149 protein-coding genes, 2 rRNA genes and 1 pseudogene (2 of these 152 running past the window's edge) are annotated in these 185,000 nt (G+C 68.2%); 69 read left to right on the top strand and 83 right to left on the bottom strand.

Annotated features, from left to right (window positions below):
• Together M5E06_RS22275 and rrf are read left to right on the top strand one after the other, a co-directional pair.
• Positions 1-1,049 (top strand): 23S ribosomal RNA (locus M5E06_RS22275) (it extends 1,696 nt beyond the left edge of the window).
• Between the two features lie 131 nt (positions 1,050-1,180).
• A 5S ribosomal RNA gene (gene rrf / locus M5E06_RS22280) occupies positions 1,181-1,296 on the top strand.
• Positions 1,297-1,409: 113 nt separating this feature from the next.
• Here the strand turns inward: rrf and M5E06_RS22285 are convergent.
• Positions 1,410-1,829 carry a hypothetical protein gene (locus M5E06_RS22285; protein WP_252140057.1) on the bottom strand — a complete coding sequence of 140 codons (420 nt, stop codon included), beginning with the start codon at positions 1,827-1,829 and terminating at the stop codon, positions 1,410-1,412.
• Positions 1,830-2,030: 201 nt separating this feature from the next.
• On the opposite strand from M5E06_RS22285, the gene M5E06_RS22290 reads away from it, so the two are divergent.
• From M5E06_RS22290 to M5E06_RS22320, 7 genes are all read left to right on the top strand, one after another.
• Positions 2,031-3,839, top strand: a complete 1,809-nt coding sequence (locus tag M5E06_RS22290) for a sensor histidine kinase (RefSeq protein ID WP_252140058.1) — start codon at positions 2,031-2,033, stop codon at positions 3,837-3,839.
• A complete protein-coding gene (locus tag M5E06_RS22295; protein WP_252140059.1) occupies positions 3,836-4,462 on the top strand; it encodes a response regulator transcription factor in 627 nt (208 codons plus the stop codon). The genes M5E06_RS22290 and M5E06_RS22295 overlap by 4 nt, the downstream gene beginning before the upstream one ends.
• A gap of 204 nt (positions 4,463-4,666) precedes the next feature.
• Positions 4,667-5,401 (top strand): sulfate reduction electron transfer complex DsrMKJOP subunit DsrO, encoded by a 735-nt coding sequence (dsrO, locus tag M5E06_RS22300; protein ID WP_252140060.1) that lies wholly within the window; start codon positions 4,667-4,669, stop codon positions 5,399-5,401.
• Positions 5,398-6,537 (top strand): NrfD/PsrC family molybdoenzyme membrane anchor subunit, encoded by a 1,140-nt coding sequence (gene nrfD / locus M5E06_RS22305; protein WP_252140061.1) that lies wholly within the window; start codon positions 5,398-5,400, stop codon positions 6,535-6,537. Before dsrO ends, nrfD begins: the two co-directional genes overlap by 4 nt.
• A gap of 59 nt (positions 6,538-6,596) precedes the next feature.
• A complete protein-coding gene (locus tag M5E06_RS22310; protein ID WP_252140062.1) occupies positions 6,597-9,704 on the top strand; it encodes a molybdopterin-dependent oxidoreductase in 3,108 nt (1,035 codons plus the stop codon).
• Between the two features lie 129 nt (positions 9,705-9,833).
• On the top strand, positions 9,834-11,660 hold the full coding sequence (locus M5E06_RS22315; protein WP_252140063.1) for a thiamine pyrophosphate-requiring protein: 1,827 nt from the start codon (positions 9,834-9,836) through the stop codon (positions 11,658-11,660).
• A 71-nt stretch (positions 11,661-11,731) separates the two neighbouring features.
• The gene (locus M5E06_RS22320; protein WP_252140064.1) at positions 11,732-12,724 is read left to right on the top strand and encodes an SDR family oxidoreductase; all 993 of its coding nucleotides are present in this window, start codon (positions 11,732-11,734) and stop codon (positions 12,722-12,724) included.
• A 344-nt stretch (positions 12,725-13,068) separates the two neighbouring features.
• Here the strand turns inward: M5E06_RS22320 and M5E06_RS22325 are convergent, their stop codons facing one another.
• From M5E06_RS22325 to M5E06_RS22360, 8 genes are all read right to left on the bottom strand, one after another.
• On the bottom strand, positions 13,069-14,346 hold the full coding sequence (locus M5E06_RS22325) for a TRAP transporter large permease (RefSeq protein ID WP_252140065.1): 1,278 nt from the start codon (positions 14,344-14,346) through the stop codon (positions 13,069-13,071).
• Positions 14,343-14,861 carry a TRAP transporter small permease gene (locus tag M5E06_RS22330; protein ID WP_252140066.1) on the bottom strand — a complete coding sequence of 173 codons (519 nt, stop codon included), beginning with the start codon at positions 14,859-14,861 and terminating at the stop codon, positions 14,343-14,345. The genes M5E06_RS22325 and M5E06_RS22330 overlap by 4 nt, the downstream gene beginning before the upstream one ends.
• A 149-nt stretch (positions 14,862-15,010) precedes the next feature.
• Positions 15,011-15,994 carry a C4-dicarboxylate TRAP transporter substrate-binding protein gene (locus tag M5E06_RS22335; protein ID WP_252140067.1) on the bottom strand — a complete coding sequence of 328 codons (984 nt, stop codon included), beginning with the start codon at positions 15,992-15,994 and terminating at the stop codon, positions 15,011-15,013.
• 304 nt (positions 15,995-16,298) lie between these two features.
• Positions 16,299-17,324, bottom strand: a complete 1,026-nt coding sequence (locus tag M5E06_RS22340; RefSeq protein ID WP_252140068.1) for an SDR family oxidoreductase — start codon at positions 17,322-17,324, stop codon at positions 16,299-16,301.
• A gap of 26 nt (positions 17,325-17,350) precedes the next feature.
• The gene (locus M5E06_RS22345; RefSeq protein ID WP_252140069.1) at positions 17,351-17,932 is read right to left on the bottom strand and encodes an isoprenylcysteine carboxyl methyltransferase family protein; all 582 of its coding nucleotides are present in this window, start codon (positions 17,930-17,932) and stop codon (positions 17,351-17,353) included.
• 2 nt (positions 17,933-17,934) lie between these two features.
• The gene (locus M5E06_RS22350; RefSeq protein WP_252140070.1) at positions 17,935-18,993 is read right to left on the bottom strand and encodes a type III polyketide synthase; all 1,059 of its coding nucleotides are present in this window, start codon (positions 18,991-18,993) and stop codon (positions 17,935-17,937) included.
• A 219-nt stretch (positions 18,994-19,212) separates the two neighbouring features.
• Complete coding sequence (locus M5E06_RS22355) at positions 19,213-20,700, bottom strand: SulP family inorganic anion transporter (protein ID WP_252140071.1); 1,488 nt, start codon at positions 20,698-20,700, stop codon at positions 19,213-19,215.
• A gap of 325 nt (positions 20,701-21,025) precedes the next feature.
• Positions 21,026-21,259 carry a hypothetical protein gene (locus tag M5E06_RS22360; RefSeq protein ID WP_109151998.1) on the bottom strand — a complete coding sequence of 78 codons (234 nt, stop codon included), beginning with the start codon at positions 21,257-21,259 and terminating at the stop codon, positions 21,026-21,028.
• 150 nt (positions 21,260-21,409) lie between these two features.
• Here M5E06_RS22360 and hypF point away from each other — a divergent pair, with 150 nt between their 5' ends.
• Positions 21,410-23,650 carry a carbamoyltransferase HypF gene (gene hypF / locus M5E06_RS22365; RefSeq protein WP_252140072.1) on the top strand — a complete coding sequence of 747 codons (2,241 nt, stop codon included), beginning with the start codon at positions 21,410-21,412 and terminating at the stop codon, positions 23,648-23,650.
• Here the strand turns inward: hypF and M5E06_RS22370 are convergent.
• From M5E06_RS22370 to M5E06_RS22460, 19 genes are all read right to left on the bottom strand, one after another.
• Complete coding sequence (locus M5E06_RS22370) at positions 23,620-23,982, bottom strand: hypothetical protein (RefSeq protein WP_109151996.1); 363 nt, start codon at positions 23,980-23,982, stop codon at positions 23,620-23,622. The two genes, hypF and M5E06_RS22370, sit on opposite strands and share 31 nt — an antisense overlap.
• 135 nt (positions 23,983-24,117) lie before the next feature.
• The gene (gene cybH / locus M5E06_RS22375; protein ID WP_252140073.1) at positions 24,118-24,912 is read right to left on the bottom strand and encodes a Ni/Fe-hydrogenase, b-type cytochrome subunit; all 795 of its coding nucleotides are present in this window, start codon (positions 24,910-24,912) and stop codon (positions 24,118-24,120) included.
• A 24-nt stretch (positions 24,913-24,936) separates the two neighbouring features.
• A complete protein-coding gene (locus M5E06_RS22380; protein WP_252140074.1) occupies positions 24,937-26,751 on the bottom strand; it encodes a nickel-dependent hydrogenase large subunit in 1,815 nt (604 codons plus the stop codon).
• A 2-nt stretch (positions 26,752-26,753) separates the two neighbouring features.
• Entirely contained in the window at positions 26,754-27,827 is a 1,074-nt protein-coding gene (locus M5E06_RS22385) for a hydrogenase small subunit (protein ID WP_174469319.1), read from the bottom strand.
• A 192-nt stretch (positions 27,828-28,019) separates the two neighbouring features.
• Positions 28,020-28,568, bottom strand: coding sequence for a HupE/UreJ family protein (locus tag M5E06_RS22390; protein WP_252140075.1), 549 nt, complete (start codon positions 28,566-28,568; stop codon positions 28,020-28,022).
• 53 nt (positions 28,569-28,621) lie between these two features.
• Positions 28,622-30,109, bottom strand: coding sequence for a sigma-54-dependent transcriptional regulator (locus M5E06_RS22395; RefSeq protein ID WP_252140076.1), 1,488 nt, complete (start codon positions 30,107-30,109; stop codon positions 28,622-28,624).
• A gap of 30 nt (positions 30,110-30,139) precedes the next feature.
• Entirely contained in the window at positions 30,140-30,481 is a 342-nt protein-coding gene (hypA, locus tag M5E06_RS22400) for a hydrogenase maturation nickel metallochaperone HypA (protein ID WP_252140077.1), read from the bottom strand.
• On the bottom strand, positions 30,474-31,307 hold the full coding sequence (locus M5E06_RS22405; RefSeq protein WP_252140078.1) for a [NiFe]-hydrogenase assembly chaperone HybE: 834 nt from the start codon (positions 31,305-31,307) through the stop codon (positions 30,474-30,476). The genes hypA and M5E06_RS22405 overlap by 8 nt, the downstream gene beginning before the upstream one ends.
• Complete coding sequence (locus tag M5E06_RS22410) at positions 31,304-32,173, bottom strand: hydrogenase expression/formation protein (RefSeq protein WP_252140079.1); 870 nt, start codon at positions 32,171-32,173, stop codon at positions 31,304-31,306. Before M5E06_RS22410 ends, M5E06_RS22405 begins: the two co-directional genes overlap by 4 nt.
• A complete protein-coding gene (locus M5E06_RS22415; protein WP_252140080.1) occupies positions 32,170-32,613 on the bottom strand; it encodes a thioredoxin domain-containing protein in 444 nt (147 codons plus the stop codon). The genes M5E06_RS22410 and M5E06_RS22415 overlap by 4 nt, the downstream gene beginning before the upstream one ends.
• A gap of 5 nt (positions 32,614-32,618) precedes the next feature.
• Complete coding sequence (locus M5E06_RS22420) at positions 32,619-32,930, bottom strand: HypC/HybG/HupF family hydrogenase formation chaperone (protein ID WP_252140081.1); 312 nt, start codon at positions 32,928-32,930, stop codon at positions 32,619-32,621.
• A gap of 15 nt (positions 32,931-32,945) precedes the next feature.
• Positions 32,946-33,596 carry a HyaD/HybD family hydrogenase maturation endopeptidase gene (locus M5E06_RS22425; protein WP_252140082.1) on the bottom strand — a complete coding sequence of 217 codons (651 nt, stop codon included), beginning with the start codon at positions 33,594-33,596 and terminating at the stop codon, positions 32,946-32,948.
• A gap of 471 nt (positions 33,597-34,067) precedes the next feature.
• Complete coding sequence (locus tag M5E06_RS22430; RefSeq protein WP_252140083.1) at positions 34,068-35,531, bottom strand: nickel-dependent hydrogenase large subunit; 1,464 nt, start codon at positions 35,529-35,531, stop codon at positions 34,068-34,070.
• Between the two features lie 4 nt (positions 35,532-35,535).
• Entirely contained in the window at positions 35,536-36,546 is a 1,011-nt protein-coding gene (locus M5E06_RS22435) for an NADH-quinone oxidoreductase subunit B family protein (protein WP_252140084.1), read from the bottom strand.
• Positions 36,543-37,898 (bottom strand): sensor histidine kinase, encoded by a 1,356-nt coding sequence (locus M5E06_RS22440; protein WP_252140085.1) that lies wholly within the window; start codon positions 37,896-37,898, stop codon positions 36,543-36,545. Before M5E06_RS22440 ends, M5E06_RS22435 begins: the two co-directional genes overlap by 4 nt.
• 44 nt (positions 37,899-37,942) lie before the next feature.
• Positions 37,943-38,152, bottom strand: coding sequence for a DUF1656 domain-containing protein (locus M5E06_RS22445; RefSeq protein ID WP_109151982.1), 210 nt, complete (start codon positions 38,150-38,152; stop codon positions 37,943-37,945).
• Positions 38,149-40,236 carry an FUSC family protein gene (locus tag M5E06_RS22450; protein WP_252140086.1) on the bottom strand — a complete coding sequence of 696 codons (2,088 nt, stop codon included), beginning with the start codon at positions 40,234-40,236 and terminating at the stop codon, positions 38,149-38,151. The genes M5E06_RS22445 and M5E06_RS22450 overlap by 4 nt, the downstream gene beginning before the upstream one ends.
• Before the next feature lie 10 nt (positions 40,237-40,246).
• Positions 40,247-41,164 (bottom strand): efflux RND transporter periplasmic adaptor subunit, encoded by a 918-nt coding sequence (locus M5E06_RS22455; protein WP_252140087.1) that lies wholly within the window; start codon positions 41,162-41,164, stop codon positions 40,247-40,249.
• 91 nt (positions 41,165-41,255) lie between these two features.
• Positions 41,256-41,708, bottom strand: a complete 453-nt coding sequence (locus M5E06_RS22460) for a MarR family winged helix-turn-helix transcriptional regulator (protein WP_252140088.1) — start codon at positions 41,706-41,708, stop codon at positions 41,256-41,258.
• 69 nt (positions 41,709-41,777) lie between these two features.
• Here M5E06_RS22460 and M5E06_RS22465 point away from each other — a divergent pair, with 69 nt between their 5' ends.
• From M5E06_RS22465 to mazG, 3 genes and pseudogenes are all read left to right on the top strand, one after another.
• Entirely contained in the window at positions 41,778-42,290 is a 513-nt protein-coding gene (locus tag M5E06_RS22465; protein WP_252140089.1) for a hypothetical protein, read from the top strand.
• Positions 42,291-42,540: 250 nt separating this feature from the next.
• A pseudogene (locus tag M5E06_RS22470) lies at positions 42,541-43,711 on the top strand (IS30 family transposase).
• A 171-nt stretch (positions 43,712-43,882) separates the two neighbouring features.
• Positions 43,883-44,692 (top strand): nucleoside triphosphate pyrophosphohydrolase, encoded by an 810-nt coding sequence (gene mazG, locus M5E06_RS22475; protein ID WP_252140090.1) that lies wholly within the window; start codon positions 43,883-43,885, stop codon positions 44,690-44,692.
• A 4-nt stretch (positions 44,693-44,696) separates the two neighbouring features.
• Here mazG and M5E06_RS22480 read toward each other — a convergent pair whose 3' ends face one another.
• From M5E06_RS22480 to crtI, 5 genes are read right to left on the bottom strand one after another with little or no spacing between them, the layout of a single operon-like run.
• Complete coding sequence (locus M5E06_RS22480; RefSeq protein WP_252140091.1) at positions 44,697-45,809, bottom strand: sulfotransferase family protein; 1,113 nt, start codon at positions 45,807-45,809, stop codon at positions 44,697-44,699.
• Positions 45,806-46,957, bottom strand: coding sequence for a glycosyltransferase family 2 protein (locus M5E06_RS22485; protein ID WP_252140092.1), 1,152 nt, complete (start codon positions 46,955-46,957; stop codon positions 45,806-45,808). The genes M5E06_RS22480 and M5E06_RS22485 overlap by 4 nt, the downstream gene beginning before the upstream one ends.
• Positions 46,954-47,769: a lysophospholipid acyltransferase family protein gene (locus M5E06_RS22490; RefSeq protein WP_252140093.1), complete on the bottom strand. Its 816-nt coding sequence runs from the start codon at positions 47,767-47,769 to the stop codon at positions 46,954-46,956. Before M5E06_RS22490 ends, M5E06_RS22485 begins: the two co-directional genes overlap by 4 nt.
• A 31-nt stretch (positions 47,770-47,800) precedes the next feature.
• Positions 47,801-49,327 (bottom strand): phytoene desaturase family protein, encoded by a 1,527-nt coding sequence (locus tag M5E06_RS22495; RefSeq protein ID WP_252140094.1) that lies wholly within the window; start codon positions 49,325-49,327, stop codon positions 47,801-47,803.
• Complete coding sequence (gene crtI, locus M5E06_RS22500; RefSeq protein ID WP_502802003.1) at positions 49,324-50,877, bottom strand: phytoene desaturase family protein; 1,554 nt, start codon at positions 50,875-50,877, stop codon at positions 49,324-49,326. The genes M5E06_RS22495 and crtI overlap by 4 nt, the downstream gene beginning before the upstream one ends.
• Before the next feature lie 108 nt (positions 50,878-50,985).
• On the opposite strand from crtI, the gene M5E06_RS22505 reads away from it, so the two are divergent.
• Entirely contained in the window at positions 50,986-52,413 is a 1,428-nt protein-coding gene (locus tag M5E06_RS22505) for an aldehyde dehydrogenase family protein (RefSeq protein WP_252140096.1), read from the top strand.
• A gap of 14 nt (positions 52,414-52,427) precedes the next feature.
• Positions 52,428-52,889, top strand: a complete 462-nt coding sequence (locus M5E06_RS22510; RefSeq protein WP_252140097.1) for a DUF4126 family protein — start codon at positions 52,428-52,430, stop codon at positions 52,887-52,889.
• A gap of 7 nt (positions 52,890-52,896) precedes the next feature.
• Here the strand turns inward: M5E06_RS22510 and M5E06_RS22515 are convergent, their stop codons facing one another.
• Positions 52,897-54,657, bottom strand: coding sequence for an acyl-CoA dehydrogenase family protein (locus M5E06_RS22515; RefSeq protein WP_252140098.1), 1,761 nt, complete (start codon positions 54,655-54,657; stop codon positions 52,897-52,899).
• The gene (locus M5E06_RS22520; protein WP_252140099.1) at positions 54,654-56,222 is read right to left on the bottom strand and encodes a fatty acyl-CoA synthetase; all 1,569 of its coding nucleotides are present in this window, start codon (positions 56,220-56,222) and stop codon (positions 54,654-54,656) included. Before M5E06_RS22520 ends, M5E06_RS22515 begins: the two co-directional genes overlap by 4 nt.
• Before the next feature lie 224 nt (positions 56,223-56,446).
• Here M5E06_RS22520 and M5E06_RS22525 point away from each other — a divergent pair, with 224 nt between their 5' ends.
• From M5E06_RS22525 to M5E06_RS22565, 9 genes are all read left to right on the top strand, one after another.
• Positions 56,447-57,064, top strand: a complete 618-nt coding sequence (locus tag M5E06_RS22525) for a TetR/AcrR family transcriptional regulator (RefSeq protein ID WP_109152014.1) — start codon at positions 56,447-56,449, stop codon at positions 57,062-57,064.
• A 185-nt stretch (positions 57,065-57,249) separates the two neighbouring features.
• A complete protein-coding gene (locus M5E06_RS22530) occupies positions 57,250-58,611 on the top strand; it encodes a globin-coupled sensor protein (RefSeq protein WP_252140100.1) in 1,362 nt (453 codons plus the stop codon).
• 109 nt (positions 58,612-58,720) lie between these two features.
• Positions 58,721-59,803 (top strand): AbrB family transcriptional regulator, encoded by a 1,083-nt coding sequence (locus tag M5E06_RS22535; protein ID WP_252140101.1) that lies wholly within the window; start codon positions 58,721-58,723, stop codon positions 59,801-59,803.
• Positions 59,804-59,910: 107 nt separating this feature from the next.
• Complete coding sequence (locus tag M5E06_RS22540) at positions 59,911-61,068, top strand: trans-sulfuration enzyme family protein (RefSeq protein WP_252140102.1); 1,158 nt, start codon at positions 59,911-59,913, stop codon at positions 61,066-61,068.
• 158 nt (positions 61,069-61,226) lie between these two features.
• Complete coding sequence (locus M5E06_RS22545; RefSeq protein ID WP_252140103.1) at positions 61,227-62,501, top strand: imelysin family protein; 1,275 nt, start codon at positions 61,227-61,229, stop codon at positions 62,499-62,501.
• 140 nt (positions 62,502-62,641) lie between these two features.
• Positions 62,642-64,126 (top strand): multicopper oxidase family protein, encoded by a 1,485-nt coding sequence (locus M5E06_RS22550; protein WP_252140104.1) that lies wholly within the window; start codon positions 62,642-62,644, stop codon positions 64,124-64,126.
• 199 nt (positions 64,127-64,325) lie between these two features.
• Positions 64,326-65,588, top strand: coding sequence for a di-heme oxidoredictase family protein (locus tag M5E06_RS22555; RefSeq protein ID WP_252140105.1), 1,263 nt, complete (start codon positions 64,326-64,328; stop codon positions 65,586-65,588).
• A 51-nt stretch (positions 65,589-65,639) separates the two neighbouring features.
• The gene (locus tag M5E06_RS22560) at positions 65,640-66,755 is read left to right on the top strand and encodes an imelysin family protein (RefSeq protein WP_252140106.1); all 1,116 of its coding nucleotides are present in this window, start codon (positions 65,640-65,642) and stop codon (positions 66,753-66,755) included.
• Positions 66,756-66,757: 2 nt separating this feature from the next.
• Positions 66,758-67,903, top strand: a complete 1,146-nt coding sequence (locus M5E06_RS22565; protein WP_252140107.1) for a DUF1513 domain-containing protein — start codon at positions 66,758-66,760, stop codon at positions 67,901-67,903.
• A 155-nt stretch (positions 67,904-68,058) separates the two neighbouring features.
• Here M5E06_RS22565 and fghA read toward each other — a convergent pair whose 3' ends face one another.
• Both fghA and M5E06_RS22575 read right to left on the bottom strand, forming a co-directional pair.
• Positions 68,059-68,910 carry an S-formylglutathione hydrolase gene (gene fghA, locus M5E06_RS22570; protein ID WP_252140108.1) on the bottom strand — a complete coding sequence of 284 codons (852 nt, stop codon included), beginning with the start codon at positions 68,908-68,910 and terminating at the stop codon, positions 68,059-68,061.
• A 71-nt stretch (positions 68,911-68,981) separates the two neighbouring features.
• Positions 68,982-70,100, bottom strand: coding sequence for an S-(hydroxymethyl)glutathione dehydrogenase/class III alcohol dehydrogenase (locus M5E06_RS22575; protein WP_085086643.1), 1,119 nt, complete (start codon positions 70,098-70,100; stop codon positions 68,982-68,984).
• A 135-nt stretch (positions 70,101-70,235) separates the two neighbouring features.
• Here M5E06_RS22575 and M5E06_RS22580 point away from each other — a divergent pair, with 135 nt between their 5' ends.
• Complete coding sequence (locus M5E06_RS22580; RefSeq protein ID WP_252140109.1) at positions 70,236-71,135, top strand: LysR substrate-binding domain-containing protein; 900 nt, start codon at positions 70,236-70,238, stop codon at positions 71,133-71,135.
• A gap of 15 nt (positions 71,136-71,150) precedes the next feature.
• Here the strand turns inward: M5E06_RS22580 and M5E06_RS35900 are convergent, their stop codons facing one another.
• The 4 genes from M5E06_RS35900 to M5E06_RS22600 all read right to left on the bottom strand — a co-directional run bounded on the left by M5E06_RS35900 (position 71,151) and on the right by M5E06_RS22600 (position 76,568).
• A complete protein-coding gene (locus M5E06_RS35900; protein WP_252140110.1) occupies positions 71,151-73,100 on the bottom strand; it encodes an ATP-binding cassette domain-containing protein in 1,950 nt (649 codons plus the stop codon).
• The gene (locus M5E06_RS22590) at positions 73,097-75,175 is read right to left on the bottom strand and encodes a cysteine peptidase family C39 domain-containing protein (protein WP_252140111.1); all 2,079 of its coding nucleotides are present in this window, start codon (positions 75,173-75,175) and stop codon (positions 73,097-73,099) included. Before M5E06_RS22590 ends, M5E06_RS35900 begins: the two co-directional genes overlap by 4 nt.
• 67 nt (positions 75,176-75,242) lie before the next feature.
• Positions 75,243-75,554, bottom strand: coding sequence for a hypothetical protein (locus tag M5E06_RS22595; RefSeq protein ID WP_252140112.1), 312 nt, complete (start codon positions 75,552-75,554; stop codon positions 75,243-75,245).
• 60 nt (positions 75,555-75,614) lie between these two features.
• Positions 75,615-76,568, bottom strand: coding sequence for a hypothetical protein (locus tag M5E06_RS22600; RefSeq protein ID WP_252140113.1), 954 nt, complete (start codon positions 76,566-76,568; stop codon positions 75,615-75,617).
• Between the two features lie 234 nt (positions 76,569-76,802).
• Here M5E06_RS22600 and M5E06_RS22605 point away from each other — a divergent pair, with 234 nt between their 5' ends.
• A complete protein-coding gene (locus M5E06_RS22605) occupies positions 76,803-76,994 on the top strand; it encodes a hypothetical protein (protein WP_252140114.1) in 192 nt (63 codons plus the stop codon).
• A gap of 129 nt (positions 76,995-77,123) precedes the next feature.
• On the opposite strand, the gene M5E06_RS22610 is transcribed toward M5E06_RS22605, so the two are convergent.
• The 3 genes from M5E06_RS22610 to ptsP all read right to left on the bottom strand — a co-directional run bounded on the left by M5E06_RS22610 (position 77,124) and on the right by ptsP (position 82,466).
• Positions 77,124-78,905: a PTS fructose transporter subunit IIC gene (locus M5E06_RS22610; RefSeq protein ID WP_252140115.1), complete on the bottom strand. Its 1,782-nt coding sequence runs from the start codon at positions 78,903-78,905 to the stop codon at positions 77,124-77,126.
• Positions 78,906-78,975: 70 nt separating this feature from the next.
• Positions 78,976-79,938 (bottom strand): 1-phosphofructokinase, encoded by a 963-nt coding sequence (gene pfkB / locus M5E06_RS22615; protein ID WP_252140116.1) that lies wholly within the window; start codon positions 79,936-79,938, stop codon positions 78,976-78,978.
• The gene (ptsP, locus tag M5E06_RS22620; protein WP_252140117.1) at positions 79,935-82,466 is read right to left on the bottom strand and encodes a phosphoenolpyruvate--protein phosphotransferase; all 2,532 of its coding nucleotides are present in this window, start codon (positions 82,464-82,466) and stop codon (positions 79,935-79,937) included. The genes pfkB and ptsP overlap by 4 nt, the downstream gene beginning before the upstream one ends.
• A 273-nt stretch (positions 82,467-82,739) precedes the next feature.
• Here ptsP and M5E06_RS22625 point away from each other — a divergent pair, with 273 nt between their 5' ends.
• The 11 genes from M5E06_RS22625 (at position 82,740) to M5E06_RS22675 (ending at position 100,030) form a co-directional block, all read left to right on the top strand.
• A complete protein-coding gene (locus tag M5E06_RS22625) occupies positions 82,740-83,753 on the top strand; it encodes a LacI family DNA-binding transcriptional regulator (RefSeq protein ID WP_252140118.1) in 1,014 nt (337 codons plus the stop codon).
• Positions 83,754-84,361: 608 nt separating this feature from the next.
• The gene (locus tag M5E06_RS22630; protein ID WP_252140119.1) at positions 84,362-85,729 is read left to right on the top strand and encodes an oligosaccharide flippase family protein; all 1,368 of its coding nucleotides are present in this window, start codon (positions 84,362-84,364) and stop codon (positions 85,727-85,729) included.
• A gap of 29 nt (positions 85,730-85,758) precedes the next feature.
• Positions 85,759-87,609, top strand: coding sequence for a glycosyltransferase (locus tag M5E06_RS22635; protein WP_252140120.1), 1,851 nt, complete (start codon positions 85,759-85,761; stop codon positions 87,607-87,609).
• Entirely contained in the window at positions 87,606-89,750 is a 2,145-nt protein-coding gene (locus M5E06_RS22640; protein ID WP_252140121.1) for a hypothetical protein, read from the top strand. The genes M5E06_RS22635 and M5E06_RS22640 overlap by 4 nt, the downstream gene beginning before the upstream one ends.
• A gap of 75 nt (positions 89,751-89,825) precedes the next feature.
• Entirely contained in the window at positions 89,826-92,150 is a 2,325-nt protein-coding gene (locus tag M5E06_RS22645; RefSeq protein ID WP_252140122.1) for a GumC family protein, read from the top strand.
• Positions 92,151-92,218: 68 nt separating this feature from the next.
• The gene (locus tag M5E06_RS22650) at positions 92,219-93,376 is read left to right on the top strand and encodes a glycosyltransferase (protein ID WP_109153806.1); all 1,158 of its coding nucleotides are present in this window, start codon (positions 92,219-92,221) and stop codon (positions 93,374-93,376) included.
• Complete coding sequence (locus M5E06_RS22655; RefSeq protein WP_252140123.1) at positions 93,373-94,365, top strand: glycosyltransferase family 2 protein; 993 nt, start codon at positions 93,373-93,375, stop codon at positions 94,363-94,365. The genes M5E06_RS22650 and M5E06_RS22655 overlap by 4 nt, the downstream gene beginning before the upstream one ends.
• Entirely contained in the window at positions 94,362-95,909 is a 1,548-nt protein-coding gene (locus tag M5E06_RS22660) for an O-antigen ligase family protein (RefSeq protein WP_252140124.1), read from the top strand. Before M5E06_RS22655 ends, M5E06_RS22660 begins: the two co-directional genes overlap by 4 nt.
• Positions 95,894-97,081: a glycosyltransferase family 4 protein gene (locus tag M5E06_RS22665; RefSeq protein WP_252140125.1), complete on the top strand. Its 1,188-nt coding sequence runs from the start codon at positions 95,894-95,896 to the stop codon at positions 97,079-97,081. The genes M5E06_RS22660 and M5E06_RS22665 overlap by 16 nt, the downstream gene beginning before the upstream one ends.
• Positions 97,082-97,091: 10 nt before the next feature.
• Positions 97,092-98,357 carry a glycosyltransferase family 4 protein gene (locus M5E06_RS22670; RefSeq protein ID WP_252140126.1) on the top strand — a complete coding sequence of 422 codons (1,266 nt, stop codon included), beginning with the start codon at positions 97,092-97,094 and terminating at the stop codon, positions 98,355-98,357.
• The gene (locus M5E06_RS22675) at positions 98,354-100,030 is read left to right on the top strand and encodes a DUF2190 family protein (RefSeq protein ID WP_252140127.1); all 1,677 of its coding nucleotides are present in this window, start codon (positions 98,354-98,356) and stop codon (positions 100,028-100,030) included. The genes M5E06_RS22670 and M5E06_RS22675 overlap by 4 nt, the downstream gene beginning before the upstream one ends.
• Positions 100,031-100,040: 10 nt before the next feature.
• On the opposite strand, the gene M5E06_RS22680 is transcribed toward M5E06_RS22675, so the two are convergent.
• Positions 100,041-101,243, bottom strand: coding sequence for a glycosyltransferase family 4 protein (locus tag M5E06_RS22680; RefSeq protein ID WP_252140128.1), 1,203 nt, complete (start codon positions 101,241-101,243; stop codon positions 100,041-100,043).
• A gap of 342 nt (positions 101,244-101,585) precedes the next feature.
• Here M5E06_RS22680 and M5E06_RS22685 point away from each other — a divergent pair, with 342 nt between their 5' ends.
• Together M5E06_RS22685 and M5E06_RS22690 are read left to right on the top strand one after the other, a co-directional pair.
• Positions 101,586-104,393 carry a carbohydrate-binding domain-containing protein gene (locus M5E06_RS22685; protein WP_252140129.1) on the top strand — a complete coding sequence of 936 codons (2,808 nt, stop codon included), beginning with the start codon at positions 101,586-101,588 and terminating at the stop codon, positions 104,391-104,393.
• A gap of 721 nt (positions 104,394-105,114) precedes the next feature.
• On the top strand, positions 105,115-105,912 hold the full coding sequence (locus M5E06_RS22690) for a LuxR C-terminal-related transcriptional regulator (RefSeq protein WP_252140130.1): 798 nt from the start codon (positions 105,115-105,117) through the stop codon (positions 105,910-105,912).
• 54 nt (positions 105,913-105,966) lie between these two features.
• Here M5E06_RS22690 and M5E06_RS22695 read toward each other — a convergent pair whose 3' ends face one another.
• On the bottom strand, positions 105,967-108,024 hold the full coding sequence (locus tag M5E06_RS22695; protein ID WP_252140131.1) for a sensor domain-containing protein: 2,058 nt from the start codon (positions 108,022-108,024) through the stop codon (positions 105,967-105,969).
• 660 nt (positions 108,025-108,684) lie between these two features.
• On the opposite strand from M5E06_RS22695, the gene M5E06_RS22700 reads away from it, so the two are divergent.
• Together M5E06_RS22700 and M5E06_RS22705 are read left to right on the top strand one after the other, a co-directional pair.
• Entirely contained in the window at positions 108,685-109,521 is an 837-nt protein-coding gene (locus M5E06_RS22700; RefSeq protein WP_109074179.1) for a formate/nitrite transporter family protein, read from the top strand.
• A 73-nt stretch (positions 109,522-109,594) separates the two neighbouring features.
• Complete coding sequence (locus M5E06_RS22705) at positions 109,595-111,349, top strand: bifunctional protein-serine/threonine kinase/phosphatase (RefSeq protein WP_252140132.1); 1,755 nt, start codon at positions 109,595-109,597, stop codon at positions 111,347-111,349.
• A gap of 28 nt (positions 111,350-111,377) precedes the next feature.
• On the opposite strand, the gene M5E06_RS22710 is transcribed toward M5E06_RS22705, so the two are convergent.
• Positions 111,378-111,566 (bottom strand): zinc-finger domain-containing protein, encoded by a 189-nt coding sequence (locus tag M5E06_RS22710; protein ID WP_085086595.1) that lies wholly within the window; start codon positions 111,564-111,566, stop codon positions 111,378-111,380.
• A gap of 179 nt (positions 111,567-111,745) precedes the next feature.
• Here M5E06_RS22710 and M5E06_RS22715 point away from each other — a divergent pair, with 179 nt between their 5' ends.
• The 4 genes from M5E06_RS22715 (at position 111,746) to M5E06_RS22730 (ending at position 114,396) form a co-directional block, all read left to right on the top strand.
• Positions 111,746-112,744 carry an ABC transporter ATP-binding protein gene (locus tag M5E06_RS22715; RefSeq protein WP_252140133.1) on the top strand — a complete coding sequence of 333 codons (999 nt, stop codon included), beginning with the start codon at positions 111,746-111,748 and terminating at the stop codon, positions 112,742-112,744.
• A gap of 79 nt (positions 112,745-112,823) precedes the next feature.
• Positions 112,824-113,741, top strand: a complete 918-nt coding sequence (locus M5E06_RS22720; protein WP_252140134.1) for an alpha/beta hydrolase — start codon at positions 112,824-112,826, stop codon at positions 113,739-113,741.
• A 97-nt stretch (positions 113,742-113,838) separates the two neighbouring features.
• Entirely contained in the window at positions 113,839-114,018 is a 180-nt protein-coding gene (locus tag M5E06_RS22725) for a hypothetical protein (protein WP_109074176.1), read from the top strand.
• 138 nt (positions 114,019-114,156) lie between these two features.
• Positions 114,157-114,396 carry a hypothetical protein gene (locus tag M5E06_RS22730; RefSeq protein WP_252140135.1) on the top strand — a complete coding sequence of 80 codons (240 nt, stop codon included), beginning with the start codon at positions 114,157-114,159 and terminating at the stop codon, positions 114,394-114,396.
• A gap of 289 nt (positions 114,397-114,685) precedes the next feature.
• Here the strand turns inward: M5E06_RS22730 and M5E06_RS22735 are convergent, their stop codons facing one another.
• Positions 114,686-118,006 carry a maltotransferase domain-containing protein gene (locus M5E06_RS22735; protein ID WP_252140136.1) on the bottom strand — a complete coding sequence of 1,107 codons (3,321 nt, stop codon included), beginning with the start codon at positions 118,004-118,006 and terminating at the stop codon, positions 114,686-114,688.
• Positions 118,007-118,222: 216 nt separating this feature from the next.
• On the opposite strand from M5E06_RS22735, the gene M5E06_RS22740 reads away from it, so the two are divergent.
• On the top strand, positions 118,223-119,083 hold the full coding sequence (locus M5E06_RS22740) for a polyphosphate kinase 2 family protein (RefSeq protein ID WP_247870695.1): 861 nt from the start codon (positions 118,223-118,225) through the stop codon (positions 119,081-119,083).
• 11 nt (positions 119,084-119,094) lie between these two features.
• On the opposite strand, the gene leuD is transcribed toward M5E06_RS22740, so the two are convergent.
• The 20 genes from leuD to M5E06_RS22840 form a co-directional block, all read right to left on the bottom strand.
• Positions 119,095-119,706, bottom strand: a complete 612-nt coding sequence (gene leuD, locus M5E06_RS22745) for a 3-isopropylmalate dehydratase small subunit (RefSeq protein WP_252140137.1) — start codon at positions 119,704-119,706, stop codon at positions 119,095-119,097.
• Positions 119,707-121,113, bottom strand: a complete 1,407-nt coding sequence (gene leuC, locus M5E06_RS22750; RefSeq protein ID WP_252140138.1) for a 3-isopropylmalate dehydratase large subunit — start codon at positions 121,111-121,113, stop codon at positions 119,707-119,709. It lies immediately after the preceding gene.
• Entirely contained in the window at positions 121,110-122,516 is a 1,407-nt protein-coding gene (locus tag M5E06_RS22755) for an FAD-dependent oxidoreductase (RefSeq protein WP_252140139.1), read from the bottom strand. The genes leuC and M5E06_RS22755 overlap by 4 nt, the downstream gene beginning before the upstream one ends.
• Complete coding sequence (locus M5E06_RS22760) at positions 122,513-123,127, bottom strand: cysteine hydrolase family protein (protein WP_252140140.1); 615 nt, start codon at positions 123,125-123,127, stop codon at positions 122,513-122,515. The genes M5E06_RS22755 and M5E06_RS22760 overlap by 4 nt, the downstream gene beginning before the upstream one ends.
• Positions 123,124-125,196, bottom strand: a complete 2,073-nt coding sequence (locus tag M5E06_RS22765; protein ID WP_252140141.1) for a hydantoinase/oxoprolinase family protein — start codon at positions 125,194-125,196, stop codon at positions 123,124-123,126. Before M5E06_RS22765 ends, M5E06_RS22760 begins: the two co-directional genes overlap by 4 nt.
• Positions 125,197-125,215: 19 nt before the next feature.
• Entirely contained in the window at positions 125,216-126,970 is a 1,755-nt protein-coding gene (locus M5E06_RS22770) for a hydantoinase B/oxoprolinase family protein (protein WP_252140142.1), read from the bottom strand.
• Positions 126,967-127,869 (bottom strand): isocitrate lyase/PEP mutase family protein, encoded by a 903-nt coding sequence (locus tag M5E06_RS22775; RefSeq protein ID WP_252140143.1) that lies wholly within the window; start codon positions 127,867-127,869, stop codon positions 126,967-126,969. The genes M5E06_RS22770 and M5E06_RS22775 overlap by 4 nt, the downstream gene beginning before the upstream one ends.
• 94 nt (positions 127,870-127,963) lie before the next feature.
• Complete coding sequence (locus M5E06_RS22780; RefSeq protein WP_252140144.1) at positions 127,964-128,677, bottom strand: ABC transporter ATP-binding protein; 714 nt, start codon at positions 128,675-128,677, stop codon at positions 127,964-127,966.
• A complete protein-coding gene (locus tag M5E06_RS22785; RefSeq protein WP_252140145.1) occupies positions 128,670-129,416 on the bottom strand; it encodes an ABC transporter ATP-binding protein in 747 nt (248 codons plus the stop codon). The genes M5E06_RS22780 and M5E06_RS22785 overlap by 8 nt, the downstream gene beginning before the upstream one ends.
• The gene (locus tag M5E06_RS22790; RefSeq protein ID WP_109151619.1) at positions 129,403-130,401 is read right to left on the bottom strand and encodes a branched-chain amino acid ABC transporter permease; all 999 of its coding nucleotides are present in this window, start codon (positions 130,399-130,401) and stop codon (positions 129,403-129,405) included. The genes M5E06_RS22785 and M5E06_RS22790 overlap by 14 nt, the downstream gene beginning before the upstream one ends.
• Positions 130,398-131,270, bottom strand: a complete 873-nt coding sequence (locus M5E06_RS22795) for a branched-chain amino acid ABC transporter permease (RefSeq protein ID WP_252140146.1) — start codon at positions 131,268-131,270, stop codon at positions 130,398-130,400. Before M5E06_RS22795 ends, M5E06_RS22790 begins: the two co-directional genes overlap by 4 nt.
• A gap of 107 nt (positions 131,271-131,377) precedes the next feature.
• The gene (locus tag M5E06_RS22800; protein WP_252140147.1) at positions 131,378-132,622 is read right to left on the bottom strand and encodes an ABC transporter substrate-binding protein; all 1,245 of its coding nucleotides are present in this window, start codon (positions 132,620-132,622) and stop codon (positions 131,378-131,380) included.
• Positions 132,623-132,627: 5 nt separating this feature from the next.
• Positions 132,628-133,521 (bottom strand): GntR family transcriptional regulator, encoded by an 894-nt coding sequence (locus M5E06_RS22805; RefSeq protein ID WP_252140148.1) that lies wholly within the window; start codon positions 133,519-133,521, stop codon positions 132,628-132,630.
• Between the two features lie 220 nt (positions 133,522-133,741).
• Entirely contained in the window at positions 133,742-134,119 is a 378-nt protein-coding gene (locus M5E06_RS22810; RefSeq protein ID WP_252140149.1) for a ribbon-helix-helix domain-containing protein, read from the bottom strand.
• Positions 134,120-134,166: 47 nt separating this feature from the next.
• A complete protein-coding gene (locus M5E06_RS22815) occupies positions 134,167-136,236 on the bottom strand; it encodes a sigma-54-dependent Fis family transcriptional regulator (RefSeq protein WP_252140150.1) in 2,070 nt (689 codons plus the stop codon).
• A gap of 222 nt (positions 136,237-136,458) precedes the next feature.
• Positions 136,459-138,096 (bottom strand): molecular chaperone GroEL, encoded by a 1,638-nt coding sequence (locus M5E06_RS22820; protein WP_252140151.1) that lies wholly within the window; start codon positions 138,094-138,096, stop codon positions 136,459-136,461.
• Between the two features lie 163 nt (positions 138,097-138,259).
• Positions 138,260-138,616 carry an MmoB/DmpM family protein gene (locus M5E06_RS22825; protein ID WP_085086548.1) on the bottom strand — a complete coding sequence of 119 codons (357 nt, stop codon included), beginning with the start codon at positions 138,614-138,616 and terminating at the stop codon, positions 138,260-138,262.
• Between the two features lie 36 nt (positions 138,617-138,652).
• Positions 138,653-139,774, bottom strand: coding sequence for an aromatic/alkene monooxygenase hydroxylase subunit beta (locus tag M5E06_RS22830; protein ID WP_252140152.1), 1,122 nt, complete (start codon positions 139,772-139,774; stop codon positions 138,653-138,655).
• Positions 139,775-139,806: 32 nt separating this feature from the next.
• Positions 139,807-140,865 (bottom strand): NADH:ubiquinone reductase (Na(+)-transporting) subunit F, encoded by a 1,059-nt coding sequence (locus tag M5E06_RS22835; RefSeq protein WP_252140153.1) that lies wholly within the window; start codon positions 140,863-140,865, stop codon positions 139,807-139,809.
• Between the two features lie 117 nt (positions 140,866-140,982).
• A complete protein-coding gene (locus tag M5E06_RS22840; RefSeq protein WP_109151611.1) occupies positions 140,983-142,647 on the bottom strand; it encodes an aromatic/alkene/methane monooxygenase hydroxylase/oxygenase subunit alpha in 1,665 nt (554 codons plus the stop codon).
• Positions 142,648-143,157: 510 nt separating this feature from the next.
• On the opposite strand from M5E06_RS22840, the gene M5E06_RS22845 reads away from it, so the two are divergent.
• The 4 genes from M5E06_RS22845 to M5E06_RS22860 all read left to right on the top strand — a co-directional run bounded on the left by M5E06_RS22845 (position 143,158) and on the right by M5E06_RS22860 (position 146,204).
• Entirely contained in the window at positions 143,158-143,541 is a 384-nt protein-coding gene (locus tag M5E06_RS22845) for a c-type cytochrome (RefSeq protein WP_252140154.1), read from the top strand.
• A 32-nt stretch (positions 143,542-143,573) separates the two neighbouring features.
• A complete protein-coding gene (locus M5E06_RS22850) occupies positions 143,574-143,969 on the top strand; it encodes a VOC family protein (protein WP_252140155.1) in 396 nt (131 codons plus the stop codon).
• Positions 143,970-144,013: 44 nt separating this feature from the next.
• Positions 144,014-144,568, top strand: coding sequence for a twin-arginine translocation signal domain-containing protein (locus M5E06_RS22855; RefSeq protein WP_252140156.1), 555 nt, complete (start codon positions 144,014-144,016; stop codon positions 144,566-144,568).
• 64 nt (positions 144,569-144,632) lie between these two features.
• A complete protein-coding gene (locus M5E06_RS22860) occupies positions 144,633-146,204 on the top strand; it encodes a GMC family oxidoreductase (RefSeq protein WP_252140157.1) in 1,572 nt (523 codons plus the stop codon).
• Between the two features lie 6 nt (positions 146,205-146,210).
• Here M5E06_RS22860 and tkt read toward each other — a convergent pair whose 3' ends face one another.
• The 9 genes from tkt to M5E06_RS22905 form a co-directional block, all read right to left on the bottom strand.
• Entirely contained in the window at positions 146,211-148,190 is a 1,980-nt protein-coding gene (tkt, locus tag M5E06_RS22865) for a transketolase (protein ID WP_252140158.1), read from the bottom strand.
• Positions 148,191-148,231: 41 nt separating this feature from the next.
• Positions 148,232-149,191, bottom strand: a complete 960-nt coding sequence (locus tag M5E06_RS22870; protein WP_252140159.1) for a D-2-hydroxyacid dehydrogenase — start codon at positions 149,189-149,191, stop codon at positions 148,232-148,234.
• Entirely contained in the window at positions 149,188-150,090 is a 903-nt protein-coding gene (locus M5E06_RS22875) for an NAD(P)-dependent oxidoreductase (protein ID WP_252140160.1), read from the bottom strand. Before M5E06_RS22875 ends, M5E06_RS22870 begins: the two co-directional genes overlap by 4 nt.
• 34 nt (positions 150,091-150,124) lie before the next feature.
• Entirely contained in the window at positions 150,125-151,384 is a 1,260-nt protein-coding gene (locus M5E06_RS22880; RefSeq protein ID WP_252140161.1) for a TRAP transporter large permease, read from the bottom strand.
• Complete coding sequence (locus M5E06_RS22885; protein ID WP_252140162.1) at positions 151,381-151,941, bottom strand: TRAP transporter small permease; 561 nt, start codon at positions 151,939-151,941, stop codon at positions 151,381-151,383. Before M5E06_RS22885 ends, M5E06_RS22880 begins: the two co-directional genes overlap by 4 nt.
• Positions 151,941-152,924 carry a TRAP transporter substrate-binding protein gene (locus M5E06_RS22890; protein WP_252140163.1) on the bottom strand — a complete coding sequence of 328 codons (984 nt, stop codon included), beginning with the start codon at positions 152,922-152,924 and terminating at the stop codon, positions 151,941-151,943. Before M5E06_RS22890 ends, M5E06_RS22885 begins: the two co-directional genes overlap by 1 nt.
• A gap of 64 nt (positions 152,925-152,988) precedes the next feature.
• Positions 152,989-153,993: a transketolase family protein gene (locus tag M5E06_RS22895; RefSeq protein WP_252140164.1), complete on the bottom strand. Its 1,005-nt coding sequence runs from the start codon at positions 153,991-153,993 to the stop codon at positions 152,989-152,991.
• Entirely contained in the window at positions 153,990-154,847 is an 858-nt protein-coding gene (locus M5E06_RS22900; RefSeq protein ID WP_252140165.1) for a transketolase, read from the bottom strand. The genes M5E06_RS22895 and M5E06_RS22900 overlap by 4 nt, the downstream gene beginning before the upstream one ends.
• Before the next feature lie 25 nt (positions 154,848-154,872).
• The gene (locus M5E06_RS22905) at positions 154,873-155,622 is read right to left on the bottom strand and encodes an SDR family NAD(P)-dependent oxidoreductase (RefSeq protein WP_085091592.1); all 750 of its coding nucleotides are present in this window, start codon (positions 155,620-155,622) and stop codon (positions 154,873-154,875) included.
• Positions 155,623-155,829: 207 nt separating this feature from the next.
• On the opposite strand from M5E06_RS22905, the gene gcvA reads away from it, so the two are divergent.
• Positions 155,830-156,783, top strand: coding sequence for a transcriptional regulator GcvA (gene gcvA, locus M5E06_RS22910; RefSeq protein ID WP_252140166.1), 954 nt, complete (start codon positions 155,830-155,832; stop codon positions 156,781-156,783).
• Between the two features lie 2 nt (positions 156,784-156,785).
• On the opposite strand, the gene M5E06_RS22915 is transcribed toward gcvA, so the two are convergent.
• The gene (locus M5E06_RS22915) at positions 156,786-157,283 is read right to left on the bottom strand and encodes a BLUF domain-containing protein (RefSeq protein ID WP_252140167.1); all 498 of its coding nucleotides are present in this window, start codon (positions 157,281-157,283) and stop codon (positions 156,786-156,788) included.
• A gap of 215 nt (positions 157,284-157,498) precedes the next feature.
• The gene (locus M5E06_RS22920) at positions 157,499-159,802 is read right to left on the bottom strand and encodes a mechanosensitive ion channel domain-containing protein (protein ID WP_252140168.1); all 2,304 of its coding nucleotides are present in this window, start codon (positions 159,800-159,802) and stop codon (positions 157,499-157,501) included.
• A gap of 274 nt (positions 159,803-160,076) precedes the next feature.
• Between M5E06_RS22920 and M5E06_RS22925 the strand changes: the two genes are divergently transcribed.
• Positions 160,077-160,385: a putative quinol monooxygenase gene (locus M5E06_RS22925; protein WP_252140169.1), complete on the top strand. Its 309-nt coding sequence runs from the start codon at positions 160,077-160,079 to the stop codon at positions 160,383-160,385.
• Between the two features lie 13 nt (positions 160,386-160,398).
• Here the strand turns inward: M5E06_RS22925 and M5E06_RS22930 are convergent, their stop codons facing one another.
• Positions 160,399-160,986, bottom strand: coding sequence for a TetR/AcrR family transcriptional regulator (locus M5E06_RS22930; protein ID WP_252140170.1), 588 nt, complete (start codon positions 160,984-160,986; stop codon positions 160,399-160,401).
• Between the two features lie 156 nt (positions 160,987-161,142).
• Here M5E06_RS22930 and M5E06_RS22935 point away from each other — a divergent pair, with 156 nt between their 5' ends.
• From M5E06_RS22935 to M5E06_RS22960, 6 genes are all read left to right on the top strand, one after another.
• Complete coding sequence (locus M5E06_RS22935; RefSeq protein WP_252140171.1) at positions 161,143-162,366, top strand: acetyl-CoA C-acyltransferase; 1,224 nt, start codon at positions 161,143-161,145, stop codon at positions 162,364-162,366.
• Between the two features lie 174 nt (positions 162,367-162,540).
• Positions 162,541-163,824 (top strand): c-type cytochrome, encoded by a 1,284-nt coding sequence (locus M5E06_RS22940; RefSeq protein ID WP_252140172.1) that lies wholly within the window; start codon positions 162,541-162,543, stop codon positions 163,822-163,824.
• Entirely contained in the window at positions 163,821-164,312 is a 492-nt protein-coding gene (locus tag M5E06_RS22945) for a (2Fe-2S)-binding protein (RefSeq protein ID WP_252140173.1), read from the top strand. Before M5E06_RS22940 ends, M5E06_RS22945 begins: the two co-directional genes overlap by 4 nt.
• Complete coding sequence (locus M5E06_RS22950) at positions 164,309-166,576, top strand: xanthine dehydrogenase family protein molybdopterin-binding subunit (RefSeq protein ID WP_252140174.1); 2,268 nt, start codon at positions 164,309-164,311, stop codon at positions 166,574-166,576. The genes M5E06_RS22945 and M5E06_RS22950 overlap by 4 nt, the downstream gene beginning before the upstream one ends.
• A 14-nt stretch (positions 166,577-166,590) precedes the next feature.
• Positions 166,591-167,706, top strand: a complete 1,116-nt coding sequence (locus tag M5E06_RS22955) for an FAD binding domain-containing protein (RefSeq protein ID WP_252140175.1) — start codon at positions 166,591-166,593, stop codon at positions 167,704-167,706.
• 128 nt (positions 167,707-167,834) lie between these two features.
• Positions 167,835-168,341 carry a helix-turn-helix domain-containing protein gene (locus M5E06_RS22960; protein ID WP_252140176.1) on the top strand — a complete coding sequence of 169 codons (507 nt, stop codon included), beginning with the start codon at positions 167,835-167,837 and terminating at the stop codon, positions 168,339-168,341.
• Between the two features lie 31 nt (positions 168,342-168,372).
• Here the strand turns inward: M5E06_RS22960 and M5E06_RS22965 are convergent, their stop codons facing one another.
• Entirely contained in the window at positions 168,373-169,029 is a 657-nt protein-coding gene (locus M5E06_RS22965) for a response regulator transcription factor (RefSeq protein WP_109151591.1), read from the bottom strand.
• Between the two features lie 183 nt (positions 169,030-169,212).
• Here M5E06_RS22965 and M5E06_RS22970 point away from each other — a divergent pair, with 183 nt between their 5' ends.
• Positions 169,213-169,746 carry a response regulator transcription factor gene (locus M5E06_RS22970; protein ID WP_252140177.1) on the top strand — a complete coding sequence of 178 codons (534 nt, stop codon included), beginning with the start codon at positions 169,213-169,215 and terminating at the stop codon, positions 169,744-169,746.
• 114 nt (positions 169,747-169,860) lie between these two features.
• Positions 169,861-174,972 (top strand): trifunctional serine/threonine-protein kinase/ATP-binding protein/sensor histidine kinase, encoded by a 5,112-nt coding sequence (locus M5E06_RS22975; RefSeq protein ID WP_252140178.1) that lies wholly within the window; start codon positions 169,861-169,863, stop codon positions 174,970-174,972.
• Between the two features lie 57 nt (positions 174,973-175,029).
• On the opposite strand, the gene M5E06_RS22980 is transcribed toward M5E06_RS22975, so the two are convergent.
• The gene (locus tag M5E06_RS22980) at positions 175,030-176,118 is read right to left on the bottom strand and encodes a 4-oxalomesaconate tautomerase (protein WP_252140179.1); all 1,089 of its coding nucleotides are present in this window, start codon (positions 176,116-176,118) and stop codon (positions 175,030-175,032) included.
• A gap of 21 nt (positions 176,119-176,139) precedes the next feature.
• Positions 176,140-176,799, bottom strand: a complete 660-nt coding sequence (locus tag M5E06_RS22985) for a TetR/AcrR family transcriptional regulator (protein ID WP_252140180.1) — start codon at positions 176,797-176,799, stop codon at positions 176,140-176,142.
• 213 nt (positions 176,800-177,012) lie between these two features.
• Between M5E06_RS22985 and M5E06_RS22990 the strand changes: the two genes are divergently transcribed.
• The 9 genes from M5E06_RS22990 to M5E06_RS23030 form a co-directional block, all read left to right on the top strand.
• Positions 177,013-177,762 (top strand): PIG-L deacetylase family protein, encoded by a 750-nt coding sequence (locus tag M5E06_RS22990; protein ID WP_109151587.1) that lies wholly within the window; start codon positions 177,013-177,015, stop codon positions 177,760-177,762.
• Positions 177,759-178,469, top strand: coding sequence for a 4-carboxy-4-hydroxy-2-oxoadipate aldolase/oxaloacetate decarboxylase (locus tag M5E06_RS22995; protein ID WP_252140181.1), 711 nt, complete (start codon positions 177,759-177,761; stop codon positions 178,467-178,469). The genes M5E06_RS22990 and M5E06_RS22995 overlap by 4 nt, the downstream gene beginning before the upstream one ends.
• Positions 178,470-178,530: 61 nt before the next feature.
• Complete coding sequence (locus M5E06_RS23000) at positions 178,531-179,718, top strand: ABC transporter substrate-binding protein (protein ID WP_252140182.1); 1,188 nt, start codon at positions 178,531-178,533, stop codon at positions 179,716-179,718.
• Positions 179,719-179,776: 58 nt separating this feature from the next.
• A complete protein-coding gene (locus M5E06_RS23005) occupies positions 179,777-180,643 on the top strand; it encodes a branched-chain amino acid ABC transporter permease (RefSeq protein ID WP_252140183.1) in 867 nt (288 codons plus the stop codon).
• 47 nt (positions 180,644-180,690) lie between these two features.
• Positions 180,691-181,716, top strand: a complete 1,026-nt coding sequence (locus tag M5E06_RS23010; protein WP_252140184.1) for a branched-chain amino acid ABC transporter permease — start codon at positions 180,691-180,693, stop codon at positions 181,714-181,716.
• Complete coding sequence (locus M5E06_RS23015; RefSeq protein WP_252140185.1) at positions 181,716-182,471, top strand: ABC transporter ATP-binding protein; 756 nt, start codon at positions 181,716-181,718, stop codon at positions 182,469-182,471. Before M5E06_RS23010 ends, M5E06_RS23015 begins: the two co-directional genes overlap by 1 nt.
• Positions 182,464-183,177: an ABC transporter ATP-binding protein gene (locus tag M5E06_RS23020; protein WP_252140186.1), complete on the top strand. Its 714-nt coding sequence runs from the start codon at positions 182,464-182,466 to the stop codon at positions 183,175-183,177. Before M5E06_RS23015 ends, M5E06_RS23020 begins: the two co-directional genes overlap by 8 nt.
• Positions 183,178-183,194: 17 nt before the next feature.
• Positions 183,195-184,121: a DUF1932 domain-containing protein gene (locus tag M5E06_RS23025; RefSeq protein WP_252140187.1), complete on the top strand. Its 927-nt coding sequence runs from the start codon at positions 183,195-183,197 to the stop codon at positions 184,119-184,121.
• Positions 184,122-184,337: 216 nt separating this feature from the next.
• On the top strand, positions 184,338-185,000 hold the 5' portion of the coding sequence (locus M5E06_RS23030; protein WP_252140188.1) for a gallate dioxygenase. It continues 630 nt past the right edge of the window; 663 of the gene's 1,293 nt are visible here — the first part of the coding sequence; it begins with the start codon at positions 184,338-184,340; its stop codon lies off the right edge, out of view.

Genomic DNA, 185,000 nt, shown 5'->3' on the forward strand with positions numbered 1-185,000 from the left:
CGCCTGCCCGGTGCCGGAAGGTTAAGAGGAGAGGTGCAAGCCTTGAATTGAAGCCCCGGTAAACGGCGGCCGTAACTATAACGGTCCTAAGGTAGCGAAATTCCTTGTCGGGTAAGTTCCGACCTGCACGAATGGCGTAACGACTTCCCCGCTGTCTCCAACACCAACTCAGCGAAATTGAACTCTCCGTGAAGATGCGGAGTTCCCGCGGTCAGACGGAAAGACCCCGTGCACCTTTACTACAGCTTTGCAGTGGTGCTAGGGACTTCATGTGTAGGATAGGTGGGAGGCTTGGAAGCATGGGCGCCAGCTCGTGTGGAGCCATCCTTGAAATACCACCCTTGAAGTCTCTGGCATCTAACCGTGGCCCGTTACCCGGGTCCGGGACCCTGCATGGCGGGTAGTTTGACTGGGGCGGTCGCCTCCCAAAGTGTAACGGAGGCGCGCGATGGTGGGCTCAGAGCGGTCGGAAATCGCTCGTCGAGTGCAATGGCATAAGCCCGCCTGACTGCAAGACTGACAAGTCGAGCAGAGACGAAAGTCGGCCATAGTGATCCGGTGGCTCCACGTGGACGGGCCATCGCTCAACGGATAAAAGGTACGCCGGGGATAACAGGCTGATGACTCCCAAGAGTCCATATCGACGGAGTCGTTTGGCACCTCGATGTCGGCTCATCACATCCTGGGGCTGGAGCAGGTCCCAAGGGTTCGGCTGTTCGCCGATTAAAGTGGTACGTGAGCTGGGTTTAGAACGTCGTGAGACAGTTCGGTCCCTATCTGCCGTGGGTGTCGGAGTTTTGCGAGGATCTGTCCCTAGTACGAGAGGACCGGGATGGACATACCTCTGGTGCACCGGTTGTCACGCCAGTGGCATGGCCGGGTAGCTAAGTATGGACGGGATAACCGCTGAAAGCATCTAAGCGGGAAACCCACCTCTAAACCAGAGCTCCCTTGAGAGCCGTGACAGACCATCACGTCGATAGGAGGCATGTGGACGGGCAGCAATGCTCGAAGCTAAGCCTTACTAATCGCTCGATCGGCTTGATCTCACCCCCACACAACCGCGCCATGCGCAGCAGCAAGCCTGCTTGACGCAACACCGCCAGTTCGATACTCCTCACCTCACTTGCACTGAACAAGCACATGCTTCGGAGAAAGCGTCGGTCTTGAGCCTTGGTGACCTGGTGGTCATGGCGAGGTGTCAAACACCCGATCCCATCCCGAACTCGGCCGTGAAAAGCCTCCGCGCCAATGGTACTGCGTCTTAAGACGTGGGAGAGTAGGTCGCCGCCAGGTCACCAAGCCTCAAGAGACGCAAATCCAAAGCATAAGCTTGCATCTTCATCACTTCAGAAACGCCCCGGTTCACACGAGCCGGGGCGTTTCGACTTTTGGAACTCCGCAGATGTTCATCCGCCGTGGAAGCCTTTCAGCCGCTCTTCGCCTCGGCCGATGTCGGGCTTGAACTGCGCGTTCCTTGCCGTGTCCAGAAGCTGGTCGATGAAGGTCCTATAGTCGTCGGCGGCATCGCTCCGTGCTGGGGCAACCGGCTCGACCGAACTCGCGTAGGTGCTGGCGGTGTCGGCGGCAGTGTCGTGAAGCCGAAAGGAAGCGATGAAGACGGGATCGCCTTCCGGGTTTCCCTCCCCCACATGCTGAGAGGTACGGGACAGTTCGACCCGCCCTTCTGCATCCGGGGCGGAGAGGATGGTCACGCCGTGAACGACCGTTGTGTCGCTGCGTGCATTCATTGCCGCATCCTGTTCGAAGGAATGCCGGTCGTAGGCCCGTTCGAAGCTTGCCCGGTCATTGATGTTGGCCTCGGCCATGTCTGTCTCCCTGTTGCTGCATTCAATAACGCGCCATCGGCGCAAACGGTCCGTTAGATCGGAGCGCGATACCGCCGGTACAGTGCAGAGCGGTCTGGTCGCGATTCCCTTTCCGCGGTGCATATGTCCAGGACGCGCGCCGTCTTGTGCCTGGGCGGCGGACGCGCTAAAGGGCTGGACCCCCTCGCAAGATCAGCCGCCATGGTCGCCCGCCTGCTGTTCGTTTTCCTGCTGCTGCTGTCGTCGCACGGATGGGCTGCCGAGCCGCCGGTCCGCGTCGGCGTGCTCGCCTATCGGGGGGAGGAGCATGCGGCGGCGATGTGGGAACCGACGATCCGCTATCTCGGCGACCATTTCCCCGGCCGCGGCGCGGAGATGGTCGCGCTCGATCTCGCCGGGATGGACGCCGCCGTGCAGAACCGCACGGTGGATCTGATTCTGACCAACACCGGCAACTATGTCGATCTGGAGGCGCGGTACGGCGTTACCCGCATCGCCACCCTGCAGTCCGGGCGGTCCTCCGGCAATGCCATCGGCTCGGCCATCATCGTGCGCGCCGACCGCCACGATCTGACGGCGCTGCGTGACCTCCGCGGGCGGACGCTGATGGCCATCGACCCCGACGCTTTCGGTGGTTTCCAGATCGCCTGGGGGGAACTGCTGGATGCCGGTGTCGATCCCTTCCGCGATCTGAAGGACCTGCGCTTTTCCGGTTTTCCGGTGGACCGCGTCGCCTTCGCCGTGCGTGACGGGACGGTGGATGCCGGCGTGCTGCGCGCCTGCGTGCTGGAGGAGTTGGCGGCGGAGGGGCGGATCGACCCGGCGGCCTTCCGCGTCCTCGCTCCCCGGACCGCGCCGGATTTCGCCTGCGCCCATTCCACCGACCTCTATCCCGATTGGCCGCTGGCCCGCCTCGCCGGCACGCCAGAGGAACTGGCGAAGCAGGCGGTGGTCGCCCTGTTCCAGATGCCGCAGGACCACCCCGCGGCAAAGGCCGGCGGTTACCAGGGCTGGGCGGTGCCGCGCGATTACCAGCCGGTCCATGCCCTGTTCCGCTCCCTGCGCATCGGTCCCTACCGGTCGCTGCGCGATGTTTCGCTGGTCGACCTGGCGCGCGAGAACTGGCACTGGCTGGCGCTTGTGGCGTTGGCCCTGGTGTGGTGGGCGGCCCATTCGCTGCGGGTGGAGCATCTGATCAAGGTCCGTACCGCCGAACTGAGAGCGGTCAATCGTGATCTCCTCCGCGAAATGGCGGAGCGCCGCCGCGCCGAGGAGAATGCCCGCGAACGCCAGCGCGAGATCGACCATGTCGCCCGCCTGTCGATCCTGGGCGAAATGGCCAGCAACCTCGCGCATGAGCTGAACCAGCCGCTGGGTGCCATCGCCAACTATGCGCGCGGCTGCACCCGCCGGCTGGAGGCCGGAACCGGCCGGCCCGCCGAACTGGCGGACGCCACCCGCGCCATCGCCGATCAGGCCGACCGTGCCGCCCACATCATCGCCCGCATCCGCAACTTCGTGCGCAAGCGCGCGTCCCAGATCGAGCCGGTCGACATCAACGACGCCGTTCGCGCCGCCGCCGCCCTGTGCGCCGATCGGGCGCGCAGCGCCGGTATCGCGGTGACGCTCGATCTGGCTGAGGGACTTCCTCGGGTGGCGGCCGACGCGGTGCAGATCGAGCAGGTCGTCCTCAACCTGATGAAGAACGGGCTGGATGCGATGGAGGGCTGCCCGCCGGCCAACGGGATCACTGTGCGGACCGGCCCCGACGGTGAGGGGCGGGTAAGGGTAACGGTCGCCGACCGCGGCCACGGCCTGAGCGCGGAGGCGCGGGAACGGCTGTTCGACCCCTTCTTCACCACCAAGCCGGAGGGGATGGGCCTCGGCCTGTCGATCTGCCGGACCATCCTGGAATCCCATGGCGGCCATCTATGGGCCGCGGACAATCCCGGCGGGGGCGTGGAGATGCGCTTCGTCCTGCCGGCGGCACAGGAGCAAGAGACCCCATGAGTCATGATGCGGAGAGTTCGGCCCCGCCACGCACCGTCTATGTGGTGGACGACGATCCGGCGATGCGTCATTCGCTGGGCTGGCTGATCGGCTCGCTGGGGTTGGAGGTGCAGAGCTTCGCCTCGGCGGAGGAATTCCTGCGTGCGTTCAAGCCCGACCGGCCGGGTTGCCTCGTCACCGATGTCCGAATGCCGGGGATGAGCGGGCTGGAACTGCAGGACACGCTTGCGCGGGCGGGATCGCTGCTTTCAGTGGTGGTGGTCACCGGCCATGCCGACGTACCGATGGCGGTGCGGGCGCTACGGGCGGGGGCGGTCGATTTCATCGAGAAGCCCTTCAACGACCAACTCCTGCTCGACCGCGTACACGAGGCGCTGGAGAAGTCCCGCCGCGCCTGGGATGCGGCGGAGCGCAAGCGCGCCGTCCGTGCGCTGATCGGTCGGCTGACCCCGCGCGAACGGCAGGTGGCGGCGCTGGTGGTCGCCGGAAAGCCCAACAAGGTCATCGCCGCCGAGATCAACCTGTCGATGAAGACGGTCGAGGTCCACCGCCACAACGTGATGGACAAGCTGGAGGTCGCATCGGTCGCCGACCTGACGCGGCTTTTGCTCGAAGCGGAATAGATCGGATCGCGTAGAACCGGACCCGGTTCGAAGCGTGAATCCGATCGGCAGACAGATAGCAGCCTGCGGCTTGGCGTCGCGGGGGAAAACCCTAAGAAGTGTGGGGATGACCGCAATGGGGCGCTGCCGTGCCCCCGGCTATCCTTGGCCCTGAGATCGGCCCGCAGTTTTGCGGGCTGGGAATGGGTGCCGGGAGAGCCTGCCATGGACCGATCACGACGCAACTTCTGCCTGGGCGCCGGGGCCGCGACCGTCGGCGCCGCCACGCTGGCCGCCGTACCCGCTGACGCCGGCGCCGTCTCGGCGTCCGGCGATGCGGCGCACCGCTGGGCCATGGTGGTCGATGTACGCAAATGCGTCGGCTGCCAGGCCTGCACCGTCGCCTGCATCATGGAGAACGACGTTCCGGAAAACAGTTTCCGCACCATCGTCTCCACCTACGAGGTGACGGAGCAGGGCAAGGCCGGCTCCTACATGCTGCCGCGCCTGTGCAACCATTGCGAGGATCCGCCCTGCATCCCGGTCTGCCCGACCGGCGCCACCTATCAGCGGCGGGACGGTATCGTGGTGGTCGACAATTCGGTGTGCGTCGGCTGCGCCTATTGCGTCCAGGCATGTCCCTACGACGCCCGCTTCATCAATCACGAAACCCAGACCGCCGACAAATGCACCTTCTGCGTCCATCGCGTGGAAGCCGGGCTGCTGCCCGCCTGCGTCGAGACCTGCGTCGGCGGCGCCCGCATCTTCGGTGACCTGAAGGACCCCGACAGCACGGTATCGAAGCTGGTGCGCGAGCAGAACCCCAAGGTGCTGAAGCCCGAGATGGGGACCCAGCCGCGGGTCTTCTACATCGGCCTCGATCCGAAGATGCAGGGCAAGGTGGACGGCACGCCGACGCTGTGGCGGCCGGCGCCGCATGCCGAGAAGGAGCATGCATGATGGACACGCACATCGTCGAAGTCATCAACGTGACCCGCGAGGTCGCGTGGCTTCCCTGGGCCGTGCAGTATTTCTTCCTGATCGGCCTGTCGGTCGGCGGCCTGCTGCTCAGCCTGCCCGGCTACGCCTTCGCCCGTGAGAGCGGGCGCCCGCTGGGGCGGCTCGCCCTGATCGTCGCGCTGACCTGCGGGCTGGCGGCGCCGGTGGCGCTTCTGTCCGACCTGCACCAGCCCGGCCGCTTCTGGCACTTCTACGTGGTGTTCCGGCCGACCTCCTGGATGTGGTGGGGATCGCTGTTCATCCCGTTCTACATCGGCGGTCTGCTGGTCTATGGCTGGGCCTGCCTGCGCGAGGAGTTGCAGGCGCATGGCCGGGTCGACAGCCGGCTGGCCGGGCTGTACCGGCTGGCGGCGCTGGGCGGTGGCCGCGACGACCGGCTGATCCGTGCCGCCGGGCTGTTCGTGCTGGCCGGAGCGGCGCTTGTGGCGCTCTACACCGGCGTCGAGGTGGCGGTGGTGAAGGCCCGGCCGCTGTGGCACACGCCTTTCCTGCCGGTGCAGTTCCTGACCACGGCGCTGGCCGGCGCCCTCGGGCTGGTGCTGATCCTCAACCGCGTCGTCGGCACCGCCGACCGTGCGGTGGAGGTGCAGGGCAACCGGCTGCTCGCCGCCGTGCTGGCCGCGGTGATGCTGTGCGGCGGGCTGTGGCTGGCGCTTGGCCTGTCGGGGCTGGATGCCGGGCATGCGGCGGCGCTGAACAGCGTGGCCGGGTCGGAGGCGTGGCGGGTGACCGCCGTGTGGGCGGTGGCGGCGACGGTGGTGCCCTTCGTCATCGCCGTCGCCCGACCGGTCGGGACCGGGCTGCTGACCGGCCTGATCGCCGTGCACAGCGCCTGGATGTTCCGCTGGACCGTGTTCATCGGCGGCCAGTCGGTGCCGAAGACCGGCGCGGGCTTCTACGAATACGCGCTGCCGGCCGGCCCGGACGGGCTGATGGGCATCGTCGGCACCGCGGGGCTGTGGCTGTTCCTGCTGATCCTGATGACGGCGCTCCTGCCGGTGTCGTCTACCCCTGCCGCCGGCCGTCCGGCCAACGCATCCGGCCATCCCGGCGGGCACCTGACCGCCGCCGAATAACTGGCCTGAGTAACCCAATCCGCGCTTGAGCCCCGCTCGCGAAGACCGGAGTGTCCACCATGTCCATCACCCGTCGCCACATCCTGACCACCACCGCTGCGGGCGGCGCGCTGGCCGCCTTCGCCGGCGGCTTCTCGGAGACCGGCCGCAAGCTGGTCAAGGGCGCCTGGGCCGGCGAGCGGCCCGACGACACCATCAGCGGCAATGCGCCGAAGCCGGAATTCCGCATCGACCCGGCGACCGGCGCCGTGGAGCCGACGCCGGGCCAGATCGTCGCCAACGTCGCCTGCCTGGGCTGCACCACGCTGTGCGGCGTCCGGGTGCGGGTGGATGTTGAGCGGAACCGCGTGCTGCGGGTGGCCGGCAATCCCTACAGCCCGCTCTCCACCGACCCGTTCCTGCCCTATGCGACGCCGATCGAGGAGAGCTTCCGCTCGCTGTCGCGGCTGGACGAGAAGGGGCTGCAGGGCCGCTCCACCGCCTGCGGGCGCGGCAATGCGGCGCTGGAGATGCTGACCTCCCCCTTCCGCATCTCCACGCCGATGAAGCGGGTCGGCCCGCGCGGCTCCGGCCGTTGGGAACCGATCGCCTTCGACAAGCTGGTGGAGGAGATCGCCGAGGGCGGCGACCTGTTCGGCGAGGGGCCGGTGGAGGGGCTGCGTGCGTTGCGCGACCTGAAGACGCCGATCGATCCCGCCTCGCCCGAGTTGGGGCCGAAGGTCAATCAGGTGGCGCTGCTTGCCTCCGTCAATGACGGGCGGGAGCCCTTCGTGCGGCGCTTCTTCAACAAGGCTCTGGGCACCATCAACTACGCCGGCCATGGCGCTTATTGCGGCGGCGCCTATCGCTCCGGTTCCGGCGCGGTGTTCGGCGATCTGAAGGCGATGCCGCACGCCAAGCCCGACCTGCAGAATGCCGAATTCGTCCTGTTCATCGGCACCGCCCCCTCGAACGCCGGCAACCCGTTCAAGCGGCAGGCCATGCTGGTCGCCAAGGCTCGCACCGACGGCGTGCTGAATTACGTGGTGGTCGATCCGGTGCTGACCAACGCCGACAACCGGGCGGCGGGGGAGCGGTCGAACTGGATCCCGATCCGTCCTGGCACCGACGGCGCGCTGGTGATGGGCATCATGCGTTGGATGTTCGAGAATGACCGCATCGACAGCCGCTATCTGTCCCAGCCGAACGCCAAGGCCGCCACGGCGGCGGGCGAGGCCGGCTGGTGCAACGCCACCCATCTGGTGATCCGGCAGAAGGGCCACCCGCGCGACGGGCGGATGCTGCGCGCCTCCGACATGGGCTGGATTGAGCTGGACGAGAAGGAGCGCTATGGCGAGAAGGACGCCTTCGTCGTGCTCGACCCGACGGGCAAGCCGGTGGCGCACGATGCCCTGGACGGACCGGCGGTGCTGTTTCATGACGGCGCGGTGACGACGCCGGCCGGCGACATCTCGGTCAAGACCAGCCTGACCCTGCTGCGCGAGGAGGCGATGCGGCTGGACCTGCGCGGCTATGCCGACGCCTGCGGCATCCCCGCCGACATCATTGCCGGACTGGCGCGCGAATTCACCAGCCATGGGAAAAAGGCGGTCGCCAATGCCCATGGCGGCATGATGGCCGGCAACGGCTTCTACAACGCCTTCGGCGTCGTCACCCTGAACACGCTGATCGGCAACCTGAACTGGAAGGGCGGCAGCATCTTCGGCGGTGGCCGTTTCCCGGACGAGCAGGACGGCCCGCGCTACAAGCTGGCCAGCTTCCCCGGCGCGGTGAAGCCGTCCGGCACCGCGATCAGCCGCCCGGTCCCGTACGAGAAATCCAGCGAGTTCGCCCGCAACAAGGAAGCCGGCAAGCCCTATCCGGCCAAGGCGCCCTGGTATCCGGCCGCGCCGCAGCTGACCACCGAGTACCTGACCAGCGGGCTTGCCGACGGCTATCCCTATCGCCTGAAGGCCCTGTTCCTGTGGAACAGCAATCCTGTCTACGGCATCCCCGGCCTGCGCGCCGCGGCGGAGGCGGCGCTGAAGGACCCCAAGACGCTGCCGCTGATCGTCTCCATCGACCCGTTCATCAACGAGACCTCCGCCTTCGCCGACTACATCGTCCCCGACACCGTGCTGTACGAAACCTGGGGCTGGGCATCGCCCTGGGGCGGCGTGCCGACCAAGACCAGCACCGCGCGCTGGCCGGTGGTGGAGCCGCGCACGCAGGCGCTGCCCGACGGGCTGCATGTGCAGATGGAAACCTTCCTGATCGCGCTGGCCAAGCGGATGGGTCTGCCCGGCTTCGGCGCCGACGCCATCGCCGACATGGACGGCAAGCTCCATCCGCTCGACCGGCCGGAGGACTGGTATCTGCGCGGCGGCGCCAACATCGCGTGGCTCGGCAAGCAGCCGGTCGCCGACGCCGATGACCGCGACATCGCCCTGTCCGGCGTCGAACGGGTGATGCCGGCGCTGCAGGCCACGCTGAAGCCGGAGGAATGGCGCAAGGTCGCCTATGTCCTGGCGCGCGGCGGCCGTTACCAGAATCAGGCGGAAGGCTTCGAGGGCGACAAGGCGACCCACAAGTTCGTCAAGCCGCTGCAGGTCTACAACGAGGCGGTGGGAACGGCGAAGAGCAGCATCACCGGCCGGCGCTGGACCGGCACCGCCACCTGGATGGAGCCGGTCTTCGCCGACGGCACCCCGATCCGCAAGCACCATACGGCGGAGGAGTGGCCGTTCCATCTGGTCAGCTCCAAATCGGTGCTGGTCAGCGCCTATACCATCGCCGCCGGCCGGCTGCGCCATCTGCATCCGGAAAACCCGGTCGGCATCAACGCCGAGGATGCCCGTCGTCTCGGCATCGAGACCGGCGACCGCATCCGCATCGCCACGCCCGGCGGGGTGCGGGAGGCCACCGCCATCGTCCGCCATGGCGTGATGCGCGGCGTGCTGGCGGTGGAGCATGGCTTCGGCCATCGCGAGTATGGCGCCCGCCCGCACCTGATCGGCGGTCACAGCCAGCCTTCGGTTCCGGAGATCGGGGCGGGCATCAACCTGAACGACCTCGGCATCGCCGATCCGTCCCGCGCCGGGGCGTCGGTTTGGGTCGATCCGGTCGCCGGGACGGCTGTGCGCCAGGGCATCCCGGCGAAGCTGGAGCGGATCGCCGCCGCCGCCTGATCCCCATGGATCGCGGTCCAGGCGGAGGAGGGGTGCAAAAAAATCCAGCGCTTCGGGCGAACCGAAGCGCTGGATCGCAGTTGAAACAGGCAAGGCGGTGACTCACGACCAGACACAAGAGAGGCGACAATGGCTGCGAACGTCAGCGACTTCTTCTGGCAACGGCTCTCCGAATGGGGTGTGAAGCGGGTCTTCGGCTATCCCGGCGACGGCATCAACGGGCTGGTCGGCGCGCTTGCCCGCACCGGCGACCAGTTCGATTTCGTCCAGGCCCGCCACGAAGAGTTGGCCGCCTTCATGGCGACCGCGCATGCCAAATACACCGGGGAGCTGGGCGTCTGCCTCGCCACCTCCGGCCCCGGCGCCATCCATCTGCTGAACGGGCTTTATGATGCGAAGCTCGACCACCAGCCCGTGCTCGCCATCGTCGGCCAGCAGGCGCTGACCGCGCTGGGCGGTCACTATCAGCAGGAGGTCGACCTCGTCTCCCTGTTCAAGGATGTGGCCGGCGAGTATGTCCACATGGCCTCCACGCCCGCCCAGGTGCGGCATCTGGTGGACCGCGCGGTGCGCATCGCCAAGGCCGAGCGGACGGTGACCTGCATCATCCTGCCCAACGACCTGCAGGAAATGGACGCGGTGGAGACGCCGCCGCGTGCCCACGGCACCATCCATTCCGGCGTCGGCTATTCCGCCCCCGTCGTCCGCCCGGCCGAGGCCGACCTGCGCCGCGCCGCCGATGTGCTGAATGCCGGTTCCAAGGTGGCGATCCTGGTCGGCGCCGGGGCGTTGAACGCCACCGACGAGGTGATCGAGGTGGCCGACATCCTGGGCGCAGGCGTCGCCAAGGCCCTGCTGGGCAAGGCGGCGCTGCCCGACGATCTGCCCTTCGTCACCGGCTCCATCGGCCTGCTCGGCACCCGGCCCAGCTACGAGATGATGGTGAATTGCGACACGCTGCTGATGATCGGCTCCGGCTTCCCCTATTCGGAGTTCCTGCCCAAGGAGGGACAGGCGCGCGGCGTCCAGATCGACATCGACCCCAAGATGCTCAGCATCCGCTATCCAATGGAGGTCAATCTGGTCGGTGACAGCGCCGGCACCCTGCGCGAGCTGATCCCGCTGCTCCAGCGGAAGCAGGACCGGTCCTGGCGCGAGGGGATCGAGGCCGGCGTCGCCGACTGGTGGAAGGTGCTGGAAGCCCGCGCCATGAACGACGCGACGCCGCTGAACCCGCAGCGCGTCTTCTGGGAACTGTCGCCGCGGCTGCCCGACGACGTGGTGATCGCCTGCGACACCGGGTCGGGCACCAACTGGTATGCCCGCGACATCAAGATCCGCCGGGGCATGAAGGCCAGCCTGTGCGGCGGCCTCGCCACCATGGGACCGGGCATGCCCTATGCGCTGGCCGCCAAGTTCGCCCATCCCGACCGCCCGGTGCTGGCCATCGTCGGCGACGGCGCCATGCAGATGAACGGCATGAACGGCCTCATCACCCTGGCGAAATATTGGAAGCAGTGGAGCGACCCGCGCTTCATCGTGCTGGTTCTGAACAACCGTGACCTCAATCAGGTGACGTGGGAGATGCGCGCCCAGGCCGGCAATCCGAAGTTCGAGGCATCGCAGGAGCTTCCCGACGTTCCCTATGCCCGCTATGCCGAATTGCTGGGCTTCAAGGGCCTGTTCGTCGACAAGCCGGAAGACCTCGGCAAGGTGTGGGACGAGGCGTTGGCGACCCGTGGCCCGGTGGTGGTCGAGGCCTATACCGATCCCAACGTGCCGCCGCTGCCCCCGCACATCTCGCTGAAGAACGCCGCCGCGATGATGGCGACGCTGGCCAAGGGCGATCCGGAGGTGTGGGACATGCTGAAGGGCACCGCCAAAGACTTCGTCGAAAGCTACCTGCCGCACGGTGGCGATAAGGGCGGCGATAAGGGCGGCGGAAAGAAGCGCTGACCGGCCCGCCCGCAACACCCTCCACCCCCCTCCTGTTGATGAGCGAACAGCGTCAGCCGGAGGGACGAGGGATGCGGGATCTGAACGGGGCCGTCGTGGTGGTGGCGGGAGCGTCGAGCGGGATCGGGCGGGCCACCGCCCTGGCCTTCGCACGGGAGGGTGCCCGGCTGGCGCTGGCCGCCCGCCGTGAGGAACTGCTGGAGGAGGTGGCGGAGGAGTGCCGCGGCCTCGGCGCCAGCGCAATCGTCCTCCCCACTGACGTCACCGACGCCGACGCGGTGAAGCGGCTGGCCGACCGCACGGTGGAGGAATACGGCTCCATCGACATCTGGATCGCCAATGCCGGCGTCGGCGCGGTCGGCCGATTTGAAGACACGCCGGTCGAGGCGCACCGCCGGGTGATCGAGACCAACCTGCTGGGACCGCTCTATGGCGCCCATGCGGCGATCCCGCTGTTCCGCCGCCAGGGACATGGCACCTTCATCGCCACAGTCTCGGTCGGCGCCTTCGCCCCCGCGCCCTACGCCGCCGCCTATTCGGCCAGCAAGTTCGGGCTGGACGGTATGCTGGACAGCCTGCGGGCGGAGCTGGTGGACAGCCCGGATCTGCATGTCTGCGGCGTCTACCCGTCCTTCACCGACACGCCGGGCATGATGCACGGCGCCAACTACACCGGGCACGAGCTGTCGCCGGAAGGTCCGATCTACGACGATCCCAACGACGTGGCGGAAACGATGGTGGCGGTTGCCCGCCGTCCGCGCGCCCGCGCCATGGTCGGGGCGCTGGCTCCGCTGTCGCGCCTGGGCTATGCGGTGGCGCCGCGTCTGGTGGAGAAGGTGGCCGGCTATGGCATGCACCGCCATTTCGACCGCCAGCCTCCGGCTCCGCACAGCGACGGCAACCTGTTCCGTCCGGTTGAGCGGGGGAGTGGCGTGGTCGGCGGCTTCTACACCCCACCGCCGGCCTGGGTTTCGCCCGTGCTGATGGCGGGCATGGCGGTTGCTGCTGTCGCGGCGTATCGCAGTCTGGGGCTGGGAGCGGACAGGCGGGTGCGGAGGCACTGAGGCAGACCTCTCGCGCAGCGCGCTGATGCCGACCTGCCCGTCGAAGTAGGGCGGGTGGATGAGTGCGTCGGATATGCCCGAAAACAAAGAAGGGCCGCCGTTTCCGGCAGCCCTTCCATTGTCAATCCGTGTGTCGTCGACACCACGGCGCAGTCCTTAGCGGACCGAAATCTCTTCCACGAAGAAAGAGACCTCGGCCTTGGCGCTCGACGACGAGTGAGACGGACAATGAGACACGAGATCACCTCCTTTCAGTTGTTGACGTACGACACCCTATATAGGCCACTTCGCGGAGGCTGCAAGTCGGATTCCTGACTGCTCCGCTGTGACATTCAACGGGGTGTTCACATCAGGGCATTCGGCACGAACAGCACCAGACCGGGCCACAGCAGCATCACCGCGACCAGCGCCACCACGGCCAGGACGAAGGGGATGGATTCGACGATGTATTCCTCGACCGGGCAATCCAGCAGGCTGCACACGGTATACATCGCCACCCCCACCGGCGGGGTCATCGAGCCCAGCGTGACGATGGTCATCATCAGGATACCGAAATGCACCGGATCGACGCCCAGCGGCTGGACGATCGGCAGGAAGATCGGCGTCAGCAGCAGAACCAGCACCGTGCTTTCGATGAACAGGCCGGCGATGAACAGGAAGATCAGGATCAGGGTAACGACCAACGCCGGTTCCCGCGTCAGGCCGGTCATGGCGGCGGCGATGCTCTGTGGCGCCTGTTCGAAGACGATGGCATAGCCGACCATGCCGGAGAACAGGATGATCAGCAGGATCAGCCCGGTGTCCGTCACCGCCTCAACCAGCGCGTCCACCATGGCGCGCAGCGTCAGTTCCTTGTGCACGAAGAAGCCGATGACGGCGGCATAGATGACGGCGAAGGCGCCGACCTCCGACGGGGTGAACAGGCCACCGCGGATGGCGACCAGCAATGCCACCGGGAACAGCAGCGCCCATTTGGCGTGGACCACCGCCTCCCACATCGCCTTGCCGGTCGGCCGCTGCGTCGTGGCGGCGCCATAGCCGCGGCGCCGCGCGATCCACCAGACGGTGACCATCAGCACGGCCATCATCAGGAAACCGGGAACGATGCCGGCCAGGAACAGCCGTCCGATGGAGACGTTGCCGACGAAGCCGTACAGGATCAAGCCCAGGCTGGGCGGGATGGTCGCGGTGATGAGCGATCCCACCGCGATGACGGCCGAGGTAAAGCCCTTGGAATAGCCGCTGCGGATCAGGTCCGGACCGAGGATGCGCGCCTCCATCGCCGCGTCGGCGACGGCGGAGCCGGACACGCCGCCCATCAGGGTGGACAGCACGATGCAGACCTGCGCCAGCCCGCCGGACATCCACGACACCAGCACGTTGGAACAGCCGATCAGCCGGTGGGTGATGCCGGTCCGGTTCATCATGTGACCGGCCAGCACGAAGAAGGGAACGGCCAGCAGCGGGAAGCTCTGCGAGGCGGTGGCGACCTGCTGCACCCCGATCGACACCGGAATGATGCCGTTGGTCAGGAAGAAGGTGAAGCCGGCCATGCCGATGGCGAAGGCGATGGGAACGCCCAGCGCCATCAGGACGAAGAAGGTGAGGGCGAGCAGGATCACGGCATCACCTCCTCCGCCATCGGGATGTCCGACGGCGTGTTGAAGATCGGGCGCGGGGTGCGGCGAAGCCGGCCGATGGCGGCCATCGTCTGCCCCAGCAGGGTGAAGGACAGCAACAGGCAGCCGACCGGCACCGCCGAGGTGACGAAGGCATAGCTGATGCCGCTGTCGCCGAACTGGCGTTCCAGGTTCAGCATGGTCAGCTGATAGCCCTTGACCGCCATGGTCAGCAGGAAGGCCAGCACCAGCAGCGCCAGCAGGATGTCCAGGATGGCGCGCGCACGCGGCGGCAAGCGCTTGACGACATAGTCGATGCCGATGTGGGCATGCTTGCGCAACGCGAGGTCGGCGCCGAGGAAGCTGGCCCAGGCGAACAGCAGCTGAGCGACGTCCACCGACCAGACCAGGGGATAGCCGAACCAGCGGCTGATGCCGGCCACGAAGACCAGCAGGACGATGACGGCGAGCAGCGTTGTCGCCAGCACCGTCTCCGCCTTGACGTACAGGGATTTCATCGGAAGGGGGTGCTCCGGTCCGGCCCGCGGGCGTACGCCGGTGGTGCGGATGGCAATGGGCGTTGGGTGCGGGCGTCGGTTGCGGGAGGGGAGCGGGGCGGCCCGGCAAAGGCGGCCCCACCCCGGTCACTACAGAAAAGGCCGGGCGGTCACTGCTTCAGCAGCGCGTCGACCTGCTTGTGCAACTCGCCATAGCCGAGCTTCTCATAGACGGGCGCGGTGGCCTCGCGGAAGGGCGCGACGTCGATGTCGACGACCTGCATGCCCTTCTCCGTCATCTGCTTTTCGAAATCGGCCAGCGAGGCTTCGGTCGCCTTGGACGCATCGTCGCCGGCCTTCAGCGACTCCTCGCGGAGGATCGTCTGCATGTCCTTCGGCAGGCTGTCGAACCAGGCGGCGCTGGTGACGATGCCGGTGATCAGGTTGATGTGGCCGGTCTTGGTCAGGTACTTCGCCACCTCATAGAGGCGAGCGCCGTAGATGGCGGGATCCTGCGCCTCGGCGCCGTCGATAACCTGCTGCTGCATGGCGGTGTAGACCTCCGACCAGGGCAGCGGCGTCGCGGTGGCGCCCATGGCGCGGATGGTCTCCATCCACACCGGCGCGCCCGGCGTGCGGACGCGGACGCCGTTCAGGTCGGCCGGCACCTTCACCGGCTTGTTGGTCAGCATGTGGCGTTCGCCCTGCCACCAGTTGAAGGACAGCACCTGATGGCCGGACGCCTTGCGCAGCTTCTGCACCCACTCCTCGAACATCGGCGAGGTCACGACCTTGCGGATGCCGCCATAGCCCTGGGCGACGTAGGGCGCGCCCAGCACGCCGAACTCCTTGACGAACACGGCGAGCCGGCCGCCGTCCACCACCACCGCGACGGGGGCGCCGGCGCGGGCCTGTTCCAGCAGATCCTCGTCCTTGCCCAGCTGCGAGGCGGGGAACAGGCGGACGGCCATCTTGCCGGCCGACCGCTTCTCCACATTGGCCTTGAACTCTTCCAGGCCCTTGTAGAGCGGGTCCTGCTGCGACAGGGCCGTGTTGACGCTGAGCGTGTAGTCGGCCGCCGCAGCACCGAACGAGACCAGGGACACAACCGCGCCGAACAGCGCCGTACGCACGGCGTTCGCCATGACAGACATGATTTTCCTCCCAGCAATATGGACCGCCGGCGACCGACGGCCGGCATTCGACTGGTGCGTGTTCGGCCCGCCGCCGGAACACCGGCGAACGCCCCGGTTCAAGGGGCGGTCCAGCAGGGAAGGGGATGGCCGATGACCAGTTTGTTCAGTCACTGGTATGGTAGTATGCTTGATTGCGGTTGGCAATAGCGTTTCGGGCGGAATGTTCGTATTCCACCAATGTCGCTGCTAAACTGTCTTCACACGAAACGGGCCGACACTCGCATCGCGAAGGCCGGCCCGTTTCGCGTCGATGGTCCGTCGCCTAGCGCAGGCGCGGGGTCATCCGGCTCATGGCGAAGCCCAGCCCGCCGGCCAGCAGAAAGCCGGCCGCCACCGCGACGCCGCGGGCGGCGGCGCTTGGTGCCTCCAACCGCAATGTGTTGTGCGGCAGGCCGAAACGCCCACGGGTGCGGTGCAGCCCGTCGACGGGGTGGAACAAATTGTCGGGCCGGCCGGGCGTCTCGCGCTCCTCCGTCATCTGTCCGTCCACCGCGTTGTTGGCGAGGTAGCGGTCGGCGAAGCCCGGCGCCAGGAAGTTGCCCAGGATCGCCTGCATCGCCGACCAACCCAGCCAATATTCGCGGCGGGGATTCTCGGCGGCATGCAGGATGGCGCGGGCGATGTCCTCCGGCTGAAAGATGGTGCCCATCGGCCGCGCGCGGCGGGGCATGTGGCTGCGTGCCCAGTCGAATTGCGGCGTGTTGACCGCCGGCAGATGCACGGTGGTCAGCCTGACGCCGCTGTCCTCGTGGATCAGTTCGGAATGCAGGCTGTCGATGAAGCCGGTGATCGCATGCTTGGCCGCGCAATAGGCCGACTGCAGCGGAATCGACCGGTAGGCCAGCGCCGAGCCCACCTGCAGGATCGTGCCGGCATTGCGCGGCCGCATCCGGCGCAACGCCGTCTGGATGCCGTAGGCGGAGCCGAGATAGGTCACCTCGGTCACCCGCTTCAACTCATTCGGTGTCACGGCATGGACCGGGCCGAAGACCGTCACCATCGCCACATTGATCCAGGCGTCGATGGGCCCGAAGGCCTCCTCCACCCGGTCGGCGGCGGCATCCAGCGCATCGGGATCGGCGACGTCCAGCGGCAGGACCAGCGCCCGCCCGCCCAGCCGTTCGACCTCCGCCTTCACCTCCTCCAGCGCGTCGGACGAACGGGCGATCAAGCCGATGGAGGCTTGGCGGTAGGCGGCGAAGGCAAGCGCGGTGGCGCGACCGACCCCGGCGGATGCGCCGGTGATGCAGACGACGGGAGAGTGGGGGAGGCCATTGGTCGGTTGCATGGCGGGGTTCCTGTTCTTATTGCGCCTCAGGAGCGGTCAGGGGTTGGCCGGGGGGTTGGACGTCTGCCGCTCCATCCTGTCCAACTCCTTGCACCGCCCCCGGTTCCGTCCCGTCCGCTCAGCGCCCCCTCTTCCACTCGGATGCGGTGCAGGGTCAGCGGGATGTTCAGCAGCGTGGCGGCAACGGCGATCCAGACCTCGCCGAAAACCAGCGGCAGCACCGCAAGCTCCCCCGCCACCACGAGGTAGTTGGGGTGGCGGACCCAACGGAAGGGGCCGCGCCGGACCAGAGGGGCGCCGTCCAGCGTGATGATCCGCGTCGTCCAGAAGCGGCCGAGCGTCGCGATCACCCACACCCGTCCGGCCTGGAGCAGCAGGAACAGCGCCAGCAGCCAGCCATTCACCGGCGCGTCGGCCGGCACCATGACGAACAACGCCAGCAGCCACCCGGCATGCAGCGCGACGAACAGCGGGTAATGCGCCGCCCCAACCTCCCGCGCGCCCTCGGCCAGCAGGCGTGCGGTGTTGCGGCGGGCGATCACCAACTCCAGCAGCCGTTGCGCCGCCACCGCCACCAGGATGATCTGCGGCCAGCCGATTGCGTCCATGCTCACAGATCCAGCAGGGTGAGGCCGGCGGTGAAGCCGGGGCCGAGCGCCAGCATCAGATGCGGTCCGGCCGCCCCGCTGCGCATCCGCCGGTCCAGAACGAACATCACGCTGGCGGCCGACATGTTGCCGCAGTCGCCCAGCACCGCCCAGGAGTCCTCCATGCCGGCGATGGCGGGATCCAGCACCTCGGTCAGCGCCTGCAGGACCTTGGCGCCGCCGGTGTGGCAGATCACCCCGGCCAGATCGGCGCGGGACATGCCGCGACCGGTCAGGAAGCGGTCGATCACCGGGGGAAGCCTTTCGCGGATCAGGCGGGGGATGTCCTGGCTGAAGACGACGCCGAAGCCCTCGTCCTCGATACGCCAGCCCATGATCCGCCGCGTGCCGGGCCAAGTGTGCTCGGCGCTGTCGACGAAGCGCGGACCTGAGGTGTCGTCATCGGTCGCCGAGGTCCGCAGCAGGGCGGCGGCGGCACCGTCGGCGAACAGCGCGCTGGCGACGACATTGGTGGCGGTGGCCTCTTCCGGCCGGTGCGACAGGGTGCACAGCTCGACCACCAGGAACAGCACGGTGCGGCCGGGCATGGCGCGCGCCATCATGCCGGCGCGTGCCAGCCCCAGCGCCCCGCCGGCGCAGCCCAGCCCGAAGACCGGAAGCCGCACCGTGTCGGGCCGGAAGCTCATGCGGTCGAGCAGCAGCGCCTCCAGGCTGGGGGTGGCGATGCCGGTGGTGGTGGCGCAGACGATGGCGTCCACGTCGGTGGGGTCCAGGCCGGCGGCGGACAGCGCCTTGCCCGCCGCCTGTTCCAGCAGGTCCAGCGCCACCCGTTCGAATACGGCGGCGCGCTCGGCCCAACCGTGCGGCTCCAGATACCAGGACAGTGGGCAGGCGGCGTGGCGGGTGCGGATGCCGGTGTTGGCGAAGACGGGGGCCAGCCGGTCGAAATCGCGCAGGCGATGGGCGAACACCGAGCGGGCGACGGTCAGCGTCTCCGCCTGTTCGAACCGGTGGGGCGGCAACGCCGTGGCGACCGACAACAGCCGCGGATCGGGTGACATCCTGCCTCCTGCATGCTGCCGTCGGGTAAATCGCCGTCGGAAAAAGCCGCGGGCGGGGCGGCAACCCCGCCATATCAGTCAACAGGAATATTGTGCGGCCGTTGCGCCGGCGCCCGCCTGCTCAAAAGTCTATCGACTTTCGGGCGCGCGGCCGCACCTGGGCAAGAATGATGTCAACCGATGGGCAACCCCTGGTAAAAGGCCGCCGGCAAAAGTTCGTCAGTGTGCCATCACCCGTTCCTCCGCGCCCGGCTTGTCGTGGATCGCCAGCCGGTCGACGATGGTTTCGCTCGCCGCATTCAGGCCGACCAGCCGCACCTCCGCCCCGGCGCGGCGGAACTTCAGCACCACGCCGTCGAGCGCCGCGACGCTGGAGATGTCCCAGATGTGGGCGCGGGACACGTCGATGACGATGGTATCCAGCTTCTCCCGTACATCGAAGGCGGCCGAGAAATCGTCGGCCGACGCGAAGAACAGCTGTCCCTCCACCAGATAGGTCCGGGTAAGCCCATCCTCCGACAGGGCGGAGGTGACACGAAACAGCCGGGCGACCTTGCCGGCGAAGAAGATGCCGGACAGCAGAACACCGATCAGCACGCCGACGGCAAGATTGTGGGTGAAGACCACGCCGATCACGGTCGCCAGCATGACCGCGCTGGAGCTGCGCGGGTGCGTCACCAGCGTTTGCAGCGACCGCCAGTTGAAGGTGCCGACCGACACCATGATCATCACCGCCACCAGGGCGGCCATTGGGATGCGCTTTACCCAGTCGCCCAGCACGACGATCAGGAACAGCAGGAACAGCCCGGCGCAGAAGGTCGACAGCCGGCCCCGGCCACCCGACTTCACGTTGATGACCGACTGGCCGATCATCGCGCAGCCGGCCATGCCGCCGAGAAAGCCGGAGACCATGTTGGCGACGCCCTGGCCGACGCATTCGCGGTTCTTGTCGCTGCCGGTGTCGGTCATGTCGTCGACGATGGCGGCGGTCATCAGCGATTCCAGCAGCCCGACCACGGCGATGCCGGCGGAATAGGGCAGAATGATGCGCAGCGTTTCCAGCGTCAGCGGAATGTCGGGCAGCAGGAAGACCGGCAGGGTGCTGGGCAGTTCGCCCATGTCGCCGACGGTGCGCACGTCGATGCCGAAGCCGATGGTGACCGCCGTCAGCACCAGGATGCTGACCAGGGCCGACGGCACCGCTTTGGTCAGACGCGGCAGCAGGTAGATGATCGCCAGTCCGGCCGCGACCAGCGCATAGGTGACGCTTGGCACGCCCACCAGCTCCGGCAGCTGGGCCAGGAAGATCAGGATGGCGAGCGCGTTGACGAAGCCGGTCATCACCGATTTCGACACGAAGCGCATCAGCGCGCCCAGCCGCAGGAATCCGGCGCCGATCTGCAGCACTCCGGCCAGCACGGTGGCGGCCAGCAGATATTGCAGCCCGTGGTCCTTGACCAGCGTGACCATCAGCACGGCGGTGGCGGCCGTGGCGGCGGAGATCATGCCCGGCCGGCCGCCGACGATGGCGATGGTCATCGCGATGGCGAAGGAGGCGTAAAGTCCGATCTTCGGATCGACGCCGGCGATGATGGAGAAGGCGATGGCCTCCGGGATCAGGGCAAGGGCGACGACAAGCCCGGACAGCAGGTCGCCGCGCGTGTTGCCGAACCACTCCTGACGGAGCCGTTGCAAATCGATGGTCATGGGTCTCGCAAGCTTGAGGCGCACGAAGACGGCCGACGCCGGAGCCGGCACAGGCTGGGCGGCGTGTCGTATCGTGGGAATTGGAATCGGAAGAATGGAATGGCTGCGAAGCGGCGGCCGGCCCGGAAAAGGGCCGTCGGGCTTCAGGTCAATGCGGTGAGCAGGCCGTCAAGGCGGCGTGACGCGGTGCAGCATGCCGCAGACGTAACAGATTGCCGCAGGCGCGGCAACCCTGCCGATCCTGGCTTGACAGGTATCAGACGCGAATCACAAGGGGCGCCGCCCCTGCGAGCGCCGCCCCCGTCGTTTTCGAAAGACCGTTCCGCTAGGCCTGCCGCGGCTTCAGCGGGGCGGTGTCACGGAAAGGCTTGTCGACCCCGCCCTTGTCATTGGTCTGGTTCTCGACGTCGCCCTCGAAGGTGCTTTCTCCCTGGGCCAGATCCATGTCGTCCGGCGTCATCCCGGCGGCGCGGGCGCCTTTGGTCCCGCCGATCTGCGGGTTGTTCTTCAGGTCGGCGTCGGTGGGCTTGTCGGTCTTGTCGTGCTTGCTTGCGCTCATGACGGCGTCTCCGTTCCGGTTCCGCATGTCCCCCTGTCAACCGGCCGCAGGCAGGATCGTTGCGAACAGGCGAATCCAAGTTTCGCCGGGAGACGGCAGGCGGTTAGAGTAAAGGGGTTCGGCTCAGCCGAAGACCATTCGGGAAAGCCGATGACAGGCGTTGAGAACCGGTTGCGCATCCGCGTGCGGGGACGGGTGCAGGGGGTGGGGTTCCGCCCGCATGTCCATGCACTCGCCCGTCGGTTCGGCCTGACCGGCTGGATTCTGAACGACCCGCAGGGCGTGCTGATCGAGGTGCAGGGCACCGCCGCCGCCGATCTGGCCGCGGCCCTGACGGCGGAGGCGCCACCGCTGGCCCGCATCGACGCCGTGCAGTGCGAGACCATCGCTCCGCTCCCCGGCGAGGACTCCTTTTCCATTCACCACAGCGAGTCAGCGGGCGCCGTCGCCACCGGCATCGGGCCGGACGCCACGGTTTGCCCGGCCTGCCTCGCCGAACTGTTCGATCCGGCCGACCGTCGTTATCGCTACGCCTTCCTGAATTGCACCCATTGCGGCCCGCGCTATACCATCACGCGGCGGCTTCCTTATGACCGGCCACAGACGGCGATGGCCGGTTTTACACTTTGTCCCGGCTGCCTGTCGGAGTACCAGGACCCGGCCGACCGCCGCTTCCATGCACAACCGACCGCTTGTCCGGCTTGCGGCCCCCGGCTGTCTCACCCGCCGGAGGATATCCTGGCCGCCCTGCGGGATGGCAAGATCGTTGCCATCAAGGGGCTGGGCGGCTTCCATCTTGCCTGTGACGCCACGCGGACGGATGCGGTGGAGCGGCTGCGGCGGGTCAAGCAGCGCAACGGCAAGCCCTTTGCCCTGATGGTCGCCAATGCGGACTCCGCCGGCCGCCATGTCCGCATGGATGCCGACGAACGCGCAGTGCTGGAAGGCGTGGCGCGCCCCATCGTCCTGCTGCAGCGGCGGGAGGACGCACCGGAACTGGCGCCCGACATCGCCCCCGGTCTGGCTTGGTTGGGCGTCATGCTGCCCTACACGCCGCTGCATTACCTGCTGTTCCACGAGGCCGCCGGTCGCCCCGACGGCGCCGGCTGGCTGGGCGAGCCGCAGGAGCTGACGCTGGTCATGACCTCCGCCAATCCCGGAGGCGAGCCGCTGGCCATCGGCAACGACGAGGCGCGGGAGAGGCTGGACGGCATCGCCGATCTGGTCGTCGATCACGATCGTGACATCATCATCCGCGCCGACGACAGCGTGGTGCGCAAGCTGGCCGGCGCCCCCGCCTTCCTGCGCCGGGGCCGCGGCCATGTGCCGGAGCCGATGCGGCTGGCCCGCCCCGTACCGCCGATCCTGGCGGTCGGCGGCCACCTGAAGGCGACGGTCTGCGTCACCCGCGGCGACGAGGCCTTCCTGTCCCAGCACATCGGCGACCTCGACAATGCCGCGACGCTGGGCTTCCTGGAGGAGACGGTCGCCCATCTGCTGCACATCCTGGGTGTCGAGCCGGTGGCGGTCGCCCATGACAGGCACCCGGATTTCCAGTCCACCCGCTTCGCCGAGCGAACCGGCCTGCCGGCGATCGCAGTCCAGCACCACCACGCCCATGTCGCGGCAGTGATGGCCGAACACCGGGTGGAAGGGCCGGCATTGGGCCTCGCGCTCGACGGGTTCGGGCTGGGCGAGGATGGCGGCTCCTGGGGGGGCGAGATGCTGCTGGTCGACGGGCTGCGGGCCGAGCGGCTCGGCAGCCTCGCTCCGCTGGCCCAACCCGGTGGCGACGTCGCGGCCCGCCAGCCCTGGCGAATGGCGGCATCCGCCCTGGTCCGCATGGGCCGTGCCGACGAGATCGTTCCCCGCTTCGGTGGCCACGGTCCGGCCGAGGGGGTGCGGCGGATGATCGAGCGTGGCATCAACGCGCCGCTGACCAGTTCCTGCGGGCGCTTATTCGATGCCGCCTGCGGGTTGCTCGGCGTCCGCGCCGTGGCGGGCTTCGAGGGCGAGGCGCCGATGGCGCTGGAATCCCTGGTGCGCCGGCCGCGCGTGGCGGAGGGCACGTGGCGGATCGAGAACGGCGAGCTTGACCTCACACCCCTGCTGGAGCGTCTGCTGTCCGTAACCGACGCGGCGGAGGGGGCGGAGCTGTTCCACGGCACGCTGGCCGCGGCGCTGGTGGACTGGACGCTGCCGGCCTTGCGCGCGCATGGACTGTGCCGGGTGGTGCTGTCCGGCGGCTGCCTGATGAATGCGGTGTTGGCGGAGGAACTGGTTGCCGGCTTCCGCGTCGCCGAGGTGGAGGCGCTGCTGCCGAGGCTGGCACCCGCCAACGATGGCGGGCTCAGCCTCGGTCAGGCGTGGATCGCGTCCTTCGCCTTGTAGCGGAACAGCGGCATCTGGACCGGCGCCCGGACCTTCTCGCGGCGGGCAGGGGCATCGGCAGTCCGGGTGGCCTTGTCGAACTCGTACAGGCCACGATACTTGCCGATATAGCCCTTGCGGCAGGCGCGGTGGAAGCGCTGCGACGCGGTTTCCCAATCGTCGCCCGGCCGCAACCAGCTGACATAGGTGGTGCCGGTGCGCGGATCGGTGCGCAGGAACCGGCCGCGTCCCTTCTCCCCCCGCACCCACTGGCCGGGGTTCAGCGTCAGCGCCCCGCGGGCCAGCAGCATCTTCACCTGCGGGGTCAATTCAATGGTCGGAAAGTAAGGCATGACGTCCTCCGGCCGCACCCGGACGGGGCGGCGCTGATCTGGGAGACTCCGTGGTTTCGGAACCTCCCAGATATGGGAACGTATGCGGAACAATTCAAGGTTTTCAAGGGGTGCGGAGTGGTGGCATGCGCAAACTCACCCCGCCCGCGCCACCTTCTTCACCGGTCGCTCATGCTCCTCGTCCGCCGGGGCTTCGGTGTCCTTGAAGGTGCGGACGCCGCTGATCATGGTGGAGATGATCGACTGGCGGGACATGATGTCCTCGCGCACTGCGGCATAGACGTGGACGATCACGAACAGCAGGATCGCCCACATGCCCAGATGGTGCCAGGTGTGGACGTCCATGCTCTGGCCGAACAGCGGGATGACCCAGCCGAACAGCCGGTCCTGCCAGCTGCCCTGTCCCGCCCCCTCGCTGTAGAGCGCGAAACCGGTGACGATCATGAAGACGCTGCCGACGGCGATCGCCCAGAACATGGCGAACTGCGCCAGTGGGTTGTGGCCGACATAGAGCTTCGGCTTGCGCTCCAGGAACAGGTACCAGCGGGCTTCCACGAACAGCTCCCCCCACCAGTGGCGGTCCCAGAAGGGGAAGCGGAACAGCTGCCGGGCATGGTGGTTGCCGGCGAAGGCCCAATAGATCCGGCCGATGAAGCCGACGGCGAAGATGTAGGCCGCCGCGAAATGGACGAAGCGGATGTAGCCCATCAGGAAATTGGCGCTGGCCTCGCCCGGCATGGTCGGCAGCGGGTTGGCGATCAAATAGCCGGTGACCGACAGAACCACGATCGCCAGGGCGTTGACCCAGTGCCAGACCCGCACCGGCACCTCGTAGACATAGATCGCCTTCAGGAAGCGGCCGGCCGCCGGGGCGGCCGTCCCTTCCTCGTCCGGTGTCGCGACCGGCTTCGCATCGTCGAGAGGAGCCATGACGTAATCCTCCTCGGTTGCCGGTCAGCGCACGGTGACGCGGGCCAGTTCGGCGCCGTCCGGCGCCATGACGTGGGTGGAGCAGGCGAGGCACGGGTCGAAGCTGTGCAGGGTGCGCAGGATCTCCACCGGCTCGTCCGGGCGGGCCATCGGCGTGTTCAGCAGCGAGGCCTCGAACGCCCCGATGTTGCCCTTGGGATCGCGCGGGCTGCCGTTCCAGGTCGTCGGCACGACGCACTGGTAATTGTCGATCTTGCCGTCCTTGATCTTGATCCAGTGGCCGAGCCCGCCGCGCGGGGCGGCGACGGTGCCGACACCCTTGGCCTCCTTGGGCCAGGTCTTCGGGTCCCACTTCTCGACGTTCGCGGTGGCGGTGTCGCCGGCCTTGATGTTGGCGATCAGGGCGTTCCAGTCGTCCATCATCATGGTGCAGCAGTATTGGCATTCCAGCGCGCGGGCCAGCGTGCGGCCGATGGTGGTCGGCAGCGCCTGCTGCGGCGTGAAGTTCGTGCCGGCCAGCTTGTTGAAGGCGCCCAGCGATTCGGTGATCTGGTCCTTCACGTAACCCACGCCCTGGGCATAGGCCAGGATGTAGCGGGGCAGTGGGCCGACCTCCACCGCATGGCCGCGCCAGCGCGGGGCCTTGATCCAGGAATACTTGGCGGCCTCGTCCAGCTCCTTGATGTCGGTGCGGGTGCCCTTGGTGTTGGCGCCGAGTTCGAACTTGGCCTCGGTCACGCCATCCCACGGGTGCAGGCCCTTGCTCTCGTCCTCGTAATGGTACCAGCTGTGGGCGACGAACTCCTGCACCTGGGCCGGGTCGCGCGGGTCGATGGGGTGGACCTCGTTCCAGTTGCCATTCAGGATGACGCCACCCGGCAGCTGGCAGGTCGAATGGTCGTACGGCACCTTCTCGTAATCGCCGTAGTCCATGACGTTGGTCGCCGACAGCCCGCCGCCATAGAGCCAGTCCTTGTAGAAGCTGGCGATGGCGAGCACGTCCGGCAGATAGACGTTCTCGACGAAGGCCGTCGCTTCCTGGATGCGGGCGCGGATGAAGTTCAGCCGCTCCATGTTCAGCGGCGCGCCCGACGATCCGGTGCCGTCCATGTTGATGGCGCAGGGAACGCCGCCGACCATGTAGTTCGGGTGCGGGTTCTTGCCGCCCAGAATGGTGTGGATCTTGACGATGTCCTTCTGGAGATCCAGCGCCTCCAGATAATGGGTCACCGCCATCAGGTCGGCTTCCGGCGACAGCTTGTAGGCCGGGTTGTCCCAATAGCCGTTCTTGAAGATGCCGAGCTGCCCGCTCTCCACGAACTTCTTCAGGCGGGTCTGGACGTCGCGGAAATAGCCGGGGCTGGACTTGGCATGGCGCGGCGATACCGCCTGCTGGAGCGCCGAGGTCGCCTGCGGATCGGCCTTCAGCGCGTTGACCGGGTTGACCCAGTCCAGCGCGTGCAAGTGATAGAAATGGACGATGTGGTCATGGACCTGCAGCGTCTTCGCCATGATCTCGCGGATCAGGTGGGCGTTCTTCGGGATGCGGATCTGCAGCGCATCCTCCACCGCGCGGACCGAGGTCAGCGCGTGACAGCCGGTGCAGACGCCGCAGATGCGCTCCACGAAGGCCCAGGCGTCGCGCGGGTCACGGCCCTTCAGGATCACCTCGAGGCCGCGCCACATCGTGCCGGTCGACACCGCGTTGCGGATGATGTTGTCGCTGTCGACGTTCACCTCGCAACGCATGTGCCCTTCAATGCGGGTGACCGGATCGACGACGATGCGCTTGCCGCCATTGTCGAGCGAGAACCCGTTCGGGGTCTGGACGATGCCCATGGTCAGACGTCTCCCTTGTGCTGTGCGCGCTTCAGGGCGCTGACCGCCGCGTGGGCGGCGATGATGCTGCCGACGCCGATGGCGGCGGTGGTGCCGATCTGGTCGGCGTTGGCCTCGATCCCGAACTGGAGGATGTCGGACTGGCGGGCGTACCAGGACCCCTTGTCCCAGAAGCCGTCCTCCGAGCAGCCGATGCAGCCGTGGCCGGACTGGATGGGGAAGCTGGTGCCCTCGTTCCAACGGACGGTGGAGCAGGCGTTGTAGGTGGTCGGGCCCTTGCAGCCGACCTTGTAGAGGCAATAGCCCTTGCGCGCGCCCTCGTCGTCGAAGGATTCGACGAACTGGCCGGCGTCGAAATGCGGCCGGCGATAGCATTTGTCGTGGATGCGCTGGCTGTAGAACATCTTGGGCCGACCCTGACGGTCCAGCTCCGGAATGCGGTCGAAGGTCAGCATGTAGGTGATGACGCCGGTCATCACCTCGGCGATCGGCGGGCAGCCGGGCACCTTGATGATCGGCTTGTCGGTGATGACCTCATGCACCGGGGTGGCGCGGGTCGGATTCGGGCGCGCCGCCTGGACGCAGCCGAAGGACGCGCAGGAGCCCCAGGAGATGATCGCCTTGGCGTCCTTGGCGACCTTGCGCAGTTGGTCGGTGAAGGGCTTGCCGCCGATGATGCAGGACATGCCGTCCTGGTTCAGCGGCGGATTGCCTTCCACCGCCAGGATGTAGTTGCCCTTGTACTTCTCCATCACCTCATCGAGGATCGCCTCGGCATGGTGGCCGGCCGACGCCATCAGCGTGTCGTCGTAATCCAGCGAGATCATCGACAGCACCACGTCCTTCACCAGCGGGTGCGCCGAGCGGATGAAGGATTCGGAGCAGCAGGTGCATTCCAGCCCGTGCAGCCACAGCACCGGGGTGCGCGGCTTGGTCTCCATGGCGTGGACGATCTGCGGCACCAGTTCCGGCCCGAGGCCGAGCGCCGCCGCGGTCAGCGAGCAGTATTTCAGGAACGAACGGCGTGTGATCCCCTGCCGCCGCATCACCTCGTAGAAGGTTTCCAGCGTTGCCATCGGTTTGTTTTCTCCCGTCGGGCAGCACCGGCGTGCGAGGATCCGGTGCGCTTCTCCGCGGGCCATAGGCAACAATCGTGCCGTAGTACGAACATTGGGCAAACCAACGGTCACAAACGGGCAGGGGCCTCTGCCGCTGGCAACTCCCCGGCCGGAACGACGGCCGGGGTGGAAGGAGAGTTGCCGGCGGGGTCAGGCGGTCTGTCCATCCTCTTCCGGGCGGCCGATCAGGCGATGAATCGCTAGGCCGAGCGCCACGCCGATGGCATGCAGCCCGGCGGTGCTGGCGAGGAAGCCGGCGGCATAGCCAAGCGCTGCGGCATCGGCCGGCATCTCCGCGCCATGGGCGAAGCCATGGAACAGTCCGAAGCCGGCGGCGAACAGCGCGCCGATCACGCCGTTGCGCGACATCGGCATGACGCACAGCAGGGCCAGCACGACGGTGGAGGCGTAGATGGTCGGCTCGACCAGCGGCAACTCGCCGCCGGTCAGCGCGAACAGGCCACCGGCCAGCATGGCGGCCAGGAACGCCCCCGGCACCGCCAGCACGGCGCGCCCGCCGATGGTCGCGCCATAGACGCCGACGGTGACCATGGCGATCAGGTGGTCCAGCCCGCCCAGCGGATGCGCGGCGCCGTCGAGGAAGCCGGCCCCGGCGAGGTGGCCGGGATGGGCCAGCGCCGGGGTGGCGGCAAGCGCGATGGCCGCAGAGATGGCGGCAAGACGAGTGATTTTCGACATATCGAACGGCTCCTCGGGGTTCTTGTGGTTTTGGTGATTGGGAGAGCGCGGTATCAATGCCGCTGCGCCGGCCCGCGCTCGATTCCGTAGCGCTCAAGCTTGGCGCGCAGGCCCATGCGCGACAGGCCGAGCTCGTCGGCGGCCTTGCTCTTGTTCCAGCGGCAGCGGACCAGCGTTTCCATCAGGATGCCGGCCTCCACCCGCTCGATCCGTGACTTCAGCGGCCCGCCCTGGCCGATCAGGTCGAGCGGCGGCAGCGGTCCGTCTTCCGGCGACGCCGGGCGGGCGTTCAGTGCCGCACCGCGCAGCACAGGGTCGGACAGCAGGTCGGCGCCCAGCGTCTCGCCCTCGCACAGCACCAGCATGCGCATGATCTCGTTCTGCAACTCGCGCACATTGCCGGGCCAGCCATAGGCCTCCAGGCAGGCCAGCGTGTCGGGGGCGAAGCCGGTCACCGGCTTGCCATGGGCGGCGGACAGCCGGTCCAGGATGTGGCGGGCCAGAACCGGGATGTCGTCCGGCCGGTCGCGCAGCGGCGGCATGGTCAGCGTCATGGTGCTGAGCCGGTAATAGAGATCCTCGCGGAAGCGGCCGGCCTTCACCTCGGCGGTCAGGTCGCGGTGGGTGGCGGCGACCACGCGGACATCGACCCGCCGCGTCTCGTTGGACCCCACCGGCCGGATCTCGCCCTCCTGCAGGAAGCGCAGCAGCCGGACCTGGAAGGCCGGGCTGATGTCGCCGATCTCGTCCAGGAAGATGGTGCCGCCGTCCGCCTGCTCCAGCAAGCCGACACGGTTGGTGTGGGCACCGGTGAAGGCGCCCTTCTTGTGGCCGAACAGCTCGCTTTCCAGCAGTTCGTCCGGGATGGCGCCGCAATTCTCGCAGTAGAAGGGCTGGTCGGAGCGCGGGCTGCCGTAATGGATGGCGCGGGCCAGCAGTTCCTTGCCGGTGCCGGTCTCGCCCAGTACCAGCACGGGCACGTTGAAGCCGGCCACCCGTTCCGCCTGCCGGCAGACCTCGTCCACCGGGCTGTCTTCGGCACGGATCAGGCCGTCGAAGCGGTAGGACTGGCGCACCCGCTCCCGCTTGGTCGCGACGCGGGTCTCGGCCAGCGGCGGCAGCAGCTTCAACTCGCTGGTCAGCCGGTCATGCTCGCGCTGGAGCTGGTACAGCTTCGCCGCGTTGCGGGCGGTCAGCAGCAGATGGTCGGGGTGCCAGGGCTTGGTGATGAACTGGTGGATGCCGGCGGTGTTGATGGCGCCGATGATGTCCTCGGGGTCGATGTAGCCGGTGATGACGATGCGCACCACGTCGGGCCAGCGTTCGCGCACCTGGGTCAGGAACTCCACGCCGCTGACCTCCGGCATCCGCTGGTCGGAGAAGACCACCTGGATCCACTCGGTTTCCAGCAGGCGCAGGGCGTCTTCCGCCGACAGGGCGGTGAAGACCTCGAACTCCTCATCCAGCAGGCGGGCGATGACCTCGACGGAGCGCGGCTCGTCATCCACCACCAGGATGCCGGGGCGGGCGGGGTCGGTCATCGCGCAGAATCCTTCTTCATTCGACCTGCCTCACTCGACTTCGAGATCCTTGATCGTCATCTCGGTGCCGCCGTTCGGATGCAGCCGGCTGCCGCCACAGTGTGGGCAGGGCGACAGCCGGTCGTCCAGATCCACCGTGTCGTTGCAGTCGAAGCACCAGCCGCTGCCCGGCACCTCCAGAACCACCAACTCCGCCCCGTCGGCCAGCGAACCCCGCGTCACCACATCGAAGCCGAAGCGCAGAGCCTCCACCTCCACGCCGGCAAAGCGGCCGATCTCCAGCCGGACCCTGGTCACGCGGGCAAAGCCGTTCGCCCGCCCGGCCTCCTCCATCGCCTGGAGCAGGCTTTCGCAGAGCGCCATCTCATGCATCGGCGGCCTCTGCGGACCCCATGCCGAGCAGCGCCCGGCGGGACGGGCGCACCGGTTCAACTTGGGCCGGCGCCGGATCGGGCGGCGGTGCCAGTTCTTCCTCCCGCCGGCGGCGGATCTCGGCGGTCTGGGCGCCGTCTTCGCGGATGGAGGGGTCGAAGAGGGAGACCAGAGCCGCCGAGGCCGTTTCGGTCGCCTGGAGCATGGAGGCGAACTCGAACATCGGCGAGAACAGCGAGCAGGCCTTGTAGGCGCCAACGCCCTTGCGGTTGGCATGGACGAATTCGTAACGGCCGGACGGGAACTCGATCAGCTCCTTCGCGCCCGGCACCAGTTCCGACCACTCGTCGCCGTCTCCCGCCAGCAGGACGATGTTGAGGAACCAGGGCGTCACCAGCGCGCCGAGCCAGCGCTCGCCATGGCGGCGGAATCCCACGGCCTTCACCGCCAGCGCGTCGTTGACGATGGGCAGGCCGCGCATCTGCGCGGTGTGGATCTCGCGGAAGGCCGCTTCCAGCCGTGCGATGGTCTCGGTCGGCAGGGCAGGGCCGGCGTCCGCCAGCGGGACGGACGCCGCAGCCGCTTCGGCCGTCACCGCCTCGCCATCCAGCGCCATGAACTGGTCGCGGGCGCCGTCGCAGACCGGGCAGCGCCAATGGTCGGGCAGGGCGGCGAAGCCCGTGCCGGGCGGCACCTGCCAATGCTCGCAGCCCACCGCCGGGTCGTAGACGTGCCAGCAGATCTTGCATTCCATCCGGGTGGCCGCGCCGATGCGCGTGGCGTCGCCGAGATAGGAGCCCTCGAAGCGGGAGGCGGCGGCACTCATCGCACCCGCTCCAGATCGGTCGCCAGCGCGTCGAGGATCTCGGCCAGCCGTTCGGCGCTGTCGGCGATGTCCTCCGCCGCTGCGCAGACCACCGCCGGCACGTCGACGATCTCCACCGTGTCGAGGATCAGCGTGTCGACCGAGTTGTAATAGCGCACCCACCAGACATTCGGCGTCGCGGTGGCGGTGACGCGGCAATTGCCGTAGCCGCGCGACAGGATGGTGGTGGCACCCACGCCCAGCCGCTGCTCGATGAAGCTGAGGTCTTCGGGCGTGTGGGGCAGCAGGCTGAAATTCACCGCATGGGGAGCGTCGCCACGGCGCCAGGCGGCGCTGCGGTCCAGCAGTTCGGTCAGGATCGGCTGGCCGTTCATCAGCCCGGCCGGCGCCGGCCCTGCCGCCACCGGTGCAACGGCGGTGAAGGCGCGGTTCAGCGCCACCCGTGGGAAGCTGCCGACCAGCAGGCTTTCGCGCGTCGTTCCGTCACCGAAGCCACGCACACGCCAGACGCCGGCCAGCGACGCCTCCTGAATCTCCAGCCGGTCGCCGGCCCGCTCCACCTTGACCGCGACCTCGCCCTCGCCCAGCGCTTCATCGACCAGGGCCAGCACCGGGGCATCGAGATCATCAACCGGGATGCGGATTTCCTCGGCGGCCGACCAATCGGCGAGCGCCTCGTGGATGTGGGCCAGCACGGCGCGGGCGGCGGCGGCGCGGGCGGGATCGGCGATCTCCGGCACATGCGGTTCGTAGACGCGCATGCCTGACGGCATCGGCAGATATTCCAGCCCCTCTTCGGTCGCGTCAGGCTGGCTGCCGGGGCCGAAGCCGACCGGCGGATGGGTCATGCCGAACAGGGAACTCATGCCGCACCGCCTTCCGAAGTGCCTTCCAGGATCTCACCGATCCGCTGCAGATAATCGTTCCAGTCGCGCACGCGCGGGATGCTGCCCAGCAGCCGGTCGCCGCGCAGGAAGACCAGCGCCGGCAAGCTCATCATGCCGGTCAGGGCCAGGATCGCGCGCTCCGCCGCCTCGCCGGCCACCGCCGGGGACAGGCGCGGGTGCAGGGCGCGGACCAGCTCCGGCAGGATGACGGCGACGTCGGCGGTCTCGGCATTGCCCTTGCCGTGGCCGGGCAGGAAGACCACCCAATCCTTGGCCGGCCAATCCTTGCTCGAATCGTCCAGCCAGGGCCGGTCGTCGGCATGGTCGAGCCGCAGATAGCCATGGACATCGGTCAGCAGATCAACCAGCGGCGGCAGGGGCAGCCGCGGCTTGGCGGGCGGCGGGGCAAGGTCGGTCATGGGCGTCAGGCCTCCGTCAGGCCGGCCGCGCGGGCCGCCTCCAGGTGGGGGGGAAGGGTCGGTTCGCGGTCGGTCAGGTCGGCGAAGGCGCTGTCGAGCCGTTCCCCATCCAGCGCTGCGGCCATCGCCGCCAACGCGTCGAGGATCTGGGCAGCCTCATCGGGCTCCAGCAGGCGGCGCGCCGCGCCGAGGAAACCGAGCACCCAATCGCCGGGACTGGCCTCCGGGACCAGCGACAGGTCGATGACCGCCCCGTCCTCCGTCCGGCCAGCGACGCCGTCGACACCGGTCAGGCGCAGGGGAATGCCGATGCACATCGTCGGGCGCTCCGCTCAGGTCTCAGGGGCGGACAGCGCCGCCAGAATGCGGGGATCGCCGATGCGGCAGGCGTCTTCGGCACTCGGGCGCCCACCCTCATAGGCGTCACGGGCGATCGCCGGGGCGGCGATGTCGGCGGAGGCCGCAACGGGCGTGCCCTCCACGCCGAACTCGTCGCGCAGAAGAGTCAGGATGACGTCGATGGTGGGGGCGACCTGCGCGGCGACGGTGTCGGTCAGGCCGCCGCCGTAATCCTCCAGGCATTCCGGCTGGACACCGACCAGGATCAGCTTTTGCGGGCAGCGGCCGAGGAACATGGCGCTCGCCAGCACCTCCTGAAAGCCGGTCTGGTGCAGGCTCATCTTCTTGGCGCCGAGGAAGGCAGGCACGTCGTCGCCATGAAACACCCGGCGGGTGCCGGGCGGCAGGCCATAGTCGATGGCGTCGACCACGATCAGCGCGTCGGCGGTCTCCAGATGCGGCAGCAGGTACAGCCCCTGGGTCCCGCCATCCATCAGGGTGACGGTGTCGGGAAAGCGCCAATCGGCGGCCAGGCGCTCCACCGTGCGGACGCCGAAGCCCTCGTCGGCCCACAGGATGTTGCCGATGCCCAACACCAGGATCCGCGCCGCCCCGCGACCTCTTTTCTCCCCCCCCAAATCCATTCCCGTGCCCCGGCCTCTGTCCGATGGTGCGGCGCCCTGCCGCCGAACCTTCGTTCGTACAAGTTCCATGCCAGGAGCGGTGGTTCAGTCAGGTCATTGATCGGGCTGCATATTTCCGAACCCATCGCTCGATATAGCAGCGATTGTGGACATCAACATTACAGCATGCATGGCAAGTGGCAAGTTGGTTGCCACTCTGGCTGCACAGTTGCCGCAGAGGGCAACGGGCGATTGTTCGTGCTGGTCGAACGGTGAAATCAGGATCCGTGCGTTTATCCCAGACCTGCGCGGGATTAGATCTCTTCCAACAGGACGGACCATCTCCCGTCCGATGGAGGTTCAAATGGCACGCATGGTTTCACTTCTGATGTTCGTTGGCGTCATGTCCTACGCGGCGTTCATCGCTTCCTGACCACCGCCTTGTGATGGTGCTTCAGAGTCATCGGGCAAGAGACTGTTCAGGTTAGGATTTTAGTGCACCGTGCAGACCATGCAGGGGTCGAAGGACCGGACGATGTGCTGCACCGACAGCGGTGTGCGCTCTCCCTCCTGTACCGGGGCGCCGACCAGGGCCCGCTCCAGCGGACCGGGCACGCCGTCGAGGTCGCGGGGTGAGAAGTTCCAGGTGGTCGGGGCGATGATCTGATAGCCGGCGATGCGCCCGCGCTCCACCCGCAGCCAGTGTCCCAGGGCTCCCCGTGCCGCTTCCGTCAAACCCACCGCCTGGGCGCTGTCCGGCATCTCCGCCGCCACGCACCACGGGGCAGCCGGATCGATGGCGCGCAGCCAGCCTTCCATCGCGTCGGTGGTGCGCGCCAGTTCCAGCAGGCGGGCGATGACGCGGCTGCGTACCGAACCACCATCCTGCGCCACCAGTGCCCGGATCAGCGGATGGCCATCCACCAACTGCCGGGCGATCGCGCCAGTCTCATAGGGCAGGCCGGCCAAGCGTGGCGCCTTGCACCAGCTATACCCCGTTTCGTCCATTCCATCCGGCACGGTCGAGCCGGCGAAGGGCGGGTGCGGGCGGTCTTGCCCGGCCATCTGGCTAAAGCGGTGATGCTCCGCCACCTGATCCGGATCGAAGGGAGCATTCTGCCCGTCGGCGAAGGTACCGCAGCGGTAGAGATGCCCGCCCCCGGCATCGGGATAGGCGCCGTGGCTGAGGAAGCGTCCATAGGCGCGGCCGAGATGCGCGAGATCCAGAACCTCGGCAATCTCCAGGAACAGGCGGAAGTCACCGGACGGGCCGGAGACCCTCCAGCGCTCCAAATCCTCCGGCGTGCCAAGAGCCAGCACGCGCTCCAGTGGTGCGCCGAACAGGCTGTCTTCCAGGAAGCGGCGGAAACTGCGGACGGTGGCGAGCAAACGCACCCGGTCACGCGCATCCACCGCCCGCGTGACGCCGCCGGGCTGGAGCGTCAGCGTGTGCGGCCACTTGCCGCCCAGGATGCCCAGCACATGGAACAGCTCCGCCCGCGCCGAAGTGGCGCGGCGCACGGCACTGCCCTGGGCCGCTTTGAACCGCGCCTCCGCCTGATCGAACCAGGGACGCCCTTCATAGGCGGGCCGGGCGAAGTCGGGCATGAAGAAGAGGTGGAAATGGGTCAGATGGTCGGCGACATTCTCCGTCGCCGTCATCAGGTTGGTGGCGAGCAGGCCGTTCCGCGGCATCTCCAGCCCCATCACGCCGGCCAGGGCCAGCGCCGCCGCATGGCTTTGCGAGACGGAGCAGATGCCGCAGATGCGTGGCGCCACCACCAGCGCGTCCATCGGGTCGCGACCCTCCAGAATGCGCTCGAATCCGCGAAACAGCGGTGAATTCACATAGGCGGCAGAGACACTTGTGCCGGAAATCTCAAGTCGGACTTCAAGATCGCCCTCTACACGGTTGAAAGGACCGACGATCAGGCGGCGTTTGGGCTCTTCGCTCACCGGGTCAGCCTTTCCGGGTGGGGCGGACGGTGGGGGCGACGACGATGCGGTCGGCGGCGGCGTTGCGGCGCACCCGCTCCGGCGTCGCCGCCTTGGCGAGCGAGGCCAGCGCCACGAACCACGCCTTGGGCATGTCGGTGGGCAGGCCGATGGGGATGCCGGCGAATTTCGGTGTCTGCTGGAACGGGTGCCCCGGCTCCTCGAAGCCCGGCGCGGTGCAGTTGATGCAGGCATAGCCACCGCGGGTGCAGGACCCCTCGCCGTTCCACAGGCGGGTGTTGCAGTCGGCATGCGCCTGGGTGCCGAGACAGCCCATATGCTCCATCAAGCAACCGAGGTCGGACGGCTTTTCAGCGCTGGCCTTGTACTCGTAATATTCGTTGCGCGGGCAGCCATGGTGGACCAGATGGTCGGCGTAGAAGCGCGGGCGCTGGTAGACATCCAGGTCGGCGGCGGCAAGCGCATCCTCGGCTAGCAGCATCAACGTTTCGGTCACCCAGTTCGGATGGGTCGGGCAGCCGGCGACATTGACCACCGGCAGGCCGCCGCGCGCCCGGAACTCTGCGCCCAGGGCGCCGCCGCGCTGCGTGCCCTCATACTGCAGGCCGCAGGCGTCGGCGATGTTCTCGCCTCCCGCGGTGATGCCGCCGAAGGCGGCACAGGTGCCGACCGCGACCACAGTGCCGGCGACGGCGGCCAGATCGCGCGCCCAGTCGATGGTCGCCCGCCCGGTGCCCGCCAGCACATGGAAGCGCCCGGTGCCGTTCGGCCCGCGCAGAAGCGATCCCTCCACGCACAGCACGTCCAGCGCCTCGGCCCCCGACAGGATGCGCTCGAACAGGTCCACCGCCTCGGCCCCGCTTTCCTCCGACAGGCTTGGGTGCCAGAGCAGGCGGATGCCGGCGGTCTCCAGCAGCGTCATCAGCTCCGGCGATTCGGCACAGAGCAGCGACATGGTACAGCCGCCGCAGCCGCCCGATTGCAGCCACAGCACCGACAGCGGGCGCTCTCTCATCGCGCGTCTCCTTCCCGGCGCCCAGCCGCCGGCAGGGTGAGGGTGAACAGCGCCCCGCCGTCGGGATGGTTCGCGGCGGCCAGATCGCCGCCATGGTCGCGCACCAACTGGTAGCTGATCGACAGGCCGAGCCCGGTGCCCTTGCCGACCGGTTTGGTGGTGAAGAAGGGATCGAAAACGCGGTCCACGATGGACTCGGGAATGCCGTGGCCGGTGTCGCGGATGGTGACGACGACCGTTCCCGCCTCCTCCCGGCCATGCAGTTCCAGCCGCTTGACCGGCGCGCCGGACATGGCATCGATGGCGTTCTGGACCAGATTCATGGCGACCTGATGCAGGTGGCCGGGATGGCCGGCGATGTCCAGCGTGTCAGGCAGGTCGAAGACGACGGTCAGGTCAGGCATCTGCGCCTTGGCGACCCAGGTGACGGCGGAGCGAAGAAGTCCCGTCAGATCAAAGCGTTCCGAGGCGTGCTTCTGTTCCGATGAGAAGCGGCGAAGCTCCGCCACGATGTCGCGCACCCGCTCCGTCCCCTCCAGCATGCCGTCGAGCGTCGCCGCGGCGTCGGCGCGGGCGCGGTCGATGCGCAGCTCCTTGCGCAGGGAGGCCAGTTCCGTTGGCGCAGCCCCCTCATGCACGCGGTCGAGATAGGCGGTCATTCGGTCGACATAGCGGCGCATGGCATGGGCGTTGCCATAGACGAAGGAGATCGGGTTGTTCAGCTCATGCGCCACTCCGGCGACCAGCCGGCCGAGCGAGGCCATCTTTTCCGAATGGACGAGCTGCTGCTGGGTCTGCTTCAGCCCTTCATGGGCGGCGGCGAGGTCGCGGTAGGCGCGGCGCAACTCACCCACCGGCCGGCCGACCAGAACCAGCCCGATGGCGTGGCCGCGCTGGTCGTAGCGCACGGTGCTGTTGACTGCGATGGGGAAGGGGCCGGCCGGCCCGCGCAGGGAAAGTTCCACATCGCTGACCTCCTCGCGCTGAAGGGCGGCGCTGCACAGGCGGGCGAAGGCGGGATGGAAGGCGGGGTCGAGGAAATCGCACAGCGGCCGCCCGGTCAGCTCGCGCCCGGCACAGCCCAGCGCCCGTTCGGCCGCCGGGTTGGTCTGCTCGATCCGGCCGTCGCGGTCGCAGGCGATCAGAACGTCGGTCATGGAGCCGAGGACGCTGGCGATGAAGGCCTGCGCCTCCTCCAATTCGGCGTTCTTGCGTTCCAGCTCCACCTGTTGCGTCACGAGATTGGCATAGGTCTCGTCCATCTTCCGGATCACGTCGATCCAGGCGCTCTCGGCGTCGGCATCGGGCGTCATGCCGGGGATGGAAAATGGCTGCGACAGCGGGGCGGTCATGGCGCGCAGACTAGCACGCCGCAATCGTCATGGTGTGGACGATTTCAGGCGGACCAGATCGACCACAGCCCGGCAAGGCCGCTCAGCACCAGCACATAGAGCGCGAAGTCGAACAGCGGCGCGTGCCAGACCCAGCCATAGGCGCCGATGGCGCGCAAGCCCCGGCGCAGCAGCGCCGATACCGCCCAGGCCACCACGGCAAGGATCAGCAACGGCGGCAGGAACAGGCCGTAGACGTCGATTTCACCGATCATGCGCGTGCCCTTTCCTGATGCAGCGGCTCATGGGTCCCATCCGGGGCAATCGGCAGCGCCTCCAGGGCTGCGTCCGGGAACAGGCTGCGCCGCAGGGAGGCCAGCGCCACCACGGCGCGGTCGCGCTCGGGACAGGGTGGGGCTGCATCGATGGCCGACAGCAGATCGTCCATGCTGTCCAGCAGCTCGGCCGGCGCCGGGTCGGGCCGCTTGGCGGACAGGGCACGGAAATGGGCGGAGACGCCGCGCAGCAGACGCTCCAGAGCCGCCCCGCCGGCATGGCCCAGAACAGGGCGTGCCCGTTGAAGCTCCACCACGTTCAGTCCGACGCGCAGGTCGCGCACCGCGTCGATGGCGTCCACATCCACCGACCCACCGGCCTGCGCCAGCCGGGCCGACAGCAGCCCGACGCGGTCCAGCATGCGGCTTTCGAACCCGTCATTCGCCGGCACCCCGCCCATTCGCGCCAGATCGGCGATCTCGCGCCAGCCGATGTGCAGCATGCGCCGCGCGCTCCAGGCCGCGCCCACCGACCGGCACATGCGGGTGACCAGCATCGCCGTAACGATGCCGACGATCTGCCCGGTGCTGCTGTTCAGGAAGGAGGCGAAATCGCCGTTGCCGGTGTCGAGCAGGCTGAGCGAGCCGCCGACGCCGAAGATCAGCGCCATCGCCTTGCCCATTGTCGCCGGCCGGGCGACGAAGATGCCCAGGCCCACCAGCGTCGGCGCCAGGCACAGCACCAGCATGGGGAAGCTGTCGAAGGACGGCAGCACCACAAGCAGATAGAAGGCCGACAGCGGGATGGACGCCAGCGTGTAGACCAGGAACAGGCGGATGCCCGGCACGGGATCGTCGAAGGACGCGAAGAAGCAGGTGAAGACCGCCACCATCATCGCCGCCGCCGCCCCGGACGACCAGCCGGTCAGGATCCAGAAGGCGCAGACGGTGGTGATGCCCAGCAGGGCCGCCGCCGCCGACCAAGCCGCCATGCCCTGGTCAAGATGGAAGACGCCGCGGGAGCGCTTGCGGGCCAGCGGGTCGAGATGATCGGGCAGGTCGTGGTCGCCCGTTGCGATGTGCGCCCGCAGGTCCCGGCAGTCGCGGTGGATCTCCACCAGCGACCGCAGGCGCCGGATGAAGCTGAAGCGTGTCGCCGCCTGCCAGCCAGCCGAAGCCCGCCCCGCTTCCTCCGCTTCCAGCCGGTCGAGCCAGCCGATCAGCCGGGCGGCGTCCGCCGGATCCGCAGCCGCACCGGCAGCGATCCAGTCCCGCACGGCAGCCACCACCGGCGCCACATCCGGTGGTATCGCCCCGTCCGGCCGCCGCAACGCACCCAGCCGATCATGCACGGCGGTCAGCACCGGCAGCAGATAGACCATGCGGTCCTGCAAGGCCCGCATCGGCCGGGTCATCCAGCGCAGATCGGACGTGTCGTAGGGCAGGTGGGTGGTCATCACCCGCAGTTCGGTCAGGTCGGTCGCCATCCTGTGGCGGTCTTGCAGTCGCGTGTCGGTGGTGACCTGTTCCAGCGCGTCGAGCGTCCAGCGCTCTGCATCGCGTAGCGCGGCGTCCAGTTTGCCGAGCAGCACCGGTCCCATGCCGCGCGGCAGGATCACGCTGTGGATGACGGTGGCGCAGACGATGCCGAGGATGATCTCCTCCACCCGGGCCAGCCCGGTGTCGAAGATCACCTCCGGATTGGCGACGCCGGGAAAGACGATCAGCCCGGCGGTGTAGCCCGCCAGCATGAAGGCGTAGCTGCGCGGCGTGCGGTCCAGCAGCGAGATGAACAGGCAGCCGCCGACCCAAAGCCCGACCGCCAGCGACAGCAGCTCCGGCGCATTGACCAGTTCCACCGTCAGGACGATGGCGGCAATGCTGCCGACCACCGTACCGGCGACGCGATAGACCGCCTTCGACCGAACGGTGCCCGACAGCGGGCTCGACACCACATAGGCGGTCAGCATCGCCCAGAAGGGACGCGGCAGCCCCATGCCGAACGCTATGTAGAGCGCCAGCATGGAGGCGGCGAAGGACTTCAGCGAAAAGACCAACTCGTCGAGGGTAGGGGCTTTGGGCATCGCCTTGCGCTCACTGCCCGGCCGGCAGTTCGGCGACCTTCGGCGTTCCGTCGGGGCCCCCCACCACAGACACCGTCGCGGTGCGCCCGGCAACCATCTGGAGCGACTCCGGCACCTCGTCCAGGGCGATGCGCACGGGGATGCGCTGGGCCAGCCGCACCCAGTTGAAGGTCGGGTTGACGTTGGCGACCAGCCCGGTGCCCTCTGCCCGGTCGCGGTCGACGATGGCGCGGGTGATGCTGTCGATCCGCCCACGCAGTTCGGTGCTCACGCCCATGATCCGGACCGAGACGGGGGCGCCGATATGGATGCGCGGCAGCTTGGTCTCTTCGAAATAGCCCATGACATAGAAGGAATGGCTGTCGATCAGCGCCACGACCGCCTGCCCGGCGGCGACATAGTTGCCGGCCTTCATCTGCAGGTTGGTGACATAGCCGTCGACGGTCGCCCTCACCTCCGTACGGCCGAGGTTGAAGCGGGCGAGGTCGAGTGCGGCCTCCGCCTGCTTGGTTGCGGCGGCGGCCTTGGCCATCGCCGAGTTTACCTCCTGGCGCTGGGCGGTGGAGACGACGTTGTTGCCCAACTGCTCGTACCGGTGCGCCTCGGCGGTGCGATAGGCCAACTCGGCCTTGGCGCTGTCGAGGTTGGCCTGCGCCTGCTCCTCCGCCAGCCGGTAGCGGCCGGGATCGACGACGAACAGCACCTCGCCCTTGTGGACCAGTTGGTTGTCGGCCACCCGCACGTCGGTCACCAGCCCGGCGACGTCGGAGGAGATCTGGACGATGTCGGCGCGGACGCGGCCGTCACGGGTCCAGGGCTCGTTCATATAGTAATCCCACAGCCACAGTCCGCCGCCGACCGCCGCCACGGTCACCAGCAGGGTCACGGCGATCCGGGCCACGGCCCGGAAGGAAGGAAGAAATGTCACGGTCTTGGTTCCTTGATCACCGCACCGATACGGCCGGAGGCGCAGCGCGGCCGGTCCTGGCCGTGGCGCATCCCCGGAGAACACGCACCGGTCAGTTCTGTTCACGCTTGGCGTTGGCCTCGATGATGGAAAGCACGCGATAGCAGGCTTCCACATCGGCCTCCGTCGCCTCTGCCATCAACCGCTGGCGGACGTCGTTCAACGCGTCATTCACCTGAACCAACAGCTGACGGCCGGCGTCGGTCATGTGCAGGGTCTTCGCCCGGCGGTCCCAGGTATCCTCGCGCCGTTCCAGCAGCCCGGCCGCTTCCAGCCCGTCGAGAAGACGGACGAGCGACGGGCCTTCGACGCCCATCTCGTCTGCCAACTCGCGCTGCCGCAGCCCGTCGCCGAGCTCGGCCAGCAGCATCAGCGGCGCGATGGCGGAGGTGGAAAACCCGCTGTCCGCCAACACCTTGTTCGCCGCCCGCCGCCACAGATGGGAGGCGCGGAACAGGTGCAGACCGAAATTGGGGGGAAGGCGTAGAGGCTTATCTTGTAGCATCCCTATTTAATAGGTTTGCTATCTAAATCCGGCAAGGGGGCAGAGTGCGCCTGCGGTCCCGCTTGCCGCATGGCTGGATTGCTGCGGTGCGGGAGGGAAAAGGGCAGGCTATTTGTCGCGAGGTTGTATGCAGGCGCGGGCTTTCGCCTTCCCGGTGGCTGCGCTAGCCTCACAACCGTAAAACGTGGTGAGGGCTCCGTCGGCGTGAAGGACTTTCTGGAAGGCAATGCGTCGGGCGTGGTCGTGGTTGCCAAGCTGCCGTTGGATATCCAGACGCATCTGAAGGCGAAGACGATGCGCGTGCTTCTCTCATCCGACACGCGCGATTCCCATCAGAAGCATCGATGGACAAGTGAAGACTTCGACAGCCTTCAAGAAATTTTAGACAGCGGAGAAGTTCGGACCGACCGCGATAAACATGTTGTGGTTGCTCATCTCCACGGGGTTTGGCGATGTGCCATTCTCAAGGTGACCGGAAACCTGAATGAGGTCTATCTTTCGTCCTTGCACCGAATGCGCAAGAAGCAGGTGATTGATTTCCCCACAAAGGGAAACTTGGTCAGGGAAGCGAGGAAACTCTGAAGGGACAGGGCGTTGACCTGGGAGCGAAGCACCCCAGCGGACCCGAAGGCTACCCGGTATCGCAACAATTCACGTCAACGCCCTGCGGAATACAGTAGCGTCTTGTGAGACTTGGATCAAGCGGACCCAAATCGATCGAAGAGGTAATTTCCATAACGGAAGTTATGCGTCTACTAAGCGACTGCAGGTAGGTTCTATTCTGAAGTGCAACTTTCTTGTAATCACAGGGCTTTACGGGTCGTGAGCGCTGATGGGTGAACATTATTCGCAGATCGATTTCGCAGAGCGCCGCCGCATCCAGGACATGCGCGACGCCAAGATGCCGGTGACGGTGATCGCCGAGGCTTTGGGCCGTCACCGGTCGACCATCCACCGGGAAATCCGGCGCAACTTCTATCACGACCCGTTCCGGGATCGCTGGGGCCAGGAGTACAAGGGCTACTTCTGCACCAGCGCCCAGAAGTATGCCCGTGATCGACGCTCTCGGCGTCGATTGAAACTGACGCTCAAGCCGGTTCTGCGCGACCACGTGATCGCCAAGCTGCGCGAGGGCTGGTCGCCGCAACAGATTGCTGGCCGCCTCAAACTGGATGCTTCTGATGGCGCAACAGTGTCGCACGAGACGATCTACCGCTTCATCTATGGACCGGAAGGGAAAACCCTCAATCTCTATGCGCTTTTGGCCGTCGCCCGGCGTCGGCGCCGCAAGCGTATGGGTCGCAAACCACGCAGCAGTCCGATTCCCGCCGAGCGCTCGATCGCCAATCGTCCGGCCGAGGTGGAGACCCGGCAGAGTTTCGGGCACTGGGAATGTGACTTGGTGATCTTCAGCCCTCAGTTCGGAAAATCCAACATCACGTCTCTTCAGGAGCGTCAGAGCCGATACCACATCCTCATAGCCAATGAGGATCGTCGCTCAGCCGAGGTGATCAGCCGGATCGCAACAGTGCTTGGCAAATTTCCACATCATGCATGCCGGACCATTACTTTTGACCGGGGAACGGAGTTTCTGTCCTACAAAAGCCTATCGTTGGACAGTTACTTTTGCAATCCGCACAGTCCCTGGCAGAAAGGTGGCGTTGAAAATGCCAACGGACGTTTGCGGCGATATTTGCCTCTGGGCATCCCTGTAGCGGAGCGCAATGGCTCAGCACTTGCCGCCCTCGCGAAGCGGCTCAACAATACGCCACGCCGCTGCCTTGACTACAGGACGCCAGCCGAAGTCTTTGCGGTCAATCTGGCGGCTTCGAAGATCGGGCGGTGAATACCAGCTACGCCTGAGCGCCATGAGAGGCCGTGAAACCAGCAGGCCTCCCCTGCCCCGCCGCTCGCACCGGTGGGTCCACAGGCTTGATCCGCCATCGCGATGGAGGCGCGCGGATCAAGCCTATGGACTACCGGTACGAGCTCTCCTCTCCTGACGCGATCGATAAAAAGCAGGCCGCCCGATCAACAAAAACGTGTTGTCGCACTTCAGCTTGATTCCGCGGCAAGCTTGGAATGTCAGTGCCGGTGCGGCGAAACTTCCCCCGTCGCCGCCTGTCCGCTATCGTCGCGGACTTTCACCTCCCCGCAATCGGAGACGGCACGACATGACCCGCAACATCGACCGGCTGCTCGACGTGATGGCGCGGCTGCGGAATCCCGACGGCGGGTGTCCGTGGGATTTGGAGCAGACCTATCGCTCCATCGCGCCGCACACGATCGAGGAGGCCTATGAGGTCGCCGACGCCATCGAAAAGGACGACAAGGTCGCCCTGCGCGAGGAGTTGGGCGATCTGCTATTCCAGGTCGTCTATTACAGCCAGATGGCGCGCGAGGAAGGACTGTTCGATTTCGACGAGGTCGCCGGTGTCATCACCGACAAGATGATCCGCCGCCATCCCCACGTCTTCGGACCGGAGGAAGTGAAGTCGTCCGACCAGCAGACCTCGCGCTGGGAGGAGCACAAGGCGGCTGAACGGGCGGCCAAGGCTGCCGAGGAAGGCCGGGCGCCGTCGGCGCTGGAGGGCGTGATCGCCGGGCTGCCGGCGCTGACCCGCGCGCTGAAGCTGCAGAACCGCGCGGCGCGCGTCGGCTTCGACTGGACCGACGCCCGCGACATCCTCGACAAGATCGAGGAGGAGGTGCGGGAGTTGCGGGCGGAAATGGACGCCAATTCGGCTCAGGAACGGGTGGCCGATGAGTTGGGCGACCTGCTGTTCGCGCTGGTCAACCTCGCCCGCCGGCTGAAGGTGGAGCCGGAAGCGGCACTGCGCGGCACGAACGCCAAGTTCGAACGCCGCTTCCACCGCATCGAAGCCTTGCTGGCCGACGGTGGGCGCAAGCCGCAGGACGCCACGCTGGACGAGATGGAAGCCCTGTGGCAGCAGGCCAAGCGCGAGGAACGCGGCGAAGCCTGACGGCTCAATAGCCCCAGCGGTCGAAGGCGAAGGCCCAGCGCCGGCGTACGGCGCTGCGCGCCGGGTCCTCCAGATCATGATGGGCGCGGCGGTAGTCGCGCACGTCGGCGAGGTAGCGCTCGACCCGCGGCCGTACTGGTTCGAACGGGCCGAGATCGAGCCCGTCATAGACCTCGGCCAGCGTCGCCAGCGGATCGGCGACGAAACGGTCGTATCGGATTTCCACCAGCCGGCCGGGCGGCAGCAGCGCCCGGTCACGGTCGAACCGCGCCATCATCGCGGGATAGAGGTCCAGCACCAGCCCGTCGACCACCTGCGGATCATAGGATTGCAGCGAGAATTCCCGCAGCAGGGTCAGCAGCATGCGGCGGGTGGAGCTGAACACCTCGTACGGGTCGCGATGGATGTGGACGAAAACGGCGTCCGGTCGCAGGGCCAGCAACTCCGCCAGCTTGGGCGTGTGGGCCGGATTCTTGATCAGCAGGCGCCGGCCGCCGCAATAGATCTGCATCTTGGTCAGGTAGAGGTCCATCCGGCGGCGCCACAGGTCGATGGCTTGCGGCCGGCAATCCTCGAACAGCACGCCTTGGCGGAAGGCGCGGCGCAGATGCTTGGGGAAGAAGATGCCGTGGTAGTAGGACAGCGGCTGCATCAGGGCCAAAGCCAGTTCGTCCTCCTGTGGGGAGGTCGGGTCGACCGGCATGGCGTCGATGATGCGGTCGGGCGGCAGCCATTCCTCCAGCCTTGAGCGCCAGAAGGAACTCAGGCCGAGGAAGCCCCAGGGCAAGCCGACCGCCAGCGGATCGGGGGCGGCGAACCGCGGATCCTGGGCCAGCAGGTTCAGCAGATAGGTGGTGCCGCTACGCCAGTGGCCGAGGATGAACAGCGGCGGCGGCCCGGCGGACCTACCCTGCCCCGCCAGCCGCTTCACCCGCCGCTGCTCCAGCAGGTCGAACGGCGCGCGGATCGCGGCGGCGCCGGCGGCGGTCGTGACGCGGTGCAGGTGCAGCGGCCCCACACCGCCGCCGTCGCGCAGCACGGCTGCCAGCGTGGCGGCGTCGGCACCGGCCAGCGGGTGGAAGATGCGGTGCCCATTGCGGCGCAGCCAGGGGGTCATGACGCGTCCGACCCCGGCCCGGCCGGATAGGCCCTGCCCCGCCATTCCGCCGGCTTGCCATGACGGGCGCGCAGCAGCGCCACCCATTGGATCGCCAGCATGATGAGGATTCCGACCGGGTGCAGCAGGGCGCCGACGACGCTCTGGCGGAAGTGGACGGCCAGCAGCAGGCGGAAGATCACCCCGGCCACCGCCGCCATCCCGGCCAGGACGACCGCCGCAAAGGGCAGCGGGTGCAGAGCCGCCCAGCCCAGCAGAATCCAGGGAAGCACATGGCCGCCGAACAGCAGCAGGGTCCAGACCGGCAGGGCGACCGAGGTCGCCATCCCCTCCGTCGCGTTCTTGGAGAAGCCGGACCACAGCTCGCGCCAGCCGCGATACATCCGGCAGCGGGCAAGGCCGGTGGCGTCGAACAGGTCAGTGCCCTGCCCGGCCCGGCGGAAGGCGCGCGGCAGCGTCACCCCGTCATGCAGCGAAGCGGCGATGGCGGCATGGCCGCCAGCCTGAAGGTAGGAGTCCTTTCTCACCGCAATCAATTGGCCGCAGGCGGCGCCGAAGCGCGGGTCGGTGGACCGCCGCATCCCCGCTATCGGCAGGTAGCCCAGCAGCAGAAAATGGATCAGCGGGATCACCAGGGCCTCGGCCAGAGTCCCGGTCTCCTCGCGCGGGAAGCCGCTGACCAGACCGTTCCCACCCGACAGCAGGGCGCCGCTGGTCAGGCGGGCGGCGGCGGGGGACAGACGCACGTCGGCATCCTGGAACAGCAGCACGGGATAGCGCGCCAGACCGGCAAGCACCTGACAGGCATGCTGTTTACCGGACCAGCCCGGCGGCAGCGGCGGTGCAGGCTCCAGCCTCACGCGCGGATCGCGGGCAGCGATGCTGCGGACGATCTCCGCCGTGCGATCGGTGGAGTGGTCGTCGAGCACCACGACCTCCACCTCGACACCACGGCTGAGCAGCGCCGCATCGACGGCGGCGGCGATGCCGGCCTCCTCGTTCCGGGCGGGGATCAGGATGCTGACGGCGGTGCCCAGCGGCGGGGCAGCGGTCGGACGGCGATAGAGATAGAGGTTGAGGATCCCCTGCCCCAGCGGCAGCAGAGCCAGAACCAGCGACAGCCCGGCAGTCAGGTCGATGACGCTCATGGCCGTTTTACCTCCCGCTGCGGCATCGGCCTCTGCCCATCGTTGTGTGCCGCGGAGAAGGCTTGCCCGCCGGCCCAGGCCCGCGCCCGGCGCCATAGGTCGTAAACCCCGCCGATCCCCACCGTTCCCTCCATCAGCGTCAGGAAACGCGCCGGGTCGCGGCTTTGCGCGTCGAGCGCCAGTTGGTCCATCACCGCCTCCAGCCGCCCTTCCAGATCCGCCGCGATCTCCGGCACCGGCAGATCGGCGAAGCAGGCGGCCTCCATCGGCTCGCCGAAGCGAAGCAGAGCCTCCGGCGTGCGTTCGTCCCAGAACGGGTATTCGATGGCCAGCGGCACGACCAGGGCCGAGGGCATCCGGCGCACCAGATGGGCGATTCCCGGCCGCAGGGTCACCGGGCGGCGGCGCGGATCGGTGAAGGCGCCCTCCGCGGTGATCCACAGCATGGCGCGCGGATCGGCCAGGACATGCTCGGCAGTGCGCAGGAAGGTGACGGCCCCGGCTCGGCCGGGTTCCAGCCCGAACAGGCCGATCTGACGCATGAAGCGGTAGCGGCGCAGCATCTCCGCGTCGATCGGCCCGAAGCCCGGCCGGCCGCGGAAGCGGGTGGTCCCCATCACGATCAGCAGGGCGGGGTCCCACCAGGACGGGTGGTTCAGATAGACGATGACCGGCCGGCCCGGCGGCAGCACCGGCCAGCCCGGCCGCGCCAGCCGCATGGCATGGAAGCCGCGCCGCAGCCGCCGTGCCATGACGCCGCCGAAGTACCAGCAGAGAAACCGTGACCGTAACGCGACCGGATCGTCCGTCATGCCGTTCGTCAATCCCCTGGGCCGCCTTCCGTCAGGCCACGGCACGGGCGGAGCCGCGCATGTCCCGGTCCAGGCTGTCGGCGGCGATCCACCCCGACATCAGCACCATCGGCATGCCCGGCCCCGGATGGGCGGCCCCGCCGGCCAGATACAGCCCCTCGACATCGCGGGAGCGGTTGCCGGGCTTGAAGGCGCCCATGAAGCGGCCGTGGCTCGCCAAGCCGTAGATGGCGCCGTTCAGAACATTGTAACGGTCGTGGATGTCCTGCGGCGTCAGCACATGTTCGACCCGGATGCGATCTTCCAGATCGGCCATGCCGGCGGTGCGCTTCAGCTTGTCGAAGACCACGCGGCGATAGGCCGGCAGCATGCGGCTCCAGTCGTGGCGCGGGCGCAGATAGGGGGTGTGGACCAGCACATACAGCGCCTCACCACCCTTCGGTGCGACGCCGGGTTCGGTGCGGGCGGGGGCGGCGATGTAGCAGGTCGGGTCGGGTGCCGGCTCTCCCTGGCCATAGATCCAGTCGAACTCCTCCTCCGGATCGCGGGAGAAGACGAAGTCGTGGTGCAGAAGGTGATCGTAGGCACGGTCCAGCCCCAGATAGAACACCACGCCGGAACAGGCCGGTTCGTAGCTGCGGCGCTTGGAGAAGCGCTTGGCCGGCTGCCCACCCACCAGTTCCTGATAGGTCCGGACGGAATCCATGTTCGACACCGCTGCCGAAACCGGGATGCGCTCGCCCCCGTCGGTTTCGACCGCGACGACGCGCCCACCCTCCACCTGCAGTCGGCGGACACCGGTGTTGGTGCGGATGTCCACTCCCAGCCGCCCAGCCACCCGCTCCAGCGCCGCCGGCACCGCGCGAGTGCCGCCGATCGGGTACCAGACGCCGTCGTTAGTCTGCATATGGGCGATGGCGCACAGCACCGCCGGCGAGCCGTAGGGGGAGGAACCGACATACTGGGTGAAATGGTCCAGCATCTGCGCCGCCCGCGCATCCGGCACATGGTTGCGGATGGTGCCCGCCACCGTACTGCCCATCCGCAGGGCCAGCACGTCGGACAGGGTGCTGGCGTTGAAGCTGTTGCGGAAGTTCAGCGTGTCGCCCAGATCCTCCACCGACTTCCAGAAGAAGAAGCGTTCGGAGATGCCATGCAGCCGTTCCGACATCGCCTGGAAGCGGCGGTAGCCCTCCCCCGCCCCCTTTCCGGGCGCCAGCCGGTCCAGTTCGGCCGCCATGGTCCCGACATTCTCCGACAGGTCCAGCACCGTGCCGTCGTCGAAGAAGCAGCGCCATTGGGGCTCCAGCCGGACCATATCCAACTCGCGGTCGAGGTCGCAGCCGGCCTCTTCCAGGATCCGACGCAGGACGCGCGGCACCGTCAGGATGGTCGGCCCCATGTCGAACCGGAAGCCGCCATCCTCCAGCACCGCCGCCTTGCCGCCGACCCAGGCGTTCTTTTCCAGCAGGGTCACCTTGTGCCCGCGCGCCGCCAGCACCACCGCCGCCGCCAGCCCACCAAGGCCCCCGCCGATCACCGCGATCCGATCCGTCATGCCATCCCCCCTGCAACGGCCTGCCGCAGCATGCCGGACAAACCCATGGTCTTTGTGCGCCAGGGCGTCGGCAGGCCCAGTTCCTGGGCCAGCAGCCGCGCCGTGATGCGTGCGCCTTCGAAGATGACCGGCAGTCCGCTGCCGGGATGGGTGCCGCCGCCCACCAGATAGACGCCGTCCAGATCCTCGAACCGGTTGCGCGGCCGCCGGTGCAGCATCTGGTCCAGGCTGTGCGCCAGATTGAAGGTAGCGCCGCGATGCACCGCGAACCGGCTTTCCCAGTCGGCCGGCGTTACCACCCGTTCCACCCGGATGCGGCGCTCCAAATCGCCCAGCCCGAAGCCTGCCAGCCGGTCCAGCACGAGCCGGCGGTAGTGCGGCGCCTCCGCCTGCCAGTCGATGTGCCCACGCTGGTGGCCGACCGGAACGAGGATGTAGAGCGTGCTGCCGCCCGGCGGCGCCATCTCCGGATCGGTGACGCAGGCGTTTTGGACGTAAATCGAAGGCCGGCGCGGCAGTTCCCGGCACTCCTCGATCTCTGCGAGGTTGCGGGCGTAATCCTCCGCAAGATAGACGGTGTGGTGGTCCAGCCCGTCCACTTTGCCTTCGATGCCCAGATACATCATGAAGGTGGAGCAGGAGAATTTCTTGGTGGCGAGGCGGGCGTCGCTCCAGCGCCGGCGCAGGTCGTCGGGCACCAGCGTCGTCATCGCCCGCGCGAAGTCGGCGTTGATGACCAGTGCGTCGGCGGGATAGTCGCCGGCCTCCGTCCGCACGCCGACGGCGCGGCGGCCCTGGAACTTGATGTGGCGCACCGTCTCGTTCAGCCGCACGGTGACGCCCAGGCTTTCCGCCACCCTGCGCATCGCCTCCATCACCGCCTCCGTCCCGCCGCGGGGATGGAAGACGCCGTGTTCATGCTCCAGAAAGGACAGGATGGTGAACAGGCTGGGGCAGCGGAAGGGCGACATGCCCAGATACTTGCTCTGGAACGAGAAGGCGAGGCGGATGCGCGGGTCCTGGAAATAGCGGGACAGGTCGGCGTCCACCGACCGGTGCGGCGACAGCCTGCCCAGCGCCTTCAGCATCGGCAGCGAAGCCAGGGCCCAGGGGCTGGAGAAGTCGGATTCCAGAACCGGGCGGAAGCGCTCCATCTTCGCCCGGTTGTCGGCCAGGAAGCGCGGCAGACCTTCGGCGTCGCGCGGGCTGAGCTTGGCGATCTCCGCCATCAGCGCCGTCATCTGGGCCTGGACGCGCAACTCGCCGCCGCCTTCGAACACCAGCCGGTAGAGCGGGTCGAGGCGGATCAGGTCGACCTCGTCCGACAGGCGGCGTCCGCAGGCCTCGAAGATCTCCTCCAGAATGCGGGGATAGAGGAAGAAGGTGGGGCCGCTGTCGAAGCGGTATCCGTCCATCGAGAAGCCGGCCGACCGGCCGCCGACGCGGTCCTGGCGCTCCAGCACAGTCACCTTCGCACCCGTGAGCGCCAGGAGCATCGCGGATGCCAATCCGCCCGGTCCCGCGCCGATGATCACGACTTGTCGTTCCATGCGCTTGCCAAACGCTCCTGCGCTGCCGAACTCTGTCTTCGTGGTTACGCAGCCGGGTCGAAAATGGATCGCAACAACAGCCCCTCTCCTGAAGTCGTAACCCTTTCGATGAGCAATGAAAAATTTCGATCATCAGCTGAGTTTAAGGCATGGCACGCCCAAGACATTTCACTACGACTTTCGATTATTCGCGGACTTCGCCACCGTATTGCGGCCGGTGCCGAGAGGCTCGTGCGATCACTGGAAACTCGACCGGGACGGCATGCTGCGGAGAGCGTCAGTGCCGAAATCCTGCCGCTGGCGGAGGCCTGCCGATTCCTGGAACGCGAGGCGGCCGGCCTGCTGGCGCCGAGGCGGCTGGGCCGGCGCGGGCGCCCGGTCTGGCTGTTCGGGGTGGAGGCGGAGGTGCGGCGGGAACCGGTCGGCACGGTCCTGATCGTCGGGCCGTCCAACTACCCGCTGCTGCTGCCGGGCGTGCAGGCGGTTCAGGCGCTGGCGGCCGGCAACCGGGTGCTGGTCAAGCCGGCGCCGGGAAGCGGCGCACCGATGGTTCTGCTGGGAAAATGGCTGGAAGAGGCCGGCCTGCCGCCGGGACTGTTCCAGGTGCTGGACGAGTCCGCCGGGGCGGTGGGAGAGGCCATCGCCGCCGGCATCGACAAGCTGGTGCTGACCGGCTCGGCGGACACCGGCCGGGCGGTGGCGGAACGTCTCGCCCGCCATCTGGTGCCGTCGACGATGGAGCTGTCGGGCAATGATGCCGTCTTCGTTCTGCCGGGGGCGGACGTGGATCAGGTCGCGCGCGCGCTGGCCTTCGGCCTGCGGCTCAATGGCTCCGCCACCTGCATCGCGCCGCGGCGGGTCTTCGTTCCGCACGGGATGGCCGCAGGTGTGGAGGCCGCCTTGCTCCGCCAGATCGGCACCATTCCCCCGGTGCCGGTGTCCCTGCCGGTGAGACGTCGGCTCGCCGCCCTTGCGCACGATGCGATGGCGGAGGGCGCGCGTGCTCTGGGGAATCTACCGGAGGACGAAGCCCCCGCCATGACGCCGCTGATCCTAGCCGACGCACGGCCCGGCATGGCGTTGCTGCGCGAGGAGATCTTCGCCCCCGTCCTGTCGCTGGTGCCGGTGCGGGACATGGAGGAGGCGTTGGATGCGGCGACGCGCAGCCCCTACGCGTTGGGGGCGTCGGTCTTCGGGCCGGTGGCTCAGGCTCGGGAGTTGGCCGGGCTGATCGATGCCGGGACGGTGACGATCAACGACCTGATCGTGCCGACCGCCGATCCGCGCCTGCCCTTCGGCGGACGGCATGCCAGCGGCTGGGGCGTCACCCGTGGCGCCGAAGGGCTTCTGGAGATGACGCAGGTGAAGACCGTCTCGGTGCGCAAGGGGCGGTTGCGCCCGCATTTCGATGCTCCGCGCGAAGGTGACGACGCGATGATGCTAGCCGCTCTGCGCCTGTTCCATGGCGGCCCCGGCACCCGAATCGATGCGCTTCGGCAAATGGTGCAGGCGGTGCGCCGACGCTCCTCCAATTGATTGTGGATGACTGAATGTTTGCCCTGATCCTCGCCTTCCTGATCGGCGCCGTCTCCGGCTCGCGCACGCTGCTTGCTCCGGCCGCGGTCAGTTGGGCCGCCTATGGCGGCTGGCTCGACGTGTCGGGAAGCTGGTTGTTCTTCCTCGGACACCCGGTGTCGCCCTGGGTCTTCACCGTCTTGGCCGTGGTGGAGCTGATCGTCGACAAGCTGCCGACCACCCCCAGCCGCAAGCTGCCGTTTCCTTTCGCCAGCCGCATCGCCGGCGGGGCCATCGCCGGAGCTGCCATCGGGGCGAATGCCGGAGTCTGGGTCGGCGGGCTGGTCGCCGGCGGTATCGGCGCCGTCGCAGGCACGCTCGTCGGCTATGCGGCGCGCATGCGGATGGCCGCCGCCTTCGGCCGCGACCGCCCCGCCGCCCTGATTGAAGATGCGGTGGCGCTGATCGCGGCCGTTCTGATCGTCGCGGCGGCGTGACGGATCGCTATCCTTCGATGCCCCCCAGCCGGTCGGACAGTCCCGCATCCAACCCGGCATAGCCGCTGCGGATGCGTGCCTCCAGCATGGCGGTTTCGGGTAGCAGCCGGGTCATGAAGAAACGCGCCAACCCGATGCGGGCATCGAGGAATGCCGGATCATAACCTGCCGGTTGCCGGACCGCGGCGGAGGCGGTCAGCCCCCACATCCAGCCATAGGCGACCAGCGCCGTCAGCCGCAGCAGGTCGGTCGCCCCGGCCGCCCCGTCGCGCGGGTCGCGCCCCTCCTGCCGCAGCCAGTCGGCGAGGCCGCGCAACCGGTCGGCAGCACTCCGCAGGGGCTCCGCCAGTTCCCGGGTCACAGGATCGTCGGCCAGCGTCGCCGCGGCATCCGCCACCGCGTCCAGCATCCGCGTCAGCGGTCGGCCGCCATGCAGGCCCAGCTTGCGCTGCACGAGGTCGAGCGCCTGGACGCCGTTGGTGCCCTCGTAGATCTGCGTCGCCCGCACGTCGCGGACCAGCTGCTCGACGCCATTGTCGCGGATATAGCCGTGGCCGCCCATCACCTGCTGGGCCAGCACCGCCGCCTCGAAGCCGAAATCGGTGCCGGCAGCCTTCACCACCGGTGTCAGCAGCGCCGCCCAATCCTCCGCCTTCTCCGCCAGCGACGGATCCTTGGCGGCGCGGTCGAGCCACAGCGCCACCCATCCGGCAAGCGCCCGTCCGGCGTCGGTCAGCACGCGGGCGGTCAGCACCATCCGCCGCACGTCGGGATGATGCAGGATCGGTTTGCCTTCATCGCCACCGGGCGCCCTGCCCTGCACGCGCTCGCGGGCATAGGTCAAAGCCGCCTGCGCCGCGCGTTCGCCCACCCCGATGCCCTGGATGCCGACGAACAGCCGTTCGTGGTTCATCATCGTGAACATGGCGGCGAGGCCGCGATGCGGCTCCCCCACCATCCAGCCGACGGCACCCTCATAGGACACCACGCAGGTGGGCGAGGCGTGCAGCCCCATCTTGCGTTCGACTGACAGCACGGACCAGCCGTTGCGGGCTCCGTCGGGCAGGCGCTTCGGCACGACGAACAGGCTGATGCCGCGGGTGCCCGGCGGCGCGTCGGGCAGGCGGGCCAGCACCAGATGCACGAGGTTCCCGGTCAGGTCATGGTCGGCGGAGGAGATGAACATCTTCTGCCCGGCCAGCCTGTAGGTGCCGTCGCCCACCGGCTCCGCCCGCGTGCGCAGCAAGCTCAGGTCGGTGCCGGCCTGCGGTTCGGTCAGGGCCATGGCGCCGGTCCAGTCGCCGGCCAGCATCGGCGGCAGGCAGCGCTCCTTCACCGCCGCGTTGCCATGGGCAGCGAGCGCCCGGATCGCGCCCTGGGTCAGGCCGGGGGTGATGCTGAAGGCGAGGTTCGCCGCGCACACCATCTCCGTCACCAGCGTGTCGAGCAGCGCCGGCATCCCCTGCCCGCCATAGGCCGGGTTGCCGGCCAGCCCGTTCCAGCCGCCCTCGCGCCAATGGCGCCACGCCTCATGGAAGCCGGCCGGCATGCGCACGCCGTCTCCCTCGACCCGCGCGCCCTCCTCATCGCCGGAACGGTCGAGCGGCAGCAGCACGTCCATCGCCAGCCGCCCGGCCTGGGCCAGCACCGCGTCGAACAGATCGGGCGTCGCGTCCTCCCAACCCGCTGCGGCAAGCGCGGCGGGAGCCTTCAGCACCTCGTTGACGAGGAAGCGGACGGATTGCAGCGGCGGTTCATACGCGCTCATGCGGCGGTCTCGCTATAGGCGCGGCGGAGTTCGCGCTTCAGCAGCTTGCCGGCGGTGTTGCGCGGCAGGCTGTCGACGAAATGCACCTGCTTGGGCAGTTTGAAGGGCGCCAGATGGCCGCGGCAATGGGCGATCAGCCCCTCGGCATCGACGCTCTGTCCGCTGCGCAGCACGACGAAGGCGGTCACCGCCTCGATCCATTTCGGGTCGGGCAGAGCCACCACCGCGACCTCGGCGACGGCGGGGTGGGTGTAGATCGCCTCCTCCACCTCGCGGCTGGCGACCACCACGCCGCCGGTGTTGATGACGTCCTTGATCCGGTCGACGATGTAGAGATAGCCGGCCTCGTCCAGAAAGCCGACGTCGCCGGAATGGAACCAGCCGCCCTGGAACGCCTCCTCCGTCTCACGCTCCTTGTCCCAATAGCCGACCATCAGCTGGGGGGAGCGGTGGACGATCTCGCCATGGGTGCCCGGCGGCACGTCGTTCATTTCCAGATCGACCACCCGCGTCTCGACATTCAGCACCGGACGGCCGGCGGAGGCGGGACGCTCCTCATGCTCCTCCGGCGCCAGAACGGTGGCGAGTGGGCCGATCTCGCTCTGGCCATAGCAGTTGAAGGCGCGGGCGTTGGGCAGGCGCTGGCGAAGCTCCTGCAGCACCGGAACCGGCATGATCGAGGCGCCGTAATAGAGCTTTTCCAGCGACCCCAGATCATGCGCGCCGAAATCGGGATGGCGCAGCAGCCCGACCCACACCGTGGGCGGCGCGAAGAAGGAGGTGATGCGGTGCGCCGCGATCAGTTCCAGGCACTGCTTCAGCGCCGGGGTCTGGATCAGCAACGTGGTGGCGCCGACCATCAGCTGCGGCATCAGGAAGACGTGCATCTGCGCCGAATGGTAGAGCGGCAGCGCCGCCAACGCGCGGTCGCTTTCGGCGAAGCGGCAATTATGGATGGCGCTTTCATACTCCGCCAGCAGGCTGCCATGGGTCATCATCGCGCCCTTCGGCGCCGCGGTGGTTCCGGAGGTGTAGAGAAGCTGAACCACCGTGTCGGCATCCACCACCACCTCGATGTCCGCCGATGCGCCCGCATCCTGCGCGATGGACAGAACGTCCAGCTCACCGCTGCCGGCGGCCAGCGTCCCGATCCATTCCAGCCGCGCGGCCTGACCGGAATCGGCCAGAGGACCAGCCAGATCGGCGTCGTGCAGCACCATCTGCGCGCCGGACTGGGTCAGGATGTAGGACAGTTCCTCCCCCGTCAGGGCGTAATTGACCGGCACATGGATGAAGCCGCCGACCGCGCAGCCGAGCCACGCCACGACATAGGCGTCGGAATTGCGCCCGAAGGCCGCCACCCGGTCTCCCCGCTTCAGGCCCATGTCCGTGAACCGCCGGGCCACCCGCTTCGCGGCAAGGTGCAGGTCGGTGAAGCTCCATTCGCGGCCTTCATAGCGGAGCGCGATACGGCCGCCATGCCGCCGCGCCGCCCGTGCCAGAGCGCCGCCGATGCTGATACCGCGCGCCGCGGCGATCGCGTTGTTCGCAACGTCCATAGGCATGCGTGTCCTCCCGGTTTTCAGGTTTTCGCGACCGGCGCCGCTCACCGATGCACGGGCGCGGCCGGATTTCTTTTTTACTGACTGGAACCTAAGTTACTTGAAAGTAGGAACAGAAACAAGTTTGCTGAACGAACGGACGAACGCTGCCCCTGGACATAGGCACCGGCAAGTGGGAAAGCGATGGGCAGGGACGCAGGACAATGATCGAAGGGAGCCAACGCCGCATGTCGGAGTCGCCATGGAAGACCGCCGCCGACCGCCGCAGCGAGCGCGAGGAAAAGCGGATCGCCGTGCTGCGAACCGCGGCGCAGGCGTTCAACGAGCTTGGCTATCACGCCACCTCGCTGGACGACATCGCCCGCCGGCTGAACGTCACCAAGCCGACGATCTATTACTATGTGAAGAACAAGGAGGAGATCCTGTTCGAGTGCGTGCGGATCGGGCTGGAACTGCTCGATAGCGCATCGAGCGAAGTGATCGGTCATGGCGGCAGCGCCTATGACGAGCTGGTGGCGGTAATGACCACCTATGTCGGCATCGTCACCATGGATTTCGGCATGTGCGTGATCCGCGTCGGCGAGGAGCCGCTGACCGAGGAAAGCCGCCGCACCCTGCGTGGCCTGAAGCGCAGCATCGACCTGAAATTCCGCAGCCTGATCGAGCGCGGCATCGCGGAAGGCAGCATCGCCCCCTGCGATCCGAAGATCGCCGCCTTCACGCTGTCGGGCGCGCTCAGCTGGGTCGCGCGCTGGTACCGCCCGGACGGCGATTTGGACCCGGCGGAGATTTCTCGCCAGTCCATCGCCCTGCTGCTGAACGGCCTGCGCCCGCGACCCGCATGATAGGCCGAAGGTGCGCGGGCTCATGGGCGGTCGCCCGTCTATGATCGGCCGCTGCGCTCTTTCTTAGACATATGGGAGTATGATGAAAATGAGGGCGTCAGACGCCCTTGGCGGGCGATCCAGAAGACGTTTCGTAACGTAGAACGATCCCAAAGAGGCACATGAACCGAGGATCGTCCAAAATCATGACCGTCGAGCTGACAGATTCGCAGGCGAAGCGACTTGCCACCTTCTCCATCACCGATGACGATCTGGCCCGGCTCCGGGGGAACCGCGAATTTGCGGAGCGGCGGCTACCCGCGCTTCTTGAGCAATGGCACCGGCATTTCGATGCGTGGCCGGAGATCCAGACTGCGCTGAAGCTTCCCGACGTGCATGCCGCCCGGCTGGACCATTGGATGCGGGCCGCGTCCGGCCGGATCGATGCGGGCTTCGCCGACTCCGCGAAGCGGCTCGCGACGCTGTTCTATCGGAACGGCGTTCCGGCCTATGCGGTGTCGATCTGCCATTACATCGTCAGCTCCAACATCGCCCGCGAATTGGGCCTAATCGGCGGTGACGATGGTCTGGCCGCCAACCTGTTCGGCGCCTCCGCCCGCCGCACCCGCGCCGCCCAGCTGGAAACGCTCAACAAGATCGCGTGGTTCGACATTGAGTTGCTTCTGGAGACCTATCGCGAGGCGGAGGAGGAGAGCAAGCGCGCCACGCTCGACCGGCTTGCCGGCACGTTCGAGGACAGCGTGAAGGGCATCGTGGAGGGCACTGTCGCCGCCTCCAACCAGATGCAGGCCCATGCCCAGCGCATGTCGGAAATCGCCACCAGCACCAGCCGCCGTTCCTCCGACGTGGCGTCGGAAACCGAAGTCACCTCGTCCAGCATGCAGACGGTGGCCGCGGCGACCGAACAGCTCTCGATCTCCATCTCCGACATCAGCCGCCACGTTACCGAATCGTCCCGCATCTCCTCCTCCGCCGTCGACGAGGCGGAGCGGACGAAGAGCACCGTCAGCGGGCTGGTCGAAGAGGCCAAGCGCATCGGCGACGTGGTCAAGCTGATCAGCAACATCGCCAGCCAGACCAACCTCCTTGCGCTGAACGCCACCATCGAGGCGGCGCGGGCCGGCGAGGCGGGCAAGGGCTTCGCCGTCGTCGCCAACGAGGTGAAGCACCTCGCCAACCAGACCGCGAAGGCGACGGAGGACATCTCCAGCCAGATCGCCGGCATGCAGAGCGCCGCCGGCAATGCCGCCGAGGCGATTCACGCGGTCGGCCGCACCATCACCCACATCAACGAGATCGTCACCACCGTCGCCGCCACGGTGGAACAGCAGACCGCCGCGACCCAGGAAATCACCCGGAACGTGCAGGAGGTCGCGGTCGGCACCCGCCGGGTCACCGACTCCATCGGTCAGGTGACGCAATCCTCGTCGGAGACCGGCGGCATCGCGCAGGAGGTGCTGGCCGCCGCCGGTCTGCTGCACCGGCAGGCGGACGACCTGAATCGCGGCGTCGGCGATTTCCTGACCCGCATCCGCACCGCCCGCTGATCCGCTTATCTGCCGCGCATGGCTGCCGCGCCTGTTCCCCTGCTGGACGGGCAAGGCCGGCGGCAGGCAGCATGCCGGGGACGCAAATCATTCGCACAGGTAAGAGTTCGTGGTCGGGACAAGGGACGGGGCGGAAGGGGGCTGGTCGAAGCTCCGCGCGCGAACGGTGGCGCAATGGGCGGGCCTGCTTGCACTGTCGGCAGCGGTGACGTTGGGACTGGAAGCGGTCGGGCTGCCGGCGGCTTGGCTGATCGGGCCGATGATCGGAGCCATCGCGCTCGGCGTCGGCGGAGCGTCCATCCGGGTTCCGCCCTCGGGCTTCACCATGGCGCAGGCGATCATCGGCTGCCTCGTCGCCCATGCCGTCACCTCGTCGATCCTGCTGTCCATCGCGCGGAACTGGCCGCTGATGCTGGGAACCGTCGGGCTGACGGTGGTGGTCAGCGGCATCGTCGGCTGGCTGTTCGTCCGCTACGGCAGCCTGCCCGGCACCACCGCCGCCTGGGGCGTGTCGCCGGGTGCCGCCGCCGCCATGGTCGCCATGGCCGGGGAATACGGAGCGGACGCGCGGCTGGTGGCGGTGATGCAGTATCTGCGCGTGGTGCTGGTGGTGCTCAGCGCCTCGCTGGTCACGCACGCGCTCACCGCCGCCCCGGACGGCGGCGCCCTGCCGGTCGCGCCGGTGGAGGTGCTGGACCTTCGTGGGCTGGCGGCGACGCTGCTGGTCGCCGGGCTGGGCGGCTGGATCGGGCAGCGCTTCCGCATCCCCTCGGGCGCGCTTCTGGTGCCGATGGTGCTGGGCGCGCTGGTCCAGGCCGGCGCCGGGGTGACCCTGCAGCTGCCGCACCTGCTGCTGACCGTCACCTACACCGTCATCGGCTGGAGCATCGGCCTGCGTTTCACCCGCGAGGTGCTGCGCCACGCGATGCGCGCCGTGCCGCAGATGCTGCTGTCGACGGGGTTGATGATCGCGCTGTGCAGCCTGTCGGCCTGGGTGCTGGTCACGCTGCTGCCGACCGATCCGCTGACCGCCTTCCTCGCCACCAGCCCGGGCGGGCTCGATTCCGTGGTGGTGATCGCGCTGGGAAGCGGGGTGGATTTGCCGCTGGTGCTGGCGCTGCAGACCTTGCGGCTGTTCGTGGTGGTGCTGTCCGGGCCGCCGCTCGCCCGACTGATCGCGCGGTACGCCTGAACCGTTTGGGATGAAAGGCGGAATCCCGGGACGGGGCGTTGCGCCGGCTCCGCTCCGGGGCGTATCCTGATTTCCCCCCTCATGCCAGCTACCGGAGTGTCCCGGCAATGACCGACCGTCCCCACCGTCCCGAAACCATCGCTGCCGGCGCCCTGGGCTTCGAGGACGCGGCCAGCGGCGCGGTCATTCCGCCGATCCACCCGTCCACCACCTATGTCCGCGACCCCGACAACGGCTATGACCGCGGCCGGGTCTATGCCCGCGCCGACAACCCCACCTTCGACATTCCGGCGCGGACGATCACCGAACTGGAAAAGGGCGCGGACACCCTGCTGTTCGCCTCCGGCATGGCGGCGGCGACCGCCGTGTTCCAGGCGTTGGATCCCGGCGACCATGTGCTGGTGCCCGACGTGATGTACTGGGCCTTCCGCAATTGGGTGCATGGACCCGCCTCCCGGTGGGGGCTGAAGGTCGAAGGGGTGGACACCAGCGATACGGACGCGGTGCGCGCCGCGCTCCGTCCCGGCCAGACGCGGCTGGTCTGGGTCGAGACCCCGGCCAACCCGCTGTGGACCGTCACCGACATCGCCGCCGTCGCCGAACTGGCGCACGAAGCCGGGGCGTGGCTGGCGGTGGACAGCACGGTCGCCACGCCGGTGCTGACCCGGCCGATCGAACTGGGCGCCGACATCGTCATGCATTCGGCGACCAAATACCTGAACGGCCATTCGGACGTCGTCGCCGGCACCCTGACCGCCGCCCGCAAGGACGAGTTCTGGACCCGCATCAAGGCGGTGCAGACCCAGCAGGGCGGCATCCTCGGCAGCTTCGAGGCATGGCTTCTGCAACGCGGCCTGCGCACCCTGTTCGCCCGCGTCCGCTGGCAGAGCGCCGCGGCGATGTCGCTGGCGGAGCGGCTGACGGCCCATCCGCGGGTGTCGGAGGTGCTGTATCCCGGCCTGCCCGGCTTCCACGGCCACGGCATCGCCTCCCGCCAGATGACCGGCGGCTATGGCGGCATGCTGTCGATCCGGGTGAAGGGTGGCACCCAGGCCGCCATCGACACCGCCGCCCACGTCGGCATCTGGCGTCGCGCCACCTCGCTCGGCGGGGTGGAGAGCCTGATCGAGCATCGCGCCAGCATCGAAGGCCCGACCTCCCCCGTGCCCGGCGACCTGCTGCGCCTGTCGGTCGGCCTGGAGTCGCCCGAAGACCTTTACGACGACCTGGATCAGGCGCTCGGCCAATCGATCGGCCAGGGCTGAGCGGCGGGGACAGATCGACGCGGCACCGGCGGCATGCGCATTTCCGAGTACCCCCAACGCGGATAGGGCTTGACAGTGAGAATGATTCGCGACGTTATTCGCTGAGAATAAGTCGCACTTGCTGTCATTACCGACCACCGACGTTCGAGGAGACCTCCATGTCGAAGCGCGCTGCCGGCTTCGCCGCCGTAGCCGTCGTTGCCCTGCTGCCGTTCGCCGCCCAGGCGGCCGGACCGGCCTACAAGGACGTGGCGAAGAATTACGCCGACATCGCCCATGCCGCCTATCAGGACGCCACAAACGGCGCCAAGGCGCTGAAGAAGGCGGTGGACGCCCTGGTCGCCAACCCGACCGAGGAAACGCTGGCGAAGGCGCGCGAGGCCTGGAAGGCCGCCCGCGTTCCGTACATGCAGACGGAAGCCTTCCGCTTCGGCAACCCGGTCGTCGACGAGTGGGAGGGCAAGGTGAATGCCTGGCCGCTGGACGAGGGCCTGATCGACTACGTTGACGAGGGCTATGCCGGCGGCGAGAGCAACCCCTACGCCAAGGCGAACGTCATCGCCAACCCGAAGATCACGGCCGGCGGCAAGACCATCGACGCCACCAAGATCACCAAGGACCTGCTGGCCGACAAGCTGCACGAGGCCGGCAAGGTCGAGGCGAACGTCGCCACCGGTTACCATGCCATCGAGTTCCTGCTGTGGGGCCAGGACCTGCACGGCACCGGTCCGGGCGCCGGCGAGCGCAAGGCGACCGACTATGCCAAGGGCAAGGACTGCACCAACGGCCACTGCGACCGCCGCGCCCAGTATCTGAAGGTCGCCACCCAGATGCTGGTGGACGATCTGTCCGAGATGACCGCCGATTGGGCCGCCAAGGGCAAGGCCCGCGTCTCCATCGCCAAGGCGCCGGAGGGCGAGGGCGTCGCCCGCATGCTGACCGGCCTCGGCTCGCTGAGCTACGGCGAACTGGCCGGCGAGCGCATGAAGCTCGGCCTGATGCTGCACGACCCGGAGGAGGAGCATGACTGCTTCTCCGACAACACCCACAACTCGCACTATTACGACGAAGTCGGCATGGTGAACGTCTACAACGGCAGCTACAAGCGCACCGACGGCAAGACCGTGTCGGGCGCCTCGCTGTCGCAGCTGGTCGCCGCCAAGTCCGCCGACGCCGACGCCGCGGTGAAGACCGCCATGGGCAACACCATGAAGGCGATGCAGGCGATCAAGGACACCGCCGACAGCGGTAAGATGGCCTACGACCAGATGATCGCCGCCGACAACGACGAGGGCAACAAGCTGGTCGCCAACGGCATCGACGGTCTGGTCGCCCAGAAGAAGGCGCTCGAAGGCGCCGTCGCCGCGCTCGGTGTTTCGGTCGATGTCAAGGGATCCGACAGCCTCGACGACCCGTCGAAGATCGGCAAGTAAGCACGCCTGCCCGGCTCCGGTCCCGCGCCGTCCCGCGCATGACCGAACCACCCGCGCTTCCCTTCCGGGCCGATCCGGCCAGGGGCGGAAGCGGGACAGGAGCCGGCTCTCTTCCCGCCTGAAGTTTCTGGACCGCCGTCATGCCGCATCGTCTCGCCGTTACTCTGTCCCGCCGCGCCCTCCTGCGTGCCGGAGGTGCCGCCGTCGCGGCGACGGCGCTCGGCGGGACCGGATTGAAGGCTCCCGATGCCGGCGTGCTGAAGCCCGGCCTTGCCGGCCCGGCGCCCGTCACCTCGGCCGGCGATCTGGTCGAGGTCGAACTGGTCGCCAAGCAGCGGATGCAGCGCATCCTGCCCGAACCGGCCGAGCCCTCGCCGCTGATCACCTATGCCGACCATTTCCCCGGCCCGATCATCCGCATGCGCAAGGGCCAGCGGCTGCGCGCCACCCTGGTGAACGAGCTGGACGAGCACACCTCCGTCCACTGGCACGGCATCCGCCTGCCGAATCTGGAAGACGGCGTGCCCTATCTGACCCAGCCGCCGACCAAGCCCGGTGAGCGCCATGTCTACGAGTTCACGCCGCCGGACGCCGGGTCCTTTTTCTTCCATCCCCATTGCAACACGGTGGAACTGCTGGGTCGCGGCCTTGCCGGCATCCTGATCGTCGAGGAGCCGGACGCGCCGAAATTCGACGCGGACCTCGTCTGCCTGGTCAAGGACTGGCAGCTGGACAAGACCGGCAAATTCGGCACCTTCATGACCGACCGCGGCGCCTCGCGCGCCGGCACCTTCGGCAGCGTGTCCACCGTCAACGGCGCCATCGATCCGGTGATCGAGGTTTCCACCAACGGCGACATCCGCGCCCGCCTCTACAACATCGACAACACCCGCGTCGTCGATCTGCGGGTGGAGGGGGCGGAGGCCTGGATCATCGCCGTCGACGGCAACCCGCTGCCGCCCCGCCCGCTGGACGGCTGGCCGATGGGGCCGGCGATGCGCATCGACGTGCTGTTCCGGGCTCCGGCCAAGGCGGGCCAGACCCTGCGGCTGACCAACGTCTATTCGGCCGAGCCCCGGCCGCTCGCCACCTTCCGCGCCGTCGGTCCCGCCCGTCCGAACAAGCGCTTCAAGCCGCGCGCCCTGCCCGCCTCCGCCATTCCCGAGCCGGACCTGAAGGACGCGCCGATCATCCCGATGGCCTTCTCCGCCACCGCGGTGGCGCAGAGCTTCGATCCTGCGGTGGTGCCCGGCCTGCCCTATGCCGACGCGCTGTGCCTGTCGGCGAAGACCTTCTGGGCGATCAACCAGCAGAGCTGGCCAGAGGGCGGACACGAACATCTGCCGCCGCCGCTGGTCACGCTGGAAAAGGGGCGCAGCTATATCTTCGAGCTGGCCAACCTGACGCCGCACCTGCACCCGATCCACATCCACGGCTACACCTTCAAGGTGCTGTCCTCCGACGGCCGCAAGGTGGTGCCCCACAACGCCGACACGGTGCTGCTGGAACCGAAGGAACGGCTGCGCGTGGCGATCAAGGCCGACAATCCCGGCGACTGGATGTTCCACTGCCACATCATCGAACACCAGGACACCGGCATGATGGGATACATCCGCGTTGCTTGATTCACGACTTACGCACCTGAAATCCCCTCTCCCCCCCGGGGAGAGGGTCAGGGTGAGGGGGCAGCATGGGCGCCAGCCCATGCCAGGGGATTGCCAAGGGGCAGAATGCCCCTTGGCGGCGCGCGACAGCGCGCCGGCCCCCTCACCCTTCCCACCGCTTCGCGGCGGGCCCCTTCCCTCTCCCCGGGGGAGAGAGGGTATGTCGTTTCGCGCTGCCCTAACCGCCCTGCTGCTGCTCCTCGCCCCGACCGCCCAAGCCGCCGACAGCCTCGACAACCGCATCGGCGAGGCGCTGTTCCGCCGCATGTGGGTGGCGGCGCCCACCGCGACCCAGGCGGCGGACGGCCTCGGGCCGCTTTACAACGCCCGCTCCTGCGCCACCTGCCATCCGCGCGCCGGCGGCGGCCGGCCGCCCGATCCGGCGGTGGAGGGCGACCAGGGCGTCGGCTATGCGATCAAGCTGAACGCCGACCCGGTCTATGGCCGGCAGATCCAGTCCAACGCCACCCTCGGACAGGTGATCGAAGGCCGCCCCCGCGTCACCTACCGCGAGGAGGAGGTGCGCTTCCCCGACGGCGAGACCGTCCGCCTGCGCCACCCGACGCCGGTCATCGAGGATCTCGGCTATGGCCCGTTGGCCGAGGCGACGGTGATGTCGGCCCGCGTGCCGCCGCGCGTCCATGGCATGGGCCTGCTCGACCGCATTCCGGCCGAAGCCATTGAGGCCGAAGCCGCGCGGCAGGTGGCGTCCGGCGGTCCCGTCGCCGGACGGGTGAACCATGTGACGGTGGACGGCAAGCGTCAGGTCGGCCGCTTCGGCTGGAAGGCGATACACCCCACCCTGGACCATCAGGATGCGGAGGCCTTCAGCCTCGACATCGGCATGTCGACCCCGGCCTATCGCGAGCCGTGGGGCGACTGCACCCCGGCGCAGACCGCCTGCCGCGAGGCCCCGCATGGCGATTCCAAGCAGTTCGAGGGACTGGAGATCCCCAGCACGATCATCGGCCTGATCGACGGCTACCTGCGCGACCTGCCGCCCGACGGCAGTCTGGAGGCGCCGAAGGACACGGCGGGGACCACGCTGTTCGCCGACACCGGCTGCGCCACCTGCCACCGTCCGTCCTGGCACACGGCGGAGGACCCGGCCCATCCGGCCCTCTCCAACCGCGCAATCTTCCCGCACAGCGACATGCTTCTCCACGACCTCGGCCCCGCATTGGGGGACGAGTTGCCGATGGGCGAGGCGCGCGGATCGGACTGGCGAACCACGCCGCTGTGGGGGCTGAACCGGCTGGCGGCCAGCGACGGACAACTGTCGCTCCTGCATGACGGGCGCGCCCGCAGCGTCACCGAGGCGATCCTGTGGCATGGCGGCGAAGCGGAAGGGGCGAAGGACCGCTTCATGTCGCTGCCGGGCGAAGAGCGGAAACGGCTGGTGCGTTACGTGCTGGGTTTGTAAAGGAAGGGCGGGGGCTTCGATCCACGCCAACGGCAGAAGGGATTTGATCGTATGCGACGCCGCATAGTGCTTGGACTGATGTCTGCCGCCGCCGCCGTGGCGGCTCTGCTGCCGCGGACGCCGGCCTTCGCCGCCCGCCAGTCCGACAAGGACGCCGCCTTCCTGGGCGGCATGGTCCGCACCCATGCCCTGCCGCGCTTCGATGCGCTGGTTGCCGCCGCCGATGGTTATGCCGACACGCTCGACCGCTTCGCCGCCGGCCCCACCGCCGCCGGGCTGGAGGAGGCGCGCGCGGCCCACACCAAGGTCACCGATGCCTGGGCGTCCGTGCAGCATCTGCGGCCGGGTCCCCTCACCATGAACCTGCGCGCCGACCGCATGTCCTTCTGGCCGGAGCGGCCGGGCGTGGTCCAGCGCCAGATCGGCCAGATCCTGCGCGACCATGACCCCAAGCTGCTGCAGCCGGGCGCGCTCGCCCGCCAGAGCGCGGCGGTGCAGGGGCTGACCGTGCTGGAACGGCTGCTGTTCGACGAAGGCGTGACTGCGGACAATTTCACCGGCAGCGACGCCAAGCAGTATCGCGGGCAGTTGGCCGTCGCCGCCGCCCGCAACATCGCCGCCATCGCGACCGAAGCGCGCGACGGCTGGAAGGAGCTGGAGGCGCCGCTCGCCGCCGGGCAGCCGACCGTCCTCGGCCCGACCGCCTCGGAAGCGGTCAACACGCTCTACTCCTCCGCCATCACCGCCATGCAGGTGGTGATCGACCAGAAGCTGATGGCTCCGCTCGGCGGCGGAATCGAGGACGCCAAGCCGTTGGTGGTGGAGGCGCTGCGCAGCGGCCGGTCGCTCCGCAACATTGCGCTGAACCTGGAGGGGCTGCGCGCCCTGCTGATGGGCGAGCATGGCGGGCCGGGCTTCGTCTCGCTGCTGCCGGCAAACGACGATGGCGCCACCGCCAAGCAGGCCATCGACGAGAGCTTCGCCGCCGCGATCAGCGCAGTGGAGGCGATCCCCGGTCCGCTGGACACGGCGGTGACCGACCCCGCCGCCCGCAAGAAGACCGAGAGCGCGCTGCGGCTGGTCAAGGCGGCGCGGGTGGAGATGCTGGGCACGCTGGCCCCGCTGCTGGACATCACGCTGGGCTTCAACGAACTGGACGGAGACTGACCATGGCAGTGGACCGCAGGAACATCCTGGGCGTGCTCGCCGGGCCGGTTTTCGGTGGGCGCGCAATGGGTGGGCGCATCGTCGGCGGGCTGCTGGCCGTGCTGATCGGCAAGGCCCATGCGGCGGACGCGGGCACGCTCTATCTCAACGCCTATGCCACTGCCGGGGCGGAGCCGAGCTTCGGCGTCGCGGCGCTGGATCGCGGCGGCAAAGTGCTGTTCACCACCGCGACGCCCGGCCGCGCCCACGCCATCATGCCGCGTCCGGGCGTGGCGGAGGCAGTCGTCTTCGCCCGCCGGCCCGGCCGCTGGTTCCAGACCCTGTCGCTGGCCGACGGCGCCCCCGGCCCGGTGGTGCGGGCGCCCGACGACCGCCGTTTCACCGGCCATGGCGATTATTCCGCCGACGGCCGCATCCTCTATGTCGCCGAGGATGACGTCCCGCGCGAGGAGGGCGCCATCGGCGTCTATGACGCCACCGACGGCTACCGCCGGATCGGCGTCATTCCGACCCATGGGCTCGGTCCGCACGAATTGATCCTGATGCGCGACGGCTCGACCCTGGCCGTCGCCAACGGCGGCGTCATCACCCATCCCGATACCGGCCGGGCCAAGCTGAACCTCGACAGCATGGACAGCTCGCTGACCTATGTCGAGGCGGCGACCGGCAAGCTGCTCGACAAGGTCCGCCTGCCGGAGGAGCACGCCAATCTCGGCATCCGTCACATCGCCCTGCTGGACGACGGCGGGGTTGCCTTCGGCGTGCAGGACGAGCGGCCCATCGGCATGCTGCAGCCCCTGACCGGCGCCCACCGTCCCGGCAGCGGCGCGGTCCGCCTGTTCGACGCGCCGGAGGATGTGCTGTCACGCATGCAGGGCTACATCGGCAGCGTCGCGTCGGATGGCAGGACGGTGGCCGCCAGTTCGCCGATGGGCGGGCTCATCGGGCTGTGGAATGCGGCGGACGGGGCATGGCTGGGCTCCACCGCGCTGGCCGACGGCTGCGGGCTCGCGCCGAACGGCGAGGGCTATCTGGCGACCAGCGGGTTGGGCGTCATCGAGCCGGTGTCGGTCAGCGCCGAAGCGGGACCGGAGCGCAAGGCGCCGGCCTTCCGCTGGGACAACCATCTGACTCGGCGCGTGGCTTGACGCCGAGCGTCAATGGAGGATGCGTTCTGCCCCCTCCCCGACCCTCCCCCGCTTCGCGGGAGAGGTTGCCTTCTGCGAAGCGGCGGCAGTCCCCTCTCCCGCCATAGGCGGGGGAGGGTTAGGGAGGGGGCAATGACACCCCTCCCAATCAGCCCCTACCCCACCAGCGCCGCCCAATGGTGGCGCAGATGGTCCTCGATGAACGTGCTGATGAAGAAATAGCTGTGGTCGTAGCCCGGCTGCATGCGCAGCGTCACCGGGTGTCCGACCTCCTGCGCGGCGGCGACCAGTGTCTCCGGCTTCAGTTGCGCTTCCAGGAAGCTGTCGCGGTCGCCCTGGTCGATCAGGATCGGCAGCCGCTCCGGCGCGGTCTTGATCAGCGCGCAGGCGTCCCACTCCAGCCAGCGGTCGCGGTCCGGCCCCAGATAGCGCCCAAAAGCCTTTTCGCCCCAGGGCACCGCCGCCGGGTTGACGATGGGGGAGAACGCCGACACAGCCCTATAGAAGCCGGGATGTTTCAGCGCGCAGACCAGCGCGCCATGCCCGCCCATCGAATGGCCGGCGATGGAACGGCGGTCGGTGACCGGGAAATTCGCTTCGATCAGCGCCGGCAATTCCCGCGTCACATAGTCATGCATGCGGTAGTTGCGCGCCCAGGGCTCCTCGGTCGCATCGACATAGAATCCGGCGCCCTGGCCGAAGTCCCAGGCGCCGTCGGGATCGCCGGGCACACCCTCCCCGCGCGGGCTGGTGTCGGGGGCGACGATGGCGAGGCCAAGCTCAGCCGCGACGCGGAAGGCGCCGGCCTTCTGGGTGAAGTTCTCGTCGGTGCAGGTCAGGCCCGACAGCCAATAGAAGACCGGAACCGTCGCGCCGTCCTCCACCTGCGGCGGCAGGAAGATCGCGAAGGTCATCTCGCAATTTACCGCCGCGGACTGATGCCGCACCCGTTTCAGCCGGCCGCCGAAGACACGGGTTTCCGACAGGGTGGTCAGGGGGTCGGTCATGGAAACGCCTTTTGAAAATCGATGGCGGGAAGGCTCCCTCCCCCAACACGGAGAAGGGAGCCTTCGTCACCTTACTGGTTGTAGAGGATGACGGAGCGGATGCTCTTGCCCTCATGCATCAGGTCGAAGGCGTGGTTGATGTCCTCCAGACCCATGGTGTGGGTGATGAAGGTGTCCAGCTCGAACTCGCCGCGCAGGTAGCGCTCCACATATTCCGGCAGCTCCGACCGGCCCTTGACGCCGCCGAAGGCGGAACCGCGCCAGACGCGGCCGGTGACCAGCTGGAACGGACGGGTGGAGATCTCCTCGCCAGCGCCGGCGACGCCGATGATGACCGACTCGCCCCAGCCCTTGTGGCAGCATTCCAGCGCGGCGCGCATCACCTTGACGTTGCCGATGCACTCGAAGCTGTAATCGACGCCGCCGTCGGTCAGCTCGACCAGCACTTCCTGGATCGGGCGATCATAGTCCATCGGGTTGATGACGTCGGTGGCGCCCAGCTGCTTGGCGATCTCGAACTTCGACGGGTTGATGTCGACGCCGATGATGCGGCTGGCCTTCGCCATGGTGGCGCCGATGATGGCCGACAGGCCGATGCCGCCCAGGCCGAAGACGGCGACGGTCGAGCCCGGCTCCACCTTCGCGGTGTTCATCACCGCGCCCATGCCGGTGGTGACGCCGCAGCCCAGCAGGCAGACCTTCTCCAGCGGGGCGGCCTTGTTGATCTTGGCGAGCGCGATCTCCGGCAGCACGGTGTATTCGGAGAAGGTCGAGGTGCCCATGTAATGGGCGATCTGCTTGCCCTTAAGGGAGAAGCGGCTGGTGCCGTCCGGCATCAGGCCCTTGCCCTGGGTGGCGCGGATCGCTTGGCACAGGTTGGTCTTGCCGGACAGGCAGAATTTGCACTTGCCGCATTCCGGCGTGTAGAGCGGGATGACGTGGTCGCCGACCGCCACGGACGTGACGCCGGGGCCGACCTCCACCACCACACCGCCGCCCTCATGGCCGAGGATGCAGGGGAACACGCCTTCGGAATCCTTGCCGGACAGCGTGTAGGCGTCGGTGTGGCAAACGCCGGTGGCGACGATGCGGACCATCACCTCGCCGGCCTTGGGCGCCGCGACCTCGACTTCTTCGATCTCCAGCGGACGGTTGGCTTCCCAGGCGACGGCGGCGCGCGACAGAACCATGTGGGTTTCCTTCCCCAATGCGGATGGCTTTTTGATTCCCACAGTGTAAACGCCTCGGGTCATTGCCAGAATGGCGATTTCGGGAATAGATTTTTGCGGTACGGGGATAATGCTGCGGATTCAAGGTGTAATTCCATGAGCGGCTGGGACGGCATCGACGAGTTCGTGGCGGTGGCGGAGAGCGGCAGCTTCTCCCGCGCGGCGGAGCGGCTGCGCGTTTCCTCTTCCCATGTCAGCCGCAGCGTGGCGCGGCTGGAGGACCGGCTGCAGGCCCGCCTGTTCTACCGCACCACCCGCAAGGTCAGCCTGACCGAGAGCGGCCGGGCCTTCCTCGCCCGTTGCCAAAGACTGGCGGAACAGCGCGACGACGCCTTTCTAGCGGTCGGCGCATTGCAGGGCGGCAGCGACAGCGAGGTGAAGGGGCTGCTGCGCATGACCAGCGCCACCGCCTATGGCGAGCAGTTCATCATGCCGCTGATCAACGACCTGATGGAGCGCCACCCGCAACTGAGCATCGAGGTGGAGCTGACCAACCGCCAGCTCGATCTGGTGCAGGAGGGGTACGATCTGGCGATCCGGCTCGGACGCCTCAGCGAATCGAGTCTGGTGGCGACCCGCATCGCCCCGCGCGTCATGCATCTCTGCGCCGCCCCGACCTATCTGGAACGCCACGGCACACCCGACAGCCTGGCGAGCCTCAGCGCCCACCAATGCCTGATCGGCACCACCGACCATTGGCTGTTCGACGACAACGGCCAGGACTGGCTGTTCCGTCCGCGCGGACGCTGGCGCTGCAACAGCGGCTTCTCGGTGCTGGACGCGGCATTGCGGGGGTTCGGGCTGTGCCAGCTGCCGGACTATTACGTGCGCGGGCCGGTGGCGGAGGGACGGCTGGTTTCCCTGCTGGACCGGCATCGGCCGCCCAACACGGCGGTGTGGGCGGTCTATCCGCAGAAACGGCATGTGCCGGCGAAGGTGCATGCGGCCATCCGGCACCTGAAGGACGGGCTGGCACGGCAGCCCGAATACCGCTGAACGGCACCAAGAAGGTCAGCCGTGCAGTGGGCCGGACAGGTCGAGCACTTGGTCGGCGAGTGCGAGGGTGGACGGGCGGTGGCTCGCCACCAGCACGGCGATGCCGCGGGCGCGCAGGTCGGCGAACAGGACGGCCTGCATATCCTCGTCCAGCGCGGCGGTCGCCTCGTCGAGGACCAGGAGGTCCGGATTGCGGGCGAGCGCGCGGGCGATCAGCAGCCGCTGCATCAATCCGGCCGGGAAGGAGTCCTCTCCCACCAGCGTCTGGATGCCCATCGGCAGGGCCGCGATATCGGTGTCTAGCCGGACCAGCCGCGCCGCCTCCCACGCGCGCTCCACCGGCAGCGGCGCCATGCCCAGGATGACCGACCTGATGGTCGCCACCCCGATCTGCTCGTCCTGCAGAACGGCACCGACGCGCCCACGAACGACGGCGGCATCCAGGCTGCGAAGGTCGCGGCCATTGACCCGCACCATGCCCGAATCCGGCCGAAGCAGGCCAAGCGTCAGCGCGATCAGCGTGGATTTCCCGCTGCCGGACGGGCCGGCGACCGCCACCACCTGCCCCCGCGCAAGGCTGAGCGACACGCCGCGCAGGCAGGGCTCCGGTGCCCCCGGATGGGTGAAGGTGACGTCGCAGAGGTCCAGGCGCTCCACCGGTCCGGGATCAGGCGCGCCAACCGGACTGTCGGGTGCCGCCCCCAGCAACGGGCGCAGGGGGGCGATCAGTTCGCCATCGGGAAGCCGGCCGAATGCACCTGCCAACCCCAGCACGGTCCGCACCGCCGGCAACGCCGCCAAGGCAGCGGCGGCTGCGACCGGCAGGCCGCTGCCCTCCCGCATCGCCAGTCCGCCGACCAGAAGCGCCACTCCCAGCATCAGAGCCTGTGCGACCGTATCGGCGTCGGCCCTGCGTGCCGCCGCGAAGCCGACCTGGGCCGACAGGGTGCGCAAGGCCGACATCGCCCGGTCCGTCGCCCAGCGATCGGACCCCAGAAGGCGAAGCTGAGGCAGGCTGGCGGCCGGCAGTTCGATTCTGTGCCAGGAGTCCGCCGCAGTATCCCGCCCCGCCCGCCGTATCCGGGCGGACCGGCGCAACAGCCACGCGTGCAGCAGCCCGCCCACGATAATCATGAACCCGCCTGCCAGCGCCGGCCAAGCTGCGGCCCATCCCATCACCACCAGCGCCGGCCCCAGCCGCACCAAAGCCTCGACCATCGCATGGCGACGTGTGACCGCCTGCTGCATCGCGGTGATGCCGTCGCGCAGCCGATCTTCCTGAACGGCACCGGCAACCGCCCGCAACATGCCGGGCGGGACGGCCAGAAGCCGCTCCCACAGCAGGCCATGCAGTCCGAGGTCTGATGCCGCGCCGGAGCATGCCGAGGCGACCCGCCGCACCCGTTCGCATAGTGCGGCCGCCACCGCCGCGAGCAGGAGAACCACGGCCAGGGCGGCGACTGCCGTCGTGCCGCCCGCCAAGGCGCGCTCGCCCAGCAGCAGCACCGCCACCGCCGGCAGCACCGCCGCGACGCCACCGCAGGACGCCGCGAACAGCGCCAGCATCCGGTCGGCCCGGCCGTCGCTCAGCGCAACTTTCAGCCATCGCGCCGGCGTCAGCGGCTCGACACCTCCGGCGCGGACAGGGGCGCAGGCATCGGGGGAAAGCGTCGCGGCGAGAGTCGCATCCACCGGGCGGGAGCAGCCGTCGGCCTCCTCCAGACGATAGCCGCCACGCCGGTCGGGAAGCAGCAGCACCGGCCCGCCATCGATCTGCCGGAAGGCCAACAGCGGCCCCTGGTCGCGCTGCCACCAGGGCGTCGTTCCCCGGCTGCCCGGCGGCAAGCGCACCCGGCGCAGGCGCAGTCCGAAGGCCGGGGCCGCCGCACGCAGCGCCGCTTCCCGGCCGCCATTGCGGATCAGCTTGCGCAGCCCGTCCACGATGTCGCCTGCCCCACCGGTCACGACGTCCTCTCCGCCCCAGCCGCCGGCTGGTCAAGGTGAAGGCGGTGTTCACAGCCCTCCAGCGTCGCCGGGCGCCGGCTGGTCACCAGGACAATGCGGTCGGGATGCTGCAGCCCGTCGAGGATCCGACGCGCCAAATCGGGCTCCAGCGCATCCAGAGCATCGTCGATCACCAGCAGGACCGGGTTGCGCAGAAGCGCCCGCGCCAAGGCCAACCGGCGTCGCTGTCCGCCGCTGAGTTCCGGGCCGCCTTCGGCCAGTTCCAGGGAAAGGCCGCCGCGCGATTCCAGATCGCTCCACAGCCGGACCTGCTCCAGCGCTGCAATCAACGCCGCGTCGGTTGGGGAGATGTCGCCGACCCGCAGGTTATCGGTGATCGTGCCGGCGATCACCGGACTGGAACGGTCGACAAGGGCCACCGTGCCGGGGCATCGACGGGCAACCGTCGCGACCGGCCGTCCGTCCAGCAGAACGCCTCCGGACGAGGGTTCCAGCAGCCCGCAGGAGAGCTTGGCCAGCACCGATTTGCCGGAACCGGAGGGGCCGCAGACCCCCAGCCGCTCTCCCGGTTCGAGACACAGATCGAGCCCGGACAGGACCGGCGGCGTCTGTGGCGATGGTTGGAACCCGGCGGACCGGACGCAGAGACGGGCGGCCGGGCGCTCTGCCGCAGGGGGATACTCCGCCTCGGCTGCCGCCGCTTCCAGATCGTCCAGGCGATGCAGGGCGGCTTTCAAATCCTGCAGCGCCGGCATGACGAGGTCCAGACGCAGGACCTGCCGATGTGCCGCCAGCGTCAGCACGGCGAGCGCCACCACTCCACCGCTCCCGATCCGGCCGGCGGCGAGGCTCGTCAGCAATACAGCCGCAAGACCAACCCCGGCGAGGCCGGTGAGCACCCCCATGAGCCGCGCATGGCGAGCCACCGATTTCTGCCGCCAGATGGTCTGCACGGCATGGCGGCCTGCAAGCTGGGCCAGAACCTCGCCATCGCGCCCACCGGTCCTGTGGGTGTCGAGCGTCGTGATGGTTCCGCCGTCCGGAACCAGCGGTGCCGGCGCATCCCGGCGTGCCGCCACGGCACCGCGCCGGAGATGAACCGTGGCAAGCGCGGTCAGGGCCGGGATGAGGGTCAGCAGCAGCACCGCCCCGCTCCACCCGTCGAGCCAAAAGGCGGCTGCGATCGGCAGGACCAGCAGCGGCAGTTCCACCAACCGCATGATGTCGCCGATGTGCCGTTGCAGCGCACCGCCCGCCAGCGGCACCTCCAGCACCTGTGCCATATCCCGGCGGGCGAACCAGACGGCGGGCATCCGCCGCAGCCGGCCGAACACGCCCGCGGCGGTGTCGTCGGCCAGCGTCATAGCCAGAAGCGCGGTCAGCCGGTCCCTGCCCCAGCCGGCGGCGACCACGGCAACACATGCTCCGGTCAGCGGGTTCAGGGCGGCGCCTCCGTCGGCCCAACTCCCCGCCGCGAGCGCCGCACCCACACCGGCGGCGCGGCCAAGGGCGGCGGACAGCAGAATGGCGGAGACGATACCCGCTTGCGGCCGAAGCCGCGTCACCAGCGCCAGCGCCGGTGAAGGCGGACGCCATTCCCCCTGCGGACGGTGTGCGCCGGGCTCCGGCGGCTGGATGGTTATGGCGATGCCGGTGAAGGAGTCGTCGACCTCGTCCCAGCCCATGACATGCGGCCCGCCGCCCGGGTCGTTGACCAGAAGCCCGTCGCGGGTCTCGGCCTCCACCACGACGAAATGGATGAAGCGGCTGTGGGCGATCAGGGGAAAGCCGAGAGAGGACAGACGGTCCGGCTCGGAACGGAAGGCGCGGGCAGCCATGCCGTGTTCGCGGGCGATGCGGATCAGGGTGCGGGCATTGACGCCAAGCCGGGTCGACCCCGCTTCGGCCCGCAACTGCTCCAGGGGAACCGGACAACCGTGATGAGCCAGCATGATGCCGAGCGCCGCCAGACCGCACTCCGCGATCTCGCCCTGGCGCAGTTCGGGCGTCGCCGTCCGCCTTCGGCCCTGGTCTTGACCTGGACGGGCCAAATTCGATGGTGGGGAGTTGCTCATTCTTGCTGAGCGTTGCGTCCGCGGGGAATTTCTCCGCAAGACGCAACGCCTGTCGGTTCTGAAGACCTCAGCGGCCGAAGCCGGAACCCTTCTTCGTTTCCTTCTGGCCAAAACCGGTGGGCGGGAAGCCGCCGGCAACCATGTCGAGTTCCTCGTCGCTCAGCTCCGCCTGGCTGTCCTCGGCCGGAACGGCAAGCAGTTCTCCATCGGTCTCGACCAGCCGCATCGGCATCGGCAGGTCGACATCGTAATGGCGCTTCACGGCCGCGTTCAGGTCGGCCTGAGCCTCTGCACGGAAGGCGTCGTCGGTCTTCAACCGCTCCGCCGCTGCGGCGATGGCATCGGCGCCGTACATCTGCTCGAAGTCAATGTTGCTCATTTCGGAAATGCTCCAGTTGGCGATTGGGTGAAGGGCTGAAGGAAGCTCTGCGGCCGGCGATCACGGCGAACCGGTCGCGGGTTCGCGGATCATCTCGAAGGTCTCGTCCACCCGCAGCGAGATCGGGGCGAAGCGGCGGCGGACCAGCGACATCATGCGGGGGAACATGGTGCCGAACATGGCGATGGAGGTCGGGCCGAAGGCGGCCACCTGCCGGGCATAGGCATGCCAATAGGCCCCGACCAGCATTCCCGTATGCCAGAGCGACCGCGCCAGATAGGCGCTGCGGTAATCGATCGCCGGCCGGTCGCGATAGCCGTCGAGCGGCACGCTTTCCGCCCGCTCCGCCAGCACCCAGCCGACCAGCACACCCTGCCGCCGCACCGCGATGGAACAGGCAGGCTCGATCCGCTCGGCACGGACATCGGGATGCATCAGCGGATGATGGTCGGGCTCTGCCGCCAGCGCGGCGATGGCGCCACGGTCGTCGACGTCCGGCGTCCGCCAGGGATCGAAGCTGAACCCGTCGGGATCGCGCAGCCGGCCGGTCAGCGACGGCCAGCGGCCGACCGCCTCGACCATCGGCGCCGCCTCTCCGATCGCCCGGACATGGATCAGGCGCGGCGCAGTCCAGCCGGCCGCCGACAGGGTCGCTGCGAGCGCGGCGCGTTCCGGCAGCTTGTCCGAAAAGGCGGTGACCAGACCGGTGGCGCCCGCGGCGGCGGCGGCCCTCCCCCACCCGGCGGCAAGGGCCCGGCCGATGCCGCGGTTGCGCAGGCTGCGCGCGACCGTCAGCGACAGCAGCCTTGCCCCATCCTCCTGGATCTGCCCAAGCGCCAGCCCGGCCGGCAGCCTGCCGACCGTGGCGCCAACGGCCACCCATGGCGGCTCCAGTTGATCCAGCACCGGAGCCAGCCGGGGAAAACCGAGAGTGGCGAATGCGGTGGCATTGCCGGACAGCGGCGCGACGCGAAGGCCGGCGATGCCGCCGTTCGGCGCCGTGACATCGTTCATCCCAACCCGATCCTTCACGCCAGCGATCCCGATCATGCGCACTCTTGAAGAGATGTAGACCCTGCGAAGTCCGCTGGACAATCCGGATGCTCTCTAACCATTATGCGTGCGAAACAAAGGGGTGCAAGCAATAAGCGGTGTCAGGACTGACATGGAACTGTTTCAGCTCCACAACAAAAATTCTTGTCTTTCAACGCTGGCGCGCATGCCGAAGCCTCCAGGGCAAGGGATTCCATGAGCCGGACTGAAGCAGGACCGCAGGGTGCCGAACGGCTGTTCCGCCGCAAGGCTCTGGAGCGGCTTACGACAACCGAGGATTTCGACCAGCCGCCGACCCTGGTCAGCCCGCGCGGGTTGCGGCTGCAATTGGCGCTCGCCATCCTTTGCATTCTGGCGGCGGTGATGGTCCTGGTCGTCGGCGCCTGAACCAGGTCAAATGAAACCGACGGCCCGGTGAAAGCTGGCGCGGAAGCTTGAGCAAAAAGAAGGCCCCTCCCCGCGGGTGCGGAAAGGGGCCAGGGTCGGGAGGACGCCCGAGAGGAAACGGAGTGACGGTCAGGCGTGCACGCCGGCCCCCTGGACCGCCGGCTTCGGCGCCGCCGCGGCAGCGGCGATCGGCTTTTTCAGGAGGCGCAGCGCCAGGGCGGTCACCACGGTGCCGACCACCAGGGCCGCCACATAGCCCAGCAGATGCGTCACCGCATTCGGGATCGGCAGGACGAAGATGCCGCCATGGGGCACCTTCAGCTCAGCCCCCACCGCCATCGAAATGGCGCCGGTCAGCGCGCCGCCGATCATCAGCGCCGGGATGACGCGCAACGGATCGCGGGCGGCGAAGGGAATGGCGCCTTCGGTGATGAAGGCGATGCCCAGGACGGCGGCGGCATTGCCGGCCTCGCGCTCCTCATGGGTGAAGCGGTCGGCGAACAGCTTGGTGGCGAGCGCCAGACCCAGCGGCGGCACCATGCCGGCGGCCATCGCGGCGGCCATCGGGGTGTAGACCTGCGACGCGATCAAGCCGGTGGAGAAGGCGTAGGCCGCCTTGTTGACCGGACCGCCCATGTCGAAGGCCATCATCGCGCCGATCAGCAGGCCGAGCAGGATGGCGCTGCTGCCCTGCATGCCCTTCAGCCAGGCGCTCATCCAGGCCAGCGCCTCGGCGACGGGCGTGCCGACGACATAGATCATCAGCAGGCCGGTCAGCAGCGATCCCAGAAGCGGCAGGATCAGCACCGGCTTCAGCCCTTCGAGGTTGCGGTGCAGCTTGATGTGACGGTTCAGGAAGGCGGTGCCGTATCCGGCGATGAAGCCGGCGACGATGCCACCGAGGAAGCCGGCGCCGATGCTGCCGGCCAACATGCCGCCCACCATGCCGGGGGCGATGCCAGGGCGGTCGGCGATGGAATAGGCGATGTAGCCGGCCAGCGCCGGCACCATCAGGGCGAAGGCCCCCTTGGCGCCGATCTGGAACAGGGCATAGCCCAGCGTCCCGGCGTTGGACTCCTCATAGACGTAGATGCCGCCCAGCGCGAAGGCGAGCGCGATCAGCAGGCCGCCCGTCACCACGAAGGGCAGCATGAAGGACACGCCGGTCATCAGATGCTTGTAGGGGCCGGTGCGCTGGGCCGACCGCTCCGCCTTGCCGGCGGCGACCGCATCGGCCAGCGGGGTCGCGCCGCCCGAGGCACCGCCGGCTGCGCCATGCATCTTCGCCTCCGCCAGGGCGCGGTTGACCAGGGCCTTGCCGTCGTTGATGGCGGGCTTGGTGCCGCTGAGGAACACGCGCTTGCCGGCGAAGCGGGACAGGTCGATCTGGGTGTCGGCGGCGATCAGGACGACGTCGGCCTCACGGATCTCCTCGTCGGTCAGCGTGTCGCGCGCACCGACGGAGCCCTGCGTCTCCACCCGGACCTTGTGGCCCAGCGCGGTCGCCGCCTGCTGGATGCCCTCGGCCGCCATGAAGGTGTGGGCGATGCCGGTCGGGCAGGAGGTGATGGCGACGATCCGGCGCGGCGCCGATGCCGCCGGAGGAGCAGCGGAACCGAGCACGTTCCCCAGCACGGCGCCGGGATTGCCCAGCACCTCGTCCAGCGAAGCGGAAACGCGCTTGACCGCGCCGAAGCGTCCCTCCTCCAGATCGCCGCCGCCGACGAGCACCACGCCGTCCGCCGCCGCCAACGCCGCCGCGTCGAGCGGCGACTGGATGCCGAGGCTGGTGCGGATTTCCACTTGGATGCGGTGGCCGGCCGACGATGCCGCCTTGCGCAACGCTTCGGCGGCCAGAACCGCCTGGGTGGTGAGGTCTCCCGCCGCGATCACGGCCAACAGGTTCGCCATTGTTTCCTCCTGGCGGGTTCGCGCCCGCGCCTGTCACTGTATTGAAGTCCGTCGGATGCTTTCGGCAGGTTCAGTCGAGCCGGCTCAGCGTTACCTGCGCGGCGAGCGCCCGCACCGTCGCCGGATCGGGCAGGTTGGGGCCGAAGCAGCCGAGCTTGGCGCCGGCGAAGGCCACCGACAGCCGGGCCACATCCTCCAGCCCGCCATCCTGCTGGAAGGCGGCGATCAGCCCCGCCACCATGGCGTCACCCGCCCCGACGGTGCTCAGCGCCTGGACCGGCGGCAACCGGCCATGCAGGGCGCGGGCGCCATCCACGAAGAGAGCGCCGTCCGTCCCCAGCGACACCGCCACCACCGACACGCCGCGCCGCTGCAGTCCACGCGCGGCGTCCAGAAGGTCGGCATCGGTCGGCAGCGGCCGGCCGGCCCAATCCTCCAGCTCGTGCCGGTTGGGCTTGATGCAATGGGGCAGCGCGCCGGTGGAGGCCAAGGCGGCTGCGAGCGGCGCCCCACTGCTGTCCAGCACCACGCGGGCCCCGGCCGCCGCCAGATCGGCGGTCAGGATGGCATAGGTGTCGGTGGGCAGACCGTCCGGCAGGCTGCCGGCCAGCAGGACCGGGATGCCCGGCTCCACAAGCCGGCGAACCGTCTCCTGCACCCGGCCGAGCGCGCCGGGATCGGCGGTGAGGCCCGGCAGGTTGATGTCCGTCGTGTCGTTGGCCGCAAGATCGGCGATCTTGATGTTGACGCGCGTTTCGCCCGGTAGCCGCAGGAAGGCGTCGGCGATGCCCTTCGCCTGGAACAGCGCCTCGAACGGCGCCGCGTTGCCGGTGCCGAGCAGTCCGGTGGCGACCACCGGCGTCCCCCAGTCGGCAAGGCAGCTCGCGACGTTGACGCCCTTGCCGCCGGCATTGTGGCGCACCGCCTTGGCGCGATGGACGCTGCCGGGCTTCAGCGCATCCACCGTGATGGTCTGGTCGATGGCCGGGTTCAGCGTGACGGTGACGACAGGCTTGGTGGCGGCTTTCGTCATGATACGTCCCCCTCCAGCGCCCGCACCTCGTCGGAGGATTCGCAGTCGAGCGCCCGCTGGGCCAGCGCCTGCAGACCCGCGAGGTCGCTGTCGCGCAGCCGGTCCTTGACGCCGGGGATGTCGCGCGGGGTCATCGACAGCTCGCGGACGCCGAGGCCGGCCAGCAGGGCGGCGCCGAACGGATCACCGGCGATGCCTCCGCAGACGCCGACCCAGCGGCCATGCTTCTCGGCCCCCTCGACCGTCATGCGGATCAGGCGCAGCACCGACGGGTGCAGGCTGTCGGCCTCTGCCGCCAGTTCGGGGTGCTGGCGGTCGACGGCCAGCGCGTATTGCGTCAGGTCGTTGGTGCCGATGGAGAAGAAATCGACATGGCGGGCCAGCACGTCGGCCTGGATGGCGGCGGCCGGCACCTCCACCATGATGCCGAGCGGTACAGCCGGGGCGTCCAGTTCCGCCCGGATGCGGTCGCAGACCGCGCGCAGAGCCTCGATCTCGCGCAGCGTGGTGATCATCGGGAACATGATCAGCAGCGCCCCCGGCTTCGCCCCCTTGGCGGCGCGGTAGAGGGCGCGGACCTGCGGTTCCAGCAGTTCCGGATGGCGCAGCAGCAGCCTGGCGCCGCGCACGCCGAGGAAGGGGTTCTCCTCATGCGGCAGCTGCAGGTGCGGCACCTGCTTGTCGCCGCCGATGTCGAGCGCGCGGACGATCAGCGGACGGCCGTCCAGCGCCTCCAGCATGGCGCGGTAGGTCTGGTACTGCTCCTCCTCGCTGGGGGCGTCGCCGCGCTCCAGGAACAGGAACTCGGTGCGCATCAGGCCGACACCTTCGGCTCCCTGCGACAGGGCGACAGGCACCTGATCGGGGCGGTTGACGTTGGCGCCGATCTCCACCGTGTGGCCGTCGCGGGTGCGGGCAGGCAGGCCCCGCCGCTCCTCCTGATGGGCCTTCTTGACGCGCTGCTCCTCGATCCAGCCAAGCGCGGCGGCCAGGGCGGTGTCGGGCGGGTCGAGGTACAGGCGGCCGGACTGGCCGTCGAGGATGGCGGTCGTGCCGTTGGCAAGCTCGGTCAGCGCGCCGCCGCCCGCCACCATCGCCGGCAGCCCCAGCGTGCGCGCCAGGATCGCGGTGTGGGAGGTCGGTCCGCCCTGCGCCGTCGCCAGACCGATGACGCGGCCCATGTCGAGCGCGGCGGTGTCGGACGGCGACAAATCGTCGGCGACCAGGATGCAGGGGGTGTCCGGCAGGTCGCGAATGGAGCCGCCGCGCATGTCCGGATCGATGCGGGTCAGCACCCGGCGGCCGACATCGCGCAGATCGGCGGCGCGGCCGGCCAGCACCGGGTTGGGGTTGGCGGCCAGCTTGGCAGCGCTGCGCTCCACCGCCTCGTTCCACGACCAGCCGGGACCATGCCCCTCCACCATCAGCTGGCAGGCGAGCGTGATCAGGTCGGTGTCGTTCAGCAGCTCCGCTTGCGCGGCGAAGATACCCGCTTCGGCGGGGCCGAGCCGGCGGGCGGTGTCGTCGGCCAGCGCCTTCAACTGCTGGCGGGTCAGGTTCAGCGCCTCGTGCAGGCGGTTGCCGCCCTCCAGCAGCGGGGCGGGCCGGTCGGGAACCGTCAGGTCGGCCTTCGGCATCACATGCACCGGCCCGATGGCAAGACCGGGACTGGCACCGATACCGGCGACCACCGGCATTTCGCGCCCGGCCATGGGCGGCGGGGTCCAGCCCTGCACCACGGCCTTCGCCTTGCGCGCCGCGGCGGCGGCGTCCGCCTTCTCCCGCGCACTGAGGCCGGTGATGGTGGCGCGCAGGCGGTTCAGCACCGCGCGCGCATCGGGACCGTCGGCGGACACCGTGATGCGGTCGCCGGGGCGCAGGCCAAGCTGCAGCAGCGCCACCAGCGTCTTGCCGTCCACGGCCTCGTCGCCATGACGGACGCGCACCCGGCCGGAAGCCGCTCGGGCGGTCTCGACCCAGGTGGCGGCTGGGCGGGCATGCAGGCCGGTCGGGTAATCGACCACCCATTCGAAGCTCTCGGCGAGGTCGCCGGCCTCTGATGCGGGCGTGGCCGGGGCGGCGGTCTCGTCCGACAGGGCGGCGGCGAGATCGGCGGGATCGGTGGTGGTGAACAGGGCATTCAGCCGCGCCTCGTCCTGCATCAGGCGGGTCAGGCGGCGCAGGATGGCGATGTGGGCATCGGACTGGGCGGCGATGGCGACGACCAGCCGGGAGGTCTGCCCATCGTTCCAGACCACGCCGTCCGGCACCTGCAGGATGGCGATGCCGTTGCGGCGGACCAGATTGCGGTCGTCCACCATGCCGTGCGGAATGGCGACGCCATGGCCGAGGAAGGTGTTCGCCACCGATTCCCGGCGGATCATGCTGTCGGCATAGGCGGGGTCGATGCAGCCCGCGGCGATCAGCAGCTGCGCCGCCTCGCGGATCGCCGCCTCCTTCCCGGCCGGGGCGGCGCCCAGGCGGATCAGATCGGGGGGAAGGCTCAAGGGGTGCGTGTCGGTGGCCATGGCAACCGTCTCCTCCGCGTGTTCTTGTCTGTCCTCTTGATCCTCAGTGAAAACGATTACAGGCGGACTGTCAACGGCTGCCGCAATGCAGCATCGGCACTTTTTCAGCAGAGCGTCTTGTCAAGCGGGCTGAAATGGGGAATGCTCCGGTCACCGCATTGGAAACGTTTTCAGAAAAACATCCTCGCCCCAACCCGCTCTGGTCAGGCCGGGCCGCGCACGGCTAAGATCGCCTCCCCTTACGGGGCACCCCCTACCACCACTGGTTTGCAGATGAACGCCTCCGGCAAGACCGCCAGCATCAAGGACGTGGCCCTGGCTGCCGGCGTATCGGTCGCCACCGTGTCGCGCGTACTGAGCAACGGCCCTGTCAGCGAAGCGTTGCGCAAGCGGGTGGAGGACGCGGTGCGCGCCACCGGCTACCGCCCCAACCTGTCGGCAAGGCGGCTGCGCTCTCAGCATTCGCAGACCATCGGGCTGGTGGTATCGGACATCCGCAACCCCTTCTTCACCGCCGTCAGCCGCGCGGTGGAGGATGCGGCCTATCGCGCCGGCATGCGCGTGATCCTGTGCAACAGCGACGAGAATCCGGAGCGGGAGGAGCTGTACCTGCGCCTGATGCAGGAGGAGCGGATCACCGGCCTGATCTTCGCCCCGACCCGCGCGACGCTCGACCGGCTCGACACGCTCGACCTCGACTTTCCCGTCGTGCTGATCGACCGCAACGCGCCGACCGCCCGCCACGACGCCGTGGTCCTGGACAACCCGCGCGCCGCGGCAATGTTGGTTGAGCATCTGCACGCCCAGGGCTATCGCCGGATCGCCGGCCTGTTCGGCAACACCAGCACCACCGGCCAAGAGCGGTACGAGGGCTATCGCACCGCCATGTCGGCCCGCGGACTGGCGCCGGCCGCCCGCTTCCTCGCCCCCCATGCCGACGCGGCGGAGGCCGCGGTGGTGGACTGGATGGCGGAGCCCGACAGGCCGGAAGCCTTCATCGTCAGCAACAGCCTGTTCCTGATGGGCGTGGTGAAGGCCGCCCGCCGGCTGAAGCTGTCGATCCCCGACGGGCTGGCGGTGGCCGGATTCGACAATGAACCCTGGACGGAACTGGTCGGTCCCGGCCTGACCGTCATCGAGCAGCCGGTGCAGGACATCGGCCAATCGGCGATGGCCCTGCTGTTCGAACGGCTGGAAACGCCGGACCGTCCCCGCCGCCGCCTCATCCTGGGCGGCACCTGCATCGTGCGCGGCTCAACCGCCGCGCGGATGGCCGACGCTGACTGAAACGGCGGCACTGAACCGGCGCGTCCTGCGGCGATTGGGCTAGCGGCCCCGACTGCAACCTTTTGTGGATCAGCCTGACCGGCCGGACATTGGGGCCCGCATCGAACGGGCTGCGGCACCGCCACCGCACCCGGCAGCGAAACGCAACCGCGCTTCCCCCTCTCCTCTCGTGTGCCGCCGGTCCGGCAACGGACTACTCCCGATGCCGGAACATGGGCGTCGCTGATAACCAATGCCCGAAAGATACGCTAAGACTCCCAGTTCCCGGCAACGGACGATCAAAGAAAAATACTCCCCCGGTGTGCGGGAAGAACAGTTCCGAAAGCGGCGTTGACCGTCGCCCAACACCCCACTACCGTTCAGTTTGCAATGCACAACAAAAATGCTCGCCTGAGCTAATAACGGCGCCCAAAGATCGCTGTTCCACTCTGCGGCAATTTTTATGGTAACCAAGTAATTGTTGTGACATTCAACTAATTCTTGGTGACGTTCATGACCCATGATGGTCTCCCCTGGTGGGGACCGGCCTGCCGACAAAACAAGAAGCACGAATCCGGGGGAGGACTCAGTGCGCACACTTCAGGGACTTCGACGGGGGTGAAGGCGCGATGCTGAAAGGTCTGACCGGACGCAAGGCGGCGGCGAAGGGGGGCGGTTTCGCCCGGCATGGCGTGACGACTGTACTCGTCACCGCCGCCACGATGGCGCTCGGACTGCTGACGGGAATCCTCGTCGCCCGCACCATCGGTCCGGAGGGGCGGGGGGAGCTGACCGCCGTCCTCACCACCATTCAGATGCTGGGCTGGCTGTTCGCCATGGGCTGCGGCAAGGCGGTCACCTACGCGCTGTCGCGGGACCATTCGGCCGGCGGCCGGCTGCTGAGCACCTGGACGCTGATCCTGCTGCCGCTGGCGGCGCTGGCGATCGGCACCGGCTATCTGCTGCTGCCGCTGCTGCTGGCCGCGCAGCCGATTGAGACGCTGGAACTGGCGCGCCTCTATCTGCCCATGATCGCCATGGCCCTCCTGGCGGAGCTGATGCTGGGGCTGATCCTGGGCGATCAGGATTTCCGCAGCTTCAACGCGCTGAACTTCATCCAGCCGGCCGGCGTCGCCACGCTCTACGCCGTCCTTTGGGCCGCCGGTCACTTCACGGTGGAGGCCGCCGTCATCGTGCAGGCGGCGATGAGCACGCTGGTGCTGGTCGTGGCCACGGTCCTGCTGGTCCGCCGCCACGGGATCGGCCGTCCCAACCCGGCGCTCGGCCGGCAGACGCTCTGGTATGCGCTGCGCACCCATGGCGACGTGGTGGGCGGCGTCATCACCCAGCGGCTGGACCTGCTGATCATCCCGGCCGTCCTGCCGGCAAAACAGGTCGGGCTCTACGCCCTGGCGACCAGCCTGTCCTGGCTGATCGTCAGCCTGTCCAGCGCGCTGGCCACCGTCGTGATGCCCGCCGCCACCCGGCGGGGCCAGTCGGGGCGGGCGCTGGTGCTGAACAGCCTGCAGGTGACCTTCGCCATCGGCGGGCTGCTCGGCGGCGGGCTGTTCGTCTTCGCCGACATTGCCATCAGGCTGGTCTACGGCCCGTCCTTCGCCGACAGCGCGCTTCCGCTGCGGCTTCTGCTGCCGGGCGCCGTTCTCTACGCCGCCGCCTCGATCCTGCTGAACGGGCTCTATGCGGAGAACCGACCCTTCACCGCCACCATGGCCAACCTGCTGGGCATGCTGGTCACGCTGGGCGGCCTGCTGCTGTTCCTGCGCAGCGGCGGGATCCTGGCCGCTGCCATCGTCTCCACGGTGGCCTACACGCTGGTGTTCGCCACCGCGGCGATCCTCTACCGCCGGGAGACCGGACTGCCCTGGCGCGTCTTCCTTCCCGACCCGGCGGTGCTCGCGGCATTGCCGCGGCGCCTGATCGCACTCGCCAAGCCGCCTCCGGTGACCGCCGCTCCGGCCGGACCCGCAGGCAAATGACAGAACCTACAGGATTTGGGGGATCCACAATGCGACTGTCGCTCTTGACGCCCGAATACCCACCCGGCGAGAAGCTCGGCGGTATCGCCACCCACACCCACACGATGGCCCGTGCGCTGGCGCGGCTGGGCCACACCGTCCAGGTGGTGACCCCGTGGAAGGCCGGCGGCCTGCCGGCCGGCACCACCATCGAGGACGGCGTGACGGTGAACCGCGTCGATCCGGGGCCGCACCTGCATGCGGTCGTGGACCGGTTCCGGACCAACCGCCGGCTGGCCGACGCCGTCCGCGCCTTCCGTCCCGACGTGGTTCATGCCGCCGAGTTCGATGCCGACGCCTGGTGGCTGACCCGTTTCAGCACCATTCCCGTGGTGACGCGGCTGGCGACGCCGACCGGGCTGGTGATGGACACCAACACGCAGCCCTGGGTGCCGCACACCCATCTGCTGAACGCGCTCGAACGCGACCAGACCAAGCGCAGCGCGGCGATCTACGCCTCCACCCGCGCCATCGCCCGGCGGGTGGCCGATTACTGGCGCATCCCGCCGGAGCTGGTCCAGGTCATCCCCAACAGCATCGATCTCGCCGCGGTGGCGGCGAACCGGACGGCCGAGCCGCCGATGACGCTGCCGAAGCGCTTCATCGCCTTCTTCGGGCGGCTGGAGGGACGCAAAGGCATCGCCACGCTGGGCCGTGCCATTCCCGGCGTGCTGGCCGCCAACCCCGACCTGCATCTGATGATGATCGGCGGGGAGGACGTCGCGAGCACCGCGATCATCGACCAGTTCCGCCGCGACGTCGCGCCGGTGGCCGACCGGGTCCATTTCACCGGCGCCCTGCCGCGCAACGATGCGCTGGCCGTGGTGGCGCGGGCGGAGATGGCGGTCGTCCCGTCCCTGTGGGAGAGCTTCGGCTTCGTGGTGGTGGAGGCGATGGCGCTGGGCGTGCCGGTGGTCGCCAGCGACTGCGGCGGCTTCCCGGAAATCATCGAGCATGGCCGCACCGGCTGGCTGGTCCCGCCGGGGGAGGCGGAGCCGCTGCGCGATATGCTGATCGCCCGGCTGGCCGACCCCGAGGGGCTGAAGGCCGTCGCCGCGGCGGGGCTGGAGCATGCGAAGAGCTTCGACGTCGACACCGTCGCCGCCCAGGTCGCCGCCCTGCTGGAGAACGCCAAGGCGGAGCGGTCGCAGGCCGCAGGCTCCGGCATCTACAACAACGGCTATCGCCGCCATTTCCGCCCCGACCACCCGACCACCCCCTTCTACCGCATCTATGACGAGAAGCGGCGCGCGGTGGCGGCGGAGCTGGAGCGGCTGCCGCGGATGCGCATCCTCGATGTCGGCGGCGGATACGGCCGCATCACCGGCCCCTTCGCCGGCCGTCACGACGTGACGCTGGTCGACATCTCGCACGAGATGCTGGCCGAGGCGAAGGAGCGCTTCCCGGCCCTGACCGTCCAGCAGGCCGACGCCCGCAAGCTGCCCTTCGCCGACGACAGCTTCGACCTCGTCATCGCCATGGATTTGCTCTGCCACCTGCCGGACCTCGAAGCCGGCGTGCGCGAGCTGCAGCGGGTGGTCAAGCCCGGCGGGCGGATCGTCTGCGACACCACCAACGCCAACCCGCTGTGGGTGATCGCCTATCCCGGCTACTACCGCTGGCGGCCCGACCGGCTGCTGGCGACCATGCGCTGCCACGGCGTCCTGCCGGAATGGAAGGCGCTGGTCCGCCACCATAGGGCGCCGGAAATGCGCAAGGCCATCGCCGCCACCGGCCTGACCCTGCAGAAGACCGAACATTTCGGCCCGCCGGGGGTGGCGAAGTGGCACCTGTGGTGGTGCCGGCGCGGCGGCAAGGGCACGGAGGGGCACGCATCGTGACCAAACCGCCCCTGCTCCTTTTCCTCGCCCACGGCGGCGACCCGCACCGCGTCGCCATGGCGCCGGTTCTGGCCGCCGCGGCGGAACGCGCCGGCTGGGCCTTCGACCTCTATTACGACGGGCGGCGCAGCGGTCGCCATTTCGGCGGCTGGGAGGACGGCAACCGCACCGAAGCGACCGGCACCGGCAGCCTGATGGCCGGCGGCCGGCACTTGGACCATGCGCTGTGGCTGACCACCCGCTACCGCGTCGTGGCGCTGGGCGATCCGGCTTCCCCGCTGTGGCCGGTGGTAGAGGCAGGGGGCGAATCCGCCCTGCGCAGCACCGACCCCGCCGCGCTCTACGAGGCTGCCTTCCGCCTGCTGGAGCAGCCGATCCCGGCAGAGGTCGCGGTGCTGGACATGGCGCCGCAGACCCCGCTCGGCATCGTCGCCGCGCCGTTCCTCTACCCGCAATTGATGGCGAAGCCCTGCCTCGGCATCGATGTCGGCGCCGACGCCGGGCTGCGGCAGCGGCTGGAGACGCTGGGCGCCCGCCATTTCACCGGCCATTGCGTCGACCCGGTGCGCGCCCGCCACTTCCCCGGCGGCCTCGACGCGGTCGAAGGCAGGGTGGCGGGGGAAAGCTATGCCAGCTTCAGCGCCGCGCTGGCCCACCGCCATGCCGGCTGGGGCCGGGGAACGCTGCTGGGCGATCCCGATCTGATCGCGGCGCAGCTGCCGCTGGCGGCGGCAAAGCGTCTGCTGCCGCTCTATGGCCGGCCGCAGACCGACGTGATCGAGCGCGCCGCCGACCTGATCCGCAACGGAGCCGATCCGGTCTATGGCCGGCAGTTCGACGACCACGACTTCTTCGCCCTGGGCCGCCTGGGCCGCGGGCTGCAGATCGTCGATCCCGATCCGCCCTTCGCCAGCACGGCCGACGTGCCGCTGCGCATCGCGGAGCCGCCGCGCCCCTTCACCGATTACGAACCGGACGACGCCACCCTGCGCCGCTGGGCGACTGAGGGGCGGGTGCTGACCACGCTGGTGCTGTGGTCCGGCATGATCCGTGAACTGCACTGCATCCCGCGCATCCTCGATCTGGTGGCGGCGACCGGCCTGCGTTGCGGACTGGTGGTCACCGTCGACAGCCTGACCCAGTCCAGCCCCGCCGACCTCGCGCTGCTGTCGGTGCCGGAGGAACGCGGCGGCGTGCTGGGCCGGGTGGAACTGCTGCTGGGCAGCACCGGCCGTGGGGTCTGCGCCGAAGGCGAGATGCCGAGCGACGAACTGGCCCGCCTGCTGACCGACGCCCGCGCGGAAATGGCGACCATGCTGCCGCCGGGGCTGATGCCGCGCGGCTGGTGGCCGCTGGTCGACTCCCCCCTGGTGCCAGGCCGCACCCCGCGTTTGCATTGGGAGGAGGGCCGGCCCGTCCTGCGCATCTCGCCCCGTCCGCGCCCGTCGGAAACCCCGGCGGCCAGCGTTGAGGCCGCGACGGAGGGCACGCCCCGCAAGGCGCCGACACGGGCCGGGGCTCCGGCCATGGACGCCCGGCGCCTGATCGGCAATGCGCTGCGCCGCTACCGGCTCGACCGTTTCTATGAGGCGTGGCGGCCCTATGACAGCGCCCGCCCCGGTCCCCTGCGGCGGGAGGTCGCCGCCGCCGTCCGTTCCGCCGGCTTCGACTACATGTGGACCAAGGCCGCCTTCGGTTCGGCGGAACCGGCGCTGGTCGACGGGGAGTTCGTGGCCCTGCCCTTCACCGCCGGCGATTGGGATGGCTGGTCGCCCTTCTACACCATCCGCAACACCGCGCAGGTGCGGGCGGCCGAACGCCGCCTGACCCGCAGCGGGCGGCCGGAATGGCTGGCGTCCAACATCGATTCCATCCTGTGGATGCTGCCGGGCGAGGTGCTGGAGAAGGGGCGCGCCCTGTTCCAGGTCGCCCGGCTCGTCGCCGGCGGCGGCGGGACCGGCACGCTGGTCAACGTCACGCCCAACACCGTCGCCCGCTATGCCCGCATCCTGGCCGAGATGAAGGCGGGACGGGGCACCCCCGCAAACCCGGAGCTGCCGGCGGAAATCCGCGGCGACCCGGCGCCGGACGCCCCCTCCGCCCCCCGCCAGCCCACCCGTGACCCGGCAGAGGTCGCCTGAACCATCGGTCGCCGGAACCATCGCGGCCGCATTGCACCTCCGCGCACCGTTTGTCGAGATGAAGGAGTTCAGCCCATGGACGCACCGGAACACCGATTGCCGCCAGGCACGGCCGGTATCCCCTCCGGCTTTGTCGCACCGCCGGTCGGAACGGGCGCCGACAAGGTCAACGTAGGCCGTCTGGTCCAGACGCTGTGGCGCCAGAAATGGCTGATCCTTGGGCTGACCGCGGTGCTGTGGCTGCCCGCGGTGCTGCTGATCAATGCCATGACGCCGCTCTACAGCGCCTCATCCGTCGTGGTGATCGATCCGCATACGAACCGGGTCATCAACATCCCCTCGGTGTCGGAACCGATGGGAATGTTTCTCGACACCGTCAACACCGAGGTCGAGATCCTGCGGTCCCGCGATCTCGCCCGCCGGGTGGTGGAGATGCTGAATCTCGGGAAGGAGCCGGAATATGCCGCAACTCCCGACAAGCCCGGCCTTCTGACCCCCTTGATGGAGGAAGGCCGCGCCCTGCTGACGGATGTGGCGTCCGATCTTCCCGAACCGCTGTCCGCCCTGCTGACGCCGGCCGCGCGCCCGCCCGCTCCGACCGGCAGTGCCGAGGAGAAGGAAACCGCCCGCCTGATCTACGCCTTCCAGAAGAACCTGCGCATCAACCCCGGCGTGCAGTCGCGGGCGATTCGCATCACGGTCGAGGCCAAGGACCCGCAGCTGGCGGCCCGCGCCGCCAACGCCGTCGCCGACGCCTACCTCGCCATCCAGGTGGAGGCGAAGCGCAAGGCCACCCAGAACGCCAGCGAGTGGCTGCAGAGCCGATTGGACGAGCTGCGCCAGGACATGACCACCACCGGCCGCGCCGCCGTCGAGGCGATGCGCGCCGAAACCGGCATGGCCAAGGGCCGCGATGCTCCCCTGGTGAATGAGGAGATGTCGGCGCTCAATGCCCAACTGGCGGAGGCGCGCACCGCGCTGACCAATGCCCAGGGCCGGCTGCGCCAGTTGCAGTCCGTCCAGCCCGGCAATCCCGAATCGCTGACCGGCGCCGATATTGGCACCGACCCGCTGATCACCGGCCTGCGCCAGCGTCAGACGGCGCTGAGCGCCCAGTTGGCGGAGTTGCGCGCCCAATATGGCGACCGTCACCCGGCGCTGGCGCGACCCGCCGCGGAGCTGCGCGAACTCAATGCCGCCCTCGCCACCGAGGTGGATCGCGTGATCCGCAGCCTGCGGGGCGAGGTGGAGCAGCAGATCGCCAAGATCCAGAGCCTGTCCCGCCGGCTGGAGGCCCTGCGAACGGAATCTTTCGACAACCTGCAGGCGGACGTGCGGCTGCGCGAGCTTCAGCGGCAGGCCGACGCATCCGACGACAACTATCGCCGCGCCGTCACCCGCCTGAAGGAGACCCAGGTGCTCCAGGCGCTGGAGATGACGCCCGACGTGCGCATCGTGTCCTCCGCCGACGTCCCGGTGGGGCCGGTCGGGCCGGGCAAGTCCGTGCTGGCGGCGTTGGCCGCGGTGGTCTGCGGCGCCATCGCCACGGGCATCGCGCTGGTGCGGACCGCCAGCCAGCGCGGCGTCTACAGCTCCCATCAGGTGGAGGCGGTTCTGGGGCTTCCGGCGGTCGGCATCGTGCCACTGCTGGGCCGGATCAAGCGGTACACCGGCTCCGACGCCAAACGCGATCCCTATTCCAACACCGGCGGCGGCGAATTCGCCGAGGCGGTCTGGCGGCTCTGCGCACGCCTGCATCTGGTCCGCACCGGCGCCGAGCCGGCCACGGTCAAGGGCGGCGAGGTGGTGATGCTGACCTCGTCGGTCGCGGGCGAGGGAAAGACGACGCTGGCGGTGGCGCTGTCCGCCTTCCTGGCCGACACCGGCCGCCGGGTCGTCATCGTCGACTGCGACACCCGCCGCCCCGCCGTGCACCGGCTTCTCGGCGGCACCCGCCCGCCCATGGGGCTGACCGACCTGCTGGAAGGCGATGCGACGCTGGATCAGGTCGTGCAGATCGACGACCGCCGCCGGGTGTCGGTGATCGCCGCCGGCCGGCCGGTCGAGCGCCCGCAGATCCTGTTCGGCTCCAAGGCCATGCTGTCGCTGCTGGTGGAGCTGTCCGAACGCTACGACGTCGTCGTCCTCGACACGCCGCCGGTGCTGTCGGTGTCCGACGCGCTGATCCTGGCGCCGTTGGCCGACCGTGTCCTCTACGTCGTGCGCTGGGCGCGCACCGCCACCAGCCTTGCCAGCGCCGGCATCAAGCAGGTTCGGCAGGTCGGCGGGCGGATCGGCGGCGCGGTGCTGTCGATGGTCAACGCCCGCGACCACGCGAACCTGGAATACGGCGCCCGTCCGCCCAGCGGCCGTTCGTACCGCCTGCGCCGCATCGCCTGAGCGGAAGCATCCAGAACCCAAAAACCCTCGGCCCAAGTGAAGGCCTGCCCCTTGCCGGAGGACCCACAATGAAAGTCGCGATCGTCCATTACTGGCTCGTCGGGATGCGCGGGGGGGAGAAGGTTATCGAAGCCCTGTGCGAGCTGTATCCGGAGGCCGACGTCTTCACCCACGTCTACCGGCCGGAGCGGATCTCCCCGATCATCCGCAGCCATCAGGTCACCACGACCTTCATCGACCGGCTGCCAATGGCCCACCGGATGTACCAGAAGTACCTGCCCCTGATGCCGCTGGCGCTGGAGCAGCTCGACCTCAGCGACTATGACCTCGTCATCAGCAGCGAATCCGGCCCGGCGAAGGGGGTGCTGACCCGGCCGGACGCGCTGCACGTCTGCTACTGCCACACGCCGATGCGCTATGTGTGGAGCGGCTACCACGATTACCTGCACTCGGCCGGGCCGATCGTCCGGCCGCTGATGCCCTATGCCATCCACCGGCTGCGGCAATGGGATCTGGCGACGGCGGCGCGGGTCGACCGCTTCATCGCCAATTCGGAAACGGTGGCGAAGCGCATCTGGCGGGTCTACCGCCGCGATTCCACCGTCATCAACCCGCCGGTGGAAACCCGGCGCTTCGCCACCGCGGAGCCGCCTGGCGATCATTACCTGTTCGTCAGCCAGCTGGTGTCCTACAAGCGGGCCGACGTGGCGATCGAAGCCTTCAACCGCATGGGCCGCAAGCTGGTCGTGGTCGGCGAGGGCGAGGAATACCGGCGGCTGAAGCAGATGGCCGGGCCGACGGTGGAGTTGCTGGGCCATTGTTCCGCCGAGGAGCTGGACCGGCAATATGCCGCCTGCCGCGCCCTGATCTTCACCGCCAACGAGGATTTCGGCATCGTGCCCGTCGAGGCGATGGCCGCCGGCCGGCCGGTGATCGCCCTGAATCGCGGCGGCGCGACCGAGACGGTGAGGGACGGGCTGTCGGGCCTGTTCTTCGACCAGCAGACGCCGGAAGCGCTGATCGAGGCGGTGCAACGCTTCGAAGCGCAGGAACGCCGCTTCAACCCCACCGTCATCCAGGCCTACGCCGCCCGCTTCGACCGTGCCGTGTTCAAGGCACGGCTGCGTGAGACCATCGACAGCTGGATGAACGGCGAGGAACCGGCCCTGGCCCCGGCGCGGGCCGCCGCAAACGACGCCCGCGGGCGGGAGCTGGCCCCGGCATGAGCGTGACCATGAACCCGTCCTCCGCGGCCCCCGCCGCGCCCGATGCCGCCGAACGTTTGGGCGTCACCGTGATCGTCCCGACCTATCGCCGGCCGGACCAGCTCGCCGGCTGCCTGGACGGTCTGGTCCGGCAGACGCTGGCACCGGTCCAGGTGGTCGTCACCGTGCGCGACACCGATCCGGAGTCCGCCGAGGTTGCCCGGCGCTACGCATCCACCTTGCCGGTCGAGGTCGCCGATATCGACGTGCCGGGGCAGGTGGCGGCGATCAACCGCGGCATGGATCATGCCCGCGGCGACATCGTCGCCATCACCGACGACGACGCCGTTCCCCATTGCGACTGGGTCGAACGGATCGAGGCCTGGTACCGCGCCGATCCCCGCATCGGCGGCGTCGGCGGCCGCGACCATGTCTATCACGACGGCGTGCCGGAAACCGGGGAGGCCCAGGTCGTCGGCCGGCTGCAATGGTTCGGCCGGGTCATCGGCAACCATCATCTGGGTGTCGGCCCGGCTCAGGACGTGGACGTTCTGAAGGGCGCCAACTGGAGCTTCCGCCGCGCGGCGATCGACGGCCAGCGGCTGAACACCCGGCTGCGCGGCAGCGGCGCCCAGGTCCGCAACGAGGTGGATTTCTGCCTGCGGCTGTCCCGCCAGGGATGGCGGCTGGTCTATGACCCGCTGGTGGCGGTCGATCATTTCCCGGCGGTGCGCTTCGACATCGATCAGCGCGGCGCGAACCACTTCCACCCGCTGGCGCAGGAGAACGCGACCTTCAACGACACGCTGGCCCTGATGGCCCATTTCGGCCCGGCCAACCGCGCCGCCTTCGCCGCCTGGGCCATGCTGGTGGGGACCTGCGAGTTTCCCGGACTGGCGCAATGGGCACGGCTGACGCTGCGCGGCGACCGCCATGCCGGGGCGAAGCTGCGCGCCACGGTGCGCGGCCGGCTGGAGGGGATGCGCGACTGGCGGGAGACGGCGGCATGACCTTCGCCACCACCGGCTTCGAGCATGGCCATCACAGCGTGGGCCATCACGGCACGGCCCATCATGACACCGGCCACCACGGCATGGGCGGCCTGCCGTCGCTGAACAGAATGGCGGCACCGGTCTTCTGGTTTCTGGTGGCGGTCCCGGTCCTGATGGGCAAGGCCGGTGTGCTGGAAATCGTTTTTCCCATTGGGGCGGTGGCCGTCGGCGCCCTGCTGGTGACGCGCGACCCCGCCCGGTTCGCCGCCTTCACGTGGTGGCTGTGGTTCCTGACGCCGGAAGTGCGCCGGCTGGTCGATTACCAATCGGGCTGGAGCGTCATCAGCCCGATCATGGTGACGCCCTTCGTCGTCGGCGCCATGAGCTGGCTGGTGATCGCACAGTATCTGCCGATGCTGCGCTACCGTGCCTATTTCGGTTTTGTGCCGGTGATGCTGGGGATCTCCTACGCCTACGTCAACGGCATCACCCAGGCGGGCGTGGCGGCGGCGACCTTCGCCCTGCTGAACTGGCTGATCCCGGTGACGCTGGGGCTCTACGTCGCCCTGCACTGGCCGATCTACCCGCAGATGCGCGACGCGGTGCTGCGCGCCTTCGTCCTCGGGCTGGCGCTGGTCGGCGGCTACGGCCTGATCCAGTATTTCATCATGCCGGCCTGGGATGCGCGGTGGCTCCTCAATGTCGGGATGACCAACCAGGGCTTGCCGCTGCCGATGCAGGTGCGGGTGTTCAGCACGATGAACTCCTCCGGCCCGCTGGCCTTCCTGCTGGTCACCGGGCTGGCCCTGCTTCCCGCCGCCCGCGGCGTCCTGGTGCCGGTCGCCGGCGCCCTGGCGTTGGGCTCGCTGCTGCTCAGCCTCGTGCGCGCGGCCTGGCTCGCCGGACTGTTCTCCTTTGCCTGGCTGATGCTGACCATGCCCGGCCGCCACCGGATGCGGCTGATCGCGGTCGGCGTCGGGCTGGTCCTGTGCTCCCTGCCGCTGCTGAGCGTGCCGAAGGTCAATCAGGCCATCGTCTCCCGCTTTGACACGCTGAATTCGATGGAGAGCGACCGCAGCTTTCAGGACCGGCAGGAATTCTACGTGACGTTCCTGTTCTATGCGATGACCGAGGTGCGCGGCGCCGGGCTCGGCACCATTGACACCGCGACAAAGCTGACCAACGAGGACGGGCACCTGGGAATTCTGGCGAATTTCGACAGCGGCATCCTGCGTGTGCCCTATGAGCTGGGCTGGCCCGGCGCGTTGGGCTATGTCGCCGGCCTGATCGCGCTGACGGCCGGGATGCTGCGCCGTGGCGGCGCCCCGCCCGACCCGTTCGCCCGCTGCGCCGAAACGGCGGCCCTGACGATGCTCGGCTGCATGGTGTTCGAACACACGTTGGTGAAGGTCACCGGCGTCGGCTTCTGGTTCTTCCTGGGCATGGCGATGGCGGCCAAGAATTACGGGCTCGCCAGCCTGCAAGGCGCCGCCCCGGCGCCCGTCCATCAATTCGCCCCCGCCCATCACTTCCAAGAGGACAAGCAATGGACGGAAGCCTGATCCTGCCCGGCGCCCTGTCTGGGAAGATGCGGGAAGCCAGCGTGCTTCAGCTTGGGCTGGGCTGGTTTCCGGAGACGCATGGCGGGGCGGAGAACATGTTCTACCACCTCGCCCGTTACCTGCCGCAGCAGGGCATCGCCTTTTCCGGGCTGGTGCTGGGCACCGTTTCCCAGACGCTGGACAATGGCGCCCGCATCGACAGCTTCGCACCGCCGACCGCCTCGCTGCCGCGCCGGGTGGCGGCGGCCCGGAGCGCCATCGCCGAGACGCTGCGCCGGCAGGCGCCCGACCTCGTCGCCGCCCATTTCGCGCTGAACATGGTGGGCGCCCTGCCCGCCTTGCGCAACCGGCCGCTGGTCGTCCATTTCCACGGCCCCTGGGCGCTGGAAAGCGCCGCCGAGGGCGCCGGTCCCCTGGCGGTGCGGCTGAAATTCATGGTGGAGCGGTTGGTCTATCGCCGCGCCGCCCGTTTCGTCGTCCTGTCGCAGTCCTTCGCCACCATCCTGTCCGAACGCTATGGCGTCCAGCCGGAGCGCATCCACCGGGTGCCCGGCGGCGTCGTTGCCGACCGCTACGACCTTGCCGACAGCCGCCTTCAGGCGCGCGCCCGCCTCGGCTGGCCGCAGGGGCGCCCCATCCTGCTGACGGTGCGCCGGCTGGTGAAGCGCATGGGGCTGACCGCACTGGTCGACGCCATGGTGGAGCTGCGCCGTCGGGTGCCCGACGTTCTGCTGGTCGTCGCCGGGCGCGGACCGGAAGCGGCGGCGCTTCAGGACCGTATCGGCGCGCTGGGGTTGGAGGAGCATGTGCGGCTGCTGGGCTTCGTTCCCGACGCGCATCTGCCGCTCGCCTACCGTGCCGCCGACCTGTGCGTGATGCCCTCGCAGGCGCTGGAGGGCTTCGGCCTGACCGCGCTGGAATCGCTGGCGGCCGGCACGCCGGTGATGGTCACGCCGGTCGGCGGCCTGCCCGAGGTGGTGGAGGGGCTGGACGGCGACCTCGTGCTGGCGGGGACCGACGCACGCTCCATCGGCATCGGCCTTGCGGAGGCGCTGACCGGCGTCCGCCGGCTGCCGGACGCCGACGCCTGCCGGGCGCTGGTGCGCAGCCGGTTCGACTGGCCGGTCATCGCCGCCCGCACCGCCGCCGTCTATCGCGGCGCCCTGCAGTGAGAATCCCGCGATGAGCACGATCGTCATCCTCTGCGACCATGCCCACCCCAACGGCGGGCTGGCGAAGGTCGCCATCGCCGGCGTCGTCGGGCTGGCCCGGCGCGGCCACCGGGTCCATTTCTTCACCGCCGTCCCGCCCATCGACCCCGCCCTGCTGACCGATGGCATCACCGTCCATTGCCTGGAGCAGCCCGATCTGAAGGGCAATGCCGACCGCGTGCAGGCGGCGCTCCGCGGCATCTGGAATCGGGAGGCGGCACGCGCGCTGGAAGGCCTGCTCGGCGGCTGCCCGGCCAACGACACGGTGGTCCATATCCATGGTTGGGCCAAGGTGCTGTCGCCCAGCGTCTTCCCAGTCTGCCGGAAATCCGGCCTGCCGGTGCTGCTGACCCTGCACGACTATTTCCCGCTCTGCCCCAACGGTGCCTTCTTCGTCTTTCCCGAGGGCGTCAACTGCCCGCACCGGGCGCTGTCCACCGGTTGCCTCGCCACCGACTGCGACGCCCGTGCCCGGCATCACAAATGGTGGCGGGCCGCCCGCCATGCGGCGGGGGCACTGGCCGGCGGCTTCACCGGCGGCATGGCGCTGGTGACGCTCAGCGACCTGCAGCGCACAGTGATCGCCCGGCATCTGCCGCCCGGCACCGTCACCCTGCCCGTCCCCAACCCGGTTGAAGTTGAGGATCGCGGACCCGCACCGGTCGCCGGCAACCGCCCCGTGCTGTTCGTCGGCCGCCTGTCGCGCGAGAAGGGCGCCGCTCTGTTGGCCGAGGCGGCGGCACAGGCCGGCTGTCCGGTGCGCTTCGTCGGCGACGGCGACGAGTCGGCCGCGGTCCGCCGACTGAACCCCGATGCGGAGCTTGCCGGCTGGCTGCCGCCCGACGCCGTGCTGGAGGAGGTGCGGCGGGCGCGGGCCTTGGTGGTTCCATCGCTGTGGTACGAGACGTTCGGGCTCGCCGCCTATGAAGCGCTGGCGAACGGCGTTCCCATCATCGTCAGCGACAATTGCGCGGCGGCGGAGGCGGTGCTGCCGGGAGAGAACGGTTTCCTGTTCCGCAGCGGCGATGCCGCCGACCTCGCCCGCTGCCTCCGACTGCTGTCCCACGACGCGGAGGTGGAGCGGATGGGCCGCAACGCGCATGACGGGTACTGGCGCGCGCCCTTCACGCTGGACAGCCATCTCGACCGGTTGGAGCAGGTCTATCGCGCAGCCCTCAGCGATGGCATCGGTTCGCTGGGCCGGCTCGACCGGCGATCCCGGGCCTTTGCGCCATGAGCGGCGGTCCCGGCTGCCGCATCGGCAGGCGCGCGCTGCTGGCCGCCGCCCTCGCTCTGCCCGCCGCCCAGACGCCCGCCGCCGCACAAGCCGCTCAGGACAAGCCTTTGCGCCCGACCCCCGACCCGCCGCCGAGAAACGGCCAAGCCCTGTCGATCCGCGAACGGGGCGCCTTCGGCGACGGGCGCAGCCATCCTTTGTCGGAGCGTTACAAGAGCCTGGAGGCGGCACGGCGCGTCCATCCGCATGTCCGTTCCCTGGAGCAGGAGTGCGATTGGGCGGCTCTGCAGGGTGCCGTGCTGGAACTGGCGCGCAGCGGACAGGGCGGGACGGTGCTGGTGCCGCCCGGCCATTACCGGCTGGATGGCGAGATCGTCCTGCCCAACCTCGACCGCTATGACGACGCCTTCAACGAGGTGGAGATCGTCGGCGCCGGCATGCGTGCCTCGCTGCTGTCCTGGCCGGTGGATCTGGGCCCCGGACGCTTCGCCATCCGGGCCGGCAGCCGGAATGGCGCGCGCGACGACGACAAGGGCTATCAACGCAGCCGCATCGCGCACATCAGCCTGCGCGGGCCGAAGCCCGGCAACCGGCCGGGCGATCCGCCGCCGGGCATGGACGGGCTGGCGCTGACCTCCCGCTTCCTGCTGGAGCGGGTCGGGGTGTTCGGCTTCCGCGCCGGGGTGGATGTCTGGCGCGACCATTCCTCGCTGATCTCCTGCCAGCTGACCAAGAACCACATCGGCGCCTATTGGTCGGCGGGGACAGACAGCTTCGGCGATCACCTGTTCCTCGACACCGACCTCGCCGGCAACACGCTGGCCTCCATCGCCGTGTCGCCGGAGAACGGCATCGACCATTCCAGCTTCATCTCCTGCCATTTCGGCTTCTCGCCCTACGCGATCCTGGCGGAGGACGGGCCGGCTCAGCGGACCTTCCTGTCCAACAACAAATTCCTGGACTGCGCCTTCGAGGCCTGCGGCAACGGCTGGATCCAGGGGCCCATGGCGGAGATGTACGGCAATGTCCTGATCGGGTGCAGCGGATCGCTGCTGCCGGCCTATCGCTTGGCGAAGCGACCCGTCGCCGGTCTGATCGTGGTGCGGGCGCTGGAGCGCAACCAGTTCACCGGCGGCAGCGCCAGCTTCGGCGACGGCACCAACGACCGCGCCGCCGACATCGAGACCGCCGCCATCGTCGCGGCTTCGGCCGTCGGCAACCGGTTCGACGATGCGGAACGGCTGATCCGCCTCGGCCGCGACGGCTTCGCCCCGGCTCTCGCCGTCTCCGGCACCTGCCGCGCCAACCGGTTCGAGGCGTTGGACTGCTCCGGCGAGTTCCGCAAGGTCGGTGCCGGCGGCGTCGATGCCGGCAATCTGGTGCAGCGCGACTACGACCGGGTGCGCCGGCTGGAGCCCGACCGCCCGGCCGACGGCGTCGCCCTGACCTCGGCCTCCGCCGGCGGCGTCGTTCCCGTCGCGACCAGTGGAACCGTCCCGGTCGGCAAGACCCGCGCCGCCATCCGCATGGGCACCGTCCTGCGTCCCGGCAGCGGCACCCCCCAGCGTGTCGATCCCACCCCCGGACCGGCGGCACCGGTCGGCATCGCGGTGGCGGACGCAGCGCCCGGAACCGACAGCGTGGTCATGGAGCTGAGGCTGGAATTGCGGTAAGGACGGCGGGTCAGGACGCCGACCCGGCCAACAGCCGCCGCCCATCGACCGGCTGATCCACCGGCCCAAGTTCCTCCAGCAGATCGGCATACTGTCCGGCCGTCACCGACCAGTCCTGGCTCTCCGCGATGCGGCGGCCTGCCTCGCCCATGCGGCGGCGCAGTGACGGGTCCGCAGCAAGATCGTGCATCGCCCGCACCAGATCCCCATGCGCGTCCGGGTCGTCCAGCAGGATGGCGGCGTCGTCCTCCAGCAGACGGCCGGCGCCGGCCAGCCGGGTGGTGACGACCGGCAGACCGCTGGCCGCCGCCTCCAGCAGGACGAGACCGAAGGGTTCATAGCGGGTTGGGAAAACGAACAGGTCGGCCGCCCGCATCAGCGCCGCCACGTCGCGCCGGTGGCCGAGGAAGCTAACCCGGTCCTCCACCCCGAGCGCCCGCGCCATCGCCGGGAACGGCCCGCCCTGCTCATCGCCGACCACCGCCAACGCCAGATCGGGCACCTCGGCCAGCGCCCGCAGCACCCCATCCAAATTCTTGCGGTCGCTGCGGGCATCGCCGACGAACAGCGCCACCGGACGGCCGGGCGGCAGGCCGAACAGCATCGGATCGGGCGTGCCCGGACGGAACTCCCGGACATCGACGCCATTGTCGATCACCCGCAGCCGGGCAGGCTCGATGCCGTCCCGGCGCAGTTCGTCCGCAACGGTCCGTGAGACGGCCACCAGCCGTCCGGCGCGGCGGAAGCTCCAGCGCTCGAACCCGACATTCAGCAGGGTGTAGAGCGCGCGATAGAGCGACAGCGGCGAAACGCCCTTGCGGATCGGATGGGTGGCGGAGCGCATCCAGGCGGAATGGACGAAATGCACGGCATTCACGTCCGACCGCGCCCAGCTGACGAAGCCGTTCACCACCACACGATCAATTCCTGACTGGCCAATCCCCGCCTGCCGTTCCCGCGCCAAGGCCCGGCTCGCCCTCCAGGCGAACAGCTGGTCCTTCGCCAACTGCGTCGGCACACCGCCGCCGCTGACCGGGACCCAGCGCAAGCGGGGATGGCGCGCCAGTTCCTCCGCCAATTCCGACGCGATGGCGACGACCTCATGCCCGCGGCGGAGCAGTTCGTCCACCACAACGGCGTTCACGCGCCCTTGTCCGTCATGCCGGACGATCTTCTGCGTGACGACGGCGATGCGCAGGGAAGCGGTGCGCATGGAACGATCTCCTGCCCGGCCTGATCGGCGGTATTTGCGGCGGTTCGTGCCGAAGTGGACCACGGCGCCGGCACCCACGCCAAACAAACGAAAGATACGGACGCCACACAACAGGCTTAAGACTGCCGTTGTCTGACTCATTCCTTCAGACACTAAAACATTCGCGGACTCAAAATCGATTTTTTTGGAAGAGTCAAAGATAAGTCAGAGTCATGTCCCAAGATTGACTCTCCATTCCATAGCGAATTCTGTGCGAGTACTCCCAACGAGAAGGGTAATCCAACCGATACGGTTAACCCAGTCTAGCAAGATCTTAATATCCGATTAATGGGAGTCGTGCCGATGTCGCTCACCGGGTCCAATCTCATCGATGTCACCTTCGCGATCGACGCTTGGGGACAAGCAGCCGGCGGCGTCTGGCCGCATCTGGCGCTCAAGCTCGACGGCGCGACCATCGGTCAGGCGACGGTGAACAGCAGCACCCTGGGGCGCTACACCATCTCCGCCAAGGTCGCGGCCGACAGCGCGCACAAGCTGCAGATCGTCTACGACAACGACGGCCTGTCGGGCGGCGTCGACCGCAACCTGTTCGTCCGCGCCGTCTCGGTGAACGGCACGTCGATCGCCGCCACCGACCCGTCGGTCACCTATGACAAGGGTGCGGTCGACGGAAAGGACGTGGTGAAGGGACAGGAAGCCCTGTATTGGGGCGGCGCGCTGAACGTGCCGCTGCCGGCCTCGCTGTTCCCGGCGGCCGATATTGCCGATCCGGCGGCTGCGGCGCCGGCGGCGACGAAATCCTACAGCGTCGTCGTCAACGCCTGGGGCAAGAGCGCCGGCGGCGTGCCGCCGCACTTCAAGCTTCTGGTCGACGGCAAGGCGGTGGGCGACGCCAAGGTGGCCGCCACCAGCCAGACCGCCTACAAATTCACGGTCGATCTCGACCCGACCCAGGCGCACAAGGTCCAGGTCCAGTACGACAACGACGCCGTCGTCAACGGCCAGGACCGCAGCCTTTATGTCGGCTCGGTCGTGGTGAACGGGCACAGCGTCGCCTCCAACGCCGCCGGCGTCACCTATGACCGCGGCGCACTGGACGGCAAGGACGTCATCTCCGGCCAGCAGGGCCTTTGGTGGAACGGCACGCTGAGCGTTCCCGTCACCAAGGACATGCTCGGCGGTACGACGACCACCACGCCCACGGCACCCGCCCCGACTTCCCCAACTCCGACTGCCCCGACCCCGACGGCGCCCGCTCCCACCACGCCGGCTCCGACGACGCCCACCACCACGCTGCCGAAGAACGACCACAGCGCCAGCGCCGGGGTCAGCAGCGACCGGCCGCCGCTGATGTCCGATGTGTCGACCATCTCCTGGGGCGCCGACCGCGGGCTGGCGCCGCAGCACCTGTTCTGGGAATCGGTGCCCGATTACTCCAACGCCGCCCACCTGAAGGAAACCCGCGACGTCGCCGCCAGTCATCTGTCCGACGGGGTGATGCCGCTGATCGGCCTGCAGCTGTGGGAAGATACCTTCACTGAGTCGCAGAACGGCGGTGAGTTCGCCAGCCTGGGTGGCCACAAGGCCTGGGTGTCCTGGGTCAAGGCGCATCAGCAGTATCTGGGCCGCGACGCCGAGGGCTACGTCCTGAACGCCGACAGCAGCAATCCCAGTGGCTGGGGCTATATCAGCCCGCTGATGCCGCTGGACGCCAAGGACGCGCCGGCCGGCTGGACCGGCGGCACCGCCCATTACGCCGACTGGATGGCCGACAAGCTGGGCCGCCTGTCGGCCCTGACCGGCACCCGCGGCTATGAGCTGGCCGACTTCTTCGACGGCAGCCCGCATTCCGGCGTTATGGACTTCTTCAACAGCCGCATGATCGCGGAGTTCAGCACCAAGACCGGCATCAAGGTGGCGGGAAGCACGCTGGCGCAGCAGGCGGCCGACATCATCGACAACCATCCGACGCAGTGGCTGGATTACTTCGTCGACGGCTGGGCCTATGGCTGGAAGGCACTGGACGAGGCCATCGTCAAGAACACCGGCCACGCCGCATGGCTGACCACCCAGGTGTCCTTTACCCCGGCGGCGATGCGCGAATTCGCCGGCGTCGATGCCCGCGTGATCGCCGACACGATGAACGAGAAGGACATCCTGTTCAACGTGCAGACCCTCGAACGCTTCGAGATGCAGCACAAGCAGGCGCCGGCCTCCTACGAGCAGGCGATGCTGGGCATCCATGCCGCCCGCGCGCCGGACGCCCATTTCGGCCACATGATGTCCTCGTCGGAGGATGATTACTGGGGTGCGGTGAACAGCCTCTACACCGGCGTGACCGGCACGGTGCGCGAGGAGCTGGGCTGGGGCCGCCTGGAACAGACCTGGCTGCAGAGCGGCTGGACGATGATCGCCGACGACCAGGGCGGCGTCCGCCGCGCGGCGGAGCAGTGGTCGCGCAGCTATCACGACTGGGGCGAGGTGAAGCAGCCGTGGCTGGACATGCTGCGCGACATCGTGCCGACCCGTCCCTTCGGCCCGGCGCTCTATTACAGCGCCAATGCCGAAAAGGCGATGAACGCGCTGGAGCCCGACGGCAACGCCATCGGCAACGCCTATCTCGGCGAGTTGCTGGAGCCGATCACCAAGCTGCATGATGCCGGCGCGACCTTCGGCTATTACGTCAGCGACGCGGCCCTGCCGTCGATGACCAAGGCCAGCACGCCCAGCGCCTGGATCATTCCGCAGGCGACCTACGACGGCCACAACCTGTTCAGCGATGCCGAGATCGCCGCCCTGAAGGCCAAGGCGCCGGTCCTGATCGGCGACGAGGCGCTGAACTACCATTACCCGCTGACCTTCACCGACAAGGATCCGGACGCCCAGATCACCGGCTACGGCTTCTACGACCAGAAGGACCGGCTGATCGTCGTCGCCTCCGACCGGGTCGACTTCAACGACACCGCGGCACGCAAGGCGGTTGACACCCATGTGGAGCTTCAGCTCGCCAACGGCCACTACACGGTCCAGGACCTGATCCACAACACCACGCAGGGCTTCGACGTGGTGAATGGCGTCGGCGGCTTCGACACCACCATCGCCCGCTGGGACACCGGCGTCTTCGCCATTACCCACGACGTGGCGGCGTAAGGCGGAAGCCGGCAGGCAGCCTGTCGAAACGAAAGCGGAGTCCCGTCCCGGCGGGGCTCCGCTTTCGTATCCGTGTTCAGCGAAAATTGTCCTGACAAACTCTGTTTAAGAGTCTATATTATCGTCAGTGAACTGGTCCAGTGCAGACCGGACCCAAGACGAGCCATCTAATATAAGTTGTCTTACAAAGAACTTTTTCCTCTTTGGACGGCAATATCGTTTGGCTTCCTTTGCTTGCGACCTTCCCCACTCGGCGCAACCCGCGAGAGGCTGACCTCGCTTCAACGGGTAATCACTTCCATATTCGTGCGCGATAATGACTTATTACTGCCGGCCTTCTGACGAAGGACTCTGCCCGGACAGTATGAGTGCACACCCCACTGAGCCTGGAACCATTCCAGAAGTGCAGCAGACAATGCCGTGAGTGCCGGATCATAGTTTGATCTAAATTCGATCGGGCGAGCACGAGAAGACCGATACAACGTGCACCGTCCATCGGATATGCGGCATTGCGCGGCCAGGCGCGGAGGTACCGGAGACTAAGGTGGCAACGGCTCGAACGGGGGGCCGGGGGGTGTACGCCGGGCACGAGAATCCGGCAGACCCGAATTGCCATGCACCGGTGCCCTCGACGTCGAAGCAAAGCGTCCAGGGGGGAATCCTTGCCTTCCGGCCGCGCGATACCGTCCGCCAATTCGTCTATTTCTTGGGGGAGACGGACATGTCCGATCGCATTCGTGTGATTGTTCACAACCAAAGCCGATTGCTGCGCGAATCCATCCTGAACATCCTGGACGACTGTTTCGAGGTCATTGATCCGCAAAGCCGCCTCGCAACCGGGCTTTCACCCAAGACGATGTGGAATGGCCGGACCAACGGCGGCCCCGACCGCTACTCCGACGGCATGTCGGCGGGCGGCGCCGTGGTCACGCTGGAACCGCCGGCCGGCAACGGCAGTTCCCAACGGACGGCGGACATCGTTCTGTTCGACCTCGCCTCCCTGAAGACCGACGCCTGGAACTTCCGCAGCTGGTACGGCGAGCAGGCCAAGCTGGCGATGATCGCCGACGAATTCTCCGCCCACCATATGCGGATGGCCCTGCGCTTTGGCGTGCGCGGCTATCTGCTGAACCGGATGGCCCCGACCGCCTTCGTGCTGGCCCTGCGCCTCATCCATGCCGGCGAGCCGGTGGTGCCGGAAGAGTGCTTCGATTATTTCTCCCCCACCGCGCTCCGCCGGGGCGGAGAGGACGGGGCGATGGCCCAGCACGAAAGCGAACTGCTGGGCTATCCCGGCCTCTACCCGCGGCACGCCCGCATCCTGAAGCTGATCATGGACGGATGCAGCAACAAGGAGATCGCGCGCGAGATGGGGATGACGGAGGATCTGGTGAAGCTGCATGTCCGTCACATCATGCAGACCATCAACGTCCGCAACCGCACCCAGGCCGCCCTCTGGGCCGCGCAGAGCGGCATCATCCAGGAGATGGAATATTTCCTGGAACGGACGGCACCGTAAGCCTGGCAGAAAGCATGCGGGCGCCGGCATTGCGGCGCCCGTTGCTGACTGGCCTCAGGCCGCCACCACGCTGTTGCTGAGGAAGGTCTCGAACTGGTCGACCGGCAGCGGCCGGCTGATGAGGTAGCCCTGGATGCGGGTGCAGCGCTGGAGGCGAAGCATATCGGCCTGTTCCTGCGTCTCCACCCCCTCGGCGATGGTGTCGAAGCCCAGGCTTTCGGCCAGATTGACGATGGTGCCGACAATGGCCGGATCGGTGGTCGACTTGACGATGTCGCGGACGAAGCTGCGGTCGATCTTCAGCGTGTCGATGGGGAAGCGCTTCAGATAGGCCAGCGAGGAATAACCGGTGCCGAAATCGTCGATGGACAGGCGGACGCCGATGTCCTTCAGCCCGTTGAGGATCGTCACCGCCTTCTCGATGTCGCCGATCATGGCGCCTTCGGTCAGCTCCAGTTCCAACCGGTCGGCCGGAATTCCGGCGGCTTCGACCACGCTGCGGACGAAGCCGACGAGGCGAGCGTCCTGGAACTGGCGCGGCGACAGGTTCACCGACACCGACGGGATCGGCAGACCGCGCTCGATCCAACCCGCCAGCCGGCGGCAGGATTCGATCAGCGTCCAGGCGCCGATTTCCCAGATCAAACCGGTTTCCTCGGCCAGCGGAATGAACTCCGCCGGGCTGACCATGCCGCGCACCGGGTGGCGCCAGCGGATCAGCGCCTCCGCCCCGATGGTGCGGTTGCCGGCAAGGTCGATCTTCGGCTGGAAATGCAGTTCGAACTCGTCGCCGCCGCTGGCGCGGCGCAGATCGCTCTCCAGCCCCAGCGTAAAGCCCGACCGTTCACGCATCCCGTTGTCGTAGAAAACGTATTTGTGCTCCGGGTTGCGCTTGGCATGGTACATCGCCAGATCGGCGTTGCGCAGAAGCTGGTCCGCCGTCTCGCCGTCGTCGGGGTAGAAGGCGATGCCGATGGAGGCACCGCAGAACAGCTCCTGATTATGGACGCTGAAGGGCTCCGCCATCGAATAGAGCACCTTCTCCACCAGCCGGGCGCCGGCCGAACGGTCGGCGGCGTCGGGGGCGACGATCAGGAACTCGTCCCCACCCAGCCGGCCGACCGTGTCGGTCATGCGCGTGCAGTTGCGCAGGCGCCGCGCCACCAGCTTCAGCAGTTCGTCGCCGGCATGGTGGCCCAGCGTGTCGTTCACCTGCTTGAAGCGGTTGAGGTCGAGGAAGGCGACGGCGACCTTGCTCTTGCCGCGCTGGGCGCGAACGATGGCTTCCTCCAGCCTTTCGCAGACCAGCCAGCGGTTGGGCAGGTCGGTCAGCCGGTCGAAGCTGGCCTGATAGCGGATCTGGTGTTCCTGCGACTTGCGCTGGCTGATGTCGGCGATGGTCAGGACATAATGTTCCAGCACGCCCCCCGGCGCGCGGACCGACGTCACCGACAGGGCGGCGGCGAAGGCGTCGCCGGAATGGCGGAAACTGGTGACCTCCCCCTGCCAGCGCCCGGCCTGCCGCGCGGTGGTCCAGATGGCGTCGATGAACTCCCGCTCGTGCGAGCCGGGGGCGAAGAGGACCAGCGGCCGGCGCAGCAGTTCCTCCCGCTGGAAGCCGGTCATGATCTCGTAGGCCGGGTTGATTGCCTGGACCGTCAATTCCGGGTCGACGATCAGGATGCCGTCGGCGACGCTGTCGAACACGGTGGCGAGCAGCCGGATCTTCTCCTCATGCTGCTTGCGTTCGGTGATGTCTTGGACGGTGCCTTCGTAATAGCGGATGCGGCCGGCGGCATCGCGCACGCAGCGTGCGCTCTCCGCGATCCAGATGATGGATCCGTCGCGGCGGAAGACGCGCGCCTCGAAACTGTGGACCCGGTCCTGGCGGGCCATCAGGTCGGCGAAGGCCTCGCGCTTGCCGGGATCGACATAGAGCTGGCAGGCGATGTCGGTGAGGTTGGCGATCAGGTCTTCGGGCGAAGCATAGCCATAGATGTCGGCAAGTGCCGGATTGACCCGCAGGTAACGGCCGTCGACAGTCGTCTGATAGATGCCCTCGACAGCATTTTCGAAGATGCTGCGATACTGTTCTTCCGTCTCGTGACTCATCGTGCGCGCCTCATCCGACGCCAATCCCGAACCGCCTGGAAAAAACATAAGCCTGCAACTCAAACAACGATTGTGGAACTTCCACTTTTCCGCAATGCGGCAAAGTAGATGCCGGTTCGGAGAGACCCGTCAAGCGACATCGACGATACTGTCTCACAATATGAAGGGAAATTATAACAAAAAGGTAACCGAACCTGACCCATAGGCGGGCCGGCCTCGCCTGTTTTCGGCCAAAGCATTGATGCGGAACGATAGTCTTCTTTGGAACGGTTAAAGATCTGAAAGACGTCAGCCCAACCTCGGCGCGGTTGACGACGGCAAGCCTGCCGGGTCTCAAAATCCTTTCTATACCAATGGCTGTTTTTTATTCATCGCAGCACAGTCTTTGAGCAACTGCAGCTCCACGTCACATCGCAACGGGAAGGGCGACGGGCGAATTCCGCCGGATTTCCGGCATCCGTGCGGTTGGCACATCGCGTGCAGTGCTTTTCCCGTTCAAGCCAACGGCGGTTTGACCCGCGCGGGACCAATGACCGGGGCCCGCACCCAAATCACACGCAGCGCGTCTTCCCTCCTCCGCCCCGCACCGGACCGGTGCCGCGCGGGCATTACCGGACGCTGCGTACCGTTCCTTCTGCGCTTGTTCCAAGGGGACTCCTCATGTCGTATCTGGTGCCCTCCGAGTTCGTCACCAAAATGGTGGATGCCGGCGAATCCAAGATTTTCATGTCCACCCGCGACACCGTCATCCGCGCCTATATGGCCGGGGCGATCCTGGCGCTGGCGGCGGTCTTCGCCGTCACGGTCACGGTCCAGACGGGCTTCCCGATCATCGGCGCCATCCTGTTCCCGGTCGGCTTCTGCATGCTGTATCTGCTGGGCTTCGACCTGCTGACCGGCGTGTTCGTGCTGTCGCCGTTGGCGCTGATCGACAAGCGGCCGGGCGTCACCATCGGCGGCGTGCTGCGCAACTGGGGGCTGGTGTTCATCGGCAACTTCCTGGGCGCGCTGACGGTCGCGGTGATGATGGCGGTGGTCTTCACCTATGGCTTCTCCACCCCGCCGGACAAGGTCGGAACCGTCATCTCGCACATCGGCGAGAACCGGACGCTGGGCTATGCGCAGTATGGCGCGGCCGGCATGCTGACCATCTTCCTGCGCGGCATGCTGTGCAACTGGATGGTCTCCACCGGCGTCGTCGGCGCGATGATCTCCACCTCGGTCAGCGGCAAGGTGATCGCCATGTGGATGCCGATCATGCTGTTCTTCGGCATGACCTTCGAGCATTCGGTGGTGAACATGTTCCTGTTCCCGTCGGCAATGCTGATGGGCGGCAACTTCTCGATCATGGACTACATGATCTGGAACGAGCTGCCGACGGTGCTGGGCAATCTGGTCGGCGGTCTGGCCTTCACCGGGCTGACGCTCTACGCCACCCATGTCCGCACGGCGCCGAAGCGCCGCCTGCATCAGGCCGGCCTGCAGCCTGCCGAATAAGGCCCCTGCCCGTCATCCCGCCACCACCCCGGTCCGCCTTGGGCCGGGGTTTTTCTTGCCAGGGGCCAACATCGTGCCAAGTGCCGACATCGTAAAGGAGCTGCGGATCTCCATCGGCCAGTGCTCCGACAAGGGGCGGAAGGAGTCCAACCAGGATTTCCACGGGGCATTGATCCCGACGCCGCCGCTGCTGGGCATGAAGGGGGTCGCGGTGGCGCTGGCCGACGGCATCAGCAGCAGCCGGGTCAGCCACATCGCCAGCGAAACCGCGGTGAAGAGCTTCCTGACCGACTATTATTGCACGCCGGAAAGCTGGTCGGTGCGGACCTCGGCGCAGCGGGTGCTGGCGGCGGCCAACAGCTGGCTGCACGCCCAGAACCGGCGCAGCGAATACCGCTACGACCAGGACCGCGGCTTTGCCTGCACGCTCAGCGCGCTGGTGCTGAAATCGGCCACCGCCCATCTGTTCCATGTCGGCGATTCCCGCATCTACCGCATCGCCGGCCGGGCGCTGGAACAGCTGACCATCGACCACCGGGTGGTGGTGTCGTCGGAGGTCAGCTATCTCGGCCGGGCGATCGGCGTGGTGCCGCATGTGGAGATCGATTGCCGGGAGCTGCCGGTGGAAGCCGGCGACGTCTTCCTGCTGGCGACCGATGGCGTCTATGAGCATGTCGATGCCGATTTTTTGATCAACGCCATCGCTGACCATGCCGACGATCTCGACCGTGCGGCCCGACTCGCGGTGGAGGAGGCGCTGCGGCGGGGCAGCACCGACAACCTGACACTCCAGATCGTGCGAATCGACGCCATCCCCGATGCTGATGCCGGCGACCTGTTATCGCGGCTGTCCGACCTGCCCCCGCCGCCCCTGCTGGAATCGGGGACCGAGTTCGAGGGCTACCGCATCCTGCGCGAACTGCACGCCAGCAGCCGCAGCCATGTCTATCTGGCCCAGGATGGAGCCCGGGATGGCGCAGGCGGTCCCGCCGTGGCGCTGAAGGTGCCGGCGATCGACCGACGCGACGACCGCGCCCATCTGCGCCGCTTCCTGATGGAGGGGTGGATCGCCCGACGGATCAACAGCCCGCATGTGCTGAAGGCCCCGCCGCAGAACCGACCGCGCCGCCACCTCTTTGTCGTCACCGAGTATCTGGACGGGCAGACCCTGACCCAGTGGATGCGCGACCACCCCGACCCCGACCTGCCCACCGTGCGCGCCATCGTCGAGCAGATCGGCAAGGGGCTGCAGGCCTTCCACCGGCTGGAGATGCTTCACCAGGATCTGCGGCCCGACAACGTGATGATCGACCAGACCGGGACGGTGAAGATCGTCGATTTCGGATCGGTCCTGGTCCCCGGCATCCTGGAGACCATGCCCGACGCCGACCTCGGCGAAATCCTCGGCACCCTGCAATACACCGCCCCGGAATATCTGCTGGGCGAGGGCGGGACGCCGGCCTCCGACCTCTATGCGCTGGGTGTCATCGCCTATCAGATGCTGACCGGTCGCCTGCCCTACGGCGCCGACGCCGCGACCGCCACCACGCGGGCGCGCCAGCGCAAACTGGTCTACCGCACGGCGCTCAGCGACCAGCGGGACATTCCCGCCTGGCTCGACGGGGTGCTGCGCAAGGCGGTCCATCCGGACCCGGCCAAGCGCTATCAGGAATTGTCGGAGTTCCTGTACGACCTGCGCCACCCGCGCAAGCATGGCGCGGGAACGCGGCGCCGGCCGCTGATCGACCGCAACCCGCTGGCCTTCTGGCAGGGGGTGTCGGCGCTGCTGGCGCTGGCGGTGCTGGTCCTGCTGGCCGGCCGGGTCTGAACCGCCCGCCAGCAGGACGAACGCGCAGTCAGTGCCCGTGGGCGACCTTGGCGCCTTCCTTCAGCTTGTAGAGGCGCGAGCAGTAGGGGCATTCGACCTGCCCTTCGCGATCCAGCGTCAGATAGACCAGCGGATGGCCCAGCGCGCCGCCGCCGCCGTCGCACCCGACGGTCGAGGTTTCAACAAGGATCGTCTCGGTCGGCTGCATGGCAGTCATCCTCTGTTTTGACAGGCGCGCCGGTTCACGCCATCGTGGACACGCCCGCTGTCCGGGCCCCCGATCGGGGTTCCGCGCGCGCGGGCCGGATGATACCCATCGCGCGCCGCGGATCAACGGGGGAAACCACCGGACTCGCGGGCTTTTTCGTCAACCGCAAACATCATGGTTCAGGATCAATGGCCGCGCCCACCGATACCCCCACGCCCGTCTCGCTTCCGGCCAACGCCGTTGAGCTGCGCGGCCTGACCAAGATCTACCAGCCGACCGGCAAGGCCGGGCCGAAGCATGCACTGAAGGGCATCGACCTCGTCATTCCGCGCGGGTCGCTGTTCGGGCTGCTCGGCCCCAACGGCGCCGGCAAGTCGACGATGATCAACATCCTCGCCGGGCTGGTGAACAAGACCGGCGGCACCGCCACCATCTGGGGTCACGAGGTGTCGGAACATCCGCGCCGCGCCCGCGCCTCCATCGGCGTGGTGCCGCAGGAACTGAACATGGACCCCTTCTTCACCCCGCGCGAGATGTTGGAGCTTCAGGCCGGCCTCTACGGCGTGCCGAAGAAGGAACGCCGGACGGAGGAACTGCTGGCGGCCGTCGGGCTGGCCGACAAGGCCGATGCCCATGCCCGTTCACTGTCGGGCGGCATGAAGCGCCGCCTGATGGTGGCGAAGGCGATGGTCCACACCCCGCCCGTGCTGATACTCGACGAGCCGACCGCCGGCGTCGACGTGGAACTGCGCCGTCAGCTCTGGGAGTATGTGCGCACGCTGAACAAGTCCGGCACTACCGTCCTGCTGACCACCCACTACCTGCAGGAGGCGGAGGAGCTGTGCGACACCATCGCCATCATCAACCACGGACAGGTGGTGGCGTGCGAGCCGAAGACGACCCTGTTGCGCCGGGTCGACAACAAGGCGCTGTGCCTGACGCTGGAGCGCGACCTGACCGCCCCGCCGCCGTCGCTGGAGGGATACACGGTGGAGTTGCCGGAACCGCGGCGGATGGTCGTCCGCTACCAGCCGAGCCGTCAGCGCGCCGGCGCCATCCTGTCGGCATTGGCCGCTTCCGGGATCGGGATCGTCGATGTCACGACCGAGGAGTCGGATCTCGAGGATATATTCCTCCAACTGACGGGTGGTGCGCACAGCGACACAGGGGTAATCCATGCGGCATAGCGGATCGGCGGCTGTCGGCTTGGCGGCTGTTCTGGGGTTGGGGCTTCTGCTTGGCGGCTGTGCCGCGGATTTCCAACCGATGGGAACGGCCGTCGTCCAGCCGCAGCTGAACGACCGCGTGCTGATCGCCGCCGATGGCTTCGAGCTGCCGATGCGCTCCTGGCTTCCGGCAGACGGCAAGGTGCGGGCCGTGGTGGTGGCCCTGCACGGCTACAACGACTATTCCAATGCCTTCGACGGTGCCGGCCGCGACTTCGCCACTGCCGGCATCGCCACCTACGCCTATGACCAGCGCGGCTTCGGTGCCACCCGCGAGCGCGGCGTCTGGGCCGGCACCCCCACCCTGGTCAGCGATGCCCGCACCGCGGTGGAGATGGTGCACAGGCGCCATCCCGGCGTCCCGGTCTATCTGATGGGCGAAAGCATGGGCGGGGCGGTGGTGCTGACCGCGATGACCGGCCCCAACCCGCCCAAGGTCGACGGCACCATCCTGGTCGCCCCCGCCGTCTGGGGCCGGCAGGCGATGGGCTTCTTCCCGCGCGCCGCCCTATGGATCACCTACAACCTCGTGCCGGGCATGGTGGTGCATCCGCCGCAGGACCTCGGCATCCATCCGTCCGACAACATCGAGATGCTGCGGGCGCTGGGCCGCGACCCGATGGTCATCAAGGGCTCGCGCGTCGATGCGCTGGAGGGGCTGACCGATCTGATGGGCAGCGCGCTCGACGCCTGCCAGCGCCTGCAGACGCCTTCGCTGGTGCTCTACGGCGCCCATGAGGAAGTGCTGCCGCCGCGGCCGGTGGAACGCGCGCTGAAGGATTTCGAGGCGGGCGGGCGTCATGTCGTCGCCGTCTATCCCGACGGCTACCACATGCTGCTGCGCGACCTGAAGGGCAAGCTGGTCGTCAACGACGTCATCGCCTGGATCGAGAACCCCAAGGTGCCGCTGGCGAGCGGCGCCGACCGGGCGCCAAGGGCGTTGCTGGCGGCCAAGTAAAGGACTGCTACAAATTGTCACGCGGGCCCGCGCAATTGTCGGCGACGCGGATTGTTCATAATCCGTCCTGATCCATGGCATTTGCGGAGGATACACCATGAATGAAGACCCCGCTCCCGACCTGCGGCTGTCCCCGGCGGAGGTCGAGGCGATGGCTGCCGAATTCAAGGTTTCGCCGCTGTGGGTGCGGCTGGCGCTGCTGTTCCGGCCGGCCAACCGCGCGGCCTTGGTGGCGCTGGTGGCCTGGGCCAGCGGATTGCCGCTTCCGCCTACCTGAAAGGCGCAGTCGGGGGCATGGGACCTTTGCAGCCAAAGGTATAGTACCCCTTAGGACCAAAGCAACTCTGCCACTTTCAGCGGTTGAGGCTTAAGGTACCGCATAAGCGGACACCGAACGTCCCCGTTGGGAGGAACCATGCACAGCGTCGAATCCCAGGTTACCCCGTCCGGCGCTTCCCGTGCGCCGACGACCGCCCAGTCGACCATGTCCTCTACCATGGATGTCCAGGTCATCGCCGACCGCTACGGCTGGACCACCCCGATGGCGCGCTGGTGGATGGCCTTCGCCTCCTCTTCCGTCGGCCACAAGCCGGAAGCGATGATCGCCTTCCTCGACAAGACCGTCGGTGGCGTGACGATGATCCGGCGGCGGTGAAGTCGGCGGACAGACGAGATTGAGAAAAAGCGGCCTTGCGGGGCCGCTTTTTTTGTCTGGAGTTTGGCAGCGATTGCCCCCTCCCCATCCCTCCCCCGCTCTCAGCGGACCTACGGTCCGCCTGTCGCGTCAGCACAAAGCGAAGCTTTGTGCGAGAGCTTCGCGGGAGAGGGGGTTTGATGCTTGTCGGGGTATTTCCTGCGCGACTTGGTTGCGAAGCGGCGGCAGTCCCCTCTCCCGCGGAACGCGGGGGAGGGTTAGGGAGGGGGCACCCGCGCCAGGAGCTTCCTCACACCCCCGGCGGTACGATCCGCCAGATCGCCGCGGGATTGCGGTGGGGGTCCAGCCAGACATGCTGGAACTTGCCGATCCAGGTGAAACGGTGGCCGCTGAACAGGTCCTCCACCTGGACATGGGCGCCGTCGGGCAGACCCAGTTCCCACAGCGGAATCTCGATGGTTCCGCCATGGCCGTTGTGGGGATCGAGGTTTACCGCGATCAGGATCACATTGTCCTTGGCCGCCGTCATCTTGCCGTAGAGCAGGATGTTGTCGTCGAAGGCATTGTAGAAACGCAGGTTGGTGAACTGCTGCAGCGCCGGATTCTCAGCACGGATGCGGTTGATGGCGGTGACGTAGTCGCGGATGTTGCCGGGCTGGTTCCAATCCCAGTGCCGGACTTCGTACTTCTCCGAGTGGTTGTATTCCTCCTTACCGGGATAGGCTTCCGCCTCGCACAGCAGATAAGGGCCGTAAAGGCCGTAGACGCCGGCCAGCGTCGCCGCCAGCACCGCCCGCATCATATGCGCCGGCCGGCCGCCATGGGTCAGGATCGGCGGCAGGATGTCGGGCGTGTTGGCGAAGAAGTTCGGCCGCATGTACTCCCGCGATTCACCCTGCGTCAGCTCCGTCAGATACTCGGTCAGCTCCGGCTTGGTGGTGCGCCAGGTGAAGTAGCTGTAGGACTGGGTGAAGCCGACCTTCGCCAGCCGCTTCATCAGCTTCGGCCGGGTGAAGGCCTCGGCCAGGAACAGGGCGTCGGGGTAGCGGTCCTGCACCTCGCGGATCATCCATTCCCAGAAGGGGAAGGGCTTGGTGTGCGGATTGTCGACGCGGAAGATGCGAACACCCTCCTTGCACCACATCAGCACCACGTCGCGCAGCGCATACCACAAATCCGGATAGGACTGGCGGTAGAAGCTGACGTTGACGATGTCCTGGTACTTCTTCGGCGGATTCTCGGCATAGCGGATGGTGCCGTCGGGGCGCCAGTAGAACCAGTGCGGATGCTCCTTCACCCAGGGATGGTCGGGGGAGCACTGCACGGCGAAATCCAGCGCGATCTCGATGCCATGGCGCTTCGCCTCGCGCACCAGCCGGCGGAAGCTGTCGAAGTCGCCGATCATCGGGTCGATGGCGTCGTGCCCGCCCTCCTCCGCGCCGATGGCATAGGGCACGCCGGGATCGTCGGGGCCGGGATTCAGCGTGTTGTTCTTGCCCTTGCGGAAGGCACGGCCGATCGGGTGGATCGGCGGAAAATACAGCACGTCGAAGCCCATGTCGCGCACCATGGGCAACAAATTGACCACGTCGTCGAAGTTGCCGGGGCGCGACGGATCGGGCGATGCGGAACGCGGGAAGATCTCGAACCACGCCGAATAGGCGCCGGCGGTGCGGTCGACATAGACCTCCAACTCGCGCACATAGCGCGACTTGTACTGCCGCTCGCCATACTGCTTCATGACGCGGCGCGGCTCGTCCGACAGGGCGTAGTCGATGGCCTCGCGGCCGGCCAGCGACTGCATCCGCTCGATCACCGCCTCCAGCGCGGCGCGGCCGTCACCATGGTTCAGGTCCAGCGCCTGCTCGACGAAGCGGCGGCCCTCCACCAGTTCCAGGTCGACGACCATCCCGGCATCGACCTTCTTCTTGAAGTCGGCGCGCCAGCTTTCCCAAACGTCGCGCCACGCCTCGATGCTGTAGGTGTAGCGGGCGTTGCGGGTCAGCGGCACATGGCCGACCCAGCGGTCGTTCTCGTGCAGGCGCATCGGCGCCTCGCTCCACTCGTCGTCGCCGTCCGCCTTGTACATGACGGAGGCGGCGAGCACGAAGGTGCCGTCGGTGTAGATGTCGGCCCACACCTCCATCACATCGCCGACCGCGCGCTTGATGGCAAAGCGGCCGCCGTCCAGCTCCGGATAGACATTCTCGATGGTCATGCGGCCGGCAGCGATGGAATCCATCCACTCCCGCTCCTCCACGTCGTGGAGTTCGACCGGATGGCTGCGGGCGGCGCGGGCGCGGAAGACGCGCAGTTCCATCGGACGCAGCATCATCGGCGCGCCCGGTTCCATCGGCAGCGGATCGGCCTCCGGCGTCACGTCCTCGAACGCCTCGTAGGTGCCGCCGGTGGCCGCCAGCACCGGGCCGACATCCAGCATGTGCGGCCGGTTCTCGTCCGGGTTCAGCACCAGGATGGCGCAGCCGTCGGGCTGGTCGAGCGCGGCGCCGTCCACCTGCCGGATCAGCCCCAGCACCGGGCTGTGTGGCGCGGTCACCCGGCGCTGCGGCCCCTCGACATTCAACGCCGGGGTGGAGGCCTTCATGGCATTCACCGCGCCGATGAAGCCGGTGAGGTCCAGCTTCGGCTGCTCCCAGTCGGCGGGGCTGGTCCGCACCACGTCGAGCTTGCGGGTGAAGCCGTATTCATAGCCCACCGGCATCAGCACGCCGGTGGAGAAGCTGGCGGCGAACAGATAATGCATCTTCAACTGGGCGGCGAGCCGCACCCCGTCCTGGCTGCCGACCTCCGCCGCTAGCCGGTCGGTGTCGTGGCTTTCCGGAAAGGCGATGGACGGCGCGATCCAGCGGAACTCGTCATACTGGTCCAGCAGCCAATCGGCCTTGAAGTCCCACCATTTGGCGCTGTTGAACAGGAAGTCGAAGCCGGCGCCGCACAGCTCGCGCACCTGCTCCACCGTGCAGCCCAGCGTCTCGGCGAAGAACTTCACCTCCGGGTTCACGGCGTGGGCGGCGTCGATCAGGCTCTTCCACACCTCCGCCGGCACCTGATAGGCGGCGTCGCAGCGGAAGCCCTTCACGCCCAGCCCGATATAGTGGCGCAGATAGTCGGACCAGTAGCCGATCAGCCCGGCGCGAGACTCCGCCCGGTCATAATCCAGCGAGGCGAGATCGCCCCACACCGTGACATGGGCGGTGTTGTTGGGATCGACGGCGCCCGGACGGTGCAGGTCACCGTCGGGGCCGCGCTTGTACCAGTCGGGATGGCGGTCGACCAGCAGGGCATCGCGGGAGGTGTGGTTGATGACGAAATCCATCATCACCGACTGGCCGTGCGCCCCGGCATCGGCCGTGAAACGGCGCAGCAACTCGTCGTCGCTTTCATGCGAGCCGCCCCGCAGGGCATCATGCAGCCGATAGGGATCCTTCACCGCATAGAGGCTGCCGGAGAACCCCGGCTGATGGATCGGGTTCAGGAAGATCCAGTCGAATCCCATCCCCTGGATCCGCGGCAGGTGCCCGGCCCAATCGCGGACCGGACCGACCAGAGTCGGAAACAGGTTGTAGATGCGTGGTCCGACGATGCTCATGGAACCCCCTTCCTTGGGCCTGCTTCTCCGTTGACAGCCGCCGGTCCCCGTTGTGGGATCGACGAAGCGACATCGTTGCCGTTCCCTTCCGGAACGCACCGATGCCCACGCTGCGGCCGACACCGTGCTCCCGCCGGTAACCGGTTGGGGCGGTGAAGGTTCCGCCTGCCGCATATGGCAACCCGCAACGGATATCACCAGCACAGGATGCACCTAATGGCCGAGAAGCCCGGCAAGGTCTCGAAAATCCGCCTCGGTAAACTGGACCAGAAAAAGGTACGGATCGAAACGGCGGAGGAGTACGACCGCCGACTCGGCAAGCTGCAGAAGGAACTGCTGCACATCCAGCAGACCTATTGGCACGAGAAACGCCGTGCCATCGTGGTGTTCGAAGGCTGGGATGCCGCCGGCAAGGGCGGGGCCATTCGTCGCATGACCGAACCGCTCGACCCCCGCGGTTTCCATGTCTGGCCGATCTCCGCCCCCACGGCGGAGGAACAGGGAAAGCATTACCTGTACCGCTTCTGGACCAAGCTGCCGGCGGCGGGCACCTTCGCCATCTTCGACCGGTCGTGGTATGGCCGCGTCATGGTGGAGCGGGTGGAGAAATTCGCTACCAAGGACCAGTGGAAGCGCGCCTATGACGAGATCAACGAGTTCGAACGGCTGCTGACCGACGACGGCGTGCGCATCATCAAGCTGTTCCTGCACATCACCCCGGAAGAGCAGCTGGAGCGCTTCCGCGAGCGGATGAAGAACCCCTACAAGCGCTGGAAGCTGACGGAGGAGGACCTGCGCAACCGCGCCAGATGGGACGATTACGTCAAGGCGGCGGAAGCGATGTTCGACCACACCTCCACCCCGCAGGCGCCCTGGCATGCGGTGGAGGCGAACTCCAAATGGTTCGCCCGCCTCAAGGTGCTGGAGATCGTCACCAATGCCCTGAAGGAGGGCGTGAACATCGCCCCGCCCCCCGTCAACGGCAATGTCGCCCGCATCGCCGCGGAGGTGCTGGGCATCGAACCCGACCAGTCGGTTTCCGGCGTTTCCGACGAGGAGCGGAGCGGCGAGGGGTAAGGCGCCGCCGCTCAGACCACGCCCGGCACCACCCCAGGCACCACCCAGGGGCGCCGCTCGGCGTCGCGTTGGTCGAAGAGGTCGATGGCGTCCTGGTGGCGCAGGGTCAGCGCGACGTCGTCGAGCCCTTCGATCAGGCACTCCTTCTTGAAGGCGTCGATGGCGAAGGGCAGCGGCCGTCCGTCGGGGCCGGTCAGGGTCTGGGCCGGCAGATCGACGGTGACCGAGGCGCCGGGATTTTCCTGCAGCTGGCGGCGCAGGGCGGCCACCGCATCCTCCGGCAGGGTGACGGTCAGCAGGCCGTTCTTGGCGGCGTTGGCGGCGAAGATGTCGCCGAAGCTGGGGGCGACGACGCAGCGGAAACCGCCATCCACCAGCGCATAGACCGCCCCTTCCCGCGACGAGCCGCAGCCGAAGTTGCGGTCGCTCACCAGAACGCGAGCCCCGGCATAAGCGGGATTGTCCAGCGGGAAACCGGGCTTGCGCTCGTCATGGAACAGGAAGTTGCCGTAGCCGGCGCTGCGCGGTTTCTTCAGGAAGCGCGCGGGCAGAAGCTGGTCGGTGTCGATGTTGGCGATGTCGAGCGGGACCGCCGGCGCGGTCAGGGTGACGAAGGGGTCCATTCATGAGGCTCCCAGCTTGCGGACATCGGTAAGCCTTCCGGTCGCGGCGGCGGCGGCGGCCATCGCCGGGCTCATCAGATGCGTGCGGGCGTTCGGCCCCTGACGGCCGGGGAAGTTGCGGTTGGTGGTGGAGGCACAGCGCTCCCCCGCCGGAACCAGGTCGCCGTTGATGCCCACGCACATGGAGCAGCCGGGCTCCCCCCATTCCAGACCGGCGTCGATGAACACGCGGTCCAGCCCCTCCGCCTCCGCCTGCCGGCGCACCGGGACCGAGCCCGGAACCACCAGCCCCGGCACCACCGCGCGCCGGCCGCGCAGCACGGCGGCGGCGGCGCGCAGATCCTCCAGCCGGGCATTGGTGCAGGAGCCGATGAAGACGCGGTCGATGGCCACATCCTCCAGCGCCATGCCGGGGGCGAGGCCCATGTAGTCCAGCATCTTGCGCATCTGGCCGGCCCGCACCGGATCGGCCTCGGCACCGGGATCGGGCACCGCCGCAGTCACCGGAACCGCGGTCTCCGGGCTGGTGCCCCAGGTGACGGCCGGTGCGATGGCGGCGGCGTCCAGCGTCATCTCGCGGTCGAAGGCGGCGCCGTCATCGCTGGGCAGGGTCCGCCAATGCTCCACCGCGCGGTCGAAGAGATCGCCCTTGGGGGCAAAGTGCCGCCCTTCGATCCAGGAGAAGGTGGTGTCGTCGGGGGCGATCATGCCGGCGCGGGCGCCGGCCTCGATCGACATGTTGCAGACGGTCAGGCGGCCTTCCATCGACAGAGCGCGGATGGCGCTGCCGGCATATTCGATGACATGGCCGGCGGCCCCGTCGGCGCCGATGGCGGCGATCACCGCCAGGATCAGGTCCTTGGCCGTCACATGTGGCCCCAGCACCCCGTCCACGGTGATGCGCATGGTCTTGGGCCGGCGCTGCCACAGGGTCTGGGTCGCCAGCACATGCGAAACCTCGGTCGCGCCGATGCCGAAGGCCAATGCCCCGAAGGCGCCGTGGGTGGAGGTGTGGCTGTCGCCGCAGACGATGGTCAGGCCGGGCAGCGTCAGCCCCTGTTCCGGCGCCATCACATGGACGATGCCCTGGGCCGGGTCGTGCAGCCCGAAATGGCGCAGGCCGTGACGGCCGGCATTCGCCTCCAGCATCGTCACCATGTTGGCGATCTCGGGATCGGCAATGGGCTTGGCCCGGCTGTGCGAGGGCACGTAATGGTCGGCGACGGCGAAGGTCAGCTCCGGCCGCCGCACCTTGCGTCCGGCATGGTCGATCATGCCGAAGGCGTGGAAGGAGCCCTCGTGCAGGAAATGACGGTCGATGGCGAGCAGCGCCTGACCGTCGGGCCGGGTCGCCACGACATGGGCATCCCAAACCTTTTCGAACAGGCTGCGTGGCTGTTGCGTCATTGGGTTTCCTCCTTGACCGCACCGGCTGCGGCCGTCCCGGCGATGCGCCCAAGCGCCACCGCGGTCAGCAGGCCGTTGCCGGACAGATAGCCGGACGCCTTGGATCCCGACACGCCGCAGGCGGCCCCACCGGCGGCATAGAGGTTGGGCAGCGGCGCGCCATCGTTATCCAGAACGCGGGCATCGTCATCGACGACCAGACCGCCCTGGGTGTGGAACAGCGCACCGGTGACACGGACGGCGCGGTAGGGCGGAACCAGCGGGGCAGAGCCGGCGAAACTGCGGCCGAAGTCGTCGGTTCCGCCCTTCGCCTTCAACCGGTCGATTTCGGCGAGCGTGGCGGCCAGAGTGTCGGCGTCGATCTTCATCTGCCGGGCAAGCTCGGCGGAGGTATTGGCGCTGAGCACCGCGCCCATCGCCTCGGCCTGCCGGAAATCCTCGAACTGGCGGGCGATGGCGGCGATGCGCTCGTCGAAGACGGTCCAGGCGATGCCGTCGGGCTGGCGCAGCACGATGGCGGCCTGTTCCGAATAGCCCTGCGCCTCGTTGGAGAAGCGCCGGCCCTCCGCATTCACCTGCACGCCGCCCTCTGTGATCGTCGCCCAGGTGACGAGGATGCCGGCGGGATGGGCGACGGAACCGTGCCCCTGGTGCCCCGACAGATGCCGGGTGGCGGCACCCAGAGCCTCCCCCCACAGCAGCGCGTCGCCCTGGTTGCCGGGATGCCCGAAATAGAGCGCGTCGGCCAGTTCCGGCACGTGCCGCTCCACCAACGCCTTGTTGCCGCCATAGCCGTTGCAGGCGAGGACCAGCGCGCCGCAGCCGACCCGCTCGACACTGCCGTCGGGCCGGGTGATCTCGACACCGCGAACTCGGGCGCCATCCGCATACAGCGCCGTGACATGCGCTTCGCACAGCACGTCGATGCCGGCGGCCTCGACGGCGCCGCGCAGACGGTCGATCAGTTCCGCCCCCGACCGGCTGGGCAGTCCGTGCATGCGCCGGGCGCTGTGTCCCGGATAGCTGAAATTGTCCACCACCGAGAAGGGCAGCCCGTAGCGGTCAGCCAGCCATTCCAGAGCCGGCCCCACCGCCTGCGCCACACGCGCGACCTCGGCCGGATCGGGTTCGCCCTTCGCCTTGGCGATGATGTCGGTGGCGAAGCGCTCCGGACTGTCCTCGATTCCAGCAGCGTGCTGCCAGCGGGTGCCCGGCGCCGGGATCAGCCCCGCCGACAGGGCGGTGGAGCCCTGGGGCAGCGCGTCGCGCTCCAGCACCAGCACGCCGGCGCCCTGTTCATGGGCCGCCAGGGCCGCGACCATGCCGGCCGCCCCGCCGCCGATCACGACGACGGGAACGGTGAACTCGAACTCGACGCCATCGGCAGACAGGATGCGGCTCATGAGGTCGCCACCTCCTCCAGCATCTCGGCGACCGTCGCCACCCGGCAGACCGGGCGCAGCGCGGCGACGGAGACCTCATGCACCTCGCGGCTGAAGGCGGCGCAGCCGTCCTCCAGCAGGGTGGTGTCGAACTCGCGGACATGGGCATCGCGCACGGTGGAGGCGACGCCGCCATTGGTGACGATGCCGCAGACCAGCAGCCGCTCCACTCCGCATTTCCGCAGCACCCATTCCAGCCGCGACATGTAGAAGGCGGAATAGGCGACCTTCTCCACCTCCACATCGACGGGCTGGAGCGCGTCCACGGTGCGGTGCCCCCAACTGCCGGGCTGGAAATCGCCCTTGGCCAGGAAGGGGCGCAGCGTCTTCAGGTGGGGCGAGATCATCGGCTCGCCGCCGCGGCCGGGCACCAGGGTGAAGTTGGTGGAGATGACCCAGCCGCCGCGAGAGCGCAGCAGATCGGCCAGCGGCTTCACCCGATCCGGCAGCGCCAGAATTTCCGGCGCCGTCTGCCCGGCTCGACCATAGGCGCCATCCGGGTGGATGAAGTCGTTCTGCAGGTCGCAGACCAGCAGGGCGGTGCGCTCGACAGGAATGGCGGTGCCGCTCATCGGGCGCTCCTTTCCACGATGACGTTGCCGAAGCCGTCGACGCGGGCGCTGAGGTCGGGGTCGATGACGGTGGTGGCGTCCGGCTGCTCCAGGATCGCCGGCCCCTGGATCACGGCGCCGACCGGCAGGTCGAGGCGGTTGTAGACGGCAGTCTCGTGCCAAGCCCCGTCGAACCACACCGGCCGCGAGCCGGCATGGGCGCCCTCCACCGTCGTCCCGGCCGCCGGAGCGAGGGCGGAGAGGTCGAAATGCGGACGGCGGCCGATGGCGGCGGTGCGCAGGTTGACGATCTTGGCACCGACGCCCGGCAGCAGCCGGCTGAAGGACGCCTGATAGGCCCGCTCGAAGGCGGCGCGGATCATCGCCTCGTCAATGCCCGTCGTGCCGTTCTCGACCGACACCGGCAGCGGCACGGCGACCGTGTGGGTCTGGCCGATGTAGTGCATATCGAGTTCGAAGACGAGGTCGATGCGCTCGACGCTGAGGCCAGCGGATTCCACCACCGCACGGGCGGCGGCGGCTTCCTCCACCATGCGGCGGTCGAGCGATCCGGCGTCGATACCGGCCAGCGGCAGGTTGACCGTCTGCACCTGATCGTGGCGGATGTCGGCGATGACGCAGCCGAGCGCGGAGGTCACGCCGGGGAAGCGCGGCACCAGCGCCGCCTTCAGCCCAACCTCCTTGATCAGCGCACCGACATGCAGCGCCCCGCCGCCGCCGAAGGGCACGGCGGCGAACTTGGCCGGGTCATGACCGCGCTCGATGGAGACGAGGCGGATGGCGCCGGCCATCTTGCTGTTGGCGATGCGCACCACCGCCTCCGCCGCCGCCATCACGTCGAGACCGAGCGGCTCGGCCACATGGGTGGCGATGGCGGTGCGGGCGGCGTCGACGTCCAGCCGCGCCAGCTTGCCGCCGATCGGCCGCTCGGCATTGATGCGGCCGAGCAGCACGTTGGCGTCGGTCAGCGTCGGACGGGTGTTGCCCTGGCCGTAGCAGACCGGCCCCGGCCGCGAGCCGGCGCTCTCCGGCCCGACCTGCAGCATGCCGCCGGGATCGACCCCGGCGATGGAGCCGCCACCGGCGCCGATGGTGGTGATCTCGATCATCGGCGTGCGGACGACCAGACCGAAATCGATGGTGGTCTGGGCGGCCAGCATGGTTTGCCCCTCCACCACCAGCGACACGTCGAAGCTGGTGCCGCCGAGGTCGCCGGTGATGACGTTGGGGAAGCCCGCCGCCTTGGAGATCGCCGCCGCGGCGATGACGCCGGCCGCCGGTCCCGACAAAGCGGTGCGCACCGGCAGACGCCGCGCGGTGTCGGTGGACATCACGCCGCCGTTCGACTGCACGATGTGGAAGCGTCCGCCGAAGCCTTCCCCCGCCAGCGCATTGTCGAGCTTGGCGAGATAGCTGCCGACCACCGGCTGGAGATAGGCATTCAGCGCGGTGGTGGAGGTGCGTTCGAACTCGCGGATTTCCGGCAGGATGCGGGAGGAACATTCGAGGTTGGCGTTCGGCCAGACCTCGCGCGCCGCCTCCAGAGCCGCCAGCTCGTTGGCCGGGTTGGCGTAGGCGTTGATGAAGACGATGGCGAGCGCCTCCGCCCCCTGGTCGGCCAGCCGGCGGGCGCAGGCGCGGACCTCCTCCGGGTCGATTTCGGTGCGGATCGTGCCGTCGGCCAGCGTGCGCTCCGCCACCTCCAGCCGCATGTCGCGGTCGACGACGGGGACGAAGTCGCCCCACAGGCCCCAGGTGTGGCGGCGGTCGCGGCGGCGCATCTCCAGCACGTCGCGGAAGCCGGCGGTGGTGATGAGACCGACCTTGGCGCCCTTGCGCTCCAGCAGCGCGTTGGTGCCGACCGTCGTGCCGTGGACGATGGACCCCAGCTCGGCCACTGGGCCGAAGCTCTGCAAACCGGCCAGGAAGCCGACCGCCTCGTCGCCGCGGTTGGAGGGAACCTTGGCGGTGCGGAAGCTGCCGCGCGCCTCGTCGTAATGGAACAGGTCGGTGAAGGTGCCGCCGACATCGACGCCGACGATAGCACCCTTGGAAATGCCGTTGCTCATGGTCTTGCTTCCGGGTTCGTCAGGCGGCGGAGGATTCGCGCAAGGTCGCGGTGGCGGCGATGTCGAGCGCGCCGTCGTCGGTCAGCGCCACGCCATAGGCGCCGCGCGCCGCCTCACGGCCGAGGTAGCCGAGCCGCACGTCGCGGGCGACGGCCTCCGCATCGCGCCGCTTCGGATCGCCCCAGCCGCCGCCGCCCGGCGTCTCCAGCCGCACGCGCTGGCCATCGCGGATCTTCACGTCGGTGACCTTGGAGGCGAGCGGCGGCGACTTCTCGCCCTCGTCGCTCTGCCAGGTGAAGCGGTTCAGCGCCGCAGGGGTGCCGCCCGCCACGCCGAAGGGGGCGAAGACCCCACGCTCGCCCAGCAGGAAGACGTCGGCATCTGTCAGCGCCTCGATCTCATAGACCGCACCCAGCCCGCCACGGTGCAGGCCGGCCCCGGCGGAGTCCGGGCGCAGAGCCCATTGGGTGAACATCACCGGATAGGCGGCTTCGAGGATTTCCACCGGCGGAATGGTGGCGGTGGAGATCGGGTTGTTGGCGTGGTTCAGCCCGTCGGTCTCCGGATTGCCGCCCAGACCGCCGCCGAAGAAGGAGAACATCACCCAGCGCGACCCGTCCTTGCGATGACCGGCCAGCGACAGCGCATTGATGGTGCCGAAGGGCGCGGCGGTGGCGCGGGCCGGGTCGGCGAGCGCCAGGGCGCCGAACACCACGCCGATCACGCGCAGGATCGTCTCGGTGTAGCCGCCCACCGGCTTGGGCGGCTTCACCGCCAGCAGAGTGCTTTCCGGGATGACGAAGGTGATCGGGTTGAGGCAGCCGGCATTGGCCGGCACGTCGGTGAAGACATGCTTCAGCGCGACGTAGCAGCAGGCGACCGCGGTGGAATAAGCGATGTTCAGCGGCCCGGCGCAGGGGGCGGAGGACCGCGAGAAGTCCAGCGTCATCCGGTCGCCGGCGATGGTCAGGTCCAGCGCGATGCGCAGCCGGTCCGCCGTGATGCCGTCGTTGTCGAGATAATCCTCGAAGCTGTAGATGCCGTCCGGCAGCTTACCGATGGCACTGCGCATCAGCGCATCGGCGCGTGCGGTGAAGGCGTCGAAGGCGGCGGCGACCGTTTCTTCGCCATGCTCGTCCAACAGCTCGGTCAGGCGGCGCACGCCCAGATCCAGCGCGTTCAGCTGCCCATTCAGGTCGCCGTAGTTCGACACCGGTACGCGGGAATTGGCGGCGAGGATCGCCAGGAGGTCGTGGTTCATCACGCCCGCCTTGACCAGCTTCACCGGCGGAATGCGCACGCCCTCCTGGAAGCTGTCGGTGGCGCGGGCGTTGAAGTTGCCCGGCACATTGCCGCCGATGTCGAGCCAGTGGCCGACCGACGCCATCCAGCAGAACAGTTGGCCCTGACGGAAGATCGGCCGCACCAGACGGAAGTCGTTCAGATGGGTGCCGCCGTCATAGGGGTCGTTGAACAGGAAGATGTCGTCGGGATGGAGGTCGCCCTCCTTCGCCACCTTGTCGATCACCGCCTTCACCGCGAAGGCCATAGCGCCGACGAAGATCGGCAGGCCGTTGGTGCCCTGCACCAGCGTGGCGCCGGTTTCCGCATGGTAGAGGCCGTGGCAGGCATCGCGCGCCTCGGCGATGATCGGATTGAAGGCGGAGCGGTAGAGCGTCGCGTCCATCTCGTCGGCGATCTGCTCCAGCCGGCCCTTCAGGACGGCCAGCGTGACGGGATCGATTGCGGTCTTGGCAGTGGTCTGGGTGGTCATGCTGCGTCCTCCCGCTTGGCGGGTATGAAGTCCTTATAAGTCTCGCCGAGCGCCAGCATCTCCGGCGTGCCGATCAGTTCGTTCAGCGCGTTGAAGTCGAACATGCGGTCGCGGAAGGGCTGGGTGGTGCCGTGCTGCGCCAGCGAGCCGTAATAGTCCTGCGCCTGCCGAGCGAGCGCTCGCACGATTCCGCCGGGGAAGATCACCAGCCGATAGCCCAACTCGCCCAGCTCCGACGCGGAGCTGATCGGCGTCTGCCCGCCTTCCACCATGTTGGCGAGCAGCGGGCGGATGCCGCCCAGGTCGGTGGCGATGGCGGACAACTGCTCCCGGCTCTTGGGCGCCTCGACGAACAGCACGTCGGCACCGGCCTCGACATAGAGCCGGGCGCGGTCCAGCGCCGCGGCGACGCCCTCCACCGCCACCGCATCGGTGCGGGCGACGATCAGGGTGTCTTCGCTGGTGCGGGCATCGACCGCCGCCTTGATCTTGCCAGCCATCTCGCCGGCGGGGATCACCGACTTGTCGGTCAGGTGGCCGCAGCGCTTGGGAAAGCTCTGGTCTTCAAGCTGCAACGCGGTGGCGCCGGCGCGTTCGAACATGCGCACGGTGCGCTGCACGTTCAGCGCGTTGCCGTAACCGGTATCGGCATCGACGATCAGCGGCGTCGACACCCGGTCGCGCACCAGGGCGATGGTGTCCGCCACCTCGCTGACCGAAACCAGCCCGATGTCGGGCCGGCCCAGCCGGGTATAGGCGATGGCGGCGCCGGACAGATACAGCGCCTCGAATCCAGCGGCGGTGGCCATCGAAGCGGTGAAGGCGTCATAGACTCCGGGCGCCAGGACGACACGGTCCTGGGCCAGTCGGTCCCGGAAACTGATGCTGGGGACGGTCATGTCAAGCGCTCCCCCCGGCGGCGCCACGCGAAGCGGTCGCGCACCACCGGGTCAGGGTTGGAAGGTGTTGGGAGAGGGCCGGAGCGCACATCGCTCACAGCCCGAGATAGGTGCGTTTCAATTCGGGGTCGCGCGCGATCTCGTCGGACGGTCCCGACAGCGCGAAGACGCCGTTTTCAAGGATGTAGGCCCGGCGGGCGACCTCCAGCGACTGGACGACGTTCTGCTCGACCAGCAGGATCGCCAGCCCGTCGCTATTCAGCTTGCGGATCAGCCCGAACATCTCCTCCACGACCAGCGGCGAGAGGCCGAGCGACGGCTCGTCGAGGATCAGCAAACGCGGCTCCGCCATCATGCCGCGGCCGATCGCCAGCATCTGCTGCTCGCCGCCCGACAGGGTGCCGGCGAACTGCGCCTCGCGCTCCTTCAGGCGGGGGAATGTCGCGAAGATACGGTCCAGGTTCCGCACCCGGTTCGGCTTGCCGCGGCGATAGCTGCCGAGTTCCAGATTCTCGCGGATCGACAGGTTGGGGAAGATCTTGCGGCCTTCCGGCACCTGGATCAGCCCCTCCTCGACGATGCGCGCGGCGGACTTGCCGTCGATACGGGTGCCGCCGAAATGAATCTCGCCGGTCCAAGGGGGCAGAACGCCGGACAGAACCTTGTTCAGCGTCGTCTTGCCGACGCCGTTGGAGCCGAGCACCGTGACGATCTCGCCGGCATGAACGGCCATGTCGATGCCGCGCAGCACCTCGGTGGCGCCATAGCCGGTCTTCAGCCCACGGATTTCCAGAAGCTGCTCAGCCATGAGCCGCCCCCTCCGCCTTCAGCCGGGCGGCAGCGCCGTGGCCGAGATAGGCCTCGATCACGCGGGTGTCGGCGCAGACGACGGCGGGCGGCCCCTCGGCGATCATGCGGCCCTGCGCCAGCACATAGACGCGCTCGCACAGGTTCATCACCGCCTGCATGACGTGTTCGATCATCAGGATCGTCACCCCTTCGTCGCGGATGCCCCGGATCACCGGGATGATGTCGCGGATCTCCGACGGGTTCAGCCCGGCCAGCACCTCGTCCAGCAGCAGCAGCTTCGGTTCGGTCGCCAGCGCGCGGGCCAGTTCCAGCCGCTTGCGCCCGGCCACCGTCAGCCCGCCTGCCGGCCGGTCCAATTCGCCGCCCAGCCCGACGCGGCGAGCGACCTCGCGCGCCTTGGCCGTGGCGTCGGCCCGCTTGGCATGGCGCAGATAGGCGCCGACCGCGATGTTCTCGCACACCGTCAGCCCGGCGAAGGGCTGGACGATCTGGAAGGTGCGGCCGATGCCGCGCTCCGCCCGGCGATGCGGTTCCTCCGCCGTGATGTCGGTGCCCTCGAAGCGGATGCGTCCGTCGGTCGGGGCGACGAAGCCGGAGATCATTGAGAACAGCGTGGTCTTGCCGGCTCCGTTCGGACCGATCAGCCCGATGATGCCGCCGGGTTGCAGCGACAGCGTCGCGCTGTCCACCGCCATCAGCCCGCCGAAACGCTTGGAGACGCCGTCAACGGCCAGCATGGGAAACCTCCTTGGGTCCGCGCGCCATCATCCCGCGGCCACGGTCGCGCAGCCGCTCCAGCAGGCCCAGGATGCCGCCGCGGGCGAAGGCGACGGCCAGCACCAGCACGCCGCCGAAGACGATCAGGTCGATGCCGGGAATGCGGCCGGCGAACTGCTTGGCGACCTCGCCCAGCCCGTGCAGGGTCAGCGCCCCCACCACCGGGCCGAAGACGGTGCCGACGCCGCCGATGATCGGAGCCAGCAGAAGCTCCACCGAAATCCAGCTGCCATAGGCGATGTTGGCGTCGATGTAGAGGAAGTATTGGGCATAGAGGCAGCCGGACAGCGCCGTCACCGCGCCCGACAGGGCGATGGCGCGCAGCTTCACCTTCAGGGAATCCACACCCAACGCCTTGGCGGCATCCTCGTTCTCGCGCACCGCCACCAGCTGGGCCCCGAAGCGGGAGCGCTGGATCCAGCGGGTCAGCAGCAGCACCGCCGCGACGAAGGCCAGCACCAGCCAGTAGAAGACGGCGCGATCGTCGAACTGCAAATTGACCGCGCGGACGTCCAGCTTGATCAGCAGGCCGGCAGCCCCGCCGGTGAAGGAGGCGGCGTTGGCCAGGATGCGGAACACCTCGGCGAAGGCCAGCGTCACCAGCGCGAAGTAGGAACCGCGCAGGCCCGAACGGAAGCTGAGAAAGCCGATCACCCAGCCGACCACACCGCCGGCCACCGTCGCCAGCACCAGCCCGGCCCAGGCGTTGACGCCATAGCGCAGTTGCAGGATCGCCGTCACATAGGCACCGGTGCCGAAGAAGGCGGCATGGCCGAAGCTGAACTGGCCGCCGAAGCCACCGAGGATGTTCCAGCCCTGCGCGCCAAGCGCGACGATCAGCATGAAGACCAGGAAGTTCAGCACCGGGCTGGAGGTCACCACCAGCGGCAACAGGGCGGCCAGAATGGTCAGGACGGCGATCGGGATCAGGTCGCGCGCGGTCATGCCTTTGCTCCGAACAAGCCGGTCGGCCGCACCAGCAGCACGGCGATGAAGATCAGGAAGATGCCGAGCTGGCCCAGGCTGTCGCCCAGGAACAGGCCGCACAGGCTCTCCACCACACCGATGAACAGGCCGCCCAGCAGCGCGCCGGGAATCGAGCCCATGCCGCCCAGCACCACCACCGTGAAGGCGACCAGCACGAAGGCGCCGCCGATGCGCGGGTTGACGTAGAAGGTCGGCATCAGCAGCCCCGCCGCCACGGCCAGACAGGCGCAGCCCAGCCCGAAGGTGACGGCATAGACATGCGGCACGTCGATGCCGACCAGATTGGCGCCCAGCTTCTCCTTGGCGACGGCGCGGATCGCCTTGCCGGTGTCGGTGCGGTTCAGTATCAGCCACAGCAGGCCGGTCACCACCACCGCCACCCCAAGCCCGATAAGGCGCGGATAGCTGAGCAGCAGCGGCCCCAGCGCCACCACCTGGAAGGAATAGTCGGTGTCGAGCGTGCGGGTGTCGGACTGGAACAGCGCCAGCAGCACATTCTCCAGCACGATGGACAGGCCCAGCGTGACCAACAGGATGTTGCCGTCGTCGCCATGGCTGGCCGGCCCGATGACGAAGCGCTGCAAGCCGTAGCCGAGCGCGAACATCAGCGGCACCAGCGGCAGGATGGCCAGATAGGGGTCCATCCCCAGCACGGCCCAGGCGATCCAGACCGCGAACATCGCGCAGGTCAGCAGCGCGCCATGGGCGAAGTTGATGATGTGGAGCACGCCGTAGATCAGCGTCAGGCCAAGCGCGATCAGGGCATAGACCGCGCCGGTCATCAGACCGTTCAGCGCCGCTTCCAGGATGATCTGAGGTGAATACATGGCAGCCCGCGCATGAGGGGAATGGTCCCGTCACCCGTCCGGAATACGCCCGCTTGCGGCGTCCCGGACGGGTGGGGGAATGCGGAGGTGCGACGGCGGAAAACGGATCAGGCCGCCGGGAAGTTGGCCTTCGCCTCGGCGAACGCTTCCGGATAGATCACCTTGATGTCCTCACCCTGGATCTGGGTGTTGATCGGGGTGGCGCCCTCGTTCTGGCCGTTGACGAACTTGGTCGGGCCATAGGGCATGATGTGGCCGGCGAAGGTGGAGGCGTTCAGCGCCTCGATGATCTTCTTGCGGTCGGCGGAGCCGGCCCGCTCGATGGCGTCGGCCAGCAGCAGCACGTTCGAATAGTTCAGCGAGACGTTGTAGGCGAAGGATTTGCCCTGCCCTTCCACCGCCTTGCGCAGGGCCAGCGCCTTGGGGTTCTTCGGATCGTGCCAGTGGTTGCAGTCGATCACGTTCTGCGCCGCCTGCGGGAACTCCTTGACGAAGCGGCCGTTCGACGCCGCACCGCCCAGGATCGCATAGATGCCCTTCGGCTTGATGCGCTGCTGCTGCATGGTGCGGGCGAGCAGCACGAACTCGCCATAGTAATTGGACGGAATGACCAGATCGGGGTTCAGCGAGCGGATGCGGAGCGCCACGTTGGACATGTCGCGCGCCGGGGTCGGATGGGCGATGGTCTCCAGCACCTCGAAACCGCGCTTGGGCAGTTCCGCCTGCAGCAGCTTGGCGAGGCCGGAGCCGAACAGCCCGTCCTCATGCACCAGCACGACGGTCTTGGCCGGCTTGCCCGCCTTGTCGTTGATGGCGGTCAGGTTGTCGAGCGCCACCTGCGTGACCTTGCCGAAGCCGGGGCTGAAGCGGAAGGTGTTGGTCAGTCCGCGCGACATGATCTGGTCCGACACGCCGACATCGACCAGATAGGGCAGATCGTAGCGCGCCGCCGCCTGCGACGCCGCAAGGCAGATCGGGCTGGCGAAGCCGCCGACGATGGCCGAGACGCCGTCGGCCTGCATACGCTCCACCTCCTGCGTGCCGGCTTCGGGCATGGAGCGGGCGTCGCCGAACACCATTTCCAGCTTGGCGCCGCCCAGCGACTTGATGCCGCCGGCCGCATTGATTTCGTTGATCGCCATCTCCGCACCCAGCCGGCCGAGATCGCCATCATGGGCCAGCGCGCCGGTCACCGGCTGGAGGATGCCGACCTTCACCACCGGGGTCTGCGCCCGCAGGATCGACGGCGCGGCCACCGGCACGGTGACAAACGCGGCAGCCGCGGCGCCGGCCTTCAGCACCGTGCGGCGGGAAATCCCGGAGATCGCGGAGTCCTGAACCGAACGTCCCATAACGCTCAACTCCTCTGTTTGATTGCCCGCAGGGTGCGGGTGGGCTTTTCGCCCAATTTGCTTTTGTCGGTTTTGCTTTTGTCAGGCTTGCTCTTGTCAGCCTTCTTGCGCTCGGCCTTCTCGGTGGTGCGCGGCCAGCCAAGCGCCGGGCTCCAGCGCCGTTCGCCGTCGTTGCCGGTGCGCACCAGATCCATGTGGAAGCTGTAGCGGTCGGGCCGGTACAGCGCGTGCAGATGCTCCACGCCACGGCCCGACGGCTCGTAGACGATGCGGGTCAGGGTCAGCAGCGGCGACCCGATCTCCAGATCCAGCGCCGCCGCCGCTTCGGGGCCGGCAAGCGTCGCGTTGATCGCCTGGGTGGCGCGCTCCGTCGTCACGCCCGACCGTTCGATCAATTCCAGCAACGGACGCGCCGCCAGTTCCGCCTCCGAATAGGTCAGGCCGATCCATTCCGGCACATGGGTGGTCAGGTAGGAAAACGGCTCCCCATCGATCAGGCGCACGCGCACCGACCGTTGGACCCGTTCGCCGGGCTTCAGACCCAGGCTCTCGGCGATGGACTCAGGCGGGATGCCGTAACCGAAGGACAGCAGCTTCACATCGGTGCTGCGGCCCATGTCGATCAGGTGCGACAGCACATTCGACAGATCGGCGACGATGGGACGGACGGCGCGCGTGTCGTGAACGAAGGTGCCGGAGCCGGCCTTGCGCTGCACCAGCCCTTCCTTTTCCAGAAGGTCGAGCGCGCGGCGCACGGTGACCCGCGACACCGCATGTTCGGTCGCCAGCGCCGGTTCTCCCGGCAGCCGCCCGCCCGCCGGCAGCTCGCCGGCGACGATGCGGTCGCGCAGCAGCAGATAGATCCTGCGCGCCTTCAGGGGTTCGACCGCCGACTTCACAGCACTCCGCCTCCCCATCATCGGAAACCGTCGCCTGTCCATTCACCAGACAGGAACCTGTATGATGGATAATACAGCTTCGGTCAACAGCGATGTTGGGGGCACCAACGGTTGCGGCCCGCACCCAAGTCATTCAATTGGGTGCAGGCTGGCTTCGGCTTCGATGGTCGGCGCAGTCCAACCGGTCAGGATTCGGACTGCGCCACCGTTACGATTGCCGTCACGATTTGGCGGAGACCTGGCGATCGGCAGGGAAGGCGACGACGGATGCCCCCTCGCCACCCGGTGCGGGATCGGAGGTGCTGATCCCCCCGGCAACTCCGCGTGTTGCCGCTTCCGGTGTCAGGGTCAAATAGCGCACGCAGCTGACCCGCAGGAAGGACGCGAGGTTCTGGACGCTGCCATGCACCTCCATGACCTCGTCATAGAGGGTGACGATCAGGCGGTTGGTCGTGGTCCCGTGTTCGGCGGCAATGCCGGCCAGGACGTTCCAGAACAGGTTCTCCAGCCGGATGCTGGTCACCATCCCATGGATGCGGACGGAGCGCGACCGGGCCTCGTACAGGATCGGGTCGGTGTTGACAAAGATTTGGCACATGCGCCGATCCTCCTCCAACGATGGAGCTGTTCCTCATCGAAGCCGGCTCATCCCCGGCGAACCGCGCCACGCTGGATGCCGTGCTGGCTCAGCTTGCGATACAGGGTGCTGCGTGAAATCCCCAGCACCGCCGCGGCATCCGACAGGTTCCCGCCGGTGGCGGCGATCACATCCTCGATCGTTCGCTGTTCGGTGACCGTCAGCGACATTGGGGCGGCTCCGGCCGGCGCCGGATTCGGCATCGCCGGCCCCGCGACCGCCGGATAGGGCGAAGGCCATCCACCGGCCTCCACGCCACCGCAGGCGTCATGCAACTCGTCCGGAAGATCGCGAACATCGACGGTTCCGCCGGTGGACAGCAGGATCGCGCGTTCGACCACGTTGCGCAGTTCCCGCACATTGCCCGGCCAGTCGTGGCCTTGCAGCAGGTCCAACGCCGCGGCGGTGAAACAGACGGGGGCGCGGCCATGCCGCTCCGCCAGCACGCCGTTGAAGTGGGAGATCAGGCGCGGAACGTCGCCATGCCGCTCACGCAAGGGCGGCACCCGCAGTGCCGTCACGGCAAGCCGGTGGTACAGGTCGCGGCGGAATCGGCCGGCGGCGACCTCCTGCCGCAGGTTCCGGTTGGTCATGGCCAGCAGCCGCACCGACACCCGGCGCGGGACATTGTCGCCGATGCGGTACAGCACCCCTTCCTCCAGCACCCGCAGCAGATAGGGCTGAAGGTCGAGCGGCAGTTCGCCGATCTCGTCCAGGCACAGCGTGCCGCCGTCCGCCAGTTCGAAACGGCCGATCCGCCCCTCCGCCGCCGCGCCGGTGAAGGCGCCGCGCACATAACCGAACAGCTCGCTGCCCAGCATCTCGCGCGAGACCGCGCCGCAATTGAACGGCACGAAGGGACCGCCGGCCACCGCGCTGTGGCCGTGGATGGCGCGCGCGAACAGCTCCTTGCCGACGCCGGTCTCGCCCTCGATCAGGATGGGGACCGGCAGCGGCGCCAGACGCTCCCCCTGCCCGATCACGGCACGCAGGCTGTCGCTGGCCCCGACGATGTCGGCAAAGCGGCAGCGGCTGTGGTCGGACTCGTCCGGTACCGCCCGGCGCCCGGCGGAGGGACGGGACGACGCCGAACCGGGAATGACCAGCAGCGTCCCCCGCCGCTCGCCGTCCAGCATCAGCGGACGGACCCAATCGGACGGAACCGGCAGCCGCCCGCCGGCGCCGCCGTCCAATCCGACAAGAGGCAGCTTCGTCCCCCGGTTCAGCGGCGGCAGCTCCGATCCGAGGCTCGCCTTCAGCAGAGTCGCGGCCTTGCGGCTGGCAAAGAGAAGCCGCCCACGCGCATCCAGCGCGATCAACCCCTCCCCAGCGTATTTCTGGCTGTCCTCAAGGCAGGCCTCCAGAAGCCGCACATGTTCGGCCTCCGTCTGGCGGGCGAGGTTCCATTCCACCTGCCGGGCGGCGACCACGGCCAGCGCCAGCGCCTGCCCGCTGAAGCTCTGCTTCAGGCCGGAGATGTCGAGCAGCCCGACCACCGATCCGTCGACCGGGTCGTGGATCGGCGCGCCGGCGCAACTCCACCCCTTGATCCCGGCGCAGTAATGCTCCGCCGACTGGACCAGCACCGGCTGCTTGGAGGCGAGCGCGGTGCCGATGCCGTTGGTGCCGGCGCAGGTCTCGCCCCACTGGCCGCCGCAGGCGAGGCTGATGTCGCGGGCCGCGTTCATCGTCGCGCGGTCGCCGGCGGCCTCCAGCACCACGCCGTTGGCATCGGTGATCAGCATCACCGTCCGCGTTCCGGCCAGGAGGTTCGCCGCCTCCGCCAGGGTCGTGGCGGCGGCCTGCAGCAGATCGCGGTTGTCGCGGCGCAGAGCCTCGACAAGATCGCTGCCGACCACCGGCGCCGCATCCGCCCGCGCATCGACCAGGAAGCTCTGGCAGCGTGCCCAGGATCGGATGACCACGTCGCGCACCGGCAGATTCTCCCGCCGCGAGCCTGAAACAAAATCCTCCCACGCCTTCATCGTCGCCGTTTCGCCGTCCACCAGCGCATGGAACGCCGGACCGGACGAAGCAACGGCCAGACGGCCGATACCGACCTGCTCATTGGCCAACACAGTCCCCTCCCTGCATCCCGGCGTCTTTCGCGGATTTCCCGTAGCGCCGATTGTCCTTAAACGGGGTGCGGAGACTCGTCCCGAAGTACTCCGCATCCACGATTGTTTGTGTAAGAAATTATAAGCCGGACTGAAGCGGGAGCGGTAGTAGCGGAATACTCTATGGCCTTTTTCCTGTGTTTTTCCCCGAAGGTGGAGGTGAGCCGTCGCGGCAAGGCGGGGTCAGCTGCGCCCGTACCGTTCCATCCCGCCGCCGCGCGCCGGGCCGGCGGTGGGATCGACGTCGTCGGGGATGTCGGCAACCAGCGTGTGGGTGGTCAGGATCAGCTTGGCGACCGACACCGCGTTCAGCAATGCCAGCGTGGTGACCTTGACCGGATCGATGATGCCGGCGGCGAACAGGTCGCCGAAGCGGCCGGTGCGGGCATCGAAGCCGGAGCCTTCGGGAAGCTCGGCAATCCGGGCGGCGACGCCGGCCCCGTCCAGCCCGCCATTCTCGGCGATGCAGACCAGGGGCTGCAGCATCGCCCGCTGCACCAGCTTCACCCCGGCGCGCTCGCCCTCCCCCACATCCTCGGCCAACCGGTCGAGCAGCGGGGCGACGCGGGCCAGCGCGGTGCCGCCGCCGGGCACCACCCCGTCCGCCAGAGCCGCGCGGGCGGCGGCGAGCGAATCCTCCAGAAGCTGGGCGGTGCGCTTCTGCTCCACCGGCGTGGCGCCGCCGACCTCGATCAGGGCGGTGCCGTGCGTCAGCTTCGCCAGCCGCTGGGACAGCTTGTCCCGTTCGATGTTGGGCGGCGCCTCCTCCCACTGGCGCTGCACCAGGGCGCGGCGCGCGGCCAGCGCGTCCGGATCGCCATGGCCGCGCAGGAGGGTGGTGCGGCCGGCGGTCACCTCGATGCGGTCGGCGCCCCCCAGATCCTCCGCCGTCATGTTGTCGAGGCGTCCGCCGAGGTCGCGGGCGATCACGCGCCCGCCGGTCAGGATCGCGATGTCCTCCATCATCGCCTGACGCCAGTGACCGAATTCCGGTGGGTTGATCGCCACCACCGTGGCGCGTCCGTCGCGGCGCAGCGCCATCAGCGCCGCCACCACCTCCGGCGCGACACTGTCGGCGACGACCAGCAGCGGACGCTCGTCGCCAAGCCGGCCGATCAGGCGCAGGAGCGGTTCCGCATCGCCGATCTTGTGGTCGGTCATCAGGATGCGAGGCCGTTCCAGCACCGCGGTCTGGCCGGTCGGCTCGGTCGCCATGTGATGGGACAGGAAGCCGCGGTCGAGTACCATGCCCTCCAGCACATGCAGCGCGGTCGGCGCCCCCGGCTGGCCGTATTCGATGTCGATCACCCCCTCCGGTCCCACCCGGCGCAGGGCATCCGCCACCAGCCGCCCGAGCGCCGGATCGGTCGCCGCGACGGTCGCCACCTGCTCCAGCTGCGCATCGCCCGCCAGCGGCCGGGCCATGCCGCGGAGGTGGTCGACGACGAAGCCGCAGGCGCGCTCCATCCCCTCCACCAACTCCACCGAACCATTGCCATCCGCCAGCACCGCGACGCCGTCCTGGATCAGCGCGTCGGCCAGCACGGTGGCGGTGGTGGTGCCGTCGCCGGCCACGTCATTGGTCTGCTTCGACACCTCGCGCACCACCTGGGCGCCCATATTCTCGAAGCGGCAGGGCAGCTCGATCTCGGCGGCGATGCTGACGCCGTCGCGGGAGATCATCGGCGTGCCGATGGGGCGGTCGATGATCGCGTTGGTCCCCTTCGGCCCCAGCGTGCCGCGCACCGCCAGCGCCAGCTTGCCCACCCCACGGGCAAGCGCGGCCCGCGCCTCGGCACGGTGCAGCATCATCTTCGGCATGGCGTCTGTCCCTCCCAGTCTTGTTTTGCGGACTTGAAAGAAGATCCCCTCTCCCCCCCGGGGAGAGGGTTAGGGTGAGGGGGTTCCGTTTGCCGGACGATCCTCGCAATGCATCCCCCTCACCCCGGCCCTCTCCCCGGGGGGGAGAGGGAGATCTCACGCATCACTCGTAGGCCAGCGCGTCATCCATGTTGCCGAAGAGGACGACCGTGTCCTCGTCGATCATGACCATGCGGCCATAGTGGGTGGAGGTGGAGATCTCGAAGATGTGCGGGGTCATCTCGCGGCCGAGAGCCTCGCCGATCTCGCTCATCTTGAACTCGATCTTGCCCTCGCCGTCGATGCGGATCATCGCCGGCAGATAGGTGACGGTGATGCCCGGCTTGCTCTCCATCACCTCGGCGATGCAGCGCGCCTCGACGCTGTCGTTCATCGTCACGCCGCACTGGTGGGAGATGGTGCCATCCTGGGTGATGTCCTTCAGCGGCTTGAAAAGCTGCTGCACGGTGGTGACGCTCATGGTTTTCGTCCTCTTCTGGCGGAGATGCGGGAAAGCTCACTCAGCCGCGGCATCGGTGACTGCGGCGGCCGGCTGCCCGACCTCGACCGGCGGCAGGGCCGGCAGCTCGGCGTCGATGCCGATCTCGCGTCCGATGGCGGCGACGCGGTCGCGCGCCCGCTCGAAAGCGTCCGTGAAGCTGGCCGCCTTGACCCGCGGCAGCGACCACAGCGGCTGAAGCTGCAAGGCCGCCTTCACCGCCAGTCCGCCATGATGGGTGAACCAGCTTTGCAGCATGGTCCGGTTGTCCTCGCCATGGGCCGGATCGCGCAGCAGCAGGGCGAACAGCTCCACCGTGTTGGCGAGGTTCCGTTCATAGTCGGCCTCCGCCGCCGAGATGACCGACGGGGTGGAGAAGTCGTTCTGCGCCGCCGCCACCTGCATGACGAAGCCGCTGCGGAACAGCTCGCCGACCAGCGGTTCGAAGACGAGGTTGACGGCGAAATACTGCTCCAGGAAATCGGTGGCGGCGCGGATATGCTCCACCGCCTCGCGGCAGGGCTGCCAGATCGGGTCGTCCAGCCAGTGCGCCTTGCCGGCGTCGAGATCGAAGCCGCCGATATCGCTGCCGACCTCCGCCAGATAGAGCGTCAGGTCCTGGGCGAAGCGCAGCTTGTAGGAGGCGTTGGTCAGGACGGCGTTGTTGACCATCTGGGTGTAGCCGTAGCGCTGCGCCCGCATCAGCGCAGTGCCCAGCCCATATTCGGCATGCTTGAAGGCGCCGACATGGTTCTGGAGCACGGCGACCCAGGCCTTGTCGAAGCGCTGGGGCGCCCCGGCGCGGCGTGCGTTCTCCACCACATTCTGGATCATGCCGACGATGGTGGACTGGCGCTGGTAATGGGTGCGTTCCCATTCCTGGTCGGGCGCGCGGAAGCCGTGCCAGTCCGTGCATTTCAGCGCGGTCCAGTCCTTGGAATATGTCGGCGTGCCGTCGCCGAAGGAGATGATCCAGTTCTGGAGCAGGTAGCGCTCCGGATCGGGCTGGACGTCGACGGTCACGTCTTCGTAATGGGTCGCCTTGCGGCCCTTCGGTTCGAAGTAATTGTAGCGGCGGCTGTCGGAGCCCGGAAAGGACTTGGCCCCGGCGGCTGCGGATGCGGTTTCCTGCATGGTCATCGTCGTTCCTCCCGTGTTTGCACGACGCCGCCTCAGCGGGTCGCGGGGGTGAATTTGTCGAAATAGACGCGCGCGGAATCGACGCCGGCCATTTGCAGGACCGGCAGCACCGCGTCGATCATCGGCGGCGGCCCGCAGGAGAAGACGTCGGCCTCCTCCACCTCATCCATCCCGGACAGGTGCCGGCGCAGCACCTCGTGGATGAAGCCGGTCTCACCGGTCCAGCCGTCGCCCTCCTCGGCATGCGACAGGGCGGGGATGAAGGCGAAGTCCGGCAGGCTGCGGGCGAACTCCTCGAACTGGTCGAGGTGGAACAGGTCGCGTTGGCTGCGGGCGCCGTAGAAGAAGCGCACCGGCCGCGTCTCGCCGCTGGCGGCCTGATCACGCAGGATCGACAGCAGCGGCGCCATGCCCGACCCGCCGCCGATCAGGATCATCGGCCCCTCCCGCCCCTCGCGGCGGAAACAGGTGCCGTAGGGGCCGCGGACGCTCACCCGGTCGCCGACCGACAGGCCGCCGTCCAGTTGGCGGGAAAAGGCGCCGTCCGGGTATTTCTTGATGATGAACTCCAGCCGGTTGCCGTCGGCCGGCGGGTTGCCCATCGAGAAGGAGCGGGTCAGGCCGATGCCGGGCAGCGTGATGTCGGCATATTGGCCGGCCCAGAACTTCATCGGCTGGTCCAGCTCCAGCGCGATGGCGACGATGTCGTGGGTCAGCGGCTCCACCGCCGCCAGGCGGGCGGTGAAGTCCTTCACCGGGATGGAGCGGGACAGCAGATCCTCGTCGTAATTCAGCAGTTCCACCGCCACGTCGCTGTAGGCCAGCGAGCGGCAGAGCAGGATGTGGTTGCTGTCGCGCTCCGGATCGGAGAGCGCGAAGGTGGAGTATTTCAGCATCTCCACGTCGCCGTCGATCAGCAGGCATTTGCAGGCGGAGCATTGCCCCTCCTTGCAGCCATGCATCAGCGAGACGCCCTGGCGGAAGGCCGCGTCGAGGATGGTTTCCCCCTCCGCAACCTCCATTTCGATGCCGACCGGCTCCAGCCGCACCGTGTGGACGGCCGGACTGTTGTGCAGCGCTTGTGCGGTCATGGTCTGTCGATCTCCGCGGTGATGTCCGCCTGTGATGTCCGCAGGGGCTCCCGTTCCCCCTCTCCAGCCGGAAAGGGGGCCGGAAAGGGGGGCGGACCCGAGTGAATGGGCGGGGGATCAGACCCGGCGGATCTTGAAGCCCTTGCGGTATTCCTCGACATGCGCCTGACGCTGTTGCGGCGTCATTTCGCGGAGCGCCAGCAGCGGGCTGCGGATGGTGTGACCGCGCACGTGGTCCAGCGTCCACATGTCCTTCTCCTCGAAGGACAGGTGCGGCTGGGCGACCAGCGTCTTCCCGTCGGGACGGACGAAGCCCATGTCCTGGATGGCGTCGGCGAGGTCCCAGCCGTCATAGACCTCCTCCCACTGGCGCCGGCCGGAGAAGCGGCCCATCGCCGGGGTCGGACGGCCCTGGTATTCGGCGGCGAACGCTTCCTTGTGGGTCCAGCGGTCGACCTCGGAGGCGTAGGTGTAAAGCTCGCCGTCCACCTCATCGACCTGGAAATCCTCGCGGATTACGCAGGGCACCAGGCTCGACCAGCAGCGGTGCGGATAGACGTAGCCGGTGTCGGCGAAGGTGATCGGCACGCTGCCGGGCTTGCTCAGCTTTGCGTAATTCTCCCACCAGACGCCGAACTCGTCGTACCAGCCCGGATACTTGCTTTCGAACCACTCGAAGTCGCGCTCGGTCATCGCCTCGATGCGCCAGAAATTGGCCCACCAGCCGGCGGAGAAGAACTGGGCGATCTTGTGGACGTAGTTCTTCTTGACGATGCTGTCGAAGGCTTCGTGGACATCGTCATGGTGGATCTTGATGCCGTACTTCTCCAGCGGCAGCATGTAGGTGCGGTAGTAATCCTCGAAGATCCAGCGGTGCCACAGCTCGGCGTAGGATTCCTTGTTCTTGTCGCGGTGCTTGGTGCCGTATTCGATGATCGTGCCGATGGCGGCATCGACGATCATGTGGTTCTGCCAGAAGGAATAGCGGATGTCGCGTTCCAGCAGCAAATGGTTGTCCGGCTCCTTCAGCACCGACATCAGCATGGAATGGCCGTTGCCGATGTGGCGGGATTCGTCGCTCTGCACCGACAGGAAGACGGTGGGCAGGGCATAGTCGCCGTTGCGCGCCGCTTCCGACGGCATGGCGACGAACAGCGTGTTGGTGAAGGCGGTTTCCGCCACGACCTGCAGGTAAATGTTCGACGCGGTGATGGCGTCGCCGGTTAGGAAGGCCTCACCGAACTGCCGGCCGATGGTGGTGGCGTAGCATTTGCCGAACGCCTTCTCGGTGATGTCGAACCCGGCCGGGTCGATGTAGTTCTCCATGTACCATTTCTTGAGGTTCATCTGGATCGTCGAGTGCCGGAACTCGTCGATCATCTGCATGGTGAAGCCGGTGCGCAGATCGTCGCCCGGCGCCAGCTGGCCCAGCGTCGCCATCGACCGTGCCGCCGAGATCTCGGGGAAGGGGATGATCGCCAGGAACAGCTTCATCCATTCTATCCAGCGCGGCTCGACATTGCGGAACATGTCGCCGCGCAATGCCGCGTCCAGCGCGCCATAGACGCGGTTGTCCTTTTCCTCCTGCATCGGGAAGTAGGAGCGCAGGACCTGCTTCATCGGGTCGCGCGGTGCCTTGGAGATCTTGTAGTCGGTCGGGAAGCTCATCGCCTCCTTGACGTAGGACGGCGTCCAGCCGAGATCGGCGACGCGGCGCGCCGCCTCGGTGATGCCGATGCCTTTCTGGCTGGTGATCTTGTTCAGCGTCAATCCATCCGGCATGTCGTCTCTCCCCATGATTTTGATGATGGTGTCCCGATGGTCGGGCTTGTGGATCGGGCCTGAGGGATCGCGTCGGCCGCGCATGCCGGATGACGGGTCACCGGCAGTGTTAAGGGCGGGATCGGCAATGGCGCGACGGTGGCGGCGCGACGACGTGGTGCGCAGCCTCAGGCCGCTTACGGCCGCCGAACCGGGGCAGCCGCATCGCCGACCCCATAAAGCAACCGGCGTGCCAAAAGCTCAAGCCACCAGGGAACGCCAATTTTAAAGAAGGTTTGCTATACGCACTGTCTCATTACAGGACGATCTGTCGCGCCACGATGTCCCAAAATGAAACAGTTGGGACGGTTGGCAGAGGGTAGACAGCCAGAAACCGGCTTGCCTGCTTGTCCGCCACGGCCTCTCGTAGCGTGGCATGCCCCTTGCTCTACCCAGTCGACGGCGCCGCTCCGGCTGGTCCGAAGTGCCGGCGCCCCGCTTCGGGAGGATTTTCAAACGATGAGGCATGCGATGCACGCGAGGATGTCGCCGCACCGCTGGGTGATGTTGCTGCTCCTTCTGTCCATACCCTTCACGCCGAAATCGGCGGCGGCGGATGGCGAGGTGCTGTTCCGGCAGCAATGCGGAACCTGCCATTCGGTGAAGAAGGACGATGGGCCGCGCGCCGGACCGCCGCTCTACGGCGTCATCGGCCGCAAGGCCGGCACGGCCGACGGCTTCGAATATTCGGATGCGCTGCGCGGTGCCGGCTTCGCCTGGGACGCCGGCCATCTGGAACGCTGGCTGGCAAACTCCAACCAGTTCGTTCCCGGCAGCTACATGAACTACCGCCAGGACGACGACGCGATCCGCAAGAGCATCGTCCAGTTCCTGGAGGCCAAGGCCAAAGGGTAGCGCCGACTCTCCACGACTTCGCAGGAAACATCATGGCCAAAATCATTCACATGATGGTGCGCGTCCTCGACGAACAGCGGTCGCTGGATTTCTACGCCAAGGCCTTCGGGCTGGAACCGGCCGAGCGGCTGGGGTTCGAAGGCTTCACGCTGATCTACCTGCGCAACGCCGAAAACGACATGGAACTGGAGCTGACGGTCAACCACGACCGCACCGCGCCCTACACCCACGGCGACGGCTACGGCCACATGGCGGTGGCGGTGGACGATCTGGACGGCGAACACGCCCGGCTGTCGGCCCTGGGTTTCCCGGTGACGCCGGTGAAGGAATTCGCCCCCGGCGGCACCCTGCTGGCCCGCTTTTTCTTCATCACCGATCCGGACGGCTACAAGACCGAGGTCCTGCAACGCCACGGCCGCTACCGCTGAGCTTTGACAGCAAAAACAATCCACCTGGGAAGGAGACGTCGATCATGCGCGTTCTCGACAAACGGATACGGCTCAACCGGCGCAATTTTCTGAAGACCTCCGCCGCGTCGATGGCGGCGGCCGGCGCGGTTTCCGGCGGCATGGTGTCGATCGGAGCGACCCCGGCCTGGGCCGAGGCGCTGACCGCCATCAAGCCCGATGCGGCCAAGACCCTGCTGGTGATGGTGCGCGACCTCTATCCGCACGACCGGCTGGGCGACGCCTATTACGAGACGGCGCTGGCCTCGATGGACCAGGCGGCGGCCAAGGACGCCACCGTGGCCGGCCAGCTCAATGAAGGCGCTGTGGCCCTCGACGCCGCCGCACGCAAGCTGCACGGCGCTCCCTATGCCGCCATCAAGGCGGAGAAGGATCGCGTCGCCGTGCTGAAATCCATCGAGACCACGCCGTTCTTCGCCAAGGTCCGCGGCGACATGGTGGTCGCGCTCTACAACCAGCCGGAGGTGTGGGCAAAGCTCGGCTACGAAGGGGCGTCGGCCGAATATGGCGGCTACATCCACCGCGGCTTCGACGACATCGACTGGATCAAGGACGCCTGACGGCACCACCGGCTGGCCTGAATGAACGCCCACTGAATGCCCAAAAAATGGGGAGGACCGAGACATGGTCGCGAAATTCGCAATGGACGACGACAGCGTCGTGGTGGTGATCGGATCGGGTGCCGGCGGCGGCACTTTGTCGAACGAACTGGCCCAGAAGGGCATCAAGGTCGTCTGCCTGGAAGCCGGCAAGCGTCACGAAATCCAGGATTTCGTGAATGACGAATGGAAGAGCTTTTCGCAAATCTCCTGGCTGGACAAGCGCACCACGTCCGGCAGCTGGCGGGTGGCGAAGGACTTCCCCAACCTGCCGGCCTGGATCGTCAAGGCGGTCGGCGGCTCCACCATCCATTGGGCCGGCGCCTCGCTCCGCTTTCAGGAACACGAGTTCAAGGCGCGCACGACCTACGGCGAGGTGGAGGGTGCCAACCTGCTCGACTGGCCGGTGACGCTGGCGGAGATGGAGCCCTATTACGACAAGGCCGAATTCAAGATGGGGACGACCGGCACCAACGGCATCCCGCGCCTGCCCGGCAACAACAATTACAAGGTGCTGGCGGCCGGCGCCAAGAAGCTGGGCTATGCCGAGTTCCACACCGGCAACATGTCGATCAACAGCAAGCCGCGCGACGGCCGCGGCTCCTGCCAGCAGATCGGCTTCTGCTTCCAGGGCTGCAAATCCGGCGCGAAATGGTCCACCCTCTACACCGAGATCCCCAAGGGGGAGGCCACCGGCAACCTGGAGGTCCGGCCGGACGCCCAGGTGCTGAAGATCGAGCATGACGCCAAGGGCAAGGTCAACGCCGTGCTCTATGCCGACAGCACCGGCGCCATCCACCGGCAGAAGGCCCGCATCGTCGCGGTCGCCGGCAACTCGATCGAAAGCCCGCGTCTGCTGCTGAACTCGGCCTCGACGATGTTCCCGGACGGGCTGGCCAACTCCTCCGGTCAGGTCGGGCGCAACTACATGCGGCACATGACCGGCTCGGTCTATGCGATGTTCGACAAGCCGGTGCACATGTATCGCGGCACTACCATGGCCGGCATTATCCGCGACGAATCCCGCTTCGACCCGCGCCGCGGTTTCGTCGGCGGCTACGAGATGGAAACGCTGTCGCTGGGCGTGCCCTTCATGGCGGCCTTCCTCGATCCCGGCGCCTGGGGCCGCGATTTCAGCTCGGCGCTGGACGCCTACGACCATATGGCCGGCATGTGGCTGGTGGGGGAGGACATGCCGCGCGAGACCAATCGCGTCACCCTGCACGCGACGGACAAAGACAAATTCGGCCTGCCCATCCCCAACGTCAATTTCGACGACCACCCCAACGACATCGCCATGCGCACCCACGCCTATGGCCGTGGGTCGGCGGTCTATGACGCGGTGGGGGCGGTGCGGACCATCCACACCCCGCCCTACCCCTCCACCCACAATCTCGGCACCAACCGCATGAGCGCCAACGCCCGCGACGGCGTCCTCAACAAGTGGGGACAGGCGCACGACGTCAAGAACCTGTTCGTGTCCGACGGCAGCCAGTTCACCAGCGGCGGGTCGGAGAACCCGACCCTGACCATCGTCGCCCTGGCGATCCGGCAAGCCGACTACATCGCCGACCAGATGGGCAAGCGTGAGATCTGAGGACCGTTAAAGCCGTGCCCGCGCCTCCTCCGCCACCCGTTCCGGCGTGATGCCGAAGTGGCGGTAGAGGTCGGGCACCGCGCCGGACGCGCCGAAGCCGGTCATGCCGACGAAGCCGCCATCCTCGCCGATGTAACGCTCCCACCCCTGGACCACCGCCGCCTCAACGGCGACCCGCACGGTGGACCGGTCGATGACGGCGCGGCGATAGGCCTGATCCTGCCGCTCGAACAGTTCCCAGCAGGGCATCGAGACCACCGCCGTCGGCACCCCGTCGGCCTGCAGCAGATCGCGGGCCTGCAACGCGATGGCGACCTCCGATCCGGTGGCGAGCAACGTGACCCGGCGCTCGCCCCCCTCCGCCTCGGCCAGCACATAGCCGCCGCGTCGGCAGCGGTTTTCGGCATCGCCGCCACGGCGCACCGGGTCCAGCGGCTGGCGGGCGAAGACCAGCGCCGTCGGTCCGGAGCGGTGCTCCAGCGCGATCTCCCAGCACTCCGCCGCCTCCACCGCATCGGCGGGGCGCAGCACCAGCAGATTGGGAATGGCGCGCAATGCCGCCAGCACCTCCACCGGCTGGTGCGTCGGGCCGTTGGTGCCGATGCCGATGGAATCGTGGCTGAACACGAAGGTGACCGGCAGCCCCATCAGCGCCGCCATGCGGATGGCCGGGCGTTCGTAATCGCAGAAGGCCAGATAGGTGATGCCGGTCGCCACCACCCCGCCATGGGCGGCCATGCCGTTCAGCATGCTGCCCATCGCATGCTCTCGCACGCCGTAATGGACATAACGGCCGGCACGGTCGTCCGCGGTGAAGGCGGCCAGCCGCCGCTTGTGCAGGGTGGCGCCCTCCAGGTCCGGCGCGCCACTCAGCATCTCCGGGATGACCTCCGTCATCAGGTCGACGATGTCGCCGGAGATCTTGTAGCCGTGATCGCTGTGCCCGCTCTCCGCCATGCGGCGCTTGAAAGCGTGCAGCGCGTCGGCCCAGCCGTCGGGCAGCCGCCCCTCGCGCAGCCGGTCCAGCTCGCGGCGTTTTTCAATGGACAGCGCAGTAACGCGGGCTTGCCAAGCCTGCTGCTCCGCGCCACCCCGGCGGCCGGCTTCCAGCCACGCGGCCCGCACATCCTCGGGAATCTCGAAGGGTCCATGCGGCCAGTCGAGCGCGCGGCGGGCGGCGTCGGTGTGTTCCTTGAACAGCCGGGCGCTGTGGGCGGCGCGCTGGCCCTCATGCGGCAGGCCGCGTCCGATGCTGGTGGTGCAGGCGATCATCGACGGCCGCGGATCGAGCTTGGCGAGGCGCAGCGCTTCCGACACCGCCTCGATGTCGTGGCCGTCGACCTCCTGCACATGCCAGTTGCTGGCACGGAATCGGGCGGCCATGTCGTCGGACAGCGCAAGGTCGATACCGCCGTCGTCGGTGATGCGGTTGTCGTCCCACAGATAGGTCAGCTTGCCCAGCCGCAGATGACCGGCGAGCGCGATGACCTCCTGCCCCACCCCTTCCTGCAGGCAGCCGTCGCCGACCAGCGCATAGGTCCGGTGATCGACGATGCCGTCGCCGAAGCGGTGGTTCAGGAAGGCTTCGGCCAGCGCCATGCCGGCAGCGTTGGCGATGCCCTGCCCCAGCAGCCCGGTCGTCACCTCGATCCCGCAGGACTGGTGGATTTCCGGATGACCGGCGGTGTGCGACCCCATCACGCGGAACTGCATGAGTTCGTCCAGCGTCATCGCCTCGTAGCCGCTGAGATGCAGCAGCGAGTAGATCAGCATCGAGCCATGGCCGTTCGACTGGACGAAGCGGTCGCGGTCGAACCACAGCGGATCGGCGGCGTTGAACTTCAGGTGCCGGGTGAAGAGCGCCGTCGTGATGTCGGCGGCGCCGAGCGGGGTGCCGGGATGCCCCTCGCCCGCGCGCTCGATGGCATCCATGGACAGAAAGCGGATCGCGTTCGCCATCCGGCGCGGATCGACGCTGGGCATCATGTGGTCCTTTCGGGAATGCGGGATGGTGCGGGGCTGCGCCGTCACGTCACCAGATTGATCGGCCGCCCGGCCGCGAAGGCTTCGATGCAGGCGGTGACCTGCTCGGCGACGGCCTGCCGCGCCTCGACGCTGGCCCAGCCGATATGCGGCGTCAGCAGGAAGTCGGTGCGCCCGGCAAGGCGGAGGAAGGGATGGTCGTCCGGCGGCGGCTCCACCGCCGTGGCATCGACGGCGGCACCGGAGATCAGCCCGCCTTCCAGCGCGCGGACCAGCGCCATGTCGTCGATCAGCCCGCCGCGCGAGGTGTTGATGACCAGTGGCCGGCGCGCCATCCGGGCGAACTCCGCCTCGCCCAGCAGATGGCGGGTGGCGGGCGTCAGCGGGCAATGCAGGGTCAGCACGTCGCTTTCGGCCAGCACCGTGTCGAACGGCACATGCTCCGGTCCGCTTGCCGCCTCTCCCTTGCGGCCGGCGAACAGCACGCGCATGCCGAAGGCGCGGGCGATGGTTGCCACCGCCTGCCCGATGGCGCCGCGCCCGACGATGCCGAGCGTCGAGCCGTGCAGATCGCGGATCGGGTGGTCGAGCAGGGTGAACTGCCCACAGGCCTGCCACGCCCCCGCCGCCACCGATTCCCGGTAGGCCGGCAGGGAGCGGCGCAGCGCCAGCATCAGGGCGAAGACATGCTCCGGCACCGTGTGGATGGCATAGGCGCGGACGTTCGACACCGCGATTCCGCGCGCGTGGCAGGCGGCGACGTCCACACTGTCGGTCCCGGTCGCGGCGACGGCGACGAAGCGCAGGTCGGGCAGCTGCTCCAACGTCTCGGCGCGGATCGGCACCTTGTTGACGATCAGGACGGTCGCCCCGCGTGCCCGCTCGACGATCTGCTCCGGCGCGGTGCGGCCATATTCACTCCACTCATGCGGCATGGCGGGACGGCGCAACGCGATGTCCGCCCCCATGGTGTCGTGGTCGAGAAAGACGATCCGCTCCATCATTGCCTCCCCTCGGGCCGCCCCGCGGCGGTGCCGTTCACCGCGTGATAGCTGCGGATGACCTGACTGTCGTCCATTGCCCCTTCGCCGCGGCCGGAGGTGGCGAGAAACATCTGGTGGGCGACGGCGGCCAGCGGCAGCGCCGCCTTGGCGTCGCGCCCGGCCTCCAGCACGATCCCCAGATCCTTGACGAAGATGTCCACCGCGCTGGTGATCTCCGGCTCCGCCTCCAGCATGCGCGGGCCGCGGTCCTTCAGCATCCAGCTCGACGCCGACGACCCGCTCATGATCTGCAGCAGGATGTCGAGATCGACCCCGACCTTGGCGGCCAGCGCGAAGGCCTCCGCCACCACGGCGATGTGGACGCCGCACAGCAGCTGGTTGACGGTCTTGACCGTGGCGCCCTGCCCCGGCTTTTCGCCGACATGGAAGACCTTGTCGCCCATCGCCGCCAGGATCGGGCGAACCCGCTCCACCGTCGCGGCCTCGGCGGCGGCCATGATCGACAGCGTTCCCGCCACCGCGCCCACCACCCCGCCGGAAACCGGCGCATCGACGAAGCGGCGCCCGGCCGCCTCCACCCGTTCGGCCAGCGCGGCAACCGCGCCCGGCGGGCAGGTCGCCATCAGGATCACCGAAGCGCCGGCCGGCAGGGCCTCCAGCGCGCCGTCGGCGAAGAGCGCGGCGTCGGCCTGCGCGGCATTGACCACCATCAGCACCAGCGCGTCGGCACCCGCCGCGGCCGCCGCCGCACTGGAGGCGCCCTTGCCGCCGGCGCCCTCCAGCACCCGGACGCTCTCGGCCCGCACGTCAAAGCCCTGGACGGCGCAACCCTTCGCCAGCAGATTGCGCGCCATGGGCATCCCCATGGAACCGAGGCCGATGAAACCGACTGTCGTCATCGTGTCATGATCCTTGGATTGAGGTGCCGCCGGCTCAGTACAGGATGGTCGCCGGCACGTAGGACACGAGGCCCAGCACGATCAGCGCCACCAGATAGAAGGGCCACAGCTCGCGCACGATGGCGCCGATGGGCTCGCGGGAGATGGCGGCGGAGATGAACAACGTGGTGCCGATCGGCGGCGTGAACAGGCCGATGCTGAGGTTGACCGCCATCATGATGCCCAACTGGATCGGGTCCATGCCGATGGCCCCGCCGACGGCGACGAAGGTCGGCCCCAGCAGCAGGATCGCCGCCGGCAGGTCGAGGAACATGCCGACCACCAGCATGATCAGGTTCATCGCCAGGATGATCAGCCACGGCTCCTGCAGCACGGTCTGCGCATAGGCGGCCACCGCATTGGGGATCGCTTCGGTGATCAGCACATAGCCGACGAGGTTCGACGCGGCGATCACCAGCATGACGACGCCCGTGGTCACCACTGTCCCCATCAGCGCGGCATGGATGCGCTTCCAGGTCAGGTCGCGGTAGATCAGCACGCTGACCAGCAGCGCATAGGCGACGGCAACGACGCTGACCTCCGTCGGGGTGGCGATGCCGAAGCGCAGCAGCACCAGGATGAAGGCCGGCATCAGCAGCGCCGGCAGCGCGGAAATGGTTGCCTGCCCCAGCGCCCGCATCCCGCCCTCGCTCTTCAGCAGGGGAAAGTTGCGGGTGCGTCCGCTGACGTAGCACACCACCATCATGCCGGCGGCCAGCAGCAGGCCCGGCAGGATGCCGGCGAGGAACAGCGAGGCGATGGAGGCGTTCGACACCGCGGCGTAAAGGATCAGCGGGATCGACGGCGGGATCAACCCGGCGATCACCGACGAGGAGGCGGTCGCCGCCGCACCGAAGGCCGCCGGATAGCCCTCGCGCTTCTGCCAGGGGATCAGCATGGACCCGAGCGCCGACGCTTCCGCCACCGCCGAGCCGGACACGCCGCCGAAGATGGTGGAACCGACGACGGTGACCTGGGCCAGACCGCCGGGATAGCGCCCGACCAGGGCTGCGGCGAAGCGCACCAGCTTCTGGCCCAGCGTGCCGCTCATCATCAGCGCGCCGGACAGGATGAAGAAGGGAATCGCCAGCAGGGGGAAGCTCTGGGTCGGCTGGAACAGCTTGACGACCGCGATCACGGTCGGCACCGACCCCATGGTCATCACCGCGGCGCCGGAACTGATGACCAGCGCATAGCCGACGGGAAAGGAGAGCAGCAGGAGAAGGCCGAAGACGGCGACCATCACGACGGTCATATCTCTTCCTCCGACACATGGGCGCGGACGGACCGCGGGTCTTCGGCGATCAGCAGGCGCAGGAAGGTGGTGACGGCGGTCAGACCGACGCCGACGAAGCCGGCGATCAGCGACAGGTAGGCCCAGCGGGCGCTGACGCCCGTCACCGGGTAGATCTCGCTGCCGGTGATCTCAATGACGGCGAGGCCGATGTAGGCGAGATAGAAGAAGGTCGCCCCCACCACCACCTGCATGCCCAGCAGCAGCGCGCGGGCCAGCGGGCGGGGCAGCAGGTCGAGCAGCAACGTGACCGAGATGTGTGCGCCCTTCTGCGCCGCCAGCACCACGCCGCCCATCACCAGCCAGGGGAACAGCAGGTTCGGCAATTCGGAAGGCCAGCCCAGCCCCTGCGTCGTCAGGTAACGGACGACGACTTCGGCGCCCAGCGCCAGGAACAGCACGATCAGGGACAGGATCGCCACGGCGGCGGAGACGACGGAGATGGCACCGTCGGCCGCCTGGAGAAGGGTGGCGGGAAGTCCCGCCACCTCATGCTCCCGCTCGTGGGACACCGTCATCACTGCGCCGCTCCGGCGGCGGCTTCCTTGCGGACCAGGGCGACCAGTTCGGGGAACTGCTTCTCCCACTTGTCATAGACGGACTTGGTCTTGGCGATGAAGGGCGCCGGGTCGACCGTGTTGAACTTCACGCCGGCGTCTTCCATCTTCGCCTGCAGTTCCTTGTCGGCCTTGGCGGACATCTCGCGGTTCAACTTGCCGGCCTCAGCCGCCGCGTCCAGCACCGCCTTCTGATCGGCCTTCGACAGGGTGTCGAAGACGATCTTGCTGGCCAGCAGCGGGGTCGATTCATACTTATGGCCGGTCAGCGAGATGTATTTCTGCACCTCGAAGAGCTTCGACGAATAGATGTTCATCAGCGGGTTCTCCTGCCCATCGACCACGCCCTGCTGGAGCGCGATGTAAAGCTCGGAGAAGGCCAGCGGCATCGGGTTGGCGCCGAGAGCCTTGAAGATGTCGACCGTGATCGGGTCCGGCGGCGTGCGGATCTTGATGCCGGCCAGATCCTCCGGCTTGGTGATCGGCCGGACATTGTTGGAGACATGGCGGATGCCGTTGTCCCACATCGCCAGCAGAACCAGCCCCTTGGCCTTCGACGCCTCGTCCAGCTTCTTCGCCACCGGGCCGTCCAGAACCTTCCAGGCCTGCGGCAAGGATTGGAACAGGAAGGGCAGGCCCAGCACGGCATATTCCGGCACGACGCCCGAGGCGGTGCCCTGCGAATTGGCGCTGAAGGCCAGCGTGCCGAGCCGCATGCTGGTCAGCGCCTCGGCGTCATCGCCATACTGGGCGCTGCCGCCGACCTCGATCTTCACCCGGCCGTCCGTCTTCTTGGCGACGAGTTCCGCGAACTTCAACGAGGCTTCCGCCTTCGGATTGCCCGGCGCCGCATTGTGGGCCAGACGCAGGACCTGCTGGGCCCAAGCGGCCGGCGAAGCGACCAGGGCGGTGCCCACCATCAGCGACAAAAGCAGCTTCTTCATCGGATCTCTCTCCCTATGGATGTTTGTTGGTTGGTCGGGTGTGATCGGGTGGACGGATGCCGGGTTACAGCCATCCCTTGATGCTGGCCGCCATGGCGTCGGTGGAGATGCCGTAGAGGTCGTGTAGGGTCGGCAGGGCGCCGGCCTTCAGGAACTCGTCGGGCAGGCCGATCTGGCGGAAGACCGGGGCGACGCCGCCGCGCAGCAGGGTGCCGGCCACCGCCTCGCCCAACCCGCCGATGACGGTGTGGTTCTCCGCCACCACCACCATGCGGCCGGTGCGTGCCGCCTCGCGCAGGATGGTTTCGGTGTCGAGCGGCTTGATGGTGGGGACGTGCAGAACCGCGACGCCGACCTTGTCGGCCTCCAGCAGCTTGGCCACCTCCAGCGCCCGCATCGTCATGATGCCGGAGGAGATCACCAGCACGTCGGCGCCGTCGCGCAGCAGCTTGGCCTTGCCGAGTTCAAACTTGTAATCGTACTCGTCCAGGACCAGCGGGACGTTGCCGCGCAGCAGCCGCATGTAGACTGGGCCGTTGTGGGCGGCCATGGCGGGCACCACCTGCTCGATCTCGTGGGCGTCGCAGGGGTCGATGACGACCATGTTCGGCATGGCGCGGAACAGCGCCAGATCCTCCGCCGCCTGATGGCTGGGTCCATAGCCGGAGGTCAGGCCCGGAAGGGCGCAGGCGATCTTGACGTTGCGGTTCTCCTCCGCGATCGTCTGGTGGACGAAATCGTAGGCCCTGCGCGAGGCGAAGACGGCATAGGTGGTGACGAAGGGCATCATGCCCTCATGCGCCATGCCGGACGCCGCCCCCATCAGCAGCTGCTCCGCCATGCCCATCTGATAGAAGCGGTCGGAATAGGCCTGGGCGAAGATGTGCAGGTCGGTGTATTTGGCGAGGTCGGCGGTCATGCCGACGATCTCGGTCCGCTGCTTCGCCAGTTCGACCAGCGCATGGCCGAAGGGCGCCGGCTTGGTCCGCTGCCCGTCCGCCGCGATCGAGGCGATCATGGCGGAGGTCTTCAGGCGCGGCTTCGCGGTGGTGTTTGCAGCGGTGCTCATGCGGTCCTCCCGGCGTCGAGCGCATCCAGCGCCAGCTGCCATTCGTGCGCGTCGACGCGGATGAAGTGGTTCTTTTCGCGGGCTTCGAGGAAGGGCACGCCCTTGCCCATCTTGGTGTCGCAGATGATCATCCGCGGCTTGGGCTCGGGGTGCGACTTGGCGGCGTCGAAGGCGGCGACCACCGCGTCCATGTCGTTGCCGTCGACCCGTTGGACGAACCAGCCGAAGGCCTCCAGCTTGTCCACCAGCGGCTCGAACGCCATCACCTGGGTGGACGGCCCATCGGCCTGCTGGTTGTTGACGTCGACGATGGCGATCAGATTGTCGAGCTTGTAATGGGCAGCCGACATGATGGCCTCCCATACCGATCCCTCGTCCAGCTCGCCGTCGGAGAACAGCGTATAGACACGGGCAGCGGAATTCTTGCGCTTCAGCCCCAGGCCGATGCCGACCGCGATGCTGAGGCCGAGGCCGAGCGAACCGCCCGACATCTCCATGCCCGGCGTGTAGCTGGCCATGCCCGACATCGGCAGGCGGCTGTCGTCGCTGCCGTAGGTCTCCAGCTCTTCCGCCGGGACGATGCCGGCCTCAATAAGCGCGGCGTACAGCGCGATGGCGTAATGGCCGTTGGACAGCAGGAAGCGGTCGCGCTCCTCCCAATGCGGGTCCTCGGGGCGATACTTCATGGCGTGGAAGTAGGAGACCGCCAGCACGTCGGCGATGTCCAGCGCCTGGCCGATATAGCCCTGCCCCTGCACCTCGCCCATCAGCAGGGCGTTGCGGCGGATGCGGTAGGCGCGTTCGGCCAGCGGCACATTGTGCCCGAGCGGGGTGGTGTCGAGTGCGGTGTCCACGGAAGGTGTCTCCAGCATTTCGGGATCAGTGGATCAGCATGCCGCCGTTGACGTCGAGCGTGGCGCCGGTGATGTAGGAGGACAGCTCCGACGCCAGGAACAGGCAGGAGCGGGCCACATCCTCGGCATCGCCCAGGCGGTTCAGCGGGATGCCCTTCAGGATTTCCGCCCGCAGCTCGTCGGTCAGCTTGCCGCCGGTGATGTCGGTCTGGATCAGGCCCGGCGTCACCGAATTGACGCGGACATTGTCCGGCCCCAGTTCACGCGCCATCGCCTTGGCGAGGCCCAGCACGCCGGCCTTGGCGGCGCTGTAATGCGGACCGCCGAAGATGCCGCCGCCGCGCTGCGCCGACACCGACGAGATGCAGACGATGGAACCCGACTTGCGCTCGCGCATGTGGGGGACGACGGCCTGGCTCATGTACAGCGTGCCGCGCAGGCTGACGTCGGTCACCGCCTCGTAATTCTTCGGGCCGATGTCCATGAACTTCAGCGGCTGGGTGATGCCGGCGTTGTTGACCAGCACGTCGATGCGGCCGAACTCCTCCACCACGCGGGTTGCGGCGGCGAAGCAGGCGTCGCGGTCGGTCACGTCGCAGGCGAAGCCGCGATGCGCCTCTCCCAGTTCGGCGGCGGCTTCGGCCGCCTGGGCGCCGTCGAGGTCCAGGATGATCGCGCGCCCGCCATGCAGCGCGAAAAGCCTTGCGGTCGCCCGGCCGATGCCGCGGCGCGACGCGGCGCCGGTGATCACGCAGACCTTGTTGGACAGCAGCATGCTCGCTCCCTCTTGTCGAAGCAGGCTCCGCCGTGGCGGCACAGGGGGTGCCGCGACGGAGCGTCGGTTTCGCTCGGTTGTGGTGATTTCGATCAGGCTGCCGATGATTCGTTCAGCCGATGATTGATGTGATCCTATGATCTTGAGATGAATTCGACAAACGAATAAGATCGCTCATCGATGAGCTGAATTCATCTGAAGGGTGCGATGCGGAAACGGGTCTCCATCAAGGCATTGCAAGCCTTTGAAGCCGCGGCACGGCTCGGTTCCTTCGCGACCGCGGCGGAGGATCTGGGACTGACGCCGTCGGCGATCAGCCATCAGGTGAAAATTCTGGAGGAACAGTTAGGCCTTCCGCTGTTCCATCGTGTTCACCGCGCGGTCACCCTGACCGACGCCGGCCGGAGCTATGCCAACGAGATCATCGGCGCCTTCGCCCGCATGGACGCCGCCACCCGCAACGTCACCAGCACCGGCAGCGGCACGACGATCCTCACCGTCCGGTCGATGCCCAGCTTCGCCACCCAATGGCTGATGCCGCGGCTGAACCGGGTCAAGGCGCTGCATCCCGCCATCGACATTCGCCTCCAGGCCTCGGTCTCGCCCATCGACCTGACGGCGGGGGCGGTCGACGTCGACATCCGCTACAACCCCGGACCGCCGCCAGCCGGCTGCGTGCTGGAGCAGTTTCCGGAGGACATCATCGTCCCGATGTGCTCGCCGGCGCTGGCGAACGGCCTCAACCCGATCCGGGAACCGAAGGACCTCAGCCGCCACGTCCTGATCCATTCGGAGGTCAACATCCTGGGCTGGCGCGACTGGATGCGCCGCCATCGCAGCGTCCATCTGGACATGGAGCGCGGTCTGCGCTTCGACCGCTCCTTCATGGCGATCAACGCCGCGGTGAACGGGATGGGCGTGTGCCTGGACAGCCTGCTGCTCGCCCGGCAGGAGCTTCAGTCCGGCCAACTCGTCGTCCCCTTCCCCACCCACGGGCTGCGGGCGCAGGGGCACGGCTTCGTCACGCTGAAATCGACCGCCGCGTTGCCGAAAATCCAGCTGTTCCGCGACTGGCTGTTCGGCGAGCTGGACGCCGGACGCGAATGGGAGGAGCAGTATCTCGGTTCCCTGGGAACGGTCGGCAGTTCCGCCGAGGATTGACCTCAACGGCGGAGCATGTGGCCGATCCGCGGGATTCTTCCCGGCCTTGCGCCCGCCGGCGGTGGCTCGATCTTCGCCTGCGCACAGGCATACTGATAGGCCATGGCCAGCAGCCCAAGGGCAAAAGCCGGTTCCAATGCCCGGGAGGACAGCAATTCGTCACAGGAGAATCCCCTCCCGAACACGGTTTGCCAGAACACGTCGTCGTCCAGGAACATCACGTTCATCGACCAGGCCCCGAACCGTCGTCGTTCCAGTCCGTTTTCGGAACAGACGATCTCCATATGGTCGTGCCGCGTGTCGCGACGGACCCGACTGAATGTTTCGTCGACTTCGCGGGTTTCCCCTTCGATAGCCTCCAGGAAAACCCCGCCGCATTCGACCATGAACCCGGTGACCCCAGCCTTCCTGTTGTTCCTGGCGGAGGCCAGACACAACTTTTGAATGTCGGTGTAGGAGAGCAGCCTTGTCAGCTGGCTGCGAAAGACGATCTGCAGCATGCCATTTCTCCGCCGGAGAAACTCTGCACTGTTTGGTCACTGACCGATTTTCATTAGACTATTCGAATTGAAAAGCCTGTCACCGCGCAAAAAAGCAGCATCGCTTTCCGTGCGGAAACGACAACGAATGGCTGTTTGCGCACGGATCTTTTGGTCAGGCAGCGTGCGGCCGCGATCCGGCCAGCCTGGGCGGGAAGCGCGGCCGCACGCTGCAGTCACTCCGCGGCTTCGCCATAGGCGCCTGCGCTGGACATCGCATTCGGCGCGATGTGAAGAATGCGTTGCGGAAACGGGATGGCAATCCCCAACTCTCCGAAGCGCTTCTTCATGCGCCCGTTGAATTCGCGGCCGACAGTCCACTGCTGGATCGGCAGGGTCTTGATGCGCGCCTTGATCAGGACGGCGGAGTCCTGGAAGGCATCGACTCCCAGCACCTCCAGCGGTTCCAGGATCAGCGGGGCGAAGCGCTGGTCGGCGCGCATTCCCGCCCCGATCTCGTGCAGCACCGACACCACGCGGTCGACATCCTCCCGATAGGCCACGGTGACGTCGAACACGTAATAGCTGAAGTCCTTGGTCATGTTGGAGATGCTGGTCACCGCGCTGAACGGCACGGTGTGCACCGTTCCGTCAAAATCGCGCAGACGGATGGTGCGGATGGTGATGCCCTCCACCAGCCCGCCCTTGCCACCGACATTGACCACGTCGCCGACCGAGATGGTGTCCTCGAACAGAATGAACAGGCCGGTGATGACGTCCTTCACCAGCGTCTGGGCACCGAAGCCGACGGCCAGACCGACGACTCCGGCACCGGCCAGCAACGGCCCGATGTCCAATCCCAGTTCCGACAGGGTGATCAGCGTCACGAAGGTGAGCAGCACCACCATCAGGGCGTTGCGCAGAAGCGGCAGCAGGGTGCGGATGCGCGCGCTTCGCTGGATGGCATGTCCATAGCGGTCGGTGGTCGCCAGATTCCGCTCGATCACGGCGTTGGTCAGCTCCCAAACCGCAAGCGCGATGGCGGCCACCAGCAGGATGGCGAGGCCGGACGCCAGGAACCGCCAGCCCATCGCCGTTTCCAGTGTCCCGCGCACGTCCAGCCCCCAGGCGTCCAGCACGACCAGTCCGGTCACCGCCGCCAACGCCCAGTGCAGCAGCCGCGTGCCGGGCCTGATGTAACGCTTTATCCGCCGATCGCCCAAGGTGGAACGCTGGCGGTCCAGGCGGAGCCGCAGCGCCGTGGAGCCACGCGCGATCCCGCGCCCGACCATCCGGGCCACCACGACCGCGACCAGCGACACGGCGGTGGCGCGCAGAACGAACCACAACCCACCTTCGACATCGAGCGCCCAGATGCCGAACAATGCGACGATGTAGAGGATGGCAACGGCATGCCAGACATTGGCCAGACGCCGACCGGCGGCGCGAAGAAGGCGGCCGGGGCGCGTCGTCCTCGCCGCCGGCGCCGCGGCCTGCCCATGCTCCACAGGCGGGGCAACGGCCGAAATCTCCCCGCGCAGCCAGGAGGCGACGGCGGCACGGCTTTGCAGAACCAGCGCCGTCAGCATAAGGGCATCGGCGAAGCCGACCAGCTTGACCAGCGTGTCGTAGGACTGCTCGGGCAGCCCCAGCGTGCGCGCCGTCCCGGCTGCGAACAGGCCATAGACGGTGGAGACCGCGATGGCGCGGCTCCACACCAGCAGCCGACGCGCCGCCTCATCGCTCATGGGAATCAGCCGCAGGTTGGTGGAGCGCGGCGACAGCAGCCCCCGCATCACCAGGACCACGACCTGCACGAACAGGCTGGCGTTCAGGAAGGCAATGCCCAACAGCCGCACCGTGCTGGGCGGGTCGATCAACACCAGCACGCCGAAGCCCGCCACGGCGAAGGCGGCGATCGGGGCCAGATCCATCAGCGCACGGACGAGCAGCAGCGGAACCTTGGCGATGGCGGAATGGAACGGCCGTGCCGCCAGGACCGACCGGGGCCGGCGCAGCAGGTGCGTCGCGACCAGCCGGGCGGCATGCCCGCCCACCACGACCAGGGCCAGTTCGGCGAACAGCCAGGCCCATGTCGCCTGCCGCGCCGGGTCCAGCGCCTGCCGCTGCAGCCAGCGCATGCCCTGCGGAGCATTCAGCACCACCTCGCCGGTCGTCCGGACCTCCTGCCCCAAATCGTCCAGGCGCGAGGACAGCAGGGTCAGCAGGCGGGTGCCGAGCCCCTCCGGCTCCCGGTCGGGCTTCACCGCCTGTTCGGCCTGCTGCAAAGCCTTGAGCTGATCGAGCAGCGCCTCGCGCTTGGCCGGGGTCTCCAGCGAATCGATCAGTCGTCCGATCTCTTTCGGGCTTGGGTCCTGCGCCGTCGCGGGCGCAACCGGCGGGGACTGCGCAAAGGCGGAGCCTGCCGTTGCGACGACGGACAGGAACAGGAAAGCGAGGCAGATCAGGGTGATGAAAAGGCGGTTCGTCCGTCCGCGGCGGTCTGCGGGCGCTTGCGCGCTGCATTCGACAAAAGCCATGGTCTCCCGGGGCGTTGGATAAAAACGTGGATGGGCGATCCGAGGACAACAAGCGGGGAAAGCCTCCTGTCACGCATCCACGCGCTCTGGGACGGCATAGCCCGTACGCAAGAACGCCGATCACCAACAGGCCAGGGTGGAGCGTCCGGACGCCGAGGCAGCCGAACCTCGCGCACCGGTGCGGACGCGCCGCGGCGGGTTGCCAGGAACCCGTCCATGGGCCAGTCTGGCCGCAGCCACCGTTCCGTCAGCCACCCACAAGGGAAACACCGCAATGAGCGTTCCGCCAAGCGATCAGGTGCAACTCGTCGCCTATCTTGTCGCCAAGGCCGGTCAGGAGCAGGCATTGGCCGACGCCATCACCGCCATCGTCCCGGCCGTGTTGAAGGAGCCGGGCTGCCTCGCCTACTCCGCCCATGTCGACCGCGAACGGCCCGGCACCATCGTGATGTACGAGGTCTGGCAGGATCAGGCCGCACTCGACACCCATGCCAAGGGCGCGGCCTTCACCGGCCTCGCCGCGCAGTTCGATACGCTGCTGGGCGAACCGCTGCGGATCGAGCTGCTGCGCCGCATCGCCTGACCCGAGCCGCCGGCTATTCGCCGGCCGCTCCCGACCTGCCGAGACTCTCGCGTGCCGCCTCCAGGATCTCCTCCGACAGGGTGGGATCGTCGACGGCGCGCGCGAGGATCAGCGCGCCGACCATCCCCGACAGGGTGGCGAGGGCGGCCTTGCGCTTTGCCTCCGCCGAGCGGCCCGGCACCAGCCGTTGCAGCCTGTCGATGAACGGGCGCAGGCCCCGGGTAAAGGCGCCGCGCACCGCCCCGCCCTGCCGGGACACATCGACGCCGAGCGCGGCAATGGGACAGCCGGCGGCGCTGTGGTCGCGGTGACGCGGCGACAGGTAGCCGTCCAGCAAGGCCGCCAGCGCCTCGTCCCCCGGCGGCGTCTCAGCCGAATAGTTCCAGCGCTCCGCCATCACATCCATCGCGCGGGCACAGGCCTCCGCCGCCAGATCCTCCTTGGACGCGAACTGGCCGTAGAACCCGCCATGGGTCAGCCCGGCTTCCTTCATCAGGTCGGCGACGCCGATCCCATTGAATCCCCGCTCGCGGAACAGCCCGCTTGCCACCTCCACCACCCGGCGCCGGTTCTCCGCCGCCTGCTCCTTGCTCACCCGCATGATGCACCTTCCGTGACCGGACCTTGACCGGTGCCATTCCCGAAAATCGGCTGAAGACCCATTGACAAATTATATGACGTTCATCATCAATTATGCAAACATGACGATCATAATTTAATCCACCCCCGTCGGGATGCAGACCCGGAGAACGCAACCATGCACACCCCTTCCATCCCCTCTTCCAGCCCCTCTTCCAGCCAGGATCCCGTCGTCATCGTGTCCGCCGTCCGCACGCCGCTCGGGCGCTTTCAGGGAGAGCTTGCGGCACTGCCGGCAACCGCACTCGGCGCGCGCGCCATCGCGGCGGCGGTGGAACGGGCCGGCCTGCCGCCCGCCAGCGTCGGCGAGGTTCTGATGGGCTGCGTCCTGCCGGCGGGACAGGGGCAGGCACCGGCCCGGCAGGCGGCCCGCGGCGCCGGGCTTCCCGATACGACGGGGGCCACGACCATCAACAAGGTCTGCGGCTCCGGCATGAAGGCCACCATGCTGGCCCATGACCTGATCCGCGCCGGTTCGGCCGACATCGTGGTGGCCGGCGGCATGGAGTCGATGACCAACGCCCCCTATCTGCTGGCGAAGGCGCGCGGCGGCTATCGCATCGGCCATGACCGGCTGCTGGACCACATGATGCTGGACGGGCTGGAGGACGCCTATGAGGGCGGCCGGGCCATGGGCGATTTCGGCGAGGCGACGGCCGAGGCCTACGGCTTCACCCGCGCCGAACAGGATGCCTATGCGGCCCAAACGTTGATGCGCGCCCGGACGGCGGTGGAAAGCGGCGCCTTCGCGGCGGAGATCGTGCCCGTCGCCGTGCCCGCCAAAGGCGGCGACCGGCTGGTCGGGCAGGACGAGATTCCGCTGAAGGTCTCGCCCGACAAGATCCCGGCGCTGAAACCGGCCTTCCGCCACGATGGGACAATCACCGCCGCCAGTTCGTCCGCCAATGCCGACGGTGCCGCGGCGCTGGTGCTGACCCGTCGCTCGGTTGCCGAAGCCGCCGGCCTGCCGATCCTGGCGGAGATCCGCGGCCACGCCACCCACAGCCAGGATCCGGCGTGGTTCACCACCGCCCCCATTCCGGCGATCCGCAAATTGCTGGACAAGGTCGGCTGGTCGGTGGAAGACGTCGACCTGTTCGAGATCAACGAGGCCTTCGCCGTTGTCGCCATGGCGGCACAGCGCGACCTGGGCATCGCATCCGACCGGCTGAACGTCAATGGCGGGGCCTGCGCGCTCGGCCATCCCATCGGCGCCACCGGAGCGCGGCTGATCGTGACGCTGCTGCACGCTCTGGCGGCGCGCGGACTGACCCGCGGCGTGGCCTCTCTGTGCATCGGCGGCGGAGAAGCCACGGCCATCGCCATCGAGCGCATCGGCTGAGGCTTCCGGGCAGACCGGGCGAACCGAAGCCGCTGGACCAACGGCGTAGGGGCGTGCGGGTTTCGTTCAAAAATCCCGCGCCCATTCTTCAATACGACTGCCGCACACTCCGGCACCCTCCCTGGACTTATCCGCCCGCCCACGACGCATGCGGCGGAGCAGAGGAGGTGCAGCATGAAACCAACGCGATGGGCAGCCGGTGGCGCATTGGCCTGCCTTGCCGGCGTCGGCGCGTTCCTGGGGATCGCCTACCGAAGCGGCCTGCCCACCGTTCCCACGCCCAAGGCCTCCGACTTCCCGGCGGAACTGGTGTCCCGCGGTGCCGCGCTGGCCACGGTCGGCGACTGCATCGTCTGCCACACCGCCGATGGTGGTGTCGCTTACGCCGGTGGCCGGGCATTGGCGACGCCGTTCGGCACGCTCTATTCCACCAACATCACGCCCGATCCGCAAACCGGGATCGGCGGATGGTCGAAGGAGGCTTTCAAACGCGCCATGCGCGACGGGGTGTCGCGTGACGGCCGTCATCTCTATCCCGCATTGCCCTACGACCATTACCGCCGGGTGCATGACGGGGACCTGGACGCGATCTACGCCTTCCTGATGACCCGGCCGGCGGCCTCCGCTCCGGCCAAGGCGAACGACCTGCTCTTCCCGCTGGGCTTCCGGCCGCTGCTGGCCGGCTGGAAGCTTCTGTTCCTGCATCAGGAGGAGTTCACGCCGCGGCCGGACCGCGATGCGGAGTGGAACCGCGGTGCCTATCTCGCCGAAGGTCTCGGCCATTGCAGCGGCTGCCACAGCCCGCGCAACCTTGCGGGCGCCGAGGAGACGGGCAGCAGCGCCTATTCCGGCGGCGTGGCCGAGGGCTGGGTCGCTCCCGCACTGAACGGCGCCAGCCCGGCCGCCGTACCCTGGACGGCCGACAGCCTGTTCACCTATCTGCGCACCGGCGTGGACGGTCGTCATGGCGCCGCCGCCGGGCCGATGGGACCGGTGGTGCATGGCCTGTCCCGCGCGCCGGAGGCCGATGTCCGCGCCATCGCCACCTACATTGCCTCACTGTCGGCAGACCGCGCCGCTCCGAAAGCGCCCTCCCCTCCGGACCGCGCGGCGGAGGCGGCCAAGGCGAACCCGGCCGGCGCCTCGCTGTTCGCCGGGGCCTGCGCCGGCTGCCACGACGGCGGCGCGCCGATGATGACGCAGGGCCGTCCCGGTCTGTCGACGGTGACCGCCCTGCAACTCGACCAGCCCGACAACGCGATCCGCGCCATCCTGCAAGGCATCCACCCGCCGACCGGACCGGCCGGACCGACGATGCCGCCCTTTGCCGCCAGCCTGACCGACGCGCAAATCGCCGACCTCGCCGCCTATCTGCGATCCCGCTTCAGCAACCGTCCGGCCTGGACCTCGCTGGCGACGGCGGCCGCCACGGTCCGCAAGGAGGAGTCCCAGCCATGACCGTCACCCTCACCGTCAACGGCGCCGACCACGCGCTGGACATCGACCCGGCCACGCCATTGCTTTACGTGCTCCGCGACGACCTGGAACTGAACGGGGCCAAATACGGCTGCGGCCTGGGCCAGTGCGGCGCCTGCACCGTGCACATCGACGGCAAGCCCGCCTTCTCCTGCCTGACGCCGGTCGGCGCCGTCGCCGGCCGCAGCATCCGCACGGTGGAGGGGCTGGGCAGCGCGGAAGCACCCGGCCTGCTGCAGCAGGCCTTCGAGAAGGAACAGGCCGCCCAGTGCGGCTACTGCATCGCCGGAATGCTGATGCGCGCGCAGGCCCTGCTCGACCGCGTTCCCGACCCCGACGAAGCGCAGATTCGCGCCCACATGCAGACCAATCTCTGCCGTTGCGGCACCCACATGCGCATCCTGCGCGCCATCCGCCGCGCCGTCGCCATGCGCAAGGGCACCCAAGCGGCGCAGGAGGTGCGGCCATGAGCCCGACCCTGTCATCCGTCTCCCGCCGCGGCTTCCTGACCGGCGGCGCCCTGGTGGTGTCCTTCGCCCTGGCGCCCAGGGCTTTCGCCCAGCTTGCCGGCGGCGGCGAGGGCGGTGCAGGCCCGGCGGTGGTGGCGCCCGACCTGAAGGGCAGCCTGAAATCCACCCCCTGGCTCGACGCCTGGATCCGCATCGACGCCGATGGCCGGGTCAACGTCTTCACCGGCAAGGTGGAACTGGGCCAGGGCATCCGCACCGCTCTGACCCAGGTCGCGGCGGAGGAATTGGACATCCCGGCCGCCGCCATCACCCTGGTCACCGCCGACACCGAACGCACGCCGGACGAGGGGCTGACCGCCGGCAGCCATTCCATGCAGGACAGCGGCACCGCGATTCAGAACGCCGCCGCCAATGTGCGCATGCTGCTGGCGGCCGAAGCGGCACGGGTCTGGGACTTGCCGGCCGATCAGGTCTCCACCGGCGGCAATGGCAAGCTGCGCGCACCGGACGGCAGGTCCCTGCCCTATGGCGAGGTCGCGGCGCGGCTGTCGCTGCATGTGCAGGCGGTGCCCGACGCGCCGCTGCGCCGGCCTTCCGACTACCGCACGCTCGGCCGGGAATTGCCGCGGATCGACATCCCGGCCAAGCTGACCGGCGTTGCCGCCTATCTGCACGACATGCGCCTGCCCGGCATGCTGCATGCCCGTGTCGTCCGCGGTCCCAGCGTCGGCACTAGCCTGCAATCGCCCGATCTCGGCGCCGTCGCCCGCATGCCGGGCGTGGTGAAGATCGTCCGGCAGGGCGGCTTCCTGGCGGTGGTGGCGGAGCGGCAATGGACGGCGATCCAGGCCCTGCGCCACCTGCAACGGGCTGCTTACGCCCGAACACAGCCCCCGCTGCCGGCTGACGGCACCGGCGACGCCGTGGCGGCGACGCTGAAGGCGCTGCCGGCCCGCGACATTCCGATCATGGACACCAGCGAACCGGCGGGGCCGGCGGTCCGCAGCATCAAGGCGCGCTATACCCGGCCCTGGATCAGCCACGGCTCCATCGGACCGTCCTGCGCCATCGCGCAGTATGTGGACGGCACGATGACGGTCTGGACGCACAGCCAGGGCACCTTCGACGTCCGCCGCGTCGTCGCCGAACTGCTCGGCCTGCCGCCGGAGAAGGTCCACGCCATCCATGCCGAGGGCGCCGGCTGCTACGGCCAGAACGGCGCCGACGACGTAGCGGCCGACGCGGCGGTGATCGCCAAGGCCGTGCCCGGCCACCCCATTCGCCTGCAGTGGATGCGCGAGCAGGAGTTCGGCTGGGAACCGCTCGGCCCCGGCATGATGACGGAGCTGGAGGCGGCGCTGGGCGCCGACAACCGCATCGTCTCCTGGCGCCACGCGGTCTGGAGCAACCCGCACAACAACCGCCCGGTCGGAGCCGGCGGCGTGCTGGCCGGCAACGAGGCCGACCCGCCCTTCCCCGCCCCCGAAGGCAAGCCGATCCCGATGCCGGAAGGCGACGGCAGCCGCAACTCCAACCCGCTCTACAGCTTCGCCAACACCCATGTCGTCTATCATTTCCTAAAGGACATGCCGGCGCGCGTCTCCGCCCTGCGGTCGCTGGGCGCGCATCTGAATGTCTTTTCCATCGAAAGCATGCTGGACGAGCTGGCCGCCGGGGCCGGCATCGACCCGCTGGCGATCCGTCTCGACCATATGCGGGACGAACGGGCGCGCGACGTGATGCAGGCGGCGGCCGACCGCTTCGGCTGGTCGAAACGGCCGAGAGGCGACGGCCGGCGCGGCTGCGGCATGGCCTTCGCCCGCTACAAGAATCTCGGCGCCTATTGCGCGGTGGTGATGGAGGTGGAGGTCGACCGCGAGACCGGTCGGACGCGGGTCCGCCGCGCCGTTGCCGCGGTCGATTGCGGCCAGCCCGCCAACCCCGACGGCGTGCGCAACCAGATCGAGGGCGGGCTGGTGCAATCGCTCAGCTGGACCGGGCGGGAGGCAGTGCGCTTCGCCGCCGACCGCCGCGCCAGCTTCGACTGGAGCAGCTATCCCATCCTGCGCTTCGACGATGTGCCGGGCTCTGTCGAGGTGGTGGTGATGGATCGCCCCGGCGCGCCCTTCCTCGGCACGGCCGAGGCGGCGCAGGGACCGTCCGCCGCCGCCCTGGCCAATGCGATCGCCGACGCCACCGGCGTGCGCCTGCGAGACATGCCGCTCAGCCCCGAACGGCTCAAGGACGCACTCGGTCCCCTATGAGAAGGGAAAAGACCATGAAGACCCTGCGTGTGAGGATCGTCGGCGGCTCCGTCGGCGGTCTGTTCGCCGCCGCCCTGCTGCGGCAGGAGGGGCACGACGTCCGCCTCTATGAGCGCTCCAGCGGTGGATTGGCCGGCCGTGGCGCCGGGTTGGTCGGCCAGCGCGACCTGTTCGCCCTGCTGCGCGTGGTGGGGTGCGAGCATGTGGCCCATGTCGGCGTCGTCGCCCACGAGCGCATCTTCCTCGACCGCGCCGGCGAAGTCCGGAACCGGCAGGCGACGCCGCAGATGCAGATCTCCTGGGACCATCTGTACGCCACGATGCGCGGCAAGGTGCCCGACGACGCCTATGTCCTGGGCCGCACCGTCCTGGGGGTGGAGCAGGACGAAGCCTCCGCCAGCCTGCGCTTCGACGACGGCAGCCGGGAGGAGGCCGATCTGGTGATCGGCGCCGACGGTCTGGGCTCCATCGTCCGCTGCGCGGTGGTGGGCAGGCACGCTGCCAACGAGTATGCCGGCTATGTCGCTTGGCGCGGGCTGGTGCCGGAACGTGATCTGCCGGCGGAGGCCGCCATCCTGCTGGACCGCTTCGCCTTCTACGACATGCCGCAATCGCACACATTGGGCTATCTGGTCACCGGGCCGGCGGCGGAGACCGCGGTGGGGGAGCGGCGCTACAACTGGGTCTGGTACCGGCGGGTGGCGACGGCCGACCTGCCGGCGCTGCTGACTGACGCCCAGGGACGCCACCATCCCTATTCGCTGGCGCCCGGACAGGTGCCGAAGACATTGGCTGCAAGGATGCGGCAGGATGCGGCGGAGCTGCTGCCGCCCCCCTTCGCCGCGGCGATCGCGGCGGAGCCCCGCCCCTTCGTCCAGGCCATCTTCGATTACGAGGTGCCGGCGATGACACGTGGTCGGGTGGCTTTGCTGGGCGATGCCGCCTTCGTGGTCCGTCCGCACACCGCGATGGGCGTCGCCAAGGCGGCGGGCGACGCGATGACGTTGGCTCGGCATCTGTCCGCCCACCGGGAGATCGAGACCGCCCTGCAAGCCTACAACGAGGAGCGCCATCCCGCCGGCACCGCCATCGCCGCCTATGGGCGCCGGCTGGGCGCGATGCTGGAGTGAGCCATCACACCAAGGGTTAGCAACCGTAAAGCCATGGCACGGGGCGGGCGACCCCAGCGTGCGATTCCGCGACGCACCCCAGGCCGGCGAAACTCCCTGCACGCCATGTCACGCAGGGAGTCCCCCCGATGCTTCAGCCAGTCGCCACCGATGACAGGACGGTCGCCACGCTGGTGACCCGCGCCCTTGCCGTGCTGGACCATGACCCCAACGGCGCGCGGCTCTGCCTCGACCGGCTCGCCTCCCTGGTTGCGGACCGGCGGAACCAGCCGGCAGCCATCGCCACCCCGTCCCAGCCGAGAGGAGGACTGGCCTCCTGTCAGCTCCGCCGAGTGACCGAACATATCGAGGTCAACATCGCCGGACCGATAAGGGTGGAGACGCTGGCCGCCCTCGTCGGGCTCGGCAGCGGACGCTTCACCGACGCCTTCAAGGCCAGCACGGGCGAGACACCCCACGCCTACATCATCGGACGGCGGGTGAGATTGGCCCAGCGCCTGATGCTGGAAACCGACGAGCCGCTCTGTCAGATCGCCTTTAGCTGCGGCTTTTCCGATCAGGCCCACCTGACGCGCCTGTTCGGCCGGGCAGTCGGCCAGACACCGATGCGGTGGCGCAAGGCGGCGCGGCGTTAGCACGGCGTCGAACCCCGGGCCGGCGGCCGTCTCAGCCGCGGTTTATGCCGAGCGCTTCGGCCAGCCGCACGAGGTCGGCGAGCGCCCGCACCCCCAGCTTCTTCATGAGGCTGGAGCGGTGGAGCTTCACGGTGATTTCGCTGATGCCAAGCTCGGCCGCCACCTGCTTGTTCAGTAGGCCGCGGGTCACCCCCGCCATCACCTCCTTCTCGCGCGGGGTCAGGGCGTCGTAGCGGGCGCGGCCGTCGGCAAGGATGCGGTCCTGACCGCGCCGTTCGCCGTCCCGAGTCAGCGCCGCCTCCACCGCGTCCAGCATTTCCTGGTCCCGGAAGGGCTTGGTCATGAAATCGAAGGCGCCCGCCTTCATCGCCTGCACCGACATGGGGATGTCGCCGTGGCCGGTGATGAAGATGATCGGCACGCGGATGCCGCGCGCGTTCAACTGGGCCTGGAATTCCAGCCCGCTCATCCGCGGCATGCGGATGTCCATCACCATGCAGCAGGTCACGTCGGAGAACTGGGCATCCATCACGTCCTGGGCCGAGGCGAACAGACGGGTTTCCAGCCCGACCGAACGGAACAGGCTGTCCAGCGACGAACGCAGCAGCGGATCGTCATCGACAATCAGCACGATCCTGCGGTCCGAAATGGTCTGCTCGGCCGGTCGGCCGGCCGTGGCGGGGTGCATGGTCTACGATCACTCGCTGTTGCGGCGGCAGGGTTGCGGCGGCAGGTTCCGACGCCCGGGCAACCGAAGAACCGGCTGGCGTGCGAAGGGGCCGCGCCATGATGAACCGCGCCCCCGGCGTCCGGCACCTAACCTTTGGTATGGGGTTCCCCCACCCAAGGTTCGCAGGCACCTCGCGGACGTATGGTTCTGCCGGCCGATAAAGTCGCCCATAGTGAAGGCGGCATTTCTCTCAGTCAGCAAGGCCGCCGCCATGAGCCCATCGGGCTGCCCGTTCCCGTCCGCATCGGCCGCAGCCTCTCCGGCTGGGGACGCCGGCCGTTAGCCGCAATGCATCCGGCCCCCGCCAGCGCGACCATTGCGATCGTCGAGGACGACCCGATCGTCCGCAACAGCCTGGGCAGCCTGATCCGCTCCTTCGGCTATCGCATCTCGCTGTTCGCCTGCGCCGAGGACTTCCTTGACTGCCCGCCCGCCGGTGTCGGCTGTCTGATCTCGGACGTCACCATGCCGGGGATGAGCGGATTAGACCTGCAGGAGGCCCTCAAGGCCCGCATGCCGGAGATTCCGGTCCTTCTGCTGACGGCGTTCCCGGACCCGCGGATGCGCGACCGGGCGATGGCATCGGGCGCCCGCCTGTTCCTGGAGAAACCCGTCGATCCCGACGATCTCCACGCCATTCTGCACCGGATCCTGGAGGACAGCGAAACGGCCTGACGCACCGCTCCTATCCCTTTCGGAGAGGGGCATAAGCCGTTTGGCGGTTATACCGCCGTCGATGACTGATGTATCACCGGATCGGGATCCCTTTCACGCAGCCAGCAAGGTCCGATGGCGTCCGGTATCGATCCTCTCCGGGACGGGGAAACACCTGCTCCCAACCGGCCCGCGGCACCGGCTGCGGAGTGGCTGGACGACGCCCGGCCCGAGCTGCTGGCCACCGACGGAAACCGCAGCCTGCTGCGGCTGACGGGGGCCGACGGCGTCAGCTGGCTGGCCGCGCGGGCCGGCTGGGCCAACGAGGCCGCCGGCCGGCAGATTGACCATGAGCTGAGCCTGAAATCCCTGCTGGATGATGATTGGGCCCTGGTCCCGCTGGACCTGCGGCTGACCCGCGACGGACCGGCGCTGATTTATCCGGACGATGGCGGACAGCCCTTGTCCACCCTGCACAGGCCGCCCCTCGACCAGTTCCTGGAGGTCGCCGCCCAGGCCGTCGGGGCTCTTGCCGAGGCCCACCGGCGCCATCTGCTGCATGGCGCCCTGAATCCGCAGGCCCTGATCCTCACCCCGGCCGGGAAGGTCCGCCTGACCGGATTTCAGGCGGGACAGGCAGAGGGCGAGGCCGGGCGGCGCCCCACCGCCTACACCGCACCGGAAACCGCCGGACCGGAAGGACAGCCGGGCGACGAGCGCAGCGACCTCTATTCGCTGGGCGTCGTGCTGTTCGGTCTGCTGACCGGCCGTCCGCCGCTGACCGGCGGGTCCGCCGCGCAATGGCTGCACGCCCATATGGCGGTGCGGCCGCCATCTCCCAGCAGCCTGCGTCCGGACGTGCCGCCGATGGTGGACGCGCTGATCCTGAAGCTGATCGCCAAGGCGCCCGACGACCGCTACCAGAGTGCCGCTTCGCTGGCCGAGGACCTGACGCGCTGCCTGCGGGACTGGTCCGCCCATCGGCACATCCCTGCCTTCGAACTGGCGCGGGCCGACCGCATCCGCCGGCTGGCGCCGCCCGATACCCTGCTGGGGCGGGAGGAGGAACTCGGCCAGCTGGGCGATGCCTATGGCCGTGCCGCGGCGGGCGGACGGGGGCAGCTGGTCTTCGTCGGCGGCGCCCCCGGATCGGGCAAATCCGCGCTGGTCGCCGGCTTCATGCGGCACCGGCTTCCGGCGGATGCCCGCATCGCCGCCGGCAAGACCGACCAGTATCAGCCTGCCGTTCCCTACGCCCCGGTGCTCCAGGCGTTGCGCCGGCTGGCGGCCGCAGTGGTCGCCGGTCCGCTGGAGGAGCTGGAGGCGTTGCGCGCCGGTCTGGCCGAACGGCTGGACGGGCAGCTGGCGCTTTTGCTCCACCTGTTGCCTGAGTTCGAGCCGGTGACCGGACCGGCCGCCCACACGCTGAACGATCCGTCGAGCCAGCAGCCGCTGCGCATCCGCCGCATGCTGACCGGCGTCCTGCAGGCCTTCGCCCGTCCCGGTGCGCCGGTCCTGCTGTTCCTGGACGACCTGCAATGGGCCGACGAGGCGACGCTAGCCTTCATTCGCGCCATCGCCGACAGCCCACCGCCGGAGCTTGTGGTGATCGCCGCCTATCGCGACACCAGCGCGGATATCGGGCCGGGTTTCCTCAGTTTCCTGTCGGCCTTGCGGGATGACGCGACGGCGCCGGCATGGATCGCCCTGCGGCCGATCGGCCCGCAGGCCACCGCCGCCCTGGTCACGGCGGTGCTGGACGAGCCGGTCGACCGGGCGGAGGACCTGCTGCGGCTGATCGGCGAGAAGACCGGCGGCAACCCGCTGCACATCCTGCAGCTTCTCCGCACTCTGGCGGATGACGGGACGCTGCGCCACGACGCCGGCCGCTCGGCCTGGACATGGACGGCCGGAACGGCGGCCCTGCTGCCGGGCGGCGAGACGGTCACCGACCTGCTGGTCGTCCGGCTGCGCCGGTTGCCGGCCGCCAGCCGGACCGCGGTGCGGCTGCTGGCCTGCATCGGCAACGGCGCCGATGACCGGCTTCTCGCATCGGTCGCCGGCCTACCGCCCGCCGCGGTGCAGGCCGCGCTCGCGCCTGCGGCTGCGGCGGGGCTGGTGCTGCACGGGGAGTCCGGCGGCTGGGTGCTGGTGCATGACCGCGTGCAGGAGGCCGCCTATGGGCTGACGCCGGTAGAGGACCGCCCGGCGCAGCATGCGGCCATCGCCTCGGCCATGCTGTCTCTATGGCCCGACCGCGGTCCGGAGGAACTGTTCAGGATCGCCGCACAGATCGAGCTGTCATACGGCGCCCCGCTGTGTGCCGAGCGGGCCGATCAATTCGCCGGCACCCTGATCGACGCGGCGGGTCAGGCGGTCGCCGCTGCGGCGCGCGCCCGGGCGCTGACCTATCTGGCAGGCGCCGACCGCATCCTGGGGGAGGAGCGCTGGACCCAATCCTACGCGTTGGCATGGCGGGCGGCGGTGCTGACAGCCGAATGCCTGCTGGCGAGCGGCGACGCGGCCGGGGCTGACAGCGCCATCGACGGGCTGTTCCGTCATGCCGACGACGCCATCGACGGCGCCGAGGCGTACCGGCTGAAGGCGGCGCGGCTGACCGTGGCGTCGGATTTCCGCGGCGCGGTGCAGGTGGCGCTGGAAGGATTGGCGCAGCTGGGGATCGACCTGCCCACCGATCCGCCGCCGGGGGCGGTCGCCGCCACTTACGACAGGATCAGGCGGCTGCTGGATGGCCGGCCGGTCTCGGCCCTGGTCGACCTGCCGGCGATGGACGATCCGTGCATGGAAGCCGCCATGGCGCTGCTGACGGCGCTGGAGGCGGCCTTCTTCTACCCGTCGGCCGATCTGGTGCATATTCAGCTCGCCACCATGGTGGAATTGACGCTGAAGCATGGCGTGACCGCCGCCTCGGCCCAGGGGATCGCGTGGTTCGGCGTCTCCTTGGCGACCGTCTTCGACGAGTATGTGGAAGGGTTCGCCTACGCCTCGGCGGCGCTGCAACTGGTGGACCGCCACGGCTTCGAACGCTATCGCACCCCGGTGCTGGTGGCGCTGGATCAGGTCAGCCCCTGGACACAGCCGCTGTCCTACGGCTTAGCCCACGTGCGCGAGGCCAAGAAGGTCGGGCATCAGTGCGCCGAGCTGCGCATGCTCTGCTACAGCTGCAACCACATCGTCTCAGACCTGCTGGCGATGGGGGAGCGGCTGTCGGCGGTGCGGGAGGAGACGGACCCGTTGATCGCCATCGCGCGGGACGCGGGATTCGACGACATCGTCGATCTGATGTCGACCCAGCAGGACTATGTGCAGTCGCTGCAGGAGGACGCCAGCCAGATGGTGGGCGCTTGGGAAGCCGCCTTCCAGGATCCCGCGACCGCACCGGGCCGCACGCCGATGTCGGCGCTGTATTTCTGGACCTGGCAGCTGCGCGGACAGGCCGCGCTCTACCACCGCGATTTCGCCCTGGCCCGGGCCAGCCTGTCACCAGCCTTCGGCATGACCTGGGCGGCACCGGCCCATATCTCCGTCGGCGAGCTGACCTTCTACAACGCCGTGCTGCACACCCAGGATCCTGGGACGGATGCCGCAGCGGCGCGGGACGAGGTGGCGCACTGCCGCCGGCGGCTGGCCCTGTGGGCGGACATCAACCCGCTGACCTTCCGCAACAAGCTGGCCCTGGTCGATGCGGAGAGGGCCAGACTGGACGGCCGCGACGTCGAGGCGATGCGGCTCTATGACGACTCCGCGGCGGCGGCGGCGGCGGCCGGCTTTTCCCATGAACAGGGACTGGCCCACGAACTTGCCGGCCGCCATGCCCGGTCGCTGCAGCTTGGCTATGCTGCCCGCGACCAGCTGAGGCTGGCGTCTGCCGCCTACCGGCGCTGGGGGGCGTTGGCCAAGGTGAAGGGGCTGGAGGCGGAATTCCCCTTCCTGGCCGCCGACGGCCCCGTCGACGCCCGTCAGGGCATCGAGGATCTGGACATGGAGCTGGTGCTGAAGACGGCCCATGCCCTGTCGGAGGAGATCCTGCTGGACCGGCTGGTCGAGCGGCTGATGGTCAACATGATCGTCCATGCCGGTGCCCGGCGCGGCGCCCTGCTGCTGATGCGCGGAGACGAGCCGCGGGTGGAGGCGACGGCGACATTGGTCGACAGCGACATCGTGGTCCGGCTGACCGACAACGTCCCGGCGGAGGATTGCGTGCCGGCCGCCGTCCTGCATACCGTGCTGCGTACCCGGCGGACGCTCTCATCCGGCGATGCGGCGACCGCCGGCGCGAAGGCGGGGTCGTACCTTTGCCAGCCCCTGATCAAGCAGGGCCGGCTGGTCGGCGTCCTTTACCTGGAAAACGACCTTGCGCTGAACGTCTTCACGCCGCGCAAGGCGGCGATGCTGGAGGTGCTGGCCCCCCAGGCGGCCAACGCGCTGGAGGCGGCCCGGCTCTACACCGACCTGATGCTGGAGAATCGCCGCCGCCAGGAAATGGAGGCGGCCCTTCGCGTCGCACGCGCCGATCTGGCGCGGGCAAGCCACCTGACGGTCATGGGCGAACTGGCGGCTTCCATCACCCACGAGATCAGCCAGCCGCTCGCCGGCATCGTCGCCAGCGCCGGCGCCAGCCTGCGCTGGCTGAAGGCCCCCACTCCCGACGTGGCGGAGGTTTTGTCGAACCTGGAGGACATCCGCACCGCCGGCCTGCGCGTCGCCGATATCCTGCGCGCGCTGCGGTCGCTTGCGAAGCAGGCCCCCCTGGTGCTGGAGCCGCTGTCCGTCGATCCCCTGGTGGAGGAGGTGCTGACCCTGACCGCCGACGAGATCGGCAAGCGCGGCGTCCGCCTGATCGCCGATCTCCGCAGCGACGGCGTCCAGGTGCGGGGCGACCGCACACAGCTGCAGCAGGTGGTTCTGAATCTCGTCACCAACGCGCTGGATTCCATGGCCGGCCATGGAGGACAGCGCGAGCTTCTGGTCGAAAGCCGGGTGACCGACGGCGTGCTCGCGGTCTGCATCGGCGACACCGGCGGCGGCATTTCCCCCGACATCCTGGCGCGGATCTTCGATCCCTTCTTCACCACCAAGGACAGCGGCATGGGAATGGGACTGTCCATCTGCCGCTCGGTCATGTCCGCCCATAGCGGGACTCTGTCGGCGGACAGTGACAGCGGCGGCAGCCGCTTCACCTTCACCCTGCCCGTCGCTGCGGACGGCAGTGTCACGTTCACCTGAACGAGGCGGGAGTTCAGGTATATCAGCGACTTGAAAGCACGCTCCAAGCCATGTCGGTCAAGCTTGGGCTGCGGGTGTAACGAACACGGTCCCGTCCATCAGCAGCCGCGCCGTCCGCACCAGGGCTGCGCGACGCAGCTTGAAGCCCGCGGCGGCGGTATCGATCTCAAGCGCCACCGTCAGCCGGCCCGACGGATGCTCCACATCGCAGAGCTTGGACGGCCCCGGCGGAACCGCTGCCAGCGCATGGGCCGGCGATCCGTCCAGCAGGCAGGCCGTCGCCACCGTCACCGCGCCGAGCACGCCGATGGAGGCATGCAGGCTGAAAGGCGTGAAGGTCCGGGTGCAGATCATTCCGCCGTCGCGCGGCGGCGCCACCAGGGTCAGCTTCGGCACCGTCTGCGCCCGCACGTCCCCCAGCCCCATCAGCGGCCCGGCGGCAAGCCGGATCCTTTCCAGCCGTTCCTTCAAGACGGCATCGCCTTCCAGCGCGTCGGCATCCTCATAGCCGGTCAGGCCGAGGGCGGAGGCCGGCAGGACGACCACCGGCATGCCGTTGTCGATCAGGGTACAAGGCACGCCATCGATCTCGTCCATCGTCCGCCCGGTCGGCAGCAGCGCGCCGCAGGCCGACCCTTCCGTGTCGAGGAAGGCCTGGGTCACCGGGGCATGGGTTCCCGGCACGCCGTCGATGGCGACATCGCCGTCATAGCGCACGCGCCCGTCCGGCGTTTCCACCGTCACCTCCGCCTTGCTGTCGGAATTGACCATGTAGACGCGCACGGTGGTGCGCTCGCCCGACGGCCGCACCAGCCCGCGTTCGATGGCGAAGGGGGCGACGCCGGCCAGGATGTTGCCGCAATTCTGCTTGTCGGAGACGATCGGCTTGTCCGGCACGATCTGCAGGAACAGGTAATCGACGTCGCAGTCCGGACGTTCGGATTTCGACACCACCGCCACCTTGCTGGTCAGCGGATGCGCCCCGCCGATGCCGTCGATCTGGCGCGGATCGGGCGAGCCGAGTGCCGCCAGCAGGATGCGGTCGCGGGCCGCCGGGTCATCCGGCAAGTCCGACGCCAGGAAATAGGCGCCCTTCGAGGTGCCGCCGCGCATCAATGCGCAGCGGATGCCGATCTGCTCGGTCATCGTCTCAAGCTCCCTAATCTGTCAGGGCGCGGGATCGCTCCCCGCCGGCGCGCGGAAGGCGGCGACGGCGGCGCGGACGATCTGGACCAGCGCCTCTTCGGTGTTTTCGCCATTCGCCTCCCCGTTCGACAGGCGGGTCACCCGCCAGGGGTTGATCAGCGTGTAGCTGACCGCCCCCAGCAGGAAATGCGTGCGCCAGACGATGTCGGCCCGCGGCAGATGCGGCAGGCAGGCCTGAAGCGCGTCGATGAAGGCGAGATTGATGGGGTTGAAGGTCTCCGCGATGATCTTCTGCGCCTCTTCGTGACGCTCCGCCATCACCACGGCGCGCAGCCGGGCGAAGCGGGCACCGCCGCCGATGCTGCCCTCCGTCTGCGACAGCGACGGCAGGATGAAGGCGCGAACGATCGCCTCCAGCCGGTCGTCGGGATCGCGGATACGCTGCGCCTCCGTCAGCAATTCCTGCCGGCGCCGGTTCATCGGGCCGGAGTGGCGTTCGTAGATCGCGCGCAGCAGTCCGTCCTTCGAGCCAAAATGATAGCTGATGCTGCCGAGATTGGCGCCCGAGGCCTGGGCGATCTCCCGCATCGACACCGCACGGAAGCCGTTCTTGGAAAACAGATCTTCCGCGGCGTCGAGGATCGCCTCCCTCATCGAGTTCTGGCGTTGCGCGGGCAGCACGGCATCGACCTCCGGATCGGATGGAGCGGAACAACTGCCGCCATCCTACCGCCATTTGGTCGTCCGTACAAATAATTTGAACGGCGTATCTGGTCGATTGTACGTCCGTCAAATTCATGTTGACACAGGACTGCGGCGGTGCCTAGCATTTGTACGACCGTCCAAATACGGCGGTCATTCAACCAAACCCCCGAACCACAGGCGCACACCGCCATGAGCACGCAATCGCAAAAGGGCGCGCTGGTCGTCAGCGCGCATCCTGGAGACTTCGTCTGGCGCGCCGGCGGCGCCATCGCGCTGCACGCCAGACGCGGCTACCGCGTCAAGATCGTCTGCCTGTCCTATGGCGCCCGTGGCGAAAGCCAGGGTGCGTGGAAGCAGCCGGGCGCTACGCTGGAGGCGGTGAAGCGCCAGCGCCATGACGAGGCCCTGCGTGCCGCCGAGATCCTCGGCGCCGAGATCGAGTTCTTCGATACGGAGGATTATCCGCTGGCGCTGAACCGCGAGATGCTGGACCGGCTGGTCGACATCTATCGCGACGTCCAGCCGGCCTTCGTCCTGACCCATGCGGCGGCCGACCCCTACAACTACGACCATCCCGACGCCGCCCGCTTCGCCCAGCAAGCCCGCATCATCGCCCAGGCCGCCGGCCACGATCCCGGCGCGAAGACGCTCGGCGCCCCGCCGGTCTTCCTGTTCGAGCCGCACCAGCCCGAACAGTGCGACTTCAAGCCGAACGTCATCCTGAACATCGACGAGGTTTGGGACATCAAGCGCAAGGCGTTCGAGACGCTGCCGGCCCAGACGCATCTGTGGGACTACTACACCCGCGTGGCGTTGCAGCGCGGCGCCCAGGGCGGCCGCAACGCCGGACGCGGCGCCACCTATGGCACCAAGCAGGGCATGACCCACGGCGAGGCCTACCAGCGCGTCTTCCCGATGGTGCTGGAGGAGCTGGCATGATCCCGACCAAACTCGGCGTCGTCGTCCGCAGCATCGACCGCGCCGATGGCGCGGCGGTCGAAAGCCTCGCCACGCTCGGCGTCTCCACCGTGCACGAGGCGATGGGGCGGCTGGGGCTGATGAAGACCTACATGCGCCCGGTCTGGCCGGGGGCGCGGGTCGCCGGCACCGCCGTCACCGTGCTGGCCCAACCCGGCGACAACTGGATGCTGCATGTGGCGGTGGAACAGTGCCGCCCCGGCGACATCCTTGTGGTCGGCGTCACCACCGACAACACCGACGGCATGTTCGGCGACCTGCTGGCGACCTCGCTGATGGCGCGGCAGGTGCGCGGGCTGGTGATCGACGCCGGCTGCCGCGACGTGGCCAGCCTGCAGGAAATGGGTTTCCCGGTGTGGTCGCGGGCGGTTTCGGCGAAGGGCACCGTCAAGGCGACTCTGGGCTCCGTCAACATTCCGGTGATCTGCGCCGGGGCACTGGTCAATCCGGGCGACGTGATCGTCGCCGACGATGACGGCGTCGTCGTGGTCCCGGCCTCGCGCGCTGCGGAGGTCGCGGCGCTGGGCCAGAAGCGCTCGGCGAACGAGGAGGACAAGCGCAAGCGCCTCGCGGCCGGCGAACTGGGCCTGGACATGTACAGCATGCGCCCGGCGCTGGCCGAGGCCGGGCTGGTCTATGTCGACCGGCTGGAGGAGCTGGGGCGCTGACGCGCTTTTTTCGCTCCTATCCAAAACACCCACAACAAATTCCCTGGGAGGACCTACCACAATGACCAGTTTCCGCCCCCTCACCCTCGGCACCGTCATGGCCGCGGCCGCCCTGCTGCCGATGGCGGGCAGCGCCGATGCAAAAGCCTACAAGGTCGGTCTGATCGCCTCGCTCTCCGGCCCGACCGCCTCGCTCGGCCAGCAGATCGAGCGCGGGGCGCGGCTCTACGAACAGCTGCACAAGAACGACCTCGGCGACGACACGGTCGAACTGGTCGTGCGCGACGACACCGGCCCAGCCCCCGACGTCGCCAAGCGGCTGGCGCAGGAGCTGGTGGTGCGCGACCACGTCGACTTCCTGGCAGGCATCATCTTCACGCCGAACGCCAACGCTATCGCCCCAATCGCCACCCAGGCGAAGGTGCCCTTCGTCATCATGAACGCCGCCGCGTCGGCAACGACCAAGGCTTCGCCCTACATCGTCCGCGTGTCGCAGACCATCCCGCAATTCACCCAGCCGCTGGCGCAATGGGCGTCCAAGCAGGCCGACATCAAGACCGTCTACACGCTGGTTTCCGACTACGCCCCCGGCATCGAAGCCGAAGAGGCCTTCACCGCCGGCTTCAAGGGTGACGGCAAATCGGTCGTGCAATCGGTCCGCGTGCCGGTCCAGAGCCCCGATTTCGTCCCCTTCCTGCAGAAGGTGAAGGACGCCAAGCCCGACGCGCTCTATGTCTTCCTGCCCGGCGGCACCCAGTCGACCGCGCTGATGAAGGCGTACCAGAGCCTGGGCCTGAAGGAGGCCGGCATCCGCTTGATCGGCTCCGGCGAGGTGACCGTGGAGGACGAGCTGCCCAACATGGGCGACGCGGCACTGGGCGTGGTCACCGGCTTCCATTATTCCACCGCGCATGACGGCAAGGCCAACGCCGATTTCCTGAAGGCATGGCAGGCCGCCTATGGCGCCGACAGCACGCCGACCTTCATGGCCGTCGGCGGCTATGACGGAATGGCCGCCATTCACCACGCCATCAAGGCGATGAAGGGCAAGGGCGACGGCAAAGCCGCGGTGGATGCCATGAGCCACTGGAGCGCCGAAAGCCCGCGCGGCCCCGTCTCCATCGATCCCGAGACCCGCGACATCGTGCAGAACATCTACATCCGCCGGGTGGAGAAGGTGAACGGCGCGCTGCGCAACGTCGAGTTCGAAACCTTCACCGCGGTCAAGGATCCGGGCAAGGCGAAGTAACCGCCCCACCCTCTCCCAACCGTCCCGGCACCGCTCTTGAAAAAGGGAGTGCGGCCCCGTGATCACGGCTGCTCTGACCATCCTGTTCCACGGCCTCGCCTTCGCGATGGTCCTCTACATCGTCTCCGTCGGGCTCGGCATCACAATGGGCCTGATGAACTTCGCCAACCTCGCCCATGGCGCCTTCGCCGCGGCCGGCGGCTATGTCGTGGTGATGGCGACCCGGTCGCTGGGGCTGCCATTCTGGATCGCCCTTCCGGCCGCCTTCGTCACGGTGGCGCTGGCCGGGGCGGTGGTCGAGCGGCTGGTGGTCCGCACCCTCTACGGCGCCGACGAGCTGCGGCAGGTGCTGTTCTCCATCGCCCTGCTGTTCATGGCCATCGCCGGCTTCACGCTGGCCTTTGGCCCACTGCAGCAGCAGCCGGAGATCCCGGCGGTCCTGTCGGGCCAGGTGACGCTGGGCGGGATCGACTTCCCGGCCTACCGCGCCTTCGTCATCGTCGCCGGCATCGCCATCCTGGCTGCGCTGTGGCTGCTGATCGGCCGCACCCGCATGGGCATGCGCATCCGGGCTGCGGTGGACAACCGCAATATGGCGGAGGCCGTCGGCGTCGACACCCGACTGCTGTTCACCTTGACCTTCGCGCTCGGCACCGGCATCGCCGGGCTCGGCGGCGGCATCGGTGCCGATGTGCTGTCGATCACGCCGACCTACGGGCAGGAATATCTGGTGCTGTTCCTGATCGTCGTCGCGGTCGGCGGGCTCGGGTCCATCTTCGGCCCGTTCCTGGCGGCGCTGTGCATCGGCGTCGTCGACGTGGCCGGCAAGTACCTGATCCCGGAGTTCGGCGCCTTCTTCATCTACGGCGTCGTCATCGCCATCCTGCTGGCGAAGCCGGCCGGCTTCTTCGGCGTGCGGAGCTGAGACCCATGGAACGACCGATGTCCCGGCCAATCCCAAGGAACGAACCTGTGAAAAGCCTCTCCGTCTCCTACCAGGGGGCCGCGGCGCCCTCCACCTGGCGGGGGCTGGCGATGGGCCGGGGCGGCAGCGACCTCGTCATCGCCGTCCTGCTCGGCCTCGGCGCGCTCGCCACCCTGCTGTTCGGCGAGGCCTACTGGCTGCTCGCCGCCCAGGTCGCCATCACCATGATCTTCGCGCTGTCGGTCGATCTGCTGGTCGGCTTCGCCGGGATCGTCACGCTCGGCCATGCCGTCTTCTTCGGGCTGGGCGCCTATGCGGTCGGCATCGCATCGGTCCAACTCGGCTGGACGGAGCCGCTGTCCGCCCTGCTGCTGGCCGGTGCGGTCTCGGCCCTGCTGGGGGCGGCCACCGGCGTGCTGGTCCTGCGCACCCGCGGGCTGGGGCAACTGATGCTGACCATGGCCTTCGCGTCGCTGGTCTACGAGATCGCCAACCGGGCCAAGCCCCTGACCGGCGGCGCCGACGGTTTGCAGGGCATGGTCGTCTCCCCCGTCGCCGGCCTGTTCGAGTTCGATATCTTCGGCCTGACAGCCTTCCTCTACACGCTGGCGGTGCTGAGCGTCGTCGTGGTCTTCGCCGTGCTGATGACGCGCTCTCCCTATGGACGCTCGCTGGTCGGCATCCGCGAGAACCGGGTACGCATGCAGGCCATCGGCACCGGCGTTCAGCGCCGCCTGCTGTCGATCTACATCGTCTCCGCCGCGCTGGCCGGCATCGCCGGGGCGCTGCTGGCGCAGACCTCGCAGTTCGTCGGTCTCAACGTCCTGCATTTCAGCCTGTCGGGCGAGATCCTGATCATCGTGGCGCTGGGCGGCGCCGGCCGGTTGTGGGGCGCCCTGCTGGGGGCCGTCGTCTTCACCCTGTTCAAGGACCGGCTGTCGGCGCTCGACCCTGCCTACTGGTACTTCTGGCTCGGCCTGCTGCTGGCGGTGATCGTCCTGTTCGCGCCGAAGGGGCTGATCGGTCTGGTCGACCGCCTGATGGCCCTGCTGCACCGGAAGGAGGCCGCGTGATGCCAAACCCCATCTTGGAAACCCGCGCACTCCAGAAGAATTTCGGCGCGCTGACCGTCGCGCAGAACATCGACTTCTCGCTGGAGCCCGGCACCTTCGAGGCGCTGATCGGCCCCAACGGCGCCGGCAAGAGCACCTTCGTCAACCTGCTGACCGGCCTTGTCCCGCCGACCTCCGGCTCGGTCATCCTGGACGGCGAGGATGTGACTGCGCTGTCGATCGAGGCGCGGGTGAAGCGCGGTCTCGTCCGCACCTTCCAGATCAACACGCTGTTCAACAGCCTGACGGTGGCGGAGAACGTCATCCTGGCGTTGGACGAGTTCCACGGCCAGGGCTGGCGCCCGCTGCCCAGCCCGTCGCACCGCCGGCTGATCCGCGACGAAGCCTATGAGATCCTCGGTCGCCTCGGCCTCGATCCCTGGGGCAACCGCGAGGTGCGGGAACTGCCCTACGGCCGCCAGCGGCTGGTGGAGATCGCTATAGCGCTGGCCCTGCGGCCGAAGGTGCTGCTGCTGGACGAACCGGCCGCCGGCATCCCGTCGACGGAGACCGGAACGGTGATCGAGGTGCTGGAGAACCTCGCCAGCGATCTCGCCGTCCTCATCATCGAACATGACATGGACCTCGTCTTCCGCTTTGCCCAGCGTATCACCGTGCTGGTCCAGGGCGCTGTGCTGGCCCGCGGCACGCCGGACGAGATCGCCAACAACGAGACGGTGAAGTCCGTCTATCTAGGGGAGGGCATCCATGCCTGAGGCGCTGTCCCTGTCGAACGTCCGCGCCGGTTACGGTGCCACCGTGGTGCTGGAGGATCTGAGCTTCGACCTGCCGGTCGGCGGCAAGCTGTCGATCATCGGCCGCAACGGTGTCGGCAAGACCACCCTGCTCGCCACCATCATGGGTCTGACCCGCCTGCATGCCGGCCGCATCGGCCTTGGCGGCGTCGACATCGCAGCGCTACGGCCGAACCGCCGGGCGCATGCCGGCATCGGCTTCGTCCCCCAGCAGCGCGAGATTTTCCCCTCCCTGACCGTCGAGGAGAATCTGCTCGTCGGCCTGCGTCCCGGCGCCTGGACGTTGGAGCGTATCTACGACCTGTTTCCCCGCCTGCAACAGCGCCGCACCAACATGGGCAACCAACTGTCGGGCGGCGAGCAGCAGATGCTGGCCTTCGGCCGCGCGCTGCTGACGAACCCCAGCCTGCTGCTGCTGGACGAACCCTTCGAAGGGCTGGCCCCGGTGATCGTGGAGCAGTTGTTCCATGCACTGCTGCGCCTGCGCGACGAGGGCAACCTGTCCATCATCATGGTGGAGCAGCATGCCAAGCTGGCACTCGCCTTCGCCCCGCGCACCATGGTGATGAGCCGTGGCCGCATCGCCTTCGACGGCGCCAGCCAAGCCCTGATCGACGATCCCGCCAAGCTCGACGCCCTCTGCGGCATCGGCGGCGCCCTGCACTGAGCCACCGGGACACCAGAATGAGCAACCCGATCCCTGCCCCGACCATCATCGCCTTCATCGGCTTCGGCGAAGCCGCCCAGGCCTTCACCCGCGGCTGGCGCTCGTGCGGTCCCGTCACCGTTCTCGCCTACGACATCCTGTTCGACGATCCGGCCCATGCCGAAGCCAAGCGCGCCGAATGCCGTGCCCTGGACGTGGAGCCGGTCGACGGCGCCGCCGAGGCCGCGGCGAAGGCCGACATGGTCATCTCCGCCGTCACCGCCGATCAGGTGCTGACCGCGGCGGACAGCGTGCTGCCGGGCGTGCATCCGGGCCTGCTGTGGCTCGACATCAACTCCGCCGCCCCTTTCCGCAAGGCGGACGCGGCGGAACGGGTGGCTGCGCACGGCGCCGGCACGGTGGACGTGGCGGTGATGGCGCCGGTGCATCCCCGCCTGCACCAGACGCCGCTTCTGATCAGCGGTCCGGCTGCGGCGAAGGCGGCCCCCATCCTGACGGCGCTTGGCATGACGTTCGAACTGGTGTCGGAGCGGACGGGCGACGCCTCCACAATCAAGATGATCCGCAGCATCGCAATCAAGGGCTTCGAAAGCGTGACGATGGAATGCGTCACCGCCGCGGTGAAGCTGGGGATCGAGGACCGCATCATCCCGTCGGTCGCCTCGTCGCTGTCCAACATCGACTTCGCCGACCTCGCCGACCACGTAATGGAACGGGTCGTCGTCCACGGAAAGCGCCGCGCCGCCGAAATGCGCGAGGTTGCGGCGACGCTGGACCATGCCGGCGTCAGCAGCTTCCTCCCCACCGCCACCGCCACCCACCAGCAATGGGTCTCCGACCTGGGCGTGAAGGAGCGCTTCGGCGGCGAGGTGCCGAACGATGCGCGACGCATCGCGCGCGAGGTGCTGGCGGCGCTTGCGGAGCGCCGTGAGGTGCAGCGTTAAACCCCCACCTATCCCCCCGCTCTCAGCGGACCTCTAGTCCGCCTGCCGCGTCAGCACAAAGCAATGCTTTGTACGAGAGCTGGGCGGGGGAGGGACTGCCGCCGCTCTCCCGAACAAGCACTTGCTCCCTCCCCCGCCCAGCGGGGGAGGGTCGGGGTGGGGGCAAGCGAAACAACCACTCACAAAAAAAGCCAACTACCCCCCGAGGAGGACAACGTGGCACGCATCTTAGGGTCGATCGCGACCTCTCACACCCCAACCATCGGTTTCGCCTTCGACCGCCAGAAGCAGAACGACCCCGTCTGGGCACCGATCTTTGCGGCCTATGAACCGGTCCGCCAATGGCTGGCCGAAAAGCAGCCGGACGTGCTGTTCTTCGTCTACAACGACCACGTCACCTCCTTCTTCTTCGACCATTATTCGGCCTTCACACTGGGCATCGGCGAGTCCTACCAAGTCGCCGACGAGGGCGGCGGGGCGCGGGCGCTGCCCCCGGTGAAGGGGCATGCGGAACTCGCCCGCCACATCGGCACCTCGCTGATGGCGGACGAGTTCGACATGTCCTTCTTCCAGGAACGGCCGCTCGACCATGGCTGTTTCTCGCCGCTGTCGATGCTGCTGCCGCACGAACCGGACTGGCCAGTTCCCATCGTGCCGTTGCAGGTCGGCGTTCTGCAGTTCCCGATCCCGAGCGCTTTGCGCTGCTACAAGATGGGTCAGGCGCTGCGCCGTGCCATCGAAAGCTATCCGGAGGATCTGAAGGTGGTGATCGTCGCCACCGGCGGCCTGTCGCATCAGGTCCATGGCGAGCGTGCCGGCTTCAACAACGTCGAATGGGATGCCCGCTTCCTGGAGATGATCGAAAAGGACCCGGAGGCG

This window comes from Azospirillum sp. A1-3, from assembly GCF_023806445.1.
Lineage (GTDB): Bacteria > Pseudomonadota > Alphaproteobacteria > Azospirillales > Azospirillaceae > Azospirillum.

Excerpts from the sequence above, each read along its gene's own strand:
- M5E06_RS22285 (WP_252140057.1), bottom strand. The coding sequence starts at position 1,829 with ATGGCCGAGGCCAACATCAATGACCGGGCAAGCTTCGAACGGGCCTAC.
- M5E06_RS22290 (WP_252140058.1), top strand. The coding sequence starts at position 2,031 with ATGGTCGCCCGCCTGCTGTTCGTTTTCCTGCTGCTGCTGTCGTCGCAC.
- M5E06_RS22295 (WP_252140059.1), top strand. The coding sequence starts at position 3,836 with ATGAGTCATGATGCGGAGAGTTCGGCCCCGCCACGCACCGTCTATGTG.
- dsrO (WP_252140060.1), top strand. The coding sequence starts at position 4,667 with ATGGACCGATCACGACGCAACTTCTGCCTGGGCGCCGGGGCCGCGACC.
- nrfD (WP_252140061.1), top strand. The coding sequence starts at position 5,398 with ATGATGGACACGCACATCGTCGAAGTCATCAACGTGACCCGCGAGGTC.
- M5E06_RS22310 (WP_252140062.1), top strand. The coding sequence starts at position 6,597 with ATGTCCATCACCCGTCGCCACATCCTGACCACCACCGCTGCGGGCGGC.
- M5E06_RS22315 (WP_252140063.1), top strand. The coding sequence starts at position 9,834 with ATGGCTGCGAACGTCAGCGACTTCTTCTGGCAACGGCTCTCCGAATGG.
- M5E06_RS22320 (WP_252140064.1), top strand. The coding sequence starts at position 11,732 with ATGCGGGATCTGAACGGGGCCGTCGTGGTGGTGGCGGGAGCGTCGAGC.
- M5E06_RS22330 (WP_252140066.1), bottom strand. The coding sequence starts at position 14,861 with ATGAAATCCCTGTACGTCAAGGCGGAGACGGTGCTGGCGACAACGCTG.
- M5E06_RS22335 (WP_252140067.1), bottom strand. The coding sequence starts at position 15,994 with ATGTCTGTCATGGCGAACGCCGTGCGTACGGCGCTGTTCGGCGCGGTT.
- M5E06_RS22340 (WP_252140068.1), bottom strand. The coding sequence starts at position 17,324 with ATGCAACCGACCAATGGCCTCCCCCACTCTCCCGTCGTCTGCATCACC.
- M5E06_RS22345 (WP_252140069.1), bottom strand. The coding sequence starts at position 17,932 with ATGGACGCAATCGGCTGGCCGCAGATCATCCTGGTGGCGGTGGCGGCG.
- M5E06_RS22350 (WP_252140070.1), bottom strand. The coding sequence starts at position 18,993 with ATGTCACCCGATCCGCGGCTGTTGTCGGTCGCCACGGCGTTGCCGCCC.
- M5E06_RS22355 (WP_252140071.1), bottom strand. The coding sequence starts at position 20,700 with ATGACCATCGATTTGCAACGGCTCCGTCAGGAGTGGTTCGGCAACACG.
- M5E06_RS22360 (WP_109151998.1), bottom strand. The coding sequence starts at position 21,259 with ATGAGCGCAAGCAAGCACGACAAGACCGACAAGCCCACCGACGCCGAC.
- hypF (WP_252140072.1), top strand. The coding sequence starts at position 21,410 with ATGACAGGCGTTGAGAACCGGTTGCGCATCCGCGTGCGGGGACGGGTG.
- M5E06_RS22370 (WP_109151996.1), bottom strand. The coding sequence starts at position 23,982 with ATGCCTTACTTTCCGACCATTGAATTGACCCCGCAGGTGAAGATGCTG.
- cybH (WP_252140073.1), bottom strand. The coding sequence starts at position 24,912 with ATGGCTCCTCTCGACGATGCGAAGCCGGTCGCGACACCGGACGAGGAA.
- M5E06_RS22380 (WP_252140074.1), bottom strand. The coding sequence starts at position 26,751 with ATGGGCATCGTCCAGACCCCGAACGGGTTCTCGCTCGACAATGGCGGC.
- M5E06_RS22385 (WP_174469319.1), bottom strand. The coding sequence starts at position 27,827 with ATGGCAACGCTGGAAACCTTCTACGAGGTGATGCGGCGGCAGGGGATC.
- M5E06_RS22390 (WP_252140075.1), bottom strand. The coding sequence starts at position 28,568 with ATGTCGAAAATCACTCGTCTTGCCGCCATCTCTGCGGCCATCGCGCTT.
- M5E06_RS22395 (WP_252140076.1), bottom strand. The coding sequence starts at position 30,109 with ATGACCGACCCCGCCCGCCCCGGCATCCTGGTGGTGGATGACGAGCCG.
- hypA (WP_252140077.1), bottom strand. The coding sequence starts at position 30,481 with ATGCATGAGATGGCGCTCTGCGAAAGCCTGCTCCAGGCGATGGAGGAG.
- M5E06_RS22405 (WP_252140078.1), bottom strand. The coding sequence starts at position 31,307 with ATGAGTGCCGCCGCCTCCCGCTTCGAGGGCTCCTATCTCGGCGACGCC.
- M5E06_RS22410 (WP_252140079.1), bottom strand. The coding sequence starts at position 32,173 with ATGAGTTCCCTGTTCGGCATGACCCATCCGCCGGTCGGCTTCGGCCCC.
- M5E06_RS22415 (WP_252140080.1), bottom strand. The coding sequence starts at position 32,613 with ATGACCGACCTTGCCCCGCCGCCCGCCAAGCCGCGGCTGCCCCTGCCG.
- M5E06_RS22420 (WP_252140081.1), bottom strand. The coding sequence starts at position 32,930 with ATGTGCATCGGCATTCCCCTGCGCCTGACCGGTGTCGACGGCGTCGCT.
- M5E06_RS22425 (WP_252140082.1), bottom strand. The coding sequence starts at position 33,596 with ATGGATTTGGGGGGGGAGAAAAGAGGTCGCGGGGCGGCGCGGATCCTG.
- M5E06_RS22435 (WP_252140084.1), bottom strand. The coding sequence starts at position 36,546 with ATGAGAGAGCGCCCGCTGTCGGTGCTGTGGCTGCAATCGGGCGGCTGC.
- M5E06_RS22440 (WP_252140085.1), bottom strand. The coding sequence starts at position 37,898 with ATGACCGCCCCGCTGTCGCAGCCATTTTCCATCCCCGGCATGACGCCC.
- M5E06_RS22445 (WP_109151982.1), bottom strand. The coding sequence starts at position 38,152 with ATGATCGGTGAAATCGACGTCTACGGCCTGTTCCTGCCGCCGTTGCTG.
- M5E06_RS22450 (WP_252140086.1), bottom strand. The coding sequence starts at position 40,236 with ATGCCCAAAGCCCCTACCCTCGACGAGTTGGTCTTTTCGCTGAAGTCC.
- M5E06_RS22460 (WP_252140088.1), bottom strand. The coding sequence starts at position 41,708 with ATGCTACAAGATAAGCCTCTACGCCTTCCCCCCAATTTCGGTCTGCAC.
- M5E06_RS22465 (WP_252140089.1), top strand. The coding sequence starts at position 41,778 with ATGGCTGGATTGCTGCGGTGCGGGAGGGAAAAGGGCAGGCTATTTGTC.
- mazG (WP_252140090.1), top strand. The coding sequence starts at position 43,883 with ATGACCCGCAACATCGACCGGCTGCTCGACGTGATGGCGCGGCTGCGG.
- M5E06_RS22480 (WP_252140091.1), bottom strand. The coding sequence starts at position 45,809 with ATGACCCCCTGGCTGCGCCGCAATGGGCACCGCATCTTCCACCCGCTG.
- M5E06_RS22485 (WP_252140092.1), bottom strand. The coding sequence starts at position 46,957 with ATGAGCGTCATCGACCTGACTGCCGGGCTGTCGCTGGTTCTGGCTCTG.
- M5E06_RS22490 (WP_252140093.1), bottom strand. The coding sequence starts at position 47,769 with ATGACGGACGATCCGGTCGCGTTACGGTCACGGTTTCTCTGCTGGTAC.
- M5E06_RS22495 (WP_252140094.1), bottom strand. The coding sequence starts at position 49,327 with ATGACGGATCGGATCGCGGTGATCGGCGGGGGCCTTGGTGGGCTGGCG.
- crtI (WP_502802003.1), bottom strand. The coding sequence starts at position 50,877 with ATGGAACGACAAGTCGTGATCATCGGCGCGGGACCGGGCGGATTGGCA.
- M5E06_RS22505 (WP_252140096.1), top strand. The coding sequence starts at position 50,986 with ATGAGCAATGAAAAATTTCGATCATCAGCTGAGTTTAAGGCATGGCAC.
- M5E06_RS22510 (WP_252140097.1), top strand. The coding sequence starts at position 52,428 with ATGTTTGCCCTGATCCTCGCCTTCCTGATCGGCGCCGTCTCCGGCTCG.
- M5E06_RS22515 (WP_252140098.1), bottom strand. The coding sequence starts at position 54,657 with ATGAGCGCGTATGAACCGCCGCTGCAATCCGTCCGCTTCCTCGTCAAC.
- M5E06_RS22520 (WP_252140099.1), bottom strand. The coding sequence starts at position 56,222 with ATGCCTATGGACGTTGCGAACAACGCGATCGCCGCGGCGCGCGGTATC.
- M5E06_RS22525 (WP_109152014.1), top strand. The coding sequence starts at position 56,447 with ATGTCGGAGTCGCCATGGAAGACCGCCGCCGACCGCCGCAGCGAGCGC.
- M5E06_RS22530 (WP_252140100.1), top strand. The coding sequence starts at position 57,250 with ATGACCGTCGAGCTGACAGATTCGCAGGCGAAGCGACTTGCCACCTTC.
- M5E06_RS22540 (WP_252140102.1), top strand. The coding sequence starts at position 59,911 with ATGACCGACCGTCCCCACCGTCCCGAAACCATCGCTGCCGGCGCCCTG.
- M5E06_RS22545 (WP_252140103.1), top strand. The coding sequence starts at position 61,227 with ATGTCGAAGCGCGCTGCCGGCTTCGCCGCCGTAGCCGTCGTTGCCCTG.
- M5E06_RS22550 (WP_252140104.1), top strand. The coding sequence starts at position 62,642 with ATGCCGCATCGTCTCGCCGTTACTCTGTCCCGCCGCGCCCTCCTGCGT.
- M5E06_RS22555 (WP_252140105.1), top strand. The coding sequence starts at position 64,326 with ATGTCGTTTCGCGCTGCCCTAACCGCCCTGCTGCTGCTCCTCGCCCCG.
- M5E06_RS22560 (WP_252140106.1), top strand. The coding sequence starts at position 65,640 with ATGCGACGCCGCATAGTGCTTGGACTGATGTCTGCCGCCGCCGCCGTG.
- M5E06_RS22565 (WP_252140107.1), top strand. The coding sequence starts at position 66,758 with ATGGCAGTGGACCGCAGGAACATCCTGGGCGTGCTCGCCGGGCCGGTT.
- fghA (WP_252140108.1), bottom strand. The coding sequence starts at position 68,910 with ATGACCGACCCCCTGACCACCCTGTCGGAAACCCGTGTCTTCGGCGGC.
- M5E06_RS22575 (WP_085086643.1), bottom strand. The coding sequence starts at position 70,100 with ATGGTTCTGTCGCGCGCCGCCGTCGCCTGGGAAGCCAACCGTCCGCTG.
- M5E06_RS22580 (WP_252140109.1), top strand. The coding sequence starts at position 70,236 with ATGAGCGGCTGGGACGGCATCGACGAGTTCGTGGCGGTGGCGGAGAGC.
- M5E06_RS22590 (WP_252140111.1), bottom strand. The coding sequence starts at position 75,175 with ATGAGCAACTCCCCACCATCGAATTTGGCCCGTCCAGGTCAAGACCAG.
- M5E06_RS22595 (WP_252140112.1), bottom strand. The coding sequence starts at position 75,554 with ATGAGCAACATTGACTTCGAGCAGATGTACGGCGCCGATGCCATCGCC.
- M5E06_RS22600 (WP_252140113.1), bottom strand. The coding sequence starts at position 76,568 with ATGAACGATGTCACGGCGCCGAACGGCGGCATCGCCGGCCTTCGCGTC.
- M5E06_RS22605 (WP_252140114.1), top strand. The coding sequence starts at position 76,803 with ATGAGCCGGACTGAAGCAGGACCGCAGGGTGCCGAACGGCTGTTCCGC.
- M5E06_RS22610 (WP_252140115.1), bottom strand. The coding sequence starts at position 78,905 with ATGGCGAACCTGTTGGCCGTGATCGCGGCGGGAGACCTCACCACCCAG.
- pfkB (WP_252140116.1), bottom strand. The coding sequence starts at position 79,938 with ATGACGAAAGCCGCCACCAAGCCTGTCGTCACCGTCACGCTGAACCCG.
- ptsP (WP_252140117.1), bottom strand. The coding sequence starts at position 82,466 with ATGGCCACCGACACGCACCCCTTGAGCCTTCCCCCCGATCTGATCCGC.
- M5E06_RS22625 (WP_252140118.1), top strand. The coding sequence starts at position 82,740 with ATGAACGCCTCCGGCAAGACCGCCAGCATCAAGGACGTGGCCCTGGCT.
- M5E06_RS22630 (WP_252140119.1), top strand. The coding sequence starts at position 84,362 with ATGCTGAAAGGTCTGACCGGACGCAAGGCGGCGGCGAAGGGGGGCGGT.
- M5E06_RS22635 (WP_252140120.1), top strand. The coding sequence starts at position 85,759 with ATGCGACTGTCGCTCTTGACGCCCGAATACCCACCCGGCGAGAAGCTC.
- M5E06_RS22645 (WP_252140122.1), top strand. The coding sequence starts at position 89,826 with ATGGACGCACCGGAACACCGATTGCCGCCAGGCACGGCCGGTATCCCC.
- M5E06_RS22650 (WP_109153806.1), top strand. The coding sequence starts at position 92,219 with ATGAAAGTCGCGATCGTCCATTACTGGCTCGTCGGGATGCGCGGGGGG.
- M5E06_RS22655 (WP_252140123.1), top strand. The coding sequence starts at position 93,373 with ATGAGCGTGACCATGAACCCGTCCTCCGCGGCCCCCGCCGCGCCCGAT.
- M5E06_RS22660 (WP_252140124.1), top strand. The coding sequence starts at position 94,362 with ATGACCTTCGCCACCACCGGCTTCGAGCATGGCCATCACAGCGTGGGC.
- M5E06_RS22665 (WP_252140125.1), top strand. The coding sequence starts at position 95,894 with ATGGACGGAAGCCTGATCCTGCCCGGCGCCCTGTCTGGGAAGATGCGG.
- M5E06_RS22670 (WP_252140126.1), top strand. The coding sequence starts at position 97,092 with ATGAGCACGATCGTCATCCTCTGCGACCATGCCCACCCCAACGGCGGG.
- M5E06_RS22675 (WP_252140127.1), top strand. The coding sequence starts at position 98,354 with ATGAGCGGCGGTCCCGGCTGCCGCATCGGCAGGCGCGCGCTGCTGGCC.
- M5E06_RS22680 (WP_252140128.1), bottom strand. The coding sequence starts at position 101,243 with ATGCGCACCGCTTCCCTGCGCATCGCCGTCGTCACGCAGAAGATCGTC.
- M5E06_RS22685 (WP_252140129.1), top strand. The coding sequence starts at position 101,586 with ATGTCGCTCACCGGGTCCAATCTCATCGATGTCACCTTCGCGATCGAC.
- M5E06_RS22690 (WP_252140130.1), top strand. The coding sequence starts at position 105,115 with ATGTCCGATCGCATTCGTGTGATTGTTCACAACCAAAGCCGATTGCTG.
- M5E06_RS22695 (WP_252140131.1), bottom strand. The coding sequence starts at position 108,024 with ATGAGTCACGAGACGGAAGAACAGTATCGCAGCATCTTCGAAAATGCT.
- M5E06_RS22700 (WP_109074179.1), top strand. The coding sequence starts at position 108,685 with ATGTCGTATCTGGTGCCCTCCGAGTTCGTCACCAAAATGGTGGATGCC.
- M5E06_RS22710 (WP_085086595.1), bottom strand. The coding sequence starts at position 111,566 with ATGACTGCCATGCAGCCGACCGAGACGATCCTTGTTGAAACCTCGACC.
- M5E06_RS22715 (WP_252140133.1), top strand. The coding sequence starts at position 111,746 with ATGGCCGCGCCCACCGATACCCCCACGCCCGTCTCGCTTCCGGCCAAC.
- M5E06_RS22720 (WP_252140134.1), top strand. The coding sequence starts at position 112,824 with ATGGGAACGGCCGTCGTCCAGCCGCAGCTGAACGACCGCGTGCTGATC.
- M5E06_RS22725 (WP_109074176.1), top strand. The coding sequence starts at position 113,839 with ATGAATGAAGACCCCGCTCCCGACCTGCGGCTGTCCCCGGCGGAGGTC.
- M5E06_RS22730 (WP_252140135.1), top strand. The coding sequence starts at position 114,157 with ATGCACAGCGTCGAATCCCAGGTTACCCCGTCCGGCGCTTCCCGTGCG.
- M5E06_RS22735 (WP_252140136.1), bottom strand. The coding sequence starts at position 118,006 with ATGAGCATCGTCGGACCACGCATCTACAACCTGTTTCCGACTCTGGTC.
- M5E06_RS22740 (WP_247870695.1), top strand. The coding sequence starts at position 118,223 with ATGGCCGAGAAGCCCGGCAAGGTCTCGAAAATCCGCCTCGGTAAACTG.
- leuD (WP_252140137.1), bottom strand. The coding sequence starts at position 119,706 with ATGGACCCCTTCGTCACCCTGACCGCGCCGGCGGTCCCGCTCGACATC.
- leuC (WP_252140138.1), bottom strand. The coding sequence starts at position 121,113 with ATGACGCAACAGCCACGCAGCCTGTTCGAAAAGGTTTGGGATGCCCAT.
- M5E06_RS22755 (WP_252140139.1), bottom strand. The coding sequence starts at position 122,516 with ATGAGCCGCATCCTGTCTGCCGATGGCGTCGAGTTCGAGTTCACCGTT.
- M5E06_RS22760 (WP_252140140.1), bottom strand. The coding sequence starts at position 123,127 with ATGAGCGGCACCGCCATTCCTGTCGAGCGCACCGCCCTGCTGGTCTGC.
- M5E06_RS22765 (WP_252140141.1), bottom strand. The coding sequence starts at position 125,196 with ATGAGCAACGGCATTTCCAAGGGTGCTATCGTCGGCGTCGATGTCGGC.
- M5E06_RS22770 (WP_252140142.1), bottom strand. The coding sequence starts at position 126,970 with ATGACCACCCAGACCACTGCCAAGACCGCAATCGATCCCGTCACGCTG.
- M5E06_RS22775 (WP_252140143.1), bottom strand. The coding sequence starts at position 127,869 with ATGACCGTCCCCAGCATCAGTTTCCGGGACCGACTGGCCCAGGACCGT.
- M5E06_RS22780 (WP_252140144.1), bottom strand. The coding sequence starts at position 128,677 with ATGGCTGAGCAGCTTCTGGAAATCCGTGGGCTGAAGACCGGCTATGGC.
- M5E06_RS22785 (WP_252140145.1), bottom strand. The coding sequence starts at position 129,416 with ATGCTGGCCGTTGACGGCGTCTCCAAGCGTTTCGGCGGGCTGATGGCG.
- M5E06_RS22790 (WP_109151619.1), bottom strand. The coding sequence starts at position 130,401 with ATGACCGCGCGCGACCTGATCCCGATCGCCGTCCTGACCATTCTGGCC.
- M5E06_RS22795 (WP_252140146.1), bottom strand. The coding sequence starts at position 131,270 with ATGTATTCACCTCAGATCATCCTGGAAGCGGCGCTGAACGGTCTGATG.
- M5E06_RS22800 (WP_252140147.1), bottom strand. The coding sequence starts at position 132,622 with ATGGGACGTTCGGTTCAGGACTCCGCGATCTCCGGGATTTCCCGCCGC.
- M5E06_RS22810 (WP_252140149.1), bottom strand. The coding sequence starts at position 134,119 with ATGTGCCAAATCTTTGTCAACACCGACCCGATCCTGTACGAGGCCCGG.
- M5E06_RS22820 (WP_252140151.1), bottom strand. The coding sequence starts at position 138,096 with ATGCCGAAGATGATGCTGCACCGTGCCGAGGCGCGGGCCGCGCTTGCC.
- M5E06_RS22825 (WP_085086548.1), bottom strand. The coding sequence starts at position 138,616 with ATGAGCGTCACCACCGTGCAGCAGCTTTTCAAGCCGCTGAAGGACATC.
- M5E06_RS22830 (WP_252140152.1), bottom strand. The coding sequence starts at position 139,774 with ATGACCATGCAGGAAACCGCATCCGCAGCCGCCGGGGCCAAGTCCTTT.
- M5E06_RS22835 (WP_252140153.1), bottom strand. The coding sequence starts at position 140,865 with ATGACCGCACAAGCGCTGCACAACAGTCCGGCCGTCCACACGGTGCGG.
- M5E06_RS22840 (WP_109151611.1), bottom strand. The coding sequence starts at position 142,647 with ATGCCGGATGGATTGACGCTGAACAAGATCACCAGCCAGAAAGGCATC.
- M5E06_RS22845 (WP_252140154.1), top strand. The coding sequence starts at position 143,158 with ATGCACGCGAGGATGTCGCCGCACCGCTGGGTGATGTTGCTGCTCCTT.
- M5E06_RS22850 (WP_252140155.1), top strand. The coding sequence starts at position 143,574 with ATGGCCAAAATCATTCACATGATGGTGCGCGTCCTCGACGAACAGCGG.
- M5E06_RS22855 (WP_252140156.1), top strand. The coding sequence starts at position 144,014 with ATGCGCGTTCTCGACAAACGGATACGGCTCAACCGGCGCAATTTTCTG.
- M5E06_RS22860 (WP_252140157.1), top strand. The coding sequence starts at position 144,633 with ATGGTCGCGAAATTCGCAATGGACGACGACAGCGTCGTGGTGGTGATC.
- tkt (WP_252140158.1), bottom strand. The coding sequence starts at position 148,190 with ATGATGCCCAGCGTCGATCCGCGCCGGATGGCGAACGCGATCCGCTTT.
- M5E06_RS22870 (WP_252140159.1), bottom strand. The coding sequence starts at position 149,191 with ATGATGGAGCGGATCGTCTTTCTCGACCACGACACCATGGGGGCGGAC.
- M5E06_RS22875 (WP_252140160.1), bottom strand. The coding sequence starts at position 150,090 with ATGACGACAGTCGGTTTCATCGGCCTCGGTTCCATGGGGATGCCCATG.
- M5E06_RS22880 (WP_252140161.1), bottom strand. The coding sequence starts at position 151,384 with ATGACCGTCGTGATGGTCGCCGTCTTCGGCCTTCTCCTGCTGCTCTCC.
- M5E06_RS22885 (WP_252140162.1), bottom strand. The coding sequence starts at position 151,941 with ATGACGGTGTCCCACGAGCGGGAGCATGAGGTGGCGGGACTTCCCGCC.
- M5E06_RS22890 (WP_252140163.1), bottom strand. The coding sequence starts at position 152,924 with ATGAAGAAGCTGCTTTTGTCGCTGATGGTGGGCACCGCCCTGGTCGCT.
- M5E06_RS22895 (WP_252140164.1), bottom strand. The coding sequence starts at position 153,993 with ATGAGCACCGCTGCAAACACCACCGCGAAGCCGCGCCTGAAGACCTCC.
- M5E06_RS22905 (WP_085091592.1), bottom strand. The coding sequence starts at position 155,622 with ATGCTGCTGTCCAACAAGGTCTGCGTGATCACCGGCGCCGCGTCGCGC.
- gcvA (WP_252140166.1), top strand. The coding sequence starts at position 155,830 with ATGCGGAAACGGGTCTCCATCAAGGCATTGCAAGCCTTTGAAGCCGCG.
- M5E06_RS22915 (WP_252140167.1), bottom strand. The coding sequence starts at position 157,283 with ATGCTGCAGATCGTCTTTCGCAGCCAGCTGACAAGGCTGCTCTCCTAC.
- M5E06_RS22920 (WP_252140168.1), bottom strand. The coding sequence starts at position 159,802 with ATGGCTTTTGTCGAATGCAGCGCGCAAGCGCCCGCAGACCGCCGCGGA.
- M5E06_RS22925 (WP_252140169.1), top strand. The coding sequence starts at position 160,077 with ATGAGCGTTCCGCCAAGCGATCAGGTGCAACTCGTCGCCTATCTTGTC.
- M5E06_RS22930 (WP_252140170.1), bottom strand. The coding sequence starts at position 160,986 with ATGCGGGTGAGCAAGGAGCAGGCGGCGGAGAACCGGCGCCGGGTGGTG.
- M5E06_RS22935 (WP_252140171.1), top strand. The coding sequence starts at position 161,143 with ATGCACACCCCTTCCATCCCCTCTTCCAGCCCCTCTTCCAGCCAGGAT.
- M5E06_RS22940 (WP_252140172.1), top strand. The coding sequence starts at position 162,541 with ATGAAACCAACGCGATGGGCAGCCGGTGGCGCATTGGCCTGCCTTGCC.
- M5E06_RS22945 (WP_252140173.1), top strand. The coding sequence starts at position 163,821 with ATGACCGTCACCCTCACCGTCAACGGCGCCGACCACGCGCTGGACATC.
- M5E06_RS22950 (WP_252140174.1), top strand. The coding sequence starts at position 164,309 with ATGAGCCCGACCCTGTCATCCGTCTCCCGCCGCGGCTTCCTGACCGGC.
- M5E06_RS22955 (WP_252140175.1), top strand. The coding sequence starts at position 166,591 with ATGAAGACCCTGCGTGTGAGGATCGTCGGCGGCTCCGTCGGCGGTCTG.
- M5E06_RS22960 (WP_252140176.1), top strand. The coding sequence starts at position 167,835 with ATGCTTCAGCCAGTCGCCACCGATGACAGGACGGTCGCCACGCTGGTG.
- M5E06_RS22965 (WP_109151591.1), bottom strand. The coding sequence starts at position 169,029 with ATGCACCCCGCCACGGCCGGCCGACCGGCCGAGCAGACCATTTCGGAC.
- M5E06_RS22970 (WP_252140177.1), top strand. The coding sequence starts at position 169,213 with ATGGTTCTGCCGGCCGATAAAGTCGCCCATAGTGAAGGCGGCATTTCT.
- M5E06_RS22975 (WP_252140178.1), top strand. The coding sequence starts at position 169,861 with ATGGCGTCCGGTATCGATCCTCTCCGGGACGGGGAAACACCTGCTCCC.
- M5E06_RS22980 (WP_252140179.1), bottom strand. The coding sequence starts at position 176,118 with ATGACCGAGCAGATCGGCATCCGCTGCGCATTGATGCGCGGCGGCACC.
- M5E06_RS22990 (WP_109151587.1), top strand. The coding sequence starts at position 177,013 with ATGAGCACGCAATCGCAAAAGGGCGCGCTGGTCGTCAGCGCGCATCCT.
- M5E06_RS22995 (WP_252140181.1), top strand. The coding sequence starts at position 177,759 with ATGATCCCGACCAAACTCGGCGTCGTCGTCCGCAGCATCGACCGCGCC.
- M5E06_RS23000 (WP_252140182.1), top strand. The coding sequence starts at position 178,531 with ATGACCAGTTTCCGCCCCCTCACCCTCGGCACCGTCATGGCCGCGGCC.
- M5E06_RS23015 (WP_252140185.1), top strand. The coding sequence starts at position 181,716 with ATGCCAAACCCCATCTTGGAAACCCGCGCACTCCAGAAGAATTTCGGC.
- M5E06_RS23020 (WP_252140186.1), top strand. The coding sequence starts at position 182,464 with ATGCCTGAGGCGCTGTCCCTGTCGAACGTCCGCGCCGGTTACGGTGCC.
- M5E06_RS23025 (WP_252140187.1), top strand. The coding sequence starts at position 183,195 with ATGAGCAACCCGATCCCTGCCCCGACCATCATCGCCTTCATCGGCTTC.